The following is a 172,672-nucleotide window of genomic DNA, read 5'->3' as shown; positions in this document are numbered from 1 at the left end:
GCGGACGCTCGGAACCCCCTCACCCGGTCAGCCTGTCGGCTGACTCGACCTCTCCCCGCCGGGGAGAGGTGTCATTCCGGGCAGTTCCTTGCCAGCAGCAATTCTCGGCGGATCGCATCGAGCACGCCAGCGGTGTTTTCCAGCACATCGTTGTTCCAGAAGCGGATCACGCGATAGCCGTAGTTCTCAATCACGGCGGTGCGCGCCGCATCACGCTCGGGCGTGTGCTGGCCCCCGTCGAGCTCGATTGCGAGCCGCGCCGTGCGGCAGGCGAAGTCCGCGACATAGTTGTCGATCTGGAACTGGAAGACGAATTTCTCGCCTTCGAGCCGGCGACCGCGCAAATAGTACCAGAGCCTCTCCTCCGCGTCCGTGCGGTTGGCTCGCAGCTTTCGCGCGACCGGTGTCAGGCGTTTTCGTCCCAACTCAGAACCCCCTCACCCAACCCTCTCCCCAAAGGGGAGAGGGCTTATTCGAGCCATTCCCTCAATGCCCAGACGTACTGATATTACCTCCATCCTCATCATCGGCGCCGGCCCGATCATTATCGGGCAGGCGGCGGAGTTCGATTATTCGGGGACGCAGGCGGCCAAGGCGCTGAAGGCCGAGGGTTACCGGATCGTGCTGGTCAACTCGAACCCGGCGTCGATCATGACCGACCCGGAGTTTGCCGACGCGACCTATATCGAGCCGATCACGCCCGAGATCGTCGCCAAGATCATCGAGAAGGAGCGGCCAGACGCGATCCTGCCGACGATGGGCGGGCAGACGGCGCTGAACACCGCGCTCGCACTGTTCCGCGACGGCACGCTCGACAGGTTCGGCGTGACAATGATCGGCGCGGATGCCGATGCAATCGACAAGGCCGAGGACCGGCTGAAATTCCGCGACGCGATGGACAAGATCGGGCTCGAATCCGCCCGGTCCCGGATCGCGCATACGCTCGACGAGGCGTTCGAGGCGATCGAATATACCGGCCTGCCGGCGATTATCCGGCCGAGCTTCACTTTGGGCGGCACCGGCGGCGGCGTCGCCTATAATCGCGACGAGTTCCGGCAGATCGTGCTGTCCGGCCTCGACGCGTCTCCCACCACCGAAGTGCTGATCGAGGAATCGCTGCTCGGCTGGAAGGAATATGAGATGGAAGTCGTGCGCGACCGCGCCGACAATGCCATCATCATCTGCTCGATCGAGAATGTGGACCCGATGGGCGTCCATACCGGGGACTCGATCACCGTCGCGCCGGCGCTGACGCTGACCGACAAGGAATATCAGATCATGCGCAACGCGAGCATCGCTTGCCTGCGCGAAATCGGTGTCGAAACAGGCGGTTCCAACGTTCAGTTCGCAGTCAATCCGAAGGATGGGCGGCTGGTCGTGATCGAGATGAACCCGCGCGTGTCGCGGTCGTCGGCGCTCGCGTCCAAGGCCACCGGCTTCCCGATCGCCAAGGTCGCGGCGAAGCTGGCGGTCGGCTATACGCTGGACGAGATCGATAACGACATCACCGGGGCAACGCCCGCCAGTTTCGAGCCGACGATCGACTATGTCGTCACCAAAATCCCGCGCTTCGCGTTCGAGAAGTTCAAGGGCAGCGACCCGCACCTCTCGACGATGATGAAGTCGGTCGGCGAAGTGATGGCGATCGGCCGCAACTTCCACGAGAGCCTGCAAAAGGCGCTGCGCGGGCTGGAGACGGGTCTTTCCGGCCTCAACATGGTCGACGAGCTGATCGGCGCGCCCAAGGATGACATCATCGCCGCGCTCTCCCGTCCGACGCCGGACCGGCTGCTGGTCGCGGCGCAGGCGCTGCGCGAAGGGTTGAGCGTCGCCGAGGTCCATGCGGTCGCGAAATATGACCCCTGGTTCCTGGAGCGGCTGGCCGAGATCGTCGCGGCGGAGGAGCAGGTCTGTCGCGAGGGGCTGCCGCGGGACGCCGCCGAGATGCGGCGGCTGAAGGCGATGGGCTTTTCCGACAAAAGGCTGGCCTATCTGGCGCTGCGCTCGGCCAACCTGCAGCCGGGCACGCGGCGCGCGTTCGGCCATAGCTCCGGGCTGATCGGCGAGGCGGTCAAGGCGATGACCGGCGGCGCGACCGAGGAGGATGTGCGCGCGCTCCGTCACAGGCTGGGCGTGCGGCCGGTGTTCAAGCGCATCGATACCTGCGCGGCCGAGTTCGAGGCGAAGACGCCGTATATGTACTCGACCTACGAAGCGCCGTCGTTCGGCGCGCCGGAGGACGAGTCCAATCCGTCGGATCGGAAGAAGGTCGTGATCCTGGGCGGCGGGCCGAACCGGATCGGGCAGGGGATCGAATTCGACTATTGCTGCGTCCATGCCTGCTTTGCGTTGCGCGAGGCCGGGTTCGAGACGATCATGATCAACTGCAATCCGGAGACGGTTTCGACCGACTATGACACGTCGGACCGGCTCTATTTCGAGCCGCTGACCGCGGAGGACGTGCTGGAGATCCTGCACGTCGAGAAGTCGCGCGGCGAGCTGGTCGGCGTGATCGTCCAGTTCGGCGGTCAGACGCCGCTGAAGCTGGCCCAGGCGCTGGAGGATGCGGGCATCCCGATCCTCGGCACCAGCCCCGACGCGATCGACCTGGCCGAGGACCGCGAGCGGTTTGCAAAGCTGGTCAACAAGCTGGGCCTGAAGCAGCCGGACAACGGCATCGCGCGCAGCCGCGACGAAGCGATCGCGGTTGCCAAACGCATCGGCTATCCGGTGCTGATCCGCCCGTCTTATGTTCTAGGCGGCCGGGCGATGGAGATCGTCGACGGCGAAGCGCAGCTGGATGCCTATATCGCGACCGCGGTGCAGGTCTCGGGCGATTCGCCGGTGCTGATCGACCGCTATCTGCGCGACGCGATTGAGGTCGATGTCGACGCGATCGCGGACGGGAGCCAGGTCGTCGTCACCGGCGTGATGCAGCATATCGAGGAAGCGGGCGTCCATTCGGGCGACAGCGCCTGCTCGCTGCCGCCCTACAGCCTGGGCGCGGACATCGTCGCCGAGATCGAGCGCCAGACGGAGGCGCTCGCCCGCGCGCTGAAGGTCGTCGGGCTGATGAACGTGCAGTTCGCGGTGAAAGATGGGCAAGTTTATCTGATCGAAGTCAATCCGCGCGCCAGCCGCACGGTGCCGTTCGTCGCAAAGGCGGTCGGCACGCCGATCGCGAAGCTCGCCGCGCGCGTGATGGCGGGCGAGAAGCTGGCGAACCTGCCGTCGATCAACCGGCCGACCGGGCACATCGCGGTGAAGGAAGCGGTGTTCCCGTTCGCGCGCTTCCCGGGCATCGATCCGATCCTGTCGCCGGAAATGAAATCCACGGGCGAAGTCATGGGAATCGATGACGATTTCGCAACCGCCTTCGCCAAGTCGCAGATCGGCGCGGGGACCAGGCTGCCGCAGGGCGGGTGCCTGTTCGTGTCGGTCAAGGACGGCGACAAGCCGGCCATCGTCGCGCCGGTCAAAGAGCTGGTCGCGCTCGGCTATCAGGTGATCGCAACGGGCGGCACCGCGGACTATCTGGAGGCTGCCGGCGTTCCGCTCGAGCGCGTGAACAAGGTCGCGCAGGGCCGGCCGCATATCGTCGACCGGATCAAGGACGGCGGCGTCGACCTGATCTTCAACACGACCGAGGGTTGGCAGTCGCTGAAGGATTCGGCGAGCATCCGCGCGTCGGCGCTGCACGCGAAGATCCCCTATTTCACGACCGCGGCGGCAAGCGCGGCGGCGGTCAGGGCGATCGAGGCGTTGCGCGCGCGGCCTCTTGAAGTGCGCTCGCTGCAATCTTACTATTCGCAGCCGCACGCCTGACCTCCCCGACAGTCCGATCGAGTGGGTAGGCGGTCCGAACCAGGGCCGCCGGGCGAACCAGTTTTGACGAAGGGTGGATGAATGGCGACCGTCGACAAGATGCCGATGCTGCAAGAGGGCTATGACAAGCTCCAGGCGGATCTGAAGCGTCGCAAGGAAGAACGGCCGCAGATCGTCGATGCCATCGAGGAAGCGCGTGCCCACGGCGACCTCTCGGAAAACGCCGAATATCACGCCGCCAAGGAACGCCAGGGCCAGGTCGAGGCGGAAATCGCCGACCTGGAGAGCAAGCTCAGCCGCGCCCAGATCATCGATCCGACCGAGCTCAGCGGCGACAAGATCGTGTTCGGCGCGACCGTCACGCTGCTCGACGAGGACGACAAGCCGATCCGCTACCAGATCGTCGGCGAGACCGAAGCGGACGCGAAGCGCGGCCGCATTTCCTACAATTCCCCGCTCGGCCGCGCCTTGATCGGCCGCCGCGTGGACGACGAGGTCGAGGTGACGGTGCCCTCGGGCGATCGCTATTACCTCGTCTCGAAGATCGAGTTCGTCTGAGCCAATCTTCCGGAGCAAAGCGTGCCGGAAATGCCTGAAGGCAAGGTGACGCAGGGGATCGCCATCGCAACGGTGGTGGCGTTTCTTGTGCTGTGGCTCGGCGGCTGGCTGGACACGGCGTCGGTGCTGGGCGGGTTCATCCCGGCCCGCGTGTCGCAGCTGGTGCAGGTGCCGGGGGCAGTGCCGATCTGGCTGACGCCGCTCAGCGCGACCCTGGTCCATGCCGGGGCGCTGCACATCGGCCTGAACCTGGTGATGTTCCTGTTCGTCGGCCGCTTCGTCGAAGGCGTGATCGGCGGCGGGCCGAGCCTGGTGCTCTATCTGGTCGGCGCCTATGCGGCGGCGCTTGGCCAATATGCGGCCGGACCAGGGTCAGCGGTGCCGATGGTCGGGGCCAGCGGCGCGATTTCCGCCACCTTCGGGGCCTATGCCGTGTTCTTCAGCCGCAGCCGGGCACGGGCGATCGGCCCGATCTCGCCCTTCGTGGTGCGCGTGGTGTGGTTGGCGGCGGGGTGGATCTTCGTCCAGACGCTGATCGGCCTCGCATCCGTCGGCGGCGTCCAGGTTGCGATCGCCGCGCACATTGGCGGCTTCATCGCGGGACTGGCGCTCGCCCGGCCGCTGCTGCTGTGGCGCTATCGCGGCGCCTGATAGAGCGCGACCACCTCTGCCGCCCGCCGCGCCAGTTCCTCGCGCAATCCGCCCGGCTCGATCACTTCGACACCGGCGCCCAGCCCGAGCAGCAGCGCGGCGGCATGCGGCACCGATTCGATCGCGACGCGGGCCGTCCGGCGTCCCGCGCTGTCCGGCTCGGCCGCGCGCAGCGGTGCAGCCATGTCAGCGCCGAGCCGGTCGACCAATGACATCGCCTCCGGCGCGATCCGGATCGTCGCCGTCGCTCGCCTGAGGCTCTGCCGGAAATCGTCGGTCAGCTCTTTCCAGACGCGCGGCAGATCGCAATCGGGGCGGTGGAAGCGTTGGTCGAGGATTGTCGCTTCGAGAATGGCAGCAACGCGGAAGATCAGCGTGCGCTTGCCCGAGCGGGCGACCAGATACCATTCGCCCGCCTTCAGCACGAGGCCGAGCGGATCGACCGTGCGGCGGCTGGTCTTGCTCCAGCTTTCATAGAGCATCTCGATCCGGCGCCCTTCCCAGACGGCCGCGGCGACGGTGCGCAGGTGCTGCGGCGGCTGCGGCTCGCGGTACCATTCGGCCGCGTCGAGATGGAAGCGATCGGCAATGCGGCCGGCGAGCGCACTCGTCTCGCCCGGCAGCGCGGCAAGCAGCTTCAGCCGCGCAAGCGCGGCCGGCTCGGCAAGGCCCAGATCGGCCGCGGCGGCAGGCAGGCCCGCCAGCATCAGCGCCTCGCTTTCCGTGTCGCTGAGGCCGGTCAGCCGCGTGCGATAGCCGGCATGAAGGCCGAAGCCGCCGCCCGGTCCGCGGTCCGCAATCACCGGCACGCCGGCTGCGCTGAGCGCATCGACGTCGCGATAGATGGTGCGGAGCGAGACCTCGAATTGCTCGGCCAACTGCGTCGCGGTGGCGCGGCCGCGCAATTGGAGGGTGAGCAGGATCGACAGCAGGCGACTGGAACGCATGGCGCGATCTTGATCCCACATAGCTGACAGAAGGTGTCAGCTATGTCGGCTTATGTGACCCTGCATGAGCGATCAAACCGATTCGCCGCAAAGCAGCGGCCGCGCCGACGATTTCGATTTCCTGTTCGGCCCCTGGTGGGTCGCGCATCGCAAGCTCCGCCATCGCCTGGCCGGCAGCACCGACTGGATCGCGTTCGACGGGCGCTGTGAGGTGCGGCCGCTGCTCGGCGGGGCCGCGAACCTGGACGAGAATTGGCTCGACGACCCGAGCGGCGCGTATCGCGCGCTGACCATCCGGTTGTTCGATCGGCACGCGGCGCGCTGGTCGATCCGCTGGGTCGACGCGCGCGTCATGCACATGGAACCCCCGGTGGTGGGCGGCTTCGACGGCGATGAAGGCGTCTTTCTGGGCCGGGACGAATGGGCGGGGCGGCCGATCCTCGTCCGCTTCATCTGGCGCAGGCTGGGTCCGGGCCGGGCTCATTGGGAACAGGCTTTTTCCGACGACGAGGGGCAGGCATGGGAAGCGAACTGGACGATGGATTTCACGCGGGCGGCATGATGGACAGGCGAACCCTGATCGGAGCGGCCGTCACCGGCGCGGCGGTCGCCGCATCGCGGGCGCGGGCCGGCCCCGCCGGCGAGCAGATCGTCGAGCTGCGGCAATACACGCTCCACAAAGGCGGGCGCGACACGCTGATCGGCCTGTTCGAACAGCATTTCATCGAGCCGCAGGACGAACTCGGCGCGCAGGTGCTGGGCACGTTTCGCGACCTGGGCGACCCAGACCGCTTCGTCTGGATGCGCGGTTTCGACAGCATGGAGCGCCGGCAACAGGCGCTCGCGGCCTTCTATGGCGGCCCGGTCTGGCTGCGCTATCGCGGCGAAGCCAATCCGACGATGCTCGATTCGGACAATGTGCTGCTGCTGAAACTGAAGCGCGGGTCCGTGCCCGGGCGCCACGGCGCGGCGGCGATGCGGCTGACGATCCGTTACCTGGGCAGCGCCGACCCCGAGGCGTTCCTGTCGTTCTTCGACGGCCACATGCGGCCGCTTTACGAGAGCGCAGGCGCGCCGGTGCAGGCGGTGCTCACATCGGCTGCGGAAGCGAACAATTTTCCGCGCCTGCCGATCCGCGAACGAGAGCGCGTGCTGGTCTGGCTGACGCGCTTCGCCGGCGCCGGCGACGAGGAAAGGTTCGACAGCGCGATGCGACAGGCAAGCGGCTGGCGCGACCAGGCCCCGGAAGCGCTGCTCCCCGCCTTCATGCGCAAGCCGGAGGTGATCAGGCTGGCGCCAACCGCCCGATCGCCGGCCGCCTAGACGTCCCGGCTTACCCGCGACGTGGCGGTGCCGGGCTGCATCCTGGCTGCCGGGACCGCTGGACTGCTCGCCATCCGGAGCCAGTGATCGGATCGTTCAGTCATCGAAGGCCAGTTTCAGCCCCATGTGGACACTCGCGGTCGCGGCCTCCTGGCGGCCGGAATCGACCTCTTGCGGACGCTACGTGCACGCTAGATAAGCTCGCAATGGCCGCGCTTCATACCAAGCTCGAAGAATGTGCATCTTCGATTGCTCGCGTGTGCGGCCTGCTCATTCTAGCAGGACTGTGCTCAACATGCGCAGGGGAGCGCGTAAGTCCTAAAGACGACCTGATTGTTGGCCACTTCGGGCGACTTCCGAAGTGCCAAGATCTCATAAACGCGCGGCTCGGAGCCGTGCAGACAGGGTGGATTCGAGTCCGCGTATATGAGTTCCTGAACAGCTATGCCGAGTTCGAACCGGGATGTGCTCCGCTGCCGTTTTCCGCGGACGGAAAACAGGCCGCGGCGGTATACGAGGCGCTGCGATCAAATCTGATCAACAAGGACAAAGAGCATCAATTGCTGCGGATGCGCGTCGAATTCAGCCTGAAACAATATGACGCCCGTTTTTCAGATGGCGTCGAACCCGGCGTTAGCGTTCAGCGCATCCTCGAAGTGCGGCCGTTATCCGCGCCTCAAGGTCACACAGTCGGACCGCGACCGATCCAACGCTAGGCTATCCAAACTTCTCTGGGCTGAAAATCCTAGCGTCCGATTTCCACCCTTTGCAGACCTTCACGGTTACGACGTGCCTTGAAGGAGGTAGGTGGCGATCCATGCTCCCTCTCTCCATTCTAGTAGATAGGTAGCCGAATGCCGCCAGTCAGGCGTCGGGTTCCAGCAGGCGGTGGAGGTGGACGACCACGTATTTCATCTCCGCGTCGTCGACTGTGCGTTGGGCGGCGCCGCGCCAGGCGGTTTCGGCGCTCTTATAGTCGGGATAGATGCCGACGATGTCGATGTTCTTCAGGTCGACGAATTCCAGGCCGCGCGGATCCTTCACGCGGCCACCGAACACCAGGTGCATTTTGCTCATGGCCGCGGGCCGTAGCGGCAGGGTGGCGAAGCGGCAAGATCAGGCAGAGTGGGAGTCGTCGTTGGCTCCAGAATCGATGCCGGCTGGGCTGAGCTTGTCGAAGCCCTTCTTTCCTTTTTTTGTACCGAACACGGAAGAAGAGAGGCCTTCGACAGGCTCAGGCAAGCCGGCATTGTAAGCCCCGGCTTGTGCTAACTCTAAACTCCCTCAGGCCTCCTGCTTGCCCTTGACGGTGGACGCGGCCGCATTTCCCGCGGCCGAGCCGGCGGCGCTGACTGCATCCATCGCCTTGTCGACGATCGCTTCCATCGGAGACTTGTTTTCCGCCAGAATGCCGAGTTCCTGCTTGCCGGCGTCGCGGGCAGCCTTGGCGGCTTCGGCGGCGGCCTGGCCGATCTTGCTGCCGACCGGACCAAGGATCTCGGTTTCCCGATCCGTGCGTGGAAGCAGCGCGCCGGCAACCGCCCCGACCACGACGCCCGCGGCGAGCGCCGCGAGCGGCGCGCCGTCGATGCCGCTGCCGATCCTGTCGCCCGCTTCGGACGCGCGGCCGCGCAGCCCGCTGCCATAGCCGGTGCTCTGATTGCCCTGGTTGCTCTGATTGCGGCTCGCCATCGTCATGCTCCTTGTTCTGCCGGGGCCTTGGGGCGGGCCCGGATCGGTTCGGTCGGAAGCGGAGCAGGGGCGCGCGCTTCCTCATAAGGTTGGGTTGCGGGGGTTTCGTCGGTGCCGCGGCCGAACAGCGCGTTCAGGCCGCGTCCGATCGGTTTGCGGAACAGATAGACGAGGATCGGCACCGTGATCGCGGCAACGGTCGAGGGGTGCGTCGCTGCCTGGACTGCGCCTTCCTTGGCCGCGGCCTTGACACCGTCGGCCTTCTCCTTGGCCTTTTCCTTGACGTCGTGAGCGATCGTTTTCGGGCTCAGCCGATGCTGCAGTTCGTGCAGCGTCGCCATGAACTTGTCGCGCGCGTCAGCGGCGTCGCTGGCCTTGGCCTGCACTTCGGCTTTGCTCATCGCCGCGCCTCCAGCACCTGCTTGTAGGCGAGGTAGCCGAGCCCGCCGGCGATCACGAGCGTGACCAGCACGACGATCAATGTCGCGGCGAGCGGGCCGACCAGGGTTTCGAGCGCCAGGATCAGCCCGACCAGCAGCGCGGTGACGGCGGAGAGCGCAAGCGTGACGGCAATGCCGCCATAGATCGCCGCCATCTTGACCGGCTGCGCCTTGTCGGCGGCCTTGGCCTTGTACAGCTCGACTTCGGCGCGCGCATAGCGTTTGCCGTCATCGACGAGTTGGCTGAACAGCTGCCCGATCGGCACGTCCCCGTTCATGGCGCCCTCACGCCGGGAAGGTTGGCGTGATCGGCGAATCCTCATTGGCGGCCTGGCTCGTGGCCGGCGCGCCGACCGGTCCGGACGGCGCCGCCGAACCGGAGCGTCCTGCCCCGGTATTGGTATCGGAGCTACCGCCGCTGCCACCGCTGCTGCCGCCCGCTTCGTAGCTGGCACCGGCCTTGGCGAGGCGGGCGAGCACGAAGCCGAGACCGACCGCAGCGCCGATCGCGACCGCCGGGCTCTTGCGCACCAGCCCGCGGACATCCTCGACCAGCTCGTCGATGTCCTTGCCGCGCAGCTGGTCCGCAAAGGTCGACACGCTTTCCGCGGCCGAGAAGCCGTAGCGGCCATATTGCGGACCGAGCTTTTCGTCGACGGTGCGGGCGGTGTCCTGCAGGAACTTCGCCGCGTCGTCGAGCGCATCGGTCGCGCGGGTCACGCCCTGGCCGGCATAGTCGCGGGCCTTGTCGCTCGCCTGGCTTTTGAACGAAGCGAATTGGCTCTTGAACTTGTCCGCGGTGGTTTCGCTACCCTGGCGCGTCTCGCCGTCGTTCGCCTGGCTCACATCGGTCATCGCGCATCCCTTTCGAAACAGACTTTACTCGCCACCAGAACAATCGCTCCGCGGGCGTGGTTCCACCGATCGGGGCCGTCGATTGCGTTCCGGCGTGGGCGCCGATAGGGGCGGCTCCGATCCCGAAACGATGTAGGAAGACCGTTTCATGACCGCAATCATCGATATTCACGCCCGCCAGATACTCGACAGCCGGGGCAACCCGACCGTGGAGGTCGATGTCAGCCTGGAGGATGGCAGCTTTGGCCGCGCGGCGGTGCCGTCGGGCGCGTCGACAGGCGCGTTCGAGGCGGTCGAAAAGCGCGACGGCGACCCGAAGCGCTGGCTTGGCAAGGGCGTCGAGGACGCGGTGCGTGCGGTGAACGGTGAGATTGCGGAGAACGTCCTCGGGCTCGAGGCCGAGGACCAGGCCGATATCGATGCGCAGATGATCGCGCTCGATGGCACCGAGAATAAGTCGCGGCTTGGCGCCAACGCGATCCTGGGCGTCAGCCTTGCGGTCGCCAAGGCGGCGGCGGAAGCGAGCGGGCTGCCGCTCTATCGCTATGTCGGCGGCGTTTCGGCGCAGCTGCTGCCGGTGCCGATGATGAACATCGTCAATGGCGGCGCGCATGCCGACAATCCGATCGACTTCCAGGAATTCATGATCATGCCGGTCGGCGCCGAGAGTATCGCCGAGGCAGTGCGCTGGGGGTCGGAGATTTTCCATACACTGAAGAAGGGGCTGCACGAGCGTGGCCTTGCAACGGCGGTGGGCGACGAAGGCGGGTTCGCGCCGAACCTCGCATCGCCCGCGGACGCGCTCGATTTCATCATGCGCTCGATCGAGCAGGCCGGGTACCGGCCCGGCGAGGACGTTGTGCTTGCGCTCGATTGCGCCGCGACCGAGTTCTACAAGGGCGGCCAATATGTGCTGGAAGGCGAGGGGCGGACGCTCTCGCCCGATCAAATGGTCGATTATCTGGCGGAGCTGTGCGGCCGCTATCCGATCCGCTCGATCGAGGACGGCATGGCCGAGGACGATTATGCCGGCTGGAAGGCGCTGACCGATCGGCTGGGCGCGAAGGTCCAGCTGGTCGGCGACGATCTGTTCGTCACCAACCCGAAGCGGCTGGCGGACGGGATCAAGCAGGGCCTCGCCAACTCGCTGCTGGTCAAGGTCAACCAGATCGGCACCTTGTCCGAAACGCTGGAGGCGGTCTCGACCGCGCAGCGCGCCGGCTACACCGCCGTCATGTCCCACCGTTCGGGCGAGACCGAGGACGCAACGATCGCCGACCTTGCGGTCGCGACGAACTGCGGCCAGATCAAGACCGGCAGCCTCGCCCGCTCCGACCGCCTCGCCAAGTACAACCAGCTGATCCGGATCGAGGAGCAGCTGGGTCCGCAGGCACGCTATGCGGGGAAGAACGTATTCCGGGTTTGACGTTGTTTCTCGATAACGTATATCGTTATGTACGTTATGGAGGTGACGCGTGAACCTGGACGAGTTCAAACACAGTCGAGCCGGTAAAGTCGTGCAAGGACTGTTCGCCGATGGCGCAGTCCTCGCCGAAATGCTGCGCGAGCCCAACCGCAGACCGCCGGTACAGGCGCTCCAGCGGCGCTTGCGGGCAGCCGGTGTGGAGCTTTCCAACCCCGAACGTCAGCACCTCGGTCGTTGGACGGCAGAGGTGCTCAGCCGTTACGGCTTGCGTCCGATCCCGGGCCGTCACGGCGCAAAGCGGGCGCCGGTGACGCAAGCCGGGCCGCTGACCTCTGGTGCGCTTTACGAACCTATTCGAGATCTGACCGCCGCCGAACGATGGGAGAAGGCGCGGCAGATTCTCGCGCCGTGCCTGGGCAAGATGGGAACCGTCGACGACTTCATCCGCGAGAAGCGCGCCGAAGCCGGGCGCGAAGATTGAAGTATCTGCTCGACGCATCGGCTGTGCTGGCCGCCTTGAAACGAGAGAGTGGGTGGGAGCGGGTGATCTCCATGACACCGGAGGCGGCGATCGGCGCTGCCAATCTGGCGGAAGTTGTTGCCCGATTGTCGGAGGTATCCGATTCGCCTGCCGCCATCGTCGAGGCCTTCGCTACATTGGCCATCACGGTTCTTCCTGTTGAGGAAACTGACGGCATCGCGGCGGGGCTGCTTCGGAAGCCGACAAGGCATCTGGGTCTGTCATTGGGCGATCGGTTGTGTTTGGCCATGGCAGGCCGTCTCGGCGTCACGGCCGTTGCTGCGGATCGCGCCTTCGCTCCGGCCAGTGTGCCAGCGAATGTCGAAGTCGAACTGATCCGGTGAATAACCGCGAAAAACGAGTTGATCCTGCGACTCCGCTGTGATTCAAGGGAGTTGATGGGGAAGCATCGGACAGTCTGGGATTTGGTGAAGCGTGCGGCGGGACCGGCGGTCGCGTTGCTCGTGATCGCCTTCTTCGGCGGCTATGCGCTGGCCGGGCCCAATGGCGTGATCGCCTGGGGCGATTACCGCCACCAGCTCGACAAGAAGCAGGCGGAGCTGTCGAAACTCGAAGCGCAGAAGAAGGTGATCGCCAACCGCGTCGCGCTGCTCGATCCGCGCAAGGCCAATCCCGACCTGGCCGACGAGCTGATCCGCGAACGCCTCGGCTATGCCCATCCGGACGAGATCATCATCCCGATGGACCAGGCCGACCCGGTCAGGTAAGTTCATCCCCCTCACGGCAGGGGGTGAGGCCATGACTCTCGACAATGCCAGGCCGGTTGCGTTCGTGAGCGTGCGTAACCGCGACGAAGGCCGCGCCTTTTACGAAGGCGTGCTGGGCCTGAAGCACAAGAGCCGCGACGATTTCGGCGATTTCTACGCGTTCGGCGACGGTTTGCTCCGGATGACGCCGATGCCGGATTTCCAGCCGCACGCGCATCCGGTGCTCGGCTGGGATGTGCCCGACATCGCTTCCGCAGTGCGCGCCTTGAACGAGAAGGGAATCACATTCTCGATCTATGACGGCATGGGGCAGGACGAGCTCGGAATCTGGAGCGCTCCGGACGGCAAGGCAAAGGTCGCGTGGTTCGCCGATCCGTTCGGAAATCTGTTGAGTCTCTCGCAGACCTAGCATCGGTTGCGAAGCCTGGCGTCCCGCGCTTATAGGCGGCGCAATCCTCACCCAAGAAGGGGTAATCACCTTGGCCCGTGCCGCAAAGCCGAAGGCGTCCGACAGTGCGCCGCCCGCAACGCCGAACCGCGAACGTCCGCCCGAGCCGCAGCGCTACAAGGCGAGCAAGGACGAGCTGCTGGAACTTTACCGGCAGATGCTGCTGATCCGCCGTTTCGAGGAAAAGGCGGGGCAGCTCTATGGGCTCGGCCTGATCGGCGGTTTCTGCCACCTGTATATCGGCCAGGAAGCGGTCGCCGTGGGCTTGCAATCCGCGCTGACCGGCGGCCTCGACAGCGTCATCACCGGCTATCGCGATCATGGCCACATGCTGGCCTATGGCATTGATCCGAAGGTGATCATGGCCGAGCTGACCGGGCGCGAGGCCGGCATCAGCCACGGCAAGGGCGGATCGATGCACATGTTCTCGGTCGATCACCGCTTTTATGGCGGTCACGGCATCGTCGGTGCGCAGGTGAGTCTCGGCACCGGCCTCGCGTTCAAGCACAAATATGCCGAAGACGGTGGACTGTGCATGGCCTATTTCGGCGACGGCGCCGCGAACCAGGGCCAGGTCTACGAGAGCTTCAACATGGCGGAGCTCTGGAAGCTGCCGATCATCTTCGTGATCGAGAACAACCAGTATGCGATGGGCACCAGCGTCAACCGCTCCTCGGCGGAGGACCAGCTGTATCGCCGCGGCGAGAGCTTCCGCATTCCCGGCATCCAGGTTGACGGCATGGACGTGCTCGCCTGCCGCGGCGCCGGCGAGACGGCCGCCGAATGGGTGCGCAGCGGCAAGGGGCCGGTGATCCTGGAGATGAAGACATACCGCTATCGCGGCCATTCCATGTCCGACCCTGCCAAGTATCGCAGCCGCGACGAAGTCCAGGCCGTGCGGGAGAAGTCGGACCCGATCGACCATGCCGCGCGCGAGCTCGAGAAGATGGGCGTCACCGAAGCGGCCTTGAAGGACATCGACAAGGACATAAGGCGCATCGTCAGCGAGGCGGCCGATTTCGCCGAGAGCTCGCCTGAGCCACCGCTCGACGAGCTTTATACCGACGTGCTGGTGGAAACCTACTGATGGCGATCGAACTCAAAATGCCGGCCCTCTCCCCGACCATGGAGGAAGGCACGCTCGCCAAGTGGCTGGTGAAGGCCGGCGACATCGTCAAATCGGGCGACATCCTCGCCGAAATCGAGACCGACAAGGCGACGATGGAATTCGAGGCCGTCGACGAAGGCACGATCGCCGAAATCCTGGTGCCGGAAGGCACCGACGGCGTGAAGGTCGGCACGGTGATTGCAACCATCGCGGGCGAGGGCGAGGCGACGACGCCCGCTCCGGCCAAGGCAGGCGCGCAGGAGCCGGCCGACCAGAAGACGGAACCCACGCCGGAGCCGCACAAGGTCGAGACCGGTGCGCGCAAGCTGTTCGAAGCGGCGACGCACGACGCGACCGTCGGCGAGGCCGAGGTGCCCGAAGGCACCGAGATGGTCCGCACGACCGTCCGCGAGGCGCTGCGCGACGCGATGGCGGAGGAGATGCGCAAGGACGAGCGCGTCTTCGTGATGGGCGAGGAAGTCGCCGAATATCAGGGCGCCTATAAGGTCACGCAAGGGTTGCTCGACGAGTTCGGGCCGAAGCGCGTGATCGACACGCCGATCACCGAATACGGCTTTGCCGGTGTGGGCACCGGCGCGGCGATGGGCGGGTTGCGCCCGATCGTCGAGTTCATGACGTTCAACTTCGCGATGCAGGCGATCGATCACATCATCAACTCGGCCGCTAAGACCAACTATATGTCCGGCGGCCAGATGCGCTGCCCGATCGTGTTCCGCGGACCGAACGGCGCCGCCTCGCGCGTCGCGGCGCAGCACAGCCAGAATTACGGTCCCTGGTATGCCAGCGTGCCGGGCCTGATCGTGATCTCGCCCTATGATGCGGCCGATGCGAAGGGGTTGCTGAAGGCGGCGATCCGGAGCGAAGACCCGGTCGTGTTCCTGGAAAACGAGCTGCTTTATGGCCGCAGCTTCGACGTGCCGAAGCTCGACGATTTCGTGCTGCCGATCGGCAAGGCGCGGATCATGAAGCCGGGCAAGGACGTGACCCTGGTCAGCTATTCGATCGGCGTCGGCGTCGCGCTGGAGGCCGCAGAGCAGCTGGCGGGCGAGGGGATCGATGCGGAAGTGATCGATCTCCGCACGCTGCGTCCGCTGGACACGGCAACCGTGCTGAAGAGTCTCGCCAAGACCAACCGGATCGTCGTGGTCGAGGAAGGCTGGCCGACCTGCTCGATCTCCAGCGAGATCGCGGCGGTGGCGATGGAGCAGGGCTTCGACGATCTCGACGCCCCGGTGCTGCGCGTGACCAATGCCGACGTGCCGCTGCCCTATGCGGCGAACCTGGAGAAGGCGGCGCTGATCGATACCGCGCGGGTAGTCGAGGCAGTGAAGAAGGTCTGCTACCGCTGAGCTAGACCCGCCTCGACCCGAGCTCGCTCCGAAGCCGGTCAGGCGGTGTATTTGTCGCAGGTCATCTTCGCCGATCCGACCGACGGCGTGGGGTCATCGATTCCCGCGCCGTTGTTCACGGACAGGTCGCGCTTGTCGCGGACGAGGTAGGAGGCGGTGTACTGGATCCTGGGCGCGCCGATGAGCCAGGTGCCGAACAGCGGCTTGTACTGGTAGTTGACCTCGACAAAGATCACCGCTTCGCCAGCAGGTGCCTTCACCTCGGCGCCCGCTCGACCCATGCCGGCAAAGCCGGTGCCGGTGCTGCCCGTGCCCGCAGTGCCGAAGCTCGAATCCCAGCCGACGCCCCGTTTCATGCCGAGGCAGCGCTGCCAGTGAATCCATTGGCCGCCGCTGGAATTGGTTTCGAGGCTCGACAACGTCACGCGGCCGTTGTTGGCAAGATCGATCCGGGCGCCCTGAAGGCGCACGCCCTGCATCACATCGTTGATGTCGATTTCGCGCAGTTGCTGGATCGTGCCGCCTGCGGCATCAGCGCCTGCCCGGGAGGCATTGTCGGCCAGCATCAGCGCGATCTGGCTGACGCGGAGATGGGTTTGGGCCAGGTTCGCGGTCTCGATGCCGTACATGCCCATGCCCATCACGGCGGGCATCGCATAGGCGAACTCGATCAATGCTAGGCCGCTCCGATCCCGCCGCAGCCGCGACAAAAGAGATGCGAAAGGCGGCGCCTTGGTCCGGATCAGGTGCATAGCGTCTTCACCGTCGGAACGTTCTGCGCGTTGTAGGGCTGGTTGCGCAGATAGGTCTTGACCGTGATCGTCTCGGTCGAAGGCAGGCCGATCATGCCGGCCAGCGGGAAAAGCCGCGGGAAGGTCATCTTCATCGTATAGGCGGCGACATCGTTCGCGCCGCCCTGGCCGTCGTTGCCGGGATCGGAATCCCATTGGCCGTTGGCGTTCACATCGTCGAAGCATTCGCCGGGATCACGCTGGCCGTTGCCGTTGGAGTCGGTGAACCGCTCGGGCTTGGCGGTCAGATAGCTGGTGTAGCTCTTGCGCAGCGGCGTGAAGGTCGCGTTCTTCACGACCAGCCTGACCTGATTTTCAGCCTTGGCCTGGATCGCCGCGAGCTTGTCGCCGCTTCCTTCCATGCCGGAATCGCGAGACGCCTTCTGAATCTCGCCTTCCAGGACCGAGGTGGCGTAGCTGCTATAGGCCAGGTCCATCGATGCCATGATCAGCAGCAGCATCGTCGGCGCGACGACGGCGAATTCGGCGATCGGCGAGCCGCGCGCATCGTCGCGGAGCCGCGCGAGAAAGGAGGGCCGCATCATTTCGAGATCCTCAGCTCGGCGATCTTGCCGGCGATCTGCTTGAACGCGTCCTGCAGCTTCTGGTCGGTGGGCGCGTAGATCGCCGTGCTCGCGCTCGACGCGCAGGCCTTCATATCGTCGGTCAACGTCTGTGCATAGGCGACGACCCAGACCGTGATGCCGTTGTTCTTCGCCTGGGTGCAGATTGCCTGGAGCCGGGCATTGTGCTTCGGTTCAAGCTGCGAGGGCGTCGTATTGATGACGAATTGGCTGGAACTGGTCACGCACGTCCCGACCGGCTTCGACCCCATCACACGCCCTTCGAGCCGCTCGTAACCGAGGCTGCTGTAGACGCAATTCAGCGGGTTCATGTCGCCGTCGGTCATGAAGACGAGGTGGCGACCGCAGGTCCGCCCGGTACGGCAGTCGGTATCGGCCGCAAATGGCCCGTTGGGCGACAGGAAACGTGCGCCCCATACGAAGCCGACGTCGTGATAGGTGTAGCCGATCGCCCTGAAGTCGCTGGCGTTGACGTAGTTACTGACGTCGGTGCGGCTCATCACCGCCAGGCGCTGCGCCTGTTTCGGGCAGGCATATTCCTGATATTGCGCCAGGATCATATTCGGCGTGTACCGGCTGCGCAGCGTCGACGAAGAACTGGTCCAGGTATCGGCCGTCGTGTCGTCGGATGCGACGTTCGGCCGATCGTAAACGGCGTCGATCCAGGCCGGACGCCATTTCGTGCCCGACGTGCTGCTCGGAATCAGGTTGATGTCGCTGTCGCCGGTTTGACGTTCGATGACGCACCCGTCCCAGACGGAAGTAGCGCCGTCGACACGGGTCGGATTGGTCACCGTCGCGCCCGTTTTGTAGGCGCTGACATCGACCGGCCAATCGTCATAGCGCCACATCGGCACGAGCGTATAGGTCGTCGTCTTGCACACGCTGGGGTTGCGGCCGCTCGCGGCCGTCCAGCTGTTCACGACAGTACGCGAGGCCGGGTAGTCGGTGCCCGCAGGGCTGCGCGCGACTGCCCGGTTGTTGCAGTCGGTCTGGCTGTCGCCGTTGTAAGTATTCGTCTTGGCTGTCGAATCGGCGTCGGCGATCCGCTTGCGGGTCGGGAAGGTCGAGCTGTCGTCGACATAGTTGGCCGGAATGATCGTGCCGACATTCACCGACGACGCATAGGGAACGAACCCGTAGCGGATCCTCGAATTGGCGTCGGCCGCCGCTGCTAACGTGTCGTAGAAGGTCAGCACGGCGGTGCGCAGAGCCTTGATCTTCGAGCCCGTCTTTTCCTGCATGTAGTAGCGCGTGCCCGACGGCGAGGAGTAAGACACGGGCGTGGTCTCGTTCGAGCACGAGGTCTCGGACGTGGTGCAGGTCATCGATCCGGTGACATCGAGCACGAACATCACGTCGACGTCGCCGATCTCCTTGCGCGCCTCGCAGGTGACGTTCAGCGTCGTCGGGCCAGCGCCGAACATGCTCATCAGCGTGACTGGCACGGTGACCGACGCTGTGCCCTGAACCTGGCCATCGGTGGTGTCGCTCGCCGCAAACGAAGCGTTGCTGGTCTGAAACCAGCCCGACCTGAAATTGTTGTCGAAGAATAGCCTGGCCTGCGTCTTGTTGTCGTCGGTGAGCGACGTGCCGGTCATCATCTTGCGGCCGGCCAGCGCACCGGCATCGCAGGACTGCTGCAGCCGCACCTTCACGACGTACAGCCGCGCCATGTCGACCGCCGCGCCGGTGAAGCCGGCCAGCGGAAGCAAGGCGGCAGCCATGATCGCCGCGGTATTGCCCGCAACGTTCCGCGCCAGCCGCCCGAGGAAGCCGGGCTTGTCCGCGGCGTGCCGCTTTCGTTCGATCCCCAGCATATCCACCTCGGGCGAGCTTGCTTGCACTGTGAGGCAGCGCGCCTAAGGCGTCCTGAAGGGGCAAGGTTAACCACGCGTAGCATGATGAATGCGGATATCTCGGCACCACAGCCGGCCGACCCGGAGCGGGCGCTGGCGCTGGCCTACGCCCCGTCCTCCCGGCGGCCCGCACTGGCGGCGCTGTGGGCGCTCGACGAACAGCTCGGCGCAATCGTGGCGCGGACCGAGAATCCGGCAGTGGGGCAGATGCGCCTGACCTGGTGGCACGATGCACTGCAGTCGCTGGGGACGGCGGCGCCGGTAGATCCGGTTCTGGTAGCATTGGCCGACGCGTCGGCGATCGAGCCCACGTCGCTGCTGCCGCTGATCGACGGCTGGGAAGCGCTGCTCGATCCGCTGCCTCTGCCAGAGGATTCGCTCGCGACCTATGCCGCGGCACGGGGCGGCACGCTGTTTGGGGTTGCGGCGAAGCTGTTGGGCGGCGCACCCGACGCGGCGGAGCGGGCGGGTCGGCTGTGGGCGCTGGTCGATCTCGCCTTCCGGATCAGCGACCGGACCACGGCGGAGCGGGCGCTTGCGCTGGCATCCGCTTACGCCATGCCCGAGCGCCTGCCGAAAGCCTTGGCCGTGCTCACGGCGCTCGCAGGGCGGGATCTGAGGCGCGGGCTGGACTTGCCACGGCGGCAGGGCTCGCCGCGCCGCGTCGCTCGTGCGATGCTGGCGGGCTTGACCGGCCGTTAGCGGTTTCTAAGCTCACCCTAACGGGGGGAGTTCGGGCATGTGGCGATTTCTGGCGGGCGTCGCGTCGGCGCTGTTGCTGGCGGGGGCGGGGCTGGTCTGGTGGAGCAGCGGCAAGCAGGACACGCCGCTGCTGTCGGCGATCGCGCCACCGCTCGCGCGCTCGACCGAGGCGCCCGACGTCGCGCCGCCCGAAGCCGAAGAGCGCACGCGCGAGCAGAAGCGCTTCGACCGCTACGACAAGGACCGCAACGAACTGGTCAGCGCGGAGGAGTATCTGGCGAACCGGCGCAAGGCGTTCGCGCGGCTGGATGCCGATCATGACGGGCGGCTGAGCTTCGAGGAATGGGCGAAGAAGACGACGGACAAATTCGCCGCCGCCGATGCCGACAAGTCGAAGGCGCTGTCGCGAGCGGAGTTCGCGACGACCAAGGTGGTGCGCAAGACCCGGCCGCGCCCAAACTGCCCGCCGCCGCCGGCTGCGCGAGAGGAAGATGAGGGTTAGAAGTTCCGCAACAGAGGCCAATTCGTTAGCCTATGTCCGGTTTGCAGCCATATGAGGCTGTGAGCTGATGCCGAGGAAGGGCGCAGTCGGCCCTTTCGGGTCAGAGCGACAGATGTCCCAATGTTCTGAGTGCCCAGCACATTCATGTCGGGCGCGTCATTTTCTTCCAGGGCTTGTTTTCCAGGATCGGAGCGGCTTGACTGCCGGCTTCGGGAGACTGTCATGACCCTTCACACGACCGACTGGACCAGGGACGCGGAGGCGATGCTGCCGGATCTCGTTGCGCTCCGCCGCGCGATTCACTCGGAACCGGAACTCGGGCTTTCGCTGCCGAAGACGACGGCGAAAGTGAAGGCCGCCCTGGCCGGGCTGCCGCTCGAATACCGGGAAGGGGGTTCGACGACCGGCCTCGTCGCCGTTCTCAACGGGGCGGCGAGCGGGCGGACGGTGCTGCTGCGTGGCGACATGGATGCGCTGCCGATGCATGAGGACACCGGCCTCGCATTCGCATCCGGCACCGAGGGCGCGATGCACGCGTGCGGGCACGACAGTCATGTCGCAATGCTGGTCGGCGCCGCGAAGCTGCTCTGCGCCAGGCGCGACGCCCTGAAGGGCACCGTGCTGTTCATGTTCCAGCCGGGCGAGGAAGGCTGGCACGGCGCGCGCTACATGATGGACGACGGCCTTCTCGATCCGCTGCCGGACGCGGCGTTCGCGCTGCACGTGATGCCGAATGCACCCCACGGTGTGTTCAGCAGCCGCGCCGGGCCGCTCCTTGCCTCTGCGGACAAGATCAAGGTGACGGTGCACGGGCGCGGCGGCCACGCCTCGATGCCGCATGACGCGCTCGATCCGGTGCCGATCGCCTGCGAGATCGTGCTCGCGATCCAGACCTGGGTCACGCGGCATGTGTCGGTCACCGATCCCGCGGTGGTGACGATCGGCAAGGTCGAGGGGGGATCGACCGACAATGTCATTCCCGAATCCGCCTCGCTGCTGGGCACGATTCGGACGCTGTCGCCGGGCACGCGCGCCGCGGTGCAGGATGGGTTGAGAAGGCTCGCCGAAGGGATCGCGGCGGCGCACGGTGCGAGCGCGACCGTCGCGTTCGAAGCCGGCTTTCCGCCGACCGTGTGCGACGCCCGCGCGGTGGATTTCGCCCGCGCGACCGTGGAGGATGTGTTCGGCGCGTCGTCCTGGATCACCATGCCGGCACCCGTGATGGGCGCGGAAGACTTCTCTTATGTCCTGGAGAAGGTGCCGGGGGCGATGGCCTTCCTGGGAGCGTCTGAGAGCGGCAGCGACTGGCGCAGCTGCTGCGGTCTGCACTCCAACCGGATGGTGCTCGATGAAAGCGTGATGGCGCGGGGCGCTGCACTCCACGCCGCTATTGCTGAGCGCTTCCTCGCGAACGGCTTCGGCTAAGCTATTCCATCGCCACGTGCTGAATGCCTTCCGGCTTTGCCGGGCGGCGGAGGAACAGGACCAGCGGCACCGCCAGCATCGTCACGATCGCCATCATCTTGAAATCGTCCAGATAGGCGATCATCAGCGCCTGCCGATTTATCTCCGCATCGATCATGGCCATGACGGAATCGCCCGCGCTCATCAGCCGCTCGGACGCGGAGGCGTCGATCGAGGGCAGGCTGAACGGGGTGATATGGCCAACCAGGTCAGAATGGCTGGTCTGGACGTTCCGCGCGAGGAACGTCGTCACCACCGAGATGCCGGCGGATGCGCCGATCGAGCGGAACAGGTTCAGCAGGCTCGCGCCTTCGGTCCGGTATTTGGGATCGAGCGTGCCGAACGCCGTCAGGTTCAGCGGCATGAACACCAGACCCATGCCAAGCCCCTGGATCGCGCCGGAAATCACGATCCAGCGATAATCCATGCCCAGCGACCATTGCGTCATTTCCCACAGCGACACGGCAGCGATCGCCATGCCGGTGCCGACCAGCCAGCGCGGGTCGATCTTGCCCATCAGCTGGCCCGCGACCCACATCGTGATCAGCACACCCACGCCACGCGGCGCGAGCAGCAGGCCCGCGTCGATCACCGGATAGTCCCAGATCCGCTGCAACATCGGCGGCAGCAGCGCCATCGTCGCGAACATGATCACGCCGATCACCAGCATGAAGAACAGCGCCGTCAGCATGTTGCGGTTGGTGAAGATTTCGCGATCGAACATCGGGTGCTTCGCCGTCGTCATGTGGACGCCCCACATCCAGGCGGCGGCAAGCGCGACGCCGGCCTCGATCCGGATTTCCCAGCTGTCGAACCAGTCAAGCTGCTGGCCGCGGTCGAGCATCACCTGGAAGGTGGAGACCGCCAGCGCCAGCAGGGCAAAGCCGAAGATGTCGAACCGCCGCGGCCGCAGCGGCTTCGACGGCAGCAGCAGCCACATCATCGTGAAGGTGATGATGCCGAACGGCACGTTGACGTAAAAGCACCAGCGCCAATCGAAATTGTCGGTCAGCCAGCCGCCGAGCACGGGCCCGAGGATCGGCCCGACCATGATGCCCATGCCCCACACGGCCATCGCCCGCGCCTGTTTGGACGGCGGATTGATGTCCATCATGACCGTCTGGGACAGCGGATTGATGAAGGCCGCGGCGATGCCCTGGAAGACCCGGAAGATCACCATTTCGCCAAGGCTGGTCGCGATGCCGCACAGCATCGACGCAAGCACGAACCCGGCCACCGCGAACAGGAACAGGTTGCGCGAGCCGAACCGGTCGGCAAGCCATCCGGTCACCGGAATGGCGATCGCCGACGCGACGATATAGCTGGTCAGCACCCAGGTGACGGTATCCGCCGTCGCGCCCAGCGACGTCTGCATGTGCGGCAGCGCCACGTTCGCGATCGTGGTGTCGAGGATCTGCATCACCGTCGCGAGCATCACCGCGATGGTCAGCAGACCTCTTTGCTCGACGGGCGTGGCGGCGACGTCCGCGCCGACGTTAGCGCTGGCCGCGGACATCGACCCTGACGTTCGCACTGAGGCCCGCGATCAGCGGCCGCGGGGACTGCTCGTCGATCGCGATCCGCACCGGCACGCGCTGCGTGACCTTGACCCAATTGCCGTTGGCGTTCTGGGCCGGAAGCACCGAGAATTCGGAACCCGTGCCGGCGCCAAAGCTCCAGACATGGCCCTTCAGCTTCAGCCCCGAATAGGCGTCGATCTCGATCTCCGCAGGCTGGCCCACACGGACCTTGTTGAGCTGCGTTTCCTTGAAATTCGCTTCCACCCAGGCACGGTCGCTGACGACAATGCTGAGCGCCGGCAGCCCGGAGACGATCTGATTGCCGACCTGCAGCCGATCCGCCTGGCTGACGGTGCCGGCGGATGGCGCGCGGACTTCAGTGCGCTTCAGGTTGAGCAGCGCCTGGTCGAGCTGCGCGCGCGCGGCCGCAATCTGCGGGTTTTCGCCCGGCACGGCGGCGCCGGTCTGCAGCTTGGCCTTGGCTTCCGCTGCCTGCGCCTGCGCGTTTTCAAGCTGCACCCTGGCCTGTTGCAGGGCATGCTGCGAGTTGAGGTACGACGCGCGCGTTGTGAAACCGCGCTTCATCAGCTCCGACTGGCGGTCGAAATCTTCCTGCGCCTGCTGGATGGCGATGCGCGCGCCCGAGATATCGGCGCCCTTGCCCTGATATTCGGTCTTGAGCGTCTGGACGTTGACCTGCGCATTGGCGAGCGCAGCGCGGGCCTGCTCGACTGCGATGCGGTAAGGCTCTGGATCGATCCGGAACAGCAGGTCGCCCTTGTTCACATGCTGGTTCTCGCGGACGTTCACGGCGACGATGCGGCCGCCGACATCGGCGGAGACTGAAACCTTGTCCTGCTGGACATAGGCGTTGTCGGTCGAAACGAACCGGCCGGACGTCAGCCACACATAGGCCCCGACCGCGACCAGGATCAGCGGAACGGACAGAAGCGCGGCCAGGCGCAGCCAGCGCCGCTTCGGCTTTTCAGCCTGCGGCGTAGCCTGAACGTCGGCGGGAGCGGCGATTTCGCGCTCGGCGATGATGGGGCGATCTGCGTCAGCCATTGGCGGCGGTCTTTTCTTTTCTTTCGTCGTTGAGATTGATGCGGATGCGTTCCAGCAAGGTCATGAGCGTCTCGCGCTCGGCAGCGCTCACGCCGTCCAGCGTCTCCTCGATGAGGTCATCGGCCAAAGAACGCAGCTCCCCCAGAATCGGGCGCGCGCGATCGGTCAGATAGATACGCCAGGCGCGGCGATCCGTTGGATCGGGCCGGCGCTCGACCAGGTCGGCTTCCGACAAGCGGTCGACCATCCGGCACAGGGTGATTGCTTCCACGTCGAGCAGATCGGCCAGCCGGCCCTGGTTGACGCCCTCGTGCCGGGAAAGAGTCGTTAGCATCCGCCATTGCGGGCGCGTGACGCCGATCGTGCGCGCGCGCACGTCGAAGGCCCGCCGCATCAGGCGCGAGATGTCCCCGACCAGAAAACCAAGCGTATCTGCCATGTCCACACATATAATAGACAATGCTTATTATTCAATGATTGAGTCGTGAACGGGGAGACGGCATTCGGACCAGCGAGGAGGCGCGTATGGAAACGGTCACCGGCGGCTGCCAATGCGGGCGAATTCGCTACGAAGTCGCGATCGACAATGATGAGGCCTATCTCTGCCATTGCCGCATGTGCCAGCGCGCCACCGGCGGGTTCGCGGCGGCGTTCAAGAGCGTGAAGAGAGCGGGCGTGCATTGGATGGGCGACGAGCCGGACTGGTACGACAGCTCGCCGATTGCCCGGCGTCCGTTCTGCGCAAGCTGCGGAACGCCCCTGGGCTTTGCTTTCATCGGAGGCAGCGAGAAGATGGACCTGACCATCGGCAGCTTCGACGATCCCGCGCGGTTCACGCCCGTCCATCATTTTGGCGCGGAAAGCATGCACGAGGCCTGGATCGACACGTCCGGCCTGAAACGGATTCGCACGGACGAATATCAGGTGCTGGTCGACAAATGGAATAAGGTCGGAGGCATGCCCTCCTAAACCCCGTTCGTTTCGAGCGAAGTCGAGAAACAACGGCTCCCAGCTATGCGCTTCTCGACTTCGCTCGAAGCGAACGGATAATGGGGAGGAATGACGCCCACGACCCACTTTTTCACTGCGCCCGATGGCGTCCGCCTCGCCTGGCACGAGCTGGGCGAGGGGAGGCCGGTGGTGCTGATCCACGGCTATATCTCTTCGGCCGACATGAACTGGATCCGTTTTGGCCATGCCGCCAAGGTTGCCGCCGAAGGTTTTCGGGTGATCATGCCGGACCTGCGTGCGCACGGGAAAAGCGGCGCGCCGCATGATCCCGCCCTCTATCCGCCCGATATCCTGACCGACGATAATCTCGGCCTGGTCGAGTATCTGGGCCTCACGGATTATGATCTAGGCGGTTACTCGCTCGGCGCGCGCACGGTGTCGCGGATGCTGGCGCGAGGCGCGAAACCGAACCGCGTGGTCCTGTCCGGCATGGGACTGGAAGGGCTGATGCATACGTCGCGCCGCGCCGGCCACTTCCGCCACGTCCTCACGAACCTCGGCAGCTTTCGCCCCGGCACGCCGGAAGGCAATGTGCAGGGCTTCATCAAGTCGACGAAGAGCGATCCGATCGCGCTGCTCAATATCCTGAACACATTCACCGATACGCCGGAAGCAGTGATCCGCTCGATCGCGCAGCCGACGCTGGTGCTGTGCGGCGAAGACGATGACGACAACGGCTCCGCGACTGCCTTGGCCGAGGCGCTTCCGCATGGACAACTGGCGCTCGTCCCCGGCGGTCACATGAGCGCGGTGGTGAAACCTGAGCTGGGGGAGGCGCTCGCCCGGTTCCTCGCCGCTTGACCTCTCGCGCGCCGGCGCGTCATCTGCCCGGCATTCAAAAAAGGGGAAGCCGATGAAGAGGATCATGATTTCGGCGCTTGCCGTTGCGGCTGCGCTGGCAAGCGCCGGCGCGGTCGCCCAGCAGCCTGCCGCTCCCACCGCCGCCGAAGCGGACGCGTTCGTCGCGAGCGCCGAGAAGCAGCTCGCCGACTTCTCGGTCGAGGCAAACCGGGTCGCCTGGATCAACAACACCTACATCACCGACGATACCGATGCGCTGGCGGCCAAATACGGCACCATCGGCACCGAAATGGCGGTCAAGTTCGCCAAGAAAGCGGCGCGATTTCAGAAGGTTCCAGGACTCTCCTTTGATACGAAGCGAAAGCTCGACATCCTGCGCGGCGGGCTTGTCCTGCCGGCGCCGACGACGCCGGGCGCCGCGAACGAGCTCAATGAGATAGCGACGCGGCTTAACTCCACTTACGGCAAGGGAAAGGGCACGCTGCACGGCAAGCCGATCAGCGGCAGCGATATCGAAGCGGCGATGGGCACGAGCCGCGACCCTGCCGCGCTGAAGGAGATGTGGGTCAGCTGGCACGACAATGTCGGCAAGCCGATGCGTGCCGATTATGCGCGGATGGTCGAAATCGCCAACCTGGGGGCGAAGGAGCTCGGCTATCCGGACACGGGCGCAATGTGGCGGTCCCAATACGACATGCCGCCCGACCAGTTCGCTGCGCTGACCGACAAACTCTGGAACCAGGTCAAGCCGCTCTATGACGAGCTGCATTGCTACACGCGCGCCAAGCTGAATGCGAAATATGGCGATGCGATCCAGCCCAGGACAGGTCCGATCCGCGCCGACCTGCTCGGCAATATGTGGGCGCAGGAATGGGGCAACATCTATGATGTGGTCGCGCCTCCGGGCACCGGTGACCTCGGCTATGAAGTCGGCGACCTGCTGAAGGCCAAGGGCTATGACTGGAAGAAGATGGTCGAGACGGGGGAGGGCTTCTATTCCTCGCTCGGCTTCGCGCCGCTGCCCGACACGTTCTGGAAGCGCTCGCTGTTCCTGAAGCCGGCCGACCGGGACGTCGTGTGCCACGCCTCGGCCTGGGATATCGATAACAAGGACGATCTGCGCATCAAGCTGTGCATCAAGGTGAACAGCGATGACTTCGTCACGATCCACCACGAGCTGGGCCACAATTATTATCAGCGGGCCTATAAGAACCAGCCGTTCCTGTACGAGAACGGCGCCAATGACGGTTTCCATGAGGCGATCGGCGATTTCGTCGCGCTGTCGATCACCCCGCAATATTTGGTGAGCATCGGCCTGCTCGACCCTGCCAAGGTGCCGAGCGCCGACAAGGATATCGGCCTGCTGCTCCGCCAGGCGATGGACAAGGTCGCGTTCCTGCCGTTCGGGCTGCTGGTCGACAAATGGCGCTGGGGCGTCTTTTCGGGCCAGATTCAGCCTGCCGACTACAACAAGGCGTGGACCGCGCTCCGGCTGCAATATCAAGGCGTAACCCCGCCGGCGCCGCGCGACGATGCGACCGCATTCGATCCGGGCGCCAAATACCATGTGCCCGGCAACACGCCGTACACGCGCTACTTCCTCGCCCGGCTGCTCCAGTTCCAATTCTACAAGGCGGCGTGCGAGCAGGCGGGCTGGAAGGGCCCGCTGCACCGCTGCTCCTTCTACAACAACAAGGAAGTCGGTCGCCGCCTGAACGCGATGCTGGAAATGGGCGCGAGCCGGCCATGGCCCGATGCGCTGGAGAAATTCACCGGCACCCGCGAAATCTCGGGCGATGCGATGGTGGCCTATTTCCAGCCGCTGATGGTGTGGCTGAAGCAGCAGAACAAAGGGCAGAGATGCGGGTGGTAGCGCGCGCTTCCTCTCCCTTGAGGGGAGAGGAACAGCGGAGCTTGGCAGCTTGCTGCCTAGCGCAGCTAGGAGAGGGTGGTTAGCGCCTTACCACAGGAACCCTCTCCCCGCTCGGCCTCGCAGGGCCGAGTCGCCCTCTCCCCTGGAGGGAGAGGGATCGTTTAGGGTAGTCGCTCGGGGACCATGTTCTCGTCGGCGATCATGGCCTCGAACTGGGCGCTGGAGTCGGTGCCGTCGGTCTGGTGCGCCAGCAGGGCTGGCTCGGCCGCGTCGCTGCCGCCACGCCGGCGCCGAGTCAGCGCATAAACCGTCGCCGCGACGCCGCCCAGGATCGCGGCGGCCGCCCAGGGGCGCATCTGCGCTTCCAGCGCCAGGCTCTGCTTGCGGACATAACCGTCCCGGTTGCTGTGCACGAAGCCGTCGCGGCGGGGACGGAACAGATTGTCGGCCTCGCCCTTGCGCGCCGGCTTGTCGGTGACCTGGATCGGATATCCGATCAGTTCCATCACCTTGTCGGTCAGGCCGGGAGCAAGATTCCCAGCCTTGCTGATCATCAGCCCGGCGCCGCCGACCGTCATCTCCCGCTTGCGATTCTCTGCCGCGAACAGGATCGCGCGGGCGACGAGATCGGGATCATAGACGATCGGCGGGATCTTCGCGGGCTCGTCGAGCTTGTTGCGGGCATGTTCGGGATAAGGCGTGTCCATCCCGTTCGGCTTGATGAGAGTCACCGAAACAGGCGCCGCGTCTGCCTCCAGCTCCATCCGCAGCCCGTCGGTAAAGCCCTTCACCGCGTGCTTCATGGCCGAGTACACGCTCTGGTAGATCATCGTGCGCTCGGAGAGGACCGAGCCGACATTGATGATCGCGCCGCCCCGTTCCTTCAGCGTGCGCGCCGCATAGAGCGATGCCGCCACCAGCCCAAAATAGCCGACGTCGAACACGCGGCGATGCTCGTCCATCGTGGTTTCATCGAGCTTGCCGTACATGGCGACCGCGGCATCGTTGACCCACGTGTCGAACGGGCCGAAACGCTCCTCGCAGAAGCCGCCGACCCGCTCGGCTGCGTTCTCTTCAGCGATGTCGACCGGGTAGGCTGCCGCCCGGCCGCCTTTCAGCTTGATCTGCTCGACCGCCTCGTCGAGCGCGTCCTTGTTTCGTGCGACCAGAACCACGCGCGCCCCGGTTTCGGCCGCGCGCCGCGCCGTCGCGAGCCCGATCCCGCTCGAGGCTCCGGTGATCACGATAATCTGTTCGGCAAGCGGCTTCAGTCGCCCGGGCATGTCGTTTCCTCCGGCTGGTTGCCGGGGGAACGCGTGAAAAGAAATTCCTCTCCCTTGAGGGGAGAGGAACAGCGGAGCTTGGCAGCTTGCTGCCTAGTGGAGCTAGGAGAGGGTGGTTGGCTCGGCGCCCAGCTCCCTCTCCCCGCTCGGCCCCGCAGGGCCGAGTCGCCCTCTCCCCTGAAGGGAGAGGGTCGATTTACCTGAACGGCGGTTCGTTGAACGCCCTGAGCTTGCGGCTGTGCAGCTTGGCGCCTTCGCGGCGGAGCTCGGCGCAGGCTTCGATGCCGATCCGCATATGCTCGTTGATCGCGCGTTCGTAGAAGCGGTTCGCCTGGCCGGGGAGCTTCAGTTCGCCGTGCAGCGGCTTGTCGGAGACGCAGAGCAGGGTGCCGTAGGGCACGCGGAAACGATAGCCCTGCGCCGCGATCGTCGCCGATTCCATGTCGACGCCGACGGCGCGGGACAGCGAGAAACGCAGCGCCGACTGGCTGTAGCGCAGCTCCCAATTGCGGTCGTCGGTGGTGACGATGGTGCCGGTGCGCAGCCGCCGCTTCAGCACGTCGCCGCTTTCGCCCGAGATCGTCTCCGCCGCGCGGTAGAGCGCCTGCTGCACCTCGGCGATCGCCGGCACCGGGATTTCGGGCGGCAACACGTCGTCGAGCACATGATCGTCGCGCAGATACGCATGGGCCAGCACATAATCGCCGATCCGCTGGCTGGGTCGAAGGCCGCCGCAATGGCCGATCATCAGCCAAGCCTCGGGCCGCAGCACGGCGAGGTGATCGGTGATCGTCTTCGCGTTCGACGGCCCGACGCCGATGTTGACGAGGCTGATTCCGGACCGGTCGGGCGCGGTCAGGTGCCAGGCCGGCATCTGGTGCCGCCGCCACGCGTAATCGGCGACTGCCTTGTCCGGATCGACGGTTTCCGGCGTCATGTAGAGGCCGCCCGGGCCGGAGAGCGCCGTGAACCGATCGTCTTCGCCGAGCGTCTTGCACGCCCATTGGACGAACTCGTCGACATAGCGATGGTAGTTGGTGAACAGGATGTAGCGCTGCACATATTCGGGCGGCGTGCCGGTATAGTGCCGAAGCCGCGCGAGCGAGAAATCCGTGCGCAGCCCGTCGAACAGCGCCAGCGGACGCGGCAGCTCGCCGTCGGTGGCCGGAATGCCGTCCGCGATCTCGTCGCCGATATAGGCGAGCTCCGTCGCCGGAAACCAGCGCGCCAGCTCGGCCGGAGAGACGCCTTCGAGCGTCAGGTCGTGGCCGGGATCGAGAACGTATGGGAACGGGATTTCCTGCCGGCTCTTCGTCACCTCGACGGTCACGCCATAGCCTTCGATCAGCAGGTTCAGCTGCTCGGTCAGATAATCCGCGAACAGACGCGGACGGGTGACCGTCGTCGCATAGGTGCCGGGGGCAACCAGACGTCCGAACGATCGGATCGGTACTGGCGTCGGACCGCCGCCACGATAGCGCAGCCGCAACTCTGGATAGCAGAAGAGGCCATCCTTGCGGGCCTTGCGGTCTGGCTTCGTGCCGTCGAGCGCGAAGGCGGACATTGCCGTCTGCAGGGCCTCGACCGCCTCGTCATAGATGCGCGCGAGCTCCCCGATGAGCGCGCTGGGGTTCTGTTCGATCTTCTTCTCTGTCATGGCGGGTCGTTAATGGCCCGCCATGACAGTGGCAAGTCATGCGTTGTCGCGGGTCTTGTCGGTCGATCCGCCGCTCACCTTGTCGCGCAATGCGCCGGCGGTCTCGACGATCTTGTCCTTGTGCATCACGGCCGCTGCCGCGGCTGCGACGCCGCCCAGCACGGCTGCGGTCGTGCCGGGATTGTTCTTCACTGCGTCCATGCCGCCCTGCAGCAGCTCGCCGGCACGGTCCTTCAGATCGCTCGCGCGATCGGCCATCGTCGTGCCGCCCTGGTTGCGGTCCTGACCGGACTGGTTGTTGTTCGCCATTGCTAGCCTCCATTGAAAGGTCAGCAGTAACAACCGCCCGCAAAGCGGGTCCGTTCCGGGGCTTAGAGCTGATCCAGCATATATTCGGCAGAACTCACCTTGAATTCGCCGGGCTGTTCGACGTTCAGTTCCTTCACCACGCCGTCATCGACGATCATCGAGAATCGCTGGCCGCGCGTGCCCATGCCGAACTTGCCGAAATCGGAATCGAGCCCAAGCGCCTTGACGAACGCGCCATTGCCGTCGGCGAGCATCGTCACCTTCCCATCGGCACCGGCCTGCCTGGCCCAGGCGCCCATCACGAACGCGTCATTGACCGCTGTACACGCGACTTCGTCGACGCCCTTGGCCTTCAGCTCGTCGATCTTGTCGACGAAGCCGGGCAGGTGGCGCGCCGAGCAGGTCGGCGTGAACGCGCCGGGGACCGAAAACAGCGCGATCTTGCGCCCCGCGAAATAGTCATCGGCCTGCACTGCATCCGGACCGTTTTCCGTGGCCTTGATCAGAGTTGCGTTCGGCAGCTTGTCGCCAACTTTGATCGTCATGGTCGTCTCCTCGTCACGCCCGAGTCGGGCCTTGCCTTGCCTCGTGTCGAGGTGATCGAGGAGCGTCAAGGGATTGGGCTTGCCGGTCGCGTCGCCTATAGCAGGACGATGAGTCCCCCGTTCCTCACCGGCCAGCTCCTGCTCGCCATGCCCGGCATCGGAGATCCGCGCTTTGAAAAGGCGGTTGTCGCCGTGTGCATGCACGATGAGCGGGGGGCGCTCGGCATCGGCGTCGGCCGGCTGGCGCCGCGCCTCGGCTTTCATGCCCTGCTCGAGCAGTTCGACATTCCTGCCGGAGGCTCGCCCGACGCGCCGGTCCATCTCGGCGGCCCGGTCGATCCGCAGCGCGGCTTCGTCCTGCACTCGCTCGACTGGGGCGGGCAGGACACGATGGAAGTGGACGGCCGTTTCGCGCTGACCAACACGATCGACGTGCTGCGCGCGATCGCGGAAGGGAAGGGCCCCAGCCGCTGGCTCGCCGCGCTTGGCTATGCCGGCTGGAATGAAGGCCAGCTCGACGGAGAAATGACGCGCCATGGCTGGTTCACCGTGGAGGCTACCGAGACGCTCCTTTTCGAAACGCCGGTCGAGCAACGCTGGAGCGCTGCCTTCCAAAGCGCCGGCGTCGACCCGCGCCTGCTGAGCGCCAGCGCCGGTCAGGCCTAGCGGCGCACGAAGAACAGAACGGCGACGCCGACGCCGATCGCAATCACCAGAAAGCGCAGCGCCGTTGGACTGATCGCGCTGGCAAGGCGGCCGCCCAGCGCGCCCCCGAACAGTGAGCCCATGGCCATCACCAGCGCGGCGCTCCAGGCGAGCCGTCCCGAGCCGGCGAACAGCAGGACGGCGGCGAGATTGGCTGCAAGGGCAAGCGCCTGCTTCAGGCCGTTCAGGCGCGTGAGGCTGTCGTCCAGCGTCAGGCCCAGCACGGCCAGGAAGATAACGCTCAGCCCTGCGCCGAAATAACCGCCGTAAATGGCGGCGAGGAAGACCGGGAGAATGGCCCAGCCGATGCCGAGCACGCCGGAGCGGCGCTGCAGCGCACCGCGAATCCGGTCCTGCACGCCCAGCAGTGCGCAGCCACCGAGCAGCAGCCAGGGGACCAGCGCCTGGAACAGCTTTTCGCTGCTCACCAGGATCAAATACCCGCCCGCCAGTCCGCCGATCAGCGCGAGAGGGGCGAGCAGCCACAGGCGCGGCGCCTGGCCTTTCAGGTCCCGCGCCTGGCCGATGACGCCGCCGATATAGCCGGGGAGAAGCGCGACGGTATTGGTGACGTTCGCCGAAATCGGCGGCAATCCCGCGGCGATCAGCGCCGGAAAGGTCAGGATCGATCCGCCGCCCGCCAACGCATTGATCGCACCGGCACCGACTGCGGCGAAACCGAGGAGCGCGAGCTCGGCTGGGCTCAGGCGGCGAGCCTCAGCTCGAGTCGGCCCCAGATCTCGACCAGTGCGTCGGTCAGCTCGCGCATCATTTCAGGCGTGTGGGTCGGGCCCGGCGTGAAGCGCAGCCGTTCGGTGCCGCGGGGCACGGTCGGATAGTTGATCGGTTGAACATAGACGCCATACTCGGCGAGCAGGATATCGCTGATCCGCTTGGCCTCGACGGGATCGCCGACCATCAGCGGCACGATGTGCGTCGTCGAGTTCATCACGGGCAGGCCGGCGCCGGCGAACATCGCCTTCAGCATTGTGGCTGCCGCCTGCTGGCCTTCGCGCTCCTCGCTCGATTCCTTCAGATGGCGCACCGAGGCGAGCACGCCGGCCACCAGCACCGGCGAGAGGCTGGTCGTGAAAATAAAGCCCGGCGCATAGGACCGGATCACATCGACGATCACCTGGTCGGCCGCGATATAGCCGCCCATCACGCCGAACGCCTTGCCGAGCGTCCCTTCGATCACGGTCAGCCGGTGCGCGACGCCTTCGCGTTCCGAAATCCCGCCGCCGCGCGGGCCATACATGCCGACGGCGTGGACCTCGTCGAGATAGGTGAGCGCGCCATATTTGTCGGCCAGGTCGCAGATCGCCGCGATCGGCGAGATGTCGGCGTCCATCGAATAGACGCTTTCGAACGCGATCAGCTTGGGCGTGTCCGGAGCTTCGGCCGCGAGCAGCTCTTCCAGGTGGGCGAGATCGTTGTGCCGGAACACGCGCTTCTCGCATCCCGAGTTGCGAATGCCCGCAATCATCGACGCGTGGTTGAGCTCGTCGGAGAAAATCACACAGCCGGGCAGGATCTTGGCGAGCGTGGAAAGCGTCGCTTCGTTCGAGACATAGCCCGACGTGAACAGCAAGGCCGCTTCCTTGCCGTGCAGGTCGGCCAGTTCGGCCTCCAGATCGACGTGATAATGGGTGTTGCCGCCGATGTTGCGCGTGCCGCCGGCGCCGGCGCCGACATCGTGCAGCGCTTCTTCCATCGCCGCGATGACCTTCGGGTGCTGGCCCATCGACAGATAGTCGTTCGAGCACCAGACGGTGATCGGCTTCGGCCCGTTATGCCCGGCAAAGCAGCGCGCGTTGGGGAACATGCCCTTGTTGCGCAGAATGTCGATGAATACCCGGTAGCGGCCCTCGCCGTGCAAACGGTCGATCGCCTGGGTGAAGATGCGATTATAATCCAAAGCCGTAACCTGCTTGCCGGTCCCGCGTGGTGCCCGTTTACATTCGCGGGACCGGTCAAGCCAGTGAGAATCGCTCGCAATAGGCGTCAGACTGCGAGGGCTTTGGTGCGCCGAACGCGCGCAGCGCCCGCGATTGCGCCAAATCCCGCCAGCAGCATCGCCCAGGTCGCCGGCTCAGGGACCGCGCCGGCCGCGTTCGCCGTTCCGGCAAGATCGTCGACACGGAAGGCCGTGGGCGGGCCAAAGTCGCTGACCCGGAAATCAAGGGTGTTGGTGCCGGCCACAAACCCGCTGTTCAGCATGAACGGCACGAGGGAGCCGAAGCCGTCGATATTGATGCCGGTGTCGACGCCGTTCAGGAAAATCCGACCGGCGTTGTCGGTGCCGCCGCTGCCCGTGATCACCGCGGTCGTCGGATCGAGGCCGGCGAGCGAGAAGGACAGGCGATAGAAGGTGACGTTGCTGCCGGGGCTGCCGTCCGCGGACAGCGAAACCCATCGCGAGTTCGCATCATTGGCGACATAGCAGCACTGGAATGTGACCGCCTGGTGGCCTGCGAAGCCCGGCGAGGTCGACGAGAAGATCGAATAATGCGGATCGACGACCCCATTCCCCCCGACCAGTGCGACATTGTTCGCGTCGGTGCCGGTGTTGAACAGGCCGGGAATAGTCGCCGCCGAGGCCGGGCTCGCGACAGCCACCCCAAACGCCAGAAGTGTGATCGCTTTCATCGCGGAACTCCCCTTTTCAGTTGAGTGCGACCGCGGGCTTTTTCGAGAAGCCGATCCTACATCAACTCGGGCAACTCGGCCATCGAAAAGATGCCGTTTGCAGACGGGCGCGTCCGCTTCGCGGCCGGTCAGAGCCGGGCGATCTCGGTCAATCCAAAGCGCGCCAGTGCAGGACGGAGCGTGTCGATGCCGCTGTCGGTCCCGGTGAACACGGCCACTCCCGGTCCAGGCGCGGTTGGCCATTCCTGCTTGTCCGTCAGGAACGCGATCCGGCGTGCAATCCCCTCGGCGCCGTCGACATAGGCGATGGGCCAGGCCGCGGAGAGCTCCGGCTCGACCAGGCGGAAGTGCGTGCAGGCGAGGACGACGGTGTCGATCCGCTCGCCGCCGGGCTGATCGGTCAGCCCTTCCAGGATGCGCGCATAGGCGGCCGGGTCGGTTGCCTCGCCGCGCAATTTCGCTTCGGCCAGATCGACCAACTCGGCAGACCCATGGCGCAGCACCAGGCAATCGCCGGCGAACTCGGCTGCGAGGCGATCGACATAGGGCTGACGGATTGTCGCATCGGTGCCGAGCACGCCGATCGCGCGGCTCTTCGACAGCAGGGCGGCGGGCTTGATCGCCGGCACCGTGCCGACGACGGGCAGGTCGAGCGCGCTCCGCACATGCGCGAGCGCGATCGTCGACGCGGTATTGCACGCGATCACCACCAGCCGCGGGCGGTAACGTTCGACCAGGCGCCCCAGCAGCGCGGGAACGCGCGCCGCAATCTCCGCTTCGGACTTGGTGCCATAGGGGTAGCCGGCGCTATCGGCGGCGTAGACGATCGGCGCGTTCGGAAGCAGCTTCTGCGTGGCCGCGAGAACGGACAACCCGCCCACGCCGGAATCGAAGAACAGGAGCGGGCGGGTGTCGGTCATGTGGAGGCTATGGCGTCCTCGTCGCTGCCATCGCAACCCCAAAGCCGGTTCGGGCTGAGCTTGTCGAAGCCCTCCCTTTCTCCTGCGACAAATCGGAAGAAGAAGGAGAGGCCTTCGACAAGCTCAGGCCGAACCGGATGGAGGCTTGCTCCTTCACTCGACGGCTTTATGCTCGGCCGCCATGGGGGCGCAAACAACCGACGTGCTTTGGGAAATGCCGGCGCTTGCGCTGGCGCTTGGCTATCTGCTCGGCTCGATCCCGTTCGGCCTTCTGCTGACCCGCTTCGCCGGCGCCGGCGACATTCGCGCGATCGGCTCGGGCAACATCGGCGCGACGAACGTGCTGCGGACCGGGCGCAAGGGCCTTGCCGCCGCCACCATGCTTCTCGACGCGCTGAAAGGCGCGGCCGCGGTCTGGATCGGCGAAGCGATCGTGCCCGGTGGCGGTCTGCTCGGCGCGGCGGGTGCCTTCTTCGGCCATTGCTACCCGATCTGGCTGGGATTCAGGGGCGGCAAGGGCGTCGCGACGTTCGGCGGCATCGCCTTCGCCGCCTGGTGGCCCATCGGCGTCATCTATCTGGTCGTGTGGCTCGGCGTGTTGGCGCTCAGCCGCTATTCATCGGTCGGCGGGCTTGCTGCCGCGCTCAGCGCGCCCGTTGCAGCCTTCGCATTCGGGCGGACTGATTTCGGCATCCTGTTCGTCGCGCTCGCGCTGCTGGTCTTCTGGAAACACCGCGAGAACATCGCGCGGCTGCTGGCGGGCACCGAGCCGAAGGTCGGGCGCAAGAGTGGCTGACGTCGAGCCGGATCACCGCGCGGCCAAGCTTCGGCTGCTGCGCACCCCGAACATTGGTCCGGTCAGCTATCGGCAGTTGATCGCCCGGTTCGGGAGCGCGGACGCGGCGCTGGAGGCGCTGCCGATGCTCGCGGCACGCGGCGGCCGCCGCGACGTCCGGCCCGCCGATCCGCGCCAGGTTGAACGCGAGCTTGCCGCAATCGCAAAACTCGGCGCTACAGCGCTGTTCGCCGATGAGCCTGCCTATCCCGCGCTACTGCGGCAGACCGAGAGCGCGCCGCCGATGCTGATCGTGCGCGGGCACCTGGAGCTGCTCGATCGGCCGATGGTGGCCATCGTCGGCGCCCGTAATGCGTCGGCGGCGGCATGCCGTTTCGCGCGCGGGCTCGCGCAGCAGCTGGCGGGCGAGGGCGCGACGATCGTCTCGGGCCTGGCGCGCGGCATCGACACTGCCGCCCATGTCGGCGCGCTGCAGGGCGGAACGGTGGCCGTCATCGCCAGCGGGATCGATGTCGCCTATCCGCCCGAGAACGCCGCGTTGCAGGAAAAGATCGCGACCGATGGCTTGCTCATCGCGGAGCAGCCGCCCGGCACCGAACCGCTCGCCCGCCACTTCCCGTCGCGCAACCGCATTATCGCCGGCCTGTCGCTCGGGACGGTGGTGGTGGAGGCGGCGCCCAAGTCCGGATCGCTGATCACCGCGCGCATCGCGGCCGAGCTGGGCCGCGAAGTGATGGCCGTGCCCGGCTCGCCGCTCGATCCGCGTGCGCAGGGGTGCAATCTGCTGATCCGCGACGGCGCGACGCTGATCCAGAACGCCGCCGACGTGCTGGAGCAGATCCGCCCGATCGATGCGCGCGCGGTTGCTCAACCGATCGGCGGATATGAAAGCGGGCCCGTCGAGGACGCATCCGACGCAGAGCGTGAAGTGGTCCTCGATCTGCTTGGGCCGACGGCAGTGCCGGTGGACGAGATTATTCGCCTGTCGGGCCTGCCGAGCGCGGTCGTGCAGACGGCGCTGCTGGAGCTGGAGCTCGCAGGCCGGCTCGAACGTCATGCCGGCGGCCGCGTGGGGCTCGTCGCCTGATGCGCATCTTCCGTCACCTCTATGCCCAGGTGCTGGTCGGCATCGCCCTGGGCGTCTTGGTCGGCTGGCTGTGGCCGAGCTTCGGCGCCGCGCTGAAGCCGCTCGGCGACGCGTTCATCAAGCTGGTCAAGATGATGATCGCGCCGATCATCTTCACGACGGTGGTGCTCGGCATCGCCAAGATCGGCGACCTGCGCGCGCTCGGCCGCGTCGGGCTGAAGGCGCTGCTCTATTTCGAGGCGGTGACGACGCTGTCGCTGGTGATCGGGCTCGTCGTCGTGAACGTGATCCGGCCCGGCGCCGGCGTCCACGCCAATCCCGCCACGCTCGACCTGACCGGCGTCGCCGATGCTGCGGGCAAGGCGAAGGAGCAGGGCGTCGCGCAGTTCCTGCTCGGCATCATTCCGGACAGCTTCTTCGGCGCGCTGACCGGCGGCGAGCTGCTGCCGGTGCTGCTGGTCGCGATCCTTTCGGGGCTCGCGCTCGCGCACATGGGCGAGGCGGGCGAGGCGGGCGTGCGCTTCCTCGATCGGGCAAGCGAGTTCTTCTTCCGCATCATCGCAATGCTGATGCGCGTCGCGCCGATCGGCGCGTTCGGTGCGATGGCGTTCACGATCGGCAAATATGGCGTCGGCACGCTCGCCCAGCTCGGCGCGCTGCTGCTCAGCGTCTATGTGACCTGCCTGCTGTTCGTGTTCGTGGTGCTGGGCGCAATCGCCTGGAGCTGCGGGTTCAGCATCCTCGCGTTCCTTCGCTACATCGCCGCCGAAATCCTGATCGTGCTCGGCACCTCATCGTCCGAAACGGCGCTGCCGCGGCTGATGCGCAAGCTGGAGGATCTGGGCTGCGCCAAGCCGGTCGTCGGCCTGGTCGTTCCCACCGGCTATTCGTTCAACCTGGACGGCACCTCGATCTATCTGACGATGGCGGCCATGTTCATCGCCCAGGCCACCGGAACCGACCTGTCGCTCGGCCAGCAATTGGGCCTGCTTGGCATTCTGCTGCTCACATCGAAAGGCGCCGCGGGCGTGACCGGCAGCGGCTTCGTGACGCTCGCAGCAACCCTCAGCGCCACCCACACCGTCCCGGTCGCCGGCATCGCGCTGATCCTCGGCATCGACCGCTTCATGTCGGAAGCGCGCGCGATCACGAACATCATCGGGAACGGCGTCGCGACCGTCGCCATCGCCCGCTGGGAAGGCGCCCTCGACCGCGACCGCATGAAGCGCGTGCTCGCCGGCGAGCCGGTCCACGATCCGGTGCTGGCGAGCGAGTAAACGCTTCTTCCGTCATTCCCGCGCAAGCGGGAATCCCGGTTTTTGTTCGCGCGAAGCCGCGAAGGCGCGAAGGGAAACGTGATCCTTCTTCGCGCCTTCGCGGTTTCGCGTGGGATTGATCAGACTCCGCGCTGCCGCGCGAATCTCAGGGCTTGCGGCGGATCGGCACCGGGATGTTGCAGATATCCGCGCCGCCCGCGGGGACGATGAAGAATGCGTCCTTCCGGTTCGCCCGCGCATTCGCATAGGCGGCGAAGCTGGCGCTTTCGGTCGACAGATACTGGAGATGCGGCCGCTCCGCCTCCGGCAGCTCGGACGCGAGCCGGATCGAGACGATCGGCACCCGCTGCTCCGCTTTCTCATAGACGCCGAGCGGCCCCGTCCCGCGCGGCAGGCTCGACAGGTTCTCGATCCCATCCACCACGCGCCCGACCAGCGCGATGTTGCGATCCAGATGCCGCGGCGCATGGCCGATGACGGTGTAGAGTTCGGCACCGGTTCCCGCGTCCGGCGACAGGTTCCGGCCGACCCCCACCATGCCGTAGCAGTGGACGGGCCAGTACCTGGCGGTTGAGCGGTGACCTTCGCTCGCTACTGGCCAGCCTTGGTATATCTCCACGAATGATGCGTAGGGATCACGCTCGTGCCAGTCCTTTTGTCCGCTCGGTCTCGTTTTTCGCGGGGCGGCAGCATCGAGAGCTTCTGCTGTGGACGCTTCAGCCTCGGGCGTTCTTTCCGCCCCGAATTTAGCAAGCTGCACGGCGATTCCATCCACGGAATAGCCAGATTCCGTTGTTTTCATCATCGCCGCCGGCAGCGGCTTCTTCTCGGTCGGATCGCCCCATTGCGCGACATAGTTGTCCTGCACGCGCGTGACGGCGGTGCCGTCCCACCAATGTGCTTTCGCCAGCGTGCGAATGTTCGCGATCCAGGGCTGGGAGAAGGGCGGCGGCATCAGCTGGATCACCACCTTCCGACCGGCCCCGTCGCGATCGGGCGCAAGCTGCATCACCAGCAGGTCATTGGGCGCGATATCGACCCAATCCGCAGCCGGCGCCGCGGCGACGATCTCGCTCGGCGCCTTGGGCGCGGTCGCGGAGGAGGGGGTGGCAGCTTGGAGAAGAAGCATCAATCCGATCATCGGATGAGCATGGCACGAGCCGGCCACACCGAACAGACCCTTGCGCCGCGCATGACGGAGTGTATTATAGAAGCAATACACGTTCGGGAGGAAACATGCGATTCAAGGCTCTGCTCACAGCGCTTCTGTGCCTGTCCGCCCCCGCCCGCGCTGCGGAGCCGGCGCCGGTCGAGGTGATGATCGTCGGCACCTACCACATGTCCAATCCCGGCCGCGATCTGCACAACATGAAGGCGGACGACGTGCTCGCGCCGAAGCGCCAGGCCGAGCTTGCCGCGATCGCCGCTTCGCTCGCCCGGTTCCGGCCGACCAAGATCGCGGTGGAGTGGGATGCCCCGGTCGTTGCCGAGCGCTATCCGAAATATCTGGCCGGCACTTTGGAGCCGTCGCACAACGAAGTCGTCCAGCTCGGCTTCAGGCTCGCGAAGGCCGCCGGATCGGTGCCGGTCTTTGGCATCGATGTCGAAGGCGAATTTCCCTACGAACCGGTCAAAGCCTATGCGGCCGCGCACGGCATGACGCCATCGCTCGATGCGCACGGGGCCGACGTGGACCGCGCGATCGCTGAACGCGAGCGCGTCCTCGCCGACAAGGGCATCGCGGCCACGCTCAGATCGATGAACGACCCGGCCCGGATCAAGGCGGACCAAGATTTCTATCGCTCCATGCTGCGGATCGGCGGCGGCGCGGAACAGCCCGGGGCGGATCTTCTCACGGCCTGGTATCGTCGCAATTTCCTGATCTGCGCCAATCTGATCCAGCTGTCCCGCCCGGGCGACCGCATCGTGGTGTTCTACGGCGCGGGCCATGCCTTCCTGCTGCGTCAATGCGTCAGCGAAACTCCGGGCATGATACTGGTCGAGGCGAATGCCTGGCTGCCGCGATGACGGCGCGGGTTGCTCTCGCAAACGGGGCCGACTAGAGGCTCCCGTTCCAGGGCATGCGGAGCGGTGGCCGAGTGGTCGAAGGCGCTCGCCTGGAAAGTGAGTATACGGCAAAACCGTATCGAGGGTTCGAATCCCTCCCGCTCCGCCATTCCGGCCTTTCTTAGGCTCCCCAAACCTCCCAAAATCTGCTAGAAAATGGCTGAAAACAGCCGATTATGTGTCCACGCATGTCCTTGTCCGTTCACTGCAATCCGTGTGGGGCCGTGGGTCAAATTGTGGGGCTGGACCGGCTTTGGAGGTGTAGGATGGGTAAGCTGACCGCCCTGAAAGTGAAGTCGCTGAGTGAGCCCGGGAGCTACTCGGACGGTGATGGACTCATGCTGGTCGTCAGGCCGAGCGGATCGAAGAATTGGATCATGCGGATCACCATCGCGGGCAAGCGACGCGACATAGGATTGGGGTCGTACAAGACCACAACGCTCGCCGATGCGCGCGAGGCGGCCGATGAGATGAGGCGAAAGGTCGCACGCGGGATAGACCCACTAGCCGAGCGGCGGGCAGAGCGGATTGTCATCCCTACGTTTCAGGAGGCCGCCAAGGCCGTCCACGAGGAGCACAAGGCGGCCTGGAAAAACGGCAAGCACCAGGATCAATGGCTGACGACCCTGAAGACCTATGCCTTTCCAGCTTTGGGCAAGAAGCTGGTCAGCGAAATCGAGGGGCCCGCCATCCGCGACGTGCTGGCGTCGATCTGGATCGCAAAGCCGGAGACGGCACGGCGGGTGCGGCAGCGGATCGGTGCCGTGCTCGACTGGTCATATGCAAAGGGGTTTCGAGCGACCGAAGCGCCGATGCGCTCGCTTTCGAAAGGGCTGCCGAGGCAGCCCAAGAAGGACGGGCACTTCGAAGCGATGCCCTACCCCGATGTGCCGGCCTTCATCATCAAGCTCCGTGAGCGATCGTCGATGGGGGCGGTTGGCGCTCGAAGCGCTGATCCTCACCGCCGCCAGGTCCGGCGAAATTCGCTTGGCCGGCTGGGACGAGCTCGACCTCGATGCTGGCCTCTGGTCGATCCCAGCAGCGCGCATGAAAATGGGTCGAGCTCACATGGTGCCGCTCTCGGCCGAGGCGGTCGATGTTTTCCGTCGTGCCGAAAAGCTTCGGATCCCGGCGACGGATCTCGTCTTCTACGGGCAGAATGTGAAGCGGCCGATGTCAGACATGACCCTGCTCAAGATACTGAGAGACTCCGACCTTGAAGTGACGGTGCATGGCTTCCGGTCGGCGTTTCGCGACTGGGTGGCTGAGAGGACCAACTATCCAGGCGAGGTGGCGGAAGCCGCATTGGCACACGCAATCCCGAATAAAGTCGAAGCCGCGTACCGCCGCACCGATTTTCTTCAAAAGCGTCGCGCATTGATGCGCGAATGGGGCGCATATTGCCTTGGTGGCGCGCCTAAGCGCCAGCGCGCGAGGGGAGGGAAGGAGTAGGGACGTAGATCTGCATCTGACGGTACGCGACATCTGTGGTTTCAGACCACCGGCGCCTGAAAAGCGCCCCTAGCTGCCGATCCTAGCAGCCACCGCTGTCGTCGGCTTTTCACCGCACAGCGGACATTGGAAGGCGCTCCAGCCTGTACGAAGTTGCCATTCGTTCACCCGGGCGGCGAGAGGCTCAGTTTAACTGCCGCGCGGGACTGCCGGGCGCATTCATGCGTTGGGCCGCTTCGGTCCAGCGGAACGATCATGCCGGAGCGCCAACTGACGCGGTAGGCGCTAGAGCGACCTTGGAGACGATGTTAGGGCCTCGCGCGACGGTAGGACGTTGAGAAGCTCAAAGAAGCCGTTTTCAAGGATTGCGCTCGGCCGCGCGGTTTCCGCCCTAACGCGATAGGACCGTTCCTGCTCGATCTCCTCGGGCGTCCAGTGCGAGATCCTGACCAATTTCTCATAAGTCTGCGGGTCTACAGCGGTCCCATACCGCGCCCAGACGGAAAAAAGGCCGGCGTCATTGGCCATGACGATGTCCTTGGCGAGGCTGTCCCCGACATAGGCGCTGGCCTCGACCGCAGCGCCCTCGCGCGCGCAGATTTCCAGCAGCACGTCCGCCGAGGGCTTCCGCTGATGGTGTGAGAGTTCGACGACCTTGTCCAAATCCGTGTCGGAGGCGATCGCGCGTATCTTGCTGGGATCCGGATGCGACGAAGGCGAGCGCTCGCGGCAGTAAATCCGGTCGAAATGTTCGAACAGCGAGAGCCGCGACAGCCGGTCAACGATAGAATGATATTTGGCCTCGGAATGGGCCAGCACCCGGATACCGCGCGATCGCAGCTTCGCCAGTGTTTCATGAACCCCGGGATAGGTCCGCAACGTCTCCTTGCGGGTGCGGTTATAGGCATGGAGCGCGGGGTCGATGTGGCGGGCGAGGTCGATCGCCGAGAATTGCGGAAAATGGGACCGCAGCAGCTCGGTCTCTAGCGCGGCAAAGCCATGCTCGGAATCATGGTTGCGTCTGTGAACACGGCGAAAATCATCGATCAGCGCGTCTCGGTCGCAGCCGACGATCTCCACGATCTTGTCGAGCATCGCGTAGAAGGACGGCACGAAAAAGCCGACCCAGTCGTAGAGGGTGTTGTCGAGATCGCAGACCAGATGGGCAATCCGCTCGCTCACCGCGTCTTGCCCGCTACACCGGCCTCTCCGGCGGCTGATGCAGGTGCTGGGGACACTTGGTTGGAGGATTGATCTTGCTCGGCCTGCTTCGACCTTTCTGCCCGTTCCGTATGCTCGGTTGGGCCGCCGTCCGACGCCGCCTTGCCATGATGTTCGATGGTAATGTTAGAGGCGTTCGTCACCGCAAAGAGCAGGAGTGCCGAGATGATCAGCACCCAGCTGGCAAGCGTGTAGAAGCTGCCAACCTTGTCTCCGGCCGTCTTAAAGTTCGAGCCACCATATTTACTTCCCGGCGCGCCGTTCGCGGACGCGTCCGAGTTCCGGCTGAAATGCGAAATCGCTTGGGTCAGGCCCTTCTCCTGCTGCAACAGCGGCTTCATATGGGTTTCCTCAAAGTCCTCGCCGAACGCGACGGCGCCTCGCAGCATCTGATGGTAGACGCCAAGGTCGAGCTTACGGACGGCGGTGAGCGCCAACACGCCCGCCAGGATGATAAACACGGTGACGTGGAGCCGCCAGCCTCCCCAGACTACGAGGCTAAAATCCTCGCCTTGACCCAACAAGACCAAGCCAACGCCGAGCGCCGCGGCGACGAACGCTAGGCCCAGCTGGCGCGATTTCGTGGCCATCTCGTTAAAGTGCATCTGGGTGTCGATCGATTTAGACCAGACCGCAATCTTCTGATCCGTTGTCATGGCCGAGGAACCGCCGGGAGACGGCGGGAGTGGGGCCGGGGGCGGAGCCGAAGTTGCCATAGGTGATTACCTCAAATCTGGTCCTGAACGGGGCACGCGATCCTATCAGCCACGCGCACCGGTGCCAGCGCGGAAACGTCACCCCGCGCGGCGCTGAGCGCGTGGAGTGCCGACAAGCCCACTAAACCTATTGGAGCGCACGCGAACAACAAGGAACGCGTCAGGTCGCGTGCAAGTCTTATCAGGCAGGCCGCCGCAATCGATCAATTGCGTGCTCGGTTCAACTTCACGTTGCGCCATTCAACGTGCGAGACCTGCTACCGTCCCTACCTCCTCCGTCGGGCGGCAGTGGCCGGCAGCGAGATCCGACGAAGTTCAGTTTCCTAGCCGGCTACCCGGGCCAGTCGAGCGGAGTTGCAACCACGCGGGCCGACGCACAATAATCCAGCGGCTACACGATTGACTCGTAGCCATTTTTCTGACTCTTTCAATCGATAAGCTTTGGCACTGATCCGCCGTTAACGCTTCAGAGGGGAGAAGCGGACGTGAACAGGCTCTACTTTGGCGACAACATCGATGTGCTTCGTAAGCACGTCGCGGATCGCAGCATTGACCTGATCTACTTGGATCCGCCGTTCAACTCGCAGGTCACCTACAATCTACTTTACAGAACCCCCCTACAAGATGGGCCCAGCGGCCAGCTCCGTGCCTTCAAAGACACCTGGAGCTGGGAAGAGGACGCGGCTTCGCTTGCTCTGGACGCGGTGCGTGAGCGCGACGTTAGCCTCTTCCGGGTGCTCGTTGCTCTTCAAGCGTCGCTCGGTGAGAGCGATCTGATGGCTTATTTGGTCATGATGTCCATCCGGCTCCTAGAGCTTCGGCGGGTGTTGAAGGAGGACGGTACAATCGTCCTTCACTGCGATCCCACCGCATCGCACTACTTGAAAGTAATCCTGGACGGCATTTTTGACGGCAGGTGCTTCAAGAACGAAATCGTTTGGCTTCGGAACCTAGGACGATCCCACAGCAAACGGCGTCTCCCATCCAATCACGACACACTGTTAATGTACGCCGACTCGTCGGCGTTTTGGAACGAGGATCAAGCCTTTCTGAAGTATGATCCTGATAATCTGGCCGAAAAGACGAAACAGAAGTATGGGTGCGTCGATGAGGCGGGTCGGCAATACCAGCTGACGAGCCTTATCAATCCAAATCCCGATCGCCCGAACCCCCACTCCCACCAATGCCAATTTCGGGTGGCCGGAAAGCCAAAGATCAGGTTCCACTCGATCTTGAAGAGCCGGTGCTCGTGCCGCAGCAAACGTCAAGCCTGCGAAAGGGGAGGGCATGATGATTCTGCCGTGGTGCTCGTGTCTTCCGGCCTGTCGCACACCCAGTGAAGTGTCTGTTTTTGGGCCTGGTCAGAGCAGCCCCCGAGCGTCTGAGTAGGGGCGCAACGCCGACGGGGCGCGTAGGCTGCGCTTCTGACCGGAATGGGTACGGAGCTGACGTCCGCCACTGCATAGGGCGTGCCGACAGTTATCGGCCAATTTTAAGTCGCAATATGTGAATGGGCAATCCGAAGAGTGTCGGCGTTTCGCGCCACGCGCGACCGCTGCTCTATTCCGCTTGGCGCTCCACCGAGCCGCTGACGCGTCTCGACCCATGCGGGTGACGATCAGCTAACGGGTGGCCGGGCTGCTCCCGGCTTGGCGGTCATCGCTGGCGCGATGGCGTTGTTCGCCGGCCGCGGCAAAGGGGGTGGGCGTCGCTCCCCTCTAGGCCCGCCTCGGCGTGCCGCAAGCCGGGCTGCGCCCGCCTCGTCCACTCCGTTCCGGCCCTTACGGGTGCGGCCCGCCTGTGCCGGCGGGCCTGCCGGTCCGCTCCTTGCCGCCCACCCCCTTTTCCGGGGCCGGTGCGGTGTTTGGAAGAAGGAGCAAGAGCAATGGAACTGCGTCACATCGATTTGACACGCCTGTCCGTCTCGCCCGCCAACATGCGCGGCAAGGGCAAGCCGGACCTGACGAACATCCTGCCGTCTATCCTACTGGAGGAGTTCGACAAGGCGATCGCGCGCTGCACGCAGCCGCACAAGCGGAATGGGAAGGTCTACAAGATCATCCTGTTCGGCTCGTATGCGCGGAGCGACTGGGTCGACGAGCCCGAGAACGGCTATCAGTCCGACTTCGACCTGCTGATCGTCGTCAGCCATGAAGACCTGACCGACATCGCCGATTACTGGTACGTTGCCGAGGATCGGATCGCCCGCGATCCAGCGATCGGCCGGCCGGTCAACATCATCGTCCACTCGCTCGATCAGGTGAACAGCGCGCTCTCGCGCGGCGAATATTTCTGGGTGGATATCGCGCGTGACGGCATCGCGCTTTACGAGCTGCCTTGCCACGCGCTTGCTACACCAAAGCCGCTCGGTGCGGCCAACGCTTATCGAATGGCACAGGATTACGCCAAAGAATGGTCCGAAACCGCCCGACAGTTCTTAATGCAGGGCACCGAAGCGACTGAACGTGGCTGGAACAAGAACGCTGCCTTCCTACTGCATCAGGCAACTGAGCGCCTTTACATCTGCTTCCTGCTGGTGCGGACGCTGTATTTCCCGCGTTCGCACAACATCAAGTTCCTGCGCTCATTGGCAGAGGACAAGGAGCCACGTCTGGTCGAGGCATGGCCGCGCGCGACCCGACAGGATCGCGCGCGTTTCGAGCGACTGAAGCGCGCCTATGTCGAGGCGCGCTATTCGGCGAGCTACGCGATTACGCGAGAAGACCTCGACCTGTTGGCCGCGTCGATTACGAAGCTGGGCGACATCGTCGCCGCCGTTTCACAGGAGCGGCTGGCGGACCAACAATAGCGGCGGCTCGGGTCCTCCGCTGACGCTCCGGCCGTGTCGGTGCGGGCGGCTCCTTGTGCCCGGCCGACCTGGACCGGCGTCGACGGGAACGGGTCCCGATCGGCTTTCAAGGAGACCTCACATGCCTGCCATCGGTTATGTCACCAGGGACGAGAACGGCACTTTCAAGGGCCAGCTGAAGACCCTCAGCATCCGCGCGGAGATCGCGATCGTGCCGAACAGCCGCAAGGCAAACGACGTGCAGCCGGACTATCGGGTCCTCGCGGGCGACGTCGAGATCGGCGCCGGCTGGATGCGCCGGTCGGAGGCGAGCGGACGCGACTATGTGTCACTGAGCCTGGCGGCTCCGGAGTTCGGACCGCGGCGGCTCTACGCCAATCTCGGCCGCGCCGCTGGCCAGGACGAGAACGTCTTCGCGGTTCTCTGGAACCCGGCTGACTGACGCGGTTACGCGGCGCGCCACCTCGGATGGCGCGCCGCAATCCTCATGCACCTGCTGCTTCAGGCGGCGACGCGCGCCTCGATATCAAGCGGTAATTGCGCGCTTCTGCCGTGCACATCCTGGTCGTTCGCGCAAATCGTATCGTCTCCGGCACCGACGCTGATCCATTCGATCGGCCAGCCGATCTCGAGCGTCTTCCGTCCATTTTCGCGGGCGATCGAGATCGCAGCCGCGCCTTCGATCGCGACCTCGAACGCGCAGCTCTGCGCGCCGAAATCATAGTCGCCGCGCACCAGCGTGCCGTCGGAAAAGGCGAGCGCAAAACCCTCGCGAACAGCCCGCAGCGGCAGCTCGATGGTCACTTCGACGTCACCCGAAAGCTTCAATTTGGCCCCATCAGCGGCCTCGATCCGCACGCCCATGATGTACTTCCTTCCTCGACTCGGCAGGTCGGCAGAATAGAACATAGAGGGAACATAGGGCAAGCGGGTCGGAGGAAGAGTGTAAGGCAAGATTGAAAGCGGCGGCTCCCTTTGCCGCCTAAGCCTTTGTCTGCACGTCGTTTTCTGTGGAGCCAGTGGGAGGCGCCTGCCTCCATTGGTCTGCGGAATGGCAGATTTCCGCCGTTCGCGATGGAGCACCTTGAAGCACCGTTCGGCACTCTCCTCATCTCCTGTTTGCGGATGAGGAACAGGCGATGAGCGACGACTGGTTCGAGATATGGCTCGGCCGGATCGGCCAGGACCGGTCGATGAAAGGGCGGGTGCGTGCCGCCGTCAATCGAGCCGGCGGCATGCGTCGCGGCCGCAGCCGCTTCACGGGCGTGCGGATCGGGCGTGGCGTGGGCGTCGGTGCGATGCTGTCGTCGCCCAGCTACCGGTCAGGCGCGTCCGGCCGGCGCGTGATCGTCAAGGCCCGCATCGTCCGGCTTGGCGGGCGGGGCGCGGCAGGTGCTGCCGCGCACCTGCGCTATTTGCAGCGCGATGGCACCACACGCGAGGGCGAGCGGGGCACGCTCTATGGCCGCGAAGAGGGGGCCGCCATCGATGGCAAGTCGTTCCTCGACCGCGGCGCTGGTGACCGCCACCAATTCCGGTTCATCGTCGCGCCCGAGGACGGCGCCGAATACCAGCCCGATTTGAAGCCGCTGGTCCGGCGCTGGATGGCGCAGGTCGAACATGACCTGGGAACTAGGCTCGACTGGGTCGCGGTCGATCATTTCAACACCGGCCATCCGCATGCCCATGTGATCGTCCGGGGCAAGGACGATCGCGCCAAGGACCTGGTGATCGCGCGGAGCTACATGACCCATGGTTTGCGCGGCCGCGCGGCCGAGCTGGTCGACCTCGACCTGGGCCCGCGCTCACCTATTGAGATTCTGCGCGCCGCAACGCGCGAAGTCGAGCAGGAGCGGCTGACCGGGATCGATCGCCGGCTGGCCCGCGCGATCGGTGACGACGGCCTGGTCCGGCCAGCGCACGCCGACCCGATCGAGCAGAGCCTGCGCGCAGGGCGGCTGCAGGCACTCGGGCAGATGGGATTGGCGATGGAAGAGGGCAGGGGCGCCTGGCGCCTCGCCGGCGACTTGGAGACGACACTGCGCCGCATGGGCGAGCGCGGCGACATCATCCGCACCATGCAGCGCGAGATGCGCGTGCACGCGCCGGAGCGGTCACCGGCCGATTACATGATCTACGATCCGGCCCAGGGTCGGGTGATCGTCGGCCGCGTGCTCGCCCGCGGCCTGTCCGACGAGCATGCCGATCGTCATTATGTGATCGTCGACGGTGTCGACGGGCACAGCCATTACGTTGACATCGGAACCAGTCCCGAGCTGAAGCCCGAAAGCAGCGTGGTTCGGGTCAGGCCGTCCTCCATGGAGCCGCGCGCGGTTGACCGTACGATTGCAGCGGTCGCCGCTATCAATGGCGGCAAATACAGCATCGACCTCCATCTCCGGCACGACCCGAACGCGAGCCAGGCTTTTGCCGAGGCGCACGTCCGCCGGCTTGAAGCGATCCGACGCCTGACCGGAGCGGTCGAGCGCGAGCCGGACGGCAGCTGGTTGATCGCGTCCGATCACCTTGCACGAGTGGAGGATTATGAACGGCGGCGAGCGCAGCGCCAGCCGGTCCTGATCGAGACCTTGTCGCATCGGCCGATCGAGCAGCTTCACGCGCATGACGGCGCGACCTGGCTCGACCGGGAACTGGTCTCGCCGGAGCGGAGAGAGCTTGGTCGCGGCTGTGGCGCCGAGGTCCGCAAGGCGCTCGCGCTTCGTCAGCAATGGCTGGTCGAGCAGCAGCTGGCGGAAGTCGAGGGCGATACTGTGTTCTTGCGCCGCAACCTGATCGCCACGCTCCAGCAGCGGGAGCTGCGGCGCGTCGCTGGACAGCTGTCGCGCGAACTCGGTCTCGACTTCGTCGAAGCGCGCGCCGGCGAGGAGGTGAGGGGACGTTATGCGCGCAGCGTTCGCATCGGCGACACCAAGTTCGCGCTGATCGAGCGGTCGCATGAGTTCACATTAGTGCCGTGGCGGCCGACACTCGAACGTGCGGTCGGCAAGCAGGTCAGCGGCATCATGCGCGAATCAGGGATCAGCTGGACGATTGGGCGGGACCGTGGAGGGCCGACGATCGGGATCTGATGGACGCGAGATTCCCCGTAGGTGACCATTCGTGCCCCAACAGGGCCCTTCAGTCTTCCGGCGAGCGGTGCGATTCTGTGCCCCATGAGGACGTTGAAGACCCGGCATCAGTTCTATCTGCCCGACGACCTGTCGGAGGCGCTCGACGAGCTCGCATCCCGGCCGGGTGCGTCGAAGTCCGCTGTTCTCACCGAAGCGCTGCGCGCCTGGCTCGACCGCAAGGCTGGCCATGAACTCGACCAACGTTTCGGGCCGCGCCTGGACCGGCAGCAGCGTACGGCGCAGCGGATCGAAGCGACCCTCAACATCGTCGCCGAGGTGCTCGACCTGTTCGTGCAGCACCAGCTGACCATCGTCGCGCACCAGCCGCCGTTTGACGAGGAAACGGGACAGCTCGGTATCAAACGCTATCGCATGTTTCTCGATCAGGTCGGACGCCGGTTAGCCGCCGCGCAAGGACAGCCGCGGCTGCTCACCCTCACCGAGGACAAGCAAGCGCCATGACCGAGCCGCAGATGGAGCCGATCAGCGTGCGCATCCGCGAAGCGTGCCGATTGACAGGCGTAGGCCGTTCGAAGCTCTATGAACTGATTGCAGCGGGAGAGGTCGAGACGGTCAAGATCGGCCGCATCACCCTGGTGCCGATGAGCAGCCTTCGGGCGCTCATAACACACCCGGATGCCTGACCGAATTGCGCCTTTATCGGACCATCAAGCCTGCTTGACGTAAAGTCTGCTTCGCGCCTCATAATTGGACATTCAGCGAGATCGGCAAGCGTGCCAGAAGCGGCCATCGAGGAAATTGCCGCGGTCCTGCGATCCGCAAAGTACGAAATGTCGCGCGCTATCACCCTTGCGGATGCTCGTTCTTGGCGTTCCAGCTGCTCACATCCTCTTGAATCGACCGCCGGCGGGTCTGGCGCTGCCGAAGTGCTGGATTACCCTCCCACATCGGTCGTTGTGTCGGCTACTCATAGAAATTGAAATCAGCGGTTCGCTCAAAAGGTGGCGATCAACGGATTTAGCGTACAGGCGTTACTCAGGCCGCCGAGATGACGGCGTCCAGCAATACCTTCACGGCCTGCACCGCTGGCCCCTCTACAAGCATCCCGCATTCGAGGTTCGCCATCTTCGAGCGCCGAAGCAGGTTTGCCGACCCTACGTATGCGGCGATACCGTCAGCCAGCACGATCTTGGCGTGGAAGGTCTCCTGGCTGAGGTCGGCCCCGCCATAGTCGATGATCCGCGTCGCGGCGCGCTTCAGACGCCGTCCCGGACTGCCGCATCTGCCGAGCTGCGCCGCATCCCTGATCACGAGCGTACGTTCGGCCGCGGTCGTGCCTTCGAACATTTCCGCTGCCCAGTCGGCACCGACCGAGTCGATGTATGGCACCATGATCGTGAGGCGCTCGCGGGCCAGCGAGGCGATGTGGCGGAACGCGTCGGTTGTGGGCGTGAGGGTGACGTAGTCGCTCGCAATGTCTTCGGCCAATGCGCCCCCGAGCCTGCTTGGCTCGGGAGGCATCGTGACCACCAGCCTAGCCGTCGCCTTCGGCGAGATCAGGACCTCGCGTGTCACCCGGCGACCGCGGGATCGAGGAAGCCGATAAGGTCGGGAGCCGCCCTGGGCTCCCATTCTGGTCCCCGACCCCCCTTCAGCACGGCGCGCGACAGGAGAAGGTTTGACGCGATGCAGCTCACCTCCGACACCATGACGCAGGCCGGGCAAGCCCCACCGCGCGCGTCGCACAGGCTGCCCGAACCGCACCGGAGCGTCCGCGGGTCGATCGCCCGGCGGAGGAACTCGTCGGAATGATTGCGCCACATTGCGGATATGTTGCCGAGGTCCGGCGTCATCCCCTTGCGGTAGATCACGAAGGCGAGGTTGGCAGGGAAGATGTGCTCACCGATCCCGTCACGATCGACGCCCGACGTGTCCGCGAGCGAGTGCATCATTTGGTGCGACAGCGTGTGGAGAAGGAGATAGACGTAGGCCGGGACGGTCCTTGGGTAGCCGCCCGTCCCCTCGCGGTCTTTGAAGATCTCGAGAAAGGGACCGAAATCCTCGTATCGCTCGAGGAAGACGCGACCCAGCGCCTCATCGGGCACGTCGCTGACCCCGTTGGCCTTCAGCCAGCGGATGACGCGCGCCTCGTCGAGTTTGAAGTACAGCGCCTCGTTCCGCTGCTGCGTGACGTAGATCGGCCGCTTTGTCCCCTGGATCGGGAGCTGGTCAAATGCCTTTAGACGCACCGGCATGTCGATGCTCTGGCCTTGGTATTCGCGCTTGTAGACGGGAGTCGACGAGACGCGGGAATAGCCGAAGCTGAATTCGCAGATGGGCAGGCCCCTCACGATGACCAGGCGCTCGACGCCCAGGTGAGCGAGCAGGTTGCCTGTGGCCGCCTGATAGCGTGCCCTCCTCTCTGGATCGTTCACGACGTCGGTCAGCGTAATGTCGGGGTCCATCACGTCGACGGCGGCGTGCCGCGACATGGCCTCGTCGATATGCTCGCGAGTGAAAGCGTCGTGTTGGACGGTCAGTCGGATTGGGTCGTAGCGACGCGTCCATTCCTCGCGAAGCGCGATCGCGCGCAGGACGCCCGGGCTGCCGAGGCGACCTCGGTCGACGATGCCGGCCGCGAACCAGCCCTCGCGCAGTTCGGTCGCCTGGTCCCGGTAGTTTCGGGCGCGATCGGGCCGCCCGCTCTCGTCCGCGCGCTGGGCCATGGCCATGAACCCGAGGTAATCGTCCCATTCTCCCGCATGGGCCGGGGACGCCTCGACCTTTTCTTTGATCTCGTCGTCGGTCGGTTCGTCGAACGGGATGAGGTGGATCTGCGCGAGCTTGGCCGTCAGAGCGCCGGTCCGCTGGGGCGTCATCAGATCGACGACGGAACTGTCCTGGAACTCGATGAAGCTGGTGCGCTGGGGGTAGAAGGTGGAGTTGGCCCGGTATGATACCGGCAGCATATCCACCTCCACGAACTGGAAGGTCCGGCCCCCGGCCAGCTGATCCGCCTGCAGGCGCGCGAGCACATCGGGATCGGCCTTTTTCAGCGTGCGCGAGTTGCCGCAGTCCTCGCAGACATACTTCCACTCCGAGAACACCGGCGCCGAGTTTAGGAGCTTGAAGTTGTTCGAACCGCAGGTGCACATCCTGATCTGACGCACCTCGCCGCTTTGCGCGTCATAGTTGAAGTTGAATGGGCTGAGCGGTTGGATGTCGCCCGACCAGTGCGCGTAGACGACGTCGACCTGGGTCCAGCGCGCATCGTGGTCGTGGCACTTCTTCGGAAGCGGCTGCCGATATTGCTCGGCGACGCTCTCGTATTCGCGGGTCGATCCGCAGACGCCGCATCGGTAGAGCAGCGGATAGGGGACGTATCCGACGCGGTCCGGTCCCGTCATCTGGAAGTCCGACCGTTCGACGTTCGCCTCGCCGGTGCGGGAATTGAGGAACGGGGCGTCGAGCACGAGTTCGGGGAGAGCGTCGGGGACCGCCTTCATCGCACGTTCGCGCCAGTTGGTCACGAAGTCGCGCAGATTCTCGTAGATCAGCTCGATCGTCGTCGGCCTGAGCTCCTTGGTGATGTCATTCGCGAGCGGGACCGTCCGGCAGATTCCCTTCCCGCCCTCCCACGTCATGAGCACGCCCGGCGCATACGAGCTGGCCAACTGCACGCGCGAACGCGACATCGTCGGCGGCTCGAGGCGATCTGGTTCGCTCCGCCCGCCGCCGAACGCGGACGGCCTGCGTCCACCGCCGCCACTGCGCCAGTCCTTGTTGCCGCCCTTCCCCTCAACCATCGGTCCCTCCGTCGGCGTCCACCTCCGAGGCAGTGCCCCGCTGGGTCCTGATGGCGCGCATGACCTCGGCCAGCTGCCCACGGTCAATGTCGGTCGATCGGCTGCGCGCGAGCGGGTCGCGACCCGCCGCGACGATGAAGCCGGCCTCGTCCACGTCGCGCAGCGACGTCATCGGTTTCTGGAAAGCCGGAAGGTCGTCCCAGTATTCCCGCAGGCTCGAGGTGGTGCCGCGACTGGCAATGCTGCGGACGAACACGTCGACCTGTTTGTCGACCAGGGCGCGGTAGAAGTCCTCGTAGTGCGGCGCGCCGAGCTTTGATGGGCCCTTTCCGGTGTAGCCGCTGGCCCTGAGCATGAAGTCTCCGATAGTCTCGCAAAGGGCCACGTGGTTGAGGCGCGCGAGCGATGCGAGGCGACTGACCTGGTCCATCTGGAGGACGTCGGGCTTCTTGGCGTCGTCCTGCCTGATGAACTCGCGGGCCTCGCGCAGCATCGCCCACGTCTGCACATACGACGCCATCGCGCGCTTGATCGCGTTCTCCGCCCAGCGCTCGACGGCGGGCGGCGCGATCATTCGTTCGAGGAAGCGATGGAAGATGTCATGCGTCTCTACGACGTATCGGTCGCGCCGGTTCTGCGGCGTCGGCAGCAGGATCACGAACCCGACGTGGGTGCGGCCGACACGGCTGGAGGCCTGGATGTATTCGGCGATGTCGGACGGCAGCCCGGCGAAGAACATGCTGTTGAAGCGGTCGACGTCGACGCCGTGGCTGATCGCCGAGGTCGCGACGATGTTCCGAACCGTCGCGCCGATGTCGGGATAGTCCTTGCCGTCGAACGAGGTCTCGGCCTCCTCCATCACGCGCTGGATATCCTTCATGTCGATGCCGCCAGAGATTAGGCGGCTGGCGAAGGGCGAGTTCTGGCGTCCGAGGCGGCGATGTTGGTGCTCGACGGCGGCGCTCAGGGCGTCGATGATCTGGTCGCCGCCCTTCTTGTTCGTCACGTATGCGAGTGCGATCCGGTGCAGGTCCACCAGCGCCATGACCTCGCCCTGCCGGCCCTCCGCGACGGCACGGTCGATCGCCGCCCGGCGCCAGTCCCCCGCACGGCCCGGCGACACCGTCGCCCGGATCGATGCGATGGTCGTAGCGCGGCGATCGTCTGCGATCATGCCGTCCCACAGCGCCGTGACGATGCCGTGGAACGCGGCCAGCACCCCGACCGTCGTGACCGTGTGCGTCGCGTCGTTCGTCATCAGCGACACGTAAAGGCGCATCCATGGCGCGGTCTGCTCGGGCGCCTGCGCGAATGGTAGCCGCTTCGCCAGCTCAACCCGCCCGGGGTTCACGGCCGGCGGCGGTGCCGGCTCGGCGAAAAAGGAATGGTAGAGATCCGGACCCGGATAGGGGAAGCGCAACGGGTGCCGCTGGTAAAGTGTCTCGAGCTGGCGTTCGGGCGCCGAGATCGTGGCCGTCGCGGCGATGACCTTCGGCATCCGAGGAGCGCCCCAGCCGTCGCCGGTCCATCGCCGGGCGATGTCCAGCCCGTCGCCCCCCATGTCGGCGATCTCCTCGAACGCGGTGTCGAGCAGCGTGTCGAACAGGCCGCTGAACGTCCCAAGGCTCTCCTCCAAAAGGTGCGCCTCATCCTGGATGATCAGCGACGGGAACGGATCGTGGAAAACTCGCTTCCCGTCCGCGTATGCGGGATAGACGTTCGAGCTATTGTCGTCGGCCGGATCGCGGCGCAGGTCCTCCTCGCGCCGCGGCGTATACAGGTTCCCCCATCGATCGACACGGCGGGCGAGCCCGAACATGCCGAGCACCTTGGAGATCGTGCCGGTATGCTGGCCCAGCATGGCCAGCTTGTCGACGGTGCCGAGCACGATCGCCGGCGCGCGAGCGTAGATGGCATCATCGGTCAGCAAGAACGGGAGAGGGTGTCGCCGGCGGTGCTCGCGATTCCATTCACACCTGTCGTTGAAGCACACGATGGCCGCGCGCCGCCCGGTCGGACCCTCGTTCTCGTCCCGCCGCAAACCAGTGGGTTCTCCGCAAACCGGGCACTCGGGGATCTTGTCGAAGGCTTCGCGGGCCTCGACGTATCGGCGGCCGCGGGCGCGTTGGTCCTCGTCGCCCGTCTCACCGTCGAGCGTGCTGTCGTCGGCGAAGTCGGCATCGTTGGCGAGCGGGATATCGGCGCGGAACGCGCCGTAGTGGTTCGGCGTGTTCTGGCTTCCCACCCAGAAGCCCATCTCGAACGGCCACCCGCCGACCTTCTGGCGACGGCGCACCATTTCGGCGCGTACGACCAGCTTGAGCAGGCGCTGCGCCTGTTGGAGCGTCAGGAGTCGCAGGGGATAGCGGATCATGGCGGTGACCCCGCGATCCTTGCCTCGCAGGCGGTCGAGGAACATGGCGAACAGCAGCGTGCCGTAGAACGCCTCCGACTTGCCGCCGCCGGTCGGGAAGTAGAGCAGGCTAACGCTGTCCTCGTCGAGCATGGCGTCGTGGAATTCGCGCCACTCGGCCATGCGGGATGCAAACACCGGGATGTGGGCGAGCACGAACGCCATCTGGAATAGGCGCCAGCCTCGGTTCGTGTCGTGCGCATCGCGCAGCGCGAAGGCCTCGTTGGTGAGCGTCCATGCCATCCAGGGCGCGGCGCAGCGCGCGAGGTCCCCCTGGTCGCCCGGCGGGTTGCCGGCCAACTGGTCGCTGGCCTTCTTCGACGCGATCAGAATCTCGACGCCGCGCTCGATGTAGCGCGCCTCGGCTCGCTGGGCGGCGATGTCCTTCGCCAGACGTGCCTTCTCGACCGCCGCATCGTCCGGTGTCAGGCCCGCCGTGACGGTGTCGCGCAGCCGCTTCTCTTGGCCGTCGATCCATTCGCTGTATGCGCGCGGCAGCTCAAGCAGCCGTTTCGCGTCGAAGGATCGATCCTTCAGGATCGCAAACTGAAAGGGCAGGTCGATATTTCGGGCAACAATGCGCGGCTGCGCGAAGCGAGGGGCGGCGGTGGTGCCCAGGGTGAGTTGGTCCCCGGCTTCGATCGCCTCGATCCCGCAGTTGAGGCCGATCGCCGGATAGTCGAGGTGGTCGCGGAACCGGTAGGAGGGCTCCACCCTATCGAGCCTGAGCGGCCGGTGCGCGGCGGTGGGAAGGACGAGTGTCAGCCCGGCGCCGAAAACGGTGTTGCAGCGACCCCGCGCGTCCTGCGGCGTGGGCTCGGGTGACTGGTTATCCAGCATGACCCGCAGCGACAGCCGCGTGGGGTCCAGGAAGTCGACCTGGCGCTCGACCTTCAGGGCGATGCGGGAGAGATCGGGGATGATGCGCGTACGGTCGATGGGCCTGGCGGCTAGCGCCGCGACGGCCGCATTCCACCGGGCCTCGTCCAGCGTGTCGCCGGGTGAGACGTTGACGTCTCGCCATGCCTCGGCGGCACCCTGGCCGGCAGCCCACGCCTCGAGCTGGGCCGTCACAGCCGCCGCGAGGCTGGAATTGTAGGTTACAAGCGCGGCGGTGAGGGCCGGCGCCTCCATTGCGCTATCGAACTCAAAGGTCGGGAGGAAGAGGTCGAGCCGCCGCCACTTGCCCGGTATCGGCGCGGGATCGACGAGCGTCAGGGGCAGGTCCCGGCCCTCGCGGATGAGACGGGAGATCGGCGCCGGCTGTTCGGTGGAGTCCCCGGTGTCGTCCCCGTTCCCCGCCGGGGGGTCTTCCGTCGGGGCAGGTTCGTCGGGCACGCCCGACAGCAGCTTGATCCCGAATGCAGCGTAGGCCTTGACGCGCACGTCGGCGAGGATTTGGGCGCGCTCAGCGCGGACCTTCGACCGGCGCGTCTCGTCCATCGCCTTCCAGTCGGGCTGTTCGAGGTTGGCAGCCTTTAGGGCGGTCGCCCGGTCGGCGCGGATCGCAGCGTCGATCTGCTGCTGGGTAGCCTTCTGCAGCTTGAAGTCGAAATCGAGCTGGCCGCCGCCGCCAGTCAGGTCCCGCCACTGCGGGATGACTCGCACGTATACGGAGAACCGGGGCGTCGCTTGGATGGCGGCGGAGCCGTTCGCACCCACCACAAAGTCCATCCCGATCGCGGCGATGCGGATGTCGGTGGTCTCGTCGAGGGCGCCGCTGACGTCGAAGCGCGGGAGCAGCTGGCCGGCGAATATTCCGCGTCGCGGCGATCCGCCGTAGATCGTGCGCCCTCGCTCGTCGGTGCCGCTCACGCGGTCGACGAGCGCGTTCACCAGCGCATCGCAGACCGCTTCCTTGAGCTCGACATCGATCTCAGACAGCTTCGCGTTCGACAGACCCTTCATGAAACCTCGATGCTCCGCGTGTCGGCGACGGTCGCGACGTGTTCCTCAGCCATTGCGCGAAGCGCCCTGATGTCGGCGCTGCGGTCGCGGTTGCTCGCGAGCGCGGCATGGGGATCGGTCAGGATGCCGCGGAAGGCGTCGTGGAAGACGTTCCCCGCGCGCATCCGGTGGGAACGCTGGGCGACTACGGCCCACAGCCAGAAGCTCTCGGCCAGCTTCTGTCCGATCCCGAGCGCCTCAGCGAACCGCATGAAGGTGTCCCGGTCCTGCGGGGCATGCGGCACGACCTCGTGGAGCGGCTTGTCGATCTCGTCACTCAGGTCGATCCAGTATCTGGCGCGCTCGATCGGCACGGCCGGCTGGCCCATCCGCGCCACCAGGACGCGGAGCCGTCCATTCGTTGAGTCCTCGGGTATGGCGGCGAACCGCTTCGCCACCTGACTGTGATATTCGCGGATCTCCTCAGCCGCGGTCACGCGGATGTTCACGAGCGACCGGGCACGCTCGATGAACCCAGCGCCGATCACGCAGACTTCGTCGCCACGTTTTATCTGTGACGCGGGTCGCTCGACGAACGTGGTCGTCGCCGCGCCGTCGTCCCGCAGGACCATGCCGGTTGAGGGGCGGGCGATGATGCGTTGCCCGTTGCCTAGCTTGATTTCGACGAGCCGGCGTTCGCCCCGGCCGCCGCCGGTGAGGTCGACTACGGAACCGGTCGGAAACTCGACGTCCTCGGATGGCGCCTCCGCATCCAGCTGCACCGCGTGGCGGCCGATCCCTGCTACGCGACTGTTTGCCTTCTCGGCGAACGTCCGCAGCCGCGCCGCAAGCGCGTCAACGCCGATCTCGTCGGCGAGGCGCGCGGCGTCGCGGGCGGCGAACGCCAGCGTATCCGCATCGGCTAGGAACACCACCTGCTCGGGTAGCCAGGGTTCCGCCAGCGTGGCCAGTATCGTCGACGTCGTGGGGGCGACGAAAATGGCGCGCTTGAACTGGTTGCGAGCGGAAGCCGGCGCGTCGGCGACGGTGTCGAGCGCACGTGCGCCGCCAAAGCGTATGACGCCGCTTTCGATCCGCTCGGCGAGCTTGGGGTGCGACGGGCCGAGCCTGTCCACGGCGAACTCGGCGATCATGTCGGACCGGAACACGAAGACGGAGCGGGAGCTCGATCGCAGCGCGGGCTGCATCGCATCTTCGAGCAGCGTGGCCATCGGCGTGGCCTGCTCGAGCGTTCGCATCACGGTCCTGGCTTCAGCCGCCACTCCCTTCTCGGCGTCGGCCTGGCTCGCGAGGCTGGTGGGGTCGGTCAAAGTGTTGATGTCGGTAATCGCGCGGTATGTCGCGAGGCGGTCGTCGGCGATGGCGGCGGACGTCTCGCGCTCGATGAAGCGGCTTAGCTCGGCGATCGAGCCGGGTAGGCTCGCTGACCGACGGACCGTCGCCATCAGATTGCGGGCAGTCGCGGCGCCGGCGGGATCCCCCATGTCGGTTAGGCGGTTGGCCAGTTCACGCAGGTGCTCGATGTTGCGGTCGACGTCGCCGTAGAACCCATCGACCGTGATGGTGGAGGCGCCCTCGAAGGGCGGCGTGCGCTGCCCGACGTCTTGGAGGATACCGCTGGTTGGGCAGTAGATGACGCTGCCGGGCGCGGGAATGACTTTGCCCTTCTTGCCAGGCTGCTTAGTTCCGAGCACGTCGAAGCGGGCCGCCCGATACGACCAAGGGTCGTCAACGACGGCAAGGATGCCAGCCGAGGGGTGGATTTCGCGCATGCACGCGACCATCTCGCCGGCTCGGCGCACCCAGTCCCAACCGAGACGGTCGCGCCCGTTTCGAGATAGGTCGAGAATGAGTAGGTCGGGCGGGCGCTCGATTAGGCGCAGTTCGACGCCCAGCCGGTCATCACGCCGGACGGTGAACATGTAGTATGCGGCCTTAGCGGGATCGTCCGCCTCGCCAGATCGCGTCTGCCGGCCGATGTCGGTCTTGGTGCGCGTGCGCCACAGGACGGAACTGTTGGAGGGGCGGTCGCCGCGCGCCGGACCGTGAGGGATGATCTCGTCGAGGATGGGGTGCTCGAACTCGGCGTAGTCGCGGCCGTCGGACGCGCGGCCGCTTAGCTTGCGGACACGCGCCAGGACTTGGTGCAGGTCCTTCGCCGCATCGCCGCCGCCGCCGAGGTACCGGGTGACGTGCTCGAAGTTAGTCCGGCCAAAGTCGTGTCGATCGACTTGCACCTGCCTCGCCTGGGCATGGGTGCTGCGCGCGTATGGGAACACCATCGCGCGCACCTCGTCGGCGCGTTCCCTGCTGACGATGTCGATGCCCTGCATCCGCACGGTGGTGCGGGCCGCGCTGCCGATCGCGCCGATCGCGAGCAGCGAGACGATCGCCGATGGCGACACCTTCGAGGGTGGCCATGGCATTACGACTCTGACGTCGCCACGACCGGCGATCTCGGCGGCCGATCGGACCAGCGTCGCATAGGTCGGCGCCAGCTCTGCCACCTCAGCTTCACCGAGCCGATGAAGCGGTTGGGAGGCAATGGCGGCCATATAGCCTTCGACGTTCCGCGACGGCTGTGCCCGCTCGGACGGGGGCGGCGCAATGGGGTTGGTCGCCCGCCTCGCCGTCACCTCGGCTAGTTTGGCGGCGAGCGCCTGGCGTCGCTCGATCATCGCCTTCCGTGCTTGGTCCCGGTCCTGCTGGGTTGCGCCCGGCGGGCGGTGGTAGGGTTGGCTGCGGGCCATCAAGCGTCAGCCAGCTCGGGCTGACGGTAGGCGGCCCGAGCCGCGGCTTCGGCGTCACCATTGGCCTCGGCGAGCGCAAATGCGAATGCGGCGGGCGTCGGTAGGTCGAGCTGGCGCAGGAGGGTGACAGAAACGGCAGCGGTGCCGGATACGCGCCGGTAGCGCTGATCGACGGCGGCGGTGTTGAGGAGGGCGATTGCGATCCGCAGTTTATCCGGTTCGTCCGCAGTGAGAACGATCGTGTGGTTCTCGGTCACGAACCCGCCCCACTTCTCGATGACCGCCGGATCGACCATGGCGGCGACGAGGCGGCGCGGCTGCTTGTCGTTGGTCGTCCGCTGCATGACGGCGGCGGCGGTTTTAATGATTGCGGTGCTGTCGTCGTCGAAGGTGACGAAGTCGGCCTTCCTGTTCTTCTTGCCAGCCGGCCTGCAGTCCTCATTCAGGCGCACGTTCTTGGCCCAAATGAGCGGATAGCCTCGCTGACGACGCTCGAGCTTGTCGACCAGCCGTTCCTTCTCTCGGTTCCAGACGAAGTAGCCGGCGCGCACTGCGACCCCGTAGTCAGCGAGTGTCGCACCGCCGATGTCGCGCGGATCCGCTGCGGGCAGCGGCCAGGCGTCCCCGGGTTCCTGCGGCAACGACTGTTCGACCGTCGCCGCGGTCGTCGCCGCGCGCCCCACGATCGGGAACGACACCATCGCGCCGCAGGGGTGCGGCTTGCCTTTGCGCGCGACCAGGACGCTGATGTCCTGCGCCACGTCGACGAACACGCCTTCCCGGCCAGCGATCGATGCGATGCTCAGGACCTCGCCCTGCGAGCGGATGAACGCGCGCATGCGGTCATAGAGCGGACCCGCCCGGAAGCTCGATGGGATGACGAGCGCGACGACGCCGCCCGGCTTGGCGTGGCGGAAGCACAGCTCGGTGAACAGCGCGTATTTGTTGACGTGTCCGCTGTGCGCGACGCGCTTCCAGGCGTAGCCGTGGACGTCGTCGAGCGACATCCGGCCGTATGGGGGATTCGCGACGACCAATCCGTATGACGCGGGGATCGAGTAGCGCAGCGCGTCCCCCGTCACGATTACGTCGCGTGGCAGCGGTGCGCCGAGGCGCTCGGCGATGAGGCGGCGGGAAAGCGCCGCGAGGCCCTCGTCGATCTCGATCCCGTTGAGGCGGTGCGCGACCTCGCGCGGGGACAGTTCTGCGATCGACATGCGACCGGCGAGCGTGGACAGGAAGGCGGCGCCGCCGGCGGCGGGGTCCAGCACGTCGTCCTTGGCGAGGTCAAATCCTGCCGCGATCGCCATGTCGACGACCGCGTCGGCCACGACGGGCGGTGTGAAGTAGGTCGCCTGAGCGCGCCTCAGCTTGCTGGGCAGCATCAGGGTGTAAAGCGTGCCGACCCAGTAGTGCCTTTCGTCCATTGGCAACGCGTGAAGGGCCCGCCGAAACCCATTGAGGCGCTCGTCGGCGCCGATGTCGGAAAGGAGGTCGAGGCACGCGTCGGCACGCGCCATGGCTGTCTGCTCAGGTTCGGCCAGGTGCTTGGCGGCCGAGCGGGCATGGGCGAGCAGCGCCGACTTTGACACCACGCCCGTCATCTCCGATCGTCCCCCCCAATCGATCAGCTTGCTCGACGGTGTTTTCAGGTTGTACCGCCTCATCGACCAAACGACTTGAATTCCGCGCAAATGTCCAGATCAGAGTTTGCACAGGCGGACATTGGCCGGCTCGTCGAGTTTGCGAGAGGGGCTGAACGGTAGGGCGCAGGCCGGCCAAGGCCCATTCAGCCTGTCACTTCCAAGGAAATGGTCGCGATCGGCTAATCTGGCGTCAGCAATGCAACGGCCACCATTCGATGTTGCAATGGCGGCCGGGAGCAGACAGAATCGGACGAGAGCGGACGAAAATTCCTGCTGTGGGGCCAGTTGTGGGGCCGATTTTCAGACCCTCAAGTGCCCCATATCCATATCAAATCGTTGGAAAAATATAGGGGAAACCTCCCGCTCCGCCACATGCGCCATCATGCGCAGGAGCCCGCCAACGCGCGTCGGCTTTCGCCCCACAATTCGCCGCTGTGGTCACCCAAGCTCGAGCCTATAAATGGTCGTTCGTCGGTGGCTCGACGAGCCGCTAGTCTGGCGACGGGGGCCGATGTAAGTCCCAACGATAAGTACGTCGTGTCCGGATGTCATTGGGGGCGTCGATGTTACCATTTAAATTACGGCACGGCGCTGATGAAACCTTAGCGGTCGATCGGCTGAGCTTTTTGACTGACGGCGTGTACGCCATCGTTCTCACGATCCTGGTGCTGGAACTCAAGATTCCGGAACGGTTGACCGACGCTCAAATCTACGCCGCGATCGCTGCCAGCGCGCCGAAGTTTGCCGCGTTCGCTATCGCCTTTTCCGCCGCGTCGATCGGTTGGACATTCACCTTCCTGCTGCACAGCGTGATCAGGCGCAGCAACTTCCTGCACCTCGTGCTGACGCTTGGGTCCCTGATGTTTGCGTCGCTGATTCCGTTCGCCTCCGCGATGATGGGGAATTATCCGGATTCCCCTTGGGGATACGCGCCCTATTGCCTCGACATTGCGGGGCTTTGCCTGGTTTATACCCTCGATCTTCTCTTTTGCGGGCGCACACTGACCGCCGATACCATCGATTCGAAAATCATCCTGGCATTGTGGCTGTCGACGGCGGCCTGCATGGCGTTGGCCATATTTGGCGCGGTATTTCTCGCATTCTGGAGCCCACACGCAACGTGGTGGGTAATAGCGATCGGGACCGTCGTGATCTGGGTGGATTATTACCTTCTCGCCAGATGGATCGCCCGCGAAATGGCGAAGGAAAGCCCAGGTGAGTCATCTCACAATATCGAAATCGATTCGCCCAATCGACGCCGTAGGCAAGGCGCCGACGGCGTGAAGGCGAATTAAGGTACGGTTTGGCTGCGAGTACGCGAGTGGCACGCTATGGCGTCGCGCCATTCAGCTTGAGTGTCAGTTTTTCTTTTCAGGCAGCTTGCTGCGCTTGGTGTGGGCCAGGTCTTCGAGCTCCTTTTTGCTCATCGACGACTCCATCTGCTTGGAGGCGCCCTTCAGGCTCGATTTCGGCTTCTTGTGCTCCTTGACGGCGAGCGCCGCGCCTGCGGCCATTTGCTGCTTCTTCGATTTTGCCGGCATAGTCTTCTCCTCTAGCTTTGCTCCATTCGCTGCGCCTGGGCGAGCAGGCGCACCACTTCGTCGTCGCTGGTCTGCTCGAAATCGCGGTAGTGCATGCCGACCGCGTAGAACGGGTCGGGCGTTGCCAGGCACAGGATCTCGTCCGCTTCCGACCGCAGGCTCGCGATCGTGTCGCCGGCCGCGACCGGCACGGCGAGGATCAGGCGACGGACTCCGGCGTGCCGCATCGCCCGCAGCGACGCGCGCACCGTCCCGCCCGTCGCGATGCCGTCGTCGACGACCATGACGGTGCGGCCTTTGACCGGCAGCGGCTCGCGATCGCCCAGATAGGCCCGACGGCGGCGCTCGATCTCATCGAGCTCGCGGCGCTTCTGCTGCTCGACATAGGCCGCGGGAATGCCGAGCTGATCGGCGATATCGTTCAGCACGACCTGCGGATTGTCCCCGTCCACGACCGCGCCGATGCCGTATTCGGGATGCCCCGGTGCGCCGATCTTGCGCACGAACAGCATATCCATCGGCGCTTCGAGCGCTTTGGCGACTTCGTAGGCGACCGGCACGCCCCCGCGCGGCAACGCCAGCACGATCGGGTCCTCGGCCGCGTATTCGCGCGCGGCCGCGGCCAGGCGCCGGCCGGCATCGCGGCGATCGTCGAACAGCACGGATGCGCCGATCACCGGGCTGCCTCGCCCGCCTTCACGCGGCGGAAGTGTTGCTGGAACCAGCCACGGCCATGTTCGATCACCTGGTCTAGCGTGCCGGATTCCTCGAACAGGTGGCCGGCGCCCGGCACGATCACCAGCTCCACCTCCGCATGCATCCGCGCCTGCGCTTCCCGGTTCATCTCGATCACCGGGCCATCCAGGCTACCGACGATCAGCAGCGTCGGGGCGACGACCTGGAGCAGGGCGCCGCCGGCAAGGTCGGGTCGGCCGCCGCGCGACACTACGGCGGCGATCTCCGGCCCGCACACCGCCGCCGCGACCAGCGCTGCGCCGCCGCCGGTGCTGGCACCGAAATAGCCGACCGGCAGCCCCCGCGTCCTGTCCTGGCGCGCTGCCCAGCCGGTCGCCTCGATCAACCGTGAGGCGAGCAGGCGGATATCGAACACATTGGCGCGGTCGCGCTCCTCCTCCGGCGTCAGCAGGTCGAGCAGCAATGTCGCCATGCCGGCTTCGCGCAGCCGACCGGCGACGTGAGTGTTCCTGGGGCTGTGCCGGCCGCTGCCGCTGCCATGCGCGAAGATCACGAGCCCGGCAGCATTGTCTGGAACGCCAAGGACGCCGGACAGGCCCGGCGGCTCGATGCGGACTTCCCGCGTCCCGGTCGTGAATGCGAAGACCATGCGGACCTCTCGCGCGGTCAACGGAGAGCCAATCGTGCTGTTCCAAGCCGCAGTCTGCTAAATTTCGCCAGCGACCGAAACGGTTGCCACCGAAGGCCCGCGCTCGCGTTTCGCGGCAGATGTTCCGCTCCGCCGACGATCCGCTGACCGCTGTTCCTCCCCGCGCGACGGCGCTCGAGTGGATCACGACGCGGCCGGGCCTGCCCTATTTCGTGACCGAAAGCGGAGAGGCCTGGACGCCGATCGGCGACAACAACGCGATCAACTGGCCTGAGCTGAACGGCCTCTTTCGCCGCAAGGACCTGCCCGCCGTCGAAACGTTTCTGCACCGCCTGAAAGCCAGCGGCGTCACCGTCATTCGCCTGATGCTCGAATATGCCCAGCATCGGCATCGCTATTTCGAACGGCCGGCGGGCCGCTTCGTGCCGGCGATGGTGCAGCTCTGGGACGATCTGTTTGCGCTCTGCGAGCGGGTCGGCATGCGCCTGCTGCTGACGCCGGTCGATACCTATTGGACCTGGATGCACTGGAAGGATCACCCGTGGAACCGCGCCAATGGCGGTCCGCTCGCGCATCCGTCCGAAATCCTGACCTGTGCGGAAACACGCGACGCGATCAAGGCGCGGCTGACGTTTGCGACCCGGCGCTGGGGCCATTCGGGCGCGCTGTTCGCCTGGGACCTATGGAACGAAATCCATCCCTCCCAGGCCGGCTGGAGCGCCGAGCCGTTCCCGAGCTTCATCCACGATATCTCGGCGCACCTGCGCCGCGTCGAGCAGGAGGCGCATGGCCGCACGCACCTGCAGACGGTGTCGCTGTTCGGGCCGGAGCTGTGGTGGCGGCCGGAGATGCCGCTGAAGGAACCGCTGTTCCGCCACCCGGAGCTCGATTTCGCGACGATCCACATTTATTACGAAGGCACGATCGACGACCCGCGCGACACCGTTGCGCCGGCGCTCGACATGGGACGGATCGTTCAGGAAAGCATCGCCGAAATCCGCGACGACCGGCCGTTTCTCGACAGCGAGCACGGCCCGATTCACAAATACAAGGACAAGAAGCGCACGCTCGCCGCTTCGTTCGACGACGAATATTTCCGTCACATCCAATGGGCGCATCTCGCGGCCGGCGGAGCAGGGGGCGGGATGCGCTGGCCCAATCGCACGCCGCACATCCTGACGGAAGGGATGCGGGCGGCGCAGGCCGCGCTGTCGCGCTTCCTGCCGCTGATCGACTGGACGCGCTTCCATCGCCAGCCGCTCACCCTCTCATTGCCTGAGGGCATTGCCGGATTTGGCTGCGGCGATGCCGACCAGGCGATTGTCTGGCTGATCCGCACGAACGAATGCGACGTGCGCGGCATGATGACACCGAAAGGCGAGCGCGTGCTGGAATTCCGAGTGCCCGGGATTGGGGGCGCTATCGAGGTCACGAGCTTCGATACGCTCGGCGGCCGCGAGCTGATGCGCTGGTGCTGTGATGCGTCGGCTGTCCGGATTTCGATGCCAGCCGGCGACCTGGCGCTCGCGATCCGCCGCGTCTGACGGAAACGGTGCCGCCTCCGTTCGTTGGAAAGGCGAGCAAGGAGAGTGTTGGTGTCCAGTCTTGACGAAACGCGCATTGGCTCCGAAACGACACCCGGAAGTGCGCCTGCCGACGATGCGGCGGGCGGCCCGACGGAGAAACCGGTGAACGAGATTGTAAAGTCCGCGCAGGAAGCGAAGGACGGAGAAGAACGCGCCCCTGACGAGAATAATCGCGGCGCTTGGATTGCGGCGGGCGTCGGCGTTGGAATCGGCTCGGCCGCGCTGGTTGCGGCGCTGCTCTATGCCAACCGCGACAAGGGCAGAGGCAATAAGAAATAGAGCTCCCCGCTAATCGAAATACGAAAAGGGCGGCCCCGATGGGACCGCCCTTTGTTTTTTCGGATTTGCGGTAAGCCTTAGCGCTTCGAGAACTGGAAGCTGCGGCGGGCCTTGGCGCGGCCGTACTTCTTGCGCTCCACGACGCGGGGGTCGCGGGTCAGGAAGCCGGCAGCCTTGACCGCGGAACGCAGCGCCGGCTCGTAGCGGCTGAGCGCCTGGGCGATGCCGTGCTTGACCGCACCGGCCTGGCCCGAAAGCCCGCCGCCCTTCACGGTCGCGATCACGTCATACTGTTCGCGGCGCTCGGCGACGTCGAACGGCTGGTTGATCACCAGGCGCAGCGTCGGGCGAGCGAAATAGACTTCCTGGTCGCGGCCGTTGACGACGATCTTGCCGCTTCCCGGCTTCAGCCAGACACGGGCGACCGCGTCCTTGCGGCGGCCGGTCGCATAGGCGCGACCCTGCTTGTCGATCTGCTGTTCGCGGAGAACGGCCTGGATCTGGTTTTGCGCGGGAGCAGCCGGAGCGGCGGCTTCGGTGCCGGCCGCGGCCGGTTCCGCACCCTGAGTGATGGCGCCGAGATCGGCGAGGGACTGACGCGTGTCGGACATTATGCGCCCACCTTGTTCTTGCGGTTCATCGAGGCGACGTCGAGCACCTCGGGGTTCTGCGCGGCGTGGTCATGCTCGGGGCCGGCGAAGATGCGCAGGTTGCGCATCTGCTGGCGGCCGAGCGGCCCGCGCGGAATCATGCGCTCCACGGCTTTTTCGAGCACGCGCTCCGGGAAGCGGCCTTCCAGCACCTTGCCCGCGGTGACTTCCTTCAGGCCGCCGGGATAACCGGTGTGCTTGTAGTACACCTTGTCCTTCAGCTTGTTGCCGGTGAACCGCACCTTGTCCGCGTTGACGATGATCACGTTGTCGCCGCAATCGATGTGCGGGGTGAAGCTCGGCTTGTGCTTGCCGCGCAGGATGTTGGCGACGATCGAGGCGAGACGCCCGACCACCAGCCCGTCGGCATCGATCAGATGCCATTTCTTCTCGACCGTCGCCGGCGTGGCCGACTTGGTCGTCTTCATGAGCGCCTTCATGGCTACCTCTGTCTAGAAACGAACGACGCCGCCCGGCAGGGGCGGCGCTGCTGGCGGGCAATTGCGTGCGGAGGGACAAAAAGTCAAGCAAAGTAGCGGGTTTCGTGACGGGTAAAATGTTACCCGATCCACGCAGTGCAGGGGGTGACAATCCGGATCACGGATGCAACAAATCCGCGCCATGACCAAAGCCCTTCTGCTCGCAACCCTCGCCCTCGTTCCTGCCATCGCCACCGGCCAAACGCCGCCGATGGCGCCGGATACGGTCGCGGAATATCAGCGCGTCCGGCCGCAGGCGGACTATATCCGTCGCGAGGTGATGATCCCGATGCGCGACGGCGTGAAGCTGTTCACCGTTATCGTCATGCGCAAGGGCACGAAGAACGGCCCGATCCTGCTCAGCCGCACGCCGTACGATGCCGGGAAGGCGACGTGGCGGAACGGCAGCCAGAAGATCGAGGACATCCTGCCGGTGATGGACAAGGAGTTCGTCAACGACGGCTATATTCGCGTCTACCAGGACGTGCGCGGCCTCGGGAAATCCGAAGGCGATTATGTGATGAACCGGCCGCTTCGGGGGCCGCTCAACGATACGGCCGTCGATCACGCGACCGACGCGTATGACACGATCGACTGGCTGGTGAAGAACGTGCCGGAATCGAACGGCAAGGTCGGCATCACCGGCTCCTCCTATCTCGGCTTCACGTCGCTGATGGCGCTGATCGATCCGCATCCAGCCCTGAAGGCTGCGGTGCCGCAGAGCCCGATGGTCGACGGCTGGATGGGCGACGACTGGTTCCACAACGGCGCCTTCCGCCTGCCGGGTTTCGACTATTTTACCGATCAGATGGCGCGGAAGAATGACGGCGACGTGCCCTATGGCATCGGCGACGATTACGACGCCTATCTGGATGCCGGCTCGGCCGGCGATTTCGCGCGCCTTTATGGGCTCGACGCCTTCGCCGTCACCCGCAAGATGATGGAGCACCCGAGCTACGACAGCTATTGGCAGGAGCAGGCGGTCGACAAATTGCTCGGCGCCCGCAAGCTGACCGTGCCGACGATGCTGGTGGTGGGCCAATGGGACCAGGAAGACAGCTATGGCGCGCCGGCGGTCTACCGCGCGCTCGAGCCGCAGGACACGAACAACGACATGGTGTCGCTGGTGATCGGCCCCTGGCGGCACAGCGGCGTCAATTACGAGGCGCGCGAACTCGGCCAGGTGCAGGTGAAGGGAGACACCGGGCTCCAGTTCCGCCGCGATTATATGAAGCCGTTCCTCGATCGCTATCTGAAGGACGGCGCGCCGCAGACGCCGACACCGCCCGTGCTGACCTATGCGACCGGCGCGGACCAGTGGCAGGTCACGCCGAAATGGCCGATGGGCACGCCGACGCCCGTCTATCTTCAGGGCAGCTTCGGCCTGTCATGGAGCAAGCCGGACGGCGGCTCCGATACCTATATCTCCGATCCGGCCAAGCCGGTGCCGTTCGTGCCCCGCCCGGTCCATTTGCGCGAGAACGATGTCTGGCGGACCTGGCTGGTCCACGACCAGCGCTTCGTCGAGAGCCGGCCGGACGTGCTGACCTACACCTCCGCACCGCTCGACAAGCCGGTGCACATCATGGGCGCGCCGAAAGTCGATCTGTGGGCCGCGACCAGCGGCACCGACAGCGACTGGGTGGTGAAGCTGATCGACGTTTCGCCCGACGGCTCCGAGCTGCCGATCGGCATCGAGATCTTCCGCGGACGCTATGTCCGCAGCTTCGAGAAGCCGGAGGCGCTGAAGCCGGGCAAGGCCGAGAACTACCATTGGTCGCTGCCGAACGTGAATCATGTGTTCGAGCCCGGCCACCGGCTGATGGTGCAGGTCCAGTCGAGCCTGTTCCCGCTTTACGACAGAAACCCGCAGACCTTCGTGCCCAACATCTTCAACGCGAAACCGGGCGATTACCGAAAGGCGACGCAGACGATCTACCACGATGCCGCGCACCCGAGCGCGGTGTGGCTGCCGGTTGTAGGCGAGTAGTCGTATCCCCGAAACCGTTCGCTTCGAGCGAAGTCGAGAAGCGCAGGCTCCGAGCGGCCGTTTCTCGACTTCGCTCGAAACGAACGGAGTCTAGCGTTTGACGCTCCAGACCCGATCCACTGCCTTCTGCGCCTGTGACTCCGGCACCCGGCTCACCAGCGACAGCCCGCGCAGCTTGATGCTGCTGCCGCCGAGCAAATGTCCTTCGCGCACATAGGCGAGCTGATAGACCGCTGCCGCGCTGTGCATCTCGCCTTTGCTGGTGAACCGGCTGACGATCGCGATCGGAACCCTGAGGTCGCCGGCATTGGTGCGCTCTAGCCCCGATTCCTTCAGCGCATCGGACAGCCAGCGCGCCTCGATCCGCGCATCGCCTGCGGTCTCGATCGGCTTCACGTTCAGCTTGGCCGGCAGGATCAGCCGCTGGCTCTGAATGACCTGGTCGGGATCGACGGCTTCGATCGTCAGCTGCTTGCCGTCGTCGGCCGGACGGGCCCGAAGGACGAGCGCGGCTTCGACCTTTCCCTCCTTCTGCGCTGTCGCAGCCCGATCCGCTTCCGTGCTCTTGCGCTCGGCATAGCTGTTCCACAGCGTCGCGGCGGAGATCAGCACCGCGGCGACGGCCACCGCCTCGCCAAGCGAGATCCAGCGGCGGCGGATCTTGGCGGCTTCGCGCCGTTCCTCAGGTGTTTCGTTCAAAAGTCTCTGATCCCAAGCAGTTTTCGTGGAGCGACCAGCTTCCAGCTGAGCTCGATTCTATTCGCGACATGGTCCCAGTCCGTGTCGGGAGTGTCCAGCCTTACGCCAACCCAGCCGCTCGGCCCGAAATAGGCGGGGCGGTAATAGACGTCCGGGTCCTGATCGATCAGCTGCGCCTGTTCGTCCGGCCCGCTGGTCTTGACGATGATCGCGATGATGCCGTCGCCATGATGGTCGTGCGTGAAATAGCAGAACATCTTGCCGCCCTGTACCCGAAAGCACGGCATGCCGTGGGAGGTGGTCTCCTCCGCGCCCGGGAGGGCCAGCGCGATCTCGCGCACGCGGGCGAGCTTCGCCTCGGGCGTGCTGTCGCGCATCACATAGTCGGCAAGCGCGCGCGGATAGAGCTGATGCTCCGCGATCAGCACCCGCGCGGCAAGCGTTTCGGCCGTATCGCCGGGCAGCACCGCGACTTCGATCTGACGCAGCACGGGTCCGTCGTCGAGCTCCGCCGTCACGACGTGCACCGAGCATCCGACCGCGCGGTCGCCCGCGTCGAGCGCTCGCGCATGGGTGTCGAGGCCCTTATATCTGGGCAGCAGCGACGGGTGGATGTTGACGATCCGGCCGGCCCATTTGTCGATGAACTCGGGCGAGAGCAGGCGCATATAGCCGGCAAGCGCAACGAACTCAACGTCGGCCGCGCGCAGTTGCTCGTCGATCAGCGCATCGAACTCGACGCGCTTCATGCCCTTGTGGGCGTGGGCGAACGTCGGGACGCCTTCTGCCGTTGCGAGCGTGAGCCCCGCCGCTTCCGGGTCATTCGAAGCTACCAGCACGATATCGTACGGACAATCCGGCAGCCGCGACGCGTAGAGCAACGCCGCCATGTTCGATCCGCGCCCGGAAATGAGCACGCCGACCCGGGCTCTGTTCATGTCCGGCCTCCGATCTGCTCACGCGAAGCCGCGAAGTCGCGAAGAAGAAAAGGGTTTGTTCGTGCGGAGGCGCGGAGGCGCGGAGGGGCTGCATCTCGGCCGTGTGCTTGCGCCGGCGAAAAAACGCTTTCCTGCCGCAAGCAAAGCGCTGAAGCCGCTTCGCGGATCCCGGCCCTCCGCGCCTCCGCGCCTCCGCGAGAACCATCTTCGCGTCTTCGCGTCTTCGCGTGAACCCAATCCCGCTCAGGCAAGGTGCTTGGCCTCCCAGGCCCCTCGAGCCGACCAGGCTTCGTCTGAGCCGAACACGGTGCAGCCGCGCGGGCCCTGTTCGACACGGCCGATCACGAACACCGTCTCACCCGCGGATTCCAGCGCGGCCTTGACGCCGTCCGCCCGCTCCGGCGCGACGACCGCGACCATGCCGATGCCGCAGTTGAAGGTGCGGGCCATTTCCCCGGGCTCAATCGCCCCCTGCGCCTGCAGGAACGCCATCAGCCGCGGCTGCGGCCAGGCGTCCGCGTCGATCCGCGCGTGGAGGTCATCAGGCAGCACGCGTGGCACATTCTCCAGCAGGCCGCCGCCGGTGATGTGGGCGAGCGCAGCGATCTTGCCTTCGCGGACCAAGGGTAGCAGCGACTTCACGTAGATTCGCGTCGGCGCCATCAGCGCGTCGATCAGCAGCACGTCCTGATCGAACAGGGCAGGGCGGTCGAGCTTCCAGCCCTTGTCCGCCGCGAGCCGGCGCACCAGCGAATAGCCGTTCGAATGGACGCCGGTGGAGGCGAGGCCCAGGATCATGTCGCCGGCCTTCACGCGGTTGCCGGTCAACGCCTGGTCGCGCTCGACCGCACCGACGCAGAAGCCGGCAAGGTCATAGTCGCCGTCCGCGTACATGCCCGGCATTTCCGCGGTTTCGCCGCCGATCAGCGCGCAGCCGGCCTGGCGACAGCCTTCCGCGATGCCGCCGATCACGCGCTCCGCAACGCCGCTCTCCAGCTTTCCGGTCGCATAGTAATCGAGGAAGAACAGGGGCTCTGCGCCCTGGACGATCAGGTCGTTCGCGCACATCGCGACCAGGTCGATGCCGACGCCGTCGTGCCGGTCATGCTCGATCGCGAGCTTCAGCTTGGTGCCAACGCCGTCGTTCGCCGCGACCAGCAGCGGGTCGGTATAGCCCGCGGCCTTCAGGTCGAAGAAGCCGCCGAAGCCGCCCAGTTCTGCATCGGCGCCCGGCCGGCGCGTTGCCTTGGCCAGCGGCGCGATCGCTTTCACCAGCGCGTTTCCGGCCTCGATCGAGACGCCCGCCCGGGCATAGGTATAGCTGTCGCCGTCGTTCATGGCGCGGCCCTAGCCACAAGACGCTTGGATTTCCACCGGGGACGCGCCAGAAGGGCGGCGTGATCGCCCTGCGCCGTTTCTCCGTTCCGATTCCGTTGGTCCTGTTGCTGATCGTGGCGCTCGGCGCCGCGGCGGTGCTGCGCGCGCAGATCGAAGGCGGCGATCGCGGCGTGCCGCCGATCGACAGCTCGTCCAGCTTCGAGGTGACGGGGATCGACGTCGATACCTATGCGAGCACGTCCGAAGCGGCGCGGCTCGCCGGCTGGCGGATCGCGCAGCGCAAGGGTTGGGACGCTCTCTGGTCACGCATGCACGCCGGAGAGAAGGGGCCGGACCTGTCCGATTCGGCGCTGGACGGCATCGTCGCCGGCATTGTCGTCGAGGACGAGCAGATCGGCCCGCATCGCTATATCGCGCGGCTGGGCGTGCTGTTCGATCGCGCGCGGGCGGGTACGATTCTCGGCACGTCCGGCAGCCAGCTTCGCTCGGCGCCGATGCTGGTGATTCCCGTCCAGTGGTCGGGCGGAGTGCCGCAGGCGTTCGAGACGCGGACCGAATGGCAGAAAGCGTGGGCGCGGTTCCGCACCGGCGGCAGCGCGATCGATTATGTTCGGCCGACGGGTACCGGCGTCGATTCGCTGATCCTGACGCCGGCGCAGACGTGGCGGCCGGGCCGCACCTGGTGGCGGCTGCTGATCGACGGCTATGGCGCCGCCGACGTGCTGATCCCGCAAGTGCAGATCGACCGCCAATGGCCGGGCGGACCGGTGATCGCGCGGTTCTCCGCCTTCCACGGCCCCGATCGCGATTATCTCGGCGGCTTCGTGCTCCGCGTCGATTCGGCCGACGGCCTGCCGAAGCTGATGGACGAAGGCGTGAAGCGGATGGATGCCTTGTTCACCCAGGCGCTGCAGCAGGGCCGGTTGGTGCCGGATCCGTCACTGATCGCGGAGCCTGTCGCGCCGACGGACGAGGAGCTGACCGCCGACGACACGATTCCGGAGGAAGTGCCGACGATCCTGACCGACGCGGTCACGCCTGGCCTGGCGACAGTCAACGTGCAGTACGACACGCCCGACGTCGCTTCGGTCAGCGCCGGCGAAGCGACGCTGCGTTCCATCCCCGGCGTCCGTTCGGCGCAGACGGCGAGCCTTGCGCTGGGCGGCGTGTCGGTGATGCGGGTGAGCTTCGCGGGCGACCAGGCGACGCTGGCTGCGGCGCTGCAGGCGCGCGGCTGGCAGGTGCAGCAGGGGCCCAACACGCTTCGCATCCGGCGCGGCGCTCCCGCGGCGCCGGCCTCGCCGTCGCCCAGCCCGAGCGGTACCCCGGCCCGCAAATGAGCCAGATGGCGCTGCCGCTCGGCTGGCCCGCCGACGAGCGTCAGGAAGACTTCATCGTCGGCGAAAGCAACGCGCGCGCGGTCAAGCATCTGGAGCATTGGGGCACCTGGCCGGTGATGGCGACGTTGCTTGTCGGCCCGCGCAAGTCGGGTCGCAGCCTCTTGGGACGCCTGTTCGCGAAGAAGTCGGGCGGCCGACTCATCGACGACGCCGATCGCCGGCCGGAGGAAGAGCTGTTCCACGCCTGGAACGCGGCTCAGGAAAGCCATCGTCCGCTGCTGATCGTCGCGGACGAAGCGCCGCCGGCGTGGAAAATCCGCCTGCCGGACCTGAAAACCAGATTATCCGCCACACCCGTGATTGGCCTTGCCGATCCGGACGACGCGCTGGCGGCGGGATTGATCGAAAAGCTGCTGCTCCAGCGCAACCTGCAGGTCCCTCCGGGGTTGGTGCCGTGGCTGATGCCGCGCATCGAGCGGACCCATATCGGCATCATTCAGGCCGTCGACGCGCTCGACGAAGCGGCGCTCGCCAAGCACGTTCGTTTATCTGTAAAGCTTGCGCGCGATACGTTTGCGCCCAGGCAGGAGGATTTGTTCTGATGCGGCCCGAACCGGTCGTGCGCGAGGAAGCGACGCCGAGCGACGGCCAGCGCTATTTCAACCGTGAGCTCAGCTGGCTCGCGTTCAATCGACGGGTGCTCGAAGAAGCCTGCAACCCTTGCCACCCGCTGCTCGAGCGGCTGCGCTTCCTGTCCATTTCCGGCAACAATCTCGACGAATTCTTCATGGTCCGGGTCGCGGGCCTGAAGGGCCAGCAGCTGCAGGAGGTCGACGAGCGGTCGCCGGAGGGGCAGACCGTCAACCAGCAACTCGCCGCCGTCACGGCGGAGGCCGAGGCGCTGATGCAGAGCCAGCAGCGGGTCTGGGCCGACCTTCGTGACGCGCTCGCCGCCGCCGGGATCGAGCTGATTGGTGAGAATGCGCTCGCCGCCGACGCGCGCGAATGGCTGGAAGCGCATTTCCGCGCGCACATTTTCCCGATCATCACGCCCCAGGCGCTCGACCCGGCTCATCCCTTTCCGTTCATCCCGAACAAGGGCTTGAGCCTGATCTTCGACCTGGTGCGCCTGTCGGACAAGGAGCCGATACGCGAGCTGGTGATGCTCCCGCCGACCTTGCCGCCTTTCGTCCGCATTCCGGGCGAGCGGGCGCGCTACGTTGCGATGGAATCAGTGATTCGCGCGTTCACCGATCTGCTTTTTCCCGGCTATCAGGTGAACGGATCCGGCGCATTTCGCGTGATCCGCGACAGCGATATCGAAATCGAGGAAGAGGCGGAGGATCTGGTCCGCTATTTCCGCAGCGCGATCAAACGCCGTCGCCGCGGCCGCGTGATCCGGCTGGAGCTGGAAGAGGGAATTCCCGAAGCGCTGGAACGCCAGGTGCGCGGCGAATTGGGCGGGAGCGAGACGATCGTCACGGTCGCCGGCGGACTGCTCGGCATCGGCGACCTCGAAGCCTTGGCCGAGGAAGATCGGCCCGACCTCAAATGGGACCCGTTCAGTCCTCGCTTTCCCGAGCGCATCCGCGAATATGGCGGCGATTGCTTTGCGGCGATCAAGGCGAAGGACATCATCGTCCATCACCCGTACGAGACATTTGACGTGGTGCTCGCTTTCCTGAGCCAGGCGGCGGCTGACCCGGACGTGGTCGCGATCAAGCAGACGCTCTACCGCGCCGGTAAGCAGTCGGCCGTGATCCGCGCGCTGATCGACGCGGCGGAGGCAGGCAAGTCGGTGACCGCGGTCGTCGAGCTGAAGGCGCGGTTCGATGAAGAGCAGAACCTGCTCTGGGCGTCCGCGCTGGAGCGTGCCGGCGTGCAGGTCGTCTATGGGTTCATCGAGTGGAAGACGCACGCGAAAGTGTCGATGGTCGTGCGGCGGGAGGAGGGCGGCTACCGAACTTACTGCCATTTCGGCACCGGCAATTACCACCCGATCACCGCCAAGGTTTATACCGACCTGAGCTTCTTCACCGCCGATCCGCGCGTCGGGCGCGATGCGGCGCAGCTGTTCAACTACATCACCGGCTATGTCGAGCCGACCAGCCTTGAGCTGCTGACCATCTCGCCGCTCGACCTGCGCGGACGGCTCTCTAGGCTGATCGACGACGAAATCGCGCACGCGCAGGCGGGGCGGCCGGCCAGCATCTGGGCCAAGATGAACTCGCTGGTCGATCCGGCGATGATCGAGAAACTCTATGCGGCGAGCGCCGCCGGCGTGCATGTCGACCTCGTCATCCGCGGCATCTGCTGCCTGCGCCCGGGCGTGCCCGGCCTGTCGGAGAATATCCGGGTCAAGTCGATCATCGGCCGTTTCCTGGAGCACAGCCGCATTTTCGCGTTCGGGAACGGCCGCGCGCTGCCCAACGACAAAGCGAAGGTCTTCATCTCGTCCGCCGACTGGATGCCGCGCAATTTCGATCGGCGCGTCGAATATATGCTCCCAATCGTGAACCCGACCGTGCACGATCAGGTTCTGGACCAGGTCATGGTCGCAAACCTGATCGACAACGAGCAGAGCTGGGAGCTGCACCCCGACGGCTCCTATGTTCGCGATGTGCCCGGCGAGCGCCCGTTCAATCTGCACCGTTATTTCATGACCAACCCGTCCTTGAGCGGCCGCGGCAAGTCGCTCGCCAACAGCGACGCCGTGCCGACACTCAGCCTGAGGCGCCGGTGACCGACACAGCCTTGCTCGATCGCCCCAGCGCCGCCGTTCGCCACGCGCGCGGCTCGCGCTCGGCCATCATCGATATCGGGTCCAACTCCATCCGCCTGGTCGTCTATGGCGGCCCGACGCGCATCCCGGCCACGCTGTTCAACGAAAAGATCATGGCCGGGCTTGGGCGAAGCCTTGATGCAACAGGTGCCATTCCGCAGGCGTCGATCGACGCCGCGCTCTGCGCGCTCCGCCGGTTCAAGCTGCTGGCTGATGAAATGGGCATCGAGCAGCTTCGCACGGTCGCCACGGCCGCCGTTCGCGATGCGACCAACGGCGACGATCTCCTCGCCCAAGCGGCGGATCTCGGCCTGACGGTTGAGCTGCTTTCCGGAGAACAGGAGGCCGAGGCCGCCGCGCTCGGCGTATTGTCGGCCATTCCCGACGCAGACGGCGTGGTCGGAGACCTTGGCGGCGGCAGCCTGGAGCTGACGCGCGTGGCTGACGGTGGCGTGCAGGATCGGGTGTCCTTCCCGCTGGGCGTTTTGCGGATCGCAGGCACGCGCGGGCAGAAAGGGGCACTCGAGGCGCTGATCGCCGAGCATTTCAAACGGGCCCCTTGGCTGAAGCAGGCGAGGGGCTTGCCGCTATATCTGGTCGGCGGATCGTGGCGCGCGCTGGCCCGCATCGACATGGCGCTGGCGGGCTATCCGCTGCCGATCGTGCATCAATATATGATGGCGCCGTCAGCCGCGGATCGTCTCGCGCGCACGGTCGCGCAGAGCAGCCGGGATCAACTCCGGCTGGTGCCTTCGCTGTCAGGTTCGCGCATCGCGATGCTCGGCGAAGCCTCGGCCATGCTGGCCGTCCTGGTCCGCGAGCTGCAGACCAAGAGCCTGGTCGTCTCCGCTTACGGCCTGCGCGAAGGGCTGCTGTTCAAGGCATTGCCGGAGGATATCCGCGCCGAGGACCCGCTGATCGCCGCCTGCCGCGAAGAGGCCGACGTGCAGGGCCGGTTTCCGCAACACGGCGAACTGCTCGACCGCTGGATCGCGCCCCTGTTTCCGAAAAATACCGACGCGCGGCTGCGGCTCGCTGCTTGCCTGCTCGGCGATACCGGATGGCGCGCCAACCCCGAATTCCGCGCCGAGCGGGCCTTCGAGACTGGCGCGCACGGCAATTGGGTGGGCATCGACGCGCGCGGGCGCGTGCTGCTGGGGCAAGCGCTGTTCTCCGCGTTCGGCGGCGGCTCCGGGTCGCTGGGTGCGCTGGCCACGCTTGCGGGCGAGAATGATGTTCGTCGCGCGGTGCGATGGGGCCTGGCCATCCGCCTTGGCCAGCGCTTGAGCGGCGGTGTCGCCGGCCCGCTCCGCCGCTCGTCGTTGCGGGTCGAGGGCAGGGCGCTGTGCCTCAGCCTGCCCGGCGAGGACCGCGGATTATATGGCGAAGCGGTCGACAAACGCTTTCGTCAACTCGCGGAGGCGATGGGGTTGGAAACGAAGCTGGTGTGATCGTCTGAGTCCCAAAAGGCCGTTCGGGCTGAGCTTGTCGAAGCCCTCCCTTTTCGTTTCTGAATCGCCGAAAACAGAAGGGAGGCCTTCGACAAGCTCAGGCCGAACGGTGTGGACACTCTGAGGTCAGGACTCGGCCTCCGTCCGCGTCATCTTCAGCTTGCCGTTCTTGACCGCGAACGCCAGCCGCCCCTCGACCAGGTCGAGCGCGTCCTCACCGAACTGCTCGCACCGCCACCCTTCGAGGATCGCGAGTCCCTGCCGTCTGCCGGCCGCCAGCAGCTCCAGCTCGTCCGTCCGGGCGAGCAGGCGCGGAGCGACGTCGATCTCTCGTGCGCGGATCTTCAGCAGAAGCTTCAGCAGATCGGCAACCAGCGCGCCTTCCTTGCCGAGACCCGGGCGCTTCTCATCGCGCGGCATTTCGTCGGGGCCGAGCGGCTTGGCCTCTGCCAACGCCTTCATCATCCTCCCACCGATGTCGTTCCCGCCCCAGCTGGCAGAAAGACCGCGTACCTTGGCGAGATCGCCTTGGTCGCGCGGCGGGTGAGCGGCGATGTCGGCCAGCGTCTCGTCCTTGACGATGCGGCCCCGCGGCAGGTTCTTGCTGCGCGCTTCCTTTTCCCGCCACGCCGCCAGCGCCTTGAGCCGCCCGAGCACCTCCGCCTTGCGGCTCGGGATCTTCACCCGCTGCCAAGCGAGTTCGGGATCATTTTCGTAATTTGCGGGGTTGGCCAGCCGCTCCATCTCTTCGTCGAGCCAATAGCCGCGGCCTTGCTTGACCAGCCGGTTCACCAGCATTGGAAAGATGCGCACCAAATGCGTCACGTCGCCGATCGCATAGTCGATCTGGCGCCGATCGAGCGGGCGCCGCGCCCAGTCGGTGAAACGCGCACCCTTGTCGAGCTGAATGCCGAGCCAGGAATCGACCAGGTTGCCGTAACCGATCTGCTCGCCCTGGCCGAGCGCCATCGCCGCAATCTGGGTGTCGAAGATCGGATGCGGCGTTTTGCCGGTCAGGTTATAGATGATCTCGACGTCCTGCCCGCCGGCGTGAAAAACCTTCAGCACATCCTCGTTGTCGACCAGCAGGTGGAGCAGGGGGGCAAGGTCGATGCCGTCCGCCTTCGGATCGATCGCCGCCGCTTCCGTTTCGTCCGCGATCTGGATCAGGCAGAGGTCCGGCCAATAGGTGTTCTCGCGCATGAACTCGGTATCGACCGCGACGAAACGGGCTTTGGCGAGGCGGGCGCAAAGGTCGGCGAGGGCGGCGCTGTCCGTGATCAGCGGATGGATGTGCATGATTGCGCAATAGCTTTGTCACGCGCCTTGACAATCCCGGCGCGCGCTAGGAAGCGCCGCGCGACGATTTTACCTGTCATTCCCGCGAAGGCGGGAATCCACCGTCTTCTTCTTGCGGTCTCACGCGAAAGGCAGGTGGATTCCGGCTTTCGCCCCGATGACGAAGAAGAACGGATCGACAGATGCACGCCTACCGCACTCACACTTGCGGCGCGCTCCGCGCCTCCGACGTCGGCGAGACCGTGCGTCTGTCCGGCTGGGTCCATCGCAAGCGCGATCACGGCGGCGTGTTGTTTGTCGACCTGCGCGACAATTACGGGATCACCCAGGTCGTGGCCGATGTCGATTCGCCCGCGCTGCCGATCCTGGAGAGCGTCCGCGTCGAATCCGTGGTGACGATCGACGGGCTCGTGAAGGCGCGTGCCGCCGACACGACCAATCCGAACCTGCCGACGGGCGAGATTGAGGTTTTTGCGAAGACCGCGACGGTCCAGTCCGCCGCGCAGGAATTGCCGATGCCGGTGGCCGGCGAGGCCGACTATCCCGAGGACATCCGCCTCCGCTACCGGTTCCTGGATCTCCGCCGCGAGCGGCTGCACGCGAACATCGTGCTGCGCAGCCATGTGATCAGCTCGATCCGGCGCCGGATGATCGACCAGGGCTTCACCGAGTTCCAGACGCCGATCCTGACCGCGTCGAGCCCCGAAGGCGCGCGCGACTATCTCGTCCCCAGCCGCGTGCACCCGGGCAAATTCTACGCGCTCCCGCAGGCGCCGCAGATGTTCAAGCAGCTGATCATGGTCGCGGGCTTCGATCGCTATTTCCAGATCGCGCCCTGCTTTCGCGACGAGGACGCCCGCGCCGATCGCTCCCCCGGCGAGTTCTACCAGCTCGACTTCGAAATGAGCTTCGTCACGCAAGACGATGTATTCGCAGCGATCGAGCCGGTGCTGCACGGCGTGTTCGAGGAGTTCGCGGGCGATCGCCAGGTCAGCCCCGCGCCGTTCCCGCGCATTCCGTACCGGGAAGCGATGCTGAAATACGGCTCCGACAAGCCGGACTTGCGCAACCCGATCGTCATCACCGACGTCTCGGAACACTTCAAAGGCTCGGGCTTCGGCCTGTTCGCGCGGCTGGTCGAGGGCGGCTCGGTCGTCCGCGCGATCCCGGCGCCGAACACCGCAGACAAGAGCCGCAAATTCTTCGACGACATGAACGACTGGGCGCGCGCCGAAGGCCATGCCGGCCTCGGCTACATCACCCAGAAGGGCGGCGAGCTCGGCGGCCCGATCGCCAAGAACCACGGCGAGGAAGCGACCCGCAAGCTGATCGAGGCGCTCGGCCTCGGCCCGGACGACGGCATTTTCTTCGCCGCCGGCAAGGAAGGGCAGGCGGCCAAGCTCGCCGGCGCCGCGCGCACACGCGTGGGCGAACAGCTCGGGCTGATCGACAAGAACCGGTTCGAGTTCTGCTGGATCGTCGATTTCCCGATGTACGAATATGACGAGGAGGCGAAGAAGATCGACTTCTCCCACAACCCCTTCTCGATGCCGCAGGGCGAGCTGGAGGCGCTGGAGACCAGGGACCCCTTGGATATCCTCGCCTATCAATACGACATCGTCTGCAACGGCGTGGAGCTGTCCTCCGGCGCGATCCGGAACCACCGGCCGGAAATCATGTACAAGGCGTTCGAGATCGCCGGGTACAGCAAGCAAGACGTCGACACCAACTTTGCCGGCATGATCAACGCGTTCAAATACGGCGCGCCGCCCCACGGCGGCTCGGCGCCGGGCATCGACCGCATCGTCATGCTCCTGGCCGACGAGCCGAACATCCGCGAAGTCATCCTCTTCCCGATGAACCAGCGGGCCGAGGACCTGATGATGGGCGCGCCGAGCCAGGTCACACCGAAGCAGCTGCGCGAGCTGCACATCCGCACGGTCGATGGTCCGGGGCCGAAGGACGGCAAGGCTGCTGCCGCAGTGGTTGCCCCGGAGTAATCGGCCCGAAATAGGACAGTAGGTGACATAAGCACGGTTTGGGCTGAGCTTGTCGAAGCCCTCCCTTTCTTTAGTGCCGAAAAGAAGGAAGAAGGGAGGCCTTCGACAAGCTCAGGCCGAACCGGGTTATGGCAATCATCCTCTCCGATTTCGAACGCGGCGCCGATTACCCCGGCGACTATGATGCCGACCTCGCTGCGCTGCAGGACCGGCTCGCGCGCATCCAGGTCGCGCACATCGTGCACAAGCGCCGCGCGCTGATCGTGTTCGAGGGCTGGGACGCGGCGGGGAAGGGCGGCATTATCCAGCGCCTGACCGCCAAATGGGACCCGCGCTATTTCGAGGTGTGGCCCATCGCCGCGCCCACGGCCGAGGAAAAGGACCGGCACTTCCTCTGGCGGTTCTGGGAAAAGCTGCCGCGCTCCGGCAACATCGCCGTGTTCGACCGCAGCTGGTACGGCCGCGTGCTGGTCGAGCGCGTCGAGGGCTTCGCCACCGAGGCCGAATGGAAGCGCGCCTATGACGAGATCAACGAGTTCGAGGCGCAGCAGCGCGATATCGGCACGACGATCGTCAAGCTTTTCGTTCACATCACGCAAGAAACCCAGGACAAGCGCCTGAAGAAGCGCTTCGAGGACCCGTGGAAGCGCTGGAAGACCGGCGCCGACGACTATCGCAACCGTGCCAAACGCCCCGCTTACCTCTGGGCCATGGACGAAATGTTCCGCACGACCGACACGCGCTGGGCGCCCTGGACCGTGATCGACGGCAACGACAAGAAAGCCGCCCGCATCGCCGCGCTCACCGCGATCGCCGACCAGCTCGAAGCGAAGGTCCCGATGGACCCGCCGCCCATGGATCCCGCGCTGGAGGCATTGGTGAAGGATGCTCTCAGCTGATCCCGCCGCTTTGACAGCAAAGGACGGGATTTCCGCCCCAGCGCAACCGGCTAGGCCTCCGTCGTCCAAATACTGGAGGCGGCGATGACATTTCGCATTACGGGTCTCGATCCCGAACCCTTTCTCGATCTGGCAAGCTTAAGCGACGAACGGCTCGCGGAGCGTGGCGTCGTGCGGCGCGTGTCCGACGGGACCGGCTTTCCTTGCCGCGTGTCGCTGGAGGATGTGGCGGCGGGTGAGAGGGTGCTGCTGCTCAATTATGAGCATCAACCCGCGCCGACGCCGTTTCGTTCGTCCCACGCCATCTATGTGCGCGAGGGGGAGCGCCGTCGCTTCGATCGGGTCGATGACGTGCCGGCCCTGCTTCGGTCCCGGCTGCTGTCGATCCGCGCTTTCGATAGCGCGCACATGCTGGTCGATGCCGATGTGGTGGAGGGCGAGGCCGCGGCTGAGGCGATCGAGCGCTTCTTCGCCACGCCGGATACCGATTATCTGCACGTCCATTATGCGCGTCCGGGCTGCTTCGCCGCGCGTGTCGATCGGGCCTGACGCTGCTCAGCCTGGATAGGTGATCGCGATCACTTCATACTCCCGCTCCCCGCTGGGCAGGGTGATCCGTCGCAGATCGCCTATCCCGGCGCCCCGCAGTGCCCGCGCGATCGGGGAGTCCCAGCCGACCAGCCCCTTGCCGGCATCGGCCTCGTCGTTCCCGACGATCGTCAGCGTGCGCTGAGTGTCGTCCTCATCGGCGATGGTGACGGTCGCGCCGAAATAGACGCGGCTGCGGTCGGCCTGCTGGGCGGGGTCGACGACCTTTGCCGCCTTCATCTTGGCCGAGAGGCGACCGAGCGTGCGATCGATCTCGCGCAGCCGCTTCCGGCCGTAGATGTAGTCGCCGTTTTCGGACCGGTCGCCATTGCCCGCGGCCCAGCTGATCGTTTCGACCAGCTTCGGGCGTTCATCGGCGAACAGTCGATCATACTCGGCGCGGAGTGCTGCGAAGCCGCGAGGGGTGATGTAGTTGGGACGAGGGTCGGGCACACAACCCTCATATCCGTTCGCTTCGAGCGAAGTCGAGAAGTGGGTGTCCCCCGACTTCGCTCGACACCAACGGATATTTATCCGCGCGACGATTTCCCCAGATACGCGCTCAGCAGCGCGGGCCCGCGCATTGTCGCCTTTTCCGGATGCAGCGTGTCGTACACCACCGCATTCTCCAGCACGTGCTGCACATAGCCGCGCGTTTCAGCGAAGGGGATTTGCTCGATCCACTTGACCATGTCGGCGCCGGGATAGCGCGGGTCGCCATTGGCGGCGATCCACTTGTTCACATTGCCCTGGCCCGCATTGTAGGCCGCGATCGCCAGCGGATAGCTGCCGCCGTTATAGGCGAGCAGCCGCTGGAAATAGCTGGAGCCCAGCTGGATGTTATAGCCGATATCGGTGGTCAGCGCGCTGGCGTCGTAATCGAGCCCGATCTTCGCCGCTGCCTCGCGCGCGGTGCCGGGCATCAGCTGCATCAGCCCGCGCGCGCCTGCGCGACTGACCGCTTCGCGGTCGAACTGGCTCTCCTGCCGCGCGATCGCGTGGATGATCGTCGACCAGGCCTCCTGGCCCTGCGGCACGCGGACCTGCGGATATCCGGCGCGGACATAGTCGCTGGCGCCGTTCAGTCGCGCGCTCCGCCCCACCATCACCGCCAGGTCGGGGCGGCCGATACCCTGCGCCAGCTCGTTCGCGAGTGCATGATCCGAGTCGGTCTCGACGCTCGCCGCGATCGCGCGGATGAACTGGCTCTGGTTCTGCCAGTCGCCTTGCTGGCCCAGGATACGCGCGGCCCGCACGATCTCGCGCTGGTTGAAGGCGACGCGTTCGGTCGAGCTCGGCGTGGTTGCCCCGAGGGTCCCCGGCGCGGGGATCGGCCGGCCCAGCCGCTCGAGCGCGAGCTGGCCATAGAATTGATCGGGATGAACGGCTGCCTGTTCGTAGAAGCGGTTCGCCTCGTCGCCCTTGCCGGCGGCCTGCGCAGCGCGCGCGGCCCAATAATGGCCCTTCGCCTGGGTCTGGGGCGAGCGTGCGGCCCCGGCGTAGCGCTCGAACATGCCGACGGCGTCGGCGGCGCGGCCGCCGTTCAGGGCGGTCCAGCCGGCGAGCCAGGCGACGCTGGTATAGTCGTCGCGCTCGCCCAGCGGCCGGTCGCGGATAACCGTGCCCGGCGCGTAGGTCTGGTCGAGCAATTGCGCGATCTGATAGGCGCCGCGCGCATCGCCGGCATCCGCTGCAGTCTTTGCAGTCGACAGCAACAGCTCGAACCAGCGCTCGACCTCGGCCGGGCGACCGGTCAGCTGGCGCGGGCGCGCGAGCCAGGCGCGCGCAGCGTCGGGCGAGGCGGCGCGAAGCCACATCGCTTTGTCGGCGATAAAGCCGGCGTCGTTCTGGGATGCGGCAGGAAGTGCGTCCGCCTGCACCTGCGCGTCCGGCGCATTGGTGCGAAGCGCGAGCCGCGCCTGGAACAGCGGGCGCCTGGCCAGCGAGGTCAGGTCGATCTGGCGCTGCGCGGCACTGGTCTTGCCGGCCCATAGCAGCCGATCCATCCGCTCGTCCTGGTCGGCGGGCGTGAATTGCGAGCCGAAGCGGCCGAGGATAAGCGCTTCGTCGGTCGGGGTCAGCGAGCCCGACGTCCACGCCTTGCGCGCCGCCTCCAGCGCCTCGCGCGGCCGTCCGGCGGAGGCAAGCGCTTCGGCATAGCGCGCCTGGCCGGTGTTGGTCAGCGGCGGGAATTTGTCGAAGAACGCGATTACGCGGGTCGGCGAGATCGAATCCGGCGCAAGCGCGCGCTCGGCGCTGCGACGCATGGCCGCTTCGCCCGGCCAGCCGGGATGCGCGATCAGGAAGCTGGCATAGCTGTCGAACGGCAGATTGTCCGACTGCCGCAGCGTGCTCCACTGCGGGATCGCGGCGACCACCGGATCGCCTGCATTGTAGGGCGCCTGGGGCGAGGCCGGCTGCATCGTCAGCGGCGCGGTCGGGTCCGCGATGACCACGCTGGCGGTGCCGAGCAGCAGGGCGGTTGGGAGCAGCAGTCGTTTCACCATGCTGGACAGGTTAGATGCCTGATCCTTATTGGGCGGTGAATTGACCATGACGCTCCCCGTACCTGGTTTTTGACAATGCCTGACGCGGCGAGTCGCGTGAAGGAGCAAATCTATGTTTTCCGGCTCGTTTCCGGCTCTGGTGACCCTTTTTCGCGACGGATCGATCGATGAGGCCGGATACAAGGCATTCGTCGATTGGCAGGTTCGCGAGGGCAGCCACGGGCTCGTGCCGTGCGGCACGACCGGCGAATCGGCGACGTTGAGCTTCGACGAGCACTATCGCGCGATCGATCTCTGCATCGAGGCGGCAGACGATCGGGTGCCGGTGATCGCGGGTTGCGGCTCCAACGATACCGCGACTGCAAAGCGCCATATGGCGCATTCGAAAGCGGCGGGCGCGGCGGCGGCTCTGGTCGTGATGCCGTATTACAACCGGCCGAACCAGGACGGCATGTATGCTCATTTCGCGGCCCTTGCCGATGCCTGTGACTTGCCGATCATCCTCTACAACGTACCGGGCCGGACGGTCACCGATATGACCGTCGACACAATGGCGCGACTGGCTGAAATCCCGTCGATTGTCGGGGTGAAGGATGCGACCGGCAATGTCGCTCGGGTGACGGCGCAGCGGCTCGCCTGCGGCACGGATTTCGTCCAGCTGTCAGGCAATGACGACATGGCGCTGGGCTTCATGGCGATGGGCGGGGTCGGGTGCATTTCCGTCACCGCGAATGTGGCGCCGCGGCTCTGCGCAGACTTCCAGAACGCGTGCCTTGCCGGTGACTGGGTGAGGGCGATGGAGCTGCAGGACCGGCTCTATCCGCTGCACGCGGCCCTGTTCAGCGACGCTTCGCCCGGGCCCACCAAATACGCGCTCAACAGGCTGAAGCCCGAATGGTCCGCCGAGTTGCGCCTGCCGATGACGCCGTCGAGCGAGGCGAGCCGCCGCGCAGTGGATGCGGCGCTCAAGCATGCGGGGCTCGTTTCCTAAACTCGGTTCGGCCTGAGCTTGTCGAAGGCCTCCCTTCTTCTATCTGATATGCCGTAGGAAAAGGGAGGGCTTCGACAGGCTCAGCCCAAACCGGATTGAGAGTTCAGAGCAAAGCATGGCCCGTCCCCGCCCAACCGAGTTCGACAAGAAGAAGGTCGTCGCCGAGAACCGGCGCGCGCGGTTCGATTACTTCATCGACGAGGTGTTCGAGGCCGGCATCGTGCTGACCGGCACCGAGGTAAAGTCGCTGCGCTTCGGCGAAGGCTCGATCGCGGAGAGCTATGCGGAAGTGAAGGACGATCAGGTCTGGCTGGTGAACTCGAACGTGCCCGAGTTCAGCCACGGCAACCGCTTCAATCACGAGCCCAAGCGTCCGCGCAAGCTGCTGCTGAAGGAACGGCAGATCGCCAAGATGCACGGCGCCGTTGCCCGCGAGGGGATGACGCTGGTGCCGCTGTCGATCTATTTCAACGGCAAGGGCCGCGCGAAAGTCGAGCTGGCGCTCGCCCGCGGCAAGAAGGCGCACGACAAGCGCGAGACGATCAAGGAACGGGATTGGAAGCGCGAGCAGTCGCGACTGCTGCGGCAGCACGGCTAAGCAAGTCCCCGCTCTTGGTTTGGGCTGAGCTTGTCGAAGCCCTCCCTTTCTTTTGGGTCCGGCGCTGAAGAAGAAGGGAGGCCTTCGACAAGCTCAGGCCAAACCAAGTTTCAGAGTGGCGTATCGAGAGACCACGCCAGCCGGACCCACTCCGTCACGCTCACCGTCTCCGCCCGCCGTGTCGGATCGATCTCCAGCCGCTCCATCGCCCCGGCTGCACCTGCTATTCCCTTCAGGCTTTGCCGGAGCATCTTGCGGCGCTGGCCGAAAGCGGCGGCGGTCAGGCGCTCCAGCGTCGCGACCCGCACGCCGGCGGGGGCTTCCGCCGGCACGATGTGCACCACCGCGCTCATCACCTTGGGCGGCGGCGTGAAGGCGGAACGGTGGACGTTCATCGCAATCCGCGCGCTGGACCGCCATTGGGCCAGCACCGCCAGCCGACCATAAGCGTCGGTATCCGGTGCGGCGACGATCCGTTCGGCGACCTCCTTCTGGAACATCAGCGTCAGCGATGTCCACCAGGGCGGCCATGCCTGGCTCGTCAGCCAGCCGACCAACAGGGCCGTCCCGACATTGTAGGGCAGGTTGGCGACGATGTGCCCCGATCCGCCCAGCTCCCGCTCGGCATCGAGCTTCAGCGCGTCGCCCGCGATCACGCGCAGCCGGTCCGGCGCCCATTCGGCCAGTTCGGCGAGGGCAGGGAGGCAGCGTGCATCGCGTTCCACCGCGACCACCTCGGCCCCGGCGCGGAGCAGCGCCCGGGTCAGGCCGCCTGGTCCCGGCCCGACCTCCAGCACCCGCTCGCCTGCAAGTGATCCCGGAATGCGCGCGATCCGGTCCAGTAACTGCTCGTCGAACAGGAAATTCTGTCCCAGCGCCTTGCTGGCGCTGAGCCCGTGCCGTGCGATCACTTCCCGTAAGGGGGGAAGGGCGCTCAAGCCGCGCAGCACTCCGCCTTGCGCCGCACCACGGCATCGGCGGCGAGCCGGATCGCGGCGATCGTCGCCCCGGGATGCGCCTGGCCTTGGCCTGCGATCGCAAAAGCCGTGCCGTGATCGGGCGAGGTCCGCACGATGGGCAGGCCCAAGGTCACATTCACCCCATCATCGAAATGGAGCGTCTTCAGTGGGATCAGCGCCTGGTCGTGGTAGAGGCAGATCGCCGCATCGTAGCCGGCGCGGGCGCGCGTGTGGAACATCGTGTCGGCGGCGAACGGGCCGACCGCGTCGATGCCCTCCTCGCGCAGCAGTTCGATCGCCGGCGTGATGAACTCGATCTCTTCGGTGCCGAGCGCGCCGTTCTCGCCCGCATGCGGGTTGATTCCGGCAAAGGCGAGGCGCGGGTTGGCGATGCCGAAATTGCGCTGCAGCCCGCGCGCGGTCGTTCGCGCCTTGGCGGCGATCACCTCGACCGAAAGGCTGTCGAACACTTGTCTCAGCGGCATATGGGTCGTGACCGGCACGACGCGCAGGTCGGGCCCGGCCAGCATCATCACGACGTTCTCGGGCGCAATTCCGCACCGTTCCGCGACGAACTCGGTCTGACCCGGGTGGCTGAAGCCGATCGCATACAGCTGCGCCTTGGAGACCGGGCCGGTCACCAGCGCCGCCGCCGCGCCCGAGCGGGTCAGGCCGGTCGCGACCTCCAGCGAATCGAGCGAGCAGCGTGCGCCTTCGAGATTCGGTTCGCCCGGCACGATCTCGCCGCCATCCTCGACCGACAGCAGCGGCAGCGCGCGGTCGAACATGTCGAGCGCCTCGGCCGGCGTCGTGATCCGTTCCACCGGCCCGGACCATACCGCCTCGACCGAGCGAATGTCGCCGACCGCGAAGAACGGAGGTAGGCCTTTCGTCTGGCGCGCGAGCCACGCCTTGACGGCGATCTCTGGGCCGATGCCCGCCGGATCGCCGAGCGCAAGCGCGAGCGGCGCGTCCGTCCAGGGGTCAGCGATAGTCAACCACCGCGTCCCGGCGCAGGTCGCGAAGGTAACGCTGTGCACGCATGTTGACCCGCTGTTCTTCGAGCTGGGCCATGATCGTATCCGCGTTCGGACCCTGTGCGGCCTGCGGATCGTCGCGGCCGCACACGACCAGCACGCGCACGCCTTCTGCGGGCGACCCGAACGGCGGGCTGGCCTGGCCGACTTGCAGGCCCAGCATCATTTCCTGCAGCTGGACGGGAAGGTCGCGGACCTTGACCTGATCGTTGTCGACCATCTCGGCGCCCAGATCATTGGCCACTTTCTGCGCGGATCCGCAGCCCGCGATCGTCCGCGTGGCTTCGGCAAATTGGCGCGCCTTGTCGGTCGCCTGCTGCGGGGTGGTGCCGGGCGGGAAGGAAATGGACAGCTGCCGCAGCGCCAGGACCGCATCGCGCGGATCGGCCGTCAGCACCTGGCGCTTGTCGATCATGTAAAGGATCGAGAACCCGCCCGGAACCTGGATCGGCCCTGCCATGGTGCCGACATTCATCGTGCGCGCTTCGTTGGCGAGCGCATCGGGAAGCTGCTCTGGCCGCACCCAGCCGAGGTCGCCGCCCACTGCCGCGGTCGATGCCTGCGAATATTGGCGGGCATAGGCGACGAACGATCCGCCCTGCTTGACCGCTTCCATGATCTTGCGCGCGTTGGCGATCGTCGCGTCGGCGGTTTCAGGGGTCGCCGAGAGGAAGATCTCGCCGACCCGAACCTCGGTCGCGCCCTTGGCCGCTTCCAGGCGGTTGATGATGCCTTGCACTTCTTCCTGGCTGACGTTGACGAACGGCTGCACGCGCCGCTGGAGCAGACGGTTCCAGGCGAGTTCGCCCTCGATCTGCCGCTTCAGGGAAGCGGGCGACGATCCGATCTGCTTCAGATAGGCGGCCATCTGATCCGGCGTACGCTTGAAGTTGCGCGCGACGCGGTCGTAGCTTTCGTTGATCTGCTGCGGCGTGATCTCGATCTTGTTGCCCGCGGCTTCCTGGATTTCGAGCGTCTCGTCGATCAGGTTCCGCAGCACCTGCGTCCGTAGCCGCTCCAGCTCCGCGTCCGGAATTTTTCCGCCGCTGGCAGCAACGATCAGCGCGAGCCGCTGTTCGACGTCGGTGCGGGTGATGATGGAGCCGTTGACGATCGCAGTCGGCTTGCGCAGCGCCGGGTCGTTCTTGCCGAACACGATCACGTCCGCGGGGATGTTCAGCCCGTTCGACGGGCCTGCATCGTTGCCCTGGTCCGTCTGCGCGACCGCGGCGCAGGCAATCGCGACCAGCGGCAACAGCGCCCACTTGGCGGGGCGTAGTTTGGAAATCGTCACGTTGGAGACCATTCCGATCTTCATGAAAGGGATAAGCGGCTTTCTGGGCTCGAGCGGCTGAACGGGGGCTTAGCGGCCCAGGTTCTTGAATGAAAGCCTGAGCAGGAAAGTATTGCCGCGCCGCGCGTCGCCGGTGTCCTGATAGTCCCGCCGCCAGGTCAGGCCAAGCTCAAGACAATCGTCATTATAGGCGATGCCCAGCCGGTGCCGGACGGGCTGGTATCCGTCCGCGGTCGAAAACGGATCCTCGTTGCGATCGGTCAGGTCGATGATCGTGGAGCCGAACGCGGACCAGAAGCGGCCGATCTGCACGCGGCCGCCCAGGCGTAATTCCTCGCGGTCCCGCAAGTCCTCGATCGACGTATCGATGTCGCGATTGAGCCGCAGATATCCCACCAGCAGATAGGTCTGGCGCGAGCCGATCGTCGCGTCGATTTCGTTGCGGCGGACCGCGAGATTGTCCTTGTCCAGCCGATAGCGATGGGTCAGCGACACGAAATCGTGAAAGCGCACCGTCGTGCGCCCGACAATGTCGGACAATTTATCGGTCAGCCCGACGCCGTCCGGGAACAGTGCCGGACGATCCGACAGGCGATAGCTCTGGCCGACATTGGCGTCGATGCTGACGCCCGGCAGCGTCAGCGCATAATCGACGCCATAGGTGATCCGCACGCCGTCTTCGAACCGGTCGTAGCCCGGGAAGCGATTGAGCGCGAACAGGTTGCTGTCTTCCAGCTCGATCGCGCGCGAGTCTTCGTTCGGGATTTCCAGGTTGCGGATCGGCGGCGTCGCGACCAGCTGCACGCGCGGCGTGATCCGCTGGGTGCCGTCGCTGCCGACCGCGCCGATCAGCGGCCAGCGCACATCGACCGCCAGCGCACCGATTGCCCGGCTCTCCCAACCCGGATTGCCGCGATAGAAGACCGTCGGCGATAGCGCATTCTGGTCGCTATGATAGACATCGCCGCGGCCGAACGCGGTGAAGGTCACTTCCTGGCCCCAGGGCGTCAGCCGCCGCAGGTCCCATTTGAAGCTGGCGAACGCCCGCTGCGTGTCCTGCCCCTCGGTGCGGCCGATCGCGAGCGTGTTGAACTGCAGCTCGATGCGCCCGCCGAGCAGCGGGTCGTCGAACCGCCGGCGATAGTCGAGCTCGGGCAGGGCAATCGGCTGCTGGCCCTGCGGGTCGTTGATGCGCAGCGTCTGCGTCGCCCAGCCGGTCAGCGAGAAATAACTGTCGCTGTCGATCCGCTCCGCCCGGATCGTCGAGCGCAGCCGGTCGTCGCGAGAAATGTCGTAGCGGCGCAGGAACGTGCGGTCGATCGTGACGCGCAGCGATCCGCTGATGTCCCATTTGGGATCGAGCTGGAAACGCCCGCTGGCGTCCAGATAGCCGCGAATGTCGCGGCTGGATGCGGATGCCCCCGGATCCAGCTCTGCGGGCAGCCGGCGGCTTTCGGTCACGATCCCGCTGACCTGGTAGGCGCCGTTGCCGGTCAGCGCGCGATACTGCGCTTCGATGGCCGGCAGTACGCTGCTGTAGATGTGCGGCGTGATTGTCAGATCGCGGTTCGGCGCGAGCTTGAAATAATAGGGCACGGCCAGCTCGAGCCCGTTGACCCGGCTGAACTTGATGTCCGGCACCAATACGCCGTTGCCGCCCTGGTTGCCCGTCGGATTCGACAGCAGCGGCAAGGGCAGCAATGAGAGGCCGAACAAATGCAGCCGCGCGCCCTTGTAGAACACACGCTGCCGCTGAGTGTCGTAGACGACGCGGACGGCGGTGATCTTCCAGCTCGGCTGCTTCGGGCAGCCGTTCGAATCGACGACCGAGCAGGCGGTGTAGGCGGCGTTGTCGAGCGTGTAGATATTGCCTTGCCGGGTGCCGCGCGTGGCCGCCAGGCGGCCGCCGCTTTCCAGCACCACCAGCAAATTGTCGACGACGCCGTCGCGTAGCGTGTCCGTCAGCTGGACCGAATCGCCATACGCCACGTCCCCCTGCGGATTGGTGACGGCGACATCACCTTCGGCGCGGACTTCGCCGGTCTGGCGATTCCACGTCACTTTGTCGGCGCGCAGCCGGTTGCCCTCGCGAAACATCCGCACGTCGCCGCTCGCGATCACGGTGTCGCTGTCGTTCAGATATTCGAGCGAGTCGGCGGAAAAATCGACGACCTGTTCATTCGCGGGCGCCGGCGCGGGGTTGGCCTCGGGCGGCGGCGGCGCGACCGCACGGTTTTGCAAATCCTGCGCGTGGGCCGCTGCAGACCAGCACGAGGCGACAGTCGCCAGCCAGATCAACCGCTTCGCGTTCACGCCTACCCCGAACCACCCTGAATGTCGCGCCGTCTGGCTTGCTTGTGCGGCGCCTATCGCACTCAAGCCCTTCCGCTGCAAATCGTTCCGGGGGTTGCGGGCGCTGCCGACAAGCTTACAGGCGTGTCGGCAATCGTATGGAATAGGAAGTCTCGATGCAGGTTCGTTTCGCCGACGCTCGTCCCCAGGGCTCCTATGATCTGGCGCTGGTCGCGCCGCAGAATGGCGAGGCCGCCGGGCTGCCGTCTGCCGCGGCCGGCCTGGCCCGTGACGCGATGCGTGCCGCCCGCTTCGACGGCGAGGCGGGCGCGATCGTCGAGCTGTTCGTGCAGGACGAAGGTGCGACGCGCCGGCTGCTGATCGTCGGCACGGGCAAGGGCGAGCCTGCGGATTATGAAAAGGCGGGCAGCGCTCTGGTCGCCCGGCTGCTCACGTCCGGCACCGAGACCTTGGTCGTCGACTTGAGCACGGCGAATGCATCGCCCGAAGCGGCGACTCGGCTCGCGACCGCGGCGGCGCTGCGTGCGTGGCGGATCGATACGTACCGGACCAAGCTGCCGCCGAAGCAGCAGCCGACGCTGAAGGATTTCGTCATCGTCGGCGCGGATGGCAGCGGCTGGGAACAGAACCATGCCGTGGTCGAAGGTGTGGCGTTGACGCGCGAGCTCGTCTCGCTGCCGCCCAACATTCTCTATCCCGAGAGCTTCGTCGAACGCTGCCGTCACCTCGCCGATATGGGTGTCGAGATCACCGTGCTGGGCGAAGAGCGGATGCGCGCGCTCGGCATGGGGGCGCTGCTCGGCGTCAGCCAGGGCTCGGCGCGCGAGGGCCAATTGCTCGTGATGCGGTGGGACGGCACCGGCGGCGCGCAGAAGGAGCCGGTGGCGTTCGTCGGCAAGGGCGTGACCTTCGACACCGGCGGCATTTCGCTGAAGCCCGGGCCCGGCATGGAAGACATGAAGTGGGACATGGGCGGCGCCGGCGCTGTCGCCGGTGCAATGAAGGCGCTCGCGGGCCGCAAGGCCAAAGCGCACGTCGTGGGCGTCTGCGGGCTGGTCGAGAACATGCCCGACGGCAACGCCCAGCGTCCCGGCGACATTGTCACCACGATGTCCGGCCAGACGGTCGAAGTGCTGAATACCGATGCGGAAGGCCGCCTCGTTCTGTCCGACGCGCTCACCTGGGTGCAACGTAATTACAAGCCGAAGACGATCGTCGACCTGGCGACCCTGACCGGTGCGATGGTGATCAGCCTCGGCCACGAGCATGGCGGCATGTTCGCGAACGACGACAGCCTCGCCGACCAGCTTCTGGCGGCCGGACGCGAAGTCGGCGACAAGCTCTGGCGGATGCCGTTGGGCGACGCCTACAACAAGCTGCTCGACAGCCAGATCGCCGACATGAAGAATATCGGTCCGCGCGAGGCCGGTTCTATCACGGCCGCCCAGTTCCTGCAGCGCTTCATCGAAGAAGGCGTGCGCTGGGCCCATCTCGACATCGCCGGCATGGTCTGGTCGGCCAAGCCCGGCGCCACCTGGGAAAAAGGCGCCACCGGCTACGGCGTCCGCCTGCTCGACCGCTTCATCGCGGATAATTACGAGAAGTGACCCGATCCCCTCCCCTGCAAGGGAGGGGCAAGGGGTGGGTATCGGCCGCAGGCCGAGCGAAACTCCGTACGCCGGGTTTGGCGCTCGCTATCGCTCGCCACCCACCCCCAACCCCTCCCTTTCAGGGGGGGAGTTGCGTCTGCGGCACGTCCCCGCTAACGGGCGCCCACTCTCCAACAGTTCAGAACACGGAGCACACGGCCATGGCCGCGAACCGCACCTTTTCGATCATCAAGCCCGATGCGACCCGCCGCAACCTGACCGGCGCCGTCACTAAAATGCTGGAAGACGCCGGCCTGCGCGTCGTCGCGTCCAAGCGTATCCGCATGACCAAGGAACAGGCCGAAGGCTTCTACGCGGTTCACAAGGAGCGCCCGTTCTTCAATGACCTCGTGTCATTCATGATCTCCGGCCCGGTCGTCGTGCAGGTACTGGAAGGCGAGAACGCCGTGCAGCGCAACCGCGACATCATGGGCGCGACCAACCCCGCCAACGCCGAGCCGGGCACGATCCGCAAGGAGCTCGCCGAATCGATCGAAGCCAATTCGGTGCACGGCTCCGACTCCGACGAGAACGCGGCGATCGAGATCGCCTATTTCTTCAAACCGGAAGAAATCGTCGGCTGATCAGTGGGAAAGGGGCTGTTCGTCAGCCCCTATTCACTGTAGTAGCGACATAGGACAGCTAGGGTTTCCGTTTGGCGGACCGGCGCATGCGCTACGATGACGATTTGATTGAGCAGTCGGACGAGCTGGAGCCGTTTGCCCCGCTCGATCCGCTGCCGCCAGAAGGCGAGCCGCCCCCCCGCCGGCGCTGGATCAAGAAGCGCTACGTCGCTGCCGGGATCGTTGCCTTCTTCATGCTGCTGCTCGGCTGGCTCGCGATCACGGCGCCGCTGTCGCGCTCGCTCCAGCCGATCGCGCCGCCCAGCATCACGCTTGTCGCCGACGACGGCACGCCGATCGCGCGCAAGGGGGCGCTCGTCGCACAGCCGGTCAAGCTCTCCGAACTGCCGAAGCACGTGCCGAACGCCTTCATCGCGATCGAGGACCGGCGCTATTACAGTCATTGGGGCGTCGACCCGATCGGGATCGCTCGCGCCGCCTGGCATAACCTGCTCGCCGGCGGCGTGCGCGAAGGCGGCAGCACGATCACGCAGCAGCTCGCCAAGGGCGTGTTCCTGTCGAATGACCGCAGCTTCGGCCGCAAGGGGCGGGAGGCGCTGATCGCCTTCTGGCTCGAGGCTTGGCTGACGAAACAGGAAATCCTCGAACGCTATCTGTCGAACGTCTATTTCGGCGACAACGTCTACGGCATCCGTGCCGCCGCCCGTCACTATTTCAGTCGCGAGCCGGAGGATCTGACGATCGGCCAGGCGGCGCTGCTCGCCGGCCTCGTCAAGGCGCCGTCGCGGCTCGCACCGACCCACAATCTGTCGGGCGCGCGGGCGCGGGGCAGGGTGGTGTTGCAGGCGATGGCCGATGCCGGCTTCATCACGCAGAAGCAGGCGCACAGCCAGCCGCCGGTCCGCCTCAAGGTCCGGCACGAAGCCGAGATGCCGACCGGCACCTATTTCGCCGACTGGGTGATGCCCGCCGCGCGCGATCAGGCGGGCGCCGTTTATGAGCGGCAGGATATTCAGACCACGCTCGACAATCGCCTGCAGAAACTCGCCGAGGCTGCGGTCCGGCGCGGTGCGATCCGCGGCGCGCAGATGGCGCTGGTCGCGATGCGGCCGGACGGGCGCGTCGTCGCCATGGTCGGCGGCCGCGATTATGGCGACAGCCCGTTCAATCGGGTCACCCAGGCGCGGCGCCAGCCCGGCTCCACCTTCAAACTGTTCGTCTATCTCGCCGCGATCCGCGCCGGCATGACCCCGGATTCGACGGTGCTGGACAAGCCGGTCACGATCGACGGCTGGTCGCCGACCAACAGCGACGGCCGGTATCTGGGCGAGATTCCGCTGCGCCGTGCGTTCGCGCGGTCCAGCAACGTCGCCGCCGTGCGCCTTGCCGACCAGGTCGGGCGCAAGGCGGTGATCCAGGCGGCGCGCGACCTGGGCATCACCAGCCCGCTCGCGGACACGCCCAGCCTCGCGCTCGGCACGTCGGGCGTGACGCTGCTCGAGCTGACCTCCGCTTATGCCGCGGTCGCGGGGAACAACCTGCCTGTCCGCGCCTATGGCCTGCCCAAGGAACAACAGGGCTGGATCGCGACGCTCTGGAACCGGCCGAAGCGCCTGAGCGGCCGCGAGCGCGACATGCTGCTCGACCTGCTCTCCGCCACGGTCGAGCGCGGTACTGGCCGCAATGCGCAGCTGGCTGTCGATGCGTTCGGCAAGACCGGCACCACCCAGGATGCGCGCGATGCGCTCTTCATCGGCTTTGCCGGCGATCTGGTTGTGGGCGTCTGGGTCGGCCGTGACGACAACCAGCCGATGCCGGGCCTCGCCGGCGGCGGCATGCCGGCCCGCGTCTGGCGCGACTTCATGAGCCACGCGGTCCCCGGCGCCGCGATCCAGGCGCCCGAGCCTGTCGACGAGGATCCGGAACCGGTGATTCAGGTCGACGAGAACGGCATCGACGGCAGCGTGGCCGTCGGCCCGGTCCAATTCGGCGTGTCGGCGGATGGGGACGGCGTGACGCTGTCCGCCCATCCGAACGAAGCCCTGCCACCGCCGCCCGAATCGCGCATGCTGCCGCCCGACCAACCGGACCCCGACGACGAGCCGCCACGCCTCTAGCATGCCGTAGCGGCAGCGCCGGCTCGCTTGCCGTTAACGTAAGCTGCGCCTAACACGTCTCCTCAAAGGAGAGGTGACATGGACCTGGAGTTCAGCCCCGAGGATCTGGCCTTCCGCGAGGAAGCGCGGCGTTTCATTGCCGAGAATTATCCTAAGGCTCTGCGCGGCAAGCAGGACGAGGGCGAGGAGCTGGCCAAGGAGGATTTCCTCAGCTGGCATCGCGCGCTCGCGAAGCAGGGCTGGATCGCACCCGCTTGGCCGAAGGAATATGGCGGCCCCGGCTGGACGACAACGCAGCGCTTTATCTGGTCGGAAGAGCTTGCCCGCGCCGACACGCTGCCGATCCTGCCGTTCGGCATCAACATGGTCGGGCCCGTCATCTACACCTTCGGCACGCCCGAGCAGAAAGCGCGCTTCCTGCCACGCATCCTGTCGGGCGAGGACTGGTGGTGCCAGGGCTATTCGGAACCGGGCGCCGGCTCCGACCTCGCGAGCTTGCGCACCCGCGCGGTCCGCGACGGCGACCATTATATCGTCAATGGCCAGAAGACCTGGACCACGCTTGCCCAGCATGCGGACTGGGGTTTCTTCCTCGTCCGCACCGATCCGGAGTCCAAGCCGCAGGAAGGCATAAGCTTCCTCCTGATCGACATGAAGTCGCCGGGCGTCACCGTCCGCCCGATCATCACGTTAGGCGGCGAGCATGAGGTGAACGAAGTCTGGCTGGAGGACGTGCGCGTGCCCGTCGACCAGCGCATCTACGAAGAGAATAAGGGCTGGACCTGCGCCAAATTCCTGCTCGCGCACGAGCGCACCGGCATCGCCGGCGTGGCCCGTTCGAAGCGGGGCGTCGAGCGGATCAAGAATATCGCACGCAGCGAGATGGACGGCGACAAGCCGCTGATCGCCAACCCCTTCTTCAAGCGCAAGATCGCCGAACTGGAGATCGACCTGACCGCGCTCGAATATACCGAGCTGCGCACGCTCGCCTCCGAAGCGTCGGGCCGCGGGCCAGGGCCGGAATCGTCGCTCTTGAAGATCAAGGGCACCGAGATCCAGCAGCGCATCACCGAACTCGCGCTGGAAGCGGTCGGCCATTACGGCGCGCCTTATTTCCGCGGCTTCGGCGAGGGGGATAACGAGCATCCGATCGGCCCGGACTACGCGCATCGTGCAGCGCCGACCTATTTCAACGGCCGCAAGACCAGCATCTATGGCGGCTCGAACGAGATCCAGCGCAACATCATCGCGAAGATGGTGCTGGGCCTCTAATCTGCGGCGCAAGGCATCAAAGCTCGGTTCGGGCTGAGCCTGTCGAAGCCTTCCCTTCTTTCAGCTTCGAGCGGAAGAAAGGGAGGCCTTCGACAAGCTCAGGCCAAACCGGGTGGGGAGGATCGGATAACAATGAACTTCAGCTACAACGAAACGCAGGAAATGCTGCGCGACACGCTCGCGCGCTTCCTGGCCGACACCTATGATTTCGAAACCCGTCGCAAGATGATTGCATCGGACGCGGGGCGCGATCCCGGCATCTGGCGCGCGCTCGCGACCGAGCTCGGCATCCTCGGCGCACCCTTCTCGGAAGAGCAGGGTGGCCTCGGCGGCGGGGCGGTCGAGAACATGATCGTCATGGAGCAATTGGGCGAAGCGATCGCGATCGAGCCCTATCTGCAGACAGTCGTGATCGGCGGTGGCGCGCTGAGGGCCGCCGGCGGCGCTCAGGCCGATGCGCTGATCCCGCAGATCATCGGCGGCGACGCGATCATCGCCTTCGCCTATGCCGAGCCGCAGAGCCGCTACGAGCTCCACAATCTCCGCACCACGGCGAAGAAGGATGGTCCCGGTTGGGTGCTGAACGGGCACAAGGCGGTCGTCTACGCCGCGCCCTGGGCGACGCACCTGCTCGTCACCGCACGCACCGGCGGCGGGCAGCGCGATGCGGACGGCGTGTCGCTGTTCCTGGTCGAGGCGAACCGTCCGGGCATCGTCCGTCGCGACTATCCGACCGTCGACGGCTTCCGCGCATCTGAAATCTATTTCGAGAATTGCAGCGTTCCCGACGAGGCGCTGCTCGGCCCGGAAGGCGGCGCGCTGCCGCTGATCGAGAAGATCGTCGATGAAGCGACTGCGGCAGTCTGCGCCGAAGGCACCGGCGTGATGCGCCGCCTGCACGCAGGCACGATGGACTATGCGAAGCAGCGCAAGCAATTCGGCCGCGCGATTGCCGATTTCCAGGTGCTTCAGCACCGCATGGTCGACATGTTCATGGAGGCCGAGCAATCCGCCTCGATGACGCTGATGGCGACGCTGAAGCTCGAGCTGCCGGATACCGAGCGCATGGCGGCGGTCAGCCAGGCCAAGGCGAAGGTCGGCAAGGGCCTCAAGTTCACCGGCCAGAGCGCCGTCCAGATCCACGGCGGGATCGGCATCACCGACGAATTGGCGATCGGCCATTATTTCAAACGCGCGACGATGATCGAAGGCCAATTCGGGAGTGTGGATCACCACCTGTCCCGGTTCGAGCGGTTGAGCGTGGGGGACTGATCAGCCCTCTCCCTTCAGGGGAGAGGGCAGGTGGCGCGCAGCGCCACCGGGAGAGGGGCCGAGTTTCACCTTCATTCCCTCTCCCTGCGCGCTTATGCGCGCTGTCCCTCTCCCCTGGAGGGAGAGGGACGGGAGCAGTTGACCCCACACCCTCACATCGCTATGTGCGCCCGACGCAGGACGCGGCGGTTTCGCTGCGCCCTTTTCATTTCAACTGAACAGTTCCGAGGACACTCGATGGCGAATACGCCGCAAGCCAAGAAGCGCATCCGTCGCAATGCCCGTCGCGCCGACATCAACCACGCGCGCATCGGCCGCATCCGTACCTTCGTAAAGAAGGTCGAAGCGGCGATCGAATCGGGCGACAAGGCGGCGGCGACGGCGGCGATCGCGGCGGCTCAGCCGGAGCTGGCGCGCGGCGTCGCCAAAGGCGTGCTTCACAAGAACACCGCGTCGCGCAAGTTCGCCCGGTTGACGAAGCGGGTTTCGGCGCTCGCCTGACGCCTTCGGACGGCTTCTCGCGTCTTTTCGAATGGCTCGCCGGCGGCTCCGCTGGCGGGCCATTTTCATTTGTTTCGCTATCGTTTCGGACAAGTCACGAAGTTTACATGATTCGTTCCGCTCACGGGCGAACGAAATCGTATACCGCTTTTTATATCAAATACTTAGTCCGAGTTCTCGTCGGAAATGGCGGATTCCCGAGTCAACCTAGATTATTTCATTTCAGCGAATTCCTTCGCTTGATCGACTCGCGAAACGGGCCCTACAACTGCCTTCCCGGCACACGAATCGCTGTGTCGGGATCACGTCGCGAGAGAGTTCCAGGGGCCGATTCCTATTGATTCGGCCGTGGGGGAACTTGCGTCCAACGAACGCCGGCGGCCGGGGGGCTCGGAAGGCGAGGGGAGGGGCATTGTGGGTCCAATGTTAGTACGTGAGAGGCTGATGGATAGGGGGGAGCATGTCTCCGTTGCCTGGGCAGGAATTCGCGAAGGGCTGAAGCGCGACTGCGGCGCACGCCTGTTCGACCATTGGCTGAAGCCGATCATGTTGGCCGGCATGAGCGACAAGGGCGATGTGATCCGCCTGACGCTGCCGACGGAATTTCACGCGAATTGGGTGCGCGCGCATTACGCCGACCGGCTGTTGCTGGCCTGGCGCGCGGCGATGCCAATGATTCGCGAAGTGCGGATCGAGGTCGCGCCCAGCGAGATCGTCACCCGCATCTATACCGCCGACGAAAGCGAGACTGCGCCCGCAACCCCGCCCGCGCCCGGCTTCGACGCGCGCCAGACCTTCGATCGGTTTGTCGTCGATGACGAAAACCGTGTCGCCTGCAATGCTGCAAAAGCGTTGGCAGCGGGCGAACTGCGCTTCTCGCCTTTGTTCATCCATTCGGCGACCGGCCAGGGCAAGACCCACCTGATGAACGCGATCGGTGCCGCCTACCGTGCGCGTGTGCCGGGTGCTGCGATCCTGTTCATGTCCGCCGAGCGCTTTATGGTCGAGTTTGTCTCGGCGATGCGCGACAAGGACACGCTGGCGTTCAAGCAGCGGCTGCGCTCGGCCGATCTGCTGATGATCGACGACGTCCAGTTCATCGCGGGCAAGGGGTCGACTCAGGAGGAATTCCTCCACACGCTGAACGAGCTGACCGGCAGCGGCAAAAAGGTCGTGATCAGCGCCGATCGTGCGCCGCAGGCGCTCGACGGCGTCGAAACGCGCATCCTCTCGCGCCTCGCCAGCGGCCTGGTCGTGGACATCAAGCCCGCGACGTTCGCGCTGCGCCTGAAGATCGTGAAAGCGAAGCTCGCGGGCATGGCGGACGTCCAGATGCCCGAAGCCGTCGCCGAGCTGTTGGCGGCCCGCATCCAGACCAGCGTTCGGGAACTCGAAGGCGCGCTGAACCGCTTGACTGCCTATGCGCTGCTCAACGATCGCGCGATCGACCTTGCGTTCGCGCAGGAAGTCCTGGGCGAGATGCTGAACGCGTCCACGCGGCGGATCACCATCGACGAAATCCAGCGTGCGGTTTCGGCGCACTATGGCATGCGCCAGGCAGAGATGGTCTCCGCCCGCCGCGCCCGCGCCGTCGCCCGCCCGCGCCAGATCGCGATGTACCTGGCCAAGCGCCTGACGCCGCGCTCGCTGCCGGAAATCGGTCGTCGCTTCGGCGGCCGCGACCACACGACGGTGATCCACGCGGTCAAGCAGATCGAACGCCTGCGCGGCGAAGACGCCGACCTCGACGCCGACGTGCGCACGCTGATCCGCCAGCTGGAGGCTTGATGAAACCCTCTCCCGTCGGGAGAGGGTCGACTCGGGCATAGCCCGAGCGGGGTGAGGGTGACCGGCGCTCGTCGCCCTCACCCTTCCGCCGCTTCGCTGCTCTCTCCCTCTCCCGTCGGGAGAGGGAAACTTACCGCTTCCCCGGCGGCGGCACCGTGATCCTGACCGTTTCGCCCGAATTCCCCGGGAACCCCGTGAACATCGCCTCGATCAGGTTCGGCACCAGATAGGGCAGGTCGTCGCTGCGCGAGAGCGCCTTGGCCGTGCCTTCGAACAGGCTCTTGCCGTCGGCGGTGCGGTCGATCTCCATATGGAGCTCGCTCTGGTAGACGGTGTAGCTGCGGATGTCGTTGCCGCCAAAGCCGTCGCCCCACAGCCAGGGGTCGTACCAGCCGTAGCGAAAGCCCAGCCGGCCGAAGCCGAATCCGGGACGATAAAAGCCCGGTCCGCCCCAGCCCCAGCCGCCATAGCCGCCCCAGCCGGGGATCGTCTCGATCCGCTCATGGCCCCGGTCGACATCATAGTCGATCGACACCACCAGATTGGCGCTGCCCGGGTCGGCGGCCTGGCGGTACCCGACCTGCTCGAGCTGTCGGGCGACCATCTGGGCGTAGGTCTGGAACTCGATCCCGCCTTTCAGCGCCGGGTTGCGCGGCTGGACGACGAACGTCTCGCCCTGGCTCGGCGGCGGCAGCGCCTGGAAGCGCGAGACGCGGGCGTTGAAGCCTTGCGCGCACGCGCCGAGCGCGATCAGCGACAGCGGCGCTGCGGCCGCGAGAAATTTCTTGAATGCCGACATGCGGATAACCTTCTCGGAACACGAGCGGAATGACCCTAGGCCTGTTTATCTCCGCTGTCACTGAACCGCAGTTGAACGCGGCTCCGGAACGGCTCAGCGCTGAAGGCCCAGGGCCTTATAGGCGCCGTCGAGCACCGGCTCGGCAAGCGTTCGCGCCCTGTCGGCGCCTTGCTCCAGCACCCGATCGAGCCCGACCTGGTCGTGCTTCAGCTCCAGAAAGCGCTGACGAATCGGCCGCAGCGTCTCGACCAGAAGGTCGGCGAGCGCCGGCTTGAACGCGCCGAAGCCCTGGCCTTCGAACGTCTCCAGCACCTGCTCGACACTCTGGTCGCTCAAGACCGCGTAGATCGACACCAGGTTGCGCGCTTCCGGACGGCCCTCGAGCCCGGCGGGGGTGGCGGGCAGCGGCTCGGGATCGGTCTTCGCCTTCTTGATCTTCTGCGCGATCGTATCGTCATCGTCGGACAGATTGATGCGGCTCATATCCGACGGGTCGGACTTGGACATCTTCGCCGTGCCGTCGCGCAAGCTCATGATTCGTGCCGCCGCCGGCGGGATGATCGGGTCGGGCAACACGAACAGGTCGGTCTCGAAGTCCGTGTTGAACTTCGTCGCGATATCGCGCGCAAGCTCCAGATGCTGCTTCTGGTCCTCGCCGACCGGCACATGCGTGGTGCGGTAGATCAGCACGTCCGCCGCCATCAGCACCGGATAGACGAACAGGCCGACGCTCGCGCCTTCGCGGTTCTTGCCGGATTTTTCCTTGAACTGCGTCATGCGGTTCATCCAGCCGATGCGCGCGGTGCCGTTCAGCAGCCAGGCGAGCTCCGCATGGGCCGGGACGCGTGCCTGGTTGAACAGCACCGACTTCTGCGGATCGATCCCCGACGCGATCAGGGCTGCCGCCATCTCGCGCGTGTTCGCCGCCAGCTCCTCGGGCTTGTTGTGGACGGTGATCGCGTGGAGGTCGGCGAGGAAGAACAAAGTGTCGCCACCCGCCGCCGCATTCTCGTCCTGCATCCGCACCCAGTTGCGGATCGCGCCCAGATAGTTGCCTAGATGGAGATTGCCGGTCGGCTGGATGCCGGAAACGATGCGCATGTCAGACTTTCTTGGCTGTGGCCGCGCGCCGGGTGAGGAGCGCGCGCAGGTCGCTAACCCGGAACGCGCCGGTAAGGAAGCAGGCAGCGCCATAGACGGCCGCGCCGCCGCCGGTCAGCACGGCCAGCGCGATTGCCCGTCGCACGATGTGACCGGTCAGATACGGCCAGACGATCGGCGCCAGCACCCACAGGGCTGCGCCCATAATCAACGCCGCGACCACCAGTCGCGGGATCCGCCGCTTCAGCCGCGAGTCGGCATGGAAATGCCCGCGTCGCCGCAACTCGCGATAGAGCATGAAGGTGTTCAGGCACGAGGCCAGTGCGGTCGCGAGCGGCGGCCCGATATGACCATAGCCGATCGAGCCGAGGCTTGGGATCAGCACCAGGTTGCCGACCAGGTTCACCCCCACCGAAATCGTGGCGAACTTGACCGGCGTCTTCGTGTCCGCCCGCGCGTAGAAGCCCGGGGTCAGCACCTTCACCAGCACATAGGAAGGCAGGCCGATCGAAAACGCCGACAGCGCCCAGCCGCACTTGATCGTGTCCTCGGCCGTGAACGCGCCATGCTCGAACAGCCCGCGCACGATCGGCTCCGATGCAAAGATGAATGCGACCGTCGCGGGGAGGGTAAGGAACAGCGCCAGCTCGATGCCGCGGTTCTGCGTATCCATCGCCTCCGCATCCTTGCCGGTCGACAGCAGGCGCGAGACGGTCGGCAACAGGATCGTGCCCAGCCCGATGCCGATCAGCCCCAGCGGCAGCTGGTTCAGCCGGTCGGCATAGTAGATGTACGAGATCGAACCGGGATCGAGCAGCCCGCCCGCCAGCGCCGTCGAGATCGCGAGGTTGATCTGCACCGCACCCGCACCGGCGGCGGCAGGAAGGATCAGCTTCATCAGCTGGCGAACATCGTCGTCGAGCCGCGGCATCTTCAGCTTCAGGCTCACGCCCGCCTGCGCACAGGCCCACATCAGCCAGCCGAGCTGCATGACGCCGCCGACGGTCACCGAGATTGCTTGCGCGCGCGCCGTTTCATAGGCGTTGTGGCCGTGGAAGAACCACAAAGCCGCGATCATCGCGATGTTCAGCAGGATCGGCGCCGCCGCATTCACCCAGAAGCGGTCGAGCGAGTTCAGGATCCCGCCGAGCAGCGACGCGAGCGAGATCAGCATCAGATAGGGAATCGTGATCCGCGACAGCGTCACGGCGAACGCGAATTGCTCCTCGGTCGGGTTCTTGAACCCGCCCGAAAGCCCCCAGGTCACCGGCCACGCCGCGATCAGCATCAGCACCGTAAACAGGGCCAGCACCGGGAACAGCACGGCCAAGGCTCGCTCGGCGAAGCGCAGCCCGGCGTGCAGCTCACCACTTTCGCCGACCTTCCGGTTGAACATCGGGATGAAGGCGGCCGAAAACGCCCCTTCGGCAAACAGCGCGCGGAACATGTTCGGCAGCCGGAACGCGACGAAGAAGGCGTCCGACGCAAAGCCCGCGCCGACATAGCTCGCCTGCAGCGTGTCGCGCACCAGCGCCAGCACCCGGCTGACCAGCGTCAGCCCGCCGACGGAGCTCAGGGATTTGGCGAGGGACATCAGAGCGCCCCGAGAATTTCCGGGCTGTCATCCCACAACCGGTTTGGCCTGAGCCTGTCGAAGGCCTCCCTTCTTCCTGCGGCGCTGCAGATAAAGAAAGAGAGGGCTTCGACAAGCTCAGCCCAAACCGCTGAATGGGTCAATTCGCCCGGACCAGCTCAGGCCTGGCCCGCCGCTTCGCCCTGCTGCAGTCCGGCCGCCTGCTGGGCCTGCTGCATGTAGAGCCCCGCGAAATCGATCGGCTCAAGCAGCAGCGGCGGGAAACCACCGTCGCGCACCGCGTCGGCCAGCACCCGCCGTGCGAACGGAAAGACGAGCCGCGGCGCCTCGGCGTAGCAGAACGGCTGGATCTGCTCTTCCGGCACGTTGCGGATGCCGAACAGCCCTGCGTAGGACAGCTCCACCGCGAACGCGACGCCCTGATCGCCCTGCGCGCGCACATCGATCTTCAGCACGACTTCGTAGACCTCGTCGGCCGCCTTGTTCATGCCGATGTTGAACTGCACGTCGATCTGCGGCTGCACCTGCCATTGATAAACGGCCGGCGCGTTCGGATTCTCGAACGACAGATCCTTCACATATTGGGAGATGATCGCGACCTGCGGCATGTTATCCGCGCCGTTCGGGAGCGTGTCTTCGCCCTGCGCGCCGGTTTCCTCAGCCATTTTCCTGAAGCCTTCTGTTGATCTGTTGCGGGCCCGATGCCCTTCGGAGCGCGCGGTTAGCAGCCGCGGCCCTGTCGGGCAATGCTTCGACGGATCGGAACACCGCTCCAAGCATTTGAAACCCACAGGGCATGCGCCTATGTTGCTCCGGTCTATTTTCGGAGGTTTGGTGGTCGGGATTGTTCTGCTCGCGATGGTTGCGGCGTTTCTGGCGCTGCGGCTCTACATGGTGCTCGGCAAGCGGAGCGGCCATGAGCAGGCGTTGCCGCCCAAGCCAGCGGAGGAGCGCCTTGCCACGCAGCCGCAGCTCCGCGCCGCGCCCGAGGTAGTCGGCGAAGCGCCGCAGCCGGCCGATTCGGTCATCGATGCAGGCGCCACCAGCGGCGTACGCGCCATCCTGTCCGCTGATTCCAGTTTCGACGTTGCCCGTTTCCTCGATGGCGCCAAGTCGGCGTACCGGATGATTCTCGAAGCCTTTTGGAAAGGCGACGAGGATGAGCTTGCCTGGCTGGTCGGTCCCGACGTGCGCGACGCGTTCGGGGCGGCAATCGCCGATCGCAAAGAGGCCGGCCATATCCTCGAGAATCGCCTGGTCTCGATCGAGAGCGCCCGGATCGAGGCCGCGCGGCTGGAAGGCCGGACGGCTTTCGTCACGGTGCATTTCGTCGCCGACATCGCTGCGGTCACCCGCGACGGCGAGGGCAATGTCATCGCGGGCACGCTGACCGACGCCGTGGCGACCAACGACAGCTGGACCTTTAGCCGGAACCTGCGCGACTCCGACCCCAACTGGCTGCTCGTCGAAACCGACGAGGCGGCGTGATCGCGCGACGCTGGGCGGCCATCGCTGCCCTGGCTTTCATCACCGCCTGCGTTCCCAAGCCGAAGCCGCCCGTCGGCCCGCCGCCGCCCGTGCCGGCGCCGACGCCCACGCCAACCCCGCCGGCGAATGCCATCAGCGTCGGCGTGCACGCCGGCCCCACCTCGCTGCCGATCACCGACGAGCAGGCAACGCGCGCGCTTGCGGCGTTCCGGATCAGCTGCCCATCGCTACTCCGGCGTCGCGACAGCTCGGGCATTTCTGCCGACTGGCGCCCGGCCTGCGATCGTGCCCGGACCGAGACCGACGCCCGCCAATTCTTCTCGACCGCCTTCGAAACGGCGGAGGTGGGCGAGGGGCATGCAATGGTCACCGGCTATTACGAACCGGAGATCGCCGCCTCGCGTGAGCCCTTGCCCGGCTATGTGCCGATCTATCGGATGCCGGATGATCTGGTCGAGCAGCAGGTCCCGGTTTGCCCGTCCCAGCTCGACCCGCTCGCACCGCCGATCGATCCCGCGACCTGCCCACTGAAAAAGCAGCGCGGCCGTGTCGTCGACGGGCAATTCATGCCCTATTTCGACCGCACGGAGATCGACAATGGTGCGCTTGCCGGGCGCGGCCTGGAGATCGCCTGGGCCGCCGACCCGGTCGCGCTGTTCTTCCTTGAGATCCAGGGCTCCGGCCGCCTTCGTTTCCCGGACGGCAGCGTGATGCGCGTCGGCTATGCCGGGCAGAATGGCTTTCCATATACCGGCATCGGCGCCCTGATGAAGCAGCGCGGCCTGCTCGGTCCGGGCCAGACGAGCATGCAGGGGATCGTCGCCTGGCTCCATGAGCATCCGGACGAAGGCAAGGCGATCATGCAGGAAAACCGCAGCTACGTCTTCTTCCGCGAGCTGACGGGGCCCGGGCCGCTGGGCGCGCTCGGCGTTCCGGTCACGCCGCAGGGCAGTGTCGCTGCCGATCCGAATTTCACGCCGCTCGGCGCGCCGGTGTTCCTCGACGTCGACAATCCCGAAGCGGACGGCTTGTGGGTCGCCCAGGATACCGGGGGCGCGATCAAGGGCCCGAACCGGTTCGACACTTTCTGGGGACCAGGGGACGAGGCGGCGCGGATCGCCGGCGGCCTGCTCGCGCGCGGCCGCGCCTGGCTGCTGTTGCCCCTCGGCACGCTGGACCGGCTCGCCCAGGGAGGGGTTCGTGAAGGAGCGTCCGCTCAGCACTGAGGAGGCCCGCCTCTGGGCGCGCGTGATCGCGAGCGTCGAGCCGTTGGAGGGGAGGGCTCACGAGCCAGCCACTCCACAACCGTTCGTTTCGAGCGAAGTCGAGAAACGCGCGTCCACCCGCTCGGAGCAAAAGCGCTTCTCGACTTCGCTCGAAGCGAACGGACTCAAATCGGCGAAGCCCGCTTCCTCCAACACTCTCGACGGCAGCTGGGACCGCCGCCTCTCCCGCGGCCTGGTCGCCCCAGAGCTTGCCGTCGACCTTCACGGCCACACGCTCGACACGGCGTATCGCACGCTCGACGCCGGCCTCGATGAAGCGATCGCGCGCGGCATCCGCGTGCTGCTGCTGGTGACCGGAAAGCCGCGCGATCCCGGATCGGGGAGAGGCGCAATCCGGGCCGCGGTCGGCGACTGGATCGCCGCCTCCCGCCACTCGGCCGATATCGCTGCCGTGCGCGGCGCGCATCCGCGTCACGGCGGCACGGGAGCGCTCTATATTGTCCTGAAGCGGCACCGAACCGCGCGCCGTTAACTCTTTATTAGCCTTGTTTGATCGGCCCGGCTGCGTCAGACTCTGCATCGTTCTGTAGGAGTAGCGTGATGTTGAGGGGCGTATTCGTAACCGTGCTGCTGGCGGGGATTTCGGTCCCGGCGAGCGCGATGACCTATGTCGCCAAGGTCAAGGGGACGGTCACCTCGCAGTTCAACACGGCCCTGACGACCCCCGGTGTCACCTCTCCGATCAAAGTCGGCGACACCATCACCGCCACCTTCACCTCCATGCAGGTCGAAACCGTTGCCGAGGCGCTGACTGCCCGGTTCGGGATGATGGGTCCGCAAAAGGTTGTGTATCAGCTGGGTGGCTATACCTGGACGTCGGCAGGCGACTTCGACGCCAGTATCGAGCCGGTCAGGTTTCAGGCCGGGCGTGATCCGGTCGCGAGCTACTACTCGACAATGGACAATGCGCGGGGCGCCGGAGACCTGCACGTCGATGGCTATAGCTTCGAGATCGCCGATTTCGGCTACGATCCTTATTTCGGCCCGGGTTTCAAAGGCAATTTCGACGCCAAGACGCTCGCCGTGTGGGTGAACGGAAGCCAGATCGTGTTCCCGACCGCCTCATCCCGGCCCGAACTGCCATCCGATACCGTGGCGGCGCCCGTGCCGGAGCCGATGACCTGGGCTCTAATGCTCGCGGGCTTCGGTTTCGCCGGCACCGCGCTTCGGGTCCGCAAGCCTGTTCGGGCGACAGCCTGAGGGGGAGGAGCGGCGGCGTGCTCGCGCCGCCGCTCTTTTTGCTGTTCTATTGCGGCAAAGCTGTGCCAGCATGGACGGATGACGTTCCTATATCGAGACGCTCGAGGGCCCGACTTGCTCGCTAAGAGGCCGAGTTCCCGGCCTACCCGTCCCGGCACTTTCGTTGCTTTCCCGATGGCAGTCGCACGATGACTGGCGCCACGGCTGCATCTGACGAAGCGCCGAAGGTCGCGCCCGTCAATCCCCGCCCCAAAGGCTGGCGCCTACTGAAGATCGCGCTCAGGACGCGCAAGGCCGCGACGATGCTCGCCTTCGGCTTTTCTTCCGGCCTTCCTTACGCGCTTCTGATTGGCACGCTCAACGCTTGGCTGGGCGAGGTCGGCGTGGCCTTGGCGACGATCGGCGTATTGTCCTGGATCGGGCTTGCCTATTCGTTCAAATTCCTGTGGTCGCCGCTGGTCGACCGCTTCGAGTTGCCGCTGCTCGGCCGCATGGGCCGACGCAAGAGCTGGATCATCCTCTGCCAGGCCGTGATGGTCGCGGCCTTTGCCGGCCTCGCGTCCACGCATCCGGCGTCTCAGATCGGCACCTTCGCGATCTTCGCTGTCATCGCCGCGCTCGCATCGGCGACACAGGACGTGGCAGTCGACGCATGGCGCATTGACGTCGCCGACGAAGACACGCCGGTGGAGCTGCTCTCGGCGATTTATCAGCTGGGCTATCGTATCGCGAGCATCGTCGGCGGCGCACTGGCGCTGGTCCTTGCCGCGCGGATGTCGTGGCCGATGGTCTATCTCGTCATGGGCGGTCTGATGGCGCTGATGATCCTGGTTGCTGCCCGCGCTCCCGATACGTCGCGGCCGCCGGTTTCGGCGTTGCACGCGCTGCTGACCCAGCCCGGGCAGCTGACGCCTCGAACACGCGCCATCGCTCTGATGATCGTCGGAATCAGCTGGGCTTGGGCGCTTTACGAGATCGGCTCGTTCATGGTGAGCGTGTTGGGCGACGCGCCGGCGGGCGCACCGCGTCCATCGACGGCAGATTTCATGAAGCTCTACGGGCCGTGGATCGTGATCGCGACGGTGCTCGTGCCGCTCGTGGTGGCGGCGACGCTCAATGCCCTGCAGAAACGCGGACACCATGTCCTGGACCAGGCGGACACCCGCCGTTCCGGCGCGCGTACCGTGCTGAACCATCTTTATCTTGCGCTGGTCGCTCCGTTGGCGGAGCTGGCCGGACGGCTGGGCTGGGGCGTGCTGATCGTGATCGGCATGATCCTGACCTATACGCTCTGCTACAATATCTGGGCCGCATTCGCCTTTCCCTTCTACCTCGATTTCCTGCACTACTCGAAGGACGAGGTGGCGTTCGCGTCGAAGGTGTTCGGCATCTTCATGACGATCCTGGGGATTGGGCTCGGCGGCTATCTGTTCGCCAGGATAGGCCGTTTTCCGACCGTGCTGATCGGGGCCATTCTGCCGATTCTCGGCAACTTCCTCTATGCTGACCTTGCCGAAGGTGGTGCACACATCGATGCGTTCGCAAATCTGTTCGGGCTCAATGCGCTTGCGGGAGCGCTCGGGTCCGATGCCCGCATGGTCCGGCTCCTCCTTGCCATTTCGGGTGAAAACATCTCGACCGGGATCGCGGGCGCTGCATTCGTTGCCTATCTATCCGGCATCGTCAGCAAGGACTTCACGGCCGTCCAATACGCGCTGCTATCTTCGCTGACGTTCCTGATCGGCTCGCTCGGCCGCGGCATTGCCGGTGAAGCGTTCGACACGCTCGGCTATGCGACGGTGTTCCGCTACACCGCTGCGGTCGGGCTGGTCGCGGTCGTATTCGTGCTGCTGGAATGGCTCAGGGTAGCAACTTCAGAACGGCGGGCCAAAGCACTAACCTGAGTTGCTCTGAGGAACCCGAATCGTTGCCTGTCCGTTCTTTGGGAACAATCGCCCCATTTTCCGGAGCATTTCCCAAGTGGCAACAAAACTTGTTGCGGTATCGTCGCCGCAGTTCCTCAATAACGCTTTCCAGAGGACGCTCGCCAAATGGAACCGCGAGCGGCTTGCGCCCGAATTTCCTGACGTAGATTGGCGTCGCGACTTCGATCGGAACATGCAGATGCTCCGGCTCGAGGGCGCGTTTCTTGACGAACTCCGTGCCGAAGTCGCCGATGACTTGGCGGACGTGCCGGAGGAACCGGATGCGTTCGTCTCCTGGTTCGAGGCATTGCAGGACAATGGGCCCGGCCAGAACCATCCGCTCTTCGCCTGGCTGGCGGAGACCGCGACCGAAGGACAGATGCGCTGGTTTCTGACCCAGGAAGCGGCCGGCGAGGCCGGGTTCGACGATTTGGTCGCCTATAGCCAGGTCAAGCTGCCGCTGGGTCCGAAGCTCGAACTTGCCGGCAACTATTGGGACGAAATGGGCCGCGGCCAGCATCGCGGCATCCACACGCTGCTGCTGCACGAGCTCGTCGAGACGATGCGGATCGCACCCGAGATCGACACCACCGTGTGGGAAAGCCTCGCGCTTGCCAACGCGATGACCGCGATGGCGACGACGCGCCGCTACGCCTGGCTGTCGGTCGGCGCGCTCGGCGTGGTTGAGCTGACGGCGCCGTGGCGCTGCGTCCATGTCTCGGCGGGCCTGAAACGTCTCGGCTATGGTCAGCGCGAGCGGCTCTATTACGACCTTCACAGCCATATCGACGTGAAGCACAGCCAGACCTGGAACGAGAATGCGCTGAAGCCGCTGGTCGAGGAGGACCCGCGCCGCGCAAAGGCGATTGCCGAAGGCGCCCTGATCCGGATGCGCTGCGCCGAACGCTGTTTCGATCGCTACGCGGAGCTGCTTGAAGACGGGGCCGAGATTTACTGAGGAGCCTGGTCGTTCAAAGCGAGCACCGTGCCGGCAAGATAGAGCGAACCGGCGATCAGCACCGGCCCGCTTAGCTCCGCAAGGGCCGAAGGAACGTCGGCAAAGGCCCGTGCCGGAAGGCCTAGGCCGTGCGCGATCCGGACCAGTTCCTCTGGCGCATGGTGTTCGTGATCCGCGACGGGCACCGCACTGACCGACCGTACTGCCGGAGCCAGCACGCGCAGGAAGGCGGCAGCGTCCTTGTTGGCCAACATGCCAAGGATCAGCTCGGTCCTCGGCTGGCCATCAAGGGCCTGCACAAGCGCGTCCGCTGCGGATTCATTGTGTCCCCCGTCGAGCCACACCTCCCGCCTGCCGATCAGCGGTCCAGGCGCGAGCCGTTGCAATCGCGCCGGCCAATGTGCGGCGCGAATGCCCTCAACAAGCGCGGCCTCAGGCACCTCGACCGCATCCTGGTGGCGCAACATTGCGGTCGCCAACCCGGCATTCCGCATCTGGTGCGCGCCGGGCAGGGCAGGGGCAGGCAGGTCGATCCTGCCGAACCGGTCGCGATAAGCTCGTTGCTCGACAGACCAGGCAACGCCCTGCTTCAGCCGCAATGCTCCGCTGGCGGCGAGCACGGCGTCTATGCTCGCTTCGGCCGCGTCAGGATAAGCGAGCGTCACCATCGGCACACCGTTCCGCGCAATGCCGGCCTTCTCGGCAGCGATCTGCCCGAGTTCGTCGCCAAGGAACGCCTGGTGATCGATCCCGAGCGCGGCGATCCCGCAGACCACCGGCCACGGAATGACATTGGTCGCATCCAGCCGCCCGCCAAGCCCTACTTCCACGATGCAGGCATCGGCTGGCGTACGGGAGAAGGCGAGGAATGCCGCCGCCGTGGTCACTTCGAAAAAGCTGGCGCCGAGACCTTGGGCCGAGTCCAGCGCTTCCTTCAGCAGGCGCGCCAACTTGTCGTCATCGATCAGCCTGCCAGCGACCCGGATGCGCTCGTTGAAGCGCACCAGGTGGGGGCTGGTGTAGACATGGGCGCTGAGCCCTGCAGCCTCGATCGCGGCGCGCAGGAAGGCGCACGTCGAGCCTTTGCCGTTGGTTCCGGCGACATGGAGCACCGGCGGCAGCCGCCGCTCCGGGTTTCCGAGCCTGTCGAGCAGCGCGGTGATCCGCTCCAGCCCCAATATGTCGCGCCCGGGCGAAAGCGCAGCCAGCCGGTCGAGCTGGCGTTGTACGGCGGGGTCGGACGAGCGGGCGAAATCCACCGCAGGCCTAGGCCGCCATTTGTTCCGGCATCACGAAATCGACCACGCGCCCAAGCGTTTCGCGCAGCTCGCGGCGATGGACGACCATATCGATCATGCCGTGCTCCAGCAGATATTCGGCGCGCTGAAACCCTTCGGGCAGCTTTTCGCGGATCGTCTGCTCGATTACCCGTTGGCCGGCAAAACCGATCAATGCTCCCGGCTCGGCGATCTGGATATCCCCCAGCATCGCATAGCTCGCCGTCACGCCGCCGGTGGTCGGATCGGTGAGGACCACGATGTAGGGGAGGCCGGCCTCTTTCAGCTCGGCAATCGCGGCCGTGCTGCGCGGCATCTGCATCAGCGACAATATGCCTTCCTGCATCCGTGCCCCGCCCGCGGCGGTGAAGATGATGTAGGGAAGGTGCTCGTCGATCGCAGCGCGCATGCCCGCGACCAGCGCCTCGCCGACACCGACGCCCATCGACCCGCCCATGAATGCGAAATCCTGAACGCCGACGATCGCCGGGTGCCCCACGATGCTGCCGCGCGCGTTCAGCAGAGCGTCCGGCTCGTTCGTCGACGTTCGGGCGGCTTTGATTCGATCGACGTACTTTTTCGTGTCGCGGAACTTCAGCGGGTCTTCCGGCACCCGTGGCGGCGGGAGCAGCGTGTACTGCCCGCCATCAAAGATTTGCGAAAAGCGCTTGCGAGCGCCGATGCGGCCATGATGCTCGCAGCTGGGGCAGACCGACAGATTCTCGTCGAATTCCTTGGTGAAGATCATCTGCCCGCAGCTCGGGCATTTGTGCCAGAGATTCTCCGCCGTCTCCTTCTGGGTGACGGACGCGATCGCGTTGCGGACGCGGGTGAGCCAACTCATGCGGCATGCTCCTGACGGGCGCAGGCTTCGGCCAGCGCGGAAACGAACTGACGGACGGCATGGGGCGCGTTTGCTCCCTCGCTGCCGACCAGATCGACGATCGCAGAGCCGACAACGACCGCGTCGGCGATGCGTCCGATCGCGGCGGCCTGTTCGGGGCTGCGGATTCCGAACCCGACAGCGATCGGCAGGTCGGTCGCGGCGCGCAGCCGGGCGACGGCCGCATCGATCGAGTGCTGCGCCGCCTGCTGCAGCCCGGTGATGCCGGCGACGGATACATAATAGACAAATCCCGATGCGCCATCGAGGACCGCCGGCAATCGTGCCGCATCAGTCGTCGGCGTGGCGAGCCGGATCGGATGCAGCCCGGCGGCACGGAGCGCGGGCCCGAGTGCGTCGTCCTCCTCGGGCGGCACGTCGACGCAGATCACCCCGTCCACGCCCGCCGCTGCGGCTTCCCGAGCGAACCAATCGGCCCCGCGCGCGAGCATCGGATTGGCATAGCCCATCAGGATCAGCGGCGTGTCCGGGTGTCTCGCCCGAAAGGCGCGGGCAATCTCAAGCAGGTCATGCGTGGTCGTCCCTGCGCCAAGCGACCGCAGGTTCGCCCGCTGGATCGCCGGCCCGTCGGCCATCGGATCGGTGAACGGCATGCCGAGCTCGATGATATCGGCGCCACCTTCAACGAGCGCGTCCAGGATCGCCGAGGTCGCTGCGGGCGTGGGATCGCCGCCGGTCACGAACGTGACAAGGGCGGCGCGGCCCTGCGCGCGGCAGCGGGCAAAGATCGCGGACAGCCGGTCGCTCAAAGCGCCACTCCCAGCGCGTCCGCGACAGTGAAGATGTCCTTGTCACCGCGCCCGCAGAGATTGGCAAGGATGATCCGATCCTGCTTCATTTCCTTTGATTTGCGGACGACGGCTGCAATCGCGTGCGAAGGTTCGAGCGCGGGGATGATGCCCTCCGTCCGGCACAGCAGCTGGAAGGCATCCAGCGCTTCGCGATCGGTTGCGCTCTCATACTGCACCCGGCCGATCTCATGCAGCCAGCTATGCTCAGGTCCGATGCCCGGATAGTCGAGCCCGGCCGAGATCGAATGCGCCTCCGTGATCTGGCCGTCTTCGTCCTGCAGCAGGAACGTCTTGTTGCCATGCAGCACGCCCGGTCGGCCGCCGGCGAGGCTCGCCGCGTGCTGGTCGGTCTCGAGCCCGTGCCCGGCGGCTTCCACGCCCAGCATCGCCACGTCCGCATCGTCCAGGAACGGGTGAAACAGCCCGATCGCATTGGAGCCGCCCCCGATCGCCGCCACCAACAGGTCGGGCAGACGGCCTTCGCGCTCCAGCATCTGCTCCCGCGCCTCGCGACCGATCACCGATTGGAAGTCGCGCACCAGCTCCGGATAGGGGTGAGGACCGGCGGCCGTGCCGATGATGTAGAACGTGTTCTCGACGTTCGCGACCCAGTCGCGCAGCGCCTCGTTCATAGCGTCCTTGAGCGTCCGTGCGCCGCTTTCGACCGCCCGCACTTCCGCGCCCAGCAGCTTCATCCGGAACACGTTCGGGCTCTGCCGCTCCACGTCGCGCGCGCCCATATAGATGGTGCAGGGCAGGCCGAAGCGCGCCGCCACCGTCGCCGTCGCGACGCCGTGCTGGCCCGCGCCCGTCTCCGCAATAATGCGCGTCTTGCCCATGCGCCGGGCCAGTAGGATCTGGCCGATGCAATTGTTGATCTTGTGCGCGCCGGTGTGATTGAGTTCGTCGCGCTTGAAATAGACTTTCGGCCCCATGCCCGCGGGCGCGCTTTCGCGCAGCGCCTCGGTCAGCCGCTCGGCATAATAAAGCGGGCTCGGCCGGCCGACATAGTGCGCCAGCAGGTCGTCGAACTCAGCCTGGAACGCCGGATCGGCCTTCGCCGCGCGATAGGCGCGCTCCAGCTCCAGGATCATCGGCATCAGCGTCTCGGCGACATAACGGCCGCCGAATTGCCCGAAATGCCCGCGCTCGTCGGGCTGGGTGCGAAGCGAGTTGGGGAGGGTCATGACCGCGCGACCGCTTGGAGGAAGCGGGCGATCTTGTCCACATCCTTCACGCCCGGCGCGCTCTCCACGCCCGAAGAGACGTCGACCATTCGTGCTCCGGTCACCCCGATCGCCTCGCCGACATTGTCGGGGGAAAGGCCGCCCGACAACGCCCAGGGCAGCGGATGCGCAAAACCGTCGAGAAGCTTCCAGTCGAACCGCAGGCCCATGCCTCCGGGGAGCGCGTCCTCTGGCGTCTTGGCGTCGTAGACGATGCGCTCGGCGATCCCGCGCCAGGCCTGCGCCTGGTCGAGATCGGCGCGGGTCCGCACCGCGACGGCGATCCAGATCGGCAGCTTGGAGCGGCCGGCGATGGCCGCCGCTCGCTCGCGGCCGGTCTTGTGAAGTTGAACTGCGTCGAGGCGGCCGGCGGCGATCGCGGCGTCGATCAGGGCGTCATCGGGATCGACCAGGACCCCGACTCGCCCCACGCGCTCGGGCACGCGCGCGGCCAGTCCGGCTGCCTTCTCGAACGTCAGGTGGCGCGGGCTTTGCGGAAAGAACACGAACCCGACATGGCTCGCCCCTCCCGCAATTGCGGCGTCGAGCGTGTCGGCCGTGGACAGGCCGCAGATCTTGGAAGCGACTCGGGGCAATTTCGAACCTTCGACCGATACTCCGGCGCGCTCTATGCCTGCGGGCCGAACTTGTCGAAGTCCCGGTCTCTTTCGGGCCCTAAAGCGTCGCTTCGATCGCGCGCGCGGCTTCGTCGGGATCGGCCGCGGCGGTGATCGGGCGGCCGATGACGAGCATCGATGCGCCGTCGTTGAGCGCCTGGCGCGGGGTCACGACGCGTTTCTGGTCGCCGGCCTCGCCATTCGCGGGCCGCACGCCCGGAACCACGAAAAACCCGTCCGGCCACAGCCGCTTCGCGGCCTTCACTTCCGCGCCGGAGCAGACGACGCCGTCCAGCCCCGCTTCGCGCGCGAGCTTCGTCAGCCGTTCGACCTGTGCATGGGAATCGCTTTCCACGCCGATCGAGCGGAGATCGTCGTCGTCGAGACTGGTCAGCACCGTCACCCCGACGACTTTGGTGCCGGCAGGAGCGGCCGCCTTGGCGTCTTCCATCATCGCGCGACCGCCCGCCGCGTGAATGGTGAGCACCGCCGGCTCCAGGTCCCGCAGCGCCTGAACAGCCTTGGCGACGGTATTCGGGATGTCGTGCAGCTTCAGGTCGAGGAAGATGGGCAGTCCCAGCTGCGCCATCTCCTTGACCCCGGAGCGTCCATTGGCGGTGAAAAACTCCAGCCCGAGCTTGATCCCGCCGACGTGATGGCGAACCTTGGTGGCAATGGCCTTTGCGCGTTCGAGGTCGGGCGTATCGAGCGCGACGTAAACCGGACTCGTCATGCGCCGCCCGGCGGCATTGTGGTGATCGGACCGGCTGGTCCCATCGGCTCAGCGGCGACGACTGTCGTCGGCACCGCAACAACTCCGCTCTCGCTCATCATCCGCCGCCGCAACCGGTAGCGGGTCGCCTGCCACAGCAGCAGGGGCGGGATCAGGCCCAGCAGGAAGAAGACGGCGAGCAGCAACGGCAGCTTGGTTTCCAGGATCAGGCCGTTCCACAGGTTCACGTCCACGACCGTCCAGTTGTTGAAGCAGAACAGCGCGACGATCACCGCCACGACGATCCAGAACAGGGTCTTCAGGAACGACATGCCCTGACCTTAAGGTGTGAAGTTGCGCAAGGCTAGCCGATCTCGGCCCGCAGCTTTTCGAACAATGCCGGCACGGCTCTCAGCCTCGGCTCTTCCTCCTCCAGGATCGCGCGGAACAGGTCGCGCTTCAGCTCGGCGGCCACGCCCGGCGGCAGGGTTCGGTGCACCGGCAGCGTCGAAAGCACGATGTCGATCAGACGATCGGCGCCGTGCAGCCGGCCCCAAAGATAATCATTTTCCCGATATGCTCTGCTAAAGAAGGCTCCAAAGCTGTTGAATCGAATTCCCTTCAGCGTCGCCTCCGCGCCCCCTGCGCGGATCGCGGTCGCGTCATCGGGCGAGATGCGGTCGACCTTCACCGCATCGAATTCGCCATCGGCTTCCGGGCCTGTCAGGGACAGGGTGGTCAGGTCGTAAAAAGCGAATCCCAGATAGGCGAACAGCATGTCGCGGCGCTCGGCCCGGGGCAGTGCCGCCAGCGCGTCCGACAGCAGCCGGTCGGCGTCGTCGTCGATTCGGCGCAGGTCGCGCGCCGCGCCGATTGCGTCGATCGCGGCGCCCGCCTCCTCGGTCACAATGCAGGCCAGCGCCGCGACTTCGTCGCTGAAGAAACTCGCCATCTCGCGCTCGAGATAAAGCGCCAGGATTGCGTAAATGCACCGCTCGAACCCTTCGCAGGCAACCGCGAGATCTTCATTCGCTTCCTGGATCGCCGACAGGCGCTGGGCGAGGAAGCGCAGGCGGCGGATGCGGAAGCCGAGGTCATGCTCGCGAAAGAACGAGATCGCGGCGGCCGTGGCCCCGCCGCCGGGCGCGCTGACCCGCTCAAGGCCCCGGCGCTGCAATTCCGCCCAGATCGCCTCGCGGGCTTGCGTGCGGGTCGGTCCGATCCCGCGCGGCGTAACCCGACGGATCAGCCCCGCCAGTTCCTCGACCACCCCGGAAAGCTTCAAATGCCCATAGGCGGCATAAGCGGGACCGGAGCGCTTGGCCGCCTCGGTCTGGGCGCGCGAGCGCCAGCTGGCGATCCGCGCCGGCGTCGGGCTGTCGAGGAAGAACGTGCCGCCGAACAGCTGCACGATGGCTTCCTCGACCTCGTCCCGCAGCGCCTCGATGACGCGCCGCATGCGGGCGATGCGCTCCGAACGGCCCTGGAGCGCCTCCAGATTGTCGCGGATCGGCTGTTCGCGGGGGATTTCGGTCAACGCACCGAGGATCGTCGAGAAGAATCCCGGCGCCTCGCTGCCGCTGGCGCCCCCGATGCGGATGCTGCGCAGTCCGGGCTTGGGATCGATGAACACGAAGCGCCGGTCGATCTCGCGCCGGGAAGAGCGGTTCTTCAGGGCATCCATCGCCGGGCGGAATGGCGCGTTCGACAGCACCGATCCGTCGATCAGCGCGGCCGTGTCCGCCATTCCGGCTGCGCTGTGGCGGGGCAGGGTCCGTTCCAGGAAGCGGCTCCGTCCCCGCCATTGGACATCGCGGGCTGCCAGCACCGTATCCAATTCTGCTACCGTGAACGGAGGAAAGGCCCCCGGAAAGCTTGCGGTCGCCCGCGCAGCGAAGGCGAGTTCGGCCGAGGCGCCGAGCGTGCGTTCCGCGCCGCCTCTGTCGGTAAAGCTGATGGTCAGCCTGTGTTCGGTTTCAACGACTTCCGACGGACTGTTAAGGCGAAGTCTCTCCGGATGCCCGCGAAAGTCGGTCACCGTCACGAACAGATCGAGCGGCTGTTCGTCGGGCAGCAGCGGCGGTCCCGCCTCGCTTGCCGCCATCGCATCCAGCGCGTCGAGCAGCAGGTTGGTGAACACTTCGCCGCCGAACGGCGGTTCGAACCAGCGCGACCGGACGAAACTCGACAGCTTCCGCCGCACTTCCGCGCGCGTATCCGGATCGACGCTCTCGATCGCCTCGCCGCCGCGGTCCGCCAGCATCGCCAGCGGAATTGCCCAGAGCTTCGACAGTCGCGTGGCGCGCGCTTCCGGATCGATCAGCTGCTCCACGTCTGCGGCATCGAGCCAGAGATCCGTCAGCGGGTCGAGCGACTGGCCGGTCGCGACCGCCTGCGCCAGGAAAATACCGTTGATCCCGCCCGCACTCGCCCCGGCGACGATGTCCGAAAAGACGGTGAGCTTCAGCCCGGCATGTGCCTCGATGCGCTCGAGCAGCCGCCGATAGACATTCTGGCTGCCGGTGCAGAAGCGGCCGTCATGAAAGGCGCGGCTGGCGCGGGCGAGGCGCCACACTTCCTTGGTGATGCCGTGCATGTAGACGGCGAGACTGATCCCCCCATAGCAGACCAGCGCCAGCCGCAGTTCCTTTTCGCGCATCCGGGCCAGCGTGGACGAGAACGATCAGCCTGTCGAGGCAAACTCCGCCCAGATCGGCAGATGATCCGATGCCTTGCGTGCAGTGGGCGAGCAATGGACGCCGCAATTTGCGAGTTGGAGCCCCCGGAACATGATGCGGTCCAGCGCGGCAACCGGCCGCCGCGCGTGGAAACTGCGCCCCGTCGGCGCAAAGGCGAAGCCATGGCCGAAATCGCGAAGACAGCCGCCATTCGTCCACTCGTTCAGGTCGCCCATCATCACGGTGGGCAGCGGCTCGCCCTGATCGACGCGGTGCAGAATCGCACGGCTCTGCCGCCGCCGCCACAGGCCGGACAGGTCAAGGTGCATGCCGACGATCCGCAGGCCCTCGCCCGCGATCCGGATTTCGCCCAGCACCGCACCGCGTGGCTCGAGCGCAGGAATGTGCAGCGCCTCGCACCCAGTGATCTCGACGTCCTTGTGAACAAGGATCGCATTGCCATGCCAGCCGATCCCGCCGGTGCGGTGGGGCAGCGGGACCGGCCGGTACGGGCTGTGCTCTTCAAGCAGATGGGCCGGCAGCGCACTCACGCGCTCGCCGAATCGCCGGTCGGCTTCCTGCAAGGCGACGACGTGCGCGCCGATCTCGCAAAGCACCTCGATCACCCGTTCCGGACTTCGCCTGCGATCGGTGCCGATGGCTTTACGCATATTATAACTAGCGACGCGGATCATGCCGGTCTGAACTAGGCAGCGGCCGATCCGGTCGCAACACCCGGCGAAGAAAGCTCATCGAACCCCTTCAGGCGTCAGCCGCGGTCCGGGCGGCGGGTGGCGGACAGGGTGGGATTCGAACCCACGGTGAGCGTGAACCCACGGCGGTTTTCAAGACCGCTGCCTTAAACCACTCGGCCACCTGTCCAACCGGGGCCGCTTATCGCCGGATCGAGGCGGCGCGCAAGAAAAGCCTGTTGCATGCCCGGCCAGCTATGGCGATTAGAGGGGGCAGAGGGGACGGCGATGCGTAGCATGTTTGTCGCGGCCGCTCTGGCGTTCAGTATCGGCGCGCCGGTAGCGGCCCAGGACGAGGCGGGATTCCAGAACTTCCTGACCCAGGTGCGTGCCGAGGCGCTCGCACAGGGGGTAAGCGCCCGGACGCTTGATAGCGTGCTGCCGACGCTGACGTTCAACTCGCGCGTTGTCGAACTGGACCGGTCGCAGCCGGGCGGCAATCCGGCCGCGCCGCCGAGTGCGATCCCGGCCTTCGCGCCGTATCGGATCAAGCATGTCGACAATGCCCGCATTTCGCGCGGGCGCGCTAAATACCAGGCGCTGCGGCCGATGCTCTCGCGGGTCGAGGCGCAGACCGGCGTGCCCGAATCGATCATGGTCGCAATCTGGGGTCACGAGACCAATTATGGGTCCTACACCGGTGACTTCGACCTGCCGCGCTCGCTTGCCAGCCTCGCCTATGACGGGCGACGGCGCGATCTGTTCACGCAGGAGCTGATCGACACCTTCAAGATGATCGATCGCGGCATCCCGCGCGACAAATTGAAGGGCAGCTGGGCCGGCGCCACCGGCTATCCTCAGTTCCTGCCCAGCGTCTATCTCCGCCTTGCCCGCGACGGCGACGGTGACGGCAAGGCGGACATCTGGACGTCCGACGCCGACGCGCTCGCCTCGATCGCCAATTACTTCGTCAATGCCGGCTGGCGTCCGGGACGGCCCTGGGGCGTGCCGGTCAGTGTTCCGCCCTATCTCGACCGCACTGCGATCGAGGGAAAGATCACGTCGCCTCGCTGCCCCCGCGTGCACGATCGGCACAGCCGCTGGATGACGGTCGCCGAATGGCGCAGCCGCGGCGTCGTCCAGACTGGCGGCCAGCCGCTTCGCGATACCGAGCTGGTCACGCTGCTGGAACCCGACGGCCCGGGCGAGACCGCGTACCTATTGACCGGCAATTATCGCGTCATCCTCGATTATAACTGCTCCAATTTCTACGCGCTTTCGGTAGGGCTGCTGGCCGACGCCGTCGCGCAAACTTCGTGAGTTAAAGAATGAAAGCCTATCTGCTCGGTTCGCTGTTCCTCGTCGCGCTGTCGACCCCGACGATCGCCGCCGCGCCGCCGTTCGATACCCCGGCGCCGGTCGCTTACATGGTCGACCTGTCCTCGGGCGCGCAGCTCTATGCAAAGGATGCCGATCGCCGCATGCCGCCGGCATCGCTCGCGAAGATGATGACGGTCTATGTCGCGTTCGACATGATGAAGAAGGGCGAGCTGAAGCCTTCTACCATGTTCACCGTCCGGCCGGAGACCTGGCAGAAATGGCACGGCCCGGCCGCCGGCTCGACCATGTTCCTGAGCCCGAACGAGCAGGTGAGCGTCGAAAACCTGCTCTATGGCATCGTGACGCTTTCCGGGAACGACGCTTGCGTCGTGCTGGCCGAAGGCATTGCCGGCACCGAGGAAGCCTTCGTCCAGCGGATGAACGACGCGGCAAAGCGGCTGGGCATGACCAACAGCCATTTCGGCACCTCGAACGGCTGGCCGGACGAAGGCGTCACCTACGTGACCGCCCGCGACCTGGCGAAGCTTGCCAGCGCGACCATCCAGAATTTCCCGCAGCTTTATAAGCAATATTACAGCAAGCCCGATTTCACCTGGGGCAAGACGATGGGCGGCGATGCCATCACCCAGGCGAACCGCGATCCTCTGCTCGGCCGCGTTCAGGGCGCCGACGGCCTGAAGACCGGCCATACCGAGGAAGCGGGCTATGGCTTCACCGGCTCGGCCGAACAGAATGGCCGCCGGCTGGTGATGGTGATTGCGGGCCTCAACAGCTTCAACCAGCGGATCAGCGAGTCCGTGCGCTTTATGGAATGGGGCTTCCGCGCCTGGAAATCGAAGCCGTTGTTCAAGCAGGGCGCCAAGGTTGAAACTGCGGAAGTCCAGCTCGGCAGCGACAATCAGGTCGGCCTTGTCGCGCCTCGCGATCTTGCTGTGACGCTGCCGGGCGGGGCGGCATCGAACTTCAAGGTCAAGGTCGTCTATGACGGGCCGATCAAGGCGCCGATCAAGAAGGGCGATCACATCGCGGACCTGGTCGTCTCGGCGCCCGACACGCCGCCGCAGATAATGCCGCTGGTCGCCGCGAACGATGTCGGCCCGGCCGGCTTCTTCGGCCGCGTCTGGGCCGCGATCATGTCCTTCTTCGCTTGAGTGCCCGTTTCATCAGCCTCGAAGGTGGGGAGGGCGTCGGCAAATCCACCCAGGCGCGGCGCCTGGCCGACGCGCTGCGCACCAGAGGCTTGGACGTCCTGCTGACGCGCGAGCCGGGCGGCAGCCCGGGCGCGGAGGCGATCCGGTCGCTGCTGCTCGAAGGCGACGCCAATCGCTGGTCGCCGGGAGCCGAGGCGCTGTTGTTCGCCGCCGCGCGCGCCGATCACGTGACCAGGACGATCGACCCTGCGCTCAGCGAAGGGCAATGGGTGATCTGCGATCGCTTTCTGGACAGTTCGCGCGCCTATCAGGGCATGGCGGGCGGGGTCGGCGACGCGGCGATCCAGAATCTGCATCAGATCGGCAGCGACGGTCGGCTGCCCGATCGGACGCTCGTCCTTGCGCTGACGGACACGGATGCCGCCGCTCGCGCCGATGCGCGCGATGCGGGCTGCCCTGACCGCATTGGCGGGCGTGCATCGGACTTCCATGCGGAGGTTGCGCAGGCGTTTCGCGATTTCGCGCGAGACGATCCGGAGCGCATCCGCCTGGTCGACGCCAGCGGCAGCGAGGGAGAGGTGACCGAGCGGCTGCTCGCCGCGCTCGCCGATCTGCTGCCATGACGTCACTTCTGGGCCATGATGCGCAGGCGGCCGCGTTCCTGAGCGCAATGCGATCGACAAGGCTGCACCATGCATGGCTGCTGACCGGCCCGCGCGGCACCGGCAAGGCGAGCTTCGCCCGGGCAGCAGCGCTGCGGTTGCTGGCCGAAGCGGCGGACCCGGAAACGGGCGGGCAAGGGCTGGATGTCGATCCCGAGCACCGGATCGCAAGGCTGTTCGCCGCGAAGAGCCACCCCGATTTCCGCCTCGTCGAGCGCGAGCCCTGGAAGCAGGACGAGATCATCCCCGAGATCGACCGCAAGGGCGACGAGCCGCTCGCGCGCAACATCCGCGTCAAGCAGGTCCGGATGCTGGAGCGGGTGCTGTCGGTCTCGCCGGCGCTGTCCAGCCGCCGCGCGATCGTCATCGATTCTGCCGACGATATGGAACGCGGCGCCGCCAACGCGCTGCTGAAGAGCCTGGAGGAACCGCCCGCCGGCACTGTTTTCTTCCTCGTCAGCCACATGCCCGGCCGGCTGCTGCCGACGATCCGGTCCCGCTGCCGCCTGCTCCGCTTCGGCCCGCTCAGCGACGAACAGATGCGCGTCGTGCTGCGCCGGGAGTTGCCCGAAGCGGCGCCGGATGAGATAGACGCTCTGGTGAAAGCGGGGGAGGGCGCGCCCGGCCAGGCGCTGCGCTTCGCCGGCCTGGAGATCGGCGCGCTGGACGCCGCGCTGGAGCAGATGGCCCGCACCGGCGATCCGTCGAACGCGACCCGCGCGTCGGTCGCCAAGTCGCTGGCCCTCAAGGCCGCCCAGCCACGTTACGAAGCATTCCTGGAACGCGCGCCCGCCTTCATCGCGGCCCAAGCCCGCATCCGTCGCGGTCCCGAACTCGACCGGGCGCTCGACCTCTGGGCCAAGTCCCGCGACCTCGCCGCCAGCGCAATCGGTCTGTCGCTCGATCCGCAGGCGACCGCGTTCCAGCTCGGCAGCTACGTGGCTCAGTTGGCTGAAAAATAGTCCGTTCGTGTCGAGCGAAGTCGAGACACCCGCTTCTCGACTTCACTCGAAGCGAACGGAGTTTGAATTGAGCCGAAGCGGCCCTAAGAGCCCCTGCATGGCCGAACCCTTCTACATCACCACCGCCATCGCCTATCCGAACGGCCGTCCGCATATCGGCCACGCCTATGAAGCGATCGCGACCGACGCGATCGCGCGCTTCCAGCGGATGATGGGACGCGACACCTTCTTCCTGACCGGCACCGACGAGCATGGTCTGAAAATGGCCCAGACCGCGCGTGACCGCGGCGTCGAGACGCGCACACTGGCGGACGAAATGTCCGGATATTTCCAGGAGATGGATCGAGCCCTTAATATCAGCTTCGATCGGTTCATCCGCACTACGGAGCCCGAACATCACGCCGCCAGCCAGGCGATCTGGAAGGCAATGGAGGCGAAGGGCGACCTCTACCTCGGCCGCTACGAAGGCTGGTATTCGGTTCGCGACGAGGCGTTCTACGACGAAAAGGAGCTGGTCGAGGGGGAAGGGGGCGCCAGCCTCTCCCCTCAGGGCACGCCTGTCGAATGGACCGTCGAGGAAACCTGGTTCTTCCGGCTCTCCAAATATCAGCAGCCCCTGCTCGATCATTATGCGGCGAATCCCGATTTCATCCGGCCGGAGCGAAGCCGGAACGAGATTGTCCGCTTTGTCGAAGGCGGGCTCGCCGACCTCTCGGTTTCCCGCACCAGCTTCGATTGGGGCGTGAAGGTTCCGGGCTCTGAAGGCCACGTCATGTATGTGTGGGTCGATGCGCTTACCAATTACCTGACGGGTGCAGGCTATCCTGAATCGGGCTACACCAGCCGCTGGCCCGCCGACCTGCACGTCATCGGCAAGGACATCGCACGCTTCCACGCGGTTTATTGGCCGGCCTTTCTGCTGTCCGCGGGCATCGCCCTTCCAAAGACCGTGTTCGCGCATGGCTTTGTCCTCCACCGCGGCGAGAAGATGTCGAAGTCGACGGGCAATGTGGTCGATCCGATGGAGCTGGCGAGCCGCTATGGGGTCGATGCGCTGCGCTATTTCCTGCTCCGCGAAGTCGTGTTCGGGCAGGACGGCAGCTATTCGGACGAGGCGATCGTCACCCGCGCCAATGCCGACCTGTCCAACAGCTTCGGCAATCTCGCCCAGCGCGTGCTGAGCTTCATCGCGAAGAATCTGGGCCGCGTGCCGGGCGAGGGAAGGGCCGAGCCGGCCGACGCGGACCTGCTCGACGCGGTCGCCGCCGCCACGCGCGACGAGGTGCCCGCCGCGTTCGAACGGCTGGCGCTCTCCGAAGGCTGCGAAGCGTGGATGCGCGCCGTCTTCGCCTGCAACCAATATGTCGATGCTCAAGCCCCCTGGGCACTCCGGAAGACCGATCCCGAGCGGATGGAAGCCGTGCTCCGCACCTTGCTGCTCGCTATCCGCGACCTCGCGATCGCGATCCGCCCGGTGATCCCCGCCTCCGCGGACAAATTGCTCGATCTGCTCGGCGCAAAGGCGCGCACCTATGCCGATCTCGCGGACCGCAGCTGGATCGATAGCGCCGATCTTCAGCCGCCCAGCCCGATCTTTCCCCGCCTTGAACTCCCGATGGCGGAGGCCAGCTGAATCCCATGCTCACCGACAGTCACTGCCACCTGAACTATAAGGGCCTGATCGAAGACCAAGCCGGCGTGATCGCACGGGCGCGGGCGGCGGGGGTGGGGACGATGCTCAACATCTCGACGCGTGAGCGCGAATGGGACGCGATCGTCGCAACCGCCGAAAACGATCCGGATATCTGGGCCTCGATCGGCATCCATCCCCACGAGGCCGATGCCCATCCGGATGTCGACACGGCAAAGCTCGTGGCCAAGGCCGCGCATCCGAAGGTCATCGGCATCGGCGAGACCGGCCTCGATTATTATTACGACCATTCGGACCGCGATCGGCAGCGCGCCAGCTTTCGGGCCCACATCGCCGCCGCGCGCGAAACCGGCCTGCCGCTGATCGTCCACACCCGCGATGCCGAGGCGGACACGGCCGAGATCCTCGCCGACGAAATGGAGAAGGGCGCCTATTCCGGCGTGATCCACTGCTTCACTGCCAGCGGCGCCTTTGCCGATATTGCGCTGGACCTCGGTCTCTACATCTCGATTTCCGGCATCGTGACGTTCAAGAACGCCAGGGATCTGCAGGAAACCGCCGCTCGCATCCCCGAAGACCGGCTGCTGATCGAGACGGACTCCCCGTTCCTGGCCCCGGTGCCGCACCGGGGAAAGCCCTGCGAGCCGGCCTTCGTCGCCGACACGGCCCGGTTTCTGGCAGAGCTGCGCGGCACCAGCATCGAGGCGCTGGGCGACGCGACCACGCGCAATTTCCGCGCCTTGTTCACGAAAGTGAGTGCGTGAAGGTCACAATTCTCGGCTGCGGCACGTCGTCGGGCGTCCCGCGGATCGGGAACGACTGGGGCGCCTGCGATCCCGCCGAACCGCGCAATGCGCGCCGGCGCGTCTCGATCCTGGTTAACACCGCATCAACCACGATCCTGGTCGACACGTCGCCGGACCTGCGCTGTCAGCTGCTCGACGCGCATGTCGACCGCGTCAATGCGGTGATCTGGACGCACGACCATGCCGATCATGTCCACGGCCTCGACGATCTGCGCCAGCTCTTTCACCTGCAACGCGCGCCCATCGCCGGCTATGCACGCCCGGCAACGATTGACGTGCTGCGCGCGCGTTTCGGCTATGTCTTCGAGGGTGCGGACGGATATCCGGCGACCGCGACGCTGTCGGACCTGCCCGACACGCTCCAGATCGGCGACATCCGTGTGAGCGTCGTCGACCAGCCCCATGGCAGCATCACCTCGGCCGGCCTGCGTTTCGAAGCGGACGGCAAATCAGCCGCTTACGCCACCGATTTCCACCAGATGACGAACGCGATGCGCGACCTATATTCAGGGCTCGACCTCTGGATCGTCGATGCGCTCCGCAGGCGTCCGCACCCCACCCATCCGCATCTGGACGAAGCGCTTGGTTGGGTGGCGGAGCTGGCGCCGAAGCGGACGCTGCTGACGCATATGGACAATTCGATGGATTACAGGCGCTTGCTGACCGAACTGCCGAACGGTGTCGAGCCGGCTTACGACAATCAGGAGATCGCACTGTGACCGGCGATCAGACCGTGCAGGTGTTGGGCGCGGTCATGATGCTGACTTTGGTCGGATCGAGCCTGTTGTCGCGACGTCTCGCGATCGGCGAGGCTGCGCGCATGGTTGCCGGCTGGCTGCTGATCTTCGCGGCCGTGCTGGTCGGCTACAGCTACCGGTTCGAGCTGCACGCCGTCATCCAGCGCGTCGCCGGTGATCTGCTCGGCGAGCGCGGCCAGACGGTCGGCGACACGCTCAGGATTCCAATGGCGTCCGACGGACATTTCTGGGTGCGCGCCCGCGTCAATGGTCACGAACAGCGTTTCCTGATCGATAGCGGCGCGACCACGACGGCGCTGTCGGCCGACGCTGCCGATGCCGCGGGCCTGACGGTCGAGCGCGGCGGCTTTCCGGTCATCATCAACACCGCGAACGGCTCGGTCGAGGCCCAGAGCACGCGCATTCATCGGCTGAAAATGGGCCCGATCGTCGCCGAGGATATGGCCGCGGTCGTCTCGCCGGCGTTCGGCGACATGAACGTGCTCGGCATGAACTTCCTGTCGTCGCTGGAAAGCTGGCGGGTGGAAGGGCGGACGCTGATCCTGGAGCCGCACAAGCTAGGCGAGAAGCCTCGTGGCTCCGGTTAGATTTTACATAATGTATATTATCGGGATTTGAAATGGACGGAAAGGCGGCCCCTCTCGCGCTCGATCGGCTTGCCCGGATCATGGCCCGGTTGCGCGATCCGGCGCGCGGCTGCGAATGGGATGTGGCCCAGACCTTCGCCACGATCGCGCCATACACGATCGAGGAAGCCTATGAGGTTGCCGACGCGATCGAGCGCGACGATCTCGACGGACTGAAGGACGAACTCGGCGATCTCGCGCTCCAGGTCGTGTTCCACGCGCGCATGGCCGAGGAACTTGGCGCGTTCGACCTGGCCGACGTGCTGACCGCGATCGCCGACAAGATGGAACGCCGGCATCCGCACGTGTTCGGCGATCACGAGCACGCGCCTGGCTGGGAAACCGTCAAAGCCGCCGAGCGCGCGGACAAGGACGATCCGAGCGCGCTCGCCCACGTCGCCCGCGCTTTGCCTGCACTGCTCCGTGCCGAAAAGCTGCAGAAGCGCGCCGCCCGCACCGGCTTCGACTGGCCCGATGCCGACGGCCCGCGTGCCAAGATCCTCGAGGAGCTGGACGAGATCGCGGCGGCGCCGGCGGATATGATCGAGGAAGAAGTCGGCGACCTGCTCTTCGCAGCCGTCAACTTCGCACGGCATCTGAAGATCGATCCGGAAGCCGCGCTTCGCAAAGCGAACGACAAGTTCGAATGCCGCTTCCGCGCAATGGAAGCGATGGATGATGGATTCGTCCATCTGAGTCTCGACGAAAAGGAAGCGCTCTGGCAGCGGGCGAAAGCTCTCACCTGAACTCTCTGCCCGGTTTGGCCTGAGCCTGTCGAAGGCCTCCCTTCTTTTCTGGACCCGAAATAGGAAAGGAAGGGCTTCGACAAGCTCAGCCCGAACCAGCCTTTAGGTCTCTCCGCTAGACCCGCGCCTGAAACCGGTCCCAATCGCGGTCCGACAAGCGCACATCATAGGCGATCCGGTCGCCGTCGATCGTTTCTTCCCCGACCACCTCGCCATGCTCGTGCAGCCAAGCCGCAGCCGCGCCGTCGGTCATCGGCACCTCGATATGCCGCACCCGGTTGGAACCCGTCAGCCGGTCCGACACCAGCCGTTTCAGGGCATCGACCCCCTCCCCGGTCAAGGCCGAGATCAGCACCACGTCATCGCGCTTCGCCGCCTCGGCCGCGATCGCTGTCCGTCGCTCCGGGTCGAGGCTGTCGAGCTTGTTCCAGGCTTCGATCCGCGGCGCCTCCGCGCCGATTTCGGTCAGCACCCGCTCCACATCGGCGCGCTGTGCGTCCGAATCCGGATGCGCGATGTCGCGGACATGGACGATCAGGTCGGCCGAGATCACTTCCTCCAGCGTCGCCCGAAAGGCCGCGACCAGCTGCGTCGGCAGGTCGGACACGAAGCCGACCGTGTCCGACAGGATTGCCTTGTCGAGCCCGGGCAGCGCGATCTGCCGCATCGTCGGGTCCAGCGTCGCGAACAGCAGGTTTTCGGCCATGACGTCGGCGCCGGTCAGCCGGTTGAACAGCGTCGACTTGCCGGCGTTGGTATAGCCGACCAGCGCGATCACCGGCCAGGGCGCACGCCGGCGCCGGTCGCGGTGCAGCGTGCGCGTGCGGCTGACGGTCTCCAGCTCTCGCCTTAGCTTTGCCATCCGGTCGCGGATCAGGCGCCGGTCGGCCTCGATCTGCGTTTCGCCGGGGCCGCCCAGGAAGCCGAAGCCGCCGCGCTGGCGTTCCAGGTGCGTCCAACTCCGCACCAGCCGGCCTGCCTGGTAATCGAGATGGGCAAGCTCGACCTGCAGCCGCCCCTCGGCGGTCGCCGCGCGCTCGCCGAAGATTTCGAGGATCAGGCCGGTGCGGTCGATCACCTTGGCCTTGGTCCCCTCCTCCAGGTTGCGCTGCTGCACCGGCGTGATCGCGCCGTCGACGATGACGAGCTGCGCGTCCTGGGCACGCACCGCCGTCGCGATCTCCTCGACCTGGCCGCTGCCGAACAGCGTGGCCGGCTTGGGCGCGCGAATTCGGAACGCCTGCCGCTCCGCGACCTCGATCCCGATCGCCTCTGCCAGGCCGGCGGCCTCGTCCAGGCGCGCCTCGACATCGCGCCCGTCCGCGTTCCGCAGATCGGGATAGGCAATCACCGCCCGCGCGCCGCGGGCGAATTCGTCATAATCGCGTTCGAAACCGGTCATCGCAGCGCAGATAAGCACTCCGCGCGCTCAGGCAACGGCTCTCAATCCCCTTGGGCCTGCTCTTCCGCCAGGTTCAGCGGGTGAGCAGGCTGCACGGTGGAGATCGCGTGCTTATAGACCAATTGCGTCTGGTTCTCGCGGCGCAGCAGCAGGCAGAACAGGTCGAACGCGGCGACTTCGCCTTGCAGCATGACGCCGTTCACCAGGAACATCGTCACCGGCTCTTCGCTTCGCCGCACTGCACTCAGGAACACCTCCTGCAGCAGGGTCGGCTTTTTCTGGCTGTCGGCGAACGCCTTTTCGATCGGCGCGAGATCGACCGGCGCGGCCGGCATCACGGTCGAGATCGCATGTTTGTAGACCAGCTGCGAACTGCCGTCCCGGCGCAGCAGCACCGAGAAATTGTCGAACCAGGTGATGATTCCCTGCAGCTTCACGCCCTTCACCAGGAACATCGTCACCGGCGTCTTGGACTTGCGCAGCGAATTCAGGAAAATGTCCTGAAGATTATTGACCTTGTCGGCCATGCATTGCCTCCGCTCTTTTGGCGGCTTCTCGGCTCCCCCTGTGGAAGCGCCCAATCCATAGCCCGAAAGCCCCGGACGGTCGAGTCGCGCTATTCTTCGTCCCTGGAATCGGCAAGGCCGAGCAATTTGAGCTTCCGGTGCAAGGCCGAGCGTTCCATGCCGATGAAGCTCGCGGTGCGCGAAATGTTCCCGGAAAATCGGCGGATCTGGACGCGGAGATATTCGCGCTCGAACGTCTCGCGCGCTTCCCGAAGCGGCGCGCCCATCATCGCCGTCTGAGTCGCGTTCGACGCCAGCTGCGGCTGGTCGCTCAATACCTCGGGCGGCAGCATGTCGATGTCGATCCGGCCGATCCGATCGCCCGGCGCCATGATGATCGTCCGCTCGACGATGTTGCGGAGCTGGCGGACATTTCCCGGCCAGTCATAGGCCTGCAGCGCAGCCATCGCATCGCCGGCAACCTCGGGCGTCGGCACCCGCCGCTCGGCCGCGTAGCGCGCGACGAAATGATCGACGAGCGCCGGGATATCCTCGCGCCGCTCCGTCAGCGGCGGCAGGTGCACCGGCACCACATTCAGACGGTAGTAAAGATCCTCGCGGAACCGGCCTGCCGCGATCTCGTCGGGCAGAGGCCGTGCGGTTGCCGACACGACGCGGACATCGACCTTCACCGTCCGCTGCCCACCCACCCGCGCAAAGCTCTGGTCGGTCAGCACGCGCAGGATCTTCGCCTGGGTCGTGATCGGCATGTCGGCGATTTCGTCGAGGAACAGGGTTCCACCATGCGCCTGTTCGAGCAGGCCGGGACGGGCGAGTTCGCCTCCCTCTTCCACGCCGAACAATTCCTCTTCGACGCGTTCGGGCGTCATCCGCGCCGCGCTGACGACGACGAATGGCGCTTCGGTACGCGGGCTCCACAGGTGCAGCAGCCGCGCCGCCACTTCCTTGCCGACGCCGGCCGGCCCGGTGATCAGCACCCGGCTGCCGGTTGCGGCCACACGCTTGAGCGTCGCCCGCACCTGGTTGATCGCCGAAGAGCTTCCGGTCAGCTCGTCGCCGCCACCGACCTGCGCCTTCAGGTTCGCGTTCTCGCGCCGCAGCCGCTCGGTCTCGGTCGCACGGCTGACGAGCAGCAGCAGTCGCTCCGCCTCGAACGGCTTTTCGATAAAGTCGGCCGCTCCGCGCCGCACCGCCGCGACGGCCGTGTCGAGATTGCCGTGGCCGGAAATCACCAACACCGGCAGCGACGGATCGCGCCGCTTGATCTCGTCCAGCAGTTCCAGCCCGTCGAGCTTCGAGCCCTGCAGCCACACGTCGAGCAGCACCAGCGACGGCCGGCGGTCGCGGATCGCGTCCAATGCGGCATCACTGTCCGCAGCGCTGCGGGCCGTATAGCCTTCGTCTTCCAGCACGCCCGAAACGAGATCGCGAATATCCTGTTCGTCATCGACGATGAGTACGTCCAGCGCCACGCCTGTCAGCTCCGTGTCAGCGCGATCGGCGCGCGCTCTTCCTCGATATCGGCCTCGCGATTGATCAATGGCGCGAGTGCCTGCGGATCCAGCGTGATCACGGCGATCGTTCCACCCCCTTCCCTGTCTCTCAGCTCGATGGTGCCGAAATGTTCCTCGACGATCTTCTTGACGATGGCGAGGCCAAGGCCGGTGCCCCGTGCGCGCATCGTGATATAGGGCTCGAACAGCTGCCCGCGCTCGGCCGGAAGCCCGGCGCCGTTATCCTCGACCTCGATCACCAGCCGATGCTCGTCCGGTTCCGTGATCCGCATTGCGATCATCCCCTCGACGGGGCCGGATTCGCATTTCCGTTCAATCGCTTCGACGCCATTCTTGACGATGTTGGTCAGCGCCTGGCCAAGCTGGCGACGATCGCAGACCAGGGTCGGCGACGGCTCCGGCGCGTCCAGCGTGAAACGGATGCCGGGATGCGCGACTTCGTGCAGGAACAGGGCCTGGCGCGCGATGTCCACGATCGCTTCGGCGCGGAACAGCGGCTTGGGCATACGCGCGAAGGACGAGAATTCGTCGACCATCCGCCTGAGGTCGCCGACCTGCCGCACGATCGTCTCCGTCAGCCGGTCGAAGGTCGAGCGGTCGTTGGCGATATCCTTCCCGTACCGCCGTTGCAGCCGCTCGGCCGCGAGCTGGATCGGGGTCAGCGGGTTCTTGATTTCGTGCGCGATGCGGCGCGCGACGTCCGACCATGCGGCGCGCCGCTGGTCGAGCAATTGCTGGGTGATGTCGTCGAACGTCAGCACCGATCCGCCGCGGCCGGCCACGATCTTGACCGCGAGCGTCCGCGGCTCTCCGCCGCTGGTCAGCTGGACGACTTCCTCGCGGTCCTGGCCATCGAGCAGGACCGCCAATTCCGGCGCGACGTCCTTGAGCTGGCGTCCGACCGCGTCTTCGCCGCTCTTCAGGAGTTCGGCTGCCGAGCTGTTGATCAGCCGGATGCTGCAATCGGGATCGACCGAGATCACGCCCGCGGTGACGCCGGACAACACCGCTTCGGTGAAGGCGCGGCGCCGGTCGAGCTGGTCGTTGGCGCTGACCAGCTGGAGCGTCTGTTCCTCGAGCCGCCGGGTCATCCGGTTGAACGCGTTCGCGAGCGTGCCGATCTCGTCCCGTTCGCGCGGTATCTCGACGCGAGCGGAAAGGTCGCCGGCCGTAACCTTGCGCGCCGCGTCCACCAGCTCGCCGACCGGGCGAACCAGCCGGTCGGCGACGCGGAGCGCAATCCACACCGCCGCCGCGGCAATCAGCAGCGAAATCAGCAGCAGCGCCGCGTTGAAACGCAGCTGCAGCGAGCGTGTGCGGTCGAGCAGCGCGTTATAGTCGCGCAGCACCGCCTTGGCGCGCGCGCTCTGGGTCAGCGCCTGCGGGTCGGAAATGCGCGAGGCGTAGAGATAGGTGTTCCCCGACGGCATCAGCTTGGTGACCGCCTCGATCCGATCGGGGCTGTCGGTCACCACCACCGGCTCGCCGCGGGTCAGGCGCAGAACGACGGCGGGAGAAACGCGCTTTTCCACCGGACGCGCGTCCGGATTGACCATCGCCAGCGTATGCGCGCTGCCGTCCGGGCTGATCGTGACGATCGCCGACTCGCTGAACTTGCGCGACAGCACCTGCCAGCCATAGCCTTCGGCGAATTCGGGACTGTCGGACCGCGCCTGCGCCAGATAGTCGCGCAGGTCGCCCGCCATCGTGACCGTCTCGGCGGCGACCTCCTGGCGTTTTTCCTGGTAATAGCCCTGGGCCAGCTCACCGGCGTTTTCCAGCATGCCGCGCGCCCGATCCGAGAACCAGAACTCGACGCCGTACTGGAACAGCAGCGACGCGAAGATCACGACCAGGATCGTCGGCACGGCGGCGATCACCGAGAACAGCGCGACGAGGCGGACGTGCAGCCGCCCTCCCCCGCCGATCGGCGATTTGGCGGCGCGACGCTTTGCGACACGGCGGCCCCACAGCACCAGCAGCGCGATCGCGGGCACCAGGTTGGCGATCAGCAGCAGCGCGACGAGCGGCGGCGTCAGCGGGCGGCTGCCGGGCTGCGCCTCGAGCAGGAAATAGCTGCCGACGCCGATGCCGATCGCCAGCAGCAGCGTCAGCAGCTCGACCGCGGGCATATAGCGCGACCGGCGGCGGATCACGGACAGGGTCCGCCGCCATCGCGGTGTTCGGTTCGGGGTGTCGGCCAGGCCGGCGTTCATCGTTGCACGGATACAACAGTTTGGGCGATTGCCAAACCTATGTTGCGCGTCCGCAACAGGTTTTTGGCGCGTGCTTCTGTCAGGCCGCGGCGCGTGACAGCCACGGACTGTAGAATTCGCGCAACATGCCCAGAACCACGGCGCTGCTCGGCTCCTGGTTCACGCGGTTGCGGAACTCGGCCGAGCCAGGCAGGCCCTTGGTGTACCAGCCGATATGCTTGCGCGCCATGTTGACGCCGGTCATCTCGCCATAATGTGCGAGCATCGCCTCATAATGCTCGACGATCAAATGATATTGTTCCTCGATCGTCGGTTCGGGCAGCTCGACGCCGTGCGCGAACCAATGCATCATCTGCTTCAGCAGCCACGGTTTGCCATAGGCGCCGCGCCCGATCATCACCCCGTCCGCGCCGGATTGCTCCAGCGCCCGCTCCGCGTCGGCGATCGAGCAGATATCGCCGTTGACGATCACCGGGACCGAGACCGCGTCCTTAACGCTCCGGACAAACGCCCAGTCCGCTTCGCCCTTGTACATCTGGCAGCGGGTGCGGCCGTGGATGGTGATCATCTGCACGCCCAGATCCTCGGCGATCCGCGCAAGTTCCGGCGCGTTCAGGCTCGCATGGTCCCAGCCCATCCGCGTCTTCAGCGTGACCGGCACCTTCACCGCCTTGACCGTCGCCTCGATGATCGCCGCGGCGAGCGGGATATCGCGCATCAGCGCCGAGCCGGCGTCGCCGTTCACGACCTTCTTGACGGGGCAACCCATGTTGATGTCGATGATCGCGGCGCCGCGATCCTCGTTCAGCTTCGCAGCCTCGGCCATTTCGCGCGGCGCGCAGCCGGCGAGCTGCATCGACACCGGTTCCTCGACCGGGTCCCAGGCCGCTTTCTGCAGCGATTGGCGCGTCTCGCGGATCATCGCCTGGCTGGCGATCATCTCGGTAATGTTGAGGCCGGAACCGTAGCGCCGCACGAGCCGCCGGAACGGCAGGTCGGTGACCCCGGTCATCGGCGCCAGCAGCACCGGGCTGTCGATCCTGACCGGGCCGACCTGGATGGGCTTGAGCTTCGTCATGGGAAGGTGGGCACATAGCGAGTCCGCCCCTTTTCGGCAAGGCAAGGGCCCGCTAACGGGGCTCGCGTGAACAGGGTCGTCGCACTGATCGTCGCCGCCGGCAAAGGCGAACGCGCTGGCGGCGACGTGCCCAAGCAATTCCGCATGCTCGCCGGCAGGCCTCTCGTCGCCCATGCCTTTGACCGGCTTGCGGCGCACCCGGGCGTGGATGCGGTGCTGGTCGTCGGCGAGGAAGAACCGCTGCGCGACGCGCTCGGCGACCGCCCGCTGCTCGGGATTGCGCCGGGCGGTGCGACCCGTCGCCTGTCGGTCCGCGCGGGCCTGGAAGCAATCGAAGCGCTGGGCGGCGCGGATATCGTGCTGATCCACGACGCCGCCCGTCCCTTCACCCCCACTGCCGTCATCGACCGGCTGCTGGCGCCGCTCGAAACCAGCCCCGGCGCCGTTCCCACCCTGCCCGTCGCCGACACGCTCGCGAAGCACGGCGCCGCTTTGGGCGAGGTCGTCGATCGCGACGCGCTGGTGCGCGTTCAGACGCCCCAGGCGTTCCGTTTCGACGACATCATGACGTCACATCGCGCCTGGCGGGCTGAGCAAGAGCCGACCGACGACGCACAGATGGCGCGCGCCGCTGGCTTCGACGTGGCGCTGGTCGCAGGAGATCCGATGCTGGAGAAAATCACCCGCGCCGAGGACTTCGCCGCTGCCGAAGCGCGCCTCGGCGCCCGCTCGTTCCGCACCGGCATGGGCTTCGACGTGCATCGGCTGGCCGAAGGCGAAGAGCTCTGGCTCGGCGGCATTCGCGTGCAGCACGACAAGGGCCTGCTCGGCCATTCGGATGCCGACGTTGGCCTCCACGCGCTCACAGACGCGATCCTGGGCGCAATCGCCGAAGGCGACATCGGCACGCACTTCCCGCCCAGCGATCCGCAATGGCGCGGCGCCCCCTCCTCCCGGTTCCTCGAGCATGCCGCGCATCTTGTCGCGCAGCGCGACGGACGCATCGAGCATGTCGATCTCACCCTCATCTGCGAGGCGCCGAAGATCGGCCCGTATCGGGACGCCATCCGCGCGCGCATCGCCGACCTGTTGCGGCTTGCGCCCGGCAGGATTAGCGTGAAAGCGACCACGACCGAGCGGCTGGGCTTCACCGGCCGCGGCGAAGGGATCGCGGCCCAGGCCGTCGCGACGATCAGCCTTTACGAGGATTCCGAATGAGTTCCGCCCCCGACCAGCCCAGCGTCGATCTCCTGTTGCCGCAGGAGCTGGTCGACAAAGCGCGTCAGGTCATCGAAGCCAACCGCGCTGTCGGCCGCCGCCTGGCGGTCGCCGAAAGCTGCACCGGCGGCCTGGTCGGCGCCGCGCTGACCGAGATTCCGGGCTCCTCCGACGTGTTCGAGGCAAGCCTTGTCACCTATTCCAACGACGCGAAGATGAAGCTGGTCGGCGTCAGCCTCGACGTGCTGGAGACGTTCGGCTCGGTGTCGATCGCGAACGCCTGGGCGATGGCACAGGGTGCGCTGGATCGCGCCGGCGTCGATGTGGCGGTTGCGATCACCGGCATTGCGGGGCCGGACGGCGGCTCGGAGAAGAAGCCGGTCGGCACCGTGGTCTTCGCCCGGGCCGAACGCGATGCGCCGCCGGACAAGATCAAGGCCGAACGACGGGAGTTCGGCAATCTCGGCCGCGGCGGGATTCGCCTTCAGGCGGCGCTGTGCGCGCTCGAGCTGCTGATGCCCGACGCGCCGATGGCGGCCCCACCCGCGCCGTAGAGCACGGCTGCCCGCTCCTCGAAGGCGTTGATCATCTTGCGGAGCGCGGTGTCGAACATCTGGCCCGCCAGCGCCTCGAACACCCGGTTTCGAAACGTGAAGTCAACGCAGAAGTCGACCAGGGCCCCGCCCTTCCCGTCCGGCCGGAATTTCCAGTCGTTGCTCAGATGCTTGAGCGGGCCTTCCAGGTAATCGACCCGGATATGGTCCGGCCGCTCCTTGTGCACGCGGCTGGTGAAGCGTTCGCGCAGCGCCTTGAAGCCGACGATCAGGTCCGCGACCATTTCCGTGGCGCTGTTCGATCGCACCCTGACGGCCGCGACCCAAGGCAGGAATTCGGCATAGCGGCCGACGTCCGCGACCAGATCGAACATCTGCTCCGGGGTGTAGGGCAGCTGCCGGGTTTCAGAGTGACGCGGCATTCAATCGCTCATCCGTTCGTATCGAGCGAAGTCGAGATACGTCGACACGGAGCTAACGCTTCTCGACTTCGCTCGAAGCGAACGGCAATTTGTTCGCCAGCTTTGCTTCCCGCGCAGCCCGCATCCGCGCGAAGTCGTCCCCGGCATGATAGCTCGACCGCGTCAGCGGAGAGGATGCGACCAGCAGGAATCCCTTCGCCCGCGCGATCGCGGCATAGGCGTCGAAGGCCTTGGGCGGCACGAACTCCTCTACCTTCGCGTGGCGCGGCGTCGGCTGCAGATACTGGCCCATCGTCAGGAAATCGACGTCGGCTGAGCGCATGTCGTCCATCACCTGATGCACTTCCAGCCGCTGCTCGCCCAGACCAAGCATGATGCCGGATTTGGTGAAGATCGAGGGATCGAGCTTCTTCACGCTCTCCAGCAGCCTGAGCGACGCATAATAGCGCGCGCCGGGCCGGATCGTCGGATACAGCCGGGGCACCGTTTCCAGGTTGTGATTGTAGACGTCGGGCCGCGCGGCGACGATCGCCTCGACCGCGGCTTCATGCTTGTTGCGGAAATCGGGCGTCAGGATTTCGATCGTGGTGCTCGGCGTCGTGCGTCGCAGCGCCTCGATCACCTTCACGAATTGCGACGCGCCGCCGTCGGGCAGGTCGTCGCGATCGACCGAGGTCACGACGATATGCTCCAGCCCCAGCTCGGCGGCCGCATCGGCGACATGCTGAGGTTCCTTGGCGTCGACGGCCCGCGGCATGCCGGTCTTCACGTTGCAGAAGGCGCATGCCCGCGTGCAGGTGTCGCCCAGGATCATCACGGTCGCGTGCTTCTTGGTCCAGCACTCGCCGATGTTCGGGCACGCCGCTTCCTCGCAGACGGTCGCTAGGTTGAGCCGGCGCATCAGCTGCTTGGTCTCGGCAAAGCCGGTGCTGGTGGGCGCCTTCACCCGGATCCAGTCGGGCTTGCGGACGCGCGCGGGGCGCAAGATCGGGTCGGCTTCGCTCATGCAGGCGCAAATAGCGAGGCAAGACCCGGCTTGCCACCCCCGCGTCAGCTTCCTAACGCAGTTTGCATGAGCCAAGGATTTGAAGACCTGATCGCCGGCTATCGCCGTTTCCGGGACACCGGATGGTCCCAGCAGCGCGAGCGCTGGGCCGAGCTGAAGGAAGGCCAGTCGCCGCGCGCGATGGTCATTGCCTGTTCGGACAGCCGAGTCGACCCGAGCATCATCTTCGACACCTCGCCAGGCGAGATTTTCGTCGTCCGCAACGTGGCGGCGCTGGTGCCGCCGTTCGAGTTGGGCGGCCTGCGTCACGGCGTGTCCTCGGCACTGGAATTCGCCGTCACGCAGCTTGAGGTCGAGGAAGTCGTGATCATGGCGCACGGCGCGTGCGGCGGCGTCAATGCCGCGCTCACCCGCCGATTCCGCGGCGCGCCGCCGGGCGAAGGCGGCTTCATCGCCCGCTGGATGTCGATGCTCGACGAAGCACGCGACCGGATCGTGGCGGACATGGGTGAAGGTCCCGAAGCGATCCGCGCGCTGGAGCTGGAAAGCGTACGCGTCAGCCTCACCAATCTGCGCACCTTCCCATGCATCCCGGTGCGAGAATCGGCGGGCAAGCTCAGGCTTCGCGGCGCCTATTTCGCGATTGCCGACGGTGTCCTTCACCTTCTCGACGAAAGCACCGGACGCTTCGCGCCCGCCTGAATCGGAACGGGTTTGCCTCTCAAGCCGTTAAGGCGGCTGTTCGTTGAGAGGAGAGAACGATGCTGAAGCGCCTGATTGCAGGCGCGGCCCTGCTCGCGCTGGCCGCGCCGCTCGCCGCCCAGACCGCCGCGCCAACCACCCCGCCGACCCAACCGGGATCGCACGAGGATCCGGGAACGCCGCGGACGCCGCTGCCGGTCGATCGCGGTTACGACAAGCCGCAGGTCCGCACAGAGGCGATCAATGCGCCCAATCGGGGCGAGGTGGCCGCCGCCAACAGCATGACGTCGGGCAGCTCCACCGGCAGCACCGCTGCGATCAGCGCCGATCTGCAGGCCCAATATGATGCCGACATGGCCGCATGGGTCGACGCGATGCGCTCGCGCGATTCCCGGATCGCCGCCAATGCGCGCCAATATGACCGCCAGCAGCGCGCCTATGCCGACGCCATGTATGTCTGGCGCATGCAGGCGCGCGACTGCGAACGGGGCTACCAGTTCGCCTGCAACCGCCCGACGCCGAACCCGGCCGATTTCATGCGGTGAGCCTAAGCTCCTCCCCGGAACGGGGAGGGGGACCGCGGAAGGCGGTGGAGGGGCCGCAGCGAAGCGGAGGTTTAAGTCCGTCGCTACGCGACGCCCCTCCACCATGCTCCGCATGGTCCCCCTCCCCTGCTTTGCAGGGGAGGATTTTGACTCTTACTTCTTGCCCAGGCTGAGGCCGCCGAAGCGCTTGTTGAAGCGCGCGACCTGGCCGCCCTGGTCGAGCATCTGGCCGCGGCCGCCGGTCCAGGCCGGATGAGCGAGCGGATCGATCTCGAGCGCCAGCGTGTCGCCTTCCTTACCCCAGGTGGAGCGGGTCTGGTACACGGTACCGTCGGTCATCTGCACCTTGATCATGTGATAATCGGGGTGCGTGTCATTCTTCATGATCTTAAACTCCGGAGCGGCTGGTTCCGACCAGCCTAAAAGGAACGCGGGCCGCTAGCAGAAGCGCCCGACCCTGACAACCTCATGCCGACGGCGGATCGGCGATCATCGCCGTGAAGCTCGCCTCCGCGGCAACCTGCCCGTCGACCAGTGCACGGCCGGCGAATTTGCACACGCGCGCGCGCTTCTGGACGAACTCGACCTCCAGGCGCAGCAGCACGCCGGGCTCGACCGGCTTTCTGAACTTCGCCTCTTCGATCGCCATGAAATAGACGAGCTTGCCCGATCCGCTCAGCCCCAGCGATTCGACTGCGAGTACGCCGGCGGCCTGCGCCAGCGCTTCGACGATCAGCACGCCGGGCATGATCGGCCGTCCAGGGAAATGGCCCTGGAAAAAGCCTTCGTTAAACGTCACCGCCTTGATGGCCGCGATCGACCGGTCGGGGATGATCTCCTCGACCCGGTCGACCAACAGCATCGGATAGCGGTGGGGAAGCGCCGCCAGCACCCTGGTGACGTCCAGCGGACCGATGGCCACGCTCCCCTCGGCCGCGTCCGACATCAGCGGCCCTGCGGCTGCTTCTGCTGCTGGTTGGCGGGCTGCGCGGGAGCCGGGGCGGCCCCCTGCTGGCCACCCGGCTGCCAGTTCGCCGGCGGCGTGATGCTCACCGACGGCACCAGCCGGTTCAGCTCGGTGGTCACGTCGGCGGTGATGTCGGCGGCCGGCTGGTACGACAGCGCGGCTTCCGGACGCACGACCAGGCTGACGTTCTTCTTCGTCATCGCGGCACGCAAGGCGTCATCGAGCTTGGCGGTGATCTGTTCCTCGACATAGGCGCGCGCGCGCGCAACCGGCTCGCCGATCTTGGCAAGCTCCTGCTGCGCTGCGTTCTGCCGCTGCTGAATGGCCGCATATTGCTGCTGCAGCGACTGCTGGTTCGGGTTGGGCGCCTTCGCGTCCGTCTGCAGCTTGGTCACGAGGGGCTGCAGCTGGGTGCGGATCGCCGCTTCCCGCGTGTTCAGCTGATCGATGGTCGCCTTATAGGTGGTCTGCATCTGCGACAGAGCCGTCGTCCAGGCGGTCGAGCGCTGCACCGCTGCATCCAGATTGGCGACGCCCAGGCTGTTCACCTGGGCAGCGGCGGGCACCGCGACGAGAGCGGTCGAAAGCGCCAGGCCGGCGGCGAGCGTCTTGATCATGGTCTTCATCAGAATTGCGTTCCTACGTTGAAGGTGACGAGCTGCGTATCGTCCCCGGGTTGTTTGAGAAGTGCCTTGGCGATGTCGATCCGGAACGGACCGAAAGGCGAGTTCCAGTTGACGCCGAAACCGACCGAAACGCGCGGCTTTGGCGTATCCCCCAAAAATGCTTCCCCGAACGGCTGGATTGCGAACGCCCCCTCCGGACAGGTCCCATCGGCTCCCTGGAACGTGATGCCGCCGGTGCTCTGGTTGCGGCACTGGGCCTTGATCTTCTTGTCGGCCGGATCGCGGAAATCCTCCAGCGAGGTCAGCGGCGGCCGCCTTACGCCGAACACGGAACCGACGTCCACAAACACCGACGGCCTGATCCCGAGCTCCCGGACACCGGAGCCGAGCGGGATCTGCATCTCGATATGCCCGAGATAATAGGCGCGGCCGCCGATCGAATCGTCGGCGAGCAGCTGCTTGCGGGTCGTGATCAGCGAGTTTGTCGTCGGGTCGAACGCATAGCGCTGGACCCGCGGGCCGATGCCGCGAATGTCGAACCCGCGCATCTGCGGCTGGCCCAGATAGAAGCGGTCGATCAGGCGCACCGGATCGACCTCGGTGCCCGACGCATCGAGGCGCGTCCCCTCGAACGAGTGGATATAGCCGCCCTGCAGGCTGAAATTGACCACAAAGCCGCGGCCCAGATTCACGTATTTGTCGGCGCTGAGCACCGTCTTCAGATATTTGACGCTGCCACCCAGGCCGGCGAAATCCTGGCTCAGGACCAGCCGCTTGCCCCGCGTCGGGCGGATGCCGTTGTCGAGCGAGCTATAGACCAGCGAATAGCCCACCGACGAGGTCGTGCGGTTGCCGATCGCATCGCACAGGAACCGGCCAGCGAGCAGCGGATCGCACTTGCCGCCGCTGAAATAAAGCGCCTTGGACAGGCTCACATCGTCGAACGACAGTCCATAGCGGGCCTGGAACTGGACATATTCGGTGATCGGCACACCCAGCCGCAACCCGAACCCGGTCTGGACCTGGCTATAGGTGTTGTTGCGCTGATTGCCGTTGATGAAGTTGAACGAGTTATAGTCGCGCCGGAAAAGGCTGCCGCCCAGCGCGATGTTCTTGTCGAGGAAATAGGGCTCGGTGAAGCCCAGCTCGACCGACTTCGCGTATTTCGAATAATTGACGGAAGCGGACAGCGACTGGCCGAGGCCGCGGAAGTTGGTCTGCTCGATCGACGCGTTGACCAGGAACCGCTCCAGGCTCGAATAGCCGGCTGACAGCGACAGCGACCCGGTCGGCTTCTCCTCCAGATTGGCTTCGAGGATGACCCGGTCGGGCGTGGAGCCCGGCTTCTGGTCGATTTCGAATTTCTCCTGGAAATAGCCGAGCGACTGGATGCGCTCCTTCGAACGCTTGACCTGGAAGGAGTTGAACGCGTCGCCTTCCTGCAACCGGAACTCGCGGCGCACCACCTTGTCCTGAGTAATGGTGTTGCCGTTGATGTTGATCCGCTCGACATAAACCCGAGGCGCTTCCGCAATGCGGAAGGTCAGGTTCATCACTTTTTTCTCGGGGTCGCGATCGAACTGCGGATCGGCCTCGGCAAAGGCATAGCCGAGCAGGCCCGCAGTCTCGTTCAGGCTGTTGACCGTGTCCTCGACCTGCTTGGCGTTGTACCAGTCGCCCTTCTTCATCGGAATCAGCGACTTGGCGAAATCGGCCTTGAAGTCGCGCAGGTCGCTTTCGACCTTCACATCGCCGAATTTGTACCGGTCGCCTTCCTCGACGACATAGGTGATGATGAAATCGCGCTTGTCCGGAGTCAGCTCGGCCACGGCGGAGACCACCCGGAAATCGGCATAACCCTGGGTCAGGTAGAATTGCCGAAGCTTCTGCTGGTCATAGGCCAGCCGGTCGGGATCGAAGCTGGTGTTCGAGCTGAAGAAGCTGGTCAGCCGCGCCTGCTTTGTCGCCATTTCGTGGCGAAGCTGGCCGTCGCTGAACTTCTCGTTGCCGATGATGTTGATCTGCTGGACCTTGGACTTCCCGCCCTCGACGATCGAATAAACGATGTCGACGCGGTTCTGGTCGAGCATGACCATCTGCGGATCGACGGTCGCGCCGTAGCGGCCCTGCCGGCGATACAGCTCGATGATCCGCGCGACGTCGGCGCGGACCTTGGAGCGGGTGAAGATCTGGCGCGGGGCGAGCCGGATTTCCTTAAGGATCTTGTCCTCTTTCAGCCGCTTGTTGCCCTCGAAGATGATGCGGTTGACGACCGGATTTTCCTTGACCTCGATCGTCACGACGCCATTGGCCTCGCGGATCGTCACGTCGGCGAACAGCTCGGTCGCGAACAGGTCCTTGATCGCCTGGTCGCCCGCCTCTGCCGTGTACACGTCGCCGGGACGCAGCTTGACGTAGGAGCGAACCGTGTCCGGCTCGATGCGCTGCGACCCCACCACGTCGATGCGGCTGATGATGATCGGGGCGGCGGGCGCCGGCGCAGCTGCCGTCGCGGCAGCGGGCGGCTGTGTGCTGGCCGGAGCTGCCGGTGTGGGGGCGGTCGGCTGAGCGTCGGTCGGGGCAGCGGCAGGAGTCTGCGCAGCCAGCGGCGCCGACAGGCCGGCGAGCATGGTGCCTGCCAGCAGCGCGGGGATCGGCCGGTTGCGGAACATGTGCGAAGAAGAGGCCGTCACCAGATACCCACCCCGAAAACCTTGGATTGCGGAAAAGTCGCTCGCGCCCTGCCCGAAGCCGTTCAGCCGATCAACCCGCTTAGGCCGCGCCACAGGCCAAAGGCGGACAAGTCGTTGAACGTCGCAAACAGCATCAGCCCCAGAAGGAGCAGCAGGCCGGAACGGAACGCCCATTCCTGCACCTGCGGCGCCACCGGCTTACGCCGCACCGCCTCCAGCGCATAGAAGAGCAGATGTCCGCCATCCAGCATAGGGACTGGCAACAGGTTGATGAATCCGAGATTAATCGAGATGAGCGCGACGAAATAAGCGAAGGTGCCCGGACCGGCGCTCGCCGCCTCGCCCGAAAAGCGCGCGATCGACAGCGGCCCGCCCAGCTCTTTCGCCGATCGGCTGCCGGTCAGGATCTGTCCCAGCCCGTCGGCCATCATCGTGACGATGCGCCAGCTCTGCTCGGTTCCCAGCCGCAGCGCCGTGATCGGCCCGATCGGCTCCAATTGACCTTCGATGCCGAGCACGCCCATCTTGATCGGCTTGCCCTGCTCGTCGAGCGCCGGGACCGGACGCGGCGTCACCCGGATCGCGATCTCGCGATCGCCGCGCTGCACGGCGACGTCGATCGGGGCTCCCGGATGGCTTCGGACGTAGGTGGTCAGGTCGCGAAAGCTGCCAATCGCGCGGCCGTCGACCCGCCTGAACACGTCACCATAGGCAAAGCCGGCCTGCTCGGCGACCGATCCGGGCATGATCTTGCCGGCGATCGGCGCCGCGCTCGGCTGGCCCTGGATCAGGTTGAAGCCGGCGATGATCAGGATCGCGAACAGGAAATTCGTGACCGGCCCGGCCGCCACCACAAGCGCGCGCTGCCAGACCGGCTTGGCCTGGAAAGTGCGATTGCGTTCCTCGGCCGGCAGCATCATCCAGGCGGGATCGGGCTGGCTCGCCGGGTTCATATCCCCGGCAAAGCGCACATAGCCGCCCAGCGGCAGCCAGCCGAATTTCCAGCGCGTGCCGCGCCGGTCGGTCACGCCGAAAATCTCCCGCCCGAAGCCGATCGAGAAGGTCTCCGCCTTCACGCCGTACCACCGGCCGACGAGGTAATGGCCCAACTCGTGCACGAACACGAGCGGCCCGATCACGGCCAGGAAAGCGAGGATGGTCAGCAGCAGACCGGGAGCATTGTTCAATCGACGAACACCTTCATCGCCTCAGCGGCCTTGTGCCGGGCCTCGCGGTCGATCGCGATCACGTCATCGATCGCGCCGGGCGCCGCCGGGTCATAGCGTTCCATCGTCTTCTCGACAATCGCGGCGATGTCGAGGAAGGCGATGCGCCGGTCCAGAAACGCGCCAACCGCCACTTCGTTCGCAGCGTTCAGCACGGCAGGACGCGCGCCGCCCGTGTTCACTGCCTCGCGCGCCAGCCGCAGCGCCGGGAAGCGCTCTGGATCGGGCGCAGTAAAGTCGAGCCGGCCGATCGCGGCGAGGTCGAGCGGCGTAACCGGCGCCTCCATCCGGTCGGGCCAGGCAAGCGTATGCGCGATCGGCGTCCGCATGTCCGGCGAGCCAAGCTGCGCCAGCACCGATCCGTCGACATATTCGACCAGCGAGTGAATCACCGATTGGCGATGCAGGATGATCTCGATCCGGTCATGCGCGACCGGAAACAGCCGCGCCGCCTCGATCAGCTCCAGGCCCTTGTTCATCAGCGTCGCCGAATCGACCGAGATTTTTGCGCCCATCGACCAGACCGGGTGGGCGACGGCCTGCTCGACGGTCGCGGACGCCATGTCCGCCCTGCTCCAGTCGCGGAACGGCCCGCCGCTGGCGGTCAGGATGATGCGCCGCACGCGCTCGGGCCGCGCGAAGTCGAAGCATTGGAAGATCGCGTTATGCTCGGAATCGGCCGGCAGGATCGTCGCCCCCGCCCGTGCCGCGGCGGCCAGGATCAACTCGCCCGCCGAGACCAGCGGCTCCTTGTTGGCCAGCACCACGGTCCCGCCCTGCTCGACCGCCGCGAGGACCGGCTCCAGCCCCGCGCAACCGACGATGGCCGCCATCGTCCAGTCGGCCCCGGTTGCGGCAGCTTCAATGACCGCCCGCTCGCCGCCCGCAACCCTTGTTTCGGTGCCGCTCAACGCGTCGCGAAGCTCCGGCAAGCGGCTCTCATCCGCCACCACGGCCAGTTTTGCGCCCGTGCGCCGCGCGATGTCCGCGAGCTTGCGCACATCGGACCGGGCGGTCACCGCCAGCATCTCGAAACGGTCGGGCGCGCGTTCGACCAGGTCGAGCGTCGACGTGCCGACCGATCCGGTCGCGCCAAGGATGCTGACGGTGCGCTTCACAGCAAAGTATCCAGCAGGATCAGTGCCGCCGCCGCAGGCGCAACCGGCACCAGCCCGTCAAGACGGTCGAGCACGCCGCCATGCCCGGGCAGGATCGTGCCGCTGTCCTTGACCCCCGCCTGCCGCTTCAGCCAGCTTTCATAAAGATCGCCGATCTGCGCGATCACGGCCAGGATCGGGCTCGCGAACACCAATTGCAGCGGCAGCCCCGCGAAGCGCCAGAGCAGCAGGCCAAGGATCAGCGCGGCAACCACGCCGCCGATCAGCCCCGCCCAGGTCTTGTTCGGACTGACGGTGGGCGCCAGCTTCGGCCCGCCGATGCTCCTGCCCGCGAAATAGGCGCCGATGTCCGTCACCCACACGCTCGCAAGCGTCCATAGCGCGAGCAACAAGCCGTCTTCCCGCCCCCGCAGGAACAGGAGGGCCAGTGCCGGCAGCGCGACATAGACGATGCCGAAGCCGAGCCGTGGCTTGCGCGTGATGATCGTCACGAAGAAAGCGGTGCCGACGATCAACCCCAGCGAGAAGAAGCTGACCCCCGATGCCAACGGCGACATGATCGCCAGCGGCACGCAGCCGGCGAACAGCGCCAGCCTCTTCTGGCGGGCGTCCGGCTGCACCAGATCGCCCCATTCTGCGAGCATCAGCATCGCGGCAACGGAGGTCAGCAGCCACAGCCACAGACCCCCGCCCCACAGGGCCGCAAGCGCCAGAGCGATCAGCACAATGCCGCTCAAGGTGCGTACCGCCAGATCGGATCCACCGCGCTTGCGTTCGATCATAACCCGCCGAAGCGGCGCTCCCGTCGCGAGAAGTCGTCGAGCGCCTCGACCAGCTCGGCCTCGCCGAAATCGGGCCACAGCGTGTCGGTGAACAGCAATTCGGCATACGCCGCTTGCCACAGCAGGAAGTTCGACAGCCGCCGCTCGCCCGAGGTGCGGATCAGCAGATCCACCGGCGGAATATCCGCCGTGTCGAGTTCGCCCGTGATGGCCTCAGCCGTGATCGATGCCGGATCGATCTCGCCCGCCCGCGCCCGCTCCGCCAGCGCCCGCGTCGCTCGCGCAATCTCGTTGTGCGACCCGTAATTGAGCGCGATCACCAGCGTCATACCGGTGTTGGCCGCGGTCCGCGCGATCGCGTCGTCGATCAGCTTGACGAGATCGTCCTGAAAGGCGCGATAATCGCCGATCACCCGGATGCGCACGCCCGCCCCGGCGATCTCGTTCAGGTCGGCGCGGATGAAGTGGCGGAGCAGCCCCATCAAATCGGAGACTTCCTCCATCGGCCGCCGCCAATTCTCCGAGGAAAAGGCGTAGAGCGTCAGCACCTCGAGTCCGATTTCGCCCGCCTTGCGGACGATCCGGCGCACGGCCTCGACGCCGCGGCGATGGCCGGCGACCCGCGGCAGCCGGCGCGCCTTCGCCCAGCGGCCGTTGCCGTCCATGATGATGGCAACGTGGCGCGGCAGCGTATCCGCCCCGCCGACCGGCACGAGTTCGGGACTGGCCTTGAGCGGGATCACTTGCCGAGGATTTCTTTCTCTTTGGCGTGGGTCGCGGAATCGATCTCCGCGATTGTGGAGTCGGTCATCTTCTGCACCTCGGTTTCGTGGCGCTTGCGCTCGTCCTCGCTGATCTCGTGCTTCTTCTCGTCGGTTTTCAGCGCATCCATGCCGTCGCGGCGGACGTTGCGCGCAGCGATGCGCGCCTTTTCCGCATATTGTGAGGCGAGCTTCGCCAGTTCCTTGCGGCGTTCCTCGGTCAGGTCGGGGATCGGCAGCCGCAGCATCTGGCCGTCGACGATCGGGTTGAGGCCCAGACCGGCCGAACGGATCGCCTTGTCGACCGGGCCGACATTGGATTTGTCCCAGACCTGCACCGACAGCATGCGCGGCTCGGGCGCGGAGACCGTCGCCACCTGGTTCAGGGGCATGCTCGCGCCATAGACGTCGACATGCACCGGCTCGAGCAGGGTCGTCGAGGCGCGCCCCGTGCGCAGGCCCTGGAGATCGTGCTTCAGCGCCTCGACCGCGCCGTGCATGCGGCGCTCCAGATCGCTCTTGTTAAATGCGGGCATTTCAGTCCCCTTCCCTCTGCACGATCGTGGCGGTGCCTTCGCCGGCCAGCACCCGCGCAAGATTACCTTGCTCGCGGATGTTGAACACCACGATCGGAATATTGTTGTCGCGGCACAGGGCCACGGCGGATGCGTCCATCACCTTCAGATTGTCTGCAAGGACGCGGTCGTAACTGATTGTCTCGAAACGCTTGGCGGTCGGAACCTTCTTCGGGTCGGCATCATAGACGCCGTCGACCGACGTGCCCTTGAACAGCGCATCGCACTTCATCTCGGCGGCGCGGAGCGCGGCGCCCGAATCGGTCGTGAAATACGGGCTGCCGACCCCGGCGGCGAAGATCACGATCCGGCCCTTCTCCAGGTGCCGCTCGGCGCGCCTGCGGATATAGGGCTCGCACACCGACGACATCGGGATCGCCGACTGGACCCGGGTATCGACGCCGATCTGCTCCAGCGCGTTCTGCACGGCGAGCGCGTTCATCACCGTCGCCAGCATGCCCATATAATCGGCGGTCGCGCGCTCGAAGCCCTTGGCGGCCGCCGCAAGCCCGCGGAAGATGTTCCCGCCCCCGACGACGACGCAGACTTCATAACCCTGCGCCTTCACATCGGCGATCTCGCGCGCGACGCGGGCGGTGACGGCGGGATCGATCGCGTGCCCGTCGCCCATCAAAACCTCGCCGGACAGCTTCAGGAGGATGCGATTGAAGCGAGGGCGAGTCATGATGTTCCGATCGGGACGATGCAGGGTGTCTTAGTCAGCGGAAAGCCGCAAGAAAACCCCTCTCCCTGCAGGGGAGAGGGCGACTCGCGCCTGCGGGCGCGAGCGGGGAGAGGGTGCTGTGGTACGCGGCCAACCACCCTCTCCTGGCTCCGCTAGGCAACATGTTGCCAAGCTACGCTGTTCCTCTCCCCTCAAGGGAGAGGAATGCTCGTCAAGCAACCGGCTCGGACTTCTTCACGCCGGCCGTCGCAGCGACTTCGGCTGCGAAGTCGCTCTGCTGCTTCTCGATGCCTTCGCCCAGCTGGAAGCGGACGAAGTCCTTGATCGCGATTCCGCCGCCGGCGGCCTTCGCTTCCGAAGCCACGACGTCGCCGACCGGGGTCTTGCCGTCGATCACGAACGCCTGGGTCAGCAGCGCGTTTTCCTTGCGGAACTTGTCGACCGGACCCTTGACAATCTTCTCGACCACTTCGGGCGGCTTGCCGGCGATCTTGTCGGCGGCCTTTTCCTTGGCGATCGCGGCTTCGCGCTCGATGATCGCGGGATCGATGCCATCGCCGGTCAGCGCGAGCGGGTTCGCCGCGGCGATGTGCATCGCCAGCTGCTTGCCGAGCGCTTCGATCTTGTCTGCCGGCGCATCGCCTTCCAGCGCGACCAGCACGCCGATCTTGCCCATGCCCGGCGCCGCGGCGTTGTGGACATAGGACACGACGGCGCCCTGGTTGACGCTCAGCGACTTGGCGCGGCGCACATTCTGGTTCTCGCCGATCGTCGCAATGTTCTCGGTCAGCGCTTCCTGCACGCTCTTGCCCGACGGCATGGTCGCGGCGAGCAGCGCCTCGACATTGTCGCCGGTCTCGAGCGCGAGCTGGGTCACGTCGCGCACGAACGCCTGGAACTGCTCGTTCTTGGCGACGAAGTCGGTCTCGGAGTTCACTTCGACGACGACGCCCTTGGTGCCAGCCGTCGCGACGCCGACCAGGCCCTCGGCCGCGGTCCGGCCCGCCTTCTTGCCCGCCGAAGCGAGGCCCTTGGCGCGCAGCCAGTCGATCGAGGCTTCGATATCGCCGCCGGTTTCGGCCAGCGCCTTCTTGCAGTCCATCATGCCGGCGCCCGAGCGCTCGCGCAGATCCTTGACCATCGCGGCCGTGATTTCCGCCATGTTTCTACTCCTTTGGTGCGGCTCAGGCGGCGCAACGCACTCTGCCCGGCCGATGTTGCAAATTGGGTCGGCTCGCGCCGCGCCCAAAGTCGGGTTTGGCCTGAGCCTGTCGAAGGCCTCCCTTCTTCTTGCCGAGACGACGAAAGAAAGGGAGGGCTTCGACAAGCTCAGCCCGAACCGGCTCTGCTATTAAGCCGCCGCGGGCTCGCCTTCGCTCAGCGCTTCCTCGGCCGGCGGTTCGGCCATTGCACCGATGTCGACGCCGCGCTGGGCCTGGCCCTGCTGGCCGCCGCGCGTCGCCGCCTGGGCGACCGCGTCCACATACAGGCGGATCGCGCGGCTGGCGTCGTCATTGCCCGGCACCGGGAAGGCGATGCCGTCCGGCGAGACGTTCGAATCGAGGATCGCGACGACCGGGATGCCCAGCGTGTTGGCTTCCTTGATCGCCAGCTCTTCCTTGTTGGCGTCGATCACGAACATCACGTCCGGAATGCCGCCCATGTCGCGGATGCCGCCCAGCGACAGCTCCAGCTTGTCGCGCTCGCGGGTCAGCTGCAGCACTTCCTTCTTGGTCAGGCCGTGCGTGTCGCCCGACAGCTGCTCTTCCAGCGCCTTGAAACGCTTGATCGAGTTCGAGATCGTCTTCCAGTTGGTGAGCATGCCGCCCAGCCAGCGGTGGTTGACGAAATGCTGGCCCGAACGGCGCGCGGCCTCGGCAATCGGCTCCTGCGCCTGGCGCTTGGTGCCGACGAACAGCACCTTGCCCCCGGCCGCGACCGACGAGCTGATGAAGTCCAGCGCGCGCGCGAACAGCGGCACGGTCTGCGACAGGTCGAGAATGTGCACGCCGTTCCGCTCGCCGTAGATGTACGGCTTCATCTTGGGATTCCAGCGATGCGTCTGGTGGCCGAAATGCGCGCCCGCTTCGACAAGCGCATTCAGAGAGACGGTGGGAGCCGCCATAGGATGTTCTCCTTACCCGGTTATACCTCTGGAAGGCAGTGATCCCGGACGGGTCCAGGACACCGGTATGAGCGCCTTCCATGTGGAATGCGGCGGCCCTTAGCGGCGAACCGAGTCATTTGCAAGCTTGACAGCATCGGAACATATCGTGAACATAGGAACCAACAGAGTCACGGACGGTTGGCGTTCATGACCTCAGGGAGGTTTCGATGGCCCAGATTTTCTCCGCGCTTTTCTTCACGTTCGCAGCGATCGGTGCAGCCGCTCTGGTTGCCGGGCTGCTGCGCGGCGAATGGGATCGCGTGATCGCGATTCTCGGCGGCGAAGAACTCGCCGGAGCCCGCGCGCTGGCCGCGCCGCGGGTCCGTGTCAGGGTGCGCGCGTGGAGAGCTCCGGCCCAGCGGCGTGCGCAGCCGTTGCGCGCCGCCGCTTGACCCGCGCGTAGGAACGGATGCTGAACGGGATCAGCGCGATATAGATCACGGCCACGACGGTCAGCGTTTCCCACGGCGCGGTGATCAGCGCGCCGCCGAGAAGAGCGACGCCGGCAATCGCTTCCAGCCGGATCGTGCGCCGCAGCCGCAGCGAAGACCAGCTGAACGTGGCCACATTGGAAATCATCAGGAACGCAACCAGCGCCATCCACGGCGCGACGATCCAGACTTGGCGCAACACGTCGTTGCCCGACCAGAGCCATATGTAAATCGGCAGCAGCGCCAGCCCGGCCCCGGCCGGCGCCGGCACGCCGGTCAGGAAGCCGGCGGACTTATGGGGCTGCTCGGTCGCGTCGATCTGCGCGTTGAACCGGGCAAGCCTCAGCGCACAACAGACGGCCTGCGCCAGCGCGAACAGCCAGCCATAGCGGGGCAGCGCCTGCAGAGACCAGAGATAGAGGATGATCGCCGGCGACACCCCGAACGCGATCACGTCGGAGAGCGAATCGAGCTCCGCGCCGAACCGGCTTTCGCCCTTCAGCAGCCGCGCGATGCGGCCGTCGAGCCCGTCCAGCACGCCGGCGATGATGATCGAGGCCAGCGCCCGGTCCCATTCCCCGCCGATCGCAAAGCGAATGCCCGACAATCCCATGCACAGCGCGAGCGCCGTCACCGCATTGGGAGCGACGGCGCGCAGCGAAATGCCGCGCCGGGGTCGATCGGGGATCATTGCGGGATGCCGACGCCTGCGTCGCGCTCGCCGAGCTTCGCGATCACCGTCTCGCCCGCCATCGTCCTTTGGCCAAGCGCGACGCGCGGGCTGGTGCCAGCCGGCAGGTATACGTCGACGCGGCTGCCGAAGCGGATCAGCCCGATCCGCTGCCCGCGCCCGACCATATCCCCCACTTTCACGAACGGCACGATCCGCCGCGCGACCAGGCCGGCAATCTGGGTGAAGCCGATCCGCACGCCTTCAGGGCTCTCGACCAGGAAATGCTGGCGTTCGTTATCCTCGCTCGCCTTGTCGAGATCGGCGTTCAGGAATTTGCCGGAGATATAGGCGATCTTGCGGATCGTTCCCGCGATCGGCGCGCGATTGATGTGCACGTCGAACACGCTCATGAAGATCGACACGCGCGTCATCGGCGCCTCGCCCAGCCCCCCTTCGCCCGCCAGTTCGGGTGGCGGCAGGACCTGCTGGATCAGCGTGATCAACCCGTCGGCCGGCGCGATCACCAGCCCCTCCCCTTGCGGAACGCTGCGGATCGGATCGCGGAAGAACGCGGCAACCCACACCGTCACCGCCGCCATCGGCCAGGCCAGCGTCTCCCACGCGAACCAGGCAAAGATCAGCGTGATAACGGCTGAAATCAGAACGAATTTGCGTCCATCCGGATGGACGGAGGGCCAGCGCCACTTGACGTTCGTCGTCGCGACCGGCGGCTTTTCAAGCGATGCCATTCGGCTTCCTTAGCAGCACCCAATCCCGAAACAATGATCGAGAGGCTCGGCGGCTCCCTGCTCCCTCAACTCCGTTCGCTTCGAGCGAAGTCGAGAAGCGACAGCTCCGGGGCCGCCGATTTCTCGACTTCGCTCGAAACAAACGGTTTTGGACTGAGGCTAGGGTCGCACCGGCGTTGCGGCCTCTTTGCCGACCACGGTGGTCCACGGCCGCACGCGCCATTCCTTCACCAGCCCCTGCGCGACATAAGGGTCGGCCTTCGCAAACGCCTCCGCCGCCGCCCGGTCCGTGAACAGCAGCATCGCCGACTCGGGCGGATCGCCGACAGCGCCGCCCAGCAGCAGCGCGCCTTGGTCGGCCGCCTCCCAGGCGAGCTTCAGGTGCTCGGTGCGGAATTGACTGCGCCGCTCCAGATAGTCGGGCGCAAGCTCATAGGTCAGGATGAAATGGGGCATCGCTGCTGCTCCGTCGGTGCTCCGGTTGACAGTCCGGGCGCTTGGCCTAGGGAAAGCGCCAAATCAAATCTTCCTGGGACGAACACGCAATGGCCAAGATCAAGGTGAAAACCCCCGTCGTCGAGCTCGACGGCGATGAGATGACGCGGATCATCTGGGCGTGGATCCGTGAGCGCCTGATCCTGCCCTATCTCGACATCGACCTCGAATATTACGACCTCGGCATCCAGAAGCGCGACGAGACCGAGGATCGCGTCACTGTCGAATCCGCGCGCGCGATCAAGAAATACGGCGTCGGCGTGAAGTGCGCGACCATTACGCCGGACGAAGCGCGCGTGCAGGAATTCGACCTCAAGAAGATGTGGAAATCGCCGAACGGCACGATCCGCAACATCCTGGGCGGCGTCGTCTTCCGCGAGCCGATCGTCATCAAGAATGTCCCGCGGCTGGTGCCGGGCTGGACCGACCCGATCGTCGTCGGCCGCCACGCGTTCGGCGATCAGTACAAGGCGACCGATTTCCGCGTCCCTGGCCCCGGCAAGCTCCGCCTGGTGTTCGAAGGCGACGACGGCACGCTGATCGACGAGGAAGTGTTCCAATTCCCGTCGTCCGGCGTCGCGATGGGCATGTACAATCTCGACGATTCGATCCGCGATTTCGCCCGCGCCTCGTTGAACTACGGTTTGCTCCGCGAATGGCCGGTGTACCTCTCGACCAAGAACACGATCCTGAAGGCCTATGACGGCCGCTTCAAGGATATCTTCGCTGAGGTTTATGAGAATGAATTCAAGCCTCAGTTCGAGAAACTTGGCATCGTCTATGAGCATCGCCTGATCGACGACATGGTGGCCTCCGCGCTCAAATGGAGCGGCAAGTTCGTCTGGGCCTGCAAGAATTACGATGGCGACGTGCAGTCGGATTCGGTCGCGCAGGGCTTCGGCTCGCTGGGCCTGATGACCTCGGTGCTGCTCTCGCCCGACGGCAAGACGGTCGAGGCGGAGGCGGCGCACGGCACCGTCACCCGCCACTTCCGCATGCACGAGCAGGGCAAGGCGACCTCGACCAACCCGATCGCTTCGATCTTCGCCTGGACCGGCGGTCTGAAATACCGCGGCCGCTTCGACGACACGCCGGACGTGGTCCGCTTCGCCGAGACGCTGGAGCGCGTCTGCATCCAGACGGTCGAAAGCGGCCAGATGACCAAGGACCTCGCCATCCTGATCGGCCCCGACCAGCCCTGGATGACCACCGAGCAATTCTTCGAGGCGATCCGCGCGAACCTCGAAAAAGCGATGGGGAGCTGGAGCTAAGACAGCCCTTCCCGTTCGTTTCGAGCGAAGTCGAGAAACGAGAGCGCCGAGCCAGGTGCTTCTCGACTTCGCTCGAAGCGAACGGACTATCTATTCCGGTTTGAACGCATCCGGCGAGCGCACATGCTCTCGCCGGATGCCGAGGCCGACCAGCCGCGCGGGGATCCGGCGCAGCAGCGGGAACCAGTCGAACAGCCGCAACACGAACGGCACTTCGTCGACCATCGCCTTGCTCTCGATCAGCGGTTTCAGCAGCCGCTCGTGCACGGCCTTCTGCGCCGCTTGCGTGACCCGCACCGGCATAATCCGTCGCTCCTGCACCTTGGGCAGCAACGCGTCGACCGGCTCGCCGCGCGCCATCGGGGCGGCGAGAATGTTCGCGGCCGCCACCGCGTCTTGGATCGCGAGATTGATGCCGACGCCGCCAACCGGCGACATCGCGTGCGCGGCATCGCCGATCGCGAGCAGCCCGGGCCGGCTCCATTGCTCCAGCCGGTCGAGCGACACCGACAGCAATTTCACCTGGTCCCAGTCGGTCAGCGTGCCGACGACGTCGGCCAGTTCCGGCGCCGCCTCGCCGACCCCGCGCCGGAACGCCTCGATCCCCCGCGCCTTCAGCGCCTCCGCCCCGCCTTTCGCGACGACATAGGCGCACTGCCAATAATCGCCGCGATCGAGCTGCACGACCAGCGTCCCCTTGCCGAACGTGCCGCCGGTCATGTTCTGGCTGCTCCGCCCTTTCGGCAGCCGGAACCACAGCACGTCGATCGGCGCGCCCAAATCGCGCTTCGGCAGGCCGGCCTTGTCGCGCAGCACGGAGCGGCGACCGTCCGCGGCGATGGTCAACCTGGCGCGAACCTCCTCCCCGCTCGCCAGCCGCACGCCCGCAACCCGGTCGCCGTCGAACAGCAGGTCCGTCGCCTCCGCCTCCATCCGCAGCGCAAAGGTCGGATATTTGCGCGCCTCGTCCGCCAGAAAGTCGAGGAAATCCCATTGCGGCATCAACGCGATGAAGGGGCACTTCACGGGCAGATGCCGCGTGTCCGCGATGGTGATCCGCCGGTTCGCCACTCGCGCGGTCAGCGTCTGCACTTCGTCATGCGGCCGCTGAAGGAACGCGTCGAGCAAGCGCAGCTCATCCATCAGCTCCATCGTCGACGGGTGGACGGTATCGCCGCGGAAATCGCGCAGGAAATCGGCGTGCTTCTCCAGCACTAGCGTGTTCACGCCGGCCCGCGCAAACAGCAGCCCGGCCATCATTCCCGCCGGCCCGCCGCCCGCGATCACAAGATCATGCACGGCCATGCTCCTTTCGGCTGACAAGCGCCGCGCCTGCCGCTTAAGAGACCAGGGTGTATACTCATATCTGGCATCGAGCGTGATCGCCTGGAGAGGCGCGCTGGCGAGGAGCGCAGCGCGGACGCGTAGCCGAAGCTACGCGCAAGCAAGCGACGCGGCCAGCGCGCCTCTCCAGACGACCCCTCCGGGGCGAGGCGTCTTTTGGCCTGTGGAGGGCGTCGCTCGTCGGTCACGATGTTTGCACATCGATCCCTCCTCGCTCCTACCCACAGGCCAAAATACGGCTCGTCACGTCGACGCCAGATATGAGTATACACCCTAAAGTGGCATTCGCACTCAACTCAACCGGCTTCTCGGACGCGCTTGTGATCCTTGGCGCGGCCGGAATCGTCATCCCGGCCTTTGCGCGTTTTCGGGTCAGCCCGGTGATCGGCTTCATCCTGGTGGGCGCGCTGGTCGGCCCGTTCGGGCTCGGCCGCCTCGTGCCCGATCATCGCTGGCTCTATTACCTGACGATCACCGACAGCCACGCGATCGAGCCGTTCGCGGAGCTCGGCATCATCCTGCTGCTGTTCGCGATCGGGCTGGAGCTGTCGCTCCGACGATTGTGGGACATGCGCGCGCTGGTGTTCGGCGTGGGCGCGGCGGAGCTGGCCGTATCCGGCCTGCTGATCGGCCTTGCCCTGCTGGCCCTCGGGCAACCCTGGACCGGCGCCTTCGGCCTTGGTCTGGCGCTCGCCCTGTCGTCGACCGCGCTCGTGCTGCCGATGACGGGCACGCAAGGCCCGGTCGGCCGCCCGGCCTTTGCGATGCTGCTGTTCGAAGACCTTGCGCTGGTGCCGATCATTTTCCTGCTCGGCGCGGTCGGTGCCGGTGGCGACTCCGCCCTCGCCAATCTCGGCACGACGGCGGGCGCCGGCATCGCGGTCGTCGCTGCGCTGCTGATCGCCGGCCGTTTCCTGCTGCCGCGCCTCTTCGCCCAGGCCGCGCGCGCGAAGAATCCGGAGCTGTTCCTGGCCGCCAGCCTGCTCGCCGTCATCGCCGCCAGCCTTGCGACCAGCGCGGTCGGGCTGTCGCCGATCGTCGGCGCGCTGATCGCGGGCCTCAGCATCGCCGAGACCGAATATCGTGGCGAGGTCGAATCGATCACCGCCCCGTTCCGCGGCCTCGCGCTGGGCGTGTTCCTGATCACCGTCGGCATGAGCATCGATCTGGGCGCCGTCGTCGCCAATTGGTCGTCGCTGCTGATGGCGATCGTCGGCGTGATGCTGGTCAAGACGGCGGTGACCGCCGTGCTTCTCCGCCTCGCCGGGTCCGCGCGCGGCGCGTCGATCCAGACCGGCCTGCTGATGGCCTCCCCTTCGGAAACGACGCTGATCGTTCTCGGCGCGGCCGCCCAGGCGGGGCTGATCCAGGCCTCGACCGCCGGCTTCTGGCAGATGGTGACGGCGCTCGGCCTGACGCTGACGCCGCTGCTCGCCCGGATCGGCCGCGACCTTGGCCGGCGGCTGGAGATCGGGCCCGACGAGCCGGTCGAGGCGGTCAAGCCCGGCACCGTGATCATCGGCTTCGGCCGCGTCGGCCGCATGGTCGCCGACATGCTGGCAGCGCACGACAAGCCGTTCGTTGCGATTGACTCGGATATCGACGCCGTCGCTGCTGCCCGCGGCGAGGGCTACAAGATTCTGTTCGGCGATGCCTCGCGCGCCGACGTGATCGACCGGCTGCGGCTCGGCCATGCCGACGCGCTGATCCTGACGATGGACGATCCGGTGCTGAGCGTGAACCTCACGCGCCGGGTGCGCGGCTGGGTGCCTGATCTTACCATCGTCGCCCGTGCCCGCGACATCGACCACGCCGCCGAGCTCTACCGCGCCGGCGCAACCGATGCGGTCCCCGAAACGCTCGAAAGCTCGCTCCAGCTGTCGGAGGCCGTGCTGGTCGATCTGGGCGTCGCGATGGGCCCGGTGATCGCCTCGATCCACGAAAAACGCGACGAGCTTCGCCGCGAGATCAAGGAAGCCAGCGATCTCGATCGCAACCCGCGCCTGCTGCGCACCCGCCTCAGCGACCTGAAGTCCCAGGGAGGATGATGGTGCGGGCGGTCGGACTCGAACCGACATGACCGAAGCCGCGGCATTTTGAGTGCCGTGCGTCTACCAATTTCGCCACGCCCGCGCGCGGTCGCGATCGCCTAGCGGAGAGCGCGCCGCCCCGCAACCGGCTGCGGAACGCCCGGCTCGCCCTGCCGTTTGTTACGGCCATGGAAGAACCTCGCCTGGGCCGCGGCTATGCCGAGTTGGTCGAAGCAATCCGCGCGCGCCGCTGCCTGCTGTTCGCCGGCGCCGGCCTTTCGATGGCGGTCGGCCTGCCCTCCTGGTCGCAGCTGGTCGATCACATGCGGGCAGAGCTGCACCTTTCGGAGGAGGACAGCGATGCCGATTACCAGATGCTCGCCGAATATTACCGGCTGCAGCAAGGCAGCATCGGGGCGCTCCGCAGCTGGATGGACCGTACCTGGAGCGTGTCCGAAGCAAAGGTCGCGAAATCGCGGCTTCACGACCTGATCGTCCGCCTCGACTTCCCGATCCTCTATACGACCAATTACGACAACAATCTGGAGGTCGCGTACACGCTTGCCGACCGCCCCTTCGTGAAGATCGTCAACGCGCGGGACCTTGCCCGGGCAGAGGATGGCCGCCCGCAGATCGTCAAGTTCCATGGGGATTTCGAAGCTGACAGTTCGCTGGTGCTGGCCGAAACCGACTATTTCGACCGCCTCAATTTCGATTCGCCGCTGGACGTGAAGTTCCGCGCCGACGCGCTCGGCCGCACGATCCTCTTCATCGGCTATTCGATGTCGGACCTGAACATCCGTCTCCTGCTCCACAAGCTCTGGCGCACCTGGGCGACGACAGGGCGGATCAAGGACCGGCCGCCGTCCTTCGTCTTCGCCGCCCGGCCCGATCCGGTGCGCGAAGCCGTGCTCGGCCAATGGGGGATCACGGTGCTGGGCAGTCAGGAACGCGATCCGGAAAAGGCGCTGGTCAGCTTCCTGGACCAGCTCGTGAAGGATGTCGGAGCCTCTTGAGCGCCGCCCCGCTTCGGCGCACACTCCGCCCATGAACGCGCTCACGCCCACGCCCGGCCAGCTCGCGCTCGCCGACAGCCTCGCCGACGGCTCGGTCAAGCGCGGTGAGACGATCACCGCGGTGCCCGCGTCGGCCTATACCGATCCCGCACGCCACGATCGCGAATGGGCCGCGCTGTTCATGGGCATGCCGAACGTGATCGCCCCCTCTGCGCTGCTGCCGGAGCCGAACATGGCCGTGCCGCACGACGGCTTCGGCAAGCCCTTGCTCGTCACGCGCGACAAGGCGGGCAAGGCACACGTGTTCCTGAACGTCTGCCAGCATCGCGGAACCCGCTTGGTGGAAGGCGGCGATCCGGTCTGCGCCCCGCGGCTGATCTGCCCCTACCACGCCTGGTCCTACACGCTCGACGGCCGGCTGTCGGGCCTGCCCCGGCCCGATACCTTCCCCGGGCTCGACAAGAGCACGCATGGCCTGAAGGAGCTGCCGAGCCTCGAAGCCGACGGCCTGATCTGGTTTGCCTTCGACGCGGCGGCGGATTTCGATGCGGCCGAAGCGCTGGGCCATGACTTCGACGCGTTCAATCTCGTTGGTCAGCATCTGTTTGCGCGTCACACCCATGACGTGAAGGCGAACTGGAAACTGATCGTCGACGCCTTTTCCGAAAGCTATCATGTGCAGCGGCTGCATGCCGGGACGATCGGCCCGATGTTCCAGGACGGCGTGACGGCCGGCGACCGGGTCGGTCCGCACCAGCGCTCCGCCGTCGGGCGTGCCGCGCAGCTTGCCGAGCTCGACCGCAAGGACTGGGCCGCGCTGCGCTCTGCCGTCACCTACGCCTATCAGATCTTTCCGGGCGGCATCCTGATCGTCAGCCCCGATTATGTGAACCTGATGGTGCTGATGCCGCAGGCGGTCGACCGCACGCTGGTCGAGGATTTCATGCTCATTCCCGAGGCGCCGACGACGGACAAGGCGCTGTCGCACTGGCAGCGCAGCTGGCAGCTGCTCGATCAGGGCGTGTTCGGCGGCGAGGACTTCCGCGCCGCCGCGCTGGGGCAGCAGGGCCTTTCGACCGGCGCGATCGACCATCTGACGCTCGGCACGCTCGAAACCGGCATCCGCGCCTTCCACGACCAGGTGGAAATGCGGCTTTAGCAAAGTCCTCCCCGAGCTTGCTCGGGGAAGGGGACCGCGCGAAGCGCGGTGGAGGGGCCGGAGCGAAGCGGAGGGTCAGCGGTCCTCCCCCGGCTCGAGGCCCGCGGTGCGGCCCCTCCACCACTCGCTTGCGCGAGCGGTCCCCCTCCCCTCGGCTACGCCGATGGGAGGACTTTACGCCGCCGATGCGTTGTCCGCGTAGAGCCGCAGCCCGGATGGCGCCTTTTTCACGCTGCCGCGCGAGAGCAGCGTTTCGATCGCCTCGATCGCGCCGCGCAGGTCCTTTGGCGTGAACGGCTTTTCCAGGCAGCCGATGCCGAGCGACTCCGCGCCCTTCGGGCAGCGGCCGGTGACGAACAGCACGTGCAGCCCAGCGCGGCGTGCCGCCGCCGCCACCTCGACGCCATTGCCGCCGTCGGTCAGTCCCAGGTCGACCAGCGCCAGGTCCAGCTTCTTGGACGCGATCACCTCCAGCGCCGCCTCGACGCTGTCGACGGTGCCGACCACGTCATAACCGGCTTCGGTCAGCACATGCTCGGTGTCGAACGCGATGAGCGGCTCGTCCTCGACGATCAGGATCCGCTGGATCTTTCTGGCCCTTTTCCCGAACACCATTGCCGCCCTGATTTTCCTCCGCCATGAGCGCGCCCTGTTCGCGCTCGTCCGGCCCATGAACCATAACGCATGCCGCACGGTTTTTGCGCCTGGCCAGCGAAAAGATTTTGGGAGCGATGAAGTGCCCGCGCCGCACGCTAAGTCACGGGAAGCACAACGGATCGCCAAGCTGCTTGCGCGCGCCGGCGTCGCTTCGCGGCGGGAAATCGAACGGATGATCGCGGATCGGCGAATCGCCATCGACGGCGCCGTTGTCGAGACCCCGGCGACGCTGGTCGAATCGCTCCACGGCGTCACCGTCGACGAAAAGCCGGTCCGCCCGCCTGCCCCCGCCCGCCTGTTCCGCTACCACAAGCCCGCCGGCCTGCTGACCACCGAACGCGACCCGAAAGGGCGCCCGACCATCTACGACCGCCTGCCGAAAGACCTGCCGCGCCTGATGCCGGTCGGCCGGCTCGACCTCAACACCGAGGGGCTGCTGTTGCTCACGACCGATGGCGAGCTGAAGCGCTCTCTCGAATTGCCGAGCACCGGGGTTCCCCGCACCTACCGCGCCCGTGCCTATGGCAATGTCACGCAGGCGCAGCTGGAGGACCTGATCGACGGCATCGAGATCGACGGCATCCGCTACGGCTCGATCGACGCCAATCTCGAACGCCGCACCGGCGCCAATGTCTGGATCGAGTTGACCCTCGCCGAAGGCAAGAACCGCGAAGTCCGCCGCGTGCTGGAGCATCTCGGCCTGCGCGTCTCCCGCCTGATCCGCACCGCCTACGGCCCGTTCGCCCTCGGCGACCTCCCCGCCGGCGCGGTCGACGAAGTGCGGCAGCACGACCTGGTGGTGTTCCGGAATACGCTGAAATCAGCTCCTCCCCGGAACGGGGGAGGGGGACCGCGACGCGAAGCGGCGTGGTGGAGGGGCCGGAGCGCGTCCAACTTCTTCGGCCCCACCACCGCGCGCCAAAGGCGCGCGGTCCCCCTCCCCGTTCCGGGGAGGAGCGAAGAAGAAATGAGAATCATCGCCGGCCGCTGGCGCGGGCGCACCCTCGCCGCTCCGCCCGGCGCAGGCACCCGCCCCACCGCCGACCGCACGCGCGAGGCGCTGTTCTCGATGCTCACATCCCGCCTCGGCAGCTTTGATGACTTGCGCGTCGCCGATATCTTCGCCGGCACCGGCGCGCTCGGGCTGGAGGCGCTGTCGCGCGGCGCCCGCAGCTGCACCTTCGTCGAGCGCGACCGTGAGGCGGTAACGGTCCTCAAGGCCAACATTGCCAAGCTCGGCGCCGAGGGTGCCGACGTCCGCGCACAGGCCGCCGAAGGCTTCGCCGGGGGCCCGTTCGACGTGGTGTTCCTCGACCCGCCCTATGGATCGAGCCTCGGCCAGAAAATCCTGCCGCGCCTGACTCTCGAACCCGGCGCCTGGGCCAGCATCGAAACCGCGTTCAACGAGGACGTGGACGTGCCCGGTTTCGAGGCGGACGCGGTGCGCACCCATGGCAAGGCCAAGCTGACGCTGCTCCGCAAGCTTTGACCGCAAGCGGCGGGATGGCGCAGCGTCGCCGCGCGTGCCAAGGCGCGGCCATGCAGAATGACGGCATGAACGGACGCGACTGGGCCATCCTGCTGGTCCTCTCGGTACTGTGGGGCGGATCCTTCTTCTTCCTCGCGGTCGCGCTGAAGGAGCTGCCGCCGATCACGATCATGCTGCTGCGCGTCGCGTTGGGCGCGGTGCCGCTGGTGATCCTCGGCCATCTCCGCCGCGAGCCGCTGCCGACCAGCGCCCGCATCTGGGGCATGTTCATGATCCTAGGCCTGCTCAACAACGCCCTGCCCTTCGTCCTCTACGCCTTTGCACAGCTCCGCATCGCGAGCGGCCTCGCCTCGATCCTGAACGCGACGACGCCGCTCTGGGGCGTGCTGGTCGCGCACCTGTTCACCCGCGACGAGCGTGCGACCCCGGCCAAGATCGCCGGCGTGCTGCTCGGCTTCGGCGGCGTCGCGGTGATGATCGGCACCGGCGCGCATCGGGGCGGCGAAGCAATCGCGATCTTGATGTGCCTGGCCGCGACGCTCAGCTATGCCTTCGCCGCCGTCTATGCCCGCCGCTTCCGTCCGCTCGGCATCCCGCCGCTGACGGTCGCGACCGGCCAGCTGATTGGCGCCAGCCTGCTGCTGCTGCCGTTCAGCCTCGCCCTCGAACGCCCCTGGACGATCGCGCCGCCCAGCCCCGTCACCTGGGCCGCGATCGCCGGCTTCGCCCTCATTTGCACCAGCTTCGCCTATTGGCTCTATTTCCGCCTGCTCGCCAGCGCCGGCGCGACCAACGCGCTGCTGGTCACGTTCCTGATTCCAGTTACTGCGATCCTATTGGGCGCGCTCGTGCTCGGCGAAGCGCTGGAGCCGCGCCATTATGCCGGCATGACCCTGATCGCGTTGGGCCTCGCCGCGATCGACGGCAGGCCCTTTCGCCGCCTTGCGCCGAAGCCCGCCTAGCTCTTGCCCAGCTCGCGCCAGCTCTTCTCGCTGACCTCAACGCCGAACTTTTTCGCCGCCGCCTTGATCCGCTTCCAGGCCTCGTCGCGCTCGTCGTCGCTGACGCCTTTCACCTGATCGAAGCGCGCGATCGCGTTGCGGACATGGCTCGCGTCCTCCAGCGGCTCCTTGCGCTCCTTGGGAAACGCGAATTGCTTGCTCGACAGATCGTTGCGTTCCTTCGCGTCGAGTTCGGACATGGGCAGTCTCCTTCGTGTCCCGAACGAATGGGCGCCGCCGACAGTTGCCCCTTTCGACCCCGTTCCCTACCTGTTCGCAAGTGAGTCTCCCCGCCCCTTCCCCTGACGACCCGCCCTATCTGCGCGGCCTGAACCCGCCGCAGCGCGAAGCCGTGCTCACCGCGGAGGGCCCTGTGCTCGTCCTCGCCGGCGCCGGCACCGGCAAGACGGCGGCGCTGACCGCGCGCCTCGCGCACCTGATCTACACCCGCCGCGCCTGGCCGTCGGAAATCCTCGCCGTCACCTTCACCAACAAGGCGGCGCGGGAGATGCGGGATCGGATCGGCCGCATGGTCGGCGACGCGGTCGAGGGCATGCCGTGGCTCGGCACCTTCCACTCGATCGCCGCCAAGATGCTCCGCCGCCATGCCGAGCTGGTCGGGCTGCAATCGAACTTCACGATCCTCGACACCGACGACCAGCTCCGGCTGCTGAAGCAGATCATCGCCGCCTCCGATCTCGACGAGAAGCGCTGGCCCGCCCGCCAGCTCGCCGGCCTGATCGACAAATGGAAGAACCGCGGCTGGACACCGTCAGACGTGGACGCCGGCGAGTCCGAGCTGTTCGCCAACGGCCGCGGCGCCGATCTCTACGCGCAATATCAGGCGCGGCTGAAGGCCGTGAACGCCTGCGATTTCGGCGACCTGCTGCTCCACATGCTGGTTATCCTGAAGACCCGCCGCGACGTGCTGGAGCAGTATCAGAGCCGCTTCAAATACATCCTGGTCGACGAATATCAGGACACGAACGCCAGCCAATATCTCTGGCTCCGCCTGCTCGCGCAGCAGCGCAAGAACATCTGCTGCGTCGGCGACGACGACCAGTCGATCTACTCCTGGCGCGGCGCCGAAGTCGCGAACATTCTTAGGTTCGAGAAGGATTTCCCCGGCGCCGTTATCATCCGGCTGGAACAGAATTACCGCTCCACCCCGCACATTCTCGGCGCCGCCTCCGGCCTGATCGCGGAGAATTCAGGCCGGCTCGGCAAGACGCTCTGGACCGAGCAGGGCGAAGGCGAGAAGGTCCGCGTGCTCGGCGTCTGGGACGGCCCGGAAGAAGCGCGCCGTGTCGGCGAGCTGATCGAGGATCACCAGCGGCGCGGCGGCAGCCTCGACGATTGCGCGATCCTGGTCCGCGCCCAGTTCCAGACCCGCGAGTTCGAGGACCGGTTCATCGCGATCGGCCTCAACTACCGCATCGTCGGCGGCTTCCGCTTCTACGAGCGGCAGGAAATCCGCGACGCGCTCGCCTATCTGCGCGTGGTCAACCAGCCAGCCGACGACCTCGCCTTCGAACGCATCGTCAACACGCCGAAGCGCGGCCTGGGCGACAAGGCGCTGGCGAAGGTCCACGCTCTCGCCCGCGCGCAGGGCATCCCGCTGACGCTCGCGGCCGCCCGCATCCTCGACACGGACGAGTTGACGCCCCAGGCGCGCCGCGCGCTCGGCAACCTGATCGGTGACATCGCCCGCTGGCGCGACATGGCCGGCCAGCTTCCGCATCCGGAGCTTGCCCGGCAGCTCCTCGACGAAAGCGGCTACACGGCGATGTGGCAGGCCGACCGCTCGGCCGACGCTGCTGGGCGGCTCGAAAACCTGAACGAACTCGTCCGCGCGATGGAGGAATATGAAACCCTCGGCGCGTTCCTCGAGCATGTCAGCCTCGTCATGGACAATGACGAGCGCGCCGGCGGCGAGCAGGTGACGATCATGACGATCCACGCCGCCAAGGGCCTGGAGTTCGACACCGTGTTCCTCGCCGGCTGGGAAGAAGGCGTGTTCCCGTCGCAGCGCTCCCTGGACGAAGGCGGCAATGCCAGCCTCGAAGAGGAACGCCGCCTCGCCTATGTCGCGATCACCCGCGCGCGGAAACGGGCATACATCCTCCACGCCGCCAACCGCCGCATCTACGGTCAGTGGACCAGCTCCATCCCCTCCCGCTTCGTAGGCGAATTGCCCAAGGCGCATATCGAGGAGGAAACCAGCATGACCGGCGGCGAAAGCCTCTGGCGTGCCAACTGGTCCGAACGCGCCGACCCGTTCGCCAACGTCGCCAGAGGCACCGGCCGCGGCCCCGGCTGGCAGCGCGCTGCGTCCGTCGGCGGCTACCAGACCACCCCCTCCCGCGTCGTCGAAGCCCGCGCCAGCGCCGTCAGCCTCGGCAACAAGGGTCGGTCGGACCTGGCCCTCGGCCAGCGCGTCTTCCACCAGAAATTCGGCTACGGCACGATCGCCGAAATCGAAGGCAACAAGCTGGAGATCGACTTCGAGCAGGCCGGGCGCAAGCGCGTGATGGACAGCTTCGTGAGCGCGGGGTGAGCGCTCCTCTTGAAAGACGGAGGGACCGCGGCTTCGACCTATCGCGGATCTCAGCCCCTCTCCCCTTGCGGGAGAGGGCGACTCGCGCTGCAGCGCGAGCGGGGTGAGGGGGAAACTCGGACTTCGGCGTTTCCCCCTCACCCTCCCACGCCCGCTCTGCGGGCGCGGGCCCCTCCCTCTCCCGCAAGGGGAGAGGGGCTGAACATCCGCTTTCCACCCGAAGCGGACGTTAGTGGCTAATTTGGGACTATTCCCCACCATCCCTAGTCGCGAAGAGCTCTGCCGAAGCCGCCTTGCGACGCCGGTTTCGAACCAAGCCCGGCAGCTTCCCCTGAGCATCGGCGCCCCCTTCACCCGAACCGGCCGCGATTCGACTTCACTGCGCCGAATCCGAATAACCCGCCGCAAATGGACCGCCTAACCGAATAGTCTTCTCCATTTTCCCTAAAAAAACCACGCACCTCTTTTGCGCGGCCTGATACGGATAACCCAACCAAAGATCGTTCCAGATCATGGCGATATAGGTCGCACCTGCTGCCGCAGGCCAAGAGGGGGGATAGGCATGACATTTCGGTCCCGTGTTCGCGTCGGTGCAAGCCTGCTGGCGTTCGCAAGTTTCGCGCTGGTCGGCGCCTCGGCGGCCCAGGCGGATGTGCCCGACGATCCCTCCAATCCGCTCGCGCAGCTTCACTACCGGATGATCGGGCCGGGCGGGAACCGCATCGCGGCGGTCACCGGCGAGCCCGGCAATTCGCAGGTCATCTACGCCGGCGCCGCCGATGGCGGCATCTGGAAGACCAGCGATGCCGGCATCAACTGGAAGCCGGTGTTCGACGACAAGGACGTCTCCGCGATCGGCGCGCTCACGGTGGCGCCGTCGGATCACAAGGTGGTGTGGGCCGGAACCGGCGAGACCTGGATCGTGCGCCCCGATTATTCGATGGGCAACGGCGTCTACAAATCGACCGACGGCGGCGAGACCTGGACCCATATGGGCCTGGAGCTGACCGGCCATGTCGGCCGCATCCTGATCGATCCCAAGGACTCCAACATCGTCTATGTCTGCGCGCTCGGCCAGGCCTATCGCCCGCAGCAGGAGCGCGGCATCTACAAGACCACCGACGGCGGCAAGACCTGGACGCGGTCGCTGTTCGTCGACGAGAATACCGGCTGCTCCGAGCTGTCGATGGACCCCAAGGATCCGAACACGGTCTTCGCCGGCATGTGGCAGGTCGATATCAAGACCTGGAACCTGAACAGCGGCGGCAAGGGCAGCGGCGTCTATGTGACGCACGATGGCGGCAAGAGCTGGAGCAAGGTGGCCGGCCACGGCCTGCCCGCCGCGGACAAGGTGATCGGCAAGGTGGCGGTGCAGGTCGCGCCGACCGATCCGAACCGCGTCTACGCGCTGATCCAGGAAGACACGCCCCGCTTCTATCGCTCCGACGATGCCGGCAAGACCTGGCGCGTCGTCAACCAACAGCACGTGCTGTCGGAACGCTCGTCCTATTACACGCGCTTTGCGGTGGCGCCGGACGACGAGAATTTCATCTATGTCGCGGCGGTGCGCGTCGTCTATTCGCATGACGGCGGCACCACGATCGAAGAGGCCGAGGATCTGCCCGGCGACGTGCACGACGTCTGGTACGATCCGCTGAACCCAGCCCGCGTGATGATCGCCCACGATCACGGCCTGACCGTCAGCGTCAACAACCGGAAGTCTTACGAGACCTTCGCCCTTCCGGTGGCGCAGATGTATCACGCCTTCACCGACGACCAGATCCCCTACAACGTCTACGGCAACCGCCAGGACGAGCCCACCTTCCGCGGGCCCAGCAACAATATCTATGCCGGCCGAGGCGGCGCCCCGTCCGGGGGCAAGATCACCGCGGCGGACTGGACCCAGATCGGCGGCTGCGAACCGGGCTTCTCCATTCCCGACTGGAAGGACAACAACATCGTCTGGTCCGGCTGCTATAATGGCGACCTGACGCGGATGGACCTGCGCAGCGGGCAGATGCGCTGGGTGTCGCCCTGGCCGTCGGCCGCCTACGGCTGGGCGCCCAAGGACGTGAAGCAGCGCTTCCACTGGTCGATGCCGATCGCGATCTCTCCGCACGACAACGAGAAGGTCTATGTCGGCAGCCAGAATGTCCACATGACGCAGAACGGCGGTCAGTCCTGGCAGGTGATCAGCCCGGATCTGACCGGCAACGACAAGACGCACCAGCTCGATTCCGGCGGCATGCACGCCGACAACCTGATGGTGTTCGAGGGCTCGGCCCTCTACTCGATCGCGGAATCGCCGGTGCAGGCAGGCCTGATCTGGACCGGCGCCACCGACGGCACGGTCAGCATCACGCGCGACGGCGGCAAGACCTGGGAAAACGTCACCAAGAACATCACCGGCATGCCGCCGCTCGGCATCATCTGGAGCATCGAGCCGTCGAAATTCGACGCCGGCACTGCCTACATCGTCAACAACATGCAGCAGTCGACCGGCGACTATAACGCTTATGTCTACAAGACCGCCGATTTCGGAAAGACCTGGAAGCTCATTTCCGGCGGCATTCCGAAGTCGGTCAACAGCAGCGCCCACACGCTCGCGGAAGATCCGACCCGGCCGGGCCTGCTCTATCTGGGCACCGACAATTTCATCTACGTGACCTGGGACGATGGCGACCACTGGTCGCTGCTGCGCAACAATATGCCGCCCGCACCCATCTACTGGCTGACTGTTCAGAAGCGCTATAACGACCTGGTGGTGGCGACCTATGGCCGCGGTTTCTGGATCCTCGACGACCTGAAGCCGATCCAGGAATTCGACAAGGCGAAGGCAAGCAGCGCGCCCGTCACTTTCTTCAAGCCGCGCGACACCTATCGCTACCGCGCGATGAACAACACGCACGCGATGGACACGTACAACAAGGCGGTGGGTGACAATCCCCCGCCGGGCGTGCCGCTGAACTATTACCTGAAGGCGCCCGCGCGGAGCGTGAAGATCACGGTCCTCGACAAGGACGGCAAGGTCGTGCGTCAGCTCACCGGTCCGGGGAAGGCCGGCGTGAACCGCCAATGGTGGGATCTGCGCCACGATGCGCCGACCACCGTCAAGCTGCTCAACAGCCCTCCGGGCGAGCCGTGGGTGACGGTCGGCAAGGACGGCTGGCGTCCGCTGGTCCACTGGCGCCGCTATGCCGATGGCCCGGTGGTCGCGACCGGCGACTATACGGTCAAGATCGACGCCGACGGCCAGGTCGCGACGCAGCCGCTCAGCGTGCTGCGCGATCCGAAGAGCATCGGCTCCGATGCGACGATCAAGGCCAATACCGACTTCCTGCTGGGCGTCGTCGCTGACCTCGATAGCGCGGCCGCTGTGATCAACCGCATCGAGCAGGTCCGCAAGCAGATCAGCGACCTGCGCGAGCAGCACGGCAGCGATCGGGCTTACGCGAAGCAGATCGCTGCCGGCGACAAGCTGGATGCGCAGCTGAAGGACGTGGAATCGCTCTACTTCCCGCTGCAGCTCACCGGTAAGATCGAGGACGCGTTCCGCGTGCCGACCCGGATCTACGGCAACCTCGCCAATCTCGGCTGGCTGACCGAGGGCGGCGCGGACCTGCCGCCGACCGACCAGGCCGTGCAGATGCGCGCCGAGATCGAGCAGCAGCTCGCCAGCGCCAAGCAGAAGGCCGACGCGCTCGAGCAAAAGGCAATCCCGGCCTTCCTCGCCAGCGCGCCGTCCAACTAACCCGCCTATATAGACGGCGCTTTCGACCCGTTCCTGCCATCAGCCCCTCTCCCGCTT

At 66.0% G+C, this 172,672-nt stretch carries 162 protein-coding genes, 3 tRNA genes and 2 pseudogenes; 82 read left to right on the top strand and 85 right to left on the bottom strand.

What is annotated here, in order from left to right:
• Positions 1-71: 71 nt before the first annotated feature.
• Positions 72-425, bottom strand: coding sequence for an endonuclease domain-containing protein (locus SCH01S_RS04010; RefSeq protein ID WP_245612150.1), 354 nt, complete (start codon positions 423-425; stop codon positions 72-74).
• 64 nt (positions 426-489) lie between these two features.
• On the opposite strand from SCH01S_RS04010, the gene carB reads away from it, so the two are divergent.
• The 3 genes from carB (at position 490) to SCH01S_RS03995 (ending at position 5,034) form a co-directional block, all read left to right on the top strand.
• The gene (gene carB / locus SCH01S_RS04005; RefSeq protein ID WP_046347471.1) at positions 490-3,825 is read left to right on the top strand and encodes a carbamoyl-phosphate synthase large subunit; all 3,336 of its coding nucleotides are present in this window, start codon (positions 490-492) and stop codon (positions 3,823-3,825) included.
• 81 nt (positions 3,826-3,906) lie between these two features.
• Positions 3,907-4,383 (top strand): transcription elongation factor GreA, encoded by a 477-nt coding sequence (gene greA / locus SCH01S_RS04000; RefSeq protein ID WP_046347470.1) that lies wholly within the window; start codon positions 3,907-3,909, stop codon positions 4,381-4,383.
• Positions 4,384-4,413: 30 nt separating this feature from the next.
• Complete coding sequence (locus tag SCH01S_RS03995) at positions 4,414-5,034, top strand: rhomboid family intramembrane serine protease (protein ID WP_046347498.1); 621 nt, start codon at positions 4,414-4,416, stop codon at positions 5,032-5,034.
• Here SCH01S_RS03995 and SCH01S_RS03990 read toward each other — a convergent pair.
• Positions 5,019-5,981 carry a helix-turn-helix transcriptional regulator gene (locus SCH01S_RS03990; RefSeq protein ID WP_046347469.1) on the bottom strand — a complete coding sequence of 321 codons (963 nt, stop codon included), beginning with the start codon at positions 5,979-5,981 and terminating at the stop codon, positions 5,019-5,021. The two genes, SCH01S_RS03995 and SCH01S_RS03990, sit on opposite strands and share 16 nt — an antisense overlap.
• Positions 5,982-6,045: 64 nt before the next feature.
• On the opposite strand from SCH01S_RS03990, the gene SCH01S_RS03985 reads away from it, so the two are divergent.
• From SCH01S_RS03985 to SCH01S_RS16310, 3 genes are all read left to right on the top strand, one after another.
• Positions 6,046-6,543 carry a hypothetical protein gene (locus tag SCH01S_RS03985; RefSeq protein WP_046347468.1) on the top strand — a complete coding sequence of 166 codons (498 nt, stop codon included), beginning with the start codon at positions 6,046-6,048 and terminating at the stop codon, positions 6,541-6,543.
• Positions 6,501-7,304 (top strand): NIPSNAP family protein, encoded by an 804-nt coding sequence (locus SCH01S_RS03980; RefSeq protein WP_217995405.1) that lies wholly within the window; start codon positions 6,501-6,503, stop codon positions 7,302-7,304. The genes SCH01S_RS03985 and SCH01S_RS03980 overlap by 43 nt, the downstream gene beginning before the upstream one ends.
• A 206-nt stretch (positions 7,305-7,510) precedes the next feature.
• On the top strand, positions 7,511-8,020 hold the full coding sequence (locus SCH01S_RS16310) for a hypothetical protein (RefSeq protein ID WP_157032788.1): 510 nt from the start codon (positions 7,511-7,513) through the stop codon (positions 8,018-8,020).
• A gap of 148 nt (positions 8,021-8,168) precedes the next feature.
• Here SCH01S_RS16310 and SCH01S_RS03970 read toward each other — a convergent pair whose 3' ends face one another.
• The 5 genes from SCH01S_RS03970 to SCH01S_RS03950 all read right to left on the bottom strand — a co-directional run bounded on the left by SCH01S_RS03970 (position 8,169) and on the right by SCH01S_RS03950 (position 10,291).
• On the bottom strand, positions 8,169-8,381 hold the full coding sequence (locus tag SCH01S_RS03970) for a DUF4170 domain-containing protein (RefSeq protein ID WP_046347466.1): 213 nt from the start codon (positions 8,379-8,381) through the stop codon (positions 8,169-8,171).
• A 207-nt stretch (positions 8,382-8,588) separates the two neighbouring features.
• Positions 8,589-8,996 (bottom strand): hypothetical protein, encoded by a 408-nt coding sequence (locus SCH01S_RS03965; RefSeq protein WP_157032787.1) that lies wholly within the window; start codon positions 8,994-8,996, stop codon positions 8,589-8,591.
• A 2-nt stretch (positions 8,997-8,998) separates the two neighbouring features.
• Entirely contained in the window at positions 8,999-9,397 is a 399-nt protein-coding gene (locus SCH01S_RS03960) for a DUF3618 domain-containing protein (protein ID WP_046347465.1), read from the bottom strand.
• Positions 9,394-9,714 carry a phage holin family protein gene (locus tag SCH01S_RS03955; RefSeq protein ID WP_046347464.1) on the bottom strand — a complete coding sequence of 107 codons (321 nt, stop codon included), beginning with the start codon at positions 9,712-9,714 and terminating at the stop codon, positions 9,394-9,396. Before SCH01S_RS03955 ends, SCH01S_RS03960 begins: the two co-directional genes overlap by 4 nt.
• A 7-nt stretch (positions 9,715-9,721) precedes the next feature.
• A complete protein-coding gene (locus tag SCH01S_RS03950; RefSeq protein ID WP_052733758.1) occupies positions 9,722-10,291 on the bottom strand; it encodes a hypothetical protein in 570 nt (189 codons plus the stop codon).
• A 148-nt stretch (positions 10,292-10,439) separates the two neighbouring features.
• On the opposite strand from SCH01S_RS03950, the gene eno reads away from it, so the two are divergent.
• The 7 genes from eno (at position 10,440) to SCH01S_RS03915 (ending at position 15,891) form a co-directional block, all read left to right on the top strand.
• Positions 10,440-11,717 (top strand): phosphopyruvate hydratase, encoded by a 1,278-nt coding sequence (gene eno, locus SCH01S_RS03945; RefSeq protein WP_046347463.1) that lies wholly within the window; start codon positions 10,440-10,442, stop codon positions 11,715-11,717.
• A 49-nt stretch (positions 11,718-11,766) separates the two neighbouring features.
• Complete coding sequence (locus tag SCH01S_RS03940) at positions 11,767-12,198, top strand: hypothetical protein (RefSeq protein WP_157032786.1); 432 nt, start codon at positions 11,767-11,769, stop codon at positions 12,196-12,198.
• Positions 12,195-12,581, top strand: a complete 387-nt coding sequence (locus SCH01S_RS03935) for a type II toxin-antitoxin system VapC family toxin (RefSeq protein WP_046347461.1) — start codon at positions 12,195-12,197, stop codon at positions 12,579-12,581. Before SCH01S_RS03940 ends, SCH01S_RS03935 begins: the two co-directional genes overlap by 4 nt.
• Before the next feature lie 54 nt (positions 12,582-12,635).
• Entirely contained in the window at positions 12,636-12,965 is a 330-nt protein-coding gene (locus tag SCH01S_RS03930; RefSeq protein WP_046347460.1) for an FtsB family cell division protein, read from the top strand.
• A 31-nt stretch (positions 12,966-12,996) separates the two neighbouring features.
• Positions 12,997-13,374 (top strand): VOC family protein, encoded by a 378-nt coding sequence (locus SCH01S_RS03925; RefSeq protein ID WP_046347459.1) that lies wholly within the window; start codon positions 12,997-12,999, stop codon positions 13,372-13,374.
• 70 nt (positions 13,375-13,444) lie between these two features.
• Positions 13,445-14,500 carry a pyruvate dehydrogenase (acetyl-transferring) E1 component subunit alpha gene (gene pdhA / locus SCH01S_RS03920; protein WP_046347458.1) on the top strand — a complete coding sequence of 352 codons (1,056 nt, stop codon included), beginning with the start codon at positions 13,445-13,447 and terminating at the stop codon, positions 14,498-14,500.
• Complete coding sequence (locus SCH01S_RS03915) at positions 14,500-15,891, top strand: pyruvate dehydrogenase complex E1 component subunit beta (RefSeq protein ID WP_046347457.1); 1,392 nt, start codon at positions 14,500-14,502, stop codon at positions 15,889-15,891. Before pdhA ends, SCH01S_RS03915 begins: the two co-directional genes overlap by 1 nt.
• A gap of 38 nt (positions 15,892-15,929) precedes the next feature.
• Here the strand turns inward: SCH01S_RS03915 and SCH01S_RS03910 are convergent, their stop codons facing one another.
• The 3 genes from SCH01S_RS03910 to SCH01S_RS03900 form a co-directional block, all read right to left on the bottom strand.
• Positions 15,930-16,565, bottom strand: coding sequence for a TadE/TadG family type IV pilus assembly protein (locus SCH01S_RS03910; protein WP_245612149.1), 636 nt, complete (start codon positions 16,563-16,565; stop codon positions 15,930-15,932).
• Positions 16,566-16,633: 68 nt separating this feature from the next.
• A complete protein-coding gene (locus tag SCH01S_RS03905; RefSeq protein ID WP_052733757.1) occupies positions 16,634-17,227 on the bottom strand; it encodes a TadE/TadG family type IV pilus assembly protein in 594 nt (197 codons plus the stop codon).
• Positions 17,224-19,113, bottom strand: coding sequence for a TadE/TadG family type IV pilus assembly protein (locus tag SCH01S_RS03900; RefSeq protein WP_169746349.1), 1,890 nt, complete (start codon positions 19,111-19,113; stop codon positions 17,224-17,226). Before SCH01S_RS03900 ends, SCH01S_RS03905 begins: the two co-directional genes overlap by 4 nt.
• 54 nt (positions 19,114-19,167) lie before the next feature.
• On the opposite strand from SCH01S_RS03900, the gene SCH01S_RS03895 reads away from it, so the two are divergent.
• From SCH01S_RS03895 to SCH01S_RS03885, 3 genes are all read left to right on the top strand, one after another.
• Positions 19,168-19,827, top strand: a complete 660-nt coding sequence (locus SCH01S_RS03895; RefSeq protein WP_245612148.1) for a squalene/phytoene synthase family protein — start codon at positions 19,168-19,170, stop codon at positions 19,825-19,827.
• Between the two features lie 37 nt (positions 19,828-19,864).
• A complete protein-coding gene (locus tag SCH01S_RS03890; RefSeq protein ID WP_046347455.1) occupies positions 19,865-20,329 on the top strand; it encodes an EF-hand domain-containing protein in 465 nt (154 codons plus the stop codon).
• A 222-nt stretch (positions 20,330-20,551) separates the two neighbouring features.
• A complete protein-coding gene (locus tag SCH01S_RS03885) occupies positions 20,552-21,754 on the top strand; it encodes a M20 metallopeptidase family protein (protein ID WP_046347454.1) in 1,203 nt (400 codons plus the stop codon).
• A gap of 1 nt (position 21,755) precedes the next feature.
• Here the strand turns inward: SCH01S_RS03885 and SCH01S_RS03880 are convergent, their stop codons facing one another.
• The 3 genes from SCH01S_RS03880 to SCH01S_RS03870 are packed head-to-tail and all read right to left on the bottom strand — an operon-like array spanning position 21,756 to position 24,817.
• Positions 21,756-23,309, bottom strand: coding sequence for a DHA2 family efflux MFS transporter permease subunit (locus SCH01S_RS03880; protein WP_046347453.1), 1,554 nt, complete (start codon positions 23,307-23,309; stop codon positions 21,756-21,758).
• The gene (locus SCH01S_RS03875) at positions 23,290-24,378 is read right to left on the bottom strand and encodes an HlyD family secretion protein (RefSeq protein ID WP_046347452.1); all 1,089 of its coding nucleotides are present in this window, start codon (positions 24,376-24,378) and stop codon (positions 23,290-23,292) included. The genes SCH01S_RS03880 and SCH01S_RS03875 overlap by 20 nt, the downstream gene beginning before the upstream one ends.
• Entirely contained in the window at positions 24,371-24,817 is a 447-nt protein-coding gene (locus SCH01S_RS03870) for a MarR family winged helix-turn-helix transcriptional regulator (protein WP_046347451.1), read from the bottom strand. The genes SCH01S_RS03875 and SCH01S_RS03870 overlap by 8 nt, the downstream gene beginning before the upstream one ends.
• A gap of 86 nt (positions 24,818-24,903) precedes the next feature.
• On the opposite strand from SCH01S_RS03870, the gene SCH01S_RS03865 reads away from it, so the two are divergent.
• The 3 genes from SCH01S_RS03865 to SCH01S_RS03855 all read left to right on the top strand — a co-directional run bounded on the left by SCH01S_RS03865 (position 24,904) and on the right by SCH01S_RS03855 (position 28,063).
• Positions 24,904-25,347, top strand: coding sequence for a GFA family protein (locus SCH01S_RS03865; protein WP_046347450.1), 444 nt, complete (start codon positions 24,904-24,906; stop codon positions 25,345-25,347).
• Between the two features lie 90 nt (positions 25,348-25,437).
• Positions 25,438-26,190 (top strand): alpha/beta fold hydrolase, encoded by a 753-nt coding sequence (locus tag SCH01S_RS03860; protein ID WP_046347449.1) that lies wholly within the window; start codon positions 25,438-25,440, stop codon positions 26,188-26,190.
• A 52-nt stretch (positions 26,191-26,242) separates the two neighbouring features.
• Positions 26,243-28,063 carry a M2 family metallopeptidase gene (locus SCH01S_RS03855; RefSeq protein WP_046347448.1) on the top strand — a complete coding sequence of 607 codons (1,821 nt, stop codon included), beginning with the start codon at positions 26,243-26,245 and terminating at the stop codon, positions 28,061-28,063.
• A gap of 161 nt (positions 28,064-28,224) precedes the next feature.
• On the opposite strand, the gene SCH01S_RS03850 is transcribed toward SCH01S_RS03855, so the two are convergent.
• The 4 genes from SCH01S_RS03850 to SCH01S_RS03835 form a co-directional block, all read right to left on the bottom strand.
• Positions 28,225-29,346 carry an SDR family oxidoreductase gene (locus SCH01S_RS03850; protein WP_046347447.1) on the bottom strand — a complete coding sequence of 374 codons (1,122 nt, stop codon included), beginning with the start codon at positions 29,344-29,346 and terminating at the stop codon, positions 28,225-28,227.
• 196 nt (positions 29,347-29,542) lie between these two features.
• Complete coding sequence (locus SCH01S_RS03845) at positions 29,543-31,003, bottom strand: AMP nucleosidase (protein ID WP_046347446.1); 1,461 nt, start codon at positions 31,001-31,003, stop codon at positions 29,543-29,545.
• 36 nt (positions 31,004-31,039) lie between these two features.
• Positions 31,040-31,312 (bottom strand): hypothetical protein, encoded by a 273-nt coding sequence (locus SCH01S_RS03840; protein WP_046347445.1) that lies wholly within the window; start codon positions 31,310-31,312, stop codon positions 31,040-31,042.
• A gap of 62 nt (positions 31,313-31,374) precedes the next feature.
• Positions 31,375-31,857, bottom strand: a complete 483-nt coding sequence (locus SCH01S_RS03835; RefSeq protein ID WP_046347491.1) for a peroxiredoxin — start codon at positions 31,855-31,857, stop codon at positions 31,375-31,377.
• Between the two features lie 108 nt (positions 31,858-31,965).
• On the opposite strand from SCH01S_RS03835, the gene SCH01S_RS03830 reads away from it, so the two are divergent.
• Positions 31,966-32,523: a YqgE/AlgH family protein gene (locus SCH01S_RS03830; RefSeq protein ID WP_046347444.1), complete on the top strand. Its 558-nt coding sequence runs from the start codon at positions 31,966-31,968 to the stop codon at positions 32,521-32,523.
• Here SCH01S_RS03830 and SCH01S_RS03825 read toward each other — a convergent pair.
• The 4 genes from SCH01S_RS03825 to murI form a co-directional block, all read right to left on the bottom strand.
• On the bottom strand, positions 32,520-33,269 hold the full coding sequence (locus SCH01S_RS03825) for a sulfite exporter TauE/SafE family protein (protein WP_046347443.1): 750 nt from the start codon (positions 33,267-33,269) through the stop codon (positions 32,520-32,522). The genes SCH01S_RS03830 and SCH01S_RS03825 overlap by 4 nt on opposite strands.
• Positions 33,266-34,480, bottom strand: a complete 1,215-nt coding sequence (hemA, locus tag SCH01S_RS03820) for a 5-aminolevulinate synthase (RefSeq protein WP_046347442.1) — start codon at positions 34,478-34,480, stop codon at positions 33,266-33,268. Before hemA ends, SCH01S_RS03825 begins: the two co-directional genes overlap by 4 nt.
• An 86-nt stretch (positions 34,481-34,566) precedes the next feature.
• Entirely contained in the window at positions 34,567-35,211 is a 645-nt protein-coding gene (locus SCH01S_RS16910; RefSeq protein ID WP_046347441.1) for a PEPxxWA-CTERM sorting domain-containing protein, read from the bottom strand.
• Between the two features lie 128 nt (positions 35,212-35,339).
• A complete protein-coding gene (gene murI, locus SCH01S_RS03810) occupies positions 35,340-36,131 on the bottom strand; it encodes a glutamate racemase (protein WP_046347440.1) in 792 nt (263 codons plus the stop codon).
• A 181-nt stretch (positions 36,132-36,312) separates the two neighbouring features.
• On the opposite strand from murI, the gene plsY reads away from it, so the two are divergent.
• Genes plsY through SCH01S_RS03795 form a run of 3 tightly spaced genes read left to right on the top strand, consistent with a single transcriptional unit; the run spans position 36,313 to position 39,291 of the window.
• Positions 36,313-36,927, top strand: a complete 615-nt coding sequence (gene plsY / locus SCH01S_RS03805; RefSeq protein WP_046347439.1) for a glycerol-3-phosphate 1-O-acyltransferase PlsY — start codon at positions 36,313-36,315, stop codon at positions 36,925-36,927.
• Complete coding sequence (dprA, locus tag SCH01S_RS03800; protein WP_046347438.1) at positions 36,920-38,014, top strand: DNA-processing protein DprA; 1,095 nt, start codon at positions 36,920-36,922, stop codon at positions 38,012-38,014. The genes plsY and dprA overlap by 8 nt, the downstream gene beginning before the upstream one ends.
• A complete protein-coding gene (locus SCH01S_RS03795) occupies positions 38,014-39,291 on the top strand; it encodes a dicarboxylate/amino acid:cation symporter (protein WP_046347437.1) in 1,278 nt (425 codons plus the stop codon). The genes dprA and SCH01S_RS03795 overlap by 1 nt, the downstream gene beginning before the upstream one ends.
• A gap of 145 nt (positions 39,292-39,436) precedes the next feature.
• On the opposite strand, the gene SCH01S_RS03790 is transcribed toward SCH01S_RS03795, so the two are convergent.
• Entirely contained in the window at positions 39,437-40,420 is a 984-nt protein-coding gene (locus SCH01S_RS03790) for a peptidylprolyl isomerase (protein WP_046347490.1), read from the bottom strand.
• Between the two features lie 107 nt (positions 40,421-40,527).
• On the opposite strand from SCH01S_RS03790, the gene SCH01S_RS03785 reads away from it, so the two are divergent.
• From SCH01S_RS03785 to SCH01S_RS17060, 4 genes and pseudogenes are all read left to right on the top strand, one after another.
• Entirely contained in the window at positions 40,528-41,319 is a 792-nt protein-coding gene (locus tag SCH01S_RS03785) for a DUF5694 domain-containing protein (RefSeq protein WP_046347436.1), read from the top strand.
• Between the two features lie 57 nt (positions 41,320-41,376).
• Positions 41,377-41,467: transfer RNA gene (locus SCH01S_RS03780), tRNA-Ser, on the top strand.
• A gap of 67 nt (positions 41,468-41,534) precedes the next feature.
• Positions 41,535-42,110 (top strand): annotated as a pseudogene (locus SCH01S_RS17465) (tyrosine-type recombinase/integrase); the annotation flags it as partial.
• A complete protein-coding gene (locus tag SCH01S_RS17060) occupies positions 41,995-42,810 on the top strand; it encodes a tyrosine-type recombinase/integrase (protein WP_369385523.1) in 816 nt (271 codons plus the stop codon). The pseudogene SCH01S_RS17465 and the gene SCH01S_RS17060, both read left to right, overlap by 116 nt.
• Before the next feature lie 285 nt (positions 42,811-43,095).
• Here the strand turns inward: SCH01S_RS17060 and SCH01S_RS03770 are convergent, their stop codons facing one another.
• Positions 43,096-43,992, bottom strand: coding sequence for an HAD family hydrolase (locus tag SCH01S_RS03770; protein ID WP_052733755.1), 897 nt, complete (start codon positions 43,990-43,992; stop codon positions 43,096-43,098).
• The gene (locus SCH01S_RS03765) at positions 43,989-44,687 is read right to left on the bottom strand and encodes a hypothetical protein (protein WP_046347435.1); all 699 of its coding nucleotides are present in this window, start codon (positions 44,685-44,687) and stop codon (positions 43,989-43,991) included. The genes SCH01S_RS03770 and SCH01S_RS03765 overlap by 4 nt, the downstream gene beginning before the upstream one ends.
• A 545-nt stretch (positions 44,688-45,232) precedes the next feature.
• Here SCH01S_RS03765 and SCH01S_RS03760 point away from each other — a divergent pair.
• The 3 genes from SCH01S_RS03760 (at position 45,233) to SCH01S_RS03750 (ending at position 47,998) form a co-directional block, all read left to right on the top strand.
• Complete coding sequence (locus tag SCH01S_RS03760) at positions 45,233-46,087, top strand: DNA methyltransferase (protein WP_052733754.1); 855 nt, start codon at positions 45,233-45,235, stop codon at positions 46,085-46,087.
• Positions 46,088-46,632: 545 nt separating this feature from the next.
• On the top strand, positions 46,633-47,556 hold the full coding sequence (locus SCH01S_RS03755; RefSeq protein WP_084689379.1) for a HEPN domain-containing protein: 924 nt from the start codon (positions 46,633-46,635) through the stop codon (positions 47,554-47,556).
• 121 nt (positions 47,557-47,677) lie between these two features.
• Positions 47,678-47,998, top strand: coding sequence for a DUF736 domain-containing protein (locus SCH01S_RS03750; protein ID WP_046347434.1), 321 nt, complete (start codon positions 47,678-47,680; stop codon positions 47,996-47,998).
• A gap of 59 nt (positions 47,999-48,057) precedes the next feature.
• Here the strand turns inward: SCH01S_RS03750 and SCH01S_RS03745 are convergent, their stop codons facing one another.
• Positions 48,058-48,465 carry a hypothetical protein gene (locus SCH01S_RS03745; RefSeq protein WP_169746348.1) on the bottom strand — a complete coding sequence of 136 codons (408 nt, stop codon included), beginning with the start codon at positions 48,463-48,465 and terminating at the stop codon, positions 48,058-48,060.
• A gap of 230 nt (positions 48,466-48,695) precedes the next feature.
• Between SCH01S_RS03745 and rlxS the strand changes: the two genes are divergently transcribed.
• From rlxS to SCH01S_RS03730, 3 genes are all read left to right on the top strand, one after another.
• Positions 48,696-50,645 (top strand): relaxase/mobilization nuclease RlxS, encoded by a 1,950-nt coding sequence (rlxS, locus tag SCH01S_RS03740; RefSeq protein WP_046347432.1) that lies wholly within the window; start codon positions 48,696-48,698, stop codon positions 50,643-50,645.
• 84 nt (positions 50,646-50,729) lie between these two features.
• On the top strand, positions 50,730-51,149 hold the full coding sequence (locus SCH01S_RS03735) for a ribbon-helix-helix domain-containing protein (RefSeq protein ID WP_046347431.1): 420 nt from the start codon (positions 50,730-50,732) through the stop codon (positions 51,147-51,149).
• Complete coding sequence (locus SCH01S_RS03730) at positions 51,146-51,331, top strand: helix-turn-helix domain-containing protein (protein WP_046347430.1); 186 nt, start codon at positions 51,146-51,148, stop codon at positions 51,329-51,331. Before SCH01S_RS03735 ends, SCH01S_RS03730 begins: the two co-directional genes overlap by 4 nt.
• A gap of 352 nt (positions 51,332-51,683) precedes the next feature.
• On the opposite strand, the gene SCH01S_RS03725 is transcribed toward SCH01S_RS03730, so the two are convergent.
• The 5 genes from SCH01S_RS03725 to SCH01S_RS03705 all read right to left on the bottom strand — a co-directional run bounded on the left by SCH01S_RS03725 (position 51,684) and on the right by SCH01S_RS03705 (position 63,192).
• The gene (locus SCH01S_RS03725) at positions 51,684-52,136 is read right to left on the bottom strand and encodes a phospholipase D-like domain-containing protein (protein WP_245612147.1); all 453 of its coding nucleotides are present in this window, start codon (positions 52,134-52,136) and stop codon (positions 51,684-51,686) included.
• A gap of 83 nt (positions 52,137-52,219) precedes the next feature.
• The gene (locus SCH01S_RS03720) at positions 52,220-54,343 is read right to left on the bottom strand and encodes a DUF8724 domain-containing protein (RefSeq protein ID WP_245612146.1); all 2,124 of its coding nucleotides are present in this window, start codon (positions 54,341-54,343) and stop codon (positions 52,220-52,222) included.
• Positions 54,344-54,446: 103 nt separating this feature from the next.
• Entirely contained in the window at positions 54,447-58,775 is a 4,329-nt protein-coding gene (locus SCH01S_RS03715; protein ID WP_046347429.1) for a DEAD/DEAH box helicase family protein, read from the bottom strand.
• Positions 58,772-61,453 carry a hypothetical protein gene (locus SCH01S_RS03710; protein ID WP_169746347.1) on the bottom strand — a complete coding sequence of 894 codons (2,682 nt, stop codon included), beginning with the start codon at positions 61,451-61,453 and terminating at the stop codon, positions 58,772-58,774. The genes SCH01S_RS03715 and SCH01S_RS03710 overlap by 4 nt, the downstream gene beginning before the upstream one ends.
• Positions 61,454-61,524: 71 nt before the next feature.
• Positions 61,525-63,192 (bottom strand): Eco57I restriction-modification methylase domain-containing protein, encoded by a 1,668-nt coding sequence (locus SCH01S_RS03705; RefSeq protein WP_245612145.1) that lies wholly within the window; start codon positions 63,190-63,192, stop codon positions 61,525-61,527.
• 524 nt (positions 63,193-63,716) lie between these two features.
• On the opposite strand from SCH01S_RS03705, the gene SCH01S_RS15680 reads away from it, so the two are divergent.
• Complete coding sequence (locus SCH01S_RS15680) at positions 63,717-64,466, top strand: TMEM175 family protein (protein WP_084689377.1); 750 nt, start codon at positions 63,717-63,719, stop codon at positions 64,464-64,466.
• Positions 64,467-64,529: 63 nt separating this feature from the next.
• On the opposite strand, the gene SCH01S_RS03695 is transcribed toward SCH01S_RS15680, so the two are convergent.
• The 3 genes from SCH01S_RS03695 to SCH01S_RS03685 are packed head-to-tail and all read right to left on the bottom strand — an operon-like array spanning position 64,530 to position 66,057.
• The gene (locus SCH01S_RS03695; RefSeq protein WP_046347426.1) at positions 64,530-64,712 is read right to left on the bottom strand and encodes a DUF3008 family protein; all 183 of its coding nucleotides are present in this window, start codon (positions 64,710-64,712) and stop codon (positions 64,530-64,532) included.
• Between the two features lie 11 nt (positions 64,713-64,723).
• Positions 64,724-65,389 (bottom strand): phosphoribosyltransferase, encoded by a 666-nt coding sequence (locus SCH01S_RS03690; RefSeq protein WP_046347425.1) that lies wholly within the window; start codon positions 65,387-65,389, stop codon positions 64,724-64,726.
• The gene (locus SCH01S_RS03685) at positions 65,386-66,057 is read right to left on the bottom strand and encodes a dienelactone hydrolase family protein (RefSeq protein WP_046347424.1); all 672 of its coding nucleotides are present in this window, start codon (positions 66,055-66,057) and stop codon (positions 65,386-65,388) included. Before SCH01S_RS03685 ends, SCH01S_RS03690 begins: the two co-directional genes overlap by 4 nt.
• 119 nt (positions 66,058-66,176) lie before the next feature.
• Between SCH01S_RS03685 and SCH01S_RS03680 the strand changes: the two genes are divergently transcribed.
• Positions 66,177-67,601: a glycoside hydrolase 5 family protein gene (locus SCH01S_RS03680; protein WP_157032784.1), complete on the top strand. Its 1,425-nt coding sequence runs from the start codon at positions 66,177-66,179 to the stop codon at positions 67,599-67,601.
• Positions 67,602-67,652: 51 nt separating this feature from the next.
• Positions 67,653-67,922 carry a hypothetical protein gene (locus tag SCH01S_RS03675; RefSeq protein WP_157032783.1) on the top strand — a complete coding sequence of 90 codons (270 nt, stop codon included), beginning with the start codon at positions 67,653-67,655 and terminating at the stop codon, positions 67,920-67,922.
• A 77-nt stretch (positions 67,923-67,999) separates the two neighbouring features.
• Here the strand turns inward: SCH01S_RS03675 and rpsI are convergent, their stop codons facing one another.
• Positions 68,000-68,533, bottom strand: coding sequence for a 30S ribosomal protein S9 (rpsI, locus tag SCH01S_RS03670; protein WP_046347422.1), 534 nt, complete (start codon positions 68,531-68,533; stop codon positions 68,000-68,002).
• Positions 68,533-69,012: a 50S ribosomal protein L13 gene (rplM, locus tag SCH01S_RS03665; RefSeq protein WP_046347421.1), complete on the bottom strand. Its 480-nt coding sequence runs from the start codon at positions 69,010-69,012 to the stop codon at positions 68,533-68,535. Before rplM ends, rpsI begins: the two co-directional genes overlap by 1 nt.
• Positions 69,013-69,193: 181 nt before the next feature.
• Between rplM and SCH01S_RS03660 the strand changes: the two genes are divergently transcribed.
• Positions 69,194-71,041, top strand: a complete 1,848-nt coding sequence (locus SCH01S_RS03660) for a CocE/NonD family hydrolase (RefSeq protein WP_046347482.1) — start codon at positions 69,194-69,196, stop codon at positions 71,039-71,041.
• Positions 71,042-71,131: 90 nt separating this feature from the next.
• Here SCH01S_RS03660 and SCH01S_RS03655 read toward each other — a convergent pair whose 3' ends face one another.
• From SCH01S_RS03655 to purM, 3 genes are all read right to left on the bottom strand, one after another.
• On the bottom strand, positions 71,132-71,740 hold the full coding sequence (locus SCH01S_RS03655; RefSeq protein WP_046347420.1) for a hypothetical protein: 609 nt from the start codon (positions 71,738-71,740) through the stop codon (positions 71,132-71,134).
• Positions 71,737-72,678: a phosphoribosylglycinamide formyltransferase gene (gene purN / locus SCH01S_RS03650; protein WP_046347419.1), complete on the bottom strand. Its 942-nt coding sequence runs from the start codon at positions 72,676-72,678 to the stop codon at positions 71,737-71,739. Before purN ends, SCH01S_RS03655 begins: the two co-directional genes overlap by 4 nt.
• 243 nt (positions 72,679-72,921) lie before the next feature.
• Positions 72,922-74,016 carry a phosphoribosylformylglycinamidine cyclo-ligase gene (gene purM / locus SCH01S_RS03645; protein ID WP_046347418.1) on the bottom strand — a complete coding sequence of 365 codons (1,095 nt, stop codon included), beginning with the start codon at positions 74,014-74,016 and terminating at the stop codon, positions 72,922-72,924.
• 59 nt (positions 74,017-74,075) lie between these two features.
• On the opposite strand from purM, the gene SCH01S_RS03640 reads away from it, so the two are divergent.
• The 4 genes from SCH01S_RS03640 to SCH01S_RS03625 are packed head-to-tail and all read left to right on the top strand — an operon-like array spanning position 74,076 to position 79,589.
• Positions 74,076-75,356 (top strand): hypothetical protein, encoded by a 1,281-nt coding sequence (locus tag SCH01S_RS03640; RefSeq protein WP_046347417.1) that lies wholly within the window; start codon positions 74,076-74,078, stop codon positions 75,354-75,356.
• Positions 75,353-75,958, top strand: a complete 606-nt coding sequence (locus SCH01S_RS03635) for a P-loop NTPase family protein (protein ID WP_046347416.1) — start codon at positions 75,353-75,355, stop codon at positions 75,956-75,958. The genes SCH01S_RS03640 and SCH01S_RS03635 overlap by 4 nt, the downstream gene beginning before the upstream one ends.
• On the top strand, positions 75,958-78,099 hold the full coding sequence (locus SCH01S_RS03630) for an RNA degradosome polyphosphate kinase (protein ID WP_046347415.1): 2,142 nt from the start codon (positions 75,958-75,960) through the stop codon (positions 78,097-78,099). The genes SCH01S_RS03635 and SCH01S_RS03630 overlap by 1 nt, the downstream gene beginning before the upstream one ends.
• Entirely contained in the window at positions 78,096-79,589 is a 1,494-nt protein-coding gene (locus tag SCH01S_RS03625) for a Ppx/GppA family phosphatase (RefSeq protein WP_245612144.1), read from the top strand. Before SCH01S_RS03630 ends, SCH01S_RS03625 begins: the two co-directional genes overlap by 4 nt.
• A gap of 126 nt (positions 79,590-79,715) precedes the next feature.
• Here SCH01S_RS03625 and rnd read toward each other — a convergent pair whose 3' ends face one another.
• The gene (rnd, locus tag SCH01S_RS03620; RefSeq protein WP_046347414.1) at positions 79,716-80,888 is read right to left on the bottom strand and encodes a ribonuclease D; all 1,173 of its coding nucleotides are present in this window, start codon (positions 80,886-80,888) and stop codon (positions 79,716-79,718) included.
• 182 nt (positions 80,889-81,070) lie between these two features.
• Here rnd and aspS point away from each other — a divergent pair, with 182 nt between their 5' ends.
• The 3 genes from aspS (at position 81,071) to SCH01S_RS03605 (ending at position 84,336) form a co-directional block, all read left to right on the top strand.
• Complete coding sequence (aspS, locus tag SCH01S_RS03615; protein WP_046347413.1) at positions 81,071-82,888, top strand: aspartate--tRNA ligase; 1,818 nt, start codon at positions 81,071-81,073, stop codon at positions 82,886-82,888.
• Between the two features lie 128 nt (positions 82,889-83,016).
• Positions 83,017-83,787, top strand: coding sequence for a polyphosphate kinase 2 family protein (locus SCH01S_RS03610; RefSeq protein ID WP_046347412.1), 771 nt, complete (start codon positions 83,017-83,019; stop codon positions 83,785-83,787).
• An 84-nt stretch (positions 83,788-83,871) separates the two neighbouring features.
• Positions 83,872-84,336 carry a DUF1203 domain-containing protein gene (locus SCH01S_RS03605; protein ID WP_046347411.1) on the top strand — a complete coding sequence of 155 codons (465 nt, stop codon included), beginning with the start codon at positions 83,872-83,874 and terminating at the stop codon, positions 84,334-84,336.
• A gap of 6 nt (positions 84,337-84,342) precedes the next feature.
• Here SCH01S_RS03605 and greB read toward each other — a convergent pair whose 3' ends face one another.
• Positions 84,343-84,828 carry a transcription elongation factor GreB gene (gene greB, locus SCH01S_RS03600; RefSeq protein ID WP_046347410.1) on the bottom strand — a complete coding sequence of 162 codons (486 nt, stop codon included), beginning with the start codon at positions 84,826-84,828 and terminating at the stop codon, positions 84,343-84,345.
• Positions 84,829-84,905: 77 nt separating this feature from the next.
• Positions 84,906-86,882 (bottom strand): lytic transglycosylase domain-containing protein, encoded by a 1,977-nt coding sequence (locus SCH01S_RS03595; protein WP_084689376.1) that lies wholly within the window; start codon positions 86,880-86,882, stop codon positions 84,906-84,908.
• A gap of 112 nt (positions 86,883-86,994) precedes the next feature.
• Here SCH01S_RS03595 and dapA point away from each other — a divergent pair, with 112 nt between their 5' ends.
• Both dapA and smpB read left to right on the top strand, forming a co-directional pair.
• The gene (gene dapA, locus SCH01S_RS03590) at positions 86,995-87,873 is read left to right on the top strand and encodes a 4-hydroxy-tetrahydrodipicolinate synthase (protein WP_046347409.1); all 879 of its coding nucleotides are present in this window, start codon (positions 86,995-86,997) and stop codon (positions 87,871-87,873) included.
• Positions 87,874-87,988: 115 nt separating this feature from the next.
• Positions 87,989-88,471 (top strand): SsrA-binding protein SmpB, encoded by a 483-nt coding sequence (gene smpB, locus SCH01S_RS03585; RefSeq protein WP_046347408.1) that lies wholly within the window; start codon positions 87,989-87,991, stop codon positions 88,469-88,471.
• A gap of 110 nt (positions 88,472-88,581) precedes the next feature.
• On the opposite strand, the gene rsmA is transcribed toward smpB, so the two are convergent.
• From rsmA to SCH01S_RS03565, 4 genes are read right to left on the bottom strand one after another with little or no spacing between them, the layout of a single operon-like run.
• Positions 88,582-89,409 carry a 16S rRNA (adenine(1518)-N(6)/adenine(1519)-N(6))-dimethyltransferase RsmA gene (gene rsmA, locus SCH01S_RS03580; RefSeq protein WP_046347479.1) on the bottom strand — a complete coding sequence of 276 codons (828 nt, stop codon included), beginning with the start codon at positions 89,407-89,409 and terminating at the stop codon, positions 88,582-88,584.
• The gene (pdxA, locus tag SCH01S_RS03575) at positions 89,406-90,428 is read right to left on the bottom strand and encodes a 4-hydroxythreonine-4-phosphate dehydrogenase PdxA (RefSeq protein ID WP_439645800.1); all 1,023 of its coding nucleotides are present in this window, start codon (positions 90,426-90,428) and stop codon (positions 89,406-89,408) included. The genes rsmA and pdxA overlap by 4 nt, the downstream gene beginning before the upstream one ends.
• Complete coding sequence (locus SCH01S_RS03570; protein WP_046347477.1) at positions 90,415-91,773, bottom strand: peptidylprolyl isomerase; 1,359 nt, start codon at positions 91,771-91,773, stop codon at positions 90,415-90,417. The genes pdxA and SCH01S_RS03570 overlap by 14 nt, the downstream gene beginning before the upstream one ends.
• Before the next feature lie 57 nt (positions 91,774-91,830).
• Entirely contained in the window at positions 91,831-94,074 is a 2,244-nt protein-coding gene (locus SCH01S_RS03565) for an LPS-assembly protein LptD (protein WP_046347407.1), read from the bottom strand.
• Positions 94,075-94,229: 155 nt separating this feature from the next.
• Here SCH01S_RS03565 and SCH01S_RS03560 point away from each other — a divergent pair, with 155 nt between their 5' ends.
• From SCH01S_RS03560 to dnaA, 7 genes are all read left to right on the top strand, one after another.
• The gene (locus tag SCH01S_RS03560) at positions 94,230-95,681 is read left to right on the top strand and encodes a leucyl aminopeptidase (protein ID WP_046347406.1); all 1,452 of its coding nucleotides are present in this window, start codon (positions 94,230-94,232) and stop codon (positions 95,679-95,681) included.
• Positions 95,682-95,884: 203 nt separating this feature from the next.
• Positions 95,885-96,307, top strand: coding sequence for a nucleoside-diphosphate kinase (gene ndk / locus SCH01S_RS03555; protein ID WP_046347405.1), 423 nt, complete (start codon positions 95,885-95,887; stop codon positions 96,305-96,307).
• An 86-nt stretch (positions 96,308-96,393) separates the two neighbouring features.
• The gene (locus tag SCH01S_RS03550; RefSeq protein WP_046347404.1) at positions 96,394-98,424 is read left to right on the top strand and encodes a transglycosylase domain-containing protein; all 2,031 of its coding nucleotides are present in this window, start codon (positions 96,394-96,396) and stop codon (positions 98,422-98,424) included.
• A gap of 78 nt (positions 98,425-98,502) precedes the next feature.
• A complete protein-coding gene (locus tag SCH01S_RS03545) occupies positions 98,503-99,696 on the top strand; it encodes an acyl-CoA dehydrogenase family protein (RefSeq protein ID WP_046347403.1) in 1,194 nt (397 codons plus the stop codon).
• 132 nt (positions 99,697-99,828) lie between these two features.
• Positions 99,829-100,968 carry an acyl-CoA dehydrogenase family protein gene (locus SCH01S_RS03540; RefSeq protein ID WP_046347402.1) on the top strand — a complete coding sequence of 380 codons (1,140 nt, stop codon included), beginning with the start codon at positions 99,829-99,831 and terminating at the stop codon, positions 100,966-100,968.
• A gap of 237 nt (positions 100,969-101,205) precedes the next feature.
• Positions 101,206-101,469: a 30S ribosomal protein S20 gene (rpsT, locus tag SCH01S_RS03535; protein WP_046347401.1), complete on the top strand. Its 264-nt coding sequence runs from the start codon at positions 101,206-101,208 to the stop codon at positions 101,467-101,469.
• 444 nt (positions 101,470-101,913) lie between these two features.
• A complete protein-coding gene (gene dnaA, locus SCH01S_RS03530) occupies positions 101,914-103,257 on the top strand; it encodes a chromosomal replication initiator protein DnaA (protein WP_084689375.1) in 1,344 nt (447 codons plus the stop codon).
• A gap of 130 nt (positions 103,258-103,387) precedes the next feature.
• On the opposite strand, the gene SCH01S_RS03525 is transcribed toward dnaA, so the two are convergent.
• The 4 genes from SCH01S_RS03525 to secB form a co-directional block, all read right to left on the bottom strand.
• Positions 103,388-104,056 (bottom strand): DUF4136 domain-containing protein, encoded by a 669-nt coding sequence (locus SCH01S_RS03525; protein WP_046347399.1) that lies wholly within the window; start codon positions 104,054-104,056, stop codon positions 103,388-103,390.
• A gap of 93 nt (positions 104,057-104,149) precedes the next feature.
• A complete protein-coding gene (gene trpS / locus SCH01S_RS03520; protein WP_046347398.1) occupies positions 104,150-105,157 on the bottom strand; it encodes a tryptophan--tRNA ligase in 1,008 nt (335 codons plus the stop codon).
• A gap of 1 nt (position 105,158) precedes the next feature.
• The gene (gene murJ, locus SCH01S_RS03515) at positions 105,159-106,751 is read right to left on the bottom strand and encodes a murein biosynthesis integral membrane protein MurJ (protein ID WP_046347397.1); all 1,593 of its coding nucleotides are present in this window, start codon (positions 106,749-106,751) and stop codon (positions 105,159-105,161) included.
• Between the two features lie 158 nt (positions 106,752-106,909).
• A complete protein-coding gene (gene secB, locus SCH01S_RS03510; protein ID WP_046347396.1) occupies positions 106,910-107,416 on the bottom strand; it encodes a protein-export chaperone SecB in 507 nt (168 codons plus the stop codon).
• 169 nt (positions 107,417-107,585) lie between these two features.
• Between secB and SCH01S_RS03505 the strand changes: the two genes are divergently transcribed.
• The 6 genes from SCH01S_RS03505 (at position 107,586) to SCH01S_RS03480 (ending at position 113,608) form a co-directional block, all read left to right on the top strand.
• Positions 107,586-108,239 (top strand): Tim44/TimA family putative adaptor protein, encoded by a 654-nt coding sequence (locus SCH01S_RS03505; RefSeq protein WP_157032782.1) that lies wholly within the window; start codon positions 107,586-107,588, stop codon positions 108,237-108,239.
• Entirely contained in the window at positions 108,236-109,465 is a 1,230-nt protein-coding gene (gene mltA, locus SCH01S_RS03500; protein WP_046347394.1) for a murein transglycosylase A, read from the top strand. The genes SCH01S_RS03505 and mltA overlap by 4 nt, the downstream gene beginning before the upstream one ends.
• Positions 109,440-109,997: a Smr/MutS family protein gene (locus SCH01S_RS03495; RefSeq protein WP_046347393.1), complete on the top strand. Its 558-nt coding sequence runs from the start codon at positions 109,440-109,442 to the stop codon at positions 109,995-109,997. Before mltA ends, SCH01S_RS03495 begins: the two co-directional genes overlap by 26 nt.
• Positions 109,998-110,125: 128 nt before the next feature.
• Positions 110,126-110,725 (top strand): PEPxxWA-CTERM sorting domain-containing protein, encoded by a 600-nt coding sequence (locus SCH01S_RS03490; protein WP_217995403.1) that lies wholly within the window; start codon positions 110,126-110,128, stop codon positions 110,723-110,725.
• 188 nt (positions 110,726-110,913) lie between these two features.
• Positions 110,914-112,629: an AmpG family muropeptide MFS transporter gene (locus SCH01S_RS03485; protein WP_046347391.1), complete on the top strand. Its 1,716-nt coding sequence runs from the start codon at positions 110,914-110,916 to the stop codon at positions 112,627-112,629.
• Between the two features lie 76 nt (positions 112,630-112,705).
• The gene (locus tag SCH01S_RS03480) at positions 112,706-113,608 is read left to right on the top strand and encodes an iron-containing redox enzyme family protein (RefSeq protein ID WP_174436022.1); all 903 of its coding nucleotides are present in this window, start codon (positions 112,706-112,708) and stop codon (positions 113,606-113,608) included.
• Here SCH01S_RS03480 and SCH01S_RS03475 read toward each other — a convergent pair.
• The 10 genes from SCH01S_RS03475 to SCH01S_RS03430 form a co-directional block, all read right to left on the bottom strand.
• Positions 113,602-114,867: a bifunctional folylpolyglutamate synthase/dihydrofolate synthase gene (locus tag SCH01S_RS03475; protein WP_046347389.1), complete on the bottom strand. Its 1,266-nt coding sequence runs from the start codon at positions 114,865-114,867 to the stop codon at positions 113,602-113,604. The genes SCH01S_RS03480 and SCH01S_RS03475 overlap by 7 nt on opposite strands.
• A 7-nt stretch (positions 114,868-114,874) precedes the next feature.
• Positions 114,875-115,729 (bottom strand): acetyl-CoA carboxylase, carboxyltransferase subunit beta, encoded by an 855-nt coding sequence (accD, locus tag SCH01S_RS03470; protein WP_046347388.1) that lies wholly within the window; start codon positions 115,727-115,729, stop codon positions 114,875-114,877.
• Complete coding sequence (gene trpA, locus SCH01S_RS03465) at positions 115,726-116,538, bottom strand: tryptophan synthase subunit alpha (protein WP_046347387.1); 813 nt, start codon at positions 116,536-116,538, stop codon at positions 115,726-115,728. The genes accD and trpA overlap by 4 nt, the downstream gene beginning before the upstream one ends.
• Entirely contained in the window at positions 116,535-117,767 is a 1,233-nt protein-coding gene (gene trpB / locus SCH01S_RS03460) for a tryptophan synthase subunit beta (RefSeq protein ID WP_046347386.1), read from the bottom strand. Before trpB ends, trpA begins: the two co-directional genes overlap by 4 nt.
• The gene (locus SCH01S_RS03455) at positions 117,764-118,402 is read right to left on the bottom strand and encodes a phosphoribosylanthranilate isomerase (protein WP_046347385.1); all 639 of its coding nucleotides are present in this window, start codon (positions 118,400-118,402) and stop codon (positions 117,764-117,766) included. Before SCH01S_RS03455 ends, trpB begins: the two co-directional genes overlap by 4 nt.
• Before the next feature lie 79 nt (positions 118,403-118,481).
• A complete protein-coding gene (gene pyrF, locus SCH01S_RS03450; protein WP_046347384.1) occupies positions 118,482-119,156 on the bottom strand; it encodes an orotidine-5'-phosphate decarboxylase in 675 nt (224 codons plus the stop codon).
• The gene (locus SCH01S_RS03445; RefSeq protein ID WP_046347383.1) at positions 119,153-119,467 is read right to left on the bottom strand and encodes a hypothetical protein; all 315 of its coding nucleotides are present in this window, start codon (positions 119,465-119,467) and stop codon (positions 119,153-119,155) included. Before SCH01S_RS03445 ends, pyrF begins: the two co-directional genes overlap by 4 nt.
• 32 nt (positions 119,468-119,499) lie before the next feature.
• Positions 119,500-121,794, bottom strand: a complete 2,295-nt coding sequence (locus SCH01S_RS03440; protein ID WP_046347382.1) for a patatin-like protein — start codon at positions 121,792-121,794, stop codon at positions 119,500-119,502.
• Between the two features lie 24 nt (positions 121,795-121,818).
• The gene (locus tag SCH01S_RS03435) at positions 121,819-122,484 is read right to left on the bottom strand and encodes an endonuclease/exonuclease/phosphatase family protein (RefSeq protein ID WP_245612142.1); all 666 of its coding nucleotides are present in this window, start codon (positions 122,482-122,484) and stop codon (positions 121,819-121,821) included.
• Between the two features lie 121 nt (positions 122,485-122,605).
• Positions 122,606-122,695 (bottom strand) — tRNA-Ser (locus tag SCH01S_RS03430).
• Between the two features lie 98 nt (positions 122,696-122,793).
• On the opposite strand from SCH01S_RS03430, the gene SCH01S_RS03425 reads away from it, so the two are divergent.
• The 9 genes from SCH01S_RS03425 to mazG all read left to right on the top strand — a co-directional run bounded on the left by SCH01S_RS03425 (position 122,794) and on the right by mazG (position 131,208).
• Entirely contained in the window at positions 122,794-123,825 is a 1,032-nt protein-coding gene (locus SCH01S_RS03425) for a lytic murein transglycosylase (protein ID WP_046347380.1), read from the top strand.
• 8 nt (positions 123,826-123,833) lie between these two features.
• Positions 123,834-124,997 carry a D-alanyl-D-alanine carboxypeptidase family protein gene (locus tag SCH01S_RS03420; protein WP_046347379.1) on the top strand — a complete coding sequence of 388 codons (1,164 nt, stop codon included), beginning with the start codon at positions 123,834-123,836 and terminating at the stop codon, positions 124,995-124,997.
• Positions 124,994-125,620: a dTMP kinase gene (gene tmk / locus SCH01S_RS03415; RefSeq protein WP_046347378.1), complete on the top strand. Its 627-nt coding sequence runs from the start codon at positions 124,994-124,996 to the stop codon at positions 125,618-125,620. The genes SCH01S_RS03420 and tmk overlap by 4 nt, the downstream gene beginning before the upstream one ends.
• Entirely contained in the window at positions 125,617-126,621 is a 1,005-nt protein-coding gene (locus SCH01S_RS03410; RefSeq protein ID WP_046347377.1) for a DNA polymerase III delta subunit-related protein, read from the top strand. The genes tmk and SCH01S_RS03410 overlap by 4 nt, the downstream gene beginning before the upstream one ends.
• A 97-nt stretch (positions 126,622-126,718) precedes the next feature.
• Positions 126,719-128,254: a methionine--tRNA ligase gene (gene metG, locus SCH01S_RS03405; RefSeq protein WP_046347376.1), complete on the top strand. Its 1,536-nt coding sequence runs from the start codon at positions 126,719-126,721 to the stop codon at positions 128,252-128,254.
• 5 nt (positions 128,255-128,259) lie between these two features.
• Positions 128,260-129,036: a TatD family hydrolase gene (locus SCH01S_RS03400; RefSeq protein WP_046347375.1), complete on the top strand. Its 777-nt coding sequence runs from the start codon at positions 128,260-128,262 to the stop codon at positions 129,034-129,036.
• Positions 129,033-129,797: an MBL fold metallo-hydrolase gene (locus tag SCH01S_RS03395; protein ID WP_046347374.1), complete on the top strand. Its 765-nt coding sequence runs from the start codon at positions 129,033-129,035 to the stop codon at positions 129,795-129,797. Before SCH01S_RS03400 ends, SCH01S_RS03395 begins: the two co-directional genes overlap by 4 nt.
• On the top strand, positions 129,794-130,423 hold the full coding sequence (locus SCH01S_RS03390; RefSeq protein ID WP_052733752.1) for a retropepsin-like aspartic protease family protein: 630 nt from the start codon (positions 129,794-129,796) through the stop codon (positions 130,421-130,423). Before SCH01S_RS03395 ends, SCH01S_RS03390 begins: the two co-directional genes overlap by 4 nt.
• 32 nt (positions 130,424-130,455) lie before the next feature.
• Positions 130,456-131,208 carry a nucleoside triphosphate pyrophosphohydrolase gene (gene mazG / locus SCH01S_RS03385; RefSeq protein WP_046347373.1) on the top strand — a complete coding sequence of 251 codons (753 nt, stop codon included), beginning with the start codon at positions 130,456-130,458 and terminating at the stop codon, positions 131,206-131,208.
• A gap of 115 nt (positions 131,209-131,323) precedes the next feature.
• Here mazG and hflX read toward each other — a convergent pair whose 3' ends face one another.
• The 5 genes from hflX to dusB all read right to left on the bottom strand — a co-directional run bounded on the left by hflX (position 131,324) and on the right by dusB (position 137,945).
• Positions 131,324-132,610, bottom strand: a complete 1,287-nt coding sequence (hflX, locus tag SCH01S_RS03380) for a GTPase HflX (protein ID WP_046347372.1) — start codon at positions 132,608-132,610, stop codon at positions 131,324-131,326.
• A 41-nt stretch (positions 132,611-132,651) separates the two neighbouring features.
• Positions 132,652-133,191 carry an RNA chaperone Hfq gene (gene hfq / locus SCH01S_RS03375; protein ID WP_281174945.1) on the bottom strand — a complete coding sequence of 180 codons (540 nt, stop codon included), beginning with the start codon at positions 133,189-133,191 and terminating at the stop codon, positions 132,652-132,654.
• 35 nt (positions 133,192-133,226) lie between these two features.
• On the bottom strand, positions 133,227-134,609 hold the full coding sequence (ntrX, locus tag SCH01S_RS03370; protein WP_046347370.1) for a nitrogen assimilation response regulator NtrX: 1,383 nt from the start codon (positions 134,607-134,609) through the stop codon (positions 133,227-133,229).
• 5 nt (positions 134,610-134,614) lie between these two features.
• Positions 134,615-136,867, bottom strand: coding sequence for a sensor histidine kinase (locus SCH01S_RS03365; RefSeq protein ID WP_439645799.1), 2,253 nt, complete (start codon positions 136,865-136,867; stop codon positions 134,615-134,617).
• Positions 136,868-136,946: 79 nt separating this feature from the next.
• Positions 136,947-137,945 (bottom strand): tRNA dihydrouridine synthase DusB, encoded by a 999-nt coding sequence (gene dusB, locus SCH01S_RS03360; protein ID WP_046347369.1) that lies wholly within the window; start codon positions 137,943-137,945, stop codon positions 136,947-136,949.
• Positions 137,946-138,011: 66 nt separating this feature from the next.
• Here dusB and SCH01S_RS03355 point away from each other — a divergent pair, with 66 nt between their 5' ends.
• Together SCH01S_RS03355 and SCH01S_RS03350 are read left to right on the top strand one after the other, a co-directional pair.
• On the top strand, positions 138,012-139,163 hold the full coding sequence (locus SCH01S_RS03355) for a bifunctional 2-C-methyl-D-erythritol 4-phosphate cytidylyltransferase/2-C-methyl-D-erythritol 2,4-cyclodiphosphate synthase (protein ID WP_281174944.1): 1,152 nt from the start codon (positions 138,012-138,014) through the stop codon (positions 139,161-139,163).
• On the top strand, positions 139,160-139,717 hold the full coding sequence (locus tag SCH01S_RS03350; protein WP_046347368.1) for a CinA family protein: 558 nt from the start codon (positions 139,160-139,162) through the stop codon (positions 139,715-139,717). The genes SCH01S_RS03355 and SCH01S_RS03350 overlap by 4 nt, the downstream gene beginning before the upstream one ends.
• Here SCH01S_RS03350 and SCH01S_RS03345 read toward each other — a convergent pair.
• On the bottom strand, positions 139,648-140,139 hold the full coding sequence (locus SCH01S_RS03345) for a type II toxin-antitoxin system RatA family toxin (protein ID WP_046347367.1): 492 nt from the start codon (positions 140,137-140,139) through the stop codon (positions 139,648-139,650). The genes SCH01S_RS03350 and SCH01S_RS03345 overlap by 70 nt on opposite strands.
• A gap of 52 nt (positions 140,140-140,191) precedes the next feature.
• A complete protein-coding gene (gene lipA / locus SCH01S_RS03340) occupies positions 140,192-141,145 on the bottom strand; it encodes a lipoyl synthase (RefSeq protein WP_046347366.1) in 954 nt (317 codons plus the stop codon).
• Positions 141,146-141,211: 66 nt separating this feature from the next.
• Here lipA and SCH01S_RS03335 point away from each other — a divergent pair, with 66 nt between their 5' ends.
• Both SCH01S_RS03335 and SCH01S_RS03330 read left to right on the top strand, forming a co-directional pair.
• The gene (locus SCH01S_RS03335; protein WP_046347365.1) at positions 141,212-141,847 is read left to right on the top strand and encodes a carbonic anhydrase; all 636 of its coding nucleotides are present in this window, start codon (positions 141,212-141,214) and stop codon (positions 141,845-141,847) included.
• A 59-nt stretch (positions 141,848-141,906) separates the two neighbouring features.
• Entirely contained in the window at positions 141,907-142,392 is a 486-nt protein-coding gene (locus SCH01S_RS03330) for a hypothetical protein (RefSeq protein WP_046347364.1), read from the top strand.
• Between the two features lie 153 nt (positions 142,393-142,545).
• Here the strand turns inward: SCH01S_RS03330 and rpmE are convergent, their stop codons facing one another.
• From rpmE to rpsB, 12 genes are all read right to left on the bottom strand, one after another.
• Entirely contained in the window at positions 142,546-142,776 is a 231-nt protein-coding gene (rpmE, locus tag SCH01S_RS03325; protein WP_046347363.1) for a 50S ribosomal protein L31, read from the bottom strand.
• Positions 142,777-142,858: 82 nt separating this feature from the next.
• Complete coding sequence (fabZ, locus tag SCH01S_RS03320; protein ID WP_046347362.1) at positions 142,859-143,338, bottom strand: 3-hydroxyacyl-ACP dehydratase FabZ; 480 nt, start codon at positions 143,336-143,338, stop codon at positions 142,859-142,861.
• Positions 143,338-143,985: an OmpH/Skp family outer membrane protein gene (locus SCH01S_RS03315; protein ID WP_046347361.1), complete on the bottom strand. Its 648-nt coding sequence runs from the start codon at positions 143,983-143,985 to the stop codon at positions 143,338-143,340. Before SCH01S_RS03315 ends, fabZ begins: the two co-directional genes overlap by 1 nt.
• Entirely contained in the window at positions 143,985-146,657 is a 2,673-nt protein-coding gene (gene bamA / locus SCH01S_RS03310; RefSeq protein WP_046347360.1) for an outer membrane protein assembly factor BamA, read from the bottom strand. The genes SCH01S_RS03315 and bamA overlap by 1 nt, the downstream gene beginning before the upstream one ends.
• An 83-nt stretch (positions 146,658-146,740) precedes the next feature.
• A complete protein-coding gene (rseP, locus tag SCH01S_RS03305; protein WP_046347359.1) occupies positions 146,741-147,865 on the bottom strand; it encodes an RIP metalloprotease RseP in 1,125 nt (374 codons plus the stop codon).
• On the bottom strand, positions 147,862-149,022 hold the full coding sequence (locus SCH01S_RS03300; RefSeq protein WP_046347358.1) for a 1-deoxy-D-xylulose-5-phosphate reductoisomerase: 1,161 nt from the start codon (positions 149,020-149,022) through the stop codon (positions 147,862-147,864). The genes rseP and SCH01S_RS03300 overlap by 4 nt, the downstream gene beginning before the upstream one ends.
• Positions 149,019-149,804, bottom strand: coding sequence for a phosphatidate cytidylyltransferase (locus SCH01S_RS03295; protein WP_046347357.1), 786 nt, complete (start codon positions 149,802-149,804; stop codon positions 149,019-149,021). Before SCH01S_RS03295 ends, SCH01S_RS03300 begins: the two co-directional genes overlap by 4 nt.
• Positions 149,801-150,547, bottom strand: a complete 747-nt coding sequence (locus SCH01S_RS03290) for an isoprenyl transferase (protein ID WP_084689372.1) — start codon at positions 150,545-150,547, stop codon at positions 149,801-149,803. Before SCH01S_RS03290 ends, SCH01S_RS03295 begins: the two co-directional genes overlap by 4 nt.
• The gene (gene frr, locus SCH01S_RS03285) at positions 150,544-151,101 is read right to left on the bottom strand and encodes a ribosome recycling factor (RefSeq protein ID WP_046347356.1); all 558 of its coding nucleotides are present in this window, start codon (positions 151,099-151,101) and stop codon (positions 150,544-150,546) included. The genes SCH01S_RS03290 and frr overlap by 4 nt, the downstream gene beginning before the upstream one ends.
• A gap of 1 nt (position 151,102) precedes the next feature.
• The gene (pyrH, locus tag SCH01S_RS03280) at positions 151,103-151,825 is read right to left on the bottom strand and encodes a UMP kinase (protein ID WP_046347355.1); all 723 of its coding nucleotides are present in this window, start codon (positions 151,823-151,825) and stop codon (positions 151,103-151,105) included.
• Positions 151,826-152,036: 211 nt separating this feature from the next.
• Positions 152,037-152,987 carry a translation elongation factor Ts gene (gene tsf, locus SCH01S_RS03275; RefSeq protein ID WP_046347354.1) on the bottom strand — a complete coding sequence of 317 codons (951 nt, stop codon included), beginning with the start codon at positions 152,985-152,987 and terminating at the stop codon, positions 152,037-152,039.
• Between the two features lie 189 nt (positions 152,988-153,176).
• On the bottom strand, positions 153,177-153,950 hold the full coding sequence (gene rpsB, locus SCH01S_RS03265) for a 30S ribosomal protein S2 (RefSeq protein WP_046347352.1): 774 nt from the start codon (positions 153,948-153,950) through the stop codon (positions 153,177-153,179).
• 209 nt (positions 153,951-154,159) lie between these two features.
• Here rpsB and SCH01S_RS03260 point away from each other — a divergent pair, with 209 nt between their 5' ends.
• A complete protein-coding gene (locus tag SCH01S_RS03260) occupies positions 154,160-154,384 on the top strand; it encodes a hypothetical protein (protein ID WP_046347351.1) in 225 nt (74 codons plus the stop codon).
• On the opposite strand, the gene SCH01S_RS03255 is transcribed toward SCH01S_RS03260, so the two are convergent.
• The 3 genes from SCH01S_RS03255 to SCH01S_RS03245 all read right to left on the bottom strand — a co-directional run bounded on the left by SCH01S_RS03255 (position 154,320) and on the right by SCH01S_RS03245 (position 156,301).
• Complete coding sequence (locus SCH01S_RS03255; RefSeq protein WP_046347350.1) at positions 154,320-155,114, bottom strand: CDP-alcohol phosphatidyltransferase family protein; 795 nt, start codon at positions 155,112-155,114, stop codon at positions 154,320-154,322. The two genes, SCH01S_RS03260 and SCH01S_RS03255, sit on opposite strands and share 65 nt — an antisense overlap.
• Entirely contained in the window at positions 155,111-155,845 is a 735-nt protein-coding gene (locus SCH01S_RS03250) for a phosphatidylserine decarboxylase (protein WP_046347349.1), read from the bottom strand. Before SCH01S_RS03250 ends, SCH01S_RS03255 begins: the two co-directional genes overlap by 4 nt.
• 159 nt (positions 155,846-156,004) lie before the next feature.
• Positions 156,005-156,301 carry a YciI-like protein gene (locus SCH01S_RS03245; RefSeq protein WP_046347348.1) on the bottom strand — a complete coding sequence of 99 codons (297 nt, stop codon included), beginning with the start codon at positions 156,299-156,301 and terminating at the stop codon, positions 156,005-156,007.
• Between the two features lie 89 nt (positions 156,302-156,390).
• Here SCH01S_RS03245 and SCH01S_RS03240 point away from each other — a divergent pair, with 89 nt between their 5' ends.
• Entirely contained in the window at positions 156,391-157,611 is a 1,221-nt protein-coding gene (locus SCH01S_RS03240; RefSeq protein WP_046347347.1) for an NADP-dependent isocitrate dehydrogenase, read from the top strand.
• A gap of 90 nt (positions 157,612-157,701) precedes the next feature.
• On the opposite strand, the gene SCH01S_RS03235 is transcribed toward SCH01S_RS03240, so the two are convergent.
• The gene (locus tag SCH01S_RS03235) at positions 157,702-158,910 is read right to left on the bottom strand and encodes an FAD-dependent oxidoreductase (RefSeq protein ID WP_439645798.1); all 1,209 of its coding nucleotides are present in this window, start codon (positions 158,908-158,910) and stop codon (positions 157,702-157,704) included.
• A gap of 323 nt (positions 158,911-159,233) precedes the next feature.
• Between SCH01S_RS03235 and SCH01S_RS03230 the strand changes: the two genes are divergently transcribed.
• Positions 159,234-161,003, top strand: coding sequence for a cation:proton antiporter domain-containing protein (locus SCH01S_RS03230; protein WP_157032781.1), 1,770 nt, complete (start codon positions 159,234-159,236; stop codon positions 161,001-161,003).
• Here the strand turns inward: SCH01S_RS03230 and SCH01S_RS03225 are convergent.
• Positions 161,004-161,088, bottom strand: a tRNA-Leu gene (locus SCH01S_RS03225).
• Between the two features lie 85 nt (positions 161,089-161,173).
• On the opposite strand from SCH01S_RS03225, the gene SCH01S_RS03220 reads away from it, so the two are divergent.
• Together SCH01S_RS03220 and SCH01S_RS03215 are read left to right on the top strand one after the other, a co-directional pair.
• Positions 161,174-162,001, top strand: a complete 828-nt coding sequence (locus SCH01S_RS03220) for an SIR2 family protein (RefSeq protein ID WP_046347344.1) — start codon at positions 161,174-161,176, stop codon at positions 161,999-162,001.
• Positions 162,002-162,032: 31 nt separating this feature from the next.
• Entirely contained in the window at positions 162,033-163,160 is a 1,128-nt protein-coding gene (locus SCH01S_RS03215; protein WP_046347343.1) for an aromatic ring-hydroxylating oxygenase subunit alpha, read from the top strand.
• Between the two features lie 174 nt (positions 163,161-163,334).
• Here SCH01S_RS03215 and SCH01S_RS03210 read toward each other — a convergent pair whose 3' ends face one another.
• Positions 163,335-163,775, bottom strand: a complete 441-nt coding sequence (locus SCH01S_RS03210) for a response regulator (protein ID WP_046347342.1) — start codon at positions 163,773-163,775, stop codon at positions 163,335-163,337.
• 34 nt (positions 163,776-163,809) lie between these two features.
• Between SCH01S_RS03210 and SCH01S_RS17460 the strand changes: the two are divergent.
• The 3 genes and pseudogenes from SCH01S_RS17460 to SCH01S_RS03200 all read left to right on the top strand — a co-directional run.
• Positions 163,810-164,643: pseudogene (locus tag SCH01S_RS17460) on the top strand (pseudouridine synthase); the annotation flags it as partial.
• A gap of 141 nt (positions 164,644-164,784) precedes the next feature.
• Positions 164,785-165,306 (top strand): 16S rRNA (guanine(966)-N(2))-methyltransferase RsmD, encoded by a 522-nt coding sequence (gene rsmD / locus SCH01S_RS17455; protein ID WP_169746350.1) that lies wholly within the window; start codon positions 164,785-164,787, stop codon positions 165,304-165,306.
• Between the two features lie 50 nt (positions 165,307-165,356).
• Positions 165,357-166,268, top strand: a complete 912-nt coding sequence (locus tag SCH01S_RS03200) for a DMT family transporter (protein WP_052733761.1) — start codon at positions 165,357-165,359, stop codon at positions 166,266-166,268.
• Here SCH01S_RS03200 and SCH01S_RS03195 read toward each other — a convergent pair.
• Positions 166,265-166,507 (bottom strand): DUF6582 domain-containing protein, encoded by a 243-nt coding sequence (locus SCH01S_RS03195; protein ID WP_046347340.1) that lies wholly within the window; start codon positions 166,505-166,507, stop codon positions 166,265-166,267. The two genes, SCH01S_RS03200 and SCH01S_RS03195, sit on opposite strands and share 4 nt — an antisense overlap.
• An 80-nt stretch (positions 166,508-166,587) precedes the next feature.
• Between SCH01S_RS03195 and SCH01S_RS03190 the strand changes: the two genes are divergently transcribed.
• Both SCH01S_RS03190 and SCH01S_RS03185 read left to right on the top strand, forming a co-directional pair.
• Entirely contained in the window at positions 166,588-168,864 is a 2,277-nt protein-coding gene (locus SCH01S_RS03190; RefSeq protein WP_046347339.1) for an ATP-dependent helicase, read from the top strand.
• Positions 168,865-169,426: 562 nt separating this feature from the next.
• On the top strand, positions 169,427-172,615 hold the full coding sequence (locus tag SCH01S_RS03185; protein WP_046347338.1) for a VPS10 domain-containing protein: 3,189 nt from the start codon (positions 169,427-169,429) through the stop codon (positions 172,613-172,615).
• Positions 172,616-172,672: the final 57 nt, after the last annotated feature.

Origin of the sequence: Sphingomonas changbaiensis NBRC 104936 (assembly GCF_000974765.1) — a bacterium.
GTDB classification, from domain to species: domain Bacteria; phylum Pseudomonadota; class Alphaproteobacteria; order Sphingomonadales; family Sphingomonadaceae; genus Sphingomonas_B; species Sphingomonas_B changbaiensis.
The sequence above is the reverse complement of the archived record's forward strand: the minus strand, read 5'-3'. Positions and strand labels throughout refer to the sequence as shown.

Coding starts and splice junctions, on each gene's coding strand:
- carB (WP_046347471.1), top strand. CDS start 490: ATGCCCAGACGTACTGATATTACCTCCATCCTCATCATCGGCGCCGGC.
- greA (WP_046347470.1), top strand. CDS start 3,907: ATGGCGACCGTCGACAAGATGCCGATGCTGCAAGAGGGCTATGACAAG.
- SCH01S_RS03995 (WP_046347498.1), top strand. CDS start 4,414: ATGCCTGAAGGCAAGGTGACGCAGGGGATCGCCATCGCAACGGTGGTG.
- SCH01S_RS03990 (WP_046347469.1), bottom strand. CDS start 5,981: ATGCGTTCCAGTCGCCTGCTGTCGATCCTGCTCACCCTCCAATTGCGC.
- SCH01S_RS03985 (WP_046347468.1), top strand. CDS start 6,046: ATGAGCGATCAAACCGATTCGCCGCAAAGCAGCGGCCGCGCCGACGAT.
- SCH01S_RS03980 (WP_217995405.1), top strand. CDS start 6,501: ATGGGAAGCGAACTGGACGATGGATTTCACGCGGGCGGCATGATGGAC.
- SCH01S_RS16310 (WP_157032788.1), top strand. CDS start 7,511: ATGGCCGCGCTTCATACCAAGCTCGAAGAATGTGCATCTTCGATTGCT.
- SCH01S_RS03970 (WP_046347466.1), bottom strand. CDS start 8,381: ATGAGCAAAATGCACCTGGTGTTCGGTGGCCGCGTGAAGGATCCGCGC.
- SCH01S_RS03965 (WP_157032787.1), bottom strand. CDS start 8,996: ATGGCGAGCCGCAATCAGAGCAACCAGGGCAATCAGAGCACCGGCTAT.
- SCH01S_RS03960 (WP_046347465.1), bottom strand. CDS start 9,397: ATGAGCAAAGCCGAAGTGCAGGCCAAGGCCAGCGACGCCGCTGACGCG.
- SCH01S_RS03955 (WP_046347464.1), bottom strand. CDS start 9,714: ATGAACGGGGACGTGCCGATCGGGCAGCTGTTCAGCCAACTCGTCGAT.
- SCH01S_RS03950 (WP_052733758.1), bottom strand. CDS start 10,291: ATGACCGATGTGAGCCAGGCGAACGACGGCGAGACGCGCCAGGGTAGC.
- eno (WP_046347463.1), top strand. CDS start 10,440: ATGACCGCAATCATCGATATTCACGCCCGCCAGATACTCGACAGCCGG.
- SCH01S_RS03930 (WP_046347460.1), top strand. CDS start 12,636: ATGGGGAAGCATCGGACAGTCTGGGATTTGGTGAAGCGTGCGGCGGGA.
- SCH01S_RS03925 (WP_046347459.1), top strand. CDS start 12,997: ATGACTCTCGACAATGCCAGGCCGGTTGCGTTCGTGAGCGTGCGTAAC.
- SCH01S_RS03915 (WP_046347457.1), top strand. CDS start 14,500: ATGGCGATCGAACTCAAAATGCCGGCCCTCTCCCCGACCATGGAGGAA.
- SCH01S_RS03905 (WP_052733757.1), bottom strand. CDS start 17,227: ATGATGCGGCCCTCCTTTCTCGCGCGGCTCCGCGACGATGCGCGCGGC.
- SCH01S_RS03895 (WP_245612148.1), top strand. CDS start 19,168: ATGATGAATGCGGATATCTCGGCACCACAGCCGGCCGACCCGGAGCGG.
- SCH01S_RS03890 (WP_046347455.1), top strand. CDS start 19,865: ATGTGGCGATTTCTGGCGGGCGTCGCGTCGGCGCTGTTGCTGGCGGGG.
- SCH01S_RS03885 (WP_046347454.1), top strand. CDS start 20,552: ATGACCCTTCACACGACCGACTGGACCAGGGACGCGGAGGCGATGCTG.
- SCH01S_RS03880 (WP_046347453.1), bottom strand. CDS start 23,309: ATGTCCGCGGCCAGCGCTAACGTCGGCGCGGACGTCGCCGCCACGCCC.
- SCH01S_RS03875 (WP_046347452.1), bottom strand. CDS start 24,378: ATGGCTGACGCAGATCGCCCCATCATCGCCGAGCGCGAAATCGCCGCT.
- SCH01S_RS03870 (WP_046347451.1), bottom strand. CDS start 24,817: ATGGCAGATACGCTTGGTTTTCTGGTCGGGGACATCTCGCGCCTGATG.
- SCH01S_RS03865 (WP_046347450.1), top strand. CDS start 24,904: ATGGAAACGGTCACCGGCGGCTGCCAATGCGGGCGAATTCGCTACGAA.
- SCH01S_RS03860 (WP_046347449.1), top strand. CDS start 25,438: ATGACGCCCACGACCCACTTTTTCACTGCGCCCGATGGCGTCCGCCTC.
- SCH01S_RS03855 (WP_046347448.1), top strand. CDS start 26,243: ATGAAGAGGATCATGATTTCGGCGCTTGCCGTTGCGGCTGCGCTGGCA.
- SCH01S_RS03850 (WP_046347447.1), bottom strand. CDS start 29,346: ATGCCCGGGCGACTGAAGCCGCTTGCCGAACAGATTATCGTGATCACC.
- SCH01S_RS03845 (WP_046347446.1), bottom strand. CDS start 31,003: ATGACAGAGAAGAAGATCGAACAGAACCCCAGCGCGCTCATCGGGGAG.
- SCH01S_RS03840 (WP_046347445.1), bottom strand. CDS start 31,312: ATGGCGAACAACAACCAGTCCGGTCAGGACCGCAACCAGGGCGGCACG.
- SCH01S_RS03835 (WP_046347491.1), bottom strand. CDS start 31,857: ATGACGATCAAAGTTGGCGACAAGCTGCCGAACGCAACTCTGATCAAG.
- SCH01S_RS03830 (WP_046347444.1), top strand. CDS start 31,966: ATGAGTCCCCCGTTCCTCACCGGCCAGCTCCTGCTCGCCATGCCCGGC.
- SCH01S_RS16910 (WP_046347441.1), bottom strand. CDS start 35,211: ATGAAAGCGATCACACTTCTGGCGTTTGGGGTGGCTGTCGCGAGCCCG.
- murI (WP_046347440.1), bottom strand. CDS start 36,131: ATGACCGACACCCGCCCGCTCCTGTTCTTCGATTCCGGCGTGGGCGGG.
- plsY (WP_046347439.1), top strand. CDS start 36,313: ATGGGGGCGCAAACAACCGACGTGCTTTGGGAAATGCCGGCGCTTGCG.
- SCH01S_RS03795 (WP_046347437.1), top strand. CDS start 38,014: ATGCGCATCTTCCGTCACCTCTATGCCCAGGTGCTGGTCGGCATCGCC.
- SCH01S_RS03790 (WP_046347490.1), bottom strand. CDS start 40,420: ATGCTTCTTCTCCAAGCTGCCACCCCCTCCTCCGCGACCGCGCCCAAG.
- SCH01S_RS03785 (WP_046347436.1), top strand. CDS start 40,528: ATGCGATTCAAGGCTCTGCTCACAGCGCTTCTGTGCCTGTCCGCCCCC.
- SCH01S_RS17060 (WP_369385523.1), top strand. CDS start 41,995: ATGCCTTTCCAGCTTTGGGCAAGAAGCTGGTCAGCGAAATCGAGGGGC.
- SCH01S_RS03765 (WP_046347435.1), bottom strand. CDS start 44,687: ATGACAACGGATCAGAAGATTGCGGTCTGGTCTAAATCGATCGACACC.
- SCH01S_RS03755 (WP_084689379.1), top strand. CDS start 46,633: ATGGAACTGCGTCACATCGATTTGACACGCCTGTCCGTCTCGCCCGCC.
- SCH01S_RS03750 (WP_046347434.1), top strand. CDS start 47,678: ATGCCTGCCATCGGTTATGTCACCAGGGACGAGAACGGCACTTTCAAG.
- SCH01S_RS03745 (WP_169746348.1), bottom strand. CDS start 48,465: ATGTTCTATTCTGCCGACCTGCCGAGTCGAGGAAGGAAGTACATCATG.
- rlxS (WP_046347432.1), top strand. CDS start 48,696: ATGAGCGACGACTGGTTCGAGATATGGCTCGGCCGGATCGGCCAGGAC.
- SCH01S_RS03735 (WP_046347431.1), top strand. CDS start 50,730: ATGAGGACGTTGAAGACCCGGCATCAGTTCTATCTGCCCGACGACCTG.
- SCH01S_RS03730 (WP_046347430.1), top strand. CDS start 51,146: ATGACCGAGCCGCAGATGGAGCCGATCAGCGTGCGCATCCGCGAAGCG.
- SCH01S_RS03720 (WP_245612146.1), bottom strand. CDS start 54,343: ATGTCGCGTTCGCGCGTGCAGTTGGCCAGCTCGTATGCGCCGGGCGTG.
- SCH01S_RS03715 (WP_046347429.1), bottom strand. CDS start 58,775: ATGAAGGGTCTGTCGAACGCGAAGCTGTCTGAGATCGATGTCGAGCTC.
- SCH01S_RS03710 (WP_169746347.1), bottom strand. CDS start 61,453: ATGATCGAGCGACGCCAGGCGCTCGCCGCCAAACTAGCCGAGGTGACG.
- SCH01S_RS03705 (WP_245612145.1), bottom strand. CDS start 63,192: ATGAGGCGGTACAACCTGAAAACACCGTCGAGCAAGCTGATCGATTGG.
- SCH01S_RS15680 (WP_084689377.1), top strand. CDS start 63,717: ATGTCATTGGGGGCGTCGATGTTACCATTTAAATTACGGCACGGCGCT.
- SCH01S_RS03695 (WP_046347426.1), bottom strand. CDS start 64,712: ATGCCGGCAAAATCGAAGAAGCAGCAAATGGCCGCAGGCGCGGCGCTC.
- SCH01S_RS03685 (WP_046347424.1), bottom strand. CDS start 66,057: ATGGTCTTCGCATTCACGACCGGGACGCGGGAAGTCCGCATCGAGCCG.
- SCH01S_RS03680 (WP_157032784.1), top strand. CDS start 66,177: ATGTTCCGCTCCGCCGACGATCCGCTGACCGCTGTTCCTCCCCGCGCG.
- rpsI (WP_046347422.1), bottom strand. CDS start 68,533: ATGTCCGACACGCGTCAGTCCCTCGCCGATCTCGGCGCCATCACTCAG.
- rplM (WP_046347421.1), bottom strand. CDS start 69,012: ATGAAGGCGCTCATGAAGACGACCAAGTCGGCCACGCCGGCGACGGTC.
- SCH01S_RS03660 (WP_046347482.1), top strand. CDS start 69,194: ATGACCAAAGCCCTTCTGCTCGCAACCCTCGCCCTCGTTCCTGCCATC.
- purN (WP_046347419.1), bottom strand. CDS start 72,678: ATGAACAGAGCCCGGGTCGGCGTGCTCATTTCCGGGCGCGGATCGAAC.
- purM (WP_046347418.1), bottom strand. CDS start 74,016: ATGAACGACGGCGACAGCTATACCTATGCCCGGGCGGGCGTCTCGATC.
- SCH01S_RS03635 (WP_046347416.1), top strand. CDS start 75,353: ATGAGCCAGATGGCGCTGCCGCTCGGCTGGCCCGCCGACGAGCGTCAG.
- SCH01S_RS03630 (WP_046347415.1), top strand. CDS start 75,958: ATGCGGCCCGAACCGGTCGTGCGCGAGGAAGCGACGCCGAGCGACGGC.
- rnd (WP_046347414.1), bottom strand. CDS start 80,888: ATGCACATCCATCCGCTGATCACGGACAGCGCCGCCCTCGCCGACCTT.
- aspS (WP_046347413.1), top strand. CDS start 81,071: ATGCACGCCTACCGCACTCACACTTGCGGCGCGCTCCGCGCCTCCGAC.
- SCH01S_RS03610 (WP_046347412.1), top strand. CDS start 83,017: ATGGCAATCATCCTCTCCGATTTCGAACGCGGCGCCGATTACCCCGGC.
- SCH01S_RS03605 (WP_046347411.1), top strand. CDS start 83,872: ATGACATTTCGCATTACGGGTCTCGATCCCGAACCCTTTCTCGATCTG.
- SCH01S_RS03595 (WP_084689376.1), bottom strand. CDS start 86,882: ATGGTGAAACGACTGCTGCTCCCAACCGCCCTGCTGCTCGGCACCGCC.
- dapA (WP_046347409.1), top strand. CDS start 86,995: ATGTTTTCCGGCTCGTTTCCGGCTCTGGTGACCCTTTTTCGCGACGGA.
- smpB (WP_046347408.1), top strand. CDS start 87,989: ATGGCCCGTCCCCGCCCAACCGAGTTCGACAAGAAGAAGGTCGTCGCC.
- SCH01S_RS03570 (WP_046347477.1), bottom strand. CDS start 91,773: ATGGTCTCCAACGTGACGATTTCCAAACTACGCCCCGCCAAGTGGGCG.
- SCH01S_RS03560 (WP_046347406.1), top strand. CDS start 94,230: ATGCAGGTTCGTTTCGCCGACGCTCGTCCCCAGGGCTCCTATGATCTG.
- ndk (WP_046347405.1), top strand. CDS start 95,885: ATGGCCGCGAACCGCACCTTTTCGATCATCAAGCCCGATGCGACCCGC.
- SCH01S_RS03550 (WP_046347404.1), top strand. CDS start 96,394: ATGCGCTACGATGACGATTTGATTGAGCAGTCGGACGAGCTGGAGCCG.
- SCH01S_RS03545 (WP_046347403.1), top strand. CDS start 98,503: ATGGACCTGGAGTTCAGCCCCGAGGATCTGGCCTTCCGCGAGGAAGCG.
- SCH01S_RS03540 (WP_046347402.1), top strand. CDS start 99,829: ATGAACTTCAGCTACAACGAAACGCAGGAAATGCTGCGCGACACGCTC.
- rpsT (WP_046347401.1), top strand. CDS start 101,206: ATGGCGAATACGCCGCAAGCCAAGAAGCGCATCCGTCGCAATGCCCGT.
- dnaA (WP_084689375.1), top strand. CDS start 101,914: ATGGATAGGGGGGAGCATGTCTCCGTTGCCTGGGCAGGAATTCGCGAA.
- SCH01S_RS03525 (WP_046347399.1), bottom strand. CDS start 104,056: ATGTCGGCATTCAAGAAATTTCTCGCGGCCGCAGCGCCGCTGTCGCTG.
- trpS (WP_046347398.1), bottom strand. CDS start 105,157: ATGCGCATCGTTTCCGGCATCCAGCCGACCGGCAATCTCCATCTAGGC.
- murJ (WP_046347397.1), bottom strand. CDS start 106,751: ATGTCCCTCGCCAAATCCCTGAGCTCCGTCGGCGGGCTGACGCTGGTC.
- secB (WP_046347396.1), bottom strand. CDS start 107,416: ATGGCTGAGGAAACCGGCGCGCAGGGCGAAGACACGCTCCCGAACGGC.
- SCH01S_RS03490 (WP_217995403.1), top strand. CDS start 110,126: ATGACCTATGTCGCCAAGGTCAAGGGGACGGTCACCTCGCAGTTCAAC.
- SCH01S_RS03485 (WP_046347391.1), top strand. CDS start 110,914: ATGACTGGCGCCACGGCTGCATCTGACGAAGCGCCGAAGGTCGCGCCC.
- accD (WP_046347388.1), bottom strand. CDS start 115,729: ATGAGTTGGCTCACCCGCGTCCGCAACGCGATCGCGTCCGTCACCCAG.
- trpB (WP_046347386.1), bottom strand. CDS start 117,767: ATGACCCTCCCCAACTCGCTTCGCACCCAGCCCGACGAGCGCGGGCAT.
- pyrF (WP_046347384.1), bottom strand. CDS start 119,156: ATGACGAGTCCGGTTTACGTCGCGCTCGATACGCCCGACCTCGAACGC.
- SCH01S_RS03445 (WP_046347383.1), bottom strand. CDS start 119,467: ATGTCGTTCCTGAAGACCCTGTTCTGGATCGTCGTGGCGGTGATCGTC.
- SCH01S_RS03440 (WP_046347382.1), bottom strand. CDS start 121,794: ATGCGCGAAAAGGAACTGCGGCTGGCGCTGGTCTGCTATGGGGGGATC.
- SCH01S_RS03435 (WP_245612142.1), bottom strand. CDS start 122,484: ATGCGTAAAGCCATCGGCACCGATCGCAGGCGAAGTCCGGAACGGGTG.
- SCH01S_RS03425 (WP_046347380.1), top strand. CDS start 122,794: ATGCGTAGCATGTTTGTCGCGGCCGCTCTGGCGTTCAGTATCGGCGCG.
- SCH01S_RS03420 (WP_046347379.1), top strand. CDS start 123,834: ATGAAAGCCTATCTGCTCGGTTCGCTGTTCCTCGTCGCGCTGTCGACC.
- SCH01S_RS03410 (WP_046347377.1), top strand. CDS start 125,617: ATGACGTCACTTCTGGGCCATGATGCGCAGGCGGCCGCGTTCCTGAGC.
- metG (WP_046347376.1), top strand. CDS start 126,719: ATGGCCGAACCCTTCTACATCACCACCGCCATCGCCTATCCGAACGGC.
- SCH01S_RS03400 (WP_046347375.1), top strand. CDS start 128,260: ATGCTCACCGACAGTCACTGCCACCTGAACTATAAGGGCCTGATCGAA.
- mazG (WP_046347373.1), top strand. CDS start 130,456: ATGGACGGAAAGGCGGCCCCTCTCGCGCTCGATCGGCTTGCCCGGATC.
- hflX (WP_046347372.1), bottom strand. CDS start 132,610: ATGACCGGTTTCGAACGCGATTATGACGAATTCGCCCGCGGCGCGCGG.
- SCH01S_RS03365 (WP_439645799.1), bottom strand. CDS start 136,867: ATGAACGCCGGCCTGGCCGACACCCCGAACCGAACACCGCGATGGCGG.
- dusB (WP_046347369.1), bottom strand. CDS start 137,945: ATGACGAAGCTCAAGCCCATCCAGGTCGGCCCGGTCAGGATCGACAGC.
- SCH01S_RS03350 (WP_046347368.1), top strand. CDS start 139,160: ATGAGTTCCGCCCCCGACCAGCCCAGCGTCGATCTCCTGTTGCCGCAG.
- SCH01S_RS03345 (WP_046347367.1), bottom strand. CDS start 140,139: ATGCCGCGTCACTCTGAAACCCGGCAGCTGCCCTACACCCCGGAGCAG.
- lipA (WP_046347366.1), bottom strand. CDS start 141,145: ATGAGCGAAGCCGACCCGATCTTGCGCCCCGCGCGCGTCCGCAAGCCC.
- SCH01S_RS03335 (WP_046347365.1), top strand. CDS start 141,212: ATGAGCCAAGGATTTGAAGACCTGATCGCCGGCTATCGCCGTTTCCGG.
- SCH01S_RS03330 (WP_046347364.1), top strand. CDS start 141,907: ATGCTGAAGCGCCTGATTGCAGGCGCGGCCCTGCTCGCGCTGGCCGCG.
- rpmE (WP_046347363.1), bottom strand. CDS start 142,776: ATGAAGAATGACACGCACCCCGATTATCACATGATCAAGGTGCAGATG.
- fabZ (WP_046347362.1), bottom strand. CDS start 143,338: ATGTCGGACGCGGCCGAGGGGAGCGTGGCCATCGGTCCGCTGGACGTC.
- SCH01S_RS03315 (WP_046347361.1), bottom strand. CDS start 143,985: ATGAAGACCATGATCAAGACGCTCGCCGCCGGCCTGGCGCTTTCGACC.
- bamA (WP_046347360.1), bottom strand. CDS start 146,657: ATGTTCCGCAACCGGCCGATCCCCGCGCTGCTGGCAGGCACCATGCTC.
- SCH01S_RS03295 (WP_046347357.1), bottom strand. CDS start 149,804: ATGATCGAACGCAAGCGCGGTGGATCCGATCTGGCGGTACGCACCTTG.
- frr (WP_046347356.1), bottom strand. CDS start 151,101: ATGCCCGCATTTAACAAGAGCGATCTGGAGCGCCGCATGCACGGCGCG.
- pyrH (WP_046347355.1), bottom strand. CDS start 151,825: ATGACTCGCCCTCGCTTCAATCGCATCCTCCTGAAGCTGTCCGGCGAG.
- tsf (WP_046347354.1), bottom strand. CDS start 152,987: ATGGCGGAAATCACGGCCGCGATGGTCAAGGATCTGCGCGAGCGCTCG.
- rpsB (WP_046347352.1), bottom strand. CDS start 153,950: ATGGCGGCTCCCACCGTCTCTCTGAATGCGCTTGTCGAAGCGGGCGCG.
- SCH01S_RS03260 (WP_046347351.1), top strand. CDS start 154,160: ATGGCCCAGATTTTCTCCGCGCTTTTCTTCACGTTCGCAGCGATCGGT.
- SCH01S_RS03255 (WP_046347350.1), bottom strand. CDS start 155,114: ATGATCCCCGATCGACCCCGGCGCGGCATTTCGCTGCGCGCCGTCGCT.
- SCH01S_RS03250 (WP_046347349.1), bottom strand. CDS start 155,845: ATGGCATCGCTTGAAAAGCCGCCGGTCGCGACGACGAACGTCAAGTGG.
- SCH01S_RS03245 (WP_046347348.1), bottom strand. CDS start 156,301: ATGCCCCATTTCATCCTGACCTATGAGCTTGCGCCCGACTATCTGGAG.
- SCH01S_RS03240 (WP_046347347.1), top strand. CDS start 156,391: ATGGCCAAGATCAAGGTGAAAACCCCCGTCGTCGAGCTCGACGGCGAT.
- SCH01S_RS03220 (WP_046347344.1), top strand. CDS start 161,174: ATGGAAGAACCTCGCCTGGGCCGCGGCTATGCCGAGTTGGTCGAAGCA.
- SCH01S_RS03215 (WP_046347343.1), top strand. CDS start 162,033: ATGAACGCGCTCACGCCCACGCCCGGCCAGCTCGCGCTCGCCGACAGC.
- SCH01S_RS03210 (WP_046347342.1), bottom strand. CDS start 163,775: ATGGTGTTCGGGAAAAGGGCCAGAAAGATCCAGCGGATCCTGATCGTC.
- rsmD (WP_169746350.1), top strand. CDS start 164,785: ATGAGAATCATCGCCGGCCGCTGGCGCGGGCGCACCCTCGCCGCTCCG.
- SCH01S_RS03200 (WP_052733761.1), top strand. CDS start 165,357: ATGCAGAATGACGGCATGAACGGACGCGACTGGGCCATCCTGCTGGTC.
- SCH01S_RS03195 (WP_046347340.1), bottom strand. CDS start 166,507: ATGTCCGAACTCGACGCGAAGGAACGCAACGATCTGTCGAGCAAGCAA.
- SCH01S_RS03185 (WP_046347338.1), top strand. CDS start 169,427: ATGACATTTCGGTCCCGTGTTCGCGTCGGTGCAAGCCTGCTGGCGTTC.